This is a genomic window from Bacteroides togonis (assembly GCF_900130135.1).
GTDB lineage: Bacteria > Bacteroidota > Bacteroidia > Bacteroidales > Bacteroidaceae > Bacteroides > Bacteroides pullorum.
In genome coordinates, this window is record NZ_LT670820.1 from 1,154,364 (window position 1) to 1,385,049 (window position 230,686).

The window sequence follows — 230,686 nt, forward strand, 5'->3', positions numbered from 1 at the left end:
CACTCATTTAAGCTATTGGGAACAAAATATCGAGATTATCTTCAGAATATCGCTGCTTGAAAAAGTTAACAACGCTCTTATCGTTGATAAAGAAAAGAGGGTGAATCGCGTATTACGACACACCCTCATTGTTGTCTGGGTTTAAGGGTCATTTTGTCGGTGTGGGCAGTGCTCCGATGAGTGTGTACCTCCACTCTGTGCCTGAGATAAGACAGGCTGCACCTCGGAAGTAAAAAGCCGAAAACGTTGTTTCCGCTTTTGTACTTCTCTCGGTTTGCACTATCTTTGCGACATTTTAAAAATAGACAGTAAGAACAATGAAACTGAAAGACTTATTTTTGTGCCTCTTGCTACTGGCGGCTTGTCCCCTCGTGTCGCAGGCACAGTGGACAAAGCAGCAACGCTATCCCAAACGTGAATTCCGCGCCGCCTGGATCCAGGCCGTGAACGGACAGTTCAAGGGCATGCCGACCGAGAAGATGAAGGTCACCCTCATCGGCCAGCTGAACTCCTTGCAAGGAGCGGGCATCAATGCCATTATCTTCCAGGTGCGTCCCGAAGCCGACGCCCTCTATGCCTCGAAGATCGAACCCTGGAGCCGTTACCTGACGGGCGTGCAGGGGCGGGCGCCGCAACCCTATTGGGACCCGATGGAGTTCATGATCGAAGAGTGCCACAAGCGCGGCATGGAGTTCCACGCCTGGATCAATCCCTACCGCGTGAAGACATCGCTGGCCAACCAGTTGGCGCCGCAGCACATCTACAACCGCCATCCCGAGTGGTTCCTCACCTACGGCAACCAGCTCTTCTTCGATCCCGCCCTGCCGCAGAGCCGCGACTACATTTGCCAGGTGGTGAGCGACATCGTGTCGCGCTACGACGTCGACGCCATCCACATGGACGATTACTTCTATCCTTATCCCACGAAAGGCGTGGAGTTTCCCGACTCGGCCAGCTTCGCTCGCTATGGCCGCGGCTTCGACAACATCGGCGACTGGCGGCGTAGCAACGTCAACCTGCTCATCCGCAAAATCCATGAAACGATACGGGGGCTGAAACCTTGGGTCAAGTTCGGCGTGTCGCCCTTCGGCATCTACCGCAACCAGTCGAGCGACCCGCTGGGCAGCAAGACGCGCGGTTTGCAGAACTACGACGACCTCTATGCCGACGTCCTGCTCTGGGCGCGCGAAGGCTGGATAGACTATAACATCCCGCAGATCTACTGGCAGATTGACCATCCCGTGGCCGACTATGCCGAGCTCGTCGACTGGTGGGCCAAGCACAGCGAGGGGCGTCCGCTCTTCATCGGCCAGTCGGTGACGAACACCGTGCAGAACGCCGACCCCAAGAACCCTAACATGAACCAGCTTCCCGCGAAGATGGCTTTGCAGCGCAGTTATCAGACGATTGGCGGCAGTTGCCAGTGGTATGCCGGAGCAGTGGTCGAGAATGTCGGACGCTATCGTGAGGCGCTGGTTGCCGAGTATCACAAGTATCCAGCCCTGCCGCCCGTGTTCGACTTCATGGACGACAAGGCCCCTGGCAAGGTGCGCAAAATGAAACCCGTGTGGACAGAAGACGGCTACATCCTCTTCTGGACGGCACCGAAGTATAAGGACGAGATGGACCGCCCCGTGCGCTACGTAGTCTACCGCTTCGCCGACAAGGAAGACGTGGACATCGACGACCCGTCGCACATCGTGGCCATCACCCGCCAGCCGTGGTATAAGTTGCCCTACGAAGACGGCAAGACGAAGTACCGCTACGTGGTGACCGCCCTCGACCGCCTGCACAACGAGTCGAAGTCGGTGAAGAAGAAAATCAAATTGTAGAGATTGGGTGTGAATTATTTGGTGTAAGGTATCGGGTTGGAAGTTTCCACCTGATACCTTATTTTTTTGTCCTCACCTTAATAAAGGATCAGCCCTGCTATTCCACAAGCTACAATCATGCCGATGGGGTTCAGCTTATATTTCTTGGTCCCCACGAAGGCAACGAGGAAGATGAGGCAACTGATGATGAACGAACGGGTGTCTTCCGTAGGCGAGCCGAAGTTCTCGGTATTCATCAGCACCAGGGCGGCCGATGCGAGCAGGCCCACCACTGCAGGCCGAAGACCGGCGAATACGGCCTCTACCGCTGGATGCTTCTGGTACTTCAGGAAGAACTTGCTGATGGTGAGCATCAGGATGAACGAGGGAAGTACGACAGCAAAGGTTGCGATGACGGATCCCCACACGCTGCCCGTAGCCGTAAAGCCTACGTAGGTGGCCGAGTTGATGCCGATGGGGCCGGGGGTCATTTGGCTGATGGCGACGATGTCGGTAAACTCTTGTGGCGTGAGCCATCCGTAGCGGGTTACCACTTCGCCCTGTATCATGGAGAGCATGGCATAGCCTCCTCCGAAGCCGAACAATCCTATCTTGAAGAATGTATAGAACAGATGTAGATAGAGCATGTTTTCAGATTTTTGTTTGTTTTATGAATGAATGTTTTCTTTCTCTTGCCTAGCTTTCCACTTTCCATAGAAGAATCCGCCTACGCCTGCAGCAATGATGATCCAGATGGGCGAGAAGCCCAGGAGCCAGATGAGCAGGGCCGACACGACGGGTATCCACAGGTTGTAGCGGTTGATGCGTGCCGACTTGCCCATGCTGAACGTGGGCGCGGCGATGAGGGCCACGACGGCCGGACGGATACCTTTGAAGATGCGTTCTACCACGGTGTTCTCCTTGAAGTTGTGGAAGAAGAGGGCGATGGCCAGGATGATGAGGAACGAGGGCAGGATGGTGCCCAGTGCCGTGACGATGCTTCCGCGGATGCCGCGCAGGCGATAGCCGATGAAGATGGAGATGTTGACTGCCAGGATGCCGGGTGATGACTGCGAGATGGCCAGCAGGTCGATGAAGTCGTCCTTGGCTATCCAGTTGCGTTTCGTCACAATTTCATTCTCGATGAGAGGCACCATGGCATAGCCTCCCCCGATGGTAAAGGCTCCTATCTTGAAGAAGATGGAGAATGCTTCGAGGTAAATGTTCATTGTTGTCTTTCTATGTCCTTTTCGTTGGAAGGCTCGTCCCCGCCCTTGGCATATTGGCTGGGGCTCACCTTATAATACTTCTTGAAGACTTCGCGGAAATACTTCACGTCGTTGAAACCGGTCATTTCGGATATTTCCGTGATGTTGTATTGCTTTTCCCGGAGCAGTTTGGCGGCACGCTTCAGGCGGATGATGCGGATGTAGTCGGCCGGCGCCTGGTCGGTCAGTGCTTTCAGCTTGTTGTAGAAGCTGGTGCGGCTCATGTTCATCAGGGCACAGAGGCTGTCCACGTTGAATTCACTTTTCTCGATGTTGTCTTCCACGTAGCGGGTCACGGTGGTGATGAACTTCCAGTCGAGGTCGTCCGTACAATTGTTGCAGGGCGTTTCGGGCTTTTCGTCGTTTATGGCGAGGTTTGCATACTTGCTCCGCAACAGGCGTCGGTTTTGTAGCAGGTTGGCGATGGTGGCGCGCAGGATACCTACGTTGAAGGGTTTCACAAGATAGTCGTCGGCCCCTGTCTGCAAACCCTCGATGATGCTCCGTTCGGTGTTGAGGGCTGTGAGCAGGATAATGGGGATGTGCGACGTGTTGATGTCTTTCTTCAGAGTGCGGCACAATTCGTCCCCACGCATTTCGGGCATCATGATGTCCGAGATGATGAGGTCGGGCGTATAGTCCTTCACCACTTCGAGGGCTTGCCTGCCGTTGTTGCAGGTCTGCACGGTATATTCGTCGGACAAGGTCTGGCGGAGGTATTCTCTCAGTTCGTCGTTATCTTCCACGACCAGTATTTTTTCGTGGTTCGAGGTCGCTTGCGGTTGTTCCGCCGTATTTTCGCGGTTGGGGGATACCGTGGCTGTCGGGCTTTCCTCCACTCGCTCTTCTGGCTGGACAGGCGGAAGTTCCGTTTCGCGATTGGGCAGGGTGTCCACAAAGGTAGCCTTGCGATAGGCTTTCCTGTTTTTGGGAAAACTGACCCGGACGGTGGAGCCTTGTCCTTCGGTACTGCTGAAGCTCAGTTTCCCTTTATGTAACCTGACGAGTTTCCATACCAGGAGCAGACCGATGCCGCTTCCTGTAATTTTAGCGTTAACGGCATTGCTTCCACGGAAGTGCATGCGGAAGAGCTTCCGTTGTTCGGCGGCAGGCACTCCGATACCCGTGTCCTTCACTTCGATTGTCCATTGTTCGGCCGTTTCTGTAGCTTCGAGCATGACGCTACCTTCTTCGGCGGTATATTTCAAGGCGTTGGACAGGAGGTTCTTCAGGATGGAGTCCATCTTGTCCTTGTCTATCCACACATTGAGGTAGTCGAAGTTCTTTTCGTAGGTCAGGGCGATGCGTTTCACCTTGGCATATTCGCGGAAGATGTTGAGGGTCTCTTCCAGATAAGCTCCCAGCTCATATTCGGCCACACGGAGCTTTCCTCCATACGTGTCGGCCCGCTCAAAGTTGATGAGGTTGGTGGTGAGGCGCAGGAGTACGTGTACGTTGCGCAGGGCGGTGTGGATGTTGTTCCGTCCGCTTTCGCTCAGTTGTTCGTGGTTGGCCAGGTCTTCCAGTGGCGCCTTGATGAGGGTGAGCGGCGTACGGATGTCGTGGGCGGTGTTGATGAAAAAGCGTATCTTCTCGTTCGATTCCCGCTTCTGCTTGCGTAGGAGGTAGATGCGCAAGGCCGTAATCATGGCTCCCAGGGTGAAAAGAATATAAGCTAGCCATGCCCACCAGCTGAACCAAAGTGGCTTGTCGATGATGATTGGTAGGTTCCGCTCCTCGAGCACCGTGTTGTGGTTCTCATTGGAGATGGCTCGCACGCGTAAGGTATATTCGCCGGGGCTCAGGTTGGTGAAGCTGATGATGTTGTCGCGGCTGGGCTGGCTCCATTTGTCGTAGAAGCCTTCCAGCTTCCAGGAGTAGAGCACCAGCGAAGGGTAGTCGTAGTTGATGGACGACACCTGCAGGGAGAAGATGTTCTGGTCGTATTTCAGACGGAGTAGGTCGATGTCGTCGATGTTGGTGGTCAGCGGCGAGTGCTTGTCGCCGGGGTAGACTGTTTCGTAGAGTACTTTGAAATCACTAAACACCATCTTGGTGGTATAATGGTCGGGCAATACCATGTTCTTGTCGAACTCGATGGCACCATCGGTACTTCCGAAGACCAGTTGGCCGTTACGTCTGAGAGTACCTGCTGAAGCGTTGAAATGTTCGGCTTTTAGCCCTTGTTCTTTTGTCCAGTTGTGGAAGATTTTACTATGTGGATTGAAGGTAGTCAAGGTGCTTTCGGTACTTAGGAAGAAGCCTCCCTCACCATCAGGCAGAATACAATAGATGTTGTTGGAGATGAGCGAGCTGTTGTCCTTGTCGAAGTGGTAAAACTGTTTCTCCTCCAGGTCGTATATGAGCAAGCCCGTGTTGTTGGTGCCGATGTATAGCTTCTGGTCGTCCGACTGGTAGAGGGAGTAGATGTAGTGCGACTCGACGGGCAACTCCACATATTCGGCCTTGCCGCTCTGTTTCTCGAGGCGGTAGAGCCCGTTGACAGTGCCTACCCACAGGTGTGTGGAATCGTTTTCCGTCAGGGCGGTGATGTCCGACAGGCCTCCGATGAGGCGTACCTGCTTGCGTGAGTAGTCTATTTCCTTGAGGTTATAGTAACCTCCGGCCCATATCTTGCCGTCGCTTGTCTTCAGGATGGCACGGATGTACTTGTCGGCACGGATGCCGGCATTACCCATCGAGGCGGGTGTGAAAAATTGCACCGAACGGTTGCACTTGTCTATCTGGTAGACGCCGGACGAGTATCCTCCTGCCCAGATGATGCCGGGTGCCACTTCGCACAAGGAGATGTAGGAGTGGCTCTTGTTCTTTCCGCCGGTTTCGAAAGTGCTCAGGAAGGAGGTCCATTGCTCCTGGCGATCGTTGTAGAGGCTGATGCCATTGTCCGTGGCAAACCACAGGTCGCCGTCGCGGTCTTCGATGACGGCATTCACACGGTTGTTCACGAGCGACTGGCGGTTGCCGATGGAGTGCTTGATCCAGTGGAAGTCGGCATAGCGGTTGTCGCGCACGGTGATGCCGATGGGGAAGTTTGCCATCCAGATGCGTTGTTCGTCGTCGATGTAGAGGTCGGTGATGCTGTTGCCGTTCATCGCGTTGTAGCGGTTGTAATCGGCCGTGATGTAGGGTTCGCACTCGTAGGTATCGGTGTTCAGCCGGTAGACACCGGCTCCGTCGGTAGCAATGAGTACCGTGTTCTTTCCGAATTCCTGTATGCTGTTGATGGTGATGTCCGTCAGCTCGGTTTGTAGTTGTAGAAGCTGGTGTCTGTTCAGGTCGTAGACGAAGATACCCTTCAGGAAGGTGCCGATGAACACTTTTCGGGTACTCTTGTCGAGGTAGAGCTCGTTGACCTGCAGGTTCAGGGAGTCGAGCTTGTCGCAAGGGTTCAGTTGCAGGATGCTGTCCTTCAGTTCGGCATAGTGTATGCCCTGGTCGGTGCCGATGAAGTAGTGTGCGGTATCGGTTTGCAGGATGCAGGTGATGTTTTCGTCCAGCTGGTTGCGGATGTGCCGGGTGTGGTTGTTGCGGCTATCATACAGGTATATCTGCTTGCGGGTACAGAGCCATATCTGGCCTTTCTCGTCCACGTAGCCATAGCTCACGGGCGTATTGTGTTCCTTTTCCGTCTGTTCGGGAAGCTTGTACACCAGCTGGAAACGGTCGTGCTGGCTTTCGTAGCGGAATACACGGCCCTTCTTGCCTATTTCCCACAACACACCGTCGGTGTCCAGGTAGAGCCAGTTCAGGTTGATGGCCGAGTTGAGTTCCTGGTCGCCGTCCATCAGCTTGTAGTGTTTGAACTCCTTTCCGTTGTAGCGGTCGATGCCTTCGGGGGTCAGGAACCACATGTAGCCTTTCCGGTCTTTTTCGATGGCATACACCTGCCGGTTGCTCAATCCGTCTTCCATACCTATATATTTATAGGTCTGCGGGCAGACGATGAGTGGTAGCAGGATGGCGATAAGGGTAGTCAGGATGTTTTTTCTCATAGCCGACACGATATTGTTTCCTTGGAAACCGAATGCTTTGAATAAGGGAAAAGACACGGATGAAACAGACATCCGGCCGTTTGGCCGTCGGAGTCCGTTTCATCCATGTCTGTATGGAGAGGGTAGAGGATATTTATCGAGTCTTCTCTTCCACCCACTTGCGGGCGTTGACGAAGGCTTCTATCCACGGCGTCACCTCGTCGTGATGCAGGCGGTCGGCCGGATAGTAGGCGTTCTGCCACGGGAAGATGGCGCGCTCCAAGTGGGGCATGATGGCCAGGTGGCGTCCGTCGGGGCTGGCGATACCTGCCACGGAGTAGTCGGAACCGTTGGGGTTGCCGGGATACTCGTCGTAGGTGTACTTGGCCACGATGTTGTAGTGGTCTTCGTCGTAGGGCAGGGAGAACTTGCCTTCGCCGTGAGCCACCCAAATGCCCAGCTTGCTACCGCTCAACGAACCGAACATTACGCTACGGTTGGTCGGGATAGTCAGACCCAGGAAGCGGCTCTCGAACTTGTGAGAGTCGTTGTGGAGCATGCGTCCGCGCTTCTCGTCGGTGGGGTTGATGAGGTTGAGTTCCATCATCAGCTGGCAACCGTTGCACACACCCAATGAAAGAGTATCTTCACGGGCATAGAACTTGTCGAGCGCCTCTTTGGCCTTGGGGTTGAAGAGGAAGGCGCCTGCCCAGCCTTTGGCCGAGCCGAGTACGTCGGAGTTGGAGAAACCACCGCAGAAGACAATCATGTTGACGTCTTCCAGCGTTTCGCGTCCGCTTACGAGGTCGGTCATCGTCACGTCCTTCACGTCGAAGCCGGCCAGGTAGAGCGAGTAGGCCATTTCGCGTTCGCCGTTTGTACCCTTCTCGCGGATGATGGCGGCGCGGATGCCGCTCGGCGTACGGCGGTCGGGGCTGATGCCGTATTGCGAGAGCTTGCCAGTGAAGCCCGGCATGAAGGCCAGGTCCATGGGTTGCATCTTGTAGTTCTCGAAGCGCTTCTTGGCGCAACCGTTCATCGACTGGCGACGGTCGAGCAGGTAGGAAGTGGAGTACCACACGTCGCGCATGTAGTCGATGCCGAACTGGTAGGTAGCACCGTCCTTCTCCACGAGGATGTGGCGTTCGTCGGTCGGCTTGCCAATCTTCACGAAGCCCACGCCGGCGTCTTCGAGTATCTTCTTCACTTCGTCCTTGTGCTTGTCGGCTACCTGGATGACGATACCCGGGTTTTCGGCAAAGAGTATCTTGACGAGGTCGTTTTCCTTAATCTTGTCGAGGCTGATTTCCATACCGCCCTCCACGTTGGAGAAGCACATCTCGAGCAGGGTGGTGATGAGACCGCCGGCCGAGATGTCGTGTCCGGCCAGGATGAGGCCCTTGTTCACCAGCTCCTGAACGGCCAGGAAGGCGTCGCGGAAGTATTCGGGGTTCTGCACGGTAGGCACGTCGTCGCCCACCTTGCCCAGCGACTGGGCGAAGGCCGAACCGCCCAGCTTCAGGTTGTCGAAACTGAAGTCGATGTGGTAGAGCGTCGTCTTGTGGTCGTTCACCAGCACGGGCGAAACCACTTTCTTCACGTCGCTCACCTCGCCGCCGGCCGAAACGATGACCGTACCCGGAGCGATGACCTTGCTACCATCGGGGTATTTCTGCGTCATGGAGAGGGAGTCCTTACCCGTAGGCACGTTGATTTGTAGGGCGCAGCAGAAGTCGCTCAATGCCTTGACGGCCGTGTAGAGGCGTGCATCCTCACCCTCCTGCGAGCGGCAGGGCCACATCCAGTTGGCCGAGAGCGATACGCTATCGAGCCCTTCGGCCAGCGGTGCCCATACGAGGTTGGTCAGCGCCTCGCTTACGGAGAGCACGGAGCCTGCGGCCGGATTGGCCAATGCGGCTTGCGGAGCATGACCCAGCGAAGTGGCGATACCTGCCTTGCCGCGGTAGTCGAGGGCCACGACGCCGCAATCGCTCAACGGCAACTGGAGCTCGCCCACGCATTGCTGGCGGGCAATCTTGCCCGTCACGGAGCGGTCCACCTTGTTGGTCAGCCAGTCCTTGCAGGCCACGGCTTCCAGCTGGAGCACGTTGGCCAGGTATTCATGAAGTTTGGACAGCTCGTAGGTCGGCATTTCGTAGTGACGCTCTACGGTCTTGTCCACCATGTATGTCTTGGGTGAGGAGCCGAACATCTGGTCGACGGCCAGGTCGAAGGGGCGTACGCCGTCGGCCTGCTCGAAGCAGAAGCGGTGGTCGCCGGTCGTTTCGCCCACAACGTACATCGGGGCGCGTTCGCGTTCGGCAATCTTGCGCACGTGTTCGATGGCTTCTTCCTTGATGAGCAATCCCATACGCTCCTGGCTCTCGTTGGCAATGATTTCCTTGGCCGAGAGGGTCTTGTCGCCGATGGGCAGCTTGCTCATGTCGATGTGTCCGCCGCACTCTTCCACCAGCTCGCTGAGGCAGTTCACGTGTCCGGCCGAGCCGTGGTCGTGGATGGAAACGACGGGGTTCACCTCTTCCTCGCAGAGGGCGCGCACCACGTTGTAGGCACGCTTCTGCATCTCGGCGTTGGCACGCTGGACGGCGTTCAGCTCGATGCCGCTACTGTATCTTCCCGTATCGACAGAAGATACAGATCCGCCGCCCAAACCGATGCGATAGTTGTCGCCACCCATTACGACGACCTTGTTGCCTGCTTCGGGTTTGCCCTTGAGGCAATCGCGCTGGGTACCGTAACCTACGCCTCCGGCCAGCATGATAACCTTGTCGTAGCCGTATACTTCTTCTTTCTCTTTATGCTCGAAGGTCAGCACCGAACCGCAGATGAGCGGCTGGCCGAACTTGTTGCCGAAGTCGCTGGCGCCGTTCGACGCCTTGATGAGGATTTGCTCAGGCGTCTGGTACAGCCATTTGCGTACGGGCAGGATTTCTTCCCACTCGCGTCCTTCCTCCGTGCGGGGGTAGGAGGTCATGTAGACGGCCGTACCTGCGATGGGCCAGGAACCCTTTCCACCACCCATACGGTCGCGGATTTCACCACCCGTACCCGTCGATGCGCCGTTGAAAGGCTCCACGGTGGTGGGGAAGTTGTGCGTCTCGGCCTTCAGGGAGATGACGCTCTTGATGTCCTTCACCTCGAAGTAGTCGGGCTTGGAGTGGTCGGCGGGAGCGAACTGCTCGATGACTGGACCTTCGGCAAAGGCCACGTTGTCCTTGTAGGCCGATATGATTTTGTTGGGGTTTTCCTGTGTGGTCTTCTTGATCATCTGGAAGAGCGAGGATTCCTGCTCCACACCGTCGATGATGAACGTACCGCCGAAGATTTTGTGGCGGCAATGCTCGGAGTTGATTTGGGCAAAGCCGAACACTTCGGAGTCGGTCAGCGGGCGGCCGAGGTCCTTCTCTACCTTCTTCAGGTAGTCCATTTCCTCCTTGGAGAGGGCCAGACCTTCCTGCTCGTTGTAGGCTTCGAGGTCTTCGATGTGGACGATGGGTTCGGGCTGGCGGTTGGTGGTGAACACCTGCTGGTCGAGCCCCTTGTACATGCGTTGGAGCATGGGGTCGTATTCGGCGTTTTCATCGGCCACGGGGAAGTATTCCTCGATGCGCGCGATGCCCGTCAGGCCCATGTTTTGGGTAATTTCCACGGCGTTCGTGCTCCAGGGCGTGATCATTTCGCGGCGGGGGCCTACGAAACAGCCTTTCAGGTTTTCTTCACTTTCAGGGGTGGCTTCTCCAAAAAGCCAGCAGAGCTTGTCGCTGTCTGCCTTCGAGATGGCGTGTTCGCTTGCTACGGCAATCACGCTTTTCTGAGGAGTTCTGTAGAAAGAAATCATATTTTTATAGCGCTATAAATGATGATAATAATCGTTGTCGTTGCAGGCTTGGAGGTGAATGCGTATCCTCCGGCCTTTCGTGTTGCAAAGATAGTGTAAACGGAGAGAAATACAAAGACGAAAACAGAGTTTTTGACTTTATTGTTTTCGAGGAATTATTTACTTTTATCTAGTGAGGATTGAATAGGTGTTCGTGGTGGTTCGATTGGTTTGAAAATCGAGTTATTTAGTTGTTTGAATTTATATGTAGGTGTTGTAAAACAAAAGAAGGTGTGTCAAAAAGCACACCTTCTTTGTTTAGCACAAAGCCCCGACTTTCACAAGCTGGGGCTTTGTTATTACCTAAAGATTTTGTATCTTTAAGCCTAAAGATTTATACATATGGCAAAGATACATTTTCGTCCCTACACTCCCAACCAAACGGTACTATTTCCGCAAAGAATCGATGAAGATATTGCAGAAAACGATCCTATACGCATGGTTGACGCTTTGGTTGAAAGCCTGAATCTTGAAGGTTTCAGGAAGTTATACAAAGAATGCGGCCGTAGTCCTTACCATCCCAAGATGATGCTAAAGGTTATCTTGTATGCCTATATGAACAATATATACTCCTGCCGGAAAATAGAAAAGCTCCTTCGTCGTGATATCCATTACATTTGGTTAGCCGGTTATGAGAAACCGGACTTTATTACTATCAACCGTTTCCGTAATCGGGTGAAGAAGGAGATCAACGAAGTGTTTACCCAAACCGTACTTCTGCTTTCATCCAAAGGTTTCATCAGTCTGAATGTGGAATATATTGACGGAACAAAGATTGAGTCCAAGGCCAACAAATATACTTTTGTATGGCGGAAGAGCGTTGAGCGAAACCGTGAACGACTGATGAAGAAAATCAGTGTTTTGTTAAGCCAAATAGATGACGTCATCGCTCAGGAAAAAGCTTCGGAAAACAACGAGGAAATTGAGTTTACTCCTTCCATGCTGACAGAAATGGCGGGAGAATTACGCACTGCTCTTGAACAGACTTCAGAACCATCCACGAAAGAGCAGAAATCTGCGCTGGGAAAGAAACGCAAGCAGCTGAAAGAACTGGAAGCACATAGAGATAAGCTTCAGGAATACAATAACCATCTGGACAATCTTCAGGACCGCAACTCTTATTCCAAGACAGACAAAGAGGCCACTTTTATGAGAATGAAGGAGGATGCCATGCACAACGGTCAGACAAAACCAGGATATAATCTTCAGATTGCTACGGAAAATCAATTCATTATCGATTATTCTCTTTTTCCGAATCCGACTGACACCTTGACGATGATTCCCTTTCTGAAGTCCTTTGACGACAGATACGGCCGTTTGGCTCATACGGTGGTTGCTGATTCCGGTTACGGATCAGAAGAGAATTACCACTTTATGTCGGAAAACGGGATGGAAGCATACGTCAAATACAATTGTTTCCACATGGAGCAGCGGCCAAGATTTAAACCGAATCCTTTTAAAGCCGAAAACTTTTTCTACAATGAAGAACAGGACTACTGCGTCTGTCCAATGGGACAAAAGATGCAGAGGGCAGGTACCAGGCATACGAAAACCGAATCCGGATATGTAGTCGAATATGCCAGGTATAGGGCTGTCAGATGCGAAGGGTGTCCGTTAAGATGTCTGTGTTTTAAAGCTAAAGGAAACAGGACGATAGAACTGAATCACCGACTCAGGATATACAAACAGAAAGCCCGGGAACTTCTCTGTTCCGAAGAAGGACTGAAACACAGAGGGCAAAGGTGTATAGAACCGGAAGCTGTATTTGGACAGATAAAATTCAACATGAACTACAAGCGCTTCCGTCATTTTGGAAAGGACAAGGTCCTTATGGACTTTTCCTTCCTGGCCATCGCCTTCAATATAAAAAAGATGTGTACCAAGATGAATAAAGAGGGGATAAATTGGCCAATTAAACACCTTTACGGCCTTATTACCACTCATTTAAGCTATTGGGAACAAAATATCGAGATTATCTTCAGAATATCGCTGCTTGAAAAAGTTAACAACGCTCTTATCGTTGATAAAGAAAAGAGGGTGAATCGCGTATTACGACACACCCTCGACGGTTAAAATGATACATGAACATAAAGAGCATTTTGAAACTTGCAGGAGTAAACAGTACATTTTCAATAAATTGGGTAAATGCAGCAAGAGGCTGTATAAACATTCTAAGATAGGCAACCTTTAAGGCAGGGCATTTATTTATTTTTTCACGCATAATGTTTACCAAACGCTTGTCACACATCTACCTTCATGGACCATTATCAGGCATTTAAGTAGATGAGTAGGTTTCCGGACCACCGGAAAGAGGCTCAGACAACGTCTATAAGACCCGAATACTTCAAACATAAGAGCTTCAATGTTCCGGCTATTTTAGCAAGACAAACGTGCGGACGGACTTCTCCTAAAAAATAAAAGAATATGTTTCCCCACGTCATGTAAAAGTCGTACTTTTGCCACATGTTTTATCATATCCCTACGGGAAATTACACCATATTATATATTATAACACTATGGCAGAACTGAAAAACGAAGAAACAAGCGAAAAGAAAAGCTTGAACTTCATTGAGCAAATTGTAGAAAACGACTTGAGCAACGGTAAAAATGGAGGCAGAGTGCAGACACGCTTCCCGCCGGAGCCTAACGGATACCTGCACATCGGACATGCCAAGGCCATCTGCCTTGATTTCGGCATCGCAGCTGCTCACGGAGGCGTATGCAACCTGCGCTTCGACGACACCAACCCCACCAAGGAGGACGTGGAATACGTCGAGGCCATCAAGGAAGACATACGCTGGCTGGGCTACCAGTGGGGACACGAATACTATGCCTCCGACTACTTCCAGCAGCTGTGGGACTTCGCCATCCGCCTCATCAAGGAAGGCAAGGCTTACATCGACGAACAGTCGTCTGAAGAAATAGCGGCACAGAAAGGTACACCGACCCAGCCGGGTACGGAAAGTCCTTACCGCAACCGCCCTATTGAAGAAAATCTGGAGCTGTTCCAAAAGATGAACAGTGGCGAGGTAGAAGAAGGTGCCATGGTGCTGCGCGCCAAGATAGACATGGCCAACCCCAACATGCACTTCCGCGACCCCATCATCTATCGTGTAGTGAAACATCCGCACCACCGCACGGGTACGAAATGGAAAGCCTATCCCATGTATGACTTCGCCCACGGCCAGAGTGACTTCTTCGAAGGCGTGACCCACTCGCTCTGTACATTGGAATTTGTGGTACACCGCCCGCTCTACGACCTCTTCGTCGATTGGCTGAAAGAAGGCAAGGATCTGGACGACAACCGCCCGCGCCAGTACGAATTCAACAAACTGAACCTGAGCTACACGCTGATGAGCAAGCGCAACCTGCTGACGCTCGTCAAGGAAGGCCTGGTGAACGGCTGGGACGATCCCCGCATGCCGACCATCTGTGGTTTCCGCCGTCGTGGCTATTCGCCAGAGTCTATCCATAAGTTCATCGACAAGATCGGTTACACCACTTACGACGCTCTCAACGAGTTCGCCCTGCTGGAAAGTGCCGTTCGCGAAGACCTGAACGAACGTGCCACTCGTATTTCAGCCGTACTGAATCCTGTGAAGTTGGTTATCACCAACTATCCCGAAGGACAGGTGGAGGAACTGGAAGCCATCAACAACCCCGAACGTCCTGAAGAAGGCAGCCATACCATCGAATTCAGCCGTGAGCTGTGGATGGAGCGCGAAGATTTCATGGAGGACGCCCCGAAGAAATATTTCCGCATGACCCCCGGCCAGGAAGTACGCTTGAAGAATGCCTACATCGTGAAGTGCACAGGTTGCAAGAAGAACGAGGCAGGCGAAGTGGTGGAAGTCTACTGCGAATACGACCCTGACTCAAAGAGCGGTATGCCAGGCGCCAACCGCAAGGTGAAAGGCACCCTGCATTGGGTGAGCTGTGCCCACTGCCTGGAAGCTGAAGTACGCCTGTACGACCGTCTGTGGAAAGTGGAAAATCCTCGCGACGAGCTGGCTGCCATCCGCGAAGCCAAGAACTGCGACGCCCTGACAGCCATGAAGGAAATCATCAACCCCGATTCGCTGAAGGTATTGCCCTGCTGTTATGTCGAAAAGTTTGCTGCCGGCATGAAGCCCCTCACTTATCTGCAATTCCAACGCATCGGCTACTTCAACGTCGACAAGGATTCTACAGCAGAAAAGATGGTCTTCAACCGCACAGTAGGCCTGAAAGACACTTGGGGCAAAATAAACAAATAAAAAAACTGATACACACATACGATGAGTAACAAGAACCTGCTGTCGGGCAAAGACAAGGCATTGGCTGAACTGGTGGAAAGCTACGAAACGGCACGCGACCAGCACATCTCCATCTACATGGATGCAGAAGACCTGGCCGATATTGCCGAATGGTACGACCGCAACAGTAAGTTCGACGACGCAGCCGAAGTCATCGCGTATGGGCTGAAGCTCCACCCTGGCAACACCTCGTTGCTGGTGGAGCGCAGCTACTTACATCTGGATCTGTACGAGCTGGAAGACGCAAAGCAGGCTGCCGCAGAAATAACCGAAGAACGCCCCGACGTCACCATCCTACGCGCCAGACTGTTGGTGGAAGAAGGACGCATAGAGGACGCCGAACTGCAACTGGACATGCTGGAAGACAAATACAGCAAGGAAAACATCATCGATGTGGCTTACATGTACCTTGGAGCCTATCAGTACGACCAGGCAACGGAATGGCTTTCGCACTGGCGATGGGACAAAGAAGATACAGAATACTGCTGTATCATGGCTGACAGCCTGCTCGACCGGAAAAACTATGCAGAAGCTCTGACTTACTATAATAAGCTGATAGACAATGATCCCTATCATCCACAATACTGGATGGCAGCGGCACGTTGCTATATGGGCATGCAGGAATTTGGAAAAGCCATTGACGCCTGCGACTATGCCCTGCTGGCTGATGACGAACTAGGAGAAGCTTACGTCATTAAGGGTTACTGCTTTCTGGAGCTTGGCAACGACGAAGAAGCCGTCAAGTGCTATGAACAGGCCGTCAAGTTCCACAGTATCGCTCCTGCCTATCTGAACTCAATGGTAGGGCAGATCAAGCTGGAAAAAGAAGAATGGGAAAAAGCCTATAACGAACTGGATCTTGCCCTGCAACAGGAAGAGGACTTGAAAGACCCTATTACACGTTCATCCCTCTACGCCGGCATGGCCATCTGCATTTATAAACTTGGCAACGAAAAGTACGAAGGACAGGCACTCGATTACTGCCACAAAGCCATTGACATCGATTACCTCAATGTAGACGCCCATTTGTTGGGAGGCCTAATCTATGCACAACGTGGCGAAAGGCAAAAAGCCGTTGACATGTGGGAAGAAATAGGCAGCTATGACAATACGGCCGATACATGGTCAGAAATAGCCGCTTATAGCACCGAAGCAGGTATGTACCGCTATTCTGTCAGCGCTCTGGAACATATCGAACAGTGGAAACCTGACTATCCGAACCTGTACCAGCGACTTACCATGTCATGTATCCTGTCTGGCGAAACAGAGAAAGCCCGACACTACAACCAACAGACAGAAAGCCCCATGAACGAAAAATACATGGAAAATCTGCAAACGCTGATGGAGAAAATGCCCGATGGAGAGACCGTACAGGTAATGAAAAACTACCTGACAGAACCTATCCGACGAAGAAAAGGATAATTTTTACAAAAAAACTCTACAAAATGAAATTACAAGCAATATGGAAAGAAAACTGAAAGACTACGCATTCATCGCACTGAAAGGTATGGGCATGGGAGCAGCCGACGTCGTACCGGGTGTCTCAGGCGGTACCATCGCCTTTATTGTAGGCATCTACGATGAACTGATAGAAACGATCAAGAGTATTAATATGGAAAGTCTCCGCCTGTTTTTTACAGGAAAATGGGGACAGTTTTGGAAGAAAATCAATGGGAATTTTCTGTTCTCACTTCTGCTGGGAATTGGCATTAGCGTCTTTTCGCTCGCAAAAGTCATAACTTGGCTACTCACTACCCATCCCATTTTGGTATGGGCATTTTTCTTCGGCCTGGTACTGGCATCTACTTGGTTCGTAGGGAAAGACATCAAAGGGTGGAATTGGAAAACTGTCATCGGATTCATCATTGGTGCCATTGTAGCTTACTACATAACCGTTGCTACTCCCGCAGAAACGTCGACCCATCCGCTGTTCATCTTCCTGTGTGGAGCTATTGCTATCTGCGCCATGATTCTTCCAGGCATTTCAGGAAGTTTCATTCTGGTGTTGTTAGGTAAATATTTCTATATAATGGAAGCGGTAAAGACGCTCAATATCACGACCTTGGCCATTTTTGCAGCAGGTGCATTCATCGGTATCACCAGTTTCTCACGTCTGTTATCGTTTGCCTTGAAGCATTTCCGCAACATCACCTTAGCCGTTCTGACAGGCTTCATGCTGGGTTCACTCAACAAAGTATGGCCATGGAAAGAAATAGCCGACAACACTCATGGCATGCCTATCGAAACCAACATCTTGCCCAATGCCTACATTGGCGAGGCAATAGCACTGATGGTAGTAGGCTTCCTCATGGTCTACTTCCTTGAAAAACTATCTAAAAAAGCTGATCAATAAAGAAAAACGAACCTTTTCGCATTTATTCCACAAAATAAAGGGTGTATCTCTATCAAGAAGTCTCAACCTTCTTGGAAAAGGATACACCCTGTTTTTTTAGAAAAATTACTTCAAAACTTCCAAAGCTTTGTCATAATCAGGTTCCTGTGTAATTTCAGGTACCAGCTCCGTATAAGCCACCCGACCGTCCTTACCTATAATAACGACAGCACGTGCCAGCAGTCCGGCCAACGGACCATCGGCCATACATACACCATAATTCTCATCAAAATCGGAAATACGGAAATCGGACAATGGAATGACATGTTCAATGCCTTCCGTTGTACAAAAACGTGCATGCGCAAAAGGCAGATCTTTCGAAATAGCCAATACAATCGTATCAGGCAAAGAAGCTGCTAATTTATTAAACTTACGAACTGAAGTTGCGCAAACTGCCGTATCAAGACTTGGAAAAATATTCAATACCACATTCTTACCACTCAAATCTTTTAACGAGAAAGTTGACAAGTCTGTTTTTACTAATCCGAAATCGGGGGCTACAGTGCCCACCTGTATAAACTCACCGATCAATCTCACCGGCTGTCCTTTGAAATTTGTTGTTGCCATAATTTTCTTTTCCTTTAAAATTCTTCTTGATAACAAACAAAAGTAAGAAAAAGTTTGGAAGCACCTATTTCAATCATGTTAAAAGAATGTTTCGTCCCGTTCTTATTCCACCCGTCCACAACAATAACTATAACAGAAAATCAGACACTCTGCGCAAATCTTAAACCTTATCTTGCATTCTTCATTTGAAAAGTTTTATCTTTGTGGGGAATTAACCGACCAATTTTTATTGATAGAAAACTAAAAGACTGAAAATTATGGCAATGCATACATGGTTCGAATGCAAGATTCGATATGAAAAAACAATGGAAAACGGCATGAACAAGAAGGTTACGGAGCCCTATCTGGTAGATGCACTCAGCTTTACCGAAGCCGAAGCACGTATCATCGAAGAGATTACTCCTTTCATCAGTGGTGAGTTCACTGTAGCCGACATCAAGCGTGCCAACTATAGCGAACTTTTCCCCTGCGATGAAGAAGCTGCCGACCGCTGGTTCAAATGCAAGCTCATTTTTATCACACTCGATGAAAAGAGCGGTGCAGAGAAAAAAACATCTACGCAAGTATTGGTACAAGCCGCCGATTTGCGCGATGCCGTAAAGAAACTGGATGAAGGGATGAAGGGCACCATGGCCGATTATCAGATAGCCTCTGTGGCCGAAACGCCACTTATGGACGTGTATCCTTACAGCGCTGAGCCCGACGACAAGCCGGAAGTATAAAAAACAAGAGAAAATATGATTGGAGAACGCATCAAAGAAATACGGAACGAACTGCCCGAAGGCGTACGGCTGGTAGCCGTATCGAAGTTCCACCCGAACGAAGCCATCGAAGAAGCTTATCGGGCAGGACAACGTATCTTCGGCGAAAGCAAGGTACAGGAAATGACGGCCAAATATGAAAGTCTGCCGAAAGACATTGAATGGCATTTCATCGGCCACCTGCAGACCAACAAAGTGAAATACATCGTGCCCTACGTAGCACTGATTCACGGCATCGACTCCTACAAGCTCCTGGCAGAAGTAGACAAACAAGCAGCCAAAGCCGGACGCAGGGTGAACTGCCTGCTCCAACTGCACATCGCCCGCGAAGAGACCAAATTCGGCTTCAGCTTCGACGAATGCCGCCAGATGCTGGCCGAAGGCCAGTGGCGTCAGTTGCAGCACATCCGTCTGTGCGGGCTCATGGGCATGGCCACCAACACGGACAACGTCGAACAAATCAAGGAGGAATTCCGTTCCTTAAGCAACTTCTTCCGTGAAGTAAAATCCACATGGTTTGCCGACGACGATGCTTTTTGCGAACTTTCGATGGGCATGTCGCATGACTACCACGAAGCCATTGCCGAAGGAAGCACACTGGTACGTGTAGGAAGCAAAATTTTCGGAGAACGAATTTATTAATCTAAAAAATAAAACATCATGGCAACAACGTTACAAACAACATTTGCCGGGCTTTCCCTTAGAAATCCCATTATCGTCAGCAGTTCAGGTCTGACAGATAGTGCAGCCAAGAACCAGAAACTCTGCGAAGCAGGAGCAGGAGCTATCGTACTGAAGTCTCTCTTTGAAGAGCAGATCATGATGGAAGTCTACCAACACGACGATCCTTCCATGTCACCCGAAGCTGCAGACAAACTGTCTGTCTACATCCTCCACCACAAACTAGGTGAATATCTCAACCTGATACGTGAAAGCAAGAAGGTGTGCGACATCCCCGTTATCGCCAGCATCAACTGCTATAAAGATGACGTATGGGCAGACTTCGCCAAGCAGATCGAAGAAGCCGGAGCCGACGCACTGGAGATCAATATTCTAGCTTTACAAACTGATGTACAATACACCTATGGTAGCTTTGAACAGCGCCACATTGACATCCTGCGTCACATCAAGAAAACGGTTAAAATCCCCGTTATCATGAAACTGGGCAGCAATCTGACGAATCCCGTGGCCCTCATCGACCAGCTTTACGCCAATGGAGCTGCAGCTGTCGTACTGTTCAACCGCTTCTACCAGCCGGATATCAATATCGACAAGATGACGCAGGTGGCAGGTGATGTATTCAGCAATGAGGCCGACCTCTCCAACTCGCTTCGCTGGACCGGCATTGCCTCGGCAGCAGTCAATCAGATAGATTATGCCATTTCAGGTGGCATCCACTCAGCTGAGGGCATTGTAAAATCCATTCTGGCAGGAGCCTCCGCCGTAGAAATTTGCAGTGTTCTTTACAAAGAATCATCTGCCGTCATCAATGAATACAACAAGTTCGTGGCCGAATGGATGGCAAACAAGGGCATGGAAAGCATCGCCCAGTTCAAGGGTAAACTGAACGTAGGCGATGTAAAGGGTGTGAATACTTTCGAACGCACGCAATTCCTGAAGTATTTCGCTCAACACGAATAAGTATTATCTAGCGACAATATAGAAAAAGAGGATAAAGCCGTTGGTTTTATCCTCTTTCTCTTTTCCAAAACATCCGTGAAACCAACTATCTTCCCTGTGAAATCTATCCTTCACCATAAAATACTTGAAAACAAGAACTTACAATAATGTGAAAGCGTGAAGGCTTTACGGATAGTCTCTCAAAAAACGGGCGGTGTGAAAGCAAAACCGAAGTTTCACATGTCCCTCTTTGCGTTTCCTAAACACCTACTTTGGCGCGCTAAACATGCACTTTAGCCCGCTAAACACCTACTTTAGCAGCGTAAAGTGTCACTTGGGTACTCCCGAGAATAATCTTGCAATCAGGTCAAAGTTTGTATCCCGGTAGCCGGTTTCCCAGGGAGTAGTCTCGTTGGAAGCATATCTGCTGCTCAACAGTTCTCTAGCCTGGTCCATGTTTCCATGATAAACGGCAGTACACCATTGTGCCGGTTTGCTTTCCGGGAAATCCTTTTTCCAGGAGGCAACCAGCTTGTCGGCTTCTGCCTGTTTGCCTGTGTCACGCAAAGCCAGTGCCGTCAGCAAATGCGCTGATTCGAAATTGCGGGTGGAAGTAGGATGGGAAGATACTTTGTCCAGCAGGGTTTGGGCTTTTGCCGTTTCTCCTTTCTTTTCATATACCTTGGCTTCCAGATAATCTTCCAGCCGTTTGTCTATCTGATCGTCGTAAGGTTTTCCTACACCCAGGTTTTCCGGCCATTCTTCGGAGGCTTTTATGGATTTCAGGGCTGCATCATACCGGCGTTTGCTGAACTGATCCATTGCCTGGTAGAGGTTGGCAGCACGATATACGGCCCTGCCGGCATAGGAGCCTTCGTTCGGTAACACCTGCATCTTGCTCAACAGGGAAATGCAGGAACCATACTGTCTGGTTTCGCACAGGCCGTTGGCATATTTCAGTCCGATGTAATAGTTGTCCGGATATTTCCGGATGTACTTTTTGCCGGTTTCTACCACCTTGTACCAGTTGCTTTCTGCGGTATAATAGTTCAGCAAGGCCATGCCGGCTCTCCACGAAGGATCAGTCTGCTCGGCTTTCATCAGGTCTGCCAGTCTGGCTTCGCCTTCCTTGAGCTGTGCGCGCGACAGATACAGAGGTGCATAGCCTGCATTGTCACACAGGTTCATTTCCTGGAGTGCCTTGTCCTTCTGCTGGTTGGTCCAGTATATCAGTCCCTGGTAATAGTTGATTTTCCAGTTTGCTGACTGCGATTCGGCCCAATCCAGGTATTTCAGGGTTTCCGGACGGAAGGGGAAGATATAATCCGGTGACTGGGCATTGGCCAGTTCCAGTGTTTCCCGGGCTTCCTGAGCTGCACCTTGTCTGCTCTGCAGCCAGGCTTTCTGATACAGGACTATCGGATGATTTCCGGCACAGGTGAGTAGGGCGATGGCTTCTTCCTCACATCCGGTTCTTTCATACCATTCGGCTAGTTCCAGATAAGTTTCGGCCGGCAGTTCATTACGGATCTGGGAAGCGAATGAAGCAAGTTGTTCCGGAGTATGGTTTCCGGACAGCCAGGCTTCTTCAAATCGGAGACCATGATACAAAGGCAGCTGATCCAGCACCTGGTTGACCTGTTCTTTCGCCAGCTCTGTTCTGCCAGTCTTTCTGTAAATCATTGTCAGCAACTGACGAGCATGAAGGTTCATGGCATTGTAAGTCAGACTCTTCTTTGCATATTGTTCGGCTTTGGTCCAATTCCGGTCGCAGGCATACATTTCGCCCAGCTGTTCGTAAGCGGCAGTGCGCACTGAAGCTGAAAAAGTGGCGATGGCAAAAGCAGCCTTCGCTTCTGTTGCATTGCCCAGCATGCGGTTGGCCAGTCCGTACAGGTAGTTGGATTCTCCGTCATAGGTATTCAGTCCCAAAGCCCGTTCCAGCAGGGGAATCATTTCCTGATATCTGCCTTCCCGGTAATAGAGGGAGGAAAGGCGTACCAGAGCCGGTGAGAAGTTGGCATCCTGTTCCAGGGATTTCTTCAGGTAGCTTTCTGCCTTGTCCCATACTTTCTGGTTCAGCCATTGTTCTCCCTGGGTATAAAGTCCGAAAGCTGAATTCCAGTTGAAATCTTCGGGAAGGGTCATGGGGCGCTTCAGGTCGAAGTTTTCCGGATTATCCGAGTAGACCAGAAGATTGTCTCCGATGACTACTTTCAGGTGGCCTTCGGGGATGTCTTTTCCTTTCAAGGAAGTCAGGGTGACCGGTTCCATGGCGTTGGCAGTCAGAGACAGTGTTTCCACCAGCTGCTGGTCTTTGTAGATCTTGAGATCGGTTGACAGTTTTTCCAGCGGTGAAAAGGCCAGTTTCAGCCCGTCAGCCTCACGCATTACGTGCAAGGCTCCGATGGTGCTGGCCTTGGACACTCCTTTGATTCCTTTGACTGGATACCAGTATTCAGTCCATGCATCCGTCATCTGAGGTGCGAACGAATGATGTTTGTAAGGGGTGTAGGCACTGTTGGAAGCCGGCTGGTTGAACATACGACCAGACTGCAGTTCGATGTACTGGCCGTTCTGGTCGGTCAGCAGGTCTTCCCAGATACCTCCTTCACGGGACTGTCCCCATAGGAAGATTTTCATACCCAGTTTCTCATCAAAATTGGAATGATGGATGGATCCGAAATCTTCTCCGTGCCAGTAGATGCCGTAATAATCATTGTAATATCCCAGAACGTGGTAAGACTTGGAATTGCCGAAATTATTGAAGTCATACCATCCGATGTTCCGGTTGTTTTCATCTACCGGGAACGAGGAAACCTCACCTCCGTGTCCGATGAGATGGTCGCCCGGATAACAGAACTCAGCTTTCTGGCCGACCCGATATCCGGCATTCATCCACTGGTAATAAGGCTGATCAACATCGGACTGGTTGTACCAGGTGGTGTGGGTTGTGAAGTAAGCTTTGTCCTTAGGCAGATTGACTTCCACAGTCCAGGCCGTGCGTGTCAGCCATTCGTAGGAGAACAGGTAGCAGCTTACACTGCCGTCATCTTTTTGTCTGACCAGATAATCCACAGGAGTGCTGGAGGTAGGAGCGTGTCCGATGATACCGAAATTGAACTCAATACCGCCGGAGGTCCAGGGACCTCTCATGGCGATATCACGGAATTTGGCTACTCCGTTCTTGTAGATAAAGTCTTTACCGGTGGTCTTGTCCACGGCTCCCCATATCTTTCCGCCTACTTCCGGAAAGAGGGTAACTTTGATATAATCATTCTCCAGTTCAACAGTCTTCCATTCACGGTTTTCACCTTTGGCCGTAAATCCGTCAAACCGGAAGTAGGGGTAGAACAGGTTGGAAGGAGTTGCTACCGGATTCGGATCTGAGAATTTATAGGTTTTCAGGGTCTCTGTCTGTTCCTGAACAGATACATGCTGGGCAAATCCTTGCGGAGCCAGGCAGAAGACACAGATTGTCAGGGTTAGTATTCTGTTTTTCATGGGATAAATGGTTTTTATTCGATGGAATCCTTCGGTTATTCAATCACGATAAGCCATCCTTTTCCTTTCGGAACGGTTACGGTGTCTCCCGGTTTCCAGGTCTTTTCGGGCTGAAAGTTCTCAATAGCCGGGGCATGCAGAGATACCTTAGCCGGATCCAGACCCAGTTTAGCCCAGTCAATTTGCAGGGTGACATCTACATCGTGGTCTTCCCAGGTTGCCAGTGAGACCAGTGTCTTGGCTCCGGTTTTACGGTAAATGGTGGCGAGTGTTTTTTCTCTGCCGGTCTTGACCGGATTGTCCTTCACCCAGTAACCGATCATTTCACTGCCTTTCATTCCAAACTCATCCCAGAATTTCCAAAGAGGACGGTTGTCCACCCCATATCCCGGGTTACGTCCGGTCATGCCATACAGCATTCCGCGCCATTTGTTTCCACCTTCCCACAGCATTTCTCCCATCAGTCCGTAGGGGATACCAGATACTTCCACCATCCAAAACTCGGGCGGCATGTCATAGTCGAAATATTCGCCGAACCACAAGCGGTCCAGGTAGGGGAAGTGTTCCAGATACAGGTTTGCACTGTTGGCAAAGCCATCTTTGTCGTTAAACTGGTTGGCTGAATGCAAGTCGATCATGGCACCGGGATTGGTACGGTTCAGAATCTTGCGTACACGTTTCATGGACATGCGGTCGAAAGCCAGGTCGTCAATGTACAGTCCGTCGATACCGACATTCTTGACGAGCCAGTCCAGTCCTTCCATATAGTAATTGTGCCAGCGGGACACTCCAGTATTTACAATCGCAGCATCCTGTACATTATAGGCAAACCAGGCAGCGATGTAATCCTGGTCGTAATGTTCCTGAAGCCAAGAATATCCGCCTCCCTTACCTTTGGAGAAAATTTCTCCGTTGAGGCTTCTCAAGGCAAAGATCTCGGTACAGCTGTTTGAAAGTTCACGTACCGTATTGTAGATCTTCACTTTCATATTCTTTGCATGAGCTCCGTCAATATAAGCTTTCATTTCTCTGGTGCGCAGGAAAGGATAGTTGATAAACGGATTGATGGCATTGGCGTGATGAATATTGACTACGGTCGCTCCGAATTCATGAGTTTTGTCGATGAAGTCATATCCGTGATAATAGCGGTCCAGCCATTGCTTGTCGGGATTGATGGTACGGAACGGAGTAATCAGCACGTTGAAGTAGAAGCACAGGCGGTCACCTTTTTTGACTGTACGTTTTCCTGAATAAGCATTGATCAGGGTGTTTTTTCCTGCTGCACTCAGCTTGATACCTCCATTGCCGTTGTTACACCACGAAACCGGCATGTGCAGCGGTTTCTCGTGGTAGAAGTTCGTATTCAGCGGACGTTCGTATTTGTCGTCATAGAAACGAAGTTGCAGTCCTCCATTGACACTACCGGTCCACAGGGCATCCTGATTTTTTTCAACGCCCCATTTCCAGTCCAGATTCTGGGGGCAGTAGCCGCCTTTTTCTCCCAATCCCATCATATATTGTGCAATGTTGGGAGCCAGTTCGGTACTGAGTGCAATGTCATTTATTTCACCATCCTTGCGGGCAATAAGTACCACCTTGTATTCCATGTTTCCGTCAGACTCGATCTGGGCGTCCAGGTTCATAATGAACTGATTGTTCTGATTGGTGGCATGCCATCCCAGAGCACCGGCCTTACGTTTGGTATAGGTGAAGTCCAGGTTCTCCCAGTTTTCTCCGGTTGTGAGTTCCATCGGTCTGGACAGGATATCCAGTCCTTCTGTTCCTATTTCGGTGAGTGTTTCCTTGAAATAAGAAGTGATCTGTGCCGGGAATCCGTTGGGTTGAAGAGTCACTTTGCGTCCCAGCAGTGAAATGGTCTTGTCCTGTACATTCAGAGGAATATAGGGAGCGATTACTTCGTCATCAAAGCCGATCTGGGAGTTCAGCCAGCGCAGGCGAGAATGTCTCCAGGGTTCATTGTCTCCGTGGTTGGCAATCAGGTTGTCAGTGACATTCAGGGTCACTTTTACCTGCTTGGGCTTCATTCCTGCAGCCTGAACAGTTACTGTTCCTGTATACTGTCCGGCTATCAGCTGTTCGGGAACCATCGTTCCTACCCACAGAGCTTGTACTTTTCCTTTGGGGACGGAACAGTCTTTTTCAAACACACTTCCGGTGACATCTACACCTCCTGTGTTGAAACAGGTGAATGCAGAAGCGGGGATTGATTCGCCGGTTTGTGAATTAACCAGAGCAGAATAGGTAAGCTTCAGGTGGTTGACATCTTTGCGGGCCGCCCAAAGACCGATTTGGAAGGTGTAATATTCTCCTTTGTCTGCCGTTCCCTCAAAAGAATCATGGCGGTTGTCTTCTATCCATTTATAGGGCAGATCTGTTGTCATGCGGATTGGGTAACGCCGGTCTTCCGTAAACAGAATATAGGGATCCTCTGGTTGGGATTTCAGCAAGTCGTCTTTTTCTTTGGCAGTGGCGATCACTTCCATCGGGTAGAAAGAATGGAATTCATTGATGGCCTGGAACTGCTTGACAGTAGCCTGCGATAGTTCGGGAGCCTTTTTCCCTGTCAGGCGGTTAGCCTTTTTCCATTCGGCAGATGCTGTTTCTTCAAATCCCGGATAAGTTACGGTCGGATAATATTTGCTTCCTGAAGAAATATTTCTCAGGTAATAGATATAATAGTCCCCCGGAACGGTTTGCGGCTGAAAGACGACCTCACCTTTTTCCCGGCTGATCTGAAAGCGGCATACGTTGGTAATGCGCTTTCCAGTCTTTGCATCAATGACAATCAGATCCTTGTTTTCCGGATTGAAATCTCTCCGTCGCCATTGGATGAGAGCCAGAACAGCATCTGAAGGTTGGTCAACGGAAACCACCACTCTGTGATTGCCGAGTGAATCAGCATTCCAGACTCCGGTGCCATATAATGAAGGGAGGGGTTTTTCCTGTCCCTGAATGGGAGCTGCCAGCAGCAGGCCTCCCAATAAAAGAGGAAAAATTCGTTTCATGGTTTGTTCGTATTTAGACTTTGAGTTACTCTTTTTCTTTAGCATAAATCAGTGCGTTGAGTTCTTCCGGAGTGAGCGGCTTGATCAGTTGCTGTTTTTCCAGTTCTTCCATTTCTTTCTTGAAACGCTCTCTCATTTCGGTAGTCATTTCGTAGTTGTAGTCTCCGTAATCTCCGTATGAAAGTTTCAGGATGCGGAAGAAGCCGAACGCTTCAAAATAGGGATAAAGATTTTTTCCAGCGACCAAAGAAGCCCCCCGTACAAAATTCAGCTGAAATGGGACTACATTTTCGTGTCTGTCCAAGTCCTTCAGTTCAGGATGTTCTTTTTCGGAGTTCCTCATCTTTTCATATAAATCAGGATAGAAGTCGGGGTAACCGTTTTGAGTAAAGTAGCATTGCAATTTCCAGAACGGAACCAGGCGTTCGAAAACATCCGTTTCCAAATAACTGATTGCTTTATCCGGATTAATCTTACGGGATGAAATAATGGAGTCATTCATTCCGCCATTTCTTCGAGCAGCACTCACTGTGCCTGCCTTACTATCTTCCAAAAAAGTTTTTTCCGCATTAGCAAATGCCTTCTCTAATCTATTTTTATACCCAAAAGCTTGTGTACAATATCTTGTACAGATATTATTGCTGGTTTCCCCCAGCCCACCCCATGAGAGATAGGTTTGCAGCTGATGTACGTGTCCCACTTCATGGCTGAATCCCCAGCAGGCATCTTCGTCTTTTGTCCGCATGTGAACGGGATCGGCCACACGTTTCATGGTATCGAACTTGAAGGCTACGCCATCACCGTCGCGAAACATGTAGTATCCGTAGTTGACGCGGGCAAAGATTTTATTGTTTGTGATGTGATTGTATTTTTTCCAGCCAATGATTTCATGTTGCTTAGATACCAGCTGTTCGTAAACTTCAATCAGTTCCTTACCTTGTCCAGATGCATATTTTTTCAGGTCCTCTACCGGGTAGGCCAAGTGTATGTTACTTCCTGTTGCATCGAAAACCGGATAGACAGCGTTGGCAAGCATTCTGTCCCAATCTTCGTTTGTATTTACAGATGCATCGAAATATCCGTTGACCTCTCCAGTGATAAAATGTGCTTTAATCGTATTTTCTTTTTCCGGATTGTCAAAGTAGTAATCCATATAGGCAAGTCCTGTCCATTCAGAAGTCTTCTCTATGACGTTAATACCATTTTTAAGTTCGAACCTTTCAAAATGGAGACTCCAATCCTTATCGCCCTGATTGGGAGCAAAGAGTTCTGCGACTTTCACTCCCAGTTTACTTCCTTCCTTCAACCCATCAACAACGACAATATGTTTCCCAGGCTTAAATACAATACCTGTCACATGCTGATATGTACTGTATCCGTTTCCAATATGCAAAAGTTTTCCCAATGCTTCTGGACTATATATCGGTTTAAAGGAATTCACGCGAAACTTTGTATCATATCGCCCACTATGTAAAGCCATAGCCAAGTTCCTTAATTCTTCATTAGGGCAAGATCTGATTTTTCTTTTTCCCACTCTCTTGTTCAGCCTTGTACACAAAGGATCTGCAAACAATTCTTTTGCAACTTTCTCAAGGCTCCCCTTCTCATCACTTATGTCCTTATAGACCAGACTTTTTTCAAAATTATTCACTTTGTTCTCAAACGCCTGTTCCATGGCAAAACAGTTTAAAGTAATGCCAAAACACAATAAGAAACTTATTTTTTTCATAGATCTGTTAGAAATATTGATATTAATAAAAAATATATATACCGTTTTTTCAAATCATTTTACCTATGTAGATTTTAACAGGACTATTCAACGAACTCAATTCGGCTATCAACCTTTACAGTCCTACACGTTTTTTTCATGGATGTCACAAAATTAGCAAAAGTTTCTCACCTTCTACTGCTTTTTGACAACAAATTATACGAGAAAAGTTTTAGGGAAAGAAACAACAAGCAGTTTGATATTATCGATCAAATAACTATTTTTGTAAGTGAACTTTAAAGCTACTATCAAAAAGCACGAGATATTATGAAAAAAAATGTGAACATATATTTTACAACTATTGCATCAATATTGTATCAACTTCCGTCTTCAGCCGCTACCCCCCCGGGAAACACCTATTCCGAGCGTCCTAATTTGCTGGTGGTAATGGCTGACCAGTTTCGGGGCGATGCCTTTGGATTCAGAGGAAAAGAAGTAGTAAAGACTCCGAATTTTGATTCTTTTTCCAAAGAAGCAGTTGTGTTTACCCAAGCCGTAAGTGGATATCCGGTATCTTCTCCAGCAAGGGGAATGTTTCTTTCGGGGGCCTATCCGCATAAGAATGGAGTTATTACCAACTGCCAGTCAGAATCTGCCACTCAGAATGTTGAACTACGAGAAGATCTGACTTGTTGGTCAGATGTGCTTCAGTCGGAAGGTTACCATACTGCATATATCGGGAAATGGCATTTGGACAAACCTGTGAAGCCTTTTATCGACTGCTACAATAATAAGGGGGAAATGGCCTGGAATGAATGGTGTCCTCCTCACAGAAGACATGGTTTTGACTATTGGGTGGCTTATGGTACATACGACTGGCATCTGAAACCCATGTACTGGAATACCCAGGCCGGGCGCGAAGATTTTTATTATGTGAATCAGTGGGGGCCTGAATATGAAGCCGATCTTGCCATTCATTATCTTGACAGTATCAAGGGATCAGACCAGCCTTTTGCCATGATGGTATCCATGAATCCTCCTCATACGGGTTATGAACTGGTGCCCGATAATTATAAGGAACTATATAAAGGATTGAATGTTGATTCAGTTGTAGCCGCAATGCCGCATCTCAGGAATGCAGATCAGAAGTATGTTGATTATTTCAAGAAAAGCCTGCCTGATTATTATGCCTGCATATCGGGAGTAGATGAACAATTCGGACGAATTATTGAAGCACTCAAACGAAACGGAATGTTCGATAATACGATTGTAGTGTTTGTCTCTGACCATGGTGATTCCATGGGAATGCACGAAAATATCGGAAAGAATATTTTTTATGAAGAGGCTATGAGAGTTCCCTTCATGATTTCATGGGGAAGTAAGTTGTCACCAAGAGTGGACGAAGATCTGTTATTGTCCGTTGAAGACTTTTGTCCGACCATTTTGTCTCTGATGGGATTGGAAAATAAAATACCTCCTTCGGTACAAACCCGCAACCTAAGTAAACAAATTCAGGGCAGTCGTAAAAACATGCCGAAATATCAGTTGTATATGCGGTATAACCAAGTAAACTCAACTGGGAAAAATCCAGATACAGGCGCAAGAGGTATACGTAACGAACAATACACATACGCCGCCAAATTCAAGAAAGGAATCATTACTGAAGAATATCTTTTTGATCGAAAAAACGATCCTTATCAGATGAATAATCTAGCTGACAAAGAAGTGAAACTGGTAGGTAAATTCAAAAAGATACTGACTAAGATGCTGGTGGATGTAGAGGATCCTGCATATACAGTTTTTTCCCGTCCCTAAAACTAAAAAGAAAGTATCCAAACTCAGCTCCTGTAAAAATGAGTTTATAGTCTGAGGATAACGCTATTAAAAATAGAGTGCCCTAAAAGTTAATATCAACTTTTAGGAGCACTCTACAATTTTAAATTGCCTATTGTTTAACACTCTCTTGTAGAATTTAAAGCTACATCAAGTTACTGGCCAATTCGCTCAATTCGCTGCGCTCGCCTTTCACGAGATTGACGTGGGCAAAGAGGTTTTGGTCACGCATACGGTCGATCATATATACAAGACCGTTGGACTGACTGTCCAAGTAAGGCTGGTCTATCTGCTGAATATCGCCCGTGAACACCATCTTCGTCCCCTCGCCCGCACGGGTAATGATAGTTTTGATCTCGTGAGGTGTCAAATTCTGCGCTTCGTCAATGATACAGTAGGTTTCACTCAGGCTTCGACCACGAATAAATGCCAGGGCTTCAATAACGAGTTGATCGCTCTTTTGCATATCTTCCAGGCGTTTCACTTCACTGGAACTGGCAGCAAACTGATGCTTGATGACATTCAGGTTATCGAACAGAGGTTGCATGTAGGGAGCAACCTTTTCATTGGCATCACCTGGTAAAAAGCCGATGTCCTTGTTGGACAGGGCCACAATGGGACGAGCCAACAGAATCTGTTTGTATTCGTTCATCTGCCGTAAAGCAGCGGCCAAAGCCAGCAAAGTCTTTCCCGTACCTGCCTTACCCGTCAGCGCTACAAGCTTGATGTTTGGATCATTTAGCACCTCGAAGGCAAAGCTTTGTTCGGCATTGCGCGGCTCAATGCCATAGTTCTTCGACTTGTTGACACGACATACTGCATGGCTGAACGGATTATAGCGGGCCAAAACACTGTTTCGGTCGCTTTTCAGCACGAAGCATTCGTTGGGATGAATAATGTCCTTGAAAGGAAACTCGCTGATATCGATACCTTCTTTCGAGGAATAAATGTTGTCGATCAGCGTAGGATCTGTACCTTCAAACACTTCGTTGGACTTTTCAAAGATATCCACATTAAGTACTTTGTCAGTAATGTAGTCCTCACAAAGAATGCCGACAGAACGAGCCTTCATCCTCAAGTTGACATCCTTAGTGACAAGGATAGACTTCATCTTGGGATACTTCGTCATCAACCAGTCGGTCACAGCCAAAATCTGATGGTCAGGTTTGTGCTCAGGGAAAGAATCGTACACACGTTTGGACTCTACATTGCCAGTCACAACAAACAATTTTCCCAATCCTTCCCCCAAAGGAGCCCCTTTCGTAAACAGATTATCATCAGTAATTTCATCTAACTCGCGAACAAACTCACGGGCATTGTAATTGATCTGCTCATTGCCTTTCTTAAACTTATCCAGTTCTTCCAACACGACAATGGGAAGATAAATGTCATTCTCCTGAAAATTTTTCAGACACTTGTAATCGTGCAGAATCACATTCGTGTCGATTACGAAATTTTTCTTTGCTCCCATACTCATTAGATTTAAATAGTACGTATCTTTGTTGCCTTTAAAGATAACAAATTAGTAAATAGAAAGGATTTGTTTCCCGTTAAATATTTCAAATGATGGACTATCAGAGCACATTATCTTACTTATATAACAGTGCCCCCCTGTTTCAGCAGGTAGGAAGCGCTGCCTACAAGGAGGGATTGGAGAACACCCTCATCATGGACGAACACTTTGGACATCCGCATCGACGCTTCCGCACCATCCACGTAGCGGGCACCAATGGCAAAGGTTCCTGCTCGCATACCTTAGCTGCCATCCTGCAGGAGAGCGGCTACCGTGTGGGGCTCTATACGTCGCCCCATCTGGTAGACTTCCGCGAACGCATCCGTGTGAACGGACAACCCATCTCAGAAGAATATGTCGTGGACTTCGTAGAAAAGGAACGGACCTTCTTCGAACCGCTCCACCCGTCGTTCTTCGAACTGACCACCGCCATGGCTTTCCGCTACTTTGCCGACAAACAGGTGGACGTGGCTGTCATCGAGGTAGGTCTGGGCGGACGATTGGACTGTACTAACATCATCCGACCCGATTTGTGTATCATCACCAACATCAGCTTCGACCACATGCAATTCCTAGGCCACACGCTGGCACAGATAGCAAGCGAAAAGGCGGGAATCATCAAGGAAGGCACACCTGTAGTCATCGGCGAAACTGCACCAGAGACAAAGCCAGTTTTCCTAGCCAAAGCAACCACAATGCACGCGCCCATCTACTTTGCCGAAGACTATGACCGCGAAGACTATCCAGGCATTGAATTCGAACTAAAAGGCCTCTATCAAAAGAAGAACAAACAGACAATACTTACCGCTCTCCCCCTGCTGAAGGAGGCCGGTTACCGCATCGATGGCACCAGCGTAAGGAGCGGATTCGCGCATGTCACCCGTCTGACGGGACTCATGGGACGCTGGCAAAAGTTGCAGGATGCTCCTACCCTAATCTGCGACACAGGACACAACGTGGGTGGCATCCGCTACATTGTGGAGCAACTCAAACAACAGACTTACCGCCGCCTGCACATCGTCATGGGCATGGTGAACGACAAGGATATCCGCGGCGTACTGGCACTGCTACCACGTGAGGCCGTCTACTATTTCACCCAAGCCAGCGTGAAGCGTGCCCTGCCCGCCGAAGAAGTGAAAAGACAGGCCAAAGAGGCCGGATTACAAGGAGAGTGCTACCCCGATGTACCTGCCGCTGTCAGAGCTGCACAAGAAAAAAGCCTCCCCGAAGACTTCATCTTCGTGGGAGGCAGCAGTTTCATTGTGGCCGACCTGTTAACGCACCGCGATGCACTCAATCTCCACTAAAGCATCCTTGGGTAATGCCTTCACGGCTACCGCCGAGCGGGCTGGGAAATCGCCCTCAAAATAAGTGGCATATACCGAATTCATGTCAGCAAAGAGAGACATATCGGCCAGAAAAACGGTAGTCTTCACGATATTGGCCATGCCCAAGCCTGCTTCCTCAAGAATGTGCTTCACATTCTCCAATGACTGGCGGGCTTGCGCAGCAGCCCCTTCAGGCATTACGCCTGTAGCTGCATCAATGGGCAGCTGACCTGATACAAACACCATTCCATTGGCCTCAATAGCCTGACTGTAAGGTCCGATGGCACCAGGTGCTTTCGGACTACAAATTACTTTCTTCATGTTGCTTTCAATTTTTAATTCTAATCTTACCTTTATTTTTCTCCAGTTAGAAAAAAAATTTTCTCTAACTGTGCAGTATTTCTTCTCCAACTGCATTTATAATAGTGAATGCATAAAGCAATATTCACTCATAACCTTTTTTTCATACCTAGACTTAACTAAGAAGGGGGAAAAGCCCCGAAAGAGGATGCGCCAAAAGCGCATCCTTTTTCTTTTCTTGCCAATCTAGCCTATTTACAATTCTTCTCAATCAAAACATCGACATTAGGATCACCCAATTCTTTTGCTTTAGCAAAGCTTTCACAAGCAGCAGCATTCTGCTTCATTTGTATTTGAGCAATACCTATTAAGCGATAAGCTTCAGCATATTTGGGATCTATCTCCAAAGCCTCCTTCAGAATCTTTACAGCTTCTTCATTACGTCCTACTCGTATATTGACAACAGCCAACTCAGCACGATAGGTCAAATCCTTCGGATTCAGCTCGATTGCTTTCGCCAAATCATCGAGAGCACGCTGGTATTGACGTGCTTTCAAGGCTGCCTGCTCACGATAGTAATAGAACACATCGTTCACATTACCCTTCACTGCATCATAATATGCGTCATAATCAAGCATGGCATTACGTGCTTTTCCAACCTTCATCAACGCCTGAGCACGCTCCAACAAATAAGGAGCAGCCTCTTGTGTATAAGGTTTGTTGAATCGAGCGACACAACTGTCAATCACGACCAGAATCTCTTCGGGCGATGCTCCCATTGCTTCCTTTATCTTAGCTGTAGTAAAGAGTGTGGCGGCCGATCCAAGCTCGGACTGATTCACCTTCTCATAAGCTTGCAAAGCACCTGCATAATCGGCTTTAGCATAAAGAATATCCCCTTCTGTCTGTACATAAACTGGCAACGGTTGAATCGCAATAGCCTGACGGATTTCATCCAAAGCCTTGTCAAACGACCAATCTTCATAAGGTTTCTCGGAATGAGAAAGAATATAATTGTAAATTATCTTAGCACGGCTAAAAAGGACATCGTCCTTCTTTGCTGCCACTTTCAAGGCTTGATCCAAGTCTTCAACCACGAGCTTCATGGAAGCCTCATCGTCCGACGCGAATAAACGTTGTGACGCACGACGTAAGTAACCATCAGAACTATTCGGATACTGACGGATAAAGTCCTCTAATACTTCCATATACTTTTCTGGTGAAAGCTGTGAGGATGCCATATATAAAAATATGAGCGCCTCTTCTTCTGTCTCAGGCAGTGCTTTCTTGATACCAATATCCTTCAAAGCCATATCACTATAGGACAAAGCAGCAATTTTTTGTGCCATCACATAATTGGCATCTACTGCATAACAGATGCTGGCTGTATCCTGTCCCGAAGCTTTCTGCGCTAAACCGAAAACATTTCCCTCCATTGTCATCAGCGGACAGCTAACCATCTTGTCCTTTAACTTCATATCAAGCGTATAGTATGAATAGTTTTCGGCCACCTTATCTACAGCTTTCACTTTACCGGCTGTATAGACGCGACTTTTTTGAGTGGAATATGGTAACAAATAAACCTCACTGCCCACAACGGGAGCCGAAGCAGCAAGCGCCAAAGCGGGTACTTTCTTCTCTGTAATGCCTACCTTGAACTTCACAACATCATACATATCGTCAGCACCCATAATGGCGTCGACCGGCATCTCCTTGCCTTCGTAATTAATGATGACGGCACGACGCGCACCCTTGAACAAGGAATAGTCCGACATGGCCACTCCGTCTTCACTCACAAAAAATCCGTTGCCCGTGTTCAGCATTTTGTCGTCCTTGTCATAGGTCACGATAGAGAATACGGCACGCTTGGCCTTATCCACCCACTTGGGTTGGGAAAAAGCCCATTGAGCCACCAGTGAGATGGCAAACAACAATAGTATTTTCTTTTTCATCAGCATATAATCAGTTAATTCGTTGTTTTACTGCTTCATATATCAAAATACCCGCCGCTACGGATACGTTGAGCGACTCGATGGTACCCAGCATCGGGATCTTCACCCACTCGTCGCACAAGGCCAGGTTTTCGTAGGAAACGCCCTTGTCTTCGGCTCCCATAATAATGCACATCGGGCCGGTATAGTCGGCCTTCGTATAGTCGTAGTCGCCCTTCTCGGTAGCGGCCACGATATGGAAACCGCTGTTCTTGAGGTATTGCAAGGTTTCCTTCAGGCTCTGCTCACGACACACGGGCAGGGTATGCAGGGCGCCGGCCGAGGTTTTCATGGCATCGGCATTCACCGTCACGCTGTTCCTGGCAGGGATGATGACGGCATCGACCGCCGCACACTCGCAAGTACGGGCGATGGCGCCGAAGTTGCGTACGTCCGTCACGCCGTCGAGCATCACGAAGAGCGGATTCTTGCCCTGCTCGAAGAGGAAGGGTACGAGGTCTTCCGTCTTCTGGTAGGTGACGGCCGAAACGAAAGCCACCACGCCCTGATGATTCTTGCGCGTAATCTTGTTGATGCGCTCCACAGGTACCCGCTGAACGGGTATCAGTGTTCCCTTCAGTGCGGCAAACAGCTCCTTGGACAAGTCGCTCTGTATGTCTCTCTTCACCAGTATCTTGTCGATGTCCTTACCGGCCTGTATGGCTTCTATCACGGCACGGACACCAAAAATCATTTCACTTTTGTCTGTCATTCGTTTATCTTATTAGTTTATTTATCCAGTTTCAACAAAGCGCGGGCATTGTTTAGCGCGGCCTCGGTCAGGGTGGCTCCGCTCAGCATGTGGGCCAGTTCCTCCACCCGTTCGTCGTCGGTCAGGCGACGGATGTGGCTGCTCGTCTCCACCTCGTTGTCTTCCTTATATACTTTATAGTGGGCACGCCCGCGCGCGGCTATCTGCGGCAGGTGGGTGATGCTGATGACCTGACGGTCGTTGTCGCCCATTTCCTGCATAATGTCAGCCATGCGGTCGGCAATCTCGCCTGACACGCCCGTGTCGATTTCGTCGAACACGATGGTGGGCAACTTGACGGCTCCGGCTATCATGGCCTTGACGGACAGCATGACACGCGCTATCTCACCCCCCGAAGCCACGGACGAAATGTTCTGCAACACCCCGTTCTTGTTAGCCGAGAAGAGGAAATTCACCGTATCTGCTCCATGCACGCCCGGCTCCTTGCGTACGCCCATCTCCACCTGAAAGCGGACATTGGGCATGCCCAGCGGCACCAGCCGTGCGGCCATCTGCCGCTCCACTTCGCGAGCGGCACGGGTGCGCGCTTCGGTCAAGACCTGTGCCTGTGTGGTGACCTGGCTGAAGAGTTCCTTCACCTGCGCTTCGAGGCGGGCGATGTCTTCGTCGGACGACGTGATGGCCGAAAGTTGCAAAGCATAGTTTTCCTGCAAGGAAAGCAGTGCTTTGACCGTATCAACACGATGCTTTTGCTGGAGCGAATAAATGAGATTGAGGCGGGCGTTCACTTCGTCGAGGCGGGCGGGATTGAATTCGACTTCTTCTTCCTTGTCGGCCACCTCCTGCGAGATATCCTTCAGCTCGATATAGACACTGTCCAGACGGTCGGCCAATTCGCCCGCAGGAGCAAAGACCGAGCGCAAGCCCATCATCGTATTTTGGCAGTCCTTCAAGGCTTCGAGCACACCGCCTTCGTCGGCGTTCAGCGCCTGTCCGGCTCGATAAAGTCCGGCCTTGATGTCTTCGGCATGGGTCAGCATCTCCGCTTCCTGCTCCAGCTCTTCCTGCTCACCGTCGGTAAGGTTGGCCTCCTCCAGCTGCTCCAGCTGGAAGCGGATGTAGTCTTCGTCCGCACGACTCTGCTCGGCACGAGCCACAAGCGCCTCCAGGTCCTGACGGGCCTGCCGCCAGTCGTTGTACAACTTCTGATAGGCGGCCAGCTCGGCATCGTCGTGCGCCAGCAGGTCGAGCACGTTCAACTGGAAGCCCTCCTTGTTGAGCAAGAGGTTCTGATGCTGGGAGTGGACGTCGATGAGCAGCTCGCCCAGTTCCTTCATCTGTACCAACGAAGCAGGCGTGTCGTTGATGAAGGCACGGCTCTTGCCCGAAGCATAGAGCTCGCGGCGCAGGATGCACTCGTCTTCGTACTCCAGTTCGTTGGCTTCGAAGAAAGGTTGCATGCCATAGGCCGACACGTCGAAGTGCGCCTCAATGATGCACTTCGAAGCCCCCTTGCGGATGGACTTCACGTCGGCACGCTGACCCAGCAACAGGCCGATGGCTCCCAAAATAATGGACTTGCCGGCACCTGTCTCGCCTGTGATGACTGAAAAGCCACTATCGAAGCCAATGTCCAGCTTCTCGATCAACGCATAGTTTTGTATGTAGAGCGAACGCAACATAGTATCTTACTCCGTTTCTATTGGTTCAATACTTCGGCCAGCCGGTCGACGATGTCGACGGCCACCTCGTCTTTGGTTTTCAGCGGATATTCCCTACGGCCTTCGGCGTCAATGATGGTCACCTTGTTGGTATCGTAGCGGAAACCTGCCCCTTTGTCGTTCAGCGAATTCAGAACGATGAAGTCCAGATTCTTGCGCTTCAGTTTGTCTTCAGCATTCTGTTGCTCGTTGTGCGTTTCGAGCGCAAAGCCCACCAAGACTTTCCGTTCGGTCGAATCGGCCTTCATCCGGCCCAATGCGGCGGCAATATCCTGTGTTGGTTTCAGGGCGAGGGTCATATCGCCCGTCTTCTCACGCTTGATTTTCTCGTCGGCCACATGCTCGGGCGTATAGTCGGCCACGGCCGCACAGAGGATGGCGGCATCGGCCTGGGGGAAGAGCGAAGTAGCAGCTTCGTACATCTGAGCGGCCGACTCCACATCGCGTCTTTCGGCCATCGGATAGCGAGTGTCGCGTTGTACAGGTCCCGTCACGAGCAGGACACGGGCGCCGCGGCTGGCGCACTCGTCGGCCAGTGCAAAGCCCATCTTACCCGACGAATAGTTGCCGATAAAACGAACGGGATCAATCTTTTCGTACGTCGGCCCTGTGGTTATCAGGATAGTCTTTCCCTTGAGGTCACCTTCCTGCGCCGCAAAGTATCGCTCCAGATGGCGGATGATGTTTTCGGGTTCTTCCATGCGGCCCTTGCCCACCAGATGGCTGGCCAGTTCGCCCGTACCCGGCTCGATGATGTGGTTGCCATAGGAACGGAGCCTCTCCAGATTCTGTTGGGTGGACGGATGGGCAAACATGTCGAGGTCCATGGCCGGAGCCACAAATACAGGCGCCTTGGCCGAGAGGTAGGTCGTGATGAGCATGTTGTCGGCAATGCCGTTGGCCATCTTGCCGATGGTCGAAGCGGTAGCAGGCGCTATCAGCATGGCGTCGGCCCAAAGGCCCAGATCCACGTGGCTGTTCCATGTGCCGTCTCGTTGGGCGAAAAACTCGCTGATGACGGGCTTGCTGGTGAGGGCGGACAACGTAATGGGCGTAATGAACTCCTTGCCCGCAGGCGTAATGACCACCTGCACCTCCGCCCCGCGCTTGATGAGACCGCGGATGATGTAGCAGGCCTTATAGGCGGCAATGCTGCCCGTAATGCCCAAGACTATCTTCTTGCCTTTCAATACATTTGCCATAAGCGTTTTCTTTTATTTCTGAGTCAGTTCGCGCAGACGGATTTTCGTCAGCATGGCCTTGGTGTTCAGTGTAAAGTCACTGTTCAATATCCAGCCGTAGTAGCCAGGATCACGTTTCAGCACCTCGGCTACAGACATGCCCTTGTACTTGCCAAAGTTGAAGACTTCGATGCCCTTATCATCGTAAACCATGCGGCCGGCAAAGTCAACATTCTTGTTGAAGCTCGAGAAGTCGGAAAGGAAATTCACGTCGTTCTGCAAGTCTTCAGGATAACGGTCGAGCTGTGCCATCAGCACTTCATAGGTAGCTCTTGTGTCGGCCTCAGCCGTATGAGCATCCTCCAGGTTCTTACCGCAATAGAACTTGTAGGCGGCAGAAAGGGTACGCTGCTCCATCTTGTGGAAGATAACCTGCACGTCGACAAACTTACGCCGGCTCAGGTCGATGTCCACCTCGGCACGGAGGAACTCTTCGGCCAGCAGGGGGATATCGAAACGGTTGGAGTTGAAGCCAGCCAGGTCGCAACCCTCGATGTCGTTGGCTACGCTACGTGCCACTTCCTTGAACGTAGGGCAGTCGGCCACATCGGCATCATAGATGCCATGTACAGCCGATGCCGCCTCGGGAATATGCATACCCGGATTGATACGCATCGTCTTCGACTCTTCGTTTCCATTAGGATAAACTTTGAGATAACAAATCTCGACGATACGATCGCTATTGATATTAGTACCAGTGGTCTCCAAATCGAAGAACACCAGTGGATTTTTCAAATTCAGTTTCATATCATTTGTTTAAAGTGAGGGAGACAAACGAACGAGTTGGCAAGCCAATAAAGCCATAGCGGAAACAGCCCGTTTCCTCAACTTTACCACTTGTCAACTCGTCCGTCCGACATCCTCGGACTGTTCTTGTTTAGTCGTTCAACATCATTGGCATCAACAACATCAGCAAGTCCTCCTTCTCTTCCTGCTCTACAGGGATGATGACGCCTGCGCGCGAGGGATCGGCCAGTTCGATAATCACTTCTTCAGCCGAAATGTTGTTCAAAATGTCCAACAGGAAAGTAGACTTGAAGCCGATACTCATATCATTGCCGTCGTACTGGCAGGTCTGTGTTTCTTCGGCCGATGTAGAAAAGTCGATGTCCTGCGCAGAAATTGTAATCTGATTGTTGCTCAGGCGAAGCTTGATAAGGCTGCTGGCTTGTGACGAAAAGATCGATACACGACGCAAGGCACCGATCAGCGACTGGCGGTCTACCGTCACTTTATAAGGATTGTTCTGCGGAATCACCGAATTGTAGTTGGGATAACGGCCTTCAATCAGGCGGCACACCATGCGATAGTTCTCCAACGTGAAAACGGCGTTGCGTTCGTCGAACTCGATCATTACCGTCCCCTGCTCACGGGCAAGCAAGTTTTTCATCAGGTTGGCAGGCTTTTTTGGAAGAATAAAAGCTGCACGCTCGTTGCCATGGGCAGCAAAAGTCTTGCAACGCACCAGCTTGTGTCCGTCGGAAGCCACCATCGTAATGTCATCGGTCGTGATGTCAAAATAAATACCATTCATTACAGGACGAAGTTCATCGTCGGCCGTGGCAAACACCGAACGGTTAATCCCATTCAGCAAGACCTCTGCATCGATTTCCACCCGTACTGCGTTGTCGCCCAACTGCGTCAGTTGCGGAAACTCGTCGGCACTCTGCCCCATCAGGCTGTATTTACCATTCTGATATTGCACGTTTATCTCCAAAGTCCCGATATTGATATCGAAAGCAAGCGGCTGTTCAGGTATTTCCTTCAGAGCATCCAGCAACGTCTTGGCCGTAACAGCAAAACGTCCGTCCGCATCACTTTCGTTCACTTCAAGGGAAGTCACCATGGTAGTCTCGCTGTCCGAAGCCGTGACAGACAAAGTTCCGTCCTGCAGGTCAAACAGGAAGCAATCCAAAATGGGCAGCGCGTTCTTCGAATTGATTACACGACTAACAGCCTGTAAATGACTGGAAAGCGCAGTGCTCGACACAATAAATTTCATATATCCGTAGTATTTAAGTTTTTTATATCAATAAGTTGAGGTTTGCAGCACAAAGTTAACAAAAGAATTTCCTACTGACAAAGAATATGGAAAGAAAAAACCAAAGATAATACTTCCTATTTTCCTAAAAAAGCGTAACTTCGCCCCATCAAAAACCAGAAAATACTATAATTACAATGGAATTTACAGGAAAAATTATTGCCATATTGCAGCCAAGAGGCGGTACGTCCAAAGCTGGCAACGAGTGGAAAGTGCAGGAATATGTCATCGAAAATCACGACCAATATCCACGCAAAATGTGCTTCGATGTATTCGGAGCCGACAAGATCGAACAATTCAATATCCAGATGGGCGAAGAACTGACCGTTTCGTTCGACATCGACGCGCGTCAATGGCAAGACCGCTGGTTCAACAGTATCCGTGCATGGAAGGTAGAACGTGTGGGCGCCGCAGCTCCTGCCGCAGCTCCAGCTTACGACATGCCCACTCCTCCGCCCGCTCCGACCGCAGCTCCAGAATTCCTGAGCAGCGACTCGACGGACGACCTGCCTTTCTGATCCCACGCAAGAACAGAAAAACAAGAATAAAGAAGAGACTCTGCCAACAGAGTTCTCTTCTTTTTTGTATCTATACAAACCATTCGACAAAGCAATACTTTCCCTTCAGGAAAACGATGCTTTCCCATAAAGAAAGCACTGTTTTATTCACGACCACACAATGGGCGGCATCCGCCACGAAATGAATCCTAACATCATTCTGCCGGCACATCCGGGTAAGCATAAAGAAGCACCAGATTGGGATAGATTACATTTTCGACACAACAGAGCTGAATAGAAAGTAGGAAATGACGAAAAAAATCGGCATGAGCCAAGAAGAAAGGTGGTAGCAAATCTCGGCTCAAATCGGGATGAAGTACCACCTCTGACATGTCTGCCATTACCAACGCCTGATAATCCGGAGCCAATTTTTCAGTTGCTATCTCATAAAACAGTTGAGATTCAAGCATGTCACCCCGTTCCAACGATATCACATAGGCAGCCAAGCTCTGTTCATCAGGCGAAAGCAATAAACTATGCTTATAAAAACAGGCATAAGTAAATGCAGGCCCACCAGTATAACCAGCTAACAGAGCCGTCAACCTATGATCAGGTAGACGGTAAAGCCTCAACCCGGATACACCTGTTGCTGCTGAAAAACTCTTATAAAAAGGATAACGTCCCTGAGAAACGGAATACAAAAGCTTTTGTAGTTCCCATTGTGCGTGAGCGACATCTTTTACAGATATGTTTAGCACGGTAAAAGGTTTCCTGGCTGCGGTGTCGTTAGAAAGGAAACCGCAAGACAACATCTGTGATCCCGCTTCCAACTGAAAGTAACTGGCCAAAGATGCATCAAAAGATCCATTGGCTGATACAACCATGGTAGAATCAGCTTGTAACCGCTTTAGGGCACATCCTACCTCAGCTTTTGATGCAGAAAGGGTCGCCACCTTATATAGGAAAGTAGAAGCTGGTAGTTTGTCACCAGAAAATCCCTCCAACGGATAAGACTCGAAAAAAGCATCTCTCAAAGGAATTCCCAGTGTATCACTACCATGGACAATGCCCGCACAATAAACTCCTTCCTCAGCAAATTTTAAATTAAACTCCAACCACAGAGATGCATCAGTAGTAAACCGGGATGCGGTTCGAACCGGCCAACGGACATAAACCGTAGTATTATTCTCTTCACGTTTTTTCTCATTTGTAAAATGAAATGTATCAAGCCGAGCAAGCGTTTTCTTCTGTTTCCACGCATCAATCACTTGCTCTACCAACCGTTTTTGGAAACTTACAACCAAAAAATCACGCTTCATCCAGACAGCCAAAAAACGCCCATCTACGAGAGGATAGACTTCTATCGTCTGCCCTCTATAACTAGATGTACGTGAAGGAAATGTTGCTGATCCACTACGACGAAGATGGTTTTCCAATAACGTACGATCACCAGTTCCCATACGACAATAAAGGACCTGATCATTTTGAAGATCAGGGTTATGAAAACTGACGACCAATTCATTCATCTCCCACCTTAAACCATGAGGTTCCTCTTCCATAAACGCACGTAAATACTTCTTTACAGAAGAAAAAAGATCGGAAGCATAGAGAAAATGCCCGTTACGGCTACATACCATGTTATCGATATCCTCAACCAATTCCGCCGCACGATCAGTTTCAAACACAGCCTCTACATCTTGTGGAATCAAAGTAAACAAATCAAAATTTCGTCGTTCCTCCACCGTATCCAAACGCATGAAAGAGTACACAGCAAATCCCGTGCAAAGAAGGACGATGCACACTATCAGGCTGACTCGTATCAAATTATTCGGCTTCATGGCTTTACGATGCTTGATTTTGCAAAAATAAACATTTCTACTAATAAAGCAAAACTATAGCCAAAAAGTTTAAAGAAAACGAGCGTTTTATCCATCTAACTCTTTCAAAACCTCCTAACAGAAGTATGTAAGTTCAATGAACAAACGCCCATTTACAACGCTTAATTTTCTTTTTTCTGATAATACCGTACGTAGTCAATCTCCATTCGTGCCGGAAAGATGGATTCATCAATCCCTATCAGGTTTAGCCTGAATGGTTTGGATAGGATTGTCACTTTCCTGCTGTCCAACCTGAAATAGTCCAAGAGGCTGTTCAGCATGGATGCCATGCGTCCTGCCGAAGTCTTTATTGTTTCCGCATGGCGCACTCGGCTATCCTTGTTGTCATCGTTCAGCAAAAGTTCGGCGTTGCCGCTGATGGCGGTCAAAGGTGTACGCAGTTCATGGTTTACGTTCTGTATGAGGTTGCGCCGCAAGCGTAGAAGTTCCTCGTTCTTGGCGTTGCTCTCCTGCAATTTTCCGATAAGCTTTTCACGCTTTTTCTTTTCGTCCGCGTTGCGTTTCAGTTCCCTATGGATGGTGAGATAGGACAGGAACAGCAGGATGATGGCTGCCGATATGGTAGCGGTGAACAGCCTGACGGATAGGCTTTGCGCCTCCGCCATCTTCCGCTCTTTCTGTATGAACGCCCCCAATGCCTGCCTGTCAAGGTCGCTGACAAGACGGTTCAGTTGGGTGTTCAATGTCCGGTTACGTATGCGAAGGCTGTCGGTGTAGGCATCCATCTCCGTCGCCTGTTTCCGTTGCAGGGCAATCAAGCTGTCGCCAAACTCGTGCAACTCTTGGGCTGAGGGAAGTACTTGTACGGTCTTTTTGCCGCCGAAGAAACCTGCGATGCCCTTTTTCTTCTGCTGTACGGTGCGCAGACTGGTCGCACGTTTCGCCACTTCGGGCAGGTGGTTCACCAAAATACTGTCGGCTTCTTCCTGCCGTTCAAATACCGACATGATATGCCGCAGATGTTCCTCCTTGCTTGCCAGTAGAGAGCGAAGAGTGTCTATCTGCGCTGGATACACATATGCTGCACAATGGAACTTCAATGCTTGTAACAGACTATCTGTACACAGACGTTGGATACGGTAATGACTACAGTCTGTTCTGTTCCAATCAATGACACTCTCTCCCAACATGGTAAGCCGAGTGATATATCGATGGACATTGTGAATATCACGTATAGCTTGCTGTACTTCGCTGTTTTGTGAATCAATTTCTGATATTCGATGTCGTTCACGTACCAGAATTGATGCCATAAAGCCGATAAGTACAATTAAGATAAAATATCCTACTAACACTTTATACCGTAAATTCATTTAAGAATCTATTATTTGAAGAGGGTGTGTCGTAATACGCGATTCACCCTCTTTTCTTTATCAACGATAAGAGCGTTGTTAACTTTTTCAAGCAGCGATATTCTGAAGATAATCTCGATATTTTGTTCCCAATAGCTTAAATGAGTGGTAATAAGGCCGTAAAGGTGTTTAATTGGCCAATTTATCCCCTCTTTATTCATCTTGGTACACATCTTTTTTATATTGAAGGCGATGGCCAGGAAGGAAAAGTCCATAAGGACCTTGTCCTTTCCAAAATGACGGAAGCGCTTGTAGTTCATGTTGAATTTTATCTGTCCAAATACAGCTTCCGGTTCTATACACCTTTGCCCTCTGTGTTTCAGTCCTTCTTCGGAACAGAGAAGTTCCCGGGCTTTCTGTTTGTATATCCTGAGTCGGTGATTCAGTTCTATCGTCCTGTTTCCTTTAGCTTTAAAACACAGACATTTTAACGGACACCCTTCGCATCTGACAGCCCTATACCTGGCATATTCGACTACATATCCGGATTCGGTTTTCGTATGCCTGGTACCTGCCCTCTGCATCTTTTGTCCCATTGGACAGACGCAGTAGTCCTGTTCTTCATTGTAGAAAAAGTTTTCGGCTTTAAAAGGATTCGGTTTAAATCTTGGCCGCTGCTCCATGTGGAAACAATTGTATTTGACGTATGCTTCCATCCCGTTTTCCGACATAAAGTGGTAATTCTCTTCTGATCCGTAACCGGAATCAGCAACCACCGTATGAGCCAAACGGCCGTATCTGTCGGCAAAGGACTTCAGAAAGGGAATCATCGTCAAGGTGTCAGTCGGATTCGGAAAAAGAGAATAATCGATAATGAATTGATTTTCCGTAGCAATCTGAAGATTATATCCTGGTTTTGTCTGACCGTTGTGCATGGCATCCTCCTTCATTCTCATAAAAGTGGCCTCTTTGTCTGTCTTGGAATAAGAGTTGCGGTCCTGAAGATTGTCCAGATGGTTATTGTATTCCTGAAGCTTATCTCTATGTGCTTCCAGTTCTTTCAGCTGCTTGCGTTTCTTTCCCAGCGCAGATTTCTGCTCTTTCGTGGATGGTTCTGAAGTCTGTTCAAGAGCAGTGCGTAATTCTCCCGCCATTTCTGTCAGCATGGAAGGAGTAAACTCAATTTCCTCGTTGTTTTCCGAAGCTTTTTCCTGAGCGATGACGTCATCTATTTGGCTTAACAAAACACTGATTTTCTTCATCAGTCGTTCACGGTTTCGCTCAACGCTCTTCCGCCATACAAAAGTATATTTGTTGGCCTTGGACTCAATCTTTGTTCCGTCAATATATTCCACATTCAGACTGATGAAACCTTTGGATGAAAGCAGAAGTACGGTTTGGGTAAACACTTCGTTGATCTCCTTCTTCACCCGATTACGGAAACGGTTGATAGTAATAAAGTCCGGTTTCTCATAACCGGCTAACCAAATGTAATGGATATCACGACGAAGGAGCTTTTCTATTTTCCGACAGGAGTATATATTGTTCATATAGGCATACAAGATAACCTTTAGCATCATCTTGGGATGGTAAGGACTACGGCCGCATTCTTTGTATAACTTCCTGAAACCTTCAAGATTCAGGCTTTCAACCAAAGCGTCAACCATGCGTATAGGATCGTTTTCTGCAATATCTTCATCGATTCTTTGCGGAAATAGTACCGTTTGGTTGGGAGTGTAGGGACGAAAATGTATCTTTGCCATATGTATAAATCTTTAGGCTTAAAGATACAAAATCTTTAGGTAATAACAAAGCCCCAGCTTGTGAAAGTCGGGGCTTTGTGCTAAACAAAGAAGGTGTGCTTTTTGACACACCTTCATTGATTTCTATGCCGCTTTTTACAGTTTCCATCCTGAGATTTGTTCCTGAATGTTCCATAGTTGGGCATACAACCCTTTAGCCTGCATCAATGTTTCATGCGTACCTTTTTCCCTTATCCGTCCGTTATCCAACACGATAATTTGGTCTGCGCCCTTAATAGTTTTAAGTCTGTGGGCAATGGCGATGACAGTACGCCCTTTGATGAGTGTGTCTATGGCTTTCTGTACTTCCACTTCATTTTCGGGGTCAAGTGAGGCGGTCGCTTCGTCAAGCAGGATGATTTGTGCGTCTTTCAGCATGGCACGGGCTATGGATATGCGTTGCTTTTCTCCGCCCGAAAGGGTGCAACCCCCTTCTCCCACCATTGTGTCGTAGCCTTGAGGCAAGCGCATGATGAAGTCATGGCAACAGGCTTTTTTAGCTGTGGCTATAATTTCCTCTTCCGTCGCATCCGTTTTACCGAAACGGATATTGTTGCGTATGGTGTCCTGAAACAGATAGACATCCTGAAATACCATAGATATGTGGCTCATCAGACTTTCTGGATTTATCTCATTCATCGGAACACCATTGAAAAAGATACATCCTTTCTGTGGGTCGTAGAAACGGGCGCAAAGCTTCATCACCGTACTTTTCCCACTTCCAGAAGGACCTACAAGAGCCGTCAAAGAGTTTTTGGGAAGCGTAATGTTTATATCATGCAACACTTCCTTGTCTTGATAGGCAAACGATACGTGTTCAAACCGGATGTCGCCCGCTGCCGGGGATTGCCGTTCTCCTTTCATCTCCGGCTCGTTCATCAAGGAAAGGATGCGTCCACCGGCAATGGAAAAATAGCGGAACTCGGTAAAGTTTGTCAGTGCGGAAGTCAGCGGGTCGAACACACGAGAACCGACCACAAGGAACAGCACAAATACAAGGATTGAAAGTTTTCCTCCCAATAAAAGATAAGTTCCGCATAGCACCATCATTGTCAGCCCGGCACGTACCAGAGTAATGCTCAACAGAACGAACGGGCCTAACAAGGCTTCCTGACGGATGCAAGCACGGCGAAGTTCCGCAAAAGCATCGCGCAACCTAACAAAGCGGTCACCTATCAGATTGTACGCTTTCATTACACGAATACCCTGTAAGTATTCTTCCAACCGATTTCCAGCATTTATTTTTGCTTGAATTTGCCTGCCGCTTAACTTCCGCTGTGCCTTTGTGCTTGCCCACAGGACGAGCAAGGCAAGCGGCAAGGCGGCAAACATACTGACCGCCATCCTCCAATCTATCCATACAAGCGAAGCAAAAGCCAGTACGGGCATGACTATGGCACCCATAAGTTGGGGCAGGTGGTGCGAAATTCCGGTTTCTGCCATCATGAAGTCCGTAACAAGCATAGACGACAAATCACCCGGATCACGTTTCGACAAAAAGCCCAACGATAGTTTCCGCAAGTGCTCCGCCAGCGACAAACGCCCGGAAGCACTCATTTCGTATGCTCCTCTAAAATTGGCTCGGTAGGATGCCCGTTCTGCCAAAGCCATGACCAGCATATAAACAGCCATAATGCCGAATATCCACCACAGGCGGGTCGTGTCAAGCGGCTGTCCGCTCCCGTCAAATGCACTGAAAATGATACGTATCGCTTCTATAGAAAGACAAAACGGTACTATATTCACTAAGTTGGCAAGCATGGTGTAACCCACCGGCTTGTAAAGTCTTTCCGTGTGACCTATTGTAATATTCTTTATTGCATTCATATCTTATTTTATTTATATGCTATAATATGTATTTCTTCCTTTTTACGGATTGTTCTGATGGATGAAAATCCGACTTCATGCAACCGTTCTTCCAATTCTGCCGGAGTATAGACAACCATACCATCTATCCGTTCCGTCCACATTTTTCCAAGTTCGGGGTCGCTCGCTTCCAGACTAATAAGGAAACAACCTCCTTCTCGGAGAACACGCGCCACTTCAGACAACGCTATGTTTACAGGCGACCAGAAATAGACCGTTTCAAAAGCCGTGATAGCATTAAAGAATCCATCCTCATAAGGTAATGAACAAACATTCCCTTGTTGTATGAAACATCTTTTATTCAAGTCTTTTTCGTTGTACTTTTGGGCGAATGAAACACTTTCTTCTGACAGGTCTATGCCGTAGATATTTCCTTTCGGACATAAATTCAATAAACGTTTCAAATTCGCACCACCGCCACAGCCTATATCAAGTACATTCCAATTCGGCTGCCATTCCACGTGCTTCATGCCACGATTAGCTAAAGATGCATGAAAACAATTCATTCCTCGCAAAATCATCCGTCCCCAAAATCCTTGCGGACAACTTGTGTTTTGCAAGACCTTGTTTAAGAAATTCTTCTTTCTCATATTGCTTTTAGTTTTTGTTCAATGTCCAATGGAATGCGCTCGTATAGGCATCCCACATATTTTTATATACACCCTCCGTCACGGACAGCTGTTCATGCTTTCCGCATTGCACAATGCGTCCTTCTTTCATGACGACAATCTGATGTGCGGAGATGATGGAAGAAAGGCGATGGGCAATCACAATGACCGTTTTGTCCTTTATCAGCGACTGCAAAGCCATCTGCATTTTATGCTCGTTTTCAGGGTCAGCGAAAGCAGTCGCTTCGTCCAACACCAGTATCGGAGCATTCTTCAATATGGCACGAGCCACACATATCCGTTGGGCTTCACCGCCGGACAGGAATACACCTTTATCGCCTATCCTTGTTTCGTAGCCTTGCGGCAAACGCTCTATGAAATCGTGGCATTGGGCAGCTTTCGCAGCGGCTATCACCTTTTCTTTCGTGGCATCAGGAGAGCCTACGGCGATGTTCTCATAAAGAGTGTCGTAAAAAAGGAAAGTGTCTTGAAAGACGAATGAAACCATATCCATCAGTTTTGCGGTAGCTATTTGGCGTATATCCGCACCGCCTATACATATTTTCCCTTGCACCACATCCCAGAACCGGGGTATCAGGTTGGCAACCGTTGATTTGCCGCTTCCTGACGGACCGACAAGGGCGGTTATCTTTCCTTGTGGTGCAATGAAGCTGACATCACGCAGGGCTTCCGTCCGTGTTCCCTGTTCTGTGTTCTCGTAGGAGAATGACACATGGCGAAATTCCACATCGTAAGCGGCAGGCACTTGCGGATGTACCGGCTCCGGCACAGGTTTCTTTTCAAGTATGCGGTCGATACGGTTTACACCTTCATCGATGTCGCGCGTATTACCTCCCAAGAATGTCAGTTTATAAACGGGGGAAGCCATACCCGGTCCCATGATAATGAAGAACAGCCATACTACCGCCAATGACAAGGATTGCGGACTGGCTTGCATCAGCAAGATGCCCATAGGAAGAATAAACGTTACCATCGAATTGAGCAAGACGGTAAAGGCAATCATCCCGTTCTGGTAGGTGTCACAGCATTTCAAGGCGAATGTCTTGTATGCCTGAATCTCGGCATTGAACTGACGGAACGAACGGACGCTTTGCCCGAATATCTTGACGACGGGCATTCCCCGTACATACTGCACGGCGGACGCGCTCATTTTTTCCTGTGCATCGTAGTAGATACCCATGAACTCCCTTGCCCTTTTTCCCATGAAATTGGAAAATTGCAGGAATAAGCTAAGCACCACAACGGCCAAGCACACGACTGTCAGCCACACATCCAGCGAGAAAAAGATGACCAGCATTACCACTACCGTTGCCATTACATTGACCAAATCCGGAATGGTATGGGCGATGAAGCCCTCTATTTTCTCGATATTCTGGTCCATTGTTTTCTTGATGGCTCCCGTAGAGGTATTGTTCAAATATCCCAAAGACAGTTTGCCGATATGTTCAGACAGACGGACACGCAACCCATACAAGATACGGAATGCAGCCACATGTGAGGACATCAGGGCGGCATAGAGCAATATCAATCCGCCAACAAGCCCTCCAAATGCAATCCATCCCCAACGCATCATGTCCGTTCCGTCCAAAGCGGAAAGATTGGAGCCATTCGACAGCAACTCTTTCAAAATTTCATAAACTGCCCAATAAGGCACAAGCATACACACCGCGCTGCCAGCCGACAGCAGACCTGCTAATATAAGCAGACCTTTCCTTTGTCCCGCTATCTCGAACAGACGGGACAAACCTTTTTTCTTTTTTGACTTTTCCATTGTTATTACGCTATTTTGATGTGATTTTATATCCGAGCAATGAACTGAATTTGTAGCAGAGCCAAGGGATGCGCCCCAATATCTGCCCGAAGAAGAATCCCCAGCGTGAACGGAAGAACTTCATATAGTTTGCTTGTTCGATAAGCCGCAAAGCCGGTTCCCATTGTTCCACTAAATGCCCGTCACTAAGTCCGGAACGGATTTGAGCTTCGTGCTTGCGGAGGGAATCGGGCTTCACACCGTGCCGGCTCATCATCGTACCGCACACGTCAAACCACAGTTCGCCTCCCCCGAAACGGCTCGCCACGTGATGCAGGAAGGACTTTACCTGTTTCTCGTAAAAATACATCAGTACGCCTTCCACGATGAAGATAAATTCCCCATCGGGATGCCTGCGGCGCAGGTCGTCCATCCAGTCGGTTTCCAGCAAGGACGCCGCGATATAGACATTGCCCGGCTGTTCGGGTATCAATTCCCGGCGCAGGGTGATGACCTCCGGCAAATCCAAATCATAAAAGACTGCTTTCTGACTTCCGATACGCTGGAAACGGGTATCCAGTCCACATCCCACATTGACCACGACCGGATGCGAATGTGTCTTAATAAATCGGCGCACGGCGCAATCAAAATACCATCCACGCACCACACATCCCACTTCGCTCAACTTTGCCCCGTCGAACTGGGAATAATCGTATTCCAAACTGTCCGCCAGCCATTCCGCAGTCTTGTCATATAGGATGGGATTATTCCGGCTGCTTTCTTTGGCTCTCATGTATAGCGGAATAAGCAATGTTTCCGCTACAATGCTCTTAAACTCGTATTTCTGTTTCATATTTTGGGATATTTAATAGTGAACGATATTCAGAATTGTTCATAAAAAAAGGAGGAAACCTCCGTGAAGATTTCCTCCTTGCCAACCGTTCTGATGCGGTTGAATGTTCGTATGTACGTTGTCTGTTCATATCTTAATAATAGCCCTCCAACCTTGGATTTCAAACAGGATATAATCGTGCAAAATAGCCTCCATTTCTTGCCGGGGTACGGAATGCATCAATAGTTCCTCGAACATCGTGAACATCCATACCGTATGCAAATGAATGATAAAATCGGACACAGCCGTATTGATTTCGGGATGTTTCCGCTGCATGGACGCGAACCACGCCTTAACCAATTCCGTGGAACGGTCGGTATAATTCTCACGGAAGCGTTCCAATGAAGAACCTTGCGCACGGAACAACAGTATTTCCATTAGCGAACGGTGTTTGTCTATAAGCGAAACATATTCGTCAATGCAGGATTTCAGGTATTTTTCCGACCGCATCATCATAATATCTTCGCCCCGTATGCCGTGGTGTTCTTGCAGCATGGCTTCCAAAGCGCACAAAACAGGACGGACCACTTCATGGAATAATTCATCTTTGCTTGTGAAGTAGTTATAGATATTCCCGACACCAACCCCAGCTAACTCCGCTATTTCGCGCATGGAAGTTTTGGAATAGCCTTTCTTCTCGAATTGCTGCCTGGCAATCGTCAATATCCGACCCCGTATGTCCTCTTTCAGCACTTGCATTTATAATGAACAATGTCTGTTTTTTATTTTTTGCAAAGGTACAAGGCTTGAAATTGTCGGGCAATACCTATTTTTAGGGATTTTGCGTCTTCCAAAACATGGGGAGCAAGCCGTTTCGGTACGCCCGAAACACAAACCTGCTCCCATAAAAACTTTGCCCCAATGGATACTCCTGTTTCTTTAAGTCAATCGTATTCCATAAAACAAAGTCATACTTCATTCTAAACAAGCTCTAATTTATTAGCAGGCTTATTTGAGCTTGAAGAACGCCACAGGCTACCACACCGATGCCAAATGCTGCCACGCAGGTGCGAAGCGGTTGGATTGTGCCGGACTTCGCTTTTCTTTGCATCACGGACGCTTGGAACAGCCGTCACGGGGTCGGCGGATAACGCCACTCCCTGCCACAAGCTGCCACGATTGTGCCAACCCATCGTTTGATGCGTAATGCTCATTTACTTTGCGTCCAAAATCGAGTATCAACATTAAAAACAGTATTGACAATGGAAGTATTGATTTTTCAGAAAGAGGCGTTTGAGGAAATGACGACGAAGTTCAGCCGTTTCTCAGACCGTGTGAACGAACTCCTTGCCAAGCAAGGCAGCAAGTCATTAAACCGTTGGATGGACAACCAAGAGGTCTGCCAACAGTTGAACATCAGTCCGCGCACCTTGCAGACGCTGCGTGACAACGGCACGCTGGCTTATTCGCAGATAAACCACAAGGTGTTTTACCGACCGGAAGATGTGCTGCGCATCGTCAAGCCTGTGGGGAACAAACGTGCGACCAAAAGTATTTGATATTTAAATGACCACTAAATCCAACGTAACAATGAGTGAAATGATTACCAAGAACCATGCGCTTGTCGCCGAGTTCGGCGACAGCCTTGACCGTCTTCTGGACGGCATCGAGAACTTTATGGCAAACAGCCGTCCGACATTGGGCGGTGAACGCTTCCTGACGGACAGGGAGGTGTCGGCACGGCTGAAAGTGAGCCGACGCACCTTGCAGGACTACCGCAACAACGGCATAATCGCCTATTACCAGTTGGGCGGCAAGATTCTGTACAAGGAATCGGACATCGAACGGATGCTTGCCGCCAATTACCGGGAAGCGTTCAGGTAGGCTGACGGGAATTCCCTGTAAAACGGTGTTACCCTCAAACGGCGTAAGAGATAGCCTTACACGCCGTTTGAGGGTATCTCATACGCCGTCTGAGGTCTGCTCAATTTCCCGCTCTCTTTCCACGCGACGGGGAGAGCGAAAAGAAAAGGTTGACGGACTGTCTGTTGTTCATGGTCAGCCTGCCCATGATGAACCGCCGGAAAGCCACGCTCTCCCTACTTCTCAACTTGAAGGAAACGGCTATCACCATTTCAAGACTGTAAACATCGTAGTTTATCCCGTTGTCCTGTTTGATGTACCGCTTCGTTTCGCTTTCCAACAATTCCATGTTTTTGTAGATAGAGTGTATAGCCTTGCGGATGTCGCAGCCGAACACGTTGAACGCATCGGACATTTCCTGCTGCGTCATCCAGACGGGAGCGGTCGGCATGGCAACCGCCCCGTTTTCTGTGATTGTGATTATTCCCCGTTCCATTGTCATGCCTCATATTATTTATTATCAATGCTTGTTCCTTTTGGCAGTTCTTGTCTTTTGTACCATTTGCCCGTTCCGTACATCATTCTGACCGCCATCAGAGTGTCCATGTCCTTTGAAATCTTCTTGTCAGTCACCTCCGCGTACCGCTGGGTGGTCTTTATGCCTGAGTGCCCCATCATCTTGGCGATGCTCTCAATGGGTATGCCCTCCGAAATCAAGAAAGTTCCAAACGAGTGTCTGCTTTGATGGTAGGACAAGTTTTCTTTCCGTCCTATCGCCACGCCCAGCTCGTGTATCTCGAACCACATCTCGTCACGGCTCGGAAGCGGAAACACGGGCTTCGTGTCGTCGGTCGTGTTGTAGAGGTCGAGTATCTGCTCCGCTATCGGATGCAGGGGGATGAACGCCTCCACGTTGGTCTTCTTGCGGTTGATGCGGATGTAACGCCTGCCGTCCGCCGTCGTGCCGATATGGTGCGGATGGAGCAGCATGATGTCCACATACGCCAAGCCAGTGAACGTTGAAAACAAAAATGCCCTGCGCCCAAGTTCCTGCAACGGGTCGAGCATGGGCGTTTCAAGGATGGCTTTCAGTTCCGCACGGCTGATATGCCTGTGCTTCGGCGCGGGCTTCTTCTCGTATTCCATGTCCTCCAACGGGTTGGCACGGAGTATCTCGTAGTCCACGGCGAGGTACATCAGCTTGCTCAGCCAGCACAGGCACTTGTTGATTTGCTGTGCGCTGAAATTCTTGTTGCGCTTCATGAAAGCCTTGTAGGAACTGCCGAACTCCTCCGTAATGTCGCTGAACTCGATGTCCTCCTTGCCCAACGATGTGAGATAGTCTTTCAGGTATTTCTGGTAATATCCCGAATGGCGGTAGGTGGACGTGGAGTTTATTTCCTTTGAACGGGCAAGCAGCCGTTCACGCTCCCTTTCGCCCATCTGCAGCAGCTTGGTGGGTATGACGGCTTTCCTTGCCAGCGCATTTTTGAGCAATTCGGCACTCACCACGTTCTGTTTCTTTAACGAATCCTCATAAGCAAGTTCAACGGACTTCTTGAACTCCTGCAAGCGGTTGCTCTCGCGGACGGTGCGAATGGTTCCCTTGCTGCTGTTCCAGTCCTCCGGTCTGCAATAGATGCCCGTCGCCATCGTGGAACTCTTGCCGTCTATTGTGATGCGGCAGAGGACGGCGGTCGTGCCGTCAGCCTTTACCTTGTTACGGTTGATGTACGGTAATATGGAAAATGTACTGCGCATAATGGTAATGTTTTTAGGATTAAAGGATTAGTTTCAAGTCTTTGGTCGCTTCTATGTACTTGTCCATGTCCTCAAAGAGCTTCTTCGGGGTGACACGGGCATAAACTTGGGTTGTGGTTATATCGGAATGTCCCAGCATCCGGCTGATGGTTTCAATCGGCACTCCGGCCTCCAGCGTAATCAGCGAGGCGAAGGAGTGACGTGCCTGATGGTAGCACAAGCGTCCGCTTACTCCGGCAAGGACGGCAAGGGATTTCATGTGCCGTTGGAGGTTCGGGTGGTATACCATCGGGAACAGCGTCGGGCGGTTGTCATCATGGTATTTCTCAATTAGGGCGAGGGCTTCCGGCAGCAGCTTCACGCTCGCCCGAAGCTCGTTCTTCTGGCGGCGGTATTTAAGCCACAGGTTGCCCTCATCGTCCGTATAGAGGTTCTCACGGGTGACGCTCACCGCATCCGCATAGGCAGTGCCGGTATAGCAGGCAAACAGAAAAAGGTCACGGGCGAGGATGTGCGTGGTACGCCATGCGGGTATCTCCACGTCACGGATTTTCTCGAAGTCCTCGCGGCTCAATGCCCTCGGTGTACGTTCTGTCTTTTGCGGTAAGGTGAAATTTGCAAAGAAGCATCTTTCCGCATACCCCTCCTTGTAGGCGATGCGGCATACCTTTTTCAAGATGGCGAGATAGTGGCGCACGGTGTCCACCGCCAAGCCTTTCACGTCCATCACGAAGTTCTGGTAGTCGTGTATGAACTGTTCGGAAAGTTGCCCAAAAGCGATGTCCTTCGTCTTGAACTGCCACTCGATGAATTCGCCCAATGTCCTTCTCATGTAGTAATAGCCGGGGTAGGTTCCTTTGGCACGGTCGATGCCGATACGTGCCTTCAAGTCCTCGCAGATGCGGTCGGTCATTCTCAGCAGGGTCATCTGCGTATCCATACTGCCTTGGAACAAGTCCTTGACTGCCGTAGCGTCAAAGTCCTGCCCACGCTCCACCAACGTATCAAACGCCGCATTGACCGCAAGCAGCAACTTGTCCAGTTTCGCGTTGGTTTCCACCGCCTCGCGGCTCTTGCCGTCCAGACGGCTTTCCCTTGCGTTCCACAACTCCGGCTTGCACGACAGCTTGCATCCGAACTGCGCCATCGTGCGGTTCACCGTTATCCTTCCCATTATCGGGGCTTTGCCCGACTTGTCCGTTCCGCTCTTTTTCAGGTAGAGCAGCACCTTGAATTTTTCAATTTTCATACGCTTACTGTTTTTGTCGCAAAATTAATTTATGAGTAAGCGTCCATTGATTTGCAGAACGGTGCGTATCGGCGCAATCGGAACGGGCTTGCAACAATTTCATTTTCCGTATGTTACCTGTCCTTGCTTCGGTAACTGACAGCTAACGGCTTGGTAACTGAAATGGCTCAATATTCCGCACTCCGTTGCGTTTCCGGCATTTGGCAGAATAGTGAAAAACCGCTCATTTCAAACGGGTTACGTTTTATCTTTACTTGTTTGCTGACGGGTGCTCTGTGGGTTCTGTTCCATTGCGGACGGCATACATCACCGTTACTTCTCCTAGCCCCCAAGAAGCCAAATCATATTGTACAGCTGAAATATTACCCTCGCTAATCGGCATACGTTGCAACTTGCCCGTCCTGAAAATGCCCCAGACATAATGATCCGACTGGGTAAACCCGACTCCAACAGGTACTTCCAATGCAGTACCTACATCACGAGAAGGAGCATATTTCATATAGCGGTCGAAGAAACTAAACCACAAATTCCCTTGAGTATCTATCAGTGGGGGATTCTGCATGAATTCTGTGGAAATCCGATTTTCACGCAGGACGCCAGTTTCGAATTCAAAGACATAGCCGTTACTCATCCACAATAATCCGTCTGTTTCATCCACCATAATCCACGATATATACTGTTTCAGAATCTCATCATAACCAGGAACTATCTCGTACAAAGGCACTGCCTCATTACCATCGAACCGGTAAACACCATGCCCAGTTGCCAGCCATAAAAATCCACGTTTATCCTGTTCTATCTGCAAAACCGTAGTCTGAGGCAAATTCAGTTTATCAAAATAGTAACGGAAATATACGACATCATTCATTGGCTTACCACACAAAACCAATGAAAAAAAAGGCAAAAGCAACTCAACAAAAATGTTTTCATATAAACTACGACTAAAAGACAAAGCCAAAAGTAACATTTTTAATCTTTATAGACAAGAAGTTACTGATTCCCACTAAATAATGATAGAATTTGAACAGAAAAATGGCAGAATACTAATATTTGCAACAACCACCGAAATACAAAAAAAGGATGACCACATAGTGAACATCCCTCAAAACCATCTAAAAACAAGCAGGTTCAAATATGCCAGCAATATGCTTTAATGGAACTCTATCTCCAGCCCATCGTATGCAAAATAAATGTTCGGAGGCAATTGGCGACTGATTGCAGCATGAAGTCCCGCATGATGCCCCATGTGGACAAAATAGGTTTTATGTGCTCCAATACGACGAGCTGCTTTCAATGCCTCAGGGATAGACTGGTGTGAACCATGAGGTGTCGGACGCAAGGCGTTCATCACAAGAATTTCAATCCCTTCCAACAGACGATAGGAATCATCGGACATCGTCAGCATATCCGTCACATACCCCAAACGACTGTCAATACGGAAACCGAGAATAGGCAGACGACCATGCATCACCTCAAAAGGCAATATCTCCGTCGTCCCAATATTAAAAGGCACACCAGCCTTCAGCTCGTGAAGCGAAATACGAGGCACGCCTGGGTACTTGTGCTCTACAAAACAATAAGGCATACGCATACGAAGATGTTCAGCCGTATAGGCATCGGAAAAAACTGGAACTTCACCAAATCGGCAATAAGGGCGCAAATCGTCCAACCCGCCTACATGATCGTAGTGCTCATGCGTAATGAGTACGCCGTCTATCCGACCAAACCAGCGAGAACGGATCATCTGTTCTCGAAAATCGGGCCCACAATCTATCAGAATGGTATGACCATCATCTGTATGCAGCAAGGCAGACGTACGTAAACGATTGTCACGAAAATCTGTTGATGTACAGACGGGGCATGTACACCCCACTTCGGGTACTCCAGTAGACGTTCCAGTTCCTAAGAATCTCAGTTTCACAAGTTCTATCCTTTAATTGTATTTCGTTCAAATGAAATTTACTTCCGGCTCAATCTCAATTCCGAAACGGTCGGCCACAGTTTTCTGCACAGCACGTGCCAAAGCTACAACATCCGCCCCTTCAGCTCCGCCCAGATTGACAAGCACCAGCGCCTGACGATCATGTACAGCCGCACGCCCTAAAGCTTTTCCCTTCCAACCGGCCTGTTCAATAAGCCATCCGGCAGGCACTTTCACATGGTCTGCATCCACTTCGTAACAAGGCATATCGGGAAAAACGGTGCACAATTCCTTATACTGCGATCTGAAAATGACAGGATTCTTGAAAAAGCTGCCAGCATTACCCAACTGAGCCGGATCGGGCAATTTACTGCGACGAATGTCGACAATGGCCTGACGAACATGAGCCAGCGTCACTTCGTCGTATTGTGACAGCGCCTGACGAACATTGCCGTAATCGAGCCTGAAACAAGGATGTTTACTCAGACGAAAATTAACATAAAGGATAAAAACAGACTTCATGTTCGGACACTTGAAAATACTATCCCGATAAGCATATGCACACTCCGCAGCTTTATAGATTCTCTTTCTGCCCATTACATCCATAGTTTCCACAGAATCTATCAGATCACAGACCTCAGCACCATAGGCACCGATGTTCTGTACTGCTGCGGCACCTACCTCACCGGGAATCAAAGAAAGATTTTCTGCACCATACCAATTACTGTCCACACAATACTGTACAAAATCATCCCAAACCACTCCACTTCCCACTCGTACCTCTATCCAGTTTCGGTTCTCATAGGTCACTTCTATCGTCTTGACTGTTGAATGGAGAAAAGTCCAATCATAACGTTTCTGCGTAAACAACAAATTACTCCCCCCTCCTATACAAAAATAAGGGCGAGTCAAGAATACCCCCCTTTCAATCAACTGCTCCAATTCCTCGCCTGAAGCAAATTCACAAAAATCAGCTGCCTCAGCCTCGATACCGAAGGTATTATGAGGTAGCAATGAATGATATATCATACACGTCACTCTGTCAAATTCCTGTATCTTCGTATTTGTATAACTCCCACTCTCCTTTTCTTTTCCTGAAATAGAAAATATTGGAATAGCCATTGCTAAGACCATTGACCTTCAAAATCTTAGTTGAAGAACTATCTTCATTCTTCTGCCCGTAATTGATATTAGAAAGTCGGTCGGCAGGCAACGTAGGCCTAAACACATACCATTGATCCACATCAAGTGTAGTCTCCAAAATAGAAAACTCATCATCAGGATCAATCGTTATAAACTGCAAAGGTTGAGAGATATGTTCCCGCTGATAGAGACTATCTACCGCAAAACGGGCATAAAAGGATACAAAACTGGGATCTCCCTCTTTATCTTCCTCCATCTTTCGCAAGTTAATGGCTTCAAGCATCCACATCCCTTTAGCTCGTTCGAAATAGTAACGCTTCACCATCCGCGTCTTAAGAAAAATCCACTCTACCTGAACAGATGAAAGTGTCGTATCACCAACTAAATCCATATCGTCCTCACTATCAAAAAGTAGCGTATAGAACGTCTGACCAGCAAAAAGTGGATCATGTTTCCAATATTTCTTTTCAATCTTTAAAGGAGTATCTACATTATAATAAGGCAAGGGGAAGATAGTACGCTGCCGTTGGAACAGAGAATCGGTCGCATAATTGAAAACAAAATCGTCAAAGAGTTCGTCTGCGCCTACCGGCTGAGGAGCTTCTTCTACTGGAACTTCACCCAACGACTCTCCTTCTCTGACACCGATCGAATCGACCATCGCAGTAATTGCACTGAAAGAATCGATGTTCGCCTTGGGGTTCTTACAAGAGAACAACAAGACAAACACCGATAATCCCCATATTAATTTTCTCATATCCAACAGATCGGCAACGATCATTTATTCAACTTAACCCTCAGCTTCTCCAGCATGTCCACAGTCATGGACTCCAGATCATATTGAGGTTTCCAATCCCATTCCGCACGGGCACAGCTATCGTCCATACAATCGGGCCAGCTATCGGCAATACTTTGCTTCAAGGGATCTACATCATAAACCATTTCAAAGTCCGGCACATGCTTCTTAATCGCAGCATAAATAGTCTCGGGAGCAAAACTCATGGAAGCGATATTGAAGGCATTACGATGTTTCAGTCTGGCAGGATCGGCCTCCATCAGCGTAATAGCCGCATTCAAAGCGTCAGGCATATACATCATGTCCATCAACGTACCTTCTTTCACCGGACAAACAAATTTTTCACCTTTTACGGCTGCATAATAGATATCGACCGCGTAATCAGTAGTTCCACCACCCGGAGGAGTTACATTCGAAATAATACCAGGGAAACGTACCGCACGGGTGTCAACACCATATTTAGTATGATAATAGTCACTCAATAATTCTGTAGTAACCTTGCTAACACCATACATTGTACGGGGACGCTGGATAGTATCCTGAGGTGTCATAACATGCGGAGTATCCAGACCAAACGAACCAATTGAACTAGGTGTAAATACAGCACAGCCATGTATACGAGCTACTTCAAGCACATTCCATAAACCGTCAATACCAATTTTCCATGCCAAACGAGGTTTACTTTCGGCAACGACAGAAAGCAATGCTGCCAGATTATAAATCGTATCAATACTATACTCTTTGACAGCTGTTTCAATAGCATTGAAGTCTGTCACATCTGCCAATACAGAAGGACCTGATTCCTTCAGTTCACCCTTGGGTTCTGCTCCGGTAATATACCCCGCAACAACATGTTCATTGCCATAACGCTTACGCAATTCCATCGTAAGTTCCGATCCGATCTGACCGGTAGCTCCAATTACTAAAATATTTTTCATTTCGAACAAATTAAAGTTAGAGAATTCCTTTTTTTAAAGAGTACGCAAAGATACACACTTTTTTTTCAAAATTCTATCATTCTGTTATTGTTTATTTCGAGAAAAATGATGTCCTTTGCATAGTGTGTAACTAATTGTAAAAATCCTAAAACAAAAACGTTATGTATGGTAAAATGAAAGAGTTTCTCAGCCAGACACTTGCTGAGATAAAAGAAGCCGGTCTCTATAAGGAAGAACGTCTGATTGAAAGCGCGCAGCAAGCCGCTATCACAGTAAAAGGCCAGGAAGTATTGAACTTCTGTGCCAACAACTACTTGGGATTGTCCAACCACCCCCGTTTAATTGAAGCTGCCCAAGAAATGATGGATCGCCGTGGTTATGGCATGTCATCCGTCCGCTTCATTTGTGGTACCCAAGACATTCACAAGGAACTTGAAGCAGCAATCTCCGATTACTTCCATACAGAAGACACTATTTTATATGCAGCTTGTTTCGACGCTAATGGTGGTGTATTCGAACCCCTGTTCACCGAAGAAGATGCCATCATTTCCGACTCACTGAATCATGCTTCTATCATTGACGGTGTACGCCTCTGCAAAGCAAAACGTTATCGTTACGCTAACGCTGATATGGCTGATCTGGAACGTTGCTTGCAAGAAGCTCAAGCACAGCGTTTCCGTATTATCGTAACAGACGGTGTATTCTCAATGGACGGAAATGTAGCCCCAATGGACAAGATCTGCGATCTGGCAGAAAAATACGATGCCCTAGTTATGGTAGACGAATCACATTCTGCAGGTGTAGTAGGTCCTACAGGACATGGTGTCAGCGAATTGTATAATACTTACGGGCGTGTGGATATCTATACCGGTACCCTGGGTAAAGCTTTTGGTGGAGCTATGGGCGGATTTACAACTGGCCGCAAAGAAATCATCGACTTATTACGCCAGCGCAGTCGCCCCTACCTCTTCTCAAACTCTGTTGCTCCTGCAGTTATCGGTGCTAGCATTGAAGTCTTCAAAATGTTGAAAGAAAGCAATGCATTGCATGACAAACTGATGGAGAACGTAAACTACTTCCGCGACAAGATGACAGCTGCCGGATTCGACATCAAGCCGACACAAAGCGCTATCTGTGCAGTTATGCTCTATGACGCCAAGCTGTCTCAAGTATACGCTGCTCGCATGCAAGAAGAAGGTATCTACGTCACAGGTTTCTATTATCCAGTTGTTCCGAAAGGTCAGGCGCGTATCCGCGTACAAATTTCTGCCGGACATGAAAAATTACACTTGGATAAGTGTATCGCAGCTTTCATCAAAGTGGGCAAAGAACTGGGAGTTTTAAAATAAACATTCCTTAAAAACAATCAGCCCGAAGTCTGACTTCCGTCATCTTCGGGCTGATCTTATTTCAATAGCCTCACAAACTTTTATTGACGTTCTCCCAACTTAGAGTCTACAAAATACAAATTAGAGTTTCCTGCTCTTTTAATCATTTCCACAATACTTGAGGCTGTAGCTTCTTCTTCTACTTGTTCACGTACAAATCCCCACAAGAAATCTTGGGTTGCCTTATCTCTTTCGGAAGCAGCAACATCCACCAATTCGTCAATCATCTTTGAAACTCGGCATTCATGCTTATAAACCTGTTCAAATACATCAAGCGGGGTACCAAAATCATTAGGTACAACATCAATCTTATCTACCTTTGCCGTACCTCCACGTTTGATAATATAAGAAGCCATCTCAAAAGCATGTTCATGCTCCTCAAAAGACTGTTTCTTCAACCAATTGGCCATACCATTATAACCTTCTTTCTCCATAAAGAAAGACATTGCCAAATACAGATTGGCTGACCACATTTCTGCAGTAATCTGTTCGTTAATTGCGTTTTGTAGTTTTTCTGAAATCATATTCGTTCGTTTTTTAAAATTGTAAACATTACAAATATAACGAGATAATCGCCATATTGTTCGACTAATAACATTTTTTAATCTTAATCCAACAATTAAAAGACTTACTCACTATTTACATAAACTCATCCGAAAGGTATCCTTGAGGCAGGGTACGACAATTATATTGTGATGCCATAATTTCTCCATAAGCCCCAGCTGAACGCAAAGCTAAAAAATCACCGCGTTTCACCCCATTAAGATCTACAGACTTACCAAACACATCAGATGACTCACAAACTGGACCAACTACATCATATGTTTCTACAGAAGCTTCCGAAGATATATTTTCTATCTTATGATAGGCCTGATATAAAGCCGGACGTATTAAATCTGTCATACCTGCATCCAAAATAGCAAACTGTTTATTAGTTCCCTGTTTAACATATAACACACGGGCAATGAGTGAACCACATTGTCCTACCACGGCACGTCCCAGCTCAAAATGCAATTTCTGGTAAGCTCGAAGTTTCAAATGGGTAGCATAAGTCTTGAAATAAGCAGAAAAATCAGGTATAGACTGACGATTAGGATGATGATAATCAATACCGAGTCCACCACCGACATTGATATGTTCAATACGAATACCACGAGCATCCAGCTTTTCCTGCAACTCATTGATGCGATTGCACAAAGCCACAAAATCACCCATATCTAATATCTGAGAACCAATATGAAAATGCAACCCAACAAAGTTGACATGTTGCATTTCCGCCGCTAGTTCTATCACATGTTCCATATCCTGCATGCTAATACCAAACTTGTTTTCAGCAAGACCGGTCGTAATGTTAGCATGAGTATGAGCGCCGACATCGGGATTTATACGGAAAGCGACATTAGCTATTTTTCCCCTTTCTGCCGCCAGTTCATTAATAACTTCCAATTCTGGCACAGATTCAACATTGAAACAAAAGATATTGTAATCCAATCCCAAATTAATTTCCCAATCAGCCTTTCCTACACCTGCGAACACAATTTTATTTGCAGGAAAACCCGCTTTGATAGCAGCCTGAATTTCACCTCCACTTACACAGTCAGCACCCAATCCGTTTTCTCGAATGATAGTCAACACCTTCGGATTGGCATTTGCCTTCACTGCATAATGCACTACAAAATTCTCATAACGCGCAACTTCAGCACGAATACAATTCAGTGTATTGCGCAACACCTCCGTATCATAATAATAAAAAGGTGTGCGCAATGAACTGAATTTATCTATCGGAAAATGTCCTTTCATAAATCCTGCTACAACTTTTTTAGTTTTCGCTAAATAAAGCTGCACTCAAAGACTGCAATGCACGTTTCTTATCTTCTTCACGTATCAGGAAAGAGATATTATAATTACTTCCGCCGAAAGATATCATACGCACTGGAATGTCACGCATTGCATCAAGCGCTTTAGCCTCAAAGCCTACGTTTTCCCATTCCAAATCACCAACCACACAAATAATACACATGTTACGGTCTACTGTAACCGTTCCATATTTCTTCAAATCGTCTAAAATCTCGTTTAAGTGTTTTACATTATCAATAGATACTGAAACACCAACTTCAGACGTACAGATCATATCGATAGAAGTCTGATAACTCTCGAATATCTCGAACACTTTGCGCAAGAAACCATAAGCCAACAACATACGGCTTGATTTGATTTTGATAGCTGTAATATTGTCTTTGGCAGCTACGGCCTTGATTTTTCCTTTCTCGGTATCGTTCGATATCAGCGTACCAGGAGCCGAAGGATCCATCGTATTCAACAGGCGTACAGGTATATTGGCATATTTAGCCGGCTGGATACAAGTCGGATGCAAAATCTTGGCACCAAAATAAGCCAATTCTGCTGCTTCCTCAAACTGCAACTGACGAACAGGAGAAGTCTTGTCTACTACGCGAGGATCATTATTATGCATGCCGTCAATGTCCGTCCATATCTGAATTTCATCAGCATTAATAGCAGCACCTACCAACGAAACTGTATAATCACTTCCACCACGCTGCAGATTATCTATCTCTCCATAAGCATTACGACAAATGAAACCCTGTGTAATATAAATGTCTGCATCTGGATGCAATTCAAGTTGAGCTTGCAGTTTCTCACGAATATAAACAGGATCGGGCTCGGCATTCTTATCTGTACGCATATATTCCAAGGCAGGCAACAATACCGATTTCACACCACATTCCTGCAAATAATAGTTCATCATTCCCGTCGAAATCAACTCTCCCTGGGCTAGAACAACTTTTTCTTCAAACAAAGTAAACAAGTCCTTCGTATAAGAACGGATATAGTCAAAATGAGATCTTACCAGCTCCAGACATTTCTGTTTATATTCATCCGTCGAATAGAGTTCATCGATATGACGACGATATTTGCTTTCCAGTTGGTTGATAATTTCGTTGGCGCCTTCCGGATTCTTCTTGTACAGATAATCCGAAATCTCGACCAATGTATTTGTCGTACCTGACATGGCTGACAATACAACAATCTTACGTTCACCATCGGTAATCAATTTGGCCACTTCCTTCATCCGCTGAGCTGAACCTACCGAAGTACCTCCAAACTTTAATACTTTCATTTTTCCTTCTTGTTAAGTTGTTAAACCTATTATATTATTTTTTTATTTATTCTTCTGTCACTTTCCATAGACGATGTCCTTCACAACGATACACCTTCCCTGGAAATTCATTGAGCAACTGCAAATTATGCGTAGTCATCACCACCAATGCCCCCTTCTCGCTAATCTGATGTAATAAGGAGACAATAGCTCGTCCTGTTTCAACATCCAAATTGCCAGTAGGTTCATCTGCCAAAATAATGCGGGGAGAATTCAGCATAGCACGAGCAATAACAATACGCTGCTGTTCTCCTCCTGACAATTCATTAGGCAGCTTGTACCCTTTGTTGTTCATTCCCACCAACTGCAACATCTCTTCTATACGGTCTTTTCGTTCTCCACGATGTTTCCAACCTGTAGCACAAAGCACAAAGTCCAGATTGTCATATACCGAACGATCTGTCAACAATTGGAAATCTTGAAAAACAATGCCCAGTTTTCGACGAAGCTGCGGAATATGCTTACGTTTGATTCTTTTCATATCATACTCCAGCACCTCTGCATGTCCGGCGGCAATTTCCAACTCGCCATAAAACGTTTTCAGCAACGTCGTCTTACCAGAGCCTACCTTACCTATTAAATAGGCAAACTCTCCCGAGCACAGCTCTAAATTGACATTTTCCAACACACACAGCTCCTGCTGATGTATCTCAACATCCTTATATTTTATCAGCGTTTCAGTCATCTTCTCAATGTTTCTTCCAACCTACACCATGACGTTCTTTCAGTTCACGGGCAATATCTTCGATACTATAGCCTTTCGAAGTCAGTAAAACGATGAGATGATACAACAAATCGGCACTTTCATAAATCAGACGGTCATCTGTTCCATTACATGCCTCAATCACGGTCTCCACAGCCTCTTCACCTACTTTCTGTGCCATTTTATTTACTCCAGAACGGAACAGGCTGGTTGTATAAGAGCCTTCTGGCATTTCCGTATGACGTACATTAATGAAATCCTGCAACTCTTTCAGGAACATTACCGGTTGCTCATTCTTTTCGCCCCAACAAGTATCTGTCCCTGTATGACATACTGGGCCAACCGGATGTACTTGAATAAGCAATGTATCTCGGTCGCAATCTGCTTTGACAGATACGACATGCAGAAAATTTCCACTTTCTTCTCCTTTCGTCCACAAACGTTTACGCGTACGACTATAAAAAGTAACTTTACCCGTTTCCATCGTTTTGTCATACGCCTCACGGTTCATGAAACCCAGCATCAACACTTTAGCCGTATCTGCATCTTGTATGATAGCCGGAACAAGTCCGTCCATTTTATCGAAATCTATGCTCATATCCATAATCTATACGAATAATTCTGTACTTATTTTTATTCTTTATATTCTTACAGGTACACCCTGGCTGCAAAGATACAATTTTAAATCGGGAATTTTGATTTCTCCGAAGTGAAAAACACTGGCAGCCAGTGCTGCATCTGCTTTTCCCTGCAAAAAGGCATCACGGAAGTGTTCTTTCGCTCCTGCCCCCCCTGAAGCAATGACAGGAATAGAAAGGTTTTCAGAAAGAACAGCTAACGCCTCATTAGCATACCCTGTCTTTACACCATCATGATCCATACTCGTAAACAATATCTCGCCTGCACCTCGCTCTTGAGCTTCTTTCGTCCATGACATCAATTCTCTTTCTGTCACCACTCGACCACCATTCAGATAACACCGCCATTCACCCGCAGCCTGCTTGGCATCTACCGCCAACACACACACCTGAGAACCGAAATGCCCAGCTATCTCATCAATCAGTTTTGGGTTTCGGATAGCCGCCGAATTGACAGATACCTTATCCGCTCCAGCATCCAGCAGTCGAGCCACGTCATTCAATTCGTGAATTCCTCCCCCAACCGTAAACGGGATACTGATGTTCTCAGCTATGCGACGAACCAGCTCTACAAATGTTTTCCGCCCTTCAAAACTGGCTGTTATATCCAAAAATACCAGTTCGTCAGCACCTTGCTCACTATACATACGTGCCAATTCTACCGGATCGCCAGCATGACGCAGGTTTACAAAATTAGTTCCTTTTACAGTCTGCCCGTCCTTTATATCAAGACAGGGAATAATTCTTTTAGCTAACACAACTTCAACTCACTATCAATTAATTAATTATTCAAAGCAAAGATTGCAGATCATCCAACGTTATACGACCTTCATACAACGCCTTTCCAAATATAACGGCAGGTACACCATTTTCTTCCAATCGATAAATGTCATCAACACAACTGACTCCGCCACTTGCAATCAAATACAAATTCGAATCACGTTCCAACATTTCTTTATACAAGCCCAAAGCAGGGCCCTGCAGCATACCATCGCAACTGATGTCTGTACAAATCACTTTAGAAATACCTCTCTGCCGATAGTTGTCCAAGAAAGAGAACAAATCCATATCACTTTCCTCTTTCCATCCTCCCACGGCAATACGGCGTTCTTTTACATCAGCCCCCAGAATAATTCGTTCCGCCCCATACATTTCTATCCAATGACAGAACAGTTCTGGATCTTTCACAGCAACACTTCCGCCCGTCACCATCTGAGCTCCATACTCAAAAGCAATTCGCAAATCCTCATCAGTCTTCACACCACCACCAAAATCAACGACAAGTGAAGTAGCTGTCGCTATTTTTTCCAAAATGGCATGGTTCACGACATGATGCGAAGCCGCTCCATCTAAATCGACCAAATGTAAGCGCCTAATACCACCCGCTTCCAGCATTTTGGCTACTTCAAGCGGATTTTCATTATACACCTTCTTGCTCTCATAATCACCTTGTGACAAGCGCACGCATTTACCTCCGATAATATCAATAGCAGGTATTAATTCTATCATAACTCCAAGAAATTTTTCAAAATACGTTCACCAACATCACCACTTTTTTCTGGATGAAACTGTGTTGCATAGAAATTTCCTTTATGCAAAGCTGCGCTAAACGGTAATATATAATCGGTCACCGCCGCAGTATATTCATTGACAGGCACATAAAAGCTATGCACAAAATACACAAATTCTTCCTTCGTAAATCCACGAAACAAAGAGCTGCAGGTTTGCTCTATTGTATTCCATCCCATATGTGGCACTTTATCTTCATGCCTTTCTGACTGAAAGCGTTTCACGTCTACATCAAAAATATTCAAGCAATCCACATTACCTTCGTCCGAATGACGACACATTAATTGCATACCTAAGCAAATGCCCAACAAAGGTTTCTCCATACCTTTAATAACAGTATCCAAACCCGTAGTATGCAAAAAGTCCATCGTCGTAGCAGCCTCTCCTACACCCGGAAATATGACTTTATCGGCCGAACGAAGCATTGCCTCATCAGCCGTAATCATAGCCTCGACACCCAAACGTCGTAAAGCACAATCTACTGAACGAATATTCCCCGCATTATATTTTACGATTGCAACTTTCATCAGATTTCCTTTTTAATTAAATATCACCGTCTTATTCTTATATACCAACACTTTTCGTTCTATATGCTTCTGTACCGCACGCGAAAGAACAATTTTCTCCAGATCTTTTCCCTTGTTTATCAGATCCTGCACCGTATCTTTATGTGTAATGCGTACAATATCCTGCTCGATAATAGGTCCTGCATCCAGTTCCGTAGTCACATAATGACTGGTGGCACCAATAATCTTCACGCCACGCTCAAAAGCTGCATGATAAGGTTTGGCACCCACAAACGCAGGCAAAAAGGAATGATGTATATTAATAATGCGATTAGGATAAGCATCTATCATCTGCTCTGAAATCACCTGCATGTAACGAGCCAATACAATAAATGTAATATTATACTTGGCCAACAAATCCATCTCTAACCGCTCTTGTTCTGCCTTATTTTCTTTTGTGATAGGAAACAAATAAAACGGAATGCCAAAACGTTCGGCCACATGCTGCAAATCTGGGTGATTACTAACTATGAGCGGAATATCCACATTCCACTCACCCGCCGTGTAACGAGCCAACATATCAAACAAACAATGAGACATCTTCGAGACAAATATCGCCATGCGTGGTTTGGTATCTGAAAAATACAGCCGGAAACTCATTGCATATTTTTGCGCATACAACGTGGCAAAATAGTCCTCTATCTTTTCTTGAGGAATCAGAAAGTCCTGCAACTCCCATTCTATTCTCATAAAAAAAATATTCTCCACATGATCCACATGTTGATCCAAATAGATAATATTTCCCTTATTCACCGTTATAAAATCCGTCACCTCCGCCAAAATACCTGGTTTGTCAGGACAGTAAAGCAACAGTTTGGCCGTTTTCATACTCCTAAACATTTCATTAACATATCAGAATTACAATATTCTCGTATTAGGTTTGCAAAAATAACGATTTATTGCAAAAGTACGAATTTTCCAAGCACAAAGTTTCAATCCCAATACAAATAGTTTCGTTTTCCACAATTTGTATCCCCATTCAACTCATCCATGCGTCAATCCATACCACATACTAAACAAATGTTAAATATAAAAACATGTCAAATCGCAACCTATTCAATATGAACTACTAAAAGAACAAGTCCCCAAAAGCCTCTAAAAAAAATCCACGATTACTATTGCAGGTATAAAAAAAATGCCTACCTTTGCAACCGCAATCGAGAGAGATAGCAACAAAACAATGAAATGGTGCGGTAGTTCAGCTGGTTAGAATACATGCCTGTCACGCATGGGGTCGCGGGTTCGAGTCCCGTCCGCACCGCAAGGCTTCAGAGACATCTGAAAGCCAGCGAATGACAAAGTCCACAAAATCAATGATTTGTGGGCTTTGTTTTTTCTTTTTAGAGCCATTCTGAAGACAAACAAATTCCCCAAACAGACAAAGTTGAGTTACCAAATCGTTACAGAAAAAACGGGCTTTTGGAATTGTAACGATTTTCTTTGTAAGTCGCTGATTTGTCGTCTGTTGTCATTAAAATGTCCGCTTGTAAATCAATTATTAATCTTTCCTTTGCAGGCAATGTGTAACAGTTGTAACGAAGGAGCAAAATTAAAAGGTTTATGAGCAAAAGTACATTCCGAATCCTCTTTTATCTGAGGAAAAACTACCTGAACAAGTCAGGCAAGGCGGGTATCATGATCCGCCTGACGGTGAACGGTGACATGGTGCAGTTCAGTTCCAAACTGGACATAGAACCGTCATTGTGGGACACGAAAGCCGGGAAAGCGGCAGGAAACAGTGTCAAGGCAAGACAGATGAACTCTATGCTGGAGGACATCCGCACAGCCCTGAGCAATCATTACCGGTACGTGGAATCGCGTGATTCGTTTGTCACGGCGGAGAAGGTACGCAATGCGTTTCTGGGGTACGAGGTAAGGCAACAGACCCTGTTGGAGTTATTCAAGCAACATAATGAGGACGCTTCCAAACTGAACGGCATCAGCAAGGCTCCGGCTACGCTGGTGAAATATGACCGGACTTACCGCCGGCTGGAAGAATTTATGAAAGTGAAATATAAAGTGTCTGACATCGCCCTGCGGGAGATTGACCACAAGTTCGTGACGGACTTCGAGTTTTATCTCCGTACCGTCCAGCCGGTGCAACGAGAATACTACGGGCAAGTTCATGCAGATATTCCGCAAGATAGTCCTCATCGCCAAAAACAACGGATGGATAACCATCGACCCGTTTGCAAACTATCATATTCACATGAAAGCGGTGGACAGGGGCTATCTGACGGAGCAGGAACTGGAGCGTATTCTCCAAAAGGACTTTAATTCGCGTCGATTGGAACAAGTTCGAGACGTATTCATCTTTTCTTGCTTCACGGGGTTGTCATACGTGGATGTAAAGAACCTTACCAAAGAAAATGTCTGTATTTCATTCGACGGGAAACAATGGTTGCGGCTGCACAGGCAAAAAACTTCCACTGCGGTCAATCTCCCCCTGCTGAAAACTCCTTTGGCAATATTGAAAAAGTACGAGGACAAACTATCAGACGGACGGTTGCTGCCTGTATTAAGCAATCAAAAACTTAACTCTTACCTGAAAGAAATTGCTGACATATGCGGGATTAAAAAGAATTTAACATTTCACCTCGCTAGGCATTACAGTTATTCTTAATAATTGAAAATAAACAAATTGCAAGGTTCTAATTTTAAATAGGTAACGATTTAGAAACTAGACAAATTCTGTATTCTGTTTTGTTTTGCATTAATCAAAAGAACGCTTTGCTCATGTACAAAAATACATGTTTTTTTCTTCATTACCAAAACTATATTACTGAAAAATGGAAGGAATATGATTCCTCAATATTAGTCCTTGTAATCTGTTTATTGGCGGATATTTATTATTTTTTTGAAAAATAATTTGATATATTTTTATCTCGGTAAATAGTGGAAAGAAAAATTGGATAAAGCACATTTTTCTCGTTAATTTTTGACACATTAATTCATACTTTTATGCCTTACGAGGTTTCCATTGAATTGAGAAGTAGGTTCCTGTTTTCACATCTTCTTATGCATAATAGCATATAATTTACACAATGATACGCTCAATTAAGACTGAATACCCACTATATATAAATAACAGGCAATAGGTTCTCTCAACATAGATGTAATATAAAGTGAATATTTCTCCGGGCTTGGTTAAATTTATTTTATGATTGCACTTTGACGTACCCTAAAAAATTATAGTTCCTTATGGTATGTATATTCTGCATAATCCACTATTCATAGCAATTGGTATCCACTCTAATTTTTGATACCGCTTCATTATTTCCATACCCCATCTTACACCAACTATATTTATTTCGTCTTGAATGTTTTCTTCAGTTATTTCTGCAGGCTCAAGATGTTTGTTATGTTGATTTATCCAGCAATTCCAAGCTTCACTTTTTATAAGATGTTCTTTTCTCACTGCGAAGGGCAATGTTGGTGGTATGGCTTTATTGAGTCTATATTTTGCTAGTTCCCAAATTTGCATAACCCTTTGTTCTTTTTGTGAAGCTTCTTGTAACTGAGCTAAGAATGCAGATTCTTGTAATTCGGGTTGTTGTCTCCAATAGTTATTTAAATCATCGTATTCTTTACACCTTATATTAGCCTTGTTTCGGTTCTGCAACTTGCGCAGTTCCTCGGCTTGGTATTGGCGGATGGCTTGCTGCCGTGCTTCCGCCTTTTCCTCGTCAGTCAGTTCTACCGTATGGTTCACGACTACTTGGCATTGCAGTGGCTTGCCCACTTCAATGTCGTCCTCGTCATAGTAGTGGACGGCTTGGGAATAGATTTCACCGTCCGTAAAGCCGTTGTAACCGCTTTTCTGTACCCAATTGAGGATATAGGTCACGCAATCCTCTATGTTCTTGTTAGGCTTGTTGTAATTTGCTGCAAACAGTTTGTCCTCCGCTGCACGGTTGTCCAGATAGGCTTGGATTGTACGCTTGAAATGGTCTGTTGTCTTGTTCATATCAGTATGTATTTTAGTCAATTGAAAAATTCTCCGTTGGATAAAAACTCGTATCCGTTGGCTTCGCAGTCATGCTCGAAGGCTTCCTCATCGGTGCAATCCTCAACGTCCCTGCTGCAAAAGCGGAAGAAACTGCCGATGCACTCGTCCATAAGGTCATGCAGGTTCGTATGCTTGTCGGGTGCTTTCAGAAAGTCGTATATGGGCTTCAGGATGTCCATGTCAGCACAATAGCCTGTCAGTACACAATCCTCAGTTACGGATATGCGGCTTCTGCGTTGTTTGTTGAAGTCCTTTCCGTACCAATAGGTCTTGGGCTTGAAAAGGCTGTGCCAATAGTTGTTCACGATGAATTTCAATAACCGCACACCGCAAAGTTCTTCCTCTTCCTCGCTGTAATTGGAGGTGAAACGGTAGTAACACGTGCAGCCGTCATATCTCCAATCATATACACGTATGTTGAATATGCCTTCAAAGGCTTTCAGCGTTGCCATGTTCTCGCTCTGCCACGGATATTCATACCCTGCCAACCATCGGTTGTAAGCGTTTTCCTTTGCCGTGAATGAAAGCTCGTCCACCTTATAAACATTGTATGTCCTTGTTTCTGTTCTCATAATCTTCTGTCTTAAAGGGTTGTCAAATGGTTTCTTTCAAAATCTCTCTCCAATAGACTGGCTCTGCCTCGCTTAAAAGGAAGTCAATGAAGTCCTTTCTTGCATCCTTGCACAACTCCTTGTATAGTTTTCGGAATGTGCCGAAATTGCCGTTGATGTACGTTTCCACCATATACTCAAAGATGTTGTTCACCTCGTAAAACCTGCATTGTTGCGCTGCCGTCTTGCTGTTTCTTTTCGCCATATCCTTATGAATTAAAGGGTTAATAACCAAATGAATGTCCAAATAATTGTCACTATTGAAAGTAGTGCGGTGAGGATGCCGAACATGAAGTTCAACACGCCCAACAGGATTTCCCCTGCGATACCTACCGCCAAACCTCCTGCGCAAAGGGTGATGCCCCATGCCGCTCTCGCTAATGCGGACAACACTTTCCGCAAAGCCTTTCCGATGTCGTTCAATGTCATTCTCATATCTTCCAATTTTTAAGTTGTTGTTACATTAGTGTCCCGTTAAAATGGGACGAGTTAAACAATTAATCAAAAAGCCCCGGAATCAGGGGATCATTTAGATCTTTGACATCATTGAAATTAGTCTTGTCGAACAGGTCACGCAAGTGGGTTTTGTCAGTCAATGATATACTGAGAATTTGCAAAACTTCATAGGTTGAACGTTTCAACTTCATATCATGTTGGACAATAGCCACAAGACAGTACGTGATAATAGCCACACTGATTTGTATGCGAACAGCGTTCTCTGTTGTGCCCCAGAATTTCTTTATCTTGAGATGCTGCTTGAGCCATTTGAAGAACAGCTCGATTAACCATCTTTTCTTATAAAGATTGGCGACATCCAGTGCAGAAAGTTGTTTTGCATTCGTCAAGAAAGTGAACTCACGGTCATCCTCTTCGTCGTAATATCGGACGAGTCTGAATGACTCCGGATATTTCTTCCCGGAGAGATAACCGGTCAGTTTCACTTCTGCATCTGTCATTATGTTCTTTGGCATTCTCCGCTTCCATTTGACTGTCTTATACTTTAAGTTCGTCTTGGCCCTGACAACAAAGAAAGAGTCTGTAAGATGTATCCTATAGAGCTCTTTAAAAGAATCATAAGCCCTGTCGAATATATAATAAGCATTTGGTTCATAATGGATTGAAGACATCGCTGTAGAATCATGCTTTGAGGCAGTGGTTACAGTATAGAAGGCAGGAACTTGTGCTTCAATGTCGTATAAGACATGAGCTTTCACTCCTCCTTTCTTGCTTCGGAACTTTGCCCACGGGAATGTTGCAAGACATAACGGAATCGTTGTTGAATCAAACGCATATTTCTTTCCGGAAATGTCAAGGATGTTGGTCGTCCGCTTCTCGCAGGCTTCCTTCATCATATAGAAAGCAAAGTCTTCGAAGATTCTGTAATCGCGGTTCTGGTTGGCTGTGGCAAGAGTTGTCTTGGCTATCGGTTCACGACCTAACCCAAGATGATATTGCTTGCCCCTATGCGCCTCGAAAGCAACGATTAAGTCTCGCAGGCTCTCACGGTTACTCAGTTGCCCAAACATCATTGCAAGCATCTGATTCCAGCAAGTGAAATGTTTCACATACCGGTTGCCATCATACTTGCGAACATAGTTGTTGAACTGAGTCCTGTTCAGAAAAGCGGTTAATTGAGAGAATACGTATTTGTCTTGGAACATAGCAGCCATTTGTATTAGACTGCAAAGTTGCAAAATCAAGTCCGTTTCATCTCAAGAAACCACGTAATTGACTATATTTCAATAATTTCAAAGAACTATTTATCCACTTTTACGGGACAGTAGTGTTGTTGTTACTTGTCTTATTCGGTGGGGGTCGGGTCGAGTCCTTTTTCTTTTCGCCTCTCCGTATGTCCGATGTCCCCTTGTGACGTCTTCCGACCGCGCATCGGTCGTTTTCGTTTCTGGGGCCATGCAAAGGTTAGGGAGTAGGTTCAGCAAATTTTTTCGACAGAATACTACCTGAGCCTGCGAAGTGTGGAGATTGTGGCTAAAAAATTTGTGTTCCTAATCCCGTCTTTACCTTTGCCCCTGCAACGAAAATGGCCACTGATGCCGTCTGGAATGGCGGCATGGGAACATTGGCATACTTGCTGGAGAGGCGGGAAGGAAAAGGGGAAGCATAGAGGATGGCGCAACGCGCCACGGGGAAGTTCAAAGGGCGGCGCAACGGACAAGGGGAAAGCCCCGCTTTCCTGCCGCCGTGACAGAAGTCCTGCAACCGTCATTGTCATGCGTGCATGGCTTGCGGTTGCAAGTTTTCTGCCGACGGCACATGTCTTCAAACGGTCTTGTCTGCCATGCCCAGTTTGGCAAAAGCATGGCAAGACGGTTTGAGGACGGGAAGACATGACAGCCAGAAATAGTCGCAGGTGCAGATTCACGCTTGCCGTGCCCTGCATCCGGCGGCATTTCGGCTGCTAAAAGAAGACGAGAAAAAGAAAATGGATAAAACGGACTTGTCCGTTCTGCACAAGCATATAAAAGAAGTGCCCACGACGATGGCGGTGTCACTTGTGACATTGTGGTCGTCGTGGGCTTTTCTTTGCTTGTGCCGTTTCTGAAATAGGCTTACGCACATCAAGCCGGAAGCCGTTTTCAGAACGGAGTTTAGGCATAAGTTGAGTTGAAGGTCTTTAACAAGTTTGATGTAACATTCAAGTTTTTAGGATATTGTAATGGGAATTTATCAATAGTAGAGTTCTGAACCTCTACATTTATTAAATTGAAAAAGAAAAAAGTATGCACGAATTTTGCTGTTACAGAAAAAAGCATTAATTTTGTCAACTGAAAACGATATGCAACGCGGACATTATGATGTCGAACAAAGACATAAAACTGCCATAAAACAGTTACAATATCGTTACAAGAAAAATTTTGGTCGATGCAACAATCTGACTATGAGATTGTGGGCAAATTCGGGTTCAAGTCCCGTCCGCACCGCTAAATAATCAATAGTAAAAGAGGGTGTGTCGTAATACGCGATTCACCCTCTTTTCTTTATCAACGATAAGAGCGTTGTTAACTTTTTCAAGCAGCGATATTCTGAAGATAATCTCGATATTTTGTTCCCAATAGCTTAAATGAGTGGTAATAAGGCCGTAAAGGTGTTTAATTGGCCAATTTATCCCCTCTTTATTCATCTTGGTACACATCTTTTTTATATTGAAGGCGATGGCCAGGAAGGAAAAGTCCATAAGGACCTTGTCCTTTCCAAAATGACGGAAGCGCTTGTAGTTCATGTTGAATTTTATCTGTCCAAATACAGCTTCCGGTTCTATACACCTTTGCCCTCGGTGTTTCAGTCCTTCTTCGGAACAGAGAAGTTCCCGGGCTTTCTGTTTGTATATCCTGAGTCGGTGATTCAGTTCTATCGTCCTGTTTCCTTTAGCTTTAAAACACAGACATCTTAACGGACACCCTTCGCATCTGACAGCCCTATACCTGGCATATTCGACTACATATCCGGATTCGGTTTTCGTATGCCTGGTACCTGCCCTCTGCATCTTTTGTCCCATTGGACAGACGCAGTAGTCCTGTTCTTCATTGTAGAAAAAGTTTTCGGCTTTAAAAGGATTCGGTTTAAATCTTGGCCGCTGCTCCATGTGGAAACAATTGTATTTGACGTATGCTTCCATCCCGTTTTCCGACATAAAGTGGTAATTCTCTTCTGATCCGTAACCGGAATCAGCAACCACCGTATGAGCCAAACGGCCGTATCTGTCGGCAAAGGACTTCAGAAAGGGAATCATCGTCAAGGTGTCAGTCGGATTCGGAAAAAGAGAATAATCGATAATGAATTGATTTTCCGTAGCAATCTGAAGATTATATCCTGGTTTTGTCTGACCGTTGTGCATGGCATCCTCCTTCATTCTCATAAAAGTGGCCTCTTTGTCTGTCTTGGAATAAGAGTTGCGGTCCTGAAGATTGTCCAGATGGTTATTGTATTCCTGAAGCTTATCTCTATGTGCTTCCAGTTCTTTCAGCTGCTTGCGTTTCTTTCCCAGCGCAGATTTCTGCTCTTTCGTGGATGGTTCTGAAGTCTGTTCAAGAGCAGTGCGTAATTCTCCCGCCATTTCTGTCAGCATGGAAGGAGTAAACTCAATTTCCTCGTTGTTTTCCGAAGCTTTTTCCTGAGCGATGACGTCATCTATTTGGCTTAACAAAACACTGATTTTCTTCATCAGTCGTTCACGGTTTCGCTCAACGCTCTTCCGCCATACAAAAGTATATTTGTTGGCCTTGGACTCAATCTTTGTTCCGTCAATATATTCCACATTCAGACTGATGAAACCTTTGGATGAAAGCAGAAGTACGGTTTGGGTAAACACTTCGTTGATCTCCTTCTTCACCCGATTACGGAAACGGTTGATAGTAATAAAGTCCGGTTTCTCATAACCGGCTAACCAAATGTAATGGATATCACGACGAAGGAGCTTTTCTATTTTCCGACAGGAGTATATATTGTTCATATAGGCATACAAGATAACCTTTAGCATCATCTTGGGATGGTAAGGACTACGGCCGCATTCTTTGTATAACTTCCTGAAACCTTCAAGATTCAGGCTTTCAACCAAAGCGTCAACCATGCGTATAGGATCGTTTTCTGCAATATCTTCATCGATTCTTTGCGGAAATAGTACCGTTTGGTTGGGAGTGTAGGGACGAAAATGTATCTTTGCCATATGTATAAATCTTTAGGCTTAAAGATACAAAATCTTTAGGTAATAACAAAGCCCCAGCTTGTGAAAGTCGGGGCTTTGTGCTAAACAAAGAAGGTGTGCTTTTTGACACACCTTCTCCGTACAATCTGGAATCACCAACAGAAATGACCTGCTGCAAATACAACTCAAAGAGAATGAAACGCACAGCACCCGCATTCAGGTAGAAAATAGCCTTTCCGTATCACTCAGCATGCTGGCACAATATATCGGACATCCGGCTGACAGTATTGATGTAACTCAAGTAGTAAGTGATTCACTGCCCGAACATCCCGAAATTTACTACAGACAACCTGAATCGTCACTTCCCCTAACCAATGAATACAATTTGTTACAACAAAACGTAAAAGCTACTCGATTGCAATACAAAATGACTGTTGGAAAAAATCTGCCAACAATTGCAATCGGTGGCGGATATATATACGACAATCTGATGGACAAGGATCATTCGTATTGGATGGGATTTGCGACCGTCAGCGTGCCCCTTTCTGGATGGTGGGGAGGCTCACATGACATAAAGAAACAGAAATTACAAATCCGCAATGCCGAAAACCAGTTTACAGACCAAAGCCAAATGTTGATCATCCGCATGAACAACTGCTGGAACAATCTGACCGAAACCTACAAACAAGTAAAGATAGCAATCGAATCCATCGGACAAGCTTCAGAAAACCTTCGTCTCCAAAACGATTACTACCAGGCCGGAACATGTACCATGAGTGACTTGCTCGAAGCACAAACTTTATATCAACAGAGCCGTGACAGGTACATGGAATCCTATGCACAATACGAAATCAGGAAGCGGGAATACTTACAAGCTACAGGCAGATAACAATAAGTACATACACTGTGCCTGTAAACATCTACTTCAACAGCGTAAAGTGCCTCTTTAGCTTGCTAAAGTGCCACTTTACGCAACACATTATTAACCTCTACGGAAACAAGCGAAAAAGATGAAGATTTTCTTCCAAAAGGTATAATGAAACGCCCCTGCTATCAGATTAATTTTATATCTTTACAACCCCGAAAATACCTTAAACCAATTAGCATAAAAACAGGATTCGGGAAAAAGAATATAAACTTAAATGATATATACCATGGAAGAAACAAACCTATTAGCCCCTTTGCTACTGACAATTGCCGGTCTTATGGTAGGAGCTATCTTTAAATCGCTGTTCCAACGGACGCGTATCCCTTACACAGTCGGACTGTTTGCCATCGGACTGATTGCAGGTATTCTAAACAGAGCCGGAGTTTTTCAAAATACTTCTCAACTCAGCCAAGCATTAGACAGTGTAGCCAATATCAACCCAGATCTTATCCTATATATCTTCCTGCCCATACTGATTTTCGATGCAGCCTATGAATTGAATCTGCATATCTTTAAAAAAACGTTGGCAAACGCCACTTTGTTGGCTGTTCCCGGCCTGATCATCTGCATGTTACTGACAGCCGTCCTATTAATGGCACTAAGTCTATTTGTTCCAGGATATGAACAATGGACCTGGACTGCCGCCTTAATGTTTGGTGCCCTCATCAGTGCTACCGATCCCGTCGCTGTTGTAGCTTTACTGCACGAACTGAAAACAAGTAAACGTTTTTCTACTCTGGTTGACGCAGAATCATTGCTTAACGATGGTACCGGTATCGTCTGTTTTATGCTGTTCTTTGGCATCACCACTTCAGGTATGAGTAACGACATGACTCCAGTTATGGAATTCTTCCAAGTTGTAGCAGGAGGAGCTATTTTAGGTTTCCTAGCAGCACGCCTTGTCATCTGGTTCATAACTCGCATCAATTCAGAAGAGATGATACAAAACAGTGTTATCATTCTTTCGGCTTATTTAGTATTTATTCTCTCACAATTTTATCTGGGTATTTCAGGCGTCATTGCCTTAGTTGCCTTCGGACTAACCATTTCCTATGTAGGAAAGCCTCGACTTAAACCACAGGTAAACGTTTTTATGGGCCGTTTTTGGGAATTACTTACTTACATTGCCAACACGCTCATTTTTATCATTGTAGGTGTTGTAATCGCTGAGAAAGTCGATTTCTCATGGGCACATTTCGGTATTCTGTTACTCGTCTATGCTTTCCTGAATCTCTTCCGCTATACAACGATCATGATACTTTACCCTATCATGAAACGGTTAGGATACGGATTGAATAAAAAAGAATCCATCATTCTGACCTGGGGCGGACTACGTGGCGCATTGGGAATGACCCTAGCATTAATGGTTTCCTATACTCCAGCTATTCCAGAAGAAATACGTAGCCAAGTGCTATTCTTCACCGCAGGCATCGTAACCCTCACCCTGTGTGTCAATGCTACCACCATGCGCTGGCTACTGAATAAACTGGGACTGATATATACTCCAACGGCACGCACCATGATGGAAAACAAAATACAGAACCATCTGCACGAGAATTCCGAAAAATATTTTGAACGTCTACAAACACGTGATGCCCTCAATGGTGCGAACTGGAAAAAAGTAACCCGATACATAGCCAGTCGCCCCGATGAACAACAGAATATGCCAATAGACAACGACGTGATGAACGAAATCAGACTACGCGTGTTGGATAAGGAAAAAATGCTCACACGTCAAATTTACGACGAAGGCATTATTGCAAAAACTTCTTTCATGTTACTCAGCAACTCGCTGGACGAACTTTACGACCATGACGGGAACAGCCCGTTAGACAACCGGAAGTCTATCTTCAATTTCTGTAATCGTACTTTTATCCTTGACAACATGCAGAAGATACCAGGTATAGGCTCTTGGATAAGCTTTTATTTCAAAGAACGCATTGGAGTGGTCTACGACCTGGGACGAGGTTTTATCATCTTGCAAAAGGAAGATCTCAAGCTATTGGATGATCTAGAAACCTCTAACATGCTAAATGTCGAACAAGCCCCTGTTCTAAAACCATTAAGAGAAGAAATCTTACATAATATCAACGCGATGGATAGCGTACTGGGCAAACTTTCGAGTAACTTCCCGAAAGCCTACAAACATGCTTTGACGCAGAAAGCCATACGCATGTTGCTCTGTAACGAACGGCGTACCATCCGGCAAATGCAGAATGACGGTATCCTATCGGACAAAGACGCTGAACGTTTGTATGAAAGTGTAGACGAACGCAGCGACCAGCTCAATTCACTTAGCCACACCATTCCTGCTTCTCTTTTAAGATGGCTGAAGATCAGGAAAAGGAAAGAATAAACTTAGCCCTAGAACCTATCTCTCAATAAAACAGACTGCACCGAGAAAAGTACAAAAAAGTGAAAACCTTGTTTACGCTTTTGTACTTCTCTCGGTTTACACTATCTTTGCGACCAATACAAAATGGAAACTTATGAAACGAATAAATCTTTTCCACCTGATAACCTCATACCTGATGTTGTTGGTCGCTACAACTTCATGTTGGCAAGATCGCAGCGGTGAATATTACGCTTTGGTGGGATCTAAAAACTGGATTTATACTACCATGCAGGAATATTACTTATACTATCAGGACCTGCCGGAAGAAAGCGAACTAGATTTTTTCCAGAAGCCGGCTGAGTTTCTGAGTAGTGTAGTATCAGAGAAAGACGGAAAGAACGGCGTAACCTATTCACATATCGACTCAATAAAGACCGCCGATACCCGTTCGTTGAGCGAATCACCGACCTTCGGTTTCGAAGCTGTTATGCTCCAAACGCAACAAGGTTCCTATGCCATGCAAGTACTTTATACTCAGCCTCAATCACCTGCTGAAGAAGCTGGATTAAAGCGTGGCGATCTTATCATCGGAGCCGACAATACGGAAATCAGTTCAGGCGACTACTCCAAATATGTCACCAACCCAACGACTGCACATTCTTTCATACTGGGAAATTATAATGCCGATACAGGCCAGATAGACACGACAGGCACTGTAGAAATGCCTGCCCCACGTATTATTGAAATACAAAATATGCTCAAGACAACACTTCTTGATACTGGAACACGCAAAGCTGCCTACATCCTATACAACGAATTCGGACAAGATGATATCGCGCAATGGCAGACACTATACGGCCAACTGGCCGCCACCCAGCCTAACGACATTATTTTGGATCTGCGCTACAATCCGGGCGGATACGTATCCACAGCACAAGCTGTCGGTACCTTGCTGGCACCTCAGAGCGCCCTCGGACAAACGATGCTCACCATGACAGGCAATGATAAACTAGGCAAAGCCGAAACCTATACATTCGATGCCAACCTGTTGCCCGGTGGAAGTGCACTGAGTTACCAGAATCTCTATGTTATTACTTCCGGCAATACAGCCTCGGCTTCGGAAATTATCATCAACTGCCTGCGCCCCTACATGACCGGCAATCTTTATCAAGTAGGCCAAGCAACTTTTGGCAAGAACGTAGCACAGGCACTCTATACCAACGACCAATATCCCCAACTCGAACTGTGGCTGACAACCTACTACCTGAGTAATTCAGAAGGCTACAAAGACTACGATGCAGAAGGGCTGCCCGCCGACTATACTCAATCAGAATCGTACGGAGGCAGTTTGGGTGAGTTGGGCACAGAAACAGATCCACTGATACAACCCATCCTGGTCCGCATGGCAACAGGCAGTTTCCCTAGCACCGAAACGACCACCCGCACCTTGGCATCGCCCCGTATGCTCATCGTGAAGAATTCCGTTGCAGACAAGGTAAAGACCGCACGCATCACCTCGCCTTACAAAGCACTTCCAAACGATTTGACAGAAAACTGAAACAAAGTTATCGAGTTTTCGAAGCTTAAACCAAATAAATGTGTACCTTTGCAGCCCGAAAACCAGAGAAAAAAAAGATGAATCATAAGTTATGCTGCATCGGGTACATCACCCGCGATAAAATAGTGACACCCGACAACACTGTCTACATGCCCGGAGGCACGGCCTTCTACTTCGCCAAAGCCATCAGCCGGCTACAGGCCGAAGGCTTCCTGCTGGTCAGCGCACTGGCTGAGGAAGACAAGGCGGCGGCCGAAGAAATCATCCGCGAGGGCATCGAAGTGAAGCTGGTACCCACCACACACTCACACAGCTTCGAAAACATCTACGGAGACAATCCCAACGAACGCCGACAACGCGTCACCGCACAAGCCGACCCCTTCCGCGTCGCCGACCTGGAGGACGTGCGGGCCGACATCATCCACCTGGGCACACTGCTGGCCGACGACTTCTCGCTGGACGTCATCAGGCACCTGGCAGGACGAAGCACACTGGCTGCCGACGTACAAGGCTTCCTGCGAAAGGTGGAGTGCGAAAAGGTCTATGCCGTGGACTGGGAAGAGAAACGCGAGGCCTTGAGGTACATCCACACATTGAAGGCCAACGAGAACGAGATGGAAGTGCTCACCGGATGCGCCGAGCCGCATGAAGCCGCCCTGCTCATAGCCGACTGGGGCGTGAAGACGGTACTCCTGACACTGGGCGACAAGGGTTCGCTCATCTACACCGCGGGGCAGTTCTACGACATACCCGCATACCCCACACTGCAAGTGGTGGACGCCACCGGATGTGGCGACACCTACATGGCCGGATACCTCTACAAACGAAGCCAGGGAGCCTCCCACCAGGAAGCCGGATGCTTCGCCGCCGCCATGTGCACCCTCAAGCTACAAGCACACGGCCCGTTCAACGGGACGGAAGCCATGGTGAACAGCATCATCGGAAAATGATTGCACGCGCTATATAATAAAAAAGGCGTGGAAATTTCCACGCCTTCTTACTATATGCACATCCTCATCGTCTTCGCCGAATGCGTTTCCACCACAAATAATATCCGGTCAGCGGAAGCGCGGCACCCAACAGAGCGGCCAGGAACCAGAGTATGCGTGTAATCATCCCGCCGAAACTGCCTACATGCACGCCATACACCCAACGCTTGTCTACCCCGAAGAATTCATAAAACCATTCGCGATACCAGCCGAAAGACCACGTAAGCCCGGTCAAGGCCATAATCAACAGCAATAGCAAGGCATACATGCCGCCCGCCACATGCAGGCTGTACCAGAAACGCCGCCATCCTTTGCGCGCCGTAATCTTCAGGCTGCCGGTCAACGCCTTCTTCGTCCGGGGCCACCAAATGATGATTCCTGACAGCAACACGATGACAAACAACAACGTACTGACACCCACAATCATCTTTCCCAAAAATATACCGCCGCCATCCGGCCTACTACCCAACAGCCAGCGGTGCAGACCGAACATGGTGCGGAAGAACGGCAAGCGCTCATACTTGCCCAGCACCTCGCCCGTATAGGGATTGACAAACACAGCCGCACGCTTGGGCTTGGAAAGATTTACCTGATAAGAACGTTCCGGGTCGGGATATGCAGTCACGCCTTTCACTTTTACTCCATCGGGAAGCGTGGCTGCGACCTTGGCCGCAGCTTCTTCCTGTGTAAGCATGGGGCCCGAAAGCCGCTCCACCCGATAAAGGTCGGGACGAGCCCACATCGTAATCTCCTGTTCGAACACCAGCATGGCTCCCGAAAAGCATATCAGCGCGATGAGGACGCCGAAAGGCAGTGACAGCCAAAGGTGCAGTTTACGGAAAATACTTTTCATAATGACAAAGATAATTAAATGAAGAATGAAGAATTTACCATGCGGCATATAGCGTATACAGACAGCGCAGCCTAATTCTTCATTCTTAATTCTTCATTCTTCATTAAAATGCGCTCAGTTTACCCAATGCAGTCACGCTGTTTGCTTCGATAGTGATGCCTTTCGTAGCTGTTGCCGCCTTGGGGTCAATCTTATAGATGGCAGGCTGGGCACCGTCTGTCGTCACGACAGGAATATAAGCGTAACCACCGTCGCTATACGGAGTGCCGAAGCTGGAGATAAGGCTCTTATCGGGCATACCTGTTGTCAGCACCGTAAGCTCCTGCGTACTGCCCTGGAAGATGGCCAGTTCGCTGCGGTCGGCCTTGGTGGAATTTGCCACCATGTCTTCCACGCCCTTGCCGTACATCTGCAGCAGGAAGTAGTCCTCCGTGATGTGCCAGCAGCGGAACATGGGGTTGTCGTTGCCTTGCTCCTCCAGGTTGACGTAGTAGGCGTCGTCAAACTCCGTCGCGCCCGCCTTGATTCGCACCACGCCGGAGGGGAGCTTGCCTTCCACCTTATACAGGGTATGCACACCGTCCTCGGCCTCCACGGTGGATTCCGCCTTGGCGGTGCGGCCAAAGCCGGGGGAGAAGACGTAGAGGTCGCCGTTGTCCGCCGCCCAAATGGTCTGGTAATACTGCGAGCGCATGCGTCCGCTGGCGAAGCCTATCCGTCCCGTGCGGGCGATGACGGGCGTCTCGTCGAACGAGTCTCCGCTGTAGATGGCCACGTAGGCGCTGTCGGGATACTGCGTCGAGGGTATCTGCCCCGGCGTATAGCTGCCACTGCCGCTGCCGCCCGTGTGGTCGGTCACCAGGCGGGAGTCGCTTACCAGGTCGGGGTACTTCACCACGCCGTAGTGGCTCATGCCCATGGGCACGACGGAGGTGTAGAGCTTGCCGTTGGCCTCCACAAAGCCGGCGAAGGAGACGCTCTCACCGTTGCCCAGGAAGTTCTCCGCCAGGCGGCTGCCCGTGCGGGTGGTGGCGTCCACGGCGCTCAGGTAGTTGAACTGCAGATACTTGGCATAGAGCGTCTCGCCCGCCTCGTTGGTCACGTTCTCCTGCGTACCCACGTTGGTGGAGGCGGTGATGACATTGTCGCCCCAAGTGCCGTAGGTCGTGGTGCGGTTGAAGGTGTATCGGCGCGCCTCTTCCACCTTGCCCGTCTGCGCGTTGAGGACGTAGGCGAAGGCCGTTCCCTGCCCGCCGTCGTTGTACTGGAAGTTGAACAGGTAGGCATCTTTATAGAAGATGAGGTTCGAGCCGCTCTCCGTCTCCAGTCCGTTGCCCACGGTGGTGAGGGTGCCTTCGTCCAGCGTCTCGCTCGTGGCCAGGTACATGGCGGTGCTGCTGCTTCCGCCCGACTGTGCCGCCACGACGTAACGGCTGATGGTTTCGCCCGCCTGCGGTGTGTCCGGCGTGTCCGGCAGGAGGTCACTGCTTTCATCACATGCGATGAACAGGCTGCTTGTGGTGAGGGCTGCAGCCAATGCCCAGGTCATTTGATTAGTCTTCATAAACTCATTATATTATAGATTATAATTATTCACTCATCTGATACTTCATCATCCCCCAAAGTACACACGCACCTTGCCGTAGAACGCCCGCCCCGCCTTCTGTAGGCTGAAATTGTCGTAGAGCTTGGCATCGGTCAGGTTACGGTACTCCAAGGACAGGTTGTAGCGTCCGTTCTTCAGCGAGTATCCCAACGTGAGGTTGTGCGACAACTGTTCGGGCACGCGGCTCTTGGTCGACGCATCGCCGAAGGCTTCCCAGTAGAGGGGGAAGTCGTGTTGGTAGAAGCCATCATACGTCAGCGTCAATACGTTGCCCTTGCCCCACAGGCCGTGCCACGTGAGGGTGGCATCGAAGTTGGCATACATATACGGCTGATTGGGCATGCGCTGTCCGTAGGTGAGGCTTTCCTGCTGAGTGCCTCCCGCCACGTAGCGTTCGTTGTCACGTATGTTAGTATTGTTGAATGTACCTCCTACGTTAAACCATCTGCCGTAACTGTAGCGAGCGGAGACGTTGAAGCCTTTGGTCTTGACGCGGCCGTGATTCTCGTAGTAACCAAAACTCATGCCACCCACACGGTCCAGTCCGCGCTGGATGTAATCGCGCGTGTCACGGTAGATGAAGCTGCCTTCCAGGTAGAGGCCGTGCTTACCAAACTGGCGGTTGTAGCTGAGGTTGACGTTGATGTTATCACTCTTCTCCGGACGGAGGTCGGCTTTACCCGCTTCGAGGTCCTCGTCGCCGAAAAGCTCGTCGGTCGTAGGCAGGCGGTAGGCCTTCTCGTAGGAGACCTTGGCTTGCAGTCCGTCGAGGATGAAGTACGTGCCCGCCGCACCATAACCCAAAGAGCTGACCCGCTGAGTCATACTGACGTAATCACCAATGCCGTCCGAGCTTTGCGACACGGGACCCCGGTTATACTGATTATAATATTTGCCGAAGGCGGAGAGGTTCCACTTCTCGGTAGGCATCAGGCGGTAGGACAGGCCGGTGATATTCTTACGGGTCACCTTGGGGATGCTGAAGTCCGACAGTTTGTTGCTGCCTTCCACGTAACTGCGGCTGGTGCGCTTGAAGGTGCTCAGCACGTGATTCAGCGTCAGCGTATGCGCCCGGCTGATGCGGTAATTGGCGGTGAAGGTAGCGTTCCAGTTCAGATTCTTCGACTCGCTGTTCTGATACGACTGCTCGCCGGGCGTACCGGTGTATTTGCGATCGCCCAGCCAGTTGTATTTGTAGGTAGCGGTGTCGATGTTCTGAGTGATATTGTGGTTGTAGTTGGCGGTGGCCACCACGTCCAACCCGCGGGTGAAGAGGTTGCGCTTGGTGTACTCCAACGAAGGCGTGAAGGAATGCCCTTTGCGGTGCTTCTGCCCGAAGACGATATACTGGTACACGCCCGTCTGTATCTCCTTGTAATAATTGGAGTAATTGAAGCCCAAGGCCAGGCGGTCGGCCCACGACTTGTCCACCACACCTATCTTGCCGATGACAGCCTCGTTGTGGAAGGTGTCGTTGAATCGCTTAACGTGATAGATTTTCTTGGTGTCAGTGCTTTCGCTCCCGTCCTCGCCGAACTCGGTGATATAGTTGTCAATGTAATAATCGTTGTCCGAATAATTCTGAAAGGCGTTCACCTCGTACATGAAGCCGTTCTTCAGCGTCTGCCCGAAGTTGACGTACGACTTGTGCGTGTTGAACGAGCCGTAGCTGTAGGACGCGTCCACGTGCCAGCGGCGGCGTTGTTTGTTGGTGACGATGTTCACCACACCACCCAATGCGTCCGTGCCGAAGCCAACGGGCACCACGCCCTTATACACCTCGATACGTTCGGCAAAGTTCACGGGCAGGTTGTTGAGGTCGAGCGCCTTGCCCGCGCCTTCCTGCGGCACACCGTCGATGAACACCTTCACGTGCTTGCCGCTGAATCCGTCCAGCATCAGCTGCATGTCCGAGCCCACTCCCCCACTCTCACGCAGCTTCATGCCCGGCGCCTTGGCCAGCACATCGCTCAAGCTCTTGGCCGTGTTCTGCATCTCGGTGGCATCTACGGCCACGGCGTTGAAGGCACTGCGCTTCACGCGGCTCACTCCGCTGGACACGACCACGACTTCCTCCAGCTGCTGAATGTCCGGCCGGATGGTCAGGTTCAGCACCAGCCGCTCCTCGTCTCCCAAGGTGACCGGCTTCTCCAGGGTCTGATAGCCGACGGCCGACACGACCAGGGTGTATTCGCCTGCCGGAGCCTTGATGCGATATTGTCCTTTCTCATCGGTGGCACCACCGAAAGAAGTCCCCTTCAGATATACTGTGGCGAAGTCCACCGTCTCCTTCTCCGTCGATGTCACCCTTCCCGTCACAACGGCGCGGTCGCCCCGGTGGTGGTGATGATGGGCACCACGATGCCCTTGGGCATACAGGCTTCCGATGCCCGTCACGAGCGATAATATAAATGCGATTGTTTTCATCCTCTATGTGCTTATTTATTCCGCCGCAAAGGTCGGGATAAAAGCACGCCCCCACAATCGCCTGTTATGGGTATTTTAGAAGCCCCTCCCGCCACTCTTCCTGAGAAAACATGCCCGTCAACCCCTATATTTAGGTAAAACTCTACAAGACAACTCACCCCCAAGCCTGGCACATGACACCGTTTCCTCCGTATCATGGCAGCATCCATGTAGTAAGCCGATAGGGAATCATGTAGGATGATTCCTACAATCATGTTACATGATTCCTACAATCATCATACATGATTCCTACAATCATCCTACATGATTCCTTGCCAAGTCCGTACTTCGATACGGTTCAGTCCGAGACAAGGCATCGGCATCTGACGGATGTTCCATATAAAGGTTATTTAGATAGGATTTTATATCCGAGCAGCGAGCTGAATTTGTAGCACAGCCAAGGGATACGCCCCAATATCTGTCCGAAGAAAAATCCCCAGCGCGGACGGAAGAACTTCATGTAGTTGGCTTGGTCCAGCAGGTGCAGGGCGGGTTCCCATTGCTCCACCAAGTGCCCGTTGCTCAGCCCGGAGCGGATTTGTGCCTCGTGCTTACGCAGCGAATCCGGTTTGACGCCGTGCCGGCTCATCATGGTCCCGCAGACATCGAACCAGATTTCTCCTCCGCCGAAGCGGCTTGCCACGTGGTGCAGGAAGCTCCTCACCTGCTTCTCGTAGAAATACATCAGCACGCCTTCCACAATGAAGATAAACGCCCCGTCGGGATGCTTGCAGCGCAGGCCGTCCATCCATTCGGTCTCCAGCAAGGAAGCCGCGATATAAGGGTTGCCCGGCTGTTCGGGTATCAGTTCGCGGCGCAGCGCGATGACTTCCGGAAGGTCCATGTCATAGAAGACCGCTTTCCCGTTTCCGATGCGCTGGTAGCGGGTGTCCAGTCCGCAGCCTACGTTTATGACTACCGGCCGAGGATGCGTGTCGATGAACCGCCGCACGGCACGGTCGAAATACCAGCCGCGCACCACGCAGCCCACTTCGCTCAGCCTGGCCCCGTCGAATTGGGAATAATCATATTCCAGACTGTCTGCCAACCGTTCCGCAGCCTTATCATTCAGAATGGGATGGGCACGACGGCTCTCTTTCGCCCGCATGTATAGCGGAATGAGCAGTGTTTCCGCCACAATGCTCTTAAATTCGTGTTTCTGTTTCATTGTATATCGCAATTTAATAGTGAATGTTTCGATTGAGTGAGAGCAAGGCAATTTCATATTTGCTTTGCCGATTGTGAGAAAGATGCGCAATCATGTTTTTTAACATCACAAAGGTACAGGGCTTGAATTTGTCCGGCAATATCTATTTTTAGGGATTTTCACCCGACTGCCCGACATGGGAATTATCCAGCAACAAAACGCCCTCAAATTCCCTATTAGTAGGTATTGTAAGGGAACGGATTTTTATCGAACTTTGCAAGGATTCATGGGGGACATTCCTCCTATACAATTATGATATTCAAAAAAGGAAAAGTATGAAGATTGAAAAGATTGTAGCCCGCGAGATACTCGACTCGCGCGGCAATCCCACTGTAGAAGTGGACGTCATGTTAGAATGTGGTGTCATGGGACGAGCCGCCGTGCCTTCCGGTGCTTCTACCGGAGAGAATGAAGCCCTCGAACTGCGCGATGGCGACAAGAGCCGCTATCTGGGCAAAGGCACACTGAAAGCCGTAGAGAACGTAAACAAGGTCATTGCCCCCGCCCTCATCGGCATGTCGGCCTTGCAACAACGTGCCATCGACCACAAGATGCTCGAACTGGACGGCACCCCCACCAAGTCCCGCCTGGGAGCCAATGCCATCCTCGGCGTGTCGCTGGCCGTAGCCAAGGCCGCCGCCGCTTATCTGGACATCCCTCTGTATCGCTACATCGGCGGAGCCAACACCTACGTGATGCCTGTGCCTATGATGAACATCATCAACGGAGGCGCCCACAGCGATGCCCCTATTGCTTTCCAGGAATTCATGATTCGTCCCGTCGGTGCCCCCACTTACCGTGAAGGCTTGCGCATGGGCGCTGAAGTATTCCATGCCCTGCAGAAAGTACTGAAAGGGCGCGGACTGAGTACGGCCGTTGGCGATGAAGGCGGTTTCGCCCCGAAACTGAACGGTGTGGAGGACGCTTTGGACTGCATCATCGAGGCCATCAGGCAAGCAGGCTATCGGCCGGGAGAAGACGTCCGCATTGCGATGGACTGTGCCGCATCCGAGTTCTGCGTGAAGGAGGACGGCCAATTCTACTACGACTACACGCACCTGAAGAACGGCATGCCCAAAGACCCGGACGGCAAGAAGCTGAGCGTGGACGAGCAGATAGCCTACCTGGAAGAGCTCATCACGAAATATCCCATTGACTCCATCGAGGACGGCATGAGCGAAGAGGATTGGGAAGGCTGGAAGAAACTGACCGACCGCATCGGAGACCGCTGCCAACTGGTGGGCGACGACCTGTTCGTGACCAACGTCCAATTCCTGCGCAAAGGCATCGAGATGGGCTGCGCCAACTCCATCCTCATCAAGGTGAATCAAATCGGCTCGCTGAGCGAGACGCTGGACGCCATCGAGATGGCCCATCGCCATGGTTATACCACCGTCACCTCCCACCGTTCGGGCGAAACGGAAGATGCCACCATTGCCGACATTGCCGTAGCCACAAACAGCGGGCAGATAAAGACCGGCTCCCTGAGCCGATCGGACCGCATGGCCAAGTACAACCAACTGCTCCGCATCGAGGAAGAGCTCGGCGGCCTGGCCGTATATGGCTACCGACGCATCAGGTAACCTGCAACGACCATAGATTTTACTTGGGGAATGAGGGTGTGTCGTAATACGCGATTCACCCTCTTTTCTTTATCAACGATAAGAGCGTTGTTAACTTTTTCAAGCAGCGATATTCTGAAGATAATCTCGATATTTTGTTCCCAATAGCTTAAATGAGTGGTAATAAGGCCGTAAAGGTGTTTAATTGGCCAATTTATCCCCTCTTTATTCATCTTGGTACACATCTTTTTTATATTGAAGGCGATGGCCAGGAAGGAAAAGTCCATAAGGACCTTGTCCTTTCCAAAATGACGGAAGCGCTTGTAGTTCATGTTGAATTTTATCTGTCCAAATACAGCTTCCGGTTCTATACACCTTTGCCCTCTGTGTTTCAGTCCTTCTTCGGAACAGAGAAGTTCCCGGGCTTTCTGTTTGTATATCCTGAGTCGGTGATTCAGTTCTATCGTCCTGTTTCCTTTAGCTTTAAAACACAGACATCTTAACGGACACCCTTCGCATCTGACAGCCCTATACCTGGCATATTCGACTACATATCCGGATTCGGTTTTCGTATGCCTGGTACCTGCCCTCTGCATCTTTTGTCCCATTGGACAGACGCAGTAGTCCTGTTCTTCATTGTAGAAAAAGTTTTCGGCTTTAAAAGGATTCGGTTTAAATCTTGGCCGCTGCTCCATGTGGAAACAATTGTATTTGACGTATGCTTCCATCCCGTTTTCCGACATAAAGTGGTAATTCTCTTCTGATCCGTAACCGGAATCAGCAACCACCGTATGAGCCAAACGGCCGTATCTGTCGGCAAAGGACTTCAGAAAGGGAATCATCGTCAAGGTGTCAGTCGGATTCGGAAAAAGAGAATAATCGATAATGAATTGATTTTCCGTAGCAATCTGAAGATTATATCCTGGTTTTGTCTGACCGTTGTGCATGGCATCCTCCTTCATTCTCATAAAAGTGGCCTCTTTGTCTGTCTTGGAATAAGAGTTGCGGTCCTGAAGATTGTCCAGATGGTTATTGTATTCCTGAAGCTTATCTCTATGTGCTTCCAGTTCTTTCAGCTGCTTGCGTTTCTTTCCCAGCGCAGATTTCTGCTCTTTCGTGGATGGTTCTGAAGTCTGTTCAAGAGCAGTGCGTAATTCTCCCGCCATTTCTGTCAGCATGGAAGGAGTAAACTCAATTTCCTCGTTGTTTTCCGAAGCTTTTTCCTGAGCGATGACGTCATCTATTTGGCTTAACAAAACACTGATTTTCTTCATCAGTCGTTCACGGTTTCGCTCAACGCTCTTCCGCCATACAAAAGTATATTTGTTGGCCTTGGACTCAATCTTTGTTCCGTCAATATATTCCACATTCAGACTGATGAAACCTTTGGATGAAAGCAGAAGTACGGTTTGGGTAAACACTTCGTTGATCTCCTTCTTCACCCGATTACGGAAACGGTTGATAGTAATAAAGTCCGGTTTCTCATAACCGGCTAACCAAATGTAATGGATATCACGACGAAGGAGCTTTTCTATTTTCCGACAGGAGTATATATTGTTCATATAGGCATACAAGATAACCTTTAGCATCATCTTGGGATGGTAAGGACTACGGCCGCATTCTTTGTATAACTTCCTGAAACCTTCAAGATTCAGGCTTTCAACCAAAGCGTCAACCATGCGTATAGGATCGTTTTCTGCAATATCTTCATCGATTCTTTGCGGAAATAGTACCGTTTGGTTGGGAGTGTAGGGACGAAAATGTATCTTTGCCATATGTATAAATCTTTAGGCTTAAAGATACAAAATCTTTAGGTAATAACAAAGCCCCAGCTTGTGAAAGTCGGGGCTTTGTGCTAAACAAAGAAGGTGTGCTTTTTGACACACCTTCATTTTTCGTATTATTCCCGGTTCATCAGCCGCTGCTCGGCCATACGTTCGTATTTGGTACCGGGACGGCCGTAGTTGGCATACGGATAAATGGAGATACCGCCACGAGGAGTGAACAGGCCTGTCACTTCGATGTACTTGGGATTCATCAGGCGGATGAGATCCTTCATGATGATGTTCACACAGTCTTCGTGGAAAGCGCCGTGGTTACGGAAGCTGAAGAGATAAAGCTTGAGACTCTTGCTCTCTACCATCTTCACATCGGGGATGTAGGAGATGCGTATCTCGGCAAAGTCGGGCTGCCCGGTGATGGGGCACAGACTGGTGAATTCGGGGCAGTTGAAACGCACCCAGTAATCGTTCTCGGGATGTTTGTTGTCGAAAGCTTCGAGTACTTCGGGAGCATAGTCCTGCTTATACTCGGTCTTGCGGCCCAGCAGGGTCAGTTGGTCTTTCAGTTCAGTCATTGTTCGGATGGTTTAAAGAAATTTCTTTTTGAGGTACATATTTTTGTTCGCCAGGTATTTTTCCAGCCCTTCACGGCGGAGCTTGCAGGCAGGACAATGTCCGCATCCGTCGCCGGGAATGCCGTTGTAGCACGTCAGCGTGTCATGGCGTACTAGGTCGAGCACGCCCAGCTCATCGGCCAGCGCCCAAGTCTCGGCCTTGTCAATCCACATCAGCGGGGTGTGGATGACGAACTGCTCGTCCATAGCCAAGTTGAGCGTCACGTTAAGCGACTTGATAAAAGCGTCACGACAGTCGGGATAGCCACTGAAGTCGGTCTGTGACACACCCGTCACCAGATGGTTAATGCCTCGCTCACGGGCATAGACGGCGGCAATGCTCAGAAAGAACAGGTTGCGACCCGGCACAAAAGTGTTCGGGAAAGAATCGACCGGCTTTTCCTGATCCATCACCATCGAGGTATCGGTCAGCGAATTGTGGCCCAGCCGACCAATGAACGACACATCCATGACATCAAAATCGACACCGGCCTTTGCGGCAATCTGCCGTGCCAGTTCCACTTCTTTCTGATGTTTCTGCCCATAGAGGAAACTCAGGGCTACTACTTTCTTGAATTCACGTTTGGCCCAGAAAAGGCAAGTGGTTGAGTCTTGCCCTCCGCTGAACACAACCAAAGCTGTATCACGGTTCATATACAATAATAATTTAGGTATACTGTTAAGAAAAACGACTACAGATTGCGCAGATGGAGGCAGATGGGTACACTCAGATATCCTTCACTTTCCACACCTTGTAAGAGATACCTTCGTCGTAGACATCGCTGCCGTCGATGCGCTTCACGGCCTTCACCACGCGGATCGTGACGGGCAGGATAACGACCTCGTAGGCCGACTTCAGCAGAATCTGCAAACCCATCATCACCGCCAGTTCGCGCCAGGCGATGACACCACCAAAGGCTACAGGGAAGAAAATGAGCGAATCGGCCGTCTCGCCCACCACGGTGGACCAGATGGCACGCGCCGAGAAGTTACGTCCGCGGCTGGCTATCTTCATGCGGCTCATGACGTAAGCATTGAGAAAAGAGCCTACCAAAAAGGCCATCAGACTGGCTGCCACAATGCGCGGCGCCATGCCGAAAACAAAGTTAAAGTGTTCCTCGCCCTCCCAAAACGGAGCAGCAGGCAGAGACACGGCTATCAGCCCCAGCGTAACAACGAAGAAATTCATCACAAAGCCACTCCAGATGATGAGACGAGCCTTGCGAAACCCCCAGACTTCGGCAATACAGTCATTGATGATGTAAGAAATAGGAAAAACCAGCAATCCGGCGGTAACGGTAAGGCTGCCCAGCTGGATGACCTTGGTCTCAAGAAGATTGGCTGCGATGAGGCATACATTGAACACAATGCCCATCAGCATAAAAGATACGGATACTTTTTGCTTCATACTCCTGTTTTTTACGTGGTTGTCCTAGAATACACGGCCGCTATTCACGGCATCTCATTTCAAAAATCGGCTGCAAAGATAAACTTTTCTGCGTAAATGGCCAACAGGAGAAAACAAAAAGAGGTTGCCGAAATACTGCCGACAACCTCTCAAGTAAATGCTTCAAAGGGAAAAACGAGTGTCAGAACTTATAGTCGATACCTACGCCGAACACCTTGTTCGTGCGGGTGAACACATCAGTACCCGGCAATTTGGGCAACTGGGAAGCCACCGACTCGGGCAGGCCGATGTTCTGAAGTTTCTGCGCCATGTTGTTGTAGTCGCTGCTTTCGCGGGTATAGTCCTCGTAGTTGGTCCAGAAGTAGGCAATGTTGAGGTTGAGATTCTTTGCCAACTTAATGCCCGCACCGAAACCGAACGACCAGGAGCTGGTAACGAAACTGATGTCTTCCATGTAGTCGTCCGTCAGGCCATACTTCGTGCGCTGCATACCACCACTAATCTGGATGCGCTTGTGCACATCCCATTCGATACCGGCCAGGTATTCGTTCGTACCGGCCGAAAGCAACTTCTGCTTGTCATTAGCCATATCGGCCTGCTTGTCGAAGAAGTGGTGGTAGCCCACAGAAGCACGGAGCGTAGGCAATAGGTCGTAGGACACACCGACGGTGAGCAGGCCGGGGATGTCGCTGGGTGTATTGATACCGTGGTCGTAGGCAGGGAAGCCGGTTGTATTGATACGCGTGTCGTTCTCCACGTTCAGGTTGGTATTGAATTCATACTTCAGGCCGACGTTCAGACGGTTCCAGTTGAAGTCCAAGCCGATGATGGGCGTCAGTCCCCAGCCCTTCTGGTCGCAATCCAGCTCCTTATCTGCGGTAGCTTCGGCCAGTTTGGCAAGCAGCGCCTTCTGCGTCTCGTCAGCTACCATGCCTGCCATCGTCTTGAAAGCATCAGAGGCCGGTACCATGGTTTCCGTACCCGGCATGTTAATCTGAATGTTACGCAAGTAGCCTGTGTAGTTGTTGCTCACATAGTTCATGCGACCGCCCACGAAGGCCGAGAAGTGTTCGTTTATCTTATAGGTGACGCCCAGCTGAACGCCGTAGAAGAACTGGCTGCCCTCCATATAGCTGTCCACATTGTATCGGTTGATGCCCATGCTCTGTCCGAAGACGGGCAGCATGGAGATGATGGACTCGAACGAGGCCAAGCCCTGGTTGAACGTAGCCTTACCGCCACCACCTGTCACGGCAAAACTGCCCGAGAATACCCAGTCGCCGTTCTTGTAGGCCGCCTGGAAGCTGGGAATGACGGGAGCCGAAGCCTCGCCCTTGAAGAGCTTGGTGGCATTGCCCCCGTTCTGCACGCCATAGGCAAAGGGAGCGAAGGTGGAAGTTATCTGACGCGTCTGATAGGCGCTCTGGATGTTCAGCGACAGATGCAAGCCGTCGCCACCCTCGATGAAGGCCAAGCCAGCCGGATTGGAGTAAACAGCATCGATACGGGTCGAAGCATCACGCGCCAGCATGCGCAAGAATAGGACATTCTGATTGGTATTTGTCAGGAAACCTCCCGCGAAAGTTGGGATTGAAACCATCAGCAGCGCTGTGCCGATTAACAAGTTTTTTCTCATCTATTCGTATTTTTATTGATTTCGGCGGCAAAGGTACAATAAAATTGCACACAGGCAATGAAATTGTGCAAAATTTATCTTCCGAACGTCCTGCGGAGGCGGAAAAAGAAACCGTTTCGGATGAAACAACCCCTTCCGGGGCCCCTCTACGGCCGTCGGCAGACGCCTGAAGTGACGCCGAGGGCCGCGGAAAGCTTTCGGCAGGTCGAAGAAGTAGTATGACGAGGCTATAAAGCGCCTTATAACGCCAAAATATTAGTACGACGGAATGAAAATGCGCGTTTTCACTCCGTCGTACTAATATTTTGGTATGAAAAGGTACGTTTTCACTCCGTCGTACTAATACTTGAGCATGAAAAGGTACATTTCTACTCCGTCGTATTAATATTTTGGTATGAAAAGGCGCATTTTCATTCCGTCGTACTAATATTTTGGTACGAAAAGGCGCATTTTTACTCCGTCATATCAATATTTCAGAATGAAAATGTGCATTTTCATTCAATCAGACTAATATTTTAGCATGAAAAGTCGCATTTTCACTCCGTCATATCATTTCGGAAGGCAGGCGAAAAAAGTTTCCGAACCTCCGAAAGCCTTTCTATGGCCAAAAATCGCTATCTTTACACCGGCAATCCGCCGCCGGAGGGAGCAGAAGCAAACATTTCCGCCGCCGGATTGTTATGGAGACATACGCATGGACTGATAACCCCTAAAAAACGACTCAAATATCATGGCAACAACAATCGCATTCTTCGGCACGAAGCCCTACGACGAGGCTTCGTTCAACGAGAAAAACCGAGAGTTCGGTTTCGAACTCCGTTTCTACAAAGGTCACCTGAACAAGAACAACGTCATCCTGACGCAAGGCGTGGACGTGGTCTGCATCTTCGTGAACGACACGGCCAACGCCGAAGTCATCCGCCTGATGGCCGCAAACGGCGTCAAGCTGCTGGCCCTGCGCTGCGCGGGCTACAACAACGTCGACCTGAAGGCCGCCGCCGAGTGCGGCATCGCGGTGGTTCGCGTGCCCGCCTACTCGCCCTACGCCGTGGCGGAGTACACCGTGGCGCTGATGCTCTCGCTCAACCGCAAAATCCACCGCGCCTCGTGGCGCACGCGCGACGGCAACTTCTCCCTGCACGGCCTGCTGGGCTTCGACATGCACGGCAAGACGGCGGGCATCATCGGCACGGGCAAGATTGCCAAGAAGCTCATCAGCATCCTCCGCGGCTTCGGCATGAACATACTGGCCTACGACCTCTATCCCGACTACAACTTTGCCCGCGAGAACCAGGTGGTCTATACTACGCTCGACGAGCTCTACCACAGCTCGGACATCATCTCCCTGCACTGCCCCCTGACGGAGCAGACGAAGTACCTCATCAACGACTACTCCATCAGCAAGATGAAGGACGGCGTGATGATCATCAACACCGGCCGCGGACAGCTCATCCACACCAACGCCCTCATCGAAGGACTGAAAAACAAAAAGATCGGATCGGCCGGACTGGACGTCTACGAGGAGGAGAGCCAGTACTTCTACGAAGACCGCTCGGACAAGATTATCGACGACGACACGCTGGCGCGCCTGCTGTCGTTCAACAACGTCATCGTCACCTCCCACCAAGCCTACTTCACGCAGGAGGCGCTGAGCAACATCGCCACCACCACCCTGCAGAACGTCAGGGACTTCACCCTGGGCAAGCCGCTCGAAAACGAGGTGAAGCTCTGAAGCGGAGAGTGGCATCAAGCCGCCCCCGCCCTATCAAAAAAATCAATAAAATAGCCACCCGCAGGCGGAGTTTCGGCCAGTTTTTCGTAATATTGCAGGGTGTAACAAAGAAAACGAGCATGAAACTGGACTACATCTACCACAGCGGCTTTGCCATCGAGGCCGACGGCGCGACCATCCTCATCGACTACTGGAAGGACTCGTCCGCCGAAGCGGGCCAGGGATTGGTGCGCGACCGCCTGCTCCACAGGCCCGGCGCCTTCTACGTCCTCGCCACCCACTTCCACCCCGACCACTTCCATCCCGAAGTGCTCCGCTGGCGCGACGTCCGTCCCGACATCCGCTACATCTTCTCGAAAGACATCCTGAAGCACCGCCGCGCCAAGGCCAACGACGCTTTCTATATAAATAAAGGTGGCGTCTACGAAGACGACCACCTACGCATCCAGGCCTTCGGCTCTACCGACGTAGGCGTTTCCTTCCTCCTCGACCTCCAAGGTCTCCGCCTCTTCCATGCCGGCGACCTGAACAACTGGCACTGGAGCGAGGAATCCACTCCGCAGGAAATTCGCAAGGCCGAAGGCGACTACCTGGCCGAAATCCGCGACCTGCAGCAGGAATCGCCTGCCGTCGACGTTGCCCTCTTCCCCGTAGACCGCCGGATGGGCCGTGACTACATGCGCGGTGCCCTCCAGTTCGTGGAACGGATAAAAACTCGTATCTTTGTGCCCATGCACTTCGGCGACGACTACGAAGGTGGAAACGCCTTCCGTCCGCAAGCCGAAGCCCACGGTTGCCGCTTCCTCACGATCGACCACCGTGGCGAAAGTTTCGACATCTAACATCAAAAAATAGAACGTAATGAAAAAATTGACTAAACTCCTATTCATCGTCCTCTGCCTCTGCCTGCCCACTGTGCTCCAGGCCCAGAAGCGCGACGACAGCAAGTACCTGGCCGGAGCCGTTCCCGAAGAAGACGGCAAAGTTGTATTCAGCAAAGAATTCAGCATCCCCGGTATGTCGCAAGACGAAATCTTCGAACGCATGCAGAAGTGGATGGACCTCCGCCTGAAGAAAAACCAGAACGAAACCAGCCGTGTGGTCTATACCAACAAAGAAAAAGGCCAGGTGATAGGCATAGGCGAAGAATGGCTCGTGTTCAGCTCCAGCGCCCTATCACTGGATCGTACCCTCATCAACTATCAGCTCAGCGCCTTCTGTCAACCGGAAAAGTGTGAGTTCCGCATCGAAAAGATACGCTATACCTACCGCGAAGGCCGCGACCAAGAAAAATATGTAGCCGAAAAATGGATCACCGATGACTATGCCCTGAACAAAAGCCAGACTAAACTGGTATTGGGTCTGGCCAAATGGCGCAGAAAGACCGTAGACTTCGCCGACGAACTCTGCAAAGAAGCCACCCAAGCACTGAGCGTAGCTAACATCGACCAAATCGTGGTCCTTACCGACGAAGAAGTTGAAGAAGCAAAAGAGAAGAAAGAAAGTAAAGCTATTGTCAACTCGGGTACCACGGTTATCAACACCAAACAGCAGCCCGTAGCCCAGCAGGCCGAGACACCCGTTGTAGCACCCGCAGCCCAGCCTGTGGTTGAACAAACCCCCGCTCCTTCCTCGCAGCAGAGCGCATACAAGGAAGTAGCCCCCGACCAATTACCTGCCAATGCCATTCAGATAGGCGCAGGTAAGCTGGTTATCGTCATCGGCACCGACGCCTTCAACATGACCATGATGACAGCCAACGCCGGAGGCTCGCTGGGCAAGATGTCAGGCAAGGCAGTCATCTACACCTTCCTCTCGCCCGACCAGCCCCACGAACAGCTCGACCAGGCAGCCACATATACCGTCCGCTTCTACCCCAACGTACAACAGGAACCCAGTGTCGTACTCGAGTGTAAAAAACTCCCCTCACAGGAACCGTTGGAAGGCCAGCCACGCATGTACATTGGCGAAATCGTGAAAGCACAAATGAAATAAACCTCTGGGCGCGGGATTCCAGTAAATCCCGCGCCCGATAAACCATTATTCAAAACCAATCATGGAAATCAAAAGCAAATTCGACCATTTCAACATCAACGTCACCAACCTCGAACGCAGCATTGCGTTCTATGAAAAAGCCCTGGGCCTCAAGGAAGACCACCGCAAAGAAGCAGCCGACGGTTCGTTCACCCTGGTCTATCTGACTGACGGATGCAGCCCCTTCCTATTAGAGCTCACCTGTCTGAAAAGCCATACCCAACCCTACGAACTGGGTGAAAACGAAAGTCATCTGTGCTTCCGTGTCAGCGGTGATTACAATGCTGTCCACCAGTATCACAAAGAGAATGGCTGGGTATGCTTCGAGAACGAAGCCATGGGTCTGTACTTCATCAACGACCCCGATGACTACTGGATTGAAATTCTGCCTGCCCGATAATCCACATTCCTCACCCGTAAACAATAAAACTTATGAGTATAGAAGAAGCTATGATGGGCGGTATCGTCTTTAAGGGGAAAAAAGAGAAACCCAAAGGCGAAGCCAAAGTGAAAACCAAAGCCAAAAAGAAAACCTATATTACCGGCCTCCACAATTCGGGAGCCGCCAAAATGAAAGCCGAAATCCGCCGCAAACGCGCCAACAGACATAAGAAATGATATACACCGACCTGCTTACAACCGACAAAGACCCGATGGGAGCAGCCATCCTCGACTATTTGGAACATGGACGAGCCGACAAGCTGCGCGTATTCTCTTCCCAGTTCGATGAAGACGAGATACCGGTCCGTACCCTGTTCCGCACCGAAAAGCAGATGGCCCCGCTAGAGCGGACAGCCCTGCAACTCGCTACCGGCCGCATCCTCGATATAGGTGCCGGAAGTGGTTGCCACAGCCTGGCCCTGCAAGCGGCCGGCAAGGAAGTGGAAGCCATCGACATCTCTCCGATATCGGTAGAAGCCATGCGCAAACGCGGTGTAAGGCAAGTTACACAAGCCAACCTCTTCAATGAAAGTTTTTGCGGCTCCTACGACACCCTCCTTATGCTGATGAACGGATCCGGCATCATCGGACGGCTGGAGAACCTGCCCGCTTTCTTCCGGAAGGCCAAACAACTGTTACGTCCCGGCGGCAGTATTCTGATGGATTCCAGCGACCTGCGCTACCTGTATGAAGACGAAGACGGAAGTTTCGTCATCGACATCGCAGGCGACTATTACGGCGAGGTAGATTTCAAGATGCAGTACAAGGATATCATAGGCGATCAGTTCGACTGGCTCTACATCGACTTCCAGACCCTTTCCCTCTACGCCGCACAAAACGGATTCGAAGCCGAACTGGTAAAAGAGGGAAAACATTACGACTACCTGGCCCGGCTTCGCCCGAAAGCTTGAATCACTCCTCGGCCAGCATCTCGTCTATCTTTTCGACCAGCCGCTGGAATTCTTCCGGATTGTACAGACGGGTCAGCATAACGATTTTCCCATCACGGTCTATCAGCACATTGCGGGTAATGCCTGCCTGTCGTTGTGCATAAAGGGCAAAGACATCGGCCCCCGGATCCAGAGCTAGCGGATAGGTCACTTTGGTGGCCTTTCCGAAAGCAATGACTTTCTCCAAAGGCTCGTCGCGGTCGATGCCCATCAGATAAAAGTTTTTGTTATCCTTGTGCTTCTGCCAGATGTCCTTCTCGATAAATGGCATCTCCTTGCGACACACGCCACACCAGCTGGCCGTAAACTGGAGCATCACCACCTTGCCACGCAGGCTGGACAGCTTCACGCTCTGCCCGTCCGTGAACTTTACTGTAAAATCGGGAGCCTGTTCGCCCACCTTAACAATATACCCGTTGGCGTCAGCCTGTTTTTCCTGAGCATTGCCTGCCAGAGCAATCATTGCCAGCAGACAGAAAAAGAATAGATTCAGTCGTTTCATGTTGTTTCGAGTTTATAAATTTGTCACATTCGCAAAGATACACTTTAATCTGATTCGGGCAAAAAAGAGCCGTCATTCCGACTCCGACGAAGTTTTCTTCTCTTCCTTTTTCTTCTTATCCAAAAGCATGCTCATGAAAGCCGAACTGATAATACCCGTAGGAATGGCAATCATCGCTATGCCTATCAAGCTGATAATGCTGCTCAAAAGCCTGCCCAATGCCGTAATGGGATAGATATCTCCATAGCCCACCGTCGTAAAAGCCACGATGGCCCACCAGAATCCGTCACCTATATTGGCAAAGGCTTCCGGCTGAGCTCCCCGTTCAATGTAATACATCAATATCCCCGAAAAGCCCAACATAATACCGCAGGCCGTATAAGCAGTGATCAGTTCCTCCTTTACCGTCTTGAGCACCGTACCTATCAACTGGAAAGAACGTGAATAACGGATCAGTTTGAATATAATCAGGATATAGGCCAGCACCACCAGATGTACGTGCGGACTCTCCTGATAGAGATAAATGACCACAAACGGAAAGACCGCCACAAAGTCGATGATGCCATAGAAGGAGAACAGATAACGCAGACGGGCTTTCCAGGCATGCTTACAATCGACATACTGGACAGGAGCCGCTATAATCCTCAAGATATATTCGATTGTAAAAACAAACGAAGCCAAATAATTGAATGAATACAGCCAGCTACGATAGGGAGCTGACTCTGCAAACGAACCATATACAATAGAAATGATTGAACCGATAATAAAGAACAACACAAAGTACTGAAACCATTTCTTCATCAACTGACGATGAATGGTCCGATAGACTTTTTCATGACGAATCAGCTGAGGAAGCCTTCCATGCAAAGGATTCAGATCCAAGTGTGTCCGAGTATTCATATTCATTCTATTTTTATTAAAATACAAATATAATCAATATGAAACGAACCCAATATACTTTCAACACAAAACTTATGCTATAGGAGCAAGAAAAACAAAAAGCCCCGCCTTTTTAAAGGCAGGGCTTCTATTGGATTTCGAGGTACCTGGCGGAACATCTCCGTCACTGACTCTCTGAAAATTACCCCACCTTCGGTCTACATTTGGGCTTCAATCACCCATCATTCAATCACAAAATATCTACATAAAAGTTTAATATCTGGGCACAAGGATTTCTACTTCGCCAAACCGTACGATTTTACATCGGCATTTTCTGCAACCATCCCGACGCGCGCACATTCTTTTTTAAGTTCTGATATCTGACGATCTCTATCACCCAATTCTCTATTCAACTGCTCTATTTTTTCCATCAATTCCTTATTTTGTTTTTTTAAGAATGCAGCAAGTTCTGTATTCGAAGCAGTCTCAACCGTCGAAAGCATTTCTCCTTCACCTGTCAAAAACCAACGTGCATTCATATCCTTATACACAGATAGAATTTTCACAATATTATTCCCGTTAAGGCTTTTACCTTTCTTACGTGCATTTCCAACTATACCAGTTGAAAGCCCACATTGAACGGTCACTTGGTTATCATTCAACCCAGCATAAGCCATATATTCATCCAATCTTTTAATAATTTCATTTTCCATATAGAAAAAACTCAATAAAAGCTTGCATATATTGTAAAAACTCAATATGTTTGCAGCAAATAATCAATTCACGTGCTACAAATGTATAAAGAAAACACAACTAAAGCAATAGCGAAAAAACGCTATTCATTCAGAAAAGGCTACCTACAAGTAACTCTGAAAGACAGAGATGAACTAAGAGAGGAGCTGAAAGGAATACTTCGCATCACCCAACGAAGTTACTTCTACACAGTTATGAATACCGGCATTATCGACATCAGTTTGCCGAGGTTCGAAGCTATTAATCAGGCGTTCGCACGCCGCAACATCTCAGACGTATGGGAAATCACGGAACTACCGCAATCTTGACAGATCGAGAAAGCGAAGTGGCTGAACGTATAGCCTGGGGTGCATCTCAAAAGGAAGTGGCCACTGAACTGGGGATATCCCGGTACACAGTGGACAATATCTTGCGTAAAGTATATGATAAGCTGCACATTGGAAAAATCAACGAGCTGTCTGCCTGGTGGTTCTGTACCACCTTCGGCATCAGCTTTGACCTCTCGCCGCTCAAACGAACTATCGGTGCCTGCTGTTTGCTTGGTATTTTCATGATAGGGGAATACTTTAATCATGAGCAGTTCTGTCGGTACCGAAGCCGAAGGATTGCAAGAACTGAATATCGAATAAATGAAAAACTATGAAATCATCATCCTTATCTCTTGACTCACGAGTTGCAAATGCACTGGTATGCAGATGCACTGAAGAGAATTGGCCGGTACATATCCAACGTGGCATTCCTTTAGAATCTGAAAATGGGAATCACCTCGTCGATTTAACGGTAGAGTATCTCGATGACTTTCCGTTCGGAGATAAATTGAATGAGACTATTAACCGAGTGTTTAATTTAACTGAGGAATAATATTATGACAGTACAAGAACTTATTGAACGCCTCGAGGAGTGCGATCCTGAGGCGCAGGTGTATCTGAACACCGGCGATCTGAATCTGGTGGAAATTAGTTTCGTGAAAGAACATATACTGACGAATTCGGTAATAATAAGCTGAATATAAAATAAGGAGAAAAAATTATGGATTATATACCTATAATAACAGCGGAAAAAGCCAAGAAACTAGCTGAAGAGAAAGAACAGATTCTTAGAGTGATGGAACTTATCTGGCAATCAGCGATAGATGGTGAGAAATCTATCATTCTCGACAATCTAAATGAGAAGACCATTGAAGAGCTTGAGAATTATGGTTATCAGATCGAAGAGAGAATGGCGTTGACTGATAACCCTTCGTATTATATAAGTTGGAAATAAGTTGAAGCCTATGGTACGCAAACCTTTTACACAGGAGGAGATTGAGCAAATCTGGCTCCTATACCCCGACCATAGTACACGCGAAATAGCGCAGCTGATGGGCCGCTCGGAACGAAGTGTATATGGTAAAGCTTTCTTGATGGGATTGAGGAAGACTGATGAACATATCAAGCACATAAACCGTGAGAATATTGACAATCTTCGCATCCATGGGAAAGCACACCAGTTTAGTAAAGGACATATTCCGGCTAACAAAGGTCGGAAGATGTCACCGGAAAGATATGAAAGATGTTGCAATACGATGTTTCGCAAGGGGCATAAGCCCCACAACACTCGCCATGATGGAGCTGAAAGCATCCGTGTTGATAATAACGGACATCGATACATCTATGTCCGCATCGCCGAGGGCAAATGGATACCGAAGCACATACAAGTATGGACACAAGCCAACGGTCCAGTTCCCAAAGGATGCAATATCGTTTTCCGAGACGGTGACACGCAGAACTGCACGCTTGAGAACCTCGAGTGCGTCAGTGATGCCGAACTGATGCGTCGCAATACGCTACACAACCTCCCGGTAGAGGTACAAGAATTGATATACCTGAAGTCCAGGCTAACCAGGGCCATTAATGAAACCATAAAAAAACAAGAACCATGAGCGCACTTGACAGACTGAAGGAAATGGTCGGTAAACCATTCCTTTACAAGAATGAGGAAGTCGTTGTCTTGAATTACTGCGAAGGTACCGGTGACGACGGAGACGAAGTCGAAATCTATCTGAACAACGGTACTACGCTTGTATTCAGTTACATCAACCTTCCGTCCAAGCTGGAGAAGTTCAAACCCGTATCCGCACAGGTCATAGTACTGGCCAACAAACGGCTCGACAGCGTATCAACCGTGAACCCCACCATCATCCAACAACTTCGTGACACCGTAATGCAGCAGATTGAAGCTGTAAAGAAAGACCCATCTGCAGTAGCTCAAGCCAAGCAAGTATTCCAGGGTGTGAACACGCTCGTGAACCTGGCCAAGACTGAACTTGAATACCGGAAGTACATGAACGAATTTGATAAGCAACCAATAAACCAATAGCATTATGGCAGCATACTTTATAGATTATATCAAAACCTATTCAAACACCAACAACAAGGGACGTGAGTTACAGCAATTTATTGGCAAGTACGTCCAACGACTTGTCAAAGATGACCTTTCCATGGACGCACTGAAGGCAGAAATCGAACAAGAGATAGAACAGCTGAACAAAGCCTATCCACGAACTCAGCCATTTTCTTTAACTAATTATCGAAATATGGGACAAGGCCAGTGGACCGTATGGGTGAAGGGGAATTGTGATAAGATGGTATTCGTACTGCACTGGCTGGAAGTACTGGGTACTTATCAATTCTGTGAAAAGAATGAAGGAAAGGAGATAGAACAATGAAATGGACACACGAACCTGGAGAAGCCTTCCCCGTCTTGGCACTAAATCAAAATGAAGCGAAAATGTTAACTGAGATTCTCGCCCAGCACGCACGCAGGAATGTACGAAAGAAGTATGAAAAATACAAAGACATTCATGACAGTGGAGAAGCGACAGACAGGCAGAATAATCTGATGTTTAAGTATGAGAATCAATTGAATTTAATCGATAACATTATATTATACACACAACAATGAAAAAAGGAACCCGCGTCCGCGTCCTGCGGACAAATGAAATCGGCACTATCGCCGAAAAACGACTCATCCGAGAGAACGGGCAGACGAAAGTATATTGCAATGTGCGACTAGACAAGAGTCCCGACCAAGATACCTGGTACTTCGCCGATCAGCTCGGAGACACAAAGGAACGTGCTACCGTGACAATGGCCGACGAAAGAGGCCGGAATCTCATCCTGAAAGTGACGCAATATTACGACAGGGCACCCGATAAAAATAACATGCACGTGGAATTAGAAGCTGAAGACGGCGGCAATCTACAGGATCACGAAGGAAGTCTCCACTTCGCTCTGACCGCCTTGTTATTCAAGGCCCTGGTCGGAGAGTCTGGCGAATAACGCCGTCCTTGACTATACAGAAACAATGAACCAAATTTGCAGGGCGGCTTCTGGCCGCCCCTAAAACTCACATGCTATGTCATATACTCAAGACGATATCAGGCGCATAAAAGATGCCAGCGATGGCAGGCTCGTCGATGTAGTCAGCGACTTCCACGAGCTACGCCGGAAAGGGAAAGATTACGTTTGTGACTGCCCTGTCTGTAAAGGCAAGGACAAGATGAGCGTATCGCCCGCCAAGGGACTATTTAAGTGCTGGAACTGCCCGGATGTATCAGGAAACAATGCCATCAGCTACCTGATGAAAGCCGAGCGCATGACTTATCCGGACGCACTCGACCACCTGGCACGACGTTTTAGTGTTATTCTCGATCCGCCCCCTGCCCCCACCCGTGCGGAACGACCACGTATGAAGAAAAAAAGCAAGGATGCCAAAGGCGAAGACACCGACAGCTACTGTGCCCGGATGCTTGCGGCAAGCGGACTGACCTTCGCAGACGTAACGGCCAAGATCTACAAGACAGGCGACGCACAGAGCATCTTCGAGGCTCGTACATTCCGACCAGGAACGATTGATGAATACGGTAATATCACAGAAGGTGATGACGTCATTATCGAATACTACGACCTCGAAGGAATGCCGGTCACCTACCTGCGCAAAATGCCAGGGCGCAGGAAGAGCAATACAGAACCGAAGGAATACTATCGGGTACGATGGCAATACCCAGATGAGCATCTGGATAAAAACGGGCAACCGTATAAATACAAGTCTCCTGCAGGAAGCGGCACTCCCATATACATACCTGAATGGCTCCGCCGGATGTACAAGGAGAAGACGCAGTTTACTCGCCTTTACATTCAGGAAGGAGAGAAAAAAGCGGAGAAGGCCTGCAAGCACGGAATCCCCTCTATCGCTGTAAGTGGTATCCAGAACCTCGGCCAGAAAGGCTCCCTGCCCGAGGATCTCGTAAAGATCATCACCGCATGCGGAGTCCAGGAAGTGGCTTTCATCTTCGACAGCGACTGGAACGACCTAAGCCGGAACATCAAGATAAACACCCCGGTAGACACTCGCCCCAAATGTTTCTTCGCGGCGGCACGCAACTTCAAGGAGTATATGCGTATGCTGAAGAATCGCGGCATCATGGTGGAGATATTCATCGGCCACATTCTGAAAAACGAGGCTGACGACAAGGGATTGGATGACCTGCTGGCCAACACCCTGCAGGGCCGCGAAGACGAGTTGGCCAAAGACATGGAATTTGCCTGCAATGAGAAGAGCGGCCACGGCCAGTACGTCGATATGTTCAAGGTGACGACGTGGAATGACCAGAAGCTCCGAGAGCTGTGGAACCTGCACAGCCACGAGAAGTTCGCCGAGCAACACAAGGACGTACTGAAGGAGTTGCCGGAGTTCATCTTCGGCCGGTATGCCTGGAAGTTCGATGAAGAGGGTAAACTAGTATCAGCCCTTCCATTCGAAGAGGACGAGAAATTTTGGATTGAAGTGCCCAAAGAGGACAGAAATGGAAATCAAAAAACTGATACCAATGGAAATCCGATATACGATTGTCAGTATGACTATGTGGCCGGAAAGAACTTCTTCCAGAATCGAGGAATCGGCCGATATCGCCTGCTCGACGACAGCTGGTTGTTCATCCATCTGGACCCACCGGTTGTACGTACCATCAGTGTGGACGACGCCCGCGATTTCATGTACGCATTCGCAGAACAGCATTGCTCACGTCGAGTGAACAACATGCTGCTGCAGGGAGGTTCTCAATACGTTGGACCCTACCAGATGTCGCGCCTTGCTTTCATCACACCCAACTTCGTAGCAGCGAGCCGTGAAGAGCAGTATTTCTACTTCGCGTCGCGCTGCTGGCAGATCACCCAGCATGAAGTGAAAGAAGTCGGATACGAAAGCATCATGCATCACATCTGGAGTGAGCAGAAGAAACCAGTCGATGCCGAATATTACGGCCATCCGCTGATCACGTTCACGGAGACTGACGGAAAATACACTTACGAGTTATCGCCGGAAGGAAAGAAATGCCACTATCTGCAGTTTCTGATCAATACCAGCAACTTCACCTGGCGGAAAAAGCCGGAAGAAGTTGAAGAAGACGAATTGCTTGAAAACAACCTGCATCTGTTGTCCAAACTATGCGCCATCGGATACATGCTGATGGAAGCCAAGGACAACAATGTCACACGGGCTGTTATCGGTATGGATGGAAAGCAGAGCGAAGTCGGTGAGTCTAATGGTCGTAGCGGTAAATCACTCATCGGGGAACTGATGCGTCAAGTGATGCCCATTGTCTATATACCAGGAAAGAAACCCGACATCTTCAACGACTCATTCATTTGGAACGATATCGACGAAAAGACGCGTCTGGTCTTCATCGACGACGTACTGCAGAACTTCAACTTTGAATTTCTGTTTCCGAACCTGACCGGCGACTGGACGGTCAACAAGAAGGGAGGCAGCCGTATCACCTACCCCTTTGCCAAATCCCCCAAAATATATATCGCCACCAACCATGCCATCCGAGGAACGGGCTCCAGCTTCACCGACAGACAATGGCTGATAGCCTTCTCGGATTTCTACAATGACACGCACAAGCCGCTTGACGACTTCGGCGTGCTGTTCTTCAGTGAATGGGATTTCCAACAATGGAATCACTGCTGGAACCTGTTAGCCAACTGTATCCAGCTCTATCTCAGATACGGTGTCGTGCAGGCACCAGGTGAACGTCTTGAGCAGCGAAAGCTGCGTCAGGAGATTGGGGAAACGCTTATCTCGTGGGCCGATGAGTACTTCAGTTCAGACGAGCATATCAACAAACGTATTCCCCGGAAAGAGATGTATGACTCATTTATCACCTACGACCCATCACAGCGGAAGTACATCCAGCCACAACCTTTCAAAAAGAAACTGGTCTTGTACTGCAAATGGAAAGGGTATCTATTCAATCCCAACAAGTACGATTCAAAAAGTGGGCTCCCCCTCTACCTGGACAAAGATGGGAAACCTATCATAGATGATAAGAGCGGTGGCGTGGAATACTTCACCATCGGAAAGCCGGACAGCGGTACACCAACTGAGGCGTTAGATCCGTTAGGAATACCTTTGGATTCTGACGGTAAACTTGATTTTTAAAACGAACCGTTATGACAGATACTCACGAAGAAATCATCCAGAGGCTCATACCGCTGCAGGAAAAGAGCCATAACAGATTCATGGCATTCTATAATGAGGTGTGTGCACTTTGCCACGATTTGCCCGAAGGGCAATCATTCCGCATCTCAGACAAATGTAATGACAAGAGCAAAAATTTATTCAGAGATATTGTAGCCTTATGCATCATGGAAGAACCTTATGATATCAGCAAGGGAGAATTGGAATTATCTGATGACGGGGAAGTCGTAAGAAGAACTGTAGGATTCAGGCCTTCAGGACACCACCATAACACCCTTCGGATAAAGTAGAACCATCCAATTTAATTCACTGTAAGGATACTAATTTTCAATGATATACACAACAAAATCATGATAAAAAAAGAGCTAAAAATTCACGTCGTGGTATCTCCAGATCCGACGGAACGAAAGCGCATGTTAGCACAGCTTGCCGTGCGGATGGGATTCGCAAGGATCCCTTCAGATGCGGTCAAATTGATGGCACCTGACATCTACAGCATCGATCTGCAACTCGCGTATTTCGTCTTGTGCCCGGAATACAATTTCAGAGGAGCCACTCTGACCAATCAGCGGCTCTACGAAATGGCAGCACGCGGTATCTTTGTCGGCGTCGGCGTGAAGAGTATTCCTCGAGAATATGAGTTCATATGCTGCAGCTATTATCCAGAGGACTTTCGATAGCAAGAGTATTCTTGTACACATACTACGAGAGTATTCTATCTGTCATCGGCCGGCGCGCATGCGTTGGCCGATGACTGTATCAGGAACCCTTCCCCCTTAACCCCTAACCATCAGAGGGAGCAAATAGGACAAACGTGCAGGGAGCTCGCGAAAGCCAAGCCGGGGGTATATATATTTTTCTTTATTTCTTCTATGGCAATTAACCCCAATAAAAAACGTGGAAAAAATCGTGCAATCGTGCGCAATATTACAAATGTAATATTATAACCGTGAAAATCAGAGTGTTATAACCGCACAATTTTTGCACAGAACGTGCACAATTCGTGCACGATTTGCACAAATAGAGAAAAAAACGGGAATCGTACGAAAAACAATAAAACCGTGCACGAAAGTACGGATTTTGTACGCTCATATATTTCTGAACAACAGATATTTACGGATAATACAGCGCACAAATGTACTATTGCACGATTTTGTAGTACATATTCTGCAAGATTTCGAATAAACTTTGAATGAAAGATAGTCAATTTGTAGACCGATTTTGTTTGAAAACTGTACAATATTCATTATATTTGTATGAAATTCAATGATTTATAAACATGATTACCACACGAATTCAAGTACCCGAGCACCTTCGTGAATACATGTCAGCCAAGTGCGAGTGCGATGAAGGAAAGGCTATCCGCATCCCGGACAAGCTGGACTTGTATCACTTCATTTACGACTTGCTGGAGAAACGGCCAGCAGATCATCCAATAGACAAAGGAAATCTCGAGATAATACTTCCGGAACGAAGTGTAGGAAAAAGGCCTGAAAGCTACAATTATCTTGGCATTCGGTCGCAGCGCATCATTTCCAAGAAGATTGAAACGATGATGTGGTCTGAAGTGCACGACCTGCTCGATGCGATGAAGCATCGGGAGGGAATCGAATACAAAGATGCCGTCCACTTGTTTATCTGCAAGTATCGCATTGAGAGCTTGACCGAAGATGCATTCCTGAAGAATTACTACCGTTGGAGGGGGATTGTGAGACGCCGCGAAAAACGCAAATATTCACGAAAATAATTCATGCAGCAAGTGTATTGATTTGTCCGTTTTGAGCTCGAAAAGTGCATCAAAACTGCACCAAAAGTGTTAAATATTTATCTATCAGATTGTTATGAATAATGTTGGCGGAATTATAAGATGCGAAATCTGTCCGATTGAGAATGTGGAAACATTTTCGAACTCGAAAACAAAAGTTACCATCACACCCATAGACGGTGAGGAACTTTGGACAGACTTACCTATCAATCGAAAAAATACTGTTTGCGCTGCCACTCCTGAGGGCTCAGATGCAGGAACATCGTATCAACACAGCTGTAATACGTTGTTGCCCACTTCATTAGTGAATGTGTCTCTACTCGAAATCCTGCGTAAGTGTGTCAAATGCGGTTGTTTGATACGATATACAGACGCAAATAGACAGATACGCATACTTGGAACCAAAGATTTCCCTCTTCTTGGAACTTTGGAAGAATCTCCTGGAAGCGAAGCTCCAGATCTGGCAGGTTATCAACTCCAGCTATCCTCTTCTTCTCTTACACCTGCCCTTGAATATATAGAGGTGTAGCGTCCTTCTGCACCTTTTCAAACGTTTGTATCATTGCACCAAAATAATGTGCAATGGGCAAACGGATTGTATTATCAGACTCAAATTTGAACCGATACGGCTATCGGGTTCTGACAGAAGGCATCGAATTGGAAGCCTTCAAAAAGAACCCGATATTGCTGTATATGCATTTTCGTGACGAAGGTACTCCACTCTGGGGTAACTATAAAGCCATTGGCCATTGGAAAGATATACGTGTTGAAGACGGTGTTCTGTCTGCAGAACCGGTTTTCGATGAGGTGGATGAGCTGTCAAAGACGGTTGCTGCCAAGTTCAATGCCGGAACGTATAATGCAGCCAGCATCGGCATCCGTATTCTCGCCACGTCCGGCGAGAAAGAACTACTTGTACCCGGTCAGACTCGAGAGACCGTAACCAAGTGCGATTTGATGGAAGCCAGCATCGTGGACGTACCTGCCAATGCCAATGCAGTCAGATTGTATGACCGTTCCACCTCTGTATGTCTGGCAGCAGGGATGGAGAACAATGTCGTGCCAGAACTCAAACAATCAACATCTCAGGTTATGAATTTCAAAACGAAATGGAAATCTGTTCTCGCCTTTCTGAAGATTGGCGAGGATAAGGCCGATGTGACTGTCATCACAGATGAGCAGCTGGATTCTCTTGATGCCGAGTTGTCTCGCCTGCAGGGAGAGAATGCACAGCTGAAGGCCGACAAGGAGAAGGCGGATGGAGAACTCTCTTCGACCACCAATGAAGTGACCACACTGAAATCCGATCTTCAGAAGAAGGACGGTGAAATCAGTACTCTCAAGACAAACCTTCAGAAGAAGGATGATGAGATCAAGCAACTCAAGGAACAGGTTGAAAATTTGAAGCAAGGGCCCGCCGGAAAGGACGGACATCTGACACCCAAGTCTGAACCAGGTTCTGAAGATACAGACACTCTCGCAGCGTATGGTGATGCCCATGCCGGAGATTATGAGGCTATCACTGCCAGGCTGAAAGAAGAAGGTCTTATTTAACCCATAAACGACGAAAAAAATGGCAACACCCAAATTGATTGACGTCAGCAAGCTCAATGAAGCGATGACGATTTATGACAAGACCTTGCGTACATTGCCCTATGCCACGTTGAAAGATGTGGCTGCAATACTTCACCTTAACCTGATGGACTTGCAGGGAAAGCATGTACGAATCAACGAACGTCGCCATGCCGGTGGTACCCAATCCTATAAGGTAGGTAAAGACTTCAGCATGGTAGAGAAGCTGCTCACTTTTGAACCTTCGGCCATTGAGCCCAAGGATGTAGTGTGCATCACCAAGGAGAACAGTCAGGTGTATAATGACAATGAATTGCTTGTCATTGGTGGCACACCTGTAAGCAACATCAACAAGCGGCACCCCTTGGAAACCCGTGTAGCATTTACGCTGGTGAGGAATCATGCCGAAGATGTAGTATATGCCATGTTCCATGCCGAGCGTGACGAGGAAAGCAAATCGCCGAACGGAGCATTCGACGGTTTCTATACGAAAACGGATATGCTTATGGCATCCGGTGACATCAATGCAGCCCGCGGAAACTTCTCTGTCAGTGGTGAATTCACCATGCCGACCAGTGAAACCGATTATTCCGCCTATGAGAATCTGGTAGAATGGATTGGTAATACGCACACTTATCTTCGTAGCAGTATCGGTGGAGCCCCACAGCTTTTGTGTGCCAATACCGTATTGCTGGCAGCCCGTGCCGCCCTCCGAAACAAGTTGAGTATGCAGGAATATCCATCTATGCAGCGTACGATAGAATTGTTGCGTGAAGACGCCATGTGCCCGTCTTTGATTGTATCGACCCACGAAGCTCTTGGTCGTGGAAGCCGTCTGATTTTGCAAAAAGTAGGCAACATGGACTTGGCATTCAACACACAAGCAGCTGCCCGATTCTGTCAGATCCGCGACATTTACGAAGATCCGAACGAGTGGCAGTTCTGGCTGCAAAGTGGTTACGACACCCGTATCAACGACTGGCATGAGAAGGTGTTCTGCACGAATGAGCAGAAGAATGAAGGCCTTGACTTGGCCGGTGACTATTGCAAGACGGGTGCCGTCAGTGTGACCATCACAGGCGATGACGGAAAAGGCTTGTGGAATATCCAAGGGAAAGCGGCCAAACGTGCAAGCGGCCAGTACATCAATGGACTGGCGCCTGGCACTTACACGGTTGAATTTTCAGACGTTGAAGGCAAGACCAAACCCAGCAACATTGCCAGTGTAGAGGTGAAGGCCGGTGAAGTGACGACGAAAGAAGCCGCTTATACGCCTGCCGGTTAATTTTGTTGAACCCTAAAAAATGAGTGATATGAAAAATAAGAAGTTGTATATTGGACTGGCTATCGCATTCATTGCGGTAATGGCAGTTTATCTGTGCGGTTTCACAGAATGTAATGAATCCACTTTGCTTATGGCTGTTGTAGGACCTGCTTTTGCACCCCTGAATTGGCCGATGGGGCGCAATAACATGGGAGGATTCAAAGGTTATCTTCTGTTTGTTCCTGCCGATGCAGCGACCGCAGTACCGACTGTTCCGAAATGGGAAGAGGCAACCGATAATGCCGATTTGGTCACAGCTGCCGGATCTTTCACGTTCGGCGCGGAAGGAGCCATCAAGATGCCTGTTTATCTGTATAACACCGATGCGACTGTCGGTTATACCGTAGAAGCACAGGGTGAAGTTGATGGAATCTCCTACAAACAAACCCTCACCGGTTTCTTCCCTGGCAACATGAAAGAGGCGCATGCTTTCGCTGCTATGGTCAAGAACACACCTGGTTATTACGTGTTCGAAGACTCTGACGGCCAGCAGATGATCATCGGCCAGCCGGGTATGCCAGCTGCTACGTCAGTTTCGTTCAATGGTGGACAGGCACGCGCCGACAGACGTGGCCACACCTTCACCATCACAGCCGACAGTAATTATAGTGCCATCTTCTTGGAAACGCCGATTGACATCGAGAAAATCAAGGATGGCAGCTGGACATCAGGGGGAGTAGGAGGCTGATATGAAGCGTAAAGAACAATTGTTTAATTGGTTAGCCAACCGTCAGCGCAAATACGCTGACGGTATGGATCTGTTTCGACAGCTTGCCAATGATAGCATGAAGCAGCGTTATGGTGTCTATCTCGAGTGTGGAGCGGACGGTGTATCACATCCGTTCGACCCACGTTTCACGCAGCTGACTAACTGTTTGTCGAAGATCGCGCAGAACATTCGTGCCGGAATTGTCATTGCTGCAGCCGAAGAAGATTTGGATGTGCGTCAGATATCAGAAACTGAATCGGAGAGACAGGCAGCCCTGAAGAAACGGAATGACCGTATCCAACAGCTCGATGATTTGAACGACGACCTACAGACCCGTATCGGATATCTGGAGGATGGAAGTGAAGAGCATGCCGAAGAAATAGAGGATCTGAAGAAACAGGTAGAAAGCAATCTCGAGGAAATCAACCAGCTCCGAAAGGAAGTGGATGCGCTCAATGCGCCGGGTGTAAAGGTAGTAACGGAAGAAACTTTGCCGAAATCGCTCCAGAAGGCTTATGCCCGAATCAAGGAAATTGCGCCGCTGTATGCCAGCCTTCACAACGACCTGACCAATACTGAACTGTCGGACGAAGATCGCAAGAATCTTGCCGACCAACTATGTAAACTCGATGATGAGCGTCGCAAGCTGTGGCGGTCTATCGACCAGTGGGCTGAAGGAAAGGCATCGTTGGATTTGAGCGAGAAACGACCTGAATACAGTGACAATGCCGTCGTGCGAGGTTACGAGATGGCCCGTCAAATCAAGCGTCTGAAGGAGAATATCCGCAATAGCCAGACAGCAGCAGATAAGGCACAGGCCGACGGCAGGCAGAATGTCTATGAGAACGCCATGAAGCGCATCCAACGCTACGAGGCCGAGCTGAAGGAACTGGAAGAAGAAGTACAGCAAGAGAGTGAAAAGGTTCAATGAACTGTTTCAGAATGCGCTGTGCCCCGGCCAATGCAGGCCGTTTATGCACAAAGGCGAGTGGGCAATACATGAGGTATTGCCCTCTCTCTTATGTGCCATTGGGGAGGCTGATGTGCGGATAGCAACCTTCAGCGTGTCGGAGGACAGCCTGCGTCCTCTCTTCTTCCTGACCGATGAAGCCAAGATACGGAGCCTTACGCTGTTGCTCGACCATACGGTGAAACGGCATAAGCTCGACCTGCTGCTGTTTGCGGCCAATATTACCCCCGATATACGTATCGATGCCTGTCATGCCAAACTGCTGCTGGTCGAAAACGAGCAGTACCGGTTCGGCATCTGCGGATCTGCCAACCTCAATCAGAACCACCGATGGGAAGCCGGATTCTGGTTTACCGCCGGTGACAGCTACGACTATTTTTCAGCAACCTTTAACCAGGCCTACGCCGACGCTCTGCCCTATGAAACTCTCCGATGAACAGCTGCAGCAAGTCGAAGAGATGGCGGCCGCCCTGTTGCCGCCCTCAGAAATCGCCATTCTGATAAGGATTGACGCTGATCAGCGCGACCTGTTCTGCGAAATCTGCAAGAATTACACCACAAGCGACATCTATACGGCCTACCATCGCGGCCGCCTGCAAACCAAGTACGAGCTGCGCAAGACCGTCATCAAACTGGCCAAGGCAGGCAGTCCGGCCGCCGAACCGCTGGCCGACAAGTATATGAAGGAACAAAACATTCAGGAATGATGAAAGAAGATACCACTTACGACCGCATCGAGCGAAGCCTGTTTAAGGATCAAGAGGAAGCTGCCCGCACGCTATCCGCCAGAGAACTGGAGATAAAGCGCCGGATGATGCTCTGTGTTTCTAAGAAGATGGAAGAACCTCTTGTTGAAGACGCAGAGATGGTCAATTTCCTCATGGCCGGATGTGCCGGACAGGCCGAACGCGTAAGCAAAAGCCAGGCTTACCGTGACATCGCCATGATGAACAGACTGGTCGGTAACATCCAGCTCGCCGCCAAATCGTGGTACCGCTACATGATTGTAGAGGGTGCGAAGAAAGCCTACGATGTGGCTATCAAGAATAACGACGCCAAGGGAGCAGCTGCCTGCCTGGATAAAATCGGAAAGTACACCCGCTGCGACAAGGAGGACGACGCTTTCGACTACTCGCAGATGATACCGCCATCGTTCGAACCGAGTGACGACGTCACATTGGTTGAAGGTCTTGAACCGGTTGATAATGTGGAAGAAAAGCGTCGTCAGTTAAGAGCCTACTTCAAGGGTCAGGCGGAGGATGCGAAGATAATGAAGAATGAGGAATGAAGAATGAAGAATTTGTAGCCCCTTCGGCCCAGGAGCTTCGGATGAAGCAGGCGAATGTCGTGCGCAAGTATTTCAACAAGATGCAGCGGCAGGCGATGGCCATCGGTGCGCACGATGAGTATATCATCGCCTCGCGCGGCACCGGAAAGTCTGAAGGCATCGACGCCCGGTTCATCCTGCGCAACGTCTGGGAAATGCCCGGCTCGCTGGGCGCCCTGATATCGCCCAGTTATGCCAAAGCCTGGGGCAACACCTTGCCCGCCATCTGCAAGGCTTTGGCCGAATGGGGCTATCTGGAGGGTGTGCACTACGTTGTCGGCCACCGTGCCCCGGCGTCGATGGGCTTCCGTCTTCCTGTCCGCCCCCTGATGCGGGAGGGTTGGAACAATGCCTTCCACTTCTGGAACGGCACCGTCATGGTGGTGCTCTCGTTCAACCAGGGCATGTCGGCCAACTCCATGTCCATCGACTGGGTCATCGGCCCCGAAGCCAAGTTTCTCAGCTACGAGAAAATCAAAAGCGAGGTCAACCCGGCCAACCGTGGCAACCGCCAGTACTTCGGCCACTGCCCCCACCATCACAGCGTCTGCTACAGCACCGACATGCCTACCGCGGCCATGGGGCGCTGGATTCTCGACAAGCGCGAGGAGATGAACACCGACCACATCAACCTCATCCGCACCCTCTACAAGCAGCTGCAGGAGTACAAGCGCAAACCGCTGACCGAGCATGTGCAGCGTCAGATCCGCGAGCTGCAGCGCGACCTCGACATCGCCCGCCGCTACCAGCCGCCGGTGCATCCTGCCCCCGGAAAGACCCGTGAATACACCGTGTTCTACGGCGAGTACGACGTCTTCGACAACCTCGAAGTGTTGGGCGAGGACTACATCTGGCAGATGTACCGCGACTCGCCGCCGCTGGTGTGGCGAACCGCCTTCCTCAACGAGCGGCTCTACCGGGTGGAGAATGGCTTCTATTCGGCCCTGGACGAAAAGGTGCATTTCTACACCCCGACGGACAGCGGACGCCTCCAAGCCTTGGGTGCCGACTGGAAGCGGCTCACTGCCAGCGGCTGCCTGGGCGACGGAGACCTTGATTTCGATGCGCCCCTGCATCTGGCGTTCGATTCCAACGCCTCCATCAGCTCGTGCTGTGTCGGTCAGAAGGACGGCGGGACGATGCGCGTGCTGAAATCATTCTACGTCAAGACCCCCGGCAAGCTGCAAGACCTGGTGAAGCAGGTGGCCGACTACTACCGCCCCAAGCTGAAGCACGAGGTCGTGGTGTACTACGACCACACCTTCACTTGGGAAACGGGTGCCAGCAACGAAAGCTACGCCGACATAATCCGACGCGTGCTCGAAGAGAACGGCTACACCGTCCAGATGGTGTACGTAGGTCAGGCTCCCCGCCACGACTGGAAGCATCTGAACATCGACCGCTCGCTGAAGGGCGACCCCGACTTCCTGCTCATCCGCATCAATCTCTACAACAACGAATTCCTGAAGATCGCCCTGGAGCAGACCGGCGTCCGTCAGGGAAAGAACGGCTTCGAGAAGGACAAGACGCCCGAGGGTACGCCGGACACACCCGACACGCCCGACGAATACAAGACACATATCACCGATGCCTTCGACACCCTGTGGCTGGGCATGAACTTCTTCTTCACCGAGCCGGGAATGGTTGCTGGGGGAGCATTCTTTTTGAAATAATCATCCCCTCCGTGGTTAAAGGAACGGAAATCAGACATCACCGATATGGGCCCCTTCGTTTGCGAGCGTGCGAGCAAACGAAGGGGGCGCCCGAGGCGCCCATCTTCTACAGCTGCCCTTCATCCTCATAGCTGTAATATTTGCATTGACCTATTATCAGGTGGTCAACCAATTTAATATCAAACAAGTTGCCCGCATTCTTCAATTTCTCTGTCAGTCGATTATCATCGCCACTCGGCCTCACGTTGCCGCTCGGATGGTTATGTACGGCAATAAAACAAGTGGCGTTCACCTCTACAAGTTTCCGCATTATCAGCCTAATATCAGCCATCGTCTGCGTGATGCCCCCTACGCTGATACGTATCTTATCTATGACCCTGCTTGCATTATTCAAGCATATTATCCAAAACTCTTCGTTCTGCAAGTCGCACAGATACGGCTGTATCTCTTTGTAAGCGTCCTTGCTGTGCCTTATCTGCGTACGTTGGTCTTTCCGTATCTCCCTGCGCTTGTAAAGTTCTACCGCTGCTTTTGCTATCCGCCTGCGGTGAGGTGTCAAGCTGTTGAATAATCGTTCCAAACGGTATTCGCCCGTCCAATCTTCCGCCACTACGGGCTTGTTTGTCAGTTCACTTATCAATTCATTGTCTGTCACTTCTCGCATATCGTCAAATAAGGAAAGCTGTATTCCTATGTTTTTCTTCGTCTTCTTCATTGCTTAGAAAATTAATTGTTACCTAAAATCGTTTTACCCAGAAAATAACCTCCCAGAACTTCCGCCCCCATCTTTTCGAGAGCGCACGCAAAGCGGGCGTAGCTGTGGCCTTGTGTCAGTACGTCGTCAAAAATCAAACATTGCTTTCCCTTGAAAAAGTCTTTGTCGAAATTGATGACTTCGGCCTCCCGTACCACCTTGCGGCCTTTCGCCTCGTGTATGGCCAAGCGACCGCCCTCGATGGTGATTGCACCATAAGCATTTTGGCAGCCCGTCAGCCTCGCCACCTCTTCGGCGAAAACCTTGTAACGGGCTTCGTTCTTCTCGCCGTTGCTGGCTGGAATACATACCAGCGTCAAGTTTTCAACGCCTGCGCCAAACTGCTCCCGCATTTTCTTTGCCACCAGCTCGGCTACCTGGACACTCCGTTTACCGTCTTTGAAATCCCATATCATACGACGGACAGCCCACTCTCTTTTGCTTGCCTCGTAATGTGTTGGGAGGTAATCGAAAAAGGTTACCATAAACTTAGACCACTGCTTTTTCCAATCTTCGGGGATGATAAATTTTCTTGTTGCCATAGTTGTAAATATTTAAAAATTTGAATTTATTCTTGAACCTTGAGCCGTGGGTGTGAGCCTTTTGTTTCTCGTTTTCCCTGAACGACTTTTTTTTTATTCCGTCGCCTGTCGCGCGCGGTATGTTTCGCCTTTTTTACGCTGCGTCAAAAGGTGTTGTAAGGAGCAAGAGCAAGTTTTCTTCCAAAACCGGAAGCCTGAATACAACCCGAGGGGTGGAGATTTTTTGGAGAACAGAAAGCCCGAACTTGAACCAGTGACGTCAACATTTACCTTTGCAGCACAAAAAAGCGAATGCCGTGTGACCAGGTGAATGGATAAACAGGAGTGAAGGATGAAGAAAACGAGTGGAAGACAGAAGCGCCGAGCTTACCGCTCTGCCTTGTCAATGCCATCCTTGTGCAGATAAAGCGCAGCCTGTACAACGATGGGAATTGACAGGGTGGAATAACCGGTCACGGCATCGAATGAAGCGGTGACCCCTGCGTGGACGCTTTTACCATCACAGAAAGGTCACTTTCTACCCAGTAACGCGAAAAATCCGTGCGGATATGTATAACTATTCCGCACGGATTTTTCGCGCCCCGCCTTTTCTCTCAGAGAAAAATGTAAAAAACAGAATGCCAAAAAGAAAAGGGTTCAACAAGGGAAATATTTCCCTTGTTTCTGCGAAGCAACCCCGCACCGCCCTGCGAAAAAGACTCGAATGAATATGTTAATTTTTGTGTTATATGCTGCTACCCCCGCCCTCACCGGCATCGACCCGTGAGGGTCACCGCTGTCCTTTCGCACGAAACTTTTGCAGCATACATTTGCCGCATGGAAAAGAGGATACATCAACGACAACTGAGAGATATCATGGAGCGCAGGGTTAACGGACGGCCGGCCGAGTTCAGCCTGCAATACTGCAAACGAAGCACCGGCGAACTGGTGGACTATCCGCGCGCCGTGCTCACCTCGTGGCATAGCGACGGAAGTACCGTGAACGTTTTGCCTGCCGGAGAGACAAGCCCCCGGAAGATACGCCGGTGTCTGATTACGAGGATTAACGGATTGAAAGTCTATTTCTAAATGAAGAATGAGGAATGAACAGTGAAGAATTAAATGAACTCATCGGGCAAGGCTATACGCCCTACGCCGTGATGAAAGGAGCCAAGAACATGGTGAAGCTGAGTGACAACCGCGATATCGTGACCGACCGGGAAGACAGAGGCATCGAGGTGGTGCCCAAGGGCGAGAAGAACCCCATCAAGTTCATGCCGCGAGGAAGTGAAAACAACATGCCTTACCTGGTTATGAAGCGCATCGGCACCAATGTGACCGTCGGGTCGAATGTGGAGTTCAAGACCAAGGTCATCTATGGGGACGGACTGCTAGTGTACCGTATGAACCGTGACGAACTGGGTAATATTCAGAAGAAGGAAGTGTTGCCGGACGATGAGCCCGAAATATTCGAATTCCTGCGGATGAACAACTACAACCACATCCGCATGGAGATAGCCAATGACCTGGCCATTTTCTACGACAGCTATGTGGAATACATCTTCAACCGTGATGACAACCCGAAAATTGTACAGATAAAATCGAAGGAAACCACCTGTTCACGTATCAGCGAGATAGACGAAAAGACCGGGAAGAGTGAATGGCACGGATACAGCGCAGAGTGGCACAAGGGGACGCCTACCGACCTGATAGCCACCCCGCTTTTGGACAGACAGGCACCGTTGCGCGATCTGATGACCCGCATGGGAAAGCTGCCCAATGACAACGGACTGAAGGTCGTCGGAAAACAACGGAGGTTTATCCACAATATCCAGATGAACACGCCCGGACGGTTCTACTACGGTCGGCCTTACTGGTGGAGCATCTTCGCCAGCGGCTGGTATGACTTCTCCAGCGCGATACCGGTGCTGAAGAAGTCGCTCATCAAGAACCAAATGTCGCTCCGCTACCTGGTCTATATAAAGGACACTTTCTGGACTGAGCTGTACGCCAAGCATAAGGCGGTGGACGAAAAGAAGCAGGTTGAACTGCGGGAAGCCTTTCTGAAGGAAATGAATGACTACCTGACCGGGGAGGAGAACGCCGGGAAGAGTTTCGTCAGCCATTTCCGCTACGACCGTGTGAAGGGTACGGAAGACAAGGATATCATCATCACCCCGTTGCAGTCGGCACCGGATGGCGGAGAGTATATAGAGGATTCGGAGGAGACCAGCAATACCCTGAGCTACGGCATGGGTGTGCACCCCAGCATCATCGGCTCAAGCCCCGGCAAGAACAAAAGCATCAACGGCACGGAGGCCCGCGAGCTCTTCATCATCACTCAGGCACTGAACAAGACATTTCAGGAAGCAACCTTGGAACCCCTCTATGTGGTGAAGGAACTGAACGGCTGGCCCAAAGACATTTATTTCAGTGTGACCAACTGCCAGCTCACAACCCTCGACAAGGGCACGGGAGCAGTGAAGAATACGGGTATCAAGCCGGAGAATGAAGAATAAGAAAGCTACGAGTGACAAGCTACTAGCTACGAGCGATGAGCTACGAGTGAATGAAACAGCCAAAACGAATGCTTATGAACTTATTGATTACAGACATTGAACAGTTACGGGAGACGGTGAAGATGAACGCCGTTGTGCCTTTTGAGTCCGTCCGGCCATTTATCCAGGACGCGACCGACATCTATATCGAGCCGAATATCGGGGAGGCTACACTGGCCAAGGCTGAAGCCGACGAAACCCTGAAGGAAAAGATCTGCCGCGCACTCGGCCCGCTGGCCGTATCACTGGCCACCGACGAACTGGGCATCCAGTACGGTGACGCGGGCATCACCGTGCAGAACAAGCAGGGTGAACGTTCGCCGGCCAGTGACGCCAAGATTGCTGCGGCCAAGGCCAATCTCTACTACCGTGGCATGCAGGCTCTCGACCGATTGCTGTCCTATCTGGCCGCCCATGCCGATGAATACCCCGAGTATATCGAGCATCAGGGACAAATAACGCCAGGCGGTTGCCTGATACGCAGTGCCCGCCAGTACCAGGACGAAGGGCTGGTAGGCATCGATTACTCCACCTTGAGCTACCGGGCCATGCTGCCCGTTCTGCTCCAGCTACAGGTGCGCAATGTCGCCGAAATGCTGGGCGAGAAGCTGTACACCCGTGTGATTAGCGGCGAGCCAGACGATTTGCGCCTGCTGTGCGTGCGCTATATGGCGGCCAAGTGTGCCGAGCTGCACACCTCGCAGACCGGACGCGAGCAGCGACTGAACGGGAACCAACCAGAATTTACACCGATTATCCGGCCATTGTATGAGGATCTGGAGATGACGGGAAATTACTATGGCTCACAGGCGACCTACTACGCCGGAAAGATTGAAGCCTGGAAGGGCGAGCATCCCGATGAAACGGGCGAAGCGAGCGAGGGCGGTGTGATGCACTGGAACGACAAGGACAAAAAGATATTCACCTCAATCAGCTGAATCATGCATACCATTCAAATCAACGACGACACCTATCAAGTACCGTCCTCTTGGGACGGACTCACACGGAAACAACTGGAGTACCTGGCACGCATCTCACAAGGTAACCAGCCAGTGGAGCAACTGAAGATCCTGATGCTGCTCTACTGTCTGGGCGCCCGGATGAAACGCCCGCCCAAGCTGCAGGGCGTCAAGCCCGACAAGGTGGTGGGCATCCAATCAAACCGATACGCCGTGCGTATCCGCCGGAAGGTTTATCGGCTGATGGTTGATGAGGTGATAACCATGTCCAACCTCTTCGATTGGTTGCTGCGGCTTGTCAAGGGCAAGTATCAGAACACCTATTGCATCTGCCCCGGCCTGACCGTGAACCCGTATCCCCGCCTGCGCATCCGTCTGTGCCGCTTCACCGGCCCCGATGATTGCCTCTTCGATATCACCTTCGAGCAGTTCATGTACCTGCAGACCTATCTGGATGCTGCGGCTGCCGACCCGCAGAAGCTGGAGTACGCCCTGGCCTGCCTGTGGCACACGGGGCGGACGTTTGACATCGCCCGCCTGGAGCGCGATGCCCGCCGCTTGCGCCGCCTGTCGGCCACCCGAAAGATGGTGATGTACTGGTTCATCCTGGGCAGTATGGAATGCTGGGCAGCCAGCTATCCTCGTGTGTTTGGCGGTAGCGGTGGTGGAAAGGTTGTCGGCAACGTTTTCGACGGCCAGCTCCGCCTGTTAGACTCGCTGGCCCAGCACGACATGACCAAGAAAGACAGCGTGCGCAAGGGCCTTTTTGTCGATGCCCTGTATTCGATGGACGAGCAGCTGCGCATTCAGGAGGAGATGAAGGAAAAGATGCAGCCGAAAGTTTAGTCCTTCGTTAATAATATACAAATGTTTATTATTTATCAGATAGTCGCTTGGATAATACACAAATGTTTATTACCTTTGTCATGTCATCGAAAGATGATAGCGATGTTTCAAACCGATGAAGAGCCAAATGCTCGGGAGGAGTTGCTGGAGAACCTCCGCACCCTCTTCCGCTACGAAGCCACCCTGCTTGCTGACGGGTGGTATTCGGAAGCGGAATTTCAGCAGGCTGTGATAGATGCCATCAATGACTATCTTGACCGGACAAGCTGAAATGAAAGAAGCCCGGGGCTGCAATCCCGCAGCCCCGGTATCTTCTACATCGCAAGGCATCGCTTTTTTGTGTAGAAACAAAATTCATCTCGATATGAAAGCTGAGGTAAAATCACTGATTGACCAGTTTGTGGCAAACATCCCCCACGGGAATACCGAAGAAGGGCGCAAGGAGTCGGACAGGCTGCTGGCTGAAGCCATGTCGCTCACCGAAACGCCCGAAGAGAAGAAGGAAGCCGGAGCATACATGCGTGAAGCCATGAAGAACCGGAACCGCAAGCGTACAGACTTGGACACACGCGCCATGCTCGACGACATCAGGCAGGCCGTGTCGATGGCCTACATCGCCGAAAAATATTTCGGGAAAAGCCGTGCCTGGATGAACCAGCGGATAAACAACACAAACGTAAACGGCAAGCCGACGGCTTTCACCAACGAAGAACTGAAGATATTGGCTGATTCTTTAAGCGACCTCTCAAGCCGCTTGTCAGCTCTTTCTCGGTCAATACATCGCAGCCTCTGACCCGGGCATCGGCGGCAAGGCCCTTCAGCAAGGCCGGACTGCCACAAATGAAAGGCGGAACCCTGAAAAGTTCCGCCTTTTTTATTTTTTCAACCAAAAACTATCTCTATCTTTGCTATCGCCAAAATAAAAACGCTTAACATGAACCCCTTACCTCAGTGTAACCCGTAGTCAATCGGGTTCAGGTTTTTAATCGTTTACCTGTTGGCGCACTGTAGTGAGGGGTTCGCCCTTGAATAAATGACTCATACGATTGTAGAGGACGATTTAGGTGCCAAGATGAAAAACACCATTCTATGCGACCTGTACAAGCTACCTGTAAGGAAACGCATTCAGAAAGACATCTTTGCCCCCTTGGATATTCATCTGCACAACGTTCAGTTATATACCTATAGGAAACAGCTGATTGCGGAAGGATTGATTCAAGAACATAACCCCACGGAGGACGACTGCGAGGTAGAAATCACCACGAAAGGATATGAAGCCATCCAGTTACATGGAAGCTATCAGGCTTATTGTACAGAGAAAAAGAAGCAGGCCCTTACTGAAAGAAGCCTGCAATATCTGAAGGAAAGGAACCTGAGGCTGAAGAACCTGAACATCATCGTAGGCCTTATCTCTTTCATAACAGGAAGCATAACAGGAATCCTGCTATCAGACCCGATACGAAACATCCTAAGACAATGGCTGGAAGGCGGCTGATGGAACGGTGAAGAATCTCAAAATCCTCGTCCATCCTCTCGCAGCGGTTCTCAAGTAACAATATACGTTCTTCGTTTGTCATACGGAAAGTATTATTTTTCACAAAGTTATTTCATTCATTTTGTACGAGCAAACTATCAGACAAACTTTTTAAAACTATAGCGTTATGAAATTCAAATTTTTAATGATTGCGCCAATCTTTGTATTGGTATCGTGTGCAACAGTAAATGTACCGGCTCCGAAGCAATATGCTGCCACTATCGACTACGCCTATCTGTCACAAAAAGGCATCTTCGTCTCTGAGTCTAACTCTGTAAGTTTCGACTATGAACCATTGGGTAGTATCTATGTCGAATGCACTGGTGGATGGGTGAAGAAAAAGCATAAGGAAGGCGATGTCATGGAAGACATCTACATGACTACCCTTGGAAGTGTGAAGTATCTGCCACCCACGATTGATGACGCTTATCAGTTGGTTCTCTCCGAAGTCAAGAAGTTACGAGCAAACGGTGTCATAAACTTGAAGATTAAAACGGTCAGTGAATATCAAAGCTTCTACGAAGTGTATGTAGATAAAATCATTATAACTGGAATGTGCATTCGGATGTAAAGGGATTATGTATCCTTTTATAATGGCGGAACCCTAAAAAGTTCCGCTTTTTTATTGCTATCTTGAAAACTATCCCTATATTTGCAGTGCGTAACATTTGATACAGGCGACGAACGTTCGCCAACCGATTGCCGTTGGCATTTTTTATGCCTATCGGTTAACCATATAAGTTCCGACCCCCGTGTGGAGTGCTTAATGGCCTCCCAGCCTGTATCAGGTGTTACGCAGCGGGAAAGCGGAACTTTCTTTATATAGGTAAGTTTCTTAATTTTTTGGGTACTGAAAGGGTCGCTTTCCCGTATTATTAACCTATTTGTTTCATTTAATTGCGTAACAAAATGAAAAAAGAACTGACCCTCGGCACGCCTGCCGTGCCTGCTCACCTCACGAATAAGGCGAGCAAAATCCGAGAACTGCTCAACAGGGCACTCCCCGCAGACTCCCAAATCAAGACCGCCCGAGATGCCTGGTATCTGGGCGCCATCTGTGCGCTGACCGTGACCTTCATCTTCCCGCCCGCCGTACTGGCGCTGGCGTATTGTGTCATCAAAGCGAAGAAGGGAGGCAGGAAATGAGCGAGACAACCGTGAACCTGACACCCGAGGTCGTGGAAACCATCTACGACCTTCAGCAAAGAGACTATGCCTCCTTACATGTCGATGTACTTCAACGAGTACTGACAGGCATCATCCGTGACGACATGGGCAGCGATGAGGAGCGTCTGAAACTGGCCGGAGAAGTGCTGTATCTGCAAGACACCATGCGCTGCTTCGTCCTGCAGGAGGAAGGAGGTGCCCAATGACCCGCGTCGAAGCCCTTAACCTGCTGACCGTGCTAACCTCTGCGACTGCCTCGGAAGAAGAGAAACGAATAGCCGCCCTGCGATTGAAAGAACTGATTTGTCTGCTATTGCCGGACGAATAACCTATACAGAAGAATGTCCTTTATAGCCCGCCAAGTGCGGGCTATTTTTGTATCCGTAACCAACCATTTGTGCAGTTATGGAATACAACCACTTCGCCTATTGCGAGAGACTGGCCCGGCATCTGAAGGCCGTAGCCCACACCGATTCTAGGCCCCGGTTCTTCACCGCTTTCGGGCTGGAAGACCTCTACAACTTTGAAGACCGTCTGTCCGGCGTCACCGGAACGGTGATGATCGCCGTGGACGGACAGGAAAGCGAGTCGGCAGACAACAGAGCCGACGCCCTGAGCGACAACGACACCTACAGCATCATCCTGGCCCGCAACACCCAGCGGGACAAACCACAGACCATCAACGAAGCCGTGGCCGCCTGCAAGCAGCTGGCCAAGCAGGTGAGGAACTTCCTGCTTGCCGACCCCGATTTGACCTACACGCAAACCATCGACCGCAATACCAGCATCAACGGCATCGGGCCCATCGGCGACGGCTTCTATGGCGTGGTACTCACCTATCGCATCATCAGCTACAATTCGTTTATGGTTGAACCCGAATACTGGCATGAATGAAGAACGAAGAATGAAGAATTATGGGACTGTACAAACGATTGAATGAAAACCGGGAGGAACTCCGACGGTACAATGCGGCGAGACGGCGTGCGGAGCGGTTGGCCGGAGCTGACTCCAGCCGACTGATACGTCTCGAGACCATCAGCGAAACCGAACGGTTTGAGATGGCGAAGGATACAGACCGGTTGACGGCTTTCAATAAGGCTGTGGAGCGTTGGGCCGACCAAGTAACCAGCCAACTTAGGGCGACCGTATCCTCTCGCAGCCTCCGCATCGCCCGTGAACTCCATCCAAACCTGTACACAGACAAGTACGGAATTGTCAACCGTATCGGATTCAGTTTCCCCAGACATGGAATCTACATCCACAAAGGTGCCGGGCGTGGGCAAGGTGGATGGCTCGGTTCAAAATGGGAAAAAATCAAGAAAATAAATGGTGTCGAAGTCAGTACAGGCATTGTCAGACACACAGACCCTTCGTCACTCGGGAAGCAGGACAGCGGGAACCGACGAGCATTCCGCTGGTTCGACCCTGTTGTGAAAAGCCGCCTCGGTGAACTCGAGAGCATTGTACTGGAATACTTTGACACTATGATATTGGACGCAACACGCATTTATATCGAAAAATGATATGGCAAACGATTTAAACCGAAGTATCAAGATCTATATTGACGGCAGCGAAGCCCAGCAGGGCATCGCCAAGGTAGAAGCTGCCGTGCAAAAGCTGGAAGCCAAGTTGGCCAGCCTGAACAAAGGCGAAGCCGACTATGAGGCGAAAAGCAAGGAATTGCAGAAGGAACTGTATGCCAAAACCCGGACGCTGGAGACCTACCGCAAGAAGGTCAAAGAGACCGACCGTGTGCTGAAGAACCTCTCCGGCGCCACCTATCAGGAGTTGCTGGCCGTGCAGAAGCAGGTACGAAAGGACTTGCAGAATGCGGTGCCCGGCACAGAGAAGTATAACGCTGCACTGGAGCAGAACCGTCGTGTCAGCCTGCAGGTGGCCGCCGCCCAGAAGGCCATGCGGGTGGAGGTAGGCTCACAGGGTAACGTATGGTTGCGAGCCAACGATTTCATCAATAAGTATATCGGCATCATTGGTGCTGCCATTGCCGCCGTCACCGGCCTCACGCTGAAGCTGAACCAGCTGCGGGAGGCGCGGAACAAGCGCGAAGAAGCCAAAGCCGATGTGCAGGCCCTGACAGGTCTGGACGAGGAAAGCATCGCATGGCTGGAGCAGCAGGCCAAGCGTCTGTCCACCTCGATGGACGAGAACGGCATCCGCATCCGCCAGTCGGCCACGGAGATACTCGATGCCTACAAGCTGGTAGGTTCGGCCAAGCCTGAACTGCTGCAGGACAAGGAGGCATTGAACGCCGTCACACAGCAAACATTGATTCTCGCACAGGCCAGCGGCATGACACTGAAGGATGCCGTTGATGCCGTCACCCTTTCGTTGAACCAGTTCGGCGACGGTGCCGACCAAGCTGCCCGATACGCCAATGTAATGGCGGCAGGTTCGAAATACGGCTCCGCCGCTGTGGAGTCCGTCACCAAGTCGTTGCGCAACAGCGGTGTGGCCGCCGCATCGGCCAACGTCAGCATCGAGCAGACGGTGGGCATGATTGAAACACTGGCCGAGAAGGGTATCAAGGACGAAGTGGCCGGTACCGGACTGAAGAAGTTCTTCCTCACCCTGCAGACGGGAGCCGACGAAACCAATCCGAAGATCGTCGGGTTGGAGACGGCACTGGACAACCTGGCCGCCAAGCAGCTGAACGCAACCAAGATTAAGGAAATGTTCGGCGAGGAAGGCTACAACGTGGCCAGCGTGCTCATCAACGAAACGGAGAAGGTGAAGTATTACACACAGGCCGTCACCGGTACCGGTGTCGCCATCGAGCAGGCCGGAATCAAGAGCCAGACAGCGGCTGCCAAGCTCGACCAGGCGAAAAACAAGATGCAGGAGATGGGCATCGCCTTGATGGAAAAGCTGAACCCCGGACTGGTGAGCGCAGCCAACGGCATTGTGAACTGGACGCAGAAGGGGGTCAAGCTGGTGGACTTTATCGTGCGGCACATCGGTGTGATTACAACGCTGACGGCTTCGATTGCTTCGTACTATGCAGGTGTCAAGATAGCCACTTTGTGGGAAACCAAACTGAAGGACGCCAAACTGGCCACGCTCGCTGTTGACAAACTGCAGGCCGTTTGGAATAAAACTCTGTTGTCAGGAACCCTGCTGCTGTCATCGGCCAAGTATGCCTTGACCGGAAATATCAAGCTGGCTGCAGCAGCCTGGAAGCAGTTCTCTGCCTTGATATCGAAGAGCCCGCTCGGGTTGATTCTGTCTATAGTAACCGCTGTCGGCGTCGGATTGTACCAGCTGTCAAAGCGAAGCGACGAAGCAACAGACAGTTTGTCACGCATGAACGGCGAACTGATCAGCGAGCAGCATTCGCTGGATTCGCTGTTCGGAGCCTTGAAACGAACGGCTGTGGGGTCGCAGCAGCGGCGGGACCTCATCCAGCAGATTAACGACAAATACGGTACCTACCTGCCCAACCTGTTGACGGAAAAAAGTAACCTCGATGAAATCAATGAGGCCTACAAGCGCATCAACCGAACGCTGGTCACCCAACTGGCCATGAAATACAAGAACGAGGAAATCGGCAACATTACCAGCGAGGCGGCCAAGACGCAGGTTGAAGTGATTGAAGGCATGCGTCAGGACTTGGTGAAGAGCCTTGGAAGTAACGAACTGGCTACGGTCGCCATCAACGAGGTAAAACAGATAACGAATGAATTTTATGCAGCTGGCTCCAAGTGGGAAAAAGCATTCGGGCAAGCCTGGCACACCATCAAGGCAAAGTATCTGGGCAAAAACTCCATCGCCAAAGGCTTCAGTGAAGATATGGCGGACTACATTCAGAGCGTCTATGACATGAACCGCAAGCTGGCCAAGGTCGAAAACAAGTACGCCAGCTGGATGCCCGGGAAACCGGCCAACGAACTATCGGAAGTGACTGTGACCGGGAATGCGCCGAAGAAGAGCGGTGCTTCGTCGGTCGATGAGAAGGAAGCCGAGAAGCAGCGGCGCGCCGCCCTGGAACGTGAAAAGGTTTTGTACGAACAGGCGCAGGCGGAAATTACCCGTATCTACGCCGAAGGGAAGGATGCTGAACTACAAACCGAACAGCAGTACAACGACCGTTTGCTGGCCGAGAAGAAGAAGTATCTGCAACGGGTGATGGAAGTATCCGGACGCGGAACCAAGGAAGCCGCCGATGCGGAGAAGCAGCTGGCAGACATCCAGCTGCAGGAGCGTCAAGAATCCATCAAGCGCGCTGTAGAGGAAGAGAACCGAATTTATGCCGAACAGCAGCGGCAACTGAAGGAAGCGTATATAAATGGGAAAGATGAAGAAGTGAAAAATCACCAGCAATATCTGAATGCTAAGGAAATGCTGGAGGTAAATCATTTGAAACGCATGTTGGAGATAGCGGGATTGGATGAAGAAGCCCGTAAAGAAATAGAAGATCGGTTGCTTGAGTATAAGATAAAATGTCAGAAAGAGTTTGAGGATTATATAAATAGAAATAAAGAGAAGGATGAGAAAGACCGTGATGAAGAAGACGAAGAACTTGCAGAAGAGATTCGAGAAAAAGAATTAAAATATAAACAAATGTTCTCCCGTGTGAAAGGCTATGCCGACGAGTTCGGCAATGCTCTGGGAGAAGTCATCAGCGGACAGAAGTCGGCCATGGAAGCCTTGGGAGATGCCACCATCGACATTATCTACGATGTGCTGAACCATATGATTAATGCCTGGTTGTCCGAGTTGGCCGGCAAGGCGGCAGCCGCTACAGCTGAGGGAAGTATGACGGAAATCGGCACAAAGGGTGTCGCCGGTATCGCCACATCCGCAGTTGTCGCAGCGACAGTCAGCGGTTTGTTGGCGGCCGCCCGCACAGCACTGAAGGGCTTGATAGGCAACCGTAACGGTGGAAGCAGCACCAGTAGCGGAGAAAGTGGTACCACTTATCAACGTGTGGCCAGTGTCAACCAATATGCAAGTGGTCGATATAACGTTATCGGGGCATCGGACGGAAGAACTTATTCCGGTGTACCCTATATCGGGCCTGCACCGACAGGCATTGTCAGCAGTCCGGCATTGATCTCGGAACGTGGGTCTGAGCTGATAGTGAATGCCGACGACTTGCGTCGGCTACAGAAGCACATCAATTATCCGCTGGTCGTGCAAGCCATCAACGAAAGTCGTGGACGTGTCACCCAATATGCGCAGGGGAATTATCGCATCCCCAACACGTCTGCACCGACACGACCTACACCAGTACCATCCGGAATGAATGATGGTCTGATTGAAAGGCTGGCTGTAGCCATTGAGAATCTGGAAAGAAACGGTGTGTCCGCTTCTGTCGCTCTGACCGAACTCGATCGGAAACAGCAGCTACGCGACAGAAGCCGTAAACTTGGAAGTAAATGATTGTTGAGCTATGAAGATAACGAATACCAAGACAGGAAAGGCTTATCAGCTGAAGCCAGGCACACAGATAGAGATTGAGCGGCCCAACCTTTTTTTCAACGAGTGGGGCGAGCAAACGACGCCCATCGAGTTGCCAGATACCGACGTTAACCGTGAATTGTGCGGTTATCCCGACATGCTGGGCAATGTGCAGCGGCCACGTGCTGACATCGAATGTACCGTGCAGGATGGGCATTTCAGCCAGCCCGCTCGCCAAGCTATCTTGGGGGCGAAGCGAAAGGATAGCATTACTACGACTCTCTATTTGAATGAAGGATCATTTCTCGCGCAGGTTGATGAGACCCTAGTGAGCGATGTCTTTGATGAAGAGACCATCCCCGGTGTAACCACCGTCGAGCAGGCGATTGAGTTCTGCCGTCAGTTGGCGAAGAAAACAAGTTCTTATCTGGACCGATTCGGAATCTTCCCCGTGCTCCTTGCTTCTGAAGAGACAGATGAGGATGGAAACACAATCTACAAGTGGCTCAACAGATACGGCGAAGAAAGCGAATCCGGCGGATGGAATGAATCGAATTATAATGATCCGTCGAATTTCGATTTCTACAACGCCGTTGATCGTACGGAGAAGTCGGGTGAGGATACAATTGAGCTGTCCGCCGGTTATTATATCAGCCCATTCCTGAAGGCGAATTACCTGCTGAAACGTATCCTTCAGTATTTCGGCTATGAGTTGCAGGAGAATTTTTTCACGAAAACCGCCCCATTCCCTGATATGGTATTTGTCAACAACTGTTGCGACGCATTAGTGAACGGAGTTATTCGTTTGTCTGATTTGGTGCCTGAATGTACATGCGGTGATATCTTGAATGTATTCCGAAAAAAATTCTGCTGCGAATTTATCACCGACGAAGCTGCGAGGACGGTGAAAATCGTACTATTCAATGAAGTGATCGACAAAGAAGCATCAGCGAATCTATCAGGGTATCTCACCAGTCATTTGCAGATTGAGCCGCCTGAAGCCTACAAACGTATCACCCTGAAATCGGAGGAAGCCACTGAAGGGGATGTGGAGACCGATAACCCCGACACACTCGAAGGTATGATAGCCACTTATAAGTTTGTCGGTACCAAGGAAGTGAATGGAAGCTACCAGCGAATTGGCTACAAGATTATCTGTCAGCCTGGGCGTGTACGTGTACTTGTTAAGACAATTTGGGATCAGATTTCAGACAGCACCATGGGGTACGATAGTGGTGAGAGTCTGGAAGCAGAAGAAATCACCATACCCGACTGTATGCCAGCTCTTCGTAACCCTAATGTAACTATGCCCAATGATCGAAGCAGAGGTCGAGAGGTGTACGTACTCTATATAGGAGGCGGAAAATTCACGAATTCCAACCTGTCTGTCGAGGGCATCGAAACAGAATCCAATGTAGAAGTACAATCGAATGATGAGCCAACCAAAATCATATTAGCTTTTGCCGCTTATGTGAATGGAGTACCCGTAGGTACAACAGCTGCATACGCGCAAGACGATTATAACCAATCGCTCCGACTTGGCGATTATTCTCTTCATTATGTGGGATACAACGGCATTTATGAAAAGTTCTGGCGTCGGATGGATGAACTCTATCGGAATTCGCTCCTGCAGGTCACGGCAGAATTGAAGCTACCTGATCATTTGAAGAACAGCCTGCCAGCTTGTATGCCTGTTGTCATCAGCGGGCAGCGTTTGATGATTGATGTACTACATTATACATTAGGCGGCCATGATGAACCAGTTGAATCCACATTTTTAACGACTCGGAATTACGAGCCGATATCTGTGGCTAAGAATACAGCTGATTATGACATATATCGTGGTAGTGACTACACTTGGTCCGTGCAGACGGCCTATACAGAGATCAGCAAGCAGGAATATGATGCTGCCCCAAAAAAGGGAGCAATAACCATCTACCCGGAAGCGCCGTCTGAGAAGTTCGCCGACGGGCAGAAACACTACATGCGCGTTTCGTATATGCCAGATGTGATGCCTTATCCGCATGTCTATTGCCGGGTGGAAGCGTGGTTGATCTGCACTAAACGATATAATTAACTTGTCCTTTCGGCCGCCGACGAAGTGTGATACCTTCGCTGCAAAACAGATAACTTATGACTATACTTCAACAACCCGATGCGCTGTCACTGTCGATGAACCTGAAGAAGTTCATTATCAGCTCGGATGCGCAGATTTCTTTCGTCCTGAAGAAAGGAACGGAAGAAGTCCTGTCGCAGCGGTATGATCCTGACAGTCAGGGACGCATCGAGATAGATATGCGCGATGTCGTACATGCACAACTTTCTTTCGATTTTCGAGGCAGTGCGGTACGCACTTATGAGCAAACCAATCTGCACGCCGAGTTCACCGCGGAGATTGACGGACAAACAGTCAACTTCCATGCAGTGCGTGGCGGTGTGGACAACCTGGCAGACACGGCCACGAACTTTCTGACGCAAAACTGGCTCACCTGGCAGCCGACTGTGAAGCCTGTGACCTATTACACGCCGGAGTTCCTGACCTACTACGCACCGGTCGCCGGTGTCGTGAAGTTGCGCGGATACTTTGTCGGCGACGACGGACAGGTGACATCGCAGAAGGACATCGAGCTGTGTAGTGTGGAAGCCGGGAAGGCGTACACCATCCCTGTTGAATACCAGGTAGTCGTCAGTCTGCTGTATCCGGACGGTAAGCCGGGCTACTATGATGTGTGGGTCGAGAACGCAAGCGGTGAACGGTTGACATATATCCAGCGATACTACGCCGACGCCATGCGCTCCATCAGCGAGGACTGGGTACTCTTCGAGAATTCACTAGGCGGTGTAGACTGCTTCAGAGCATACGGAAAGACGAACCTTGAAGCTGATCACACGCATAACCTGGCCGAAGTGGATGAAATGAGCGAAGAGTATCGGGTCGATACGGAGCGGAAGTACGAGAAGAATACCGGGCATCTGACCAAGGATGAAGCCCGATGGTTGCTTGACTTCTTCCCGTCACAGAAGAAGTACATCTATGTAGGTAGCTACCTTCGTCAGATTGTCGTCGTGGAGAGCAATGTCACCGGCAACCTGCGTGAGTTACCGACGAACTATACTTTCACTTATAAGTATGCCGATGCCAGGCCCCTGCTTAATCTGCCCCGAACTGACGTTCCGGCTGACATGCTGGACATCACCATCCCTGAAGTAGGAAATTTTACGATACCCCCTCGGCTGGCTGAGGTGCCACGTCTTCCCCTGTCCGAGGGGGATTTGTTTCCTGTCCAAAACCCGTATAGTGAGACCTGGTCCACGACAACTGCCGGAGCTCTCGCAGAAGTAGTCGGCCAACTGCTGGCCGCTGCCGCCGGAACAGGTGGCGGCGTCGGGCATACGCACAAGAATATTGACCTGCTGAACCTGTTGTCGTATGTCGAAGAGTATCTGCTGGTGAATGGGAAGAAGATTAAGGCTGGTTATGCGGATACAGCTGGTGATATTTCAAGTAATAGGTACATCCGAAAGGACCAGCCCGACGGAACCAAATTCCAACTCACCATCGGCGAGTTCATCGACTCGATGATCGCCGGGAAAGGAATTGGACTATTCCCTGACGGACGTATGCAGGCGGACAGAGTGGAGGTCAGAGGGTCAATGACCGTCAAGGAGCTGCTCTTCAACCGGTGGTTTGCCCAAGAAGGCAATGTTGTGTTCTCCGAAGCGGGTACCATCGAACGTATCGAGAAACTTGATGACGGTACTTGGGATCTGTATCTGCGTCGGCGATGGGAAGAAGACATTACGGCATTTGCCGAAAACGATGTGTCCTATGGCTCCATCAATTCGCTGCTGTCAGACGGTGCCTATTACGACAGCTGGTTCCGCGTGCTGAATGTCATGCAGGCAGAGAACAAGTTGAATGTGGTGCTGTATCCAGACGACGAAGTTCCTGGGGGCAAGAATTACGAGCCAGCTGTCGGCATGACCATCACACGACGAGGCAATCCGGTGAATGAAGAGCGACAGGGCTTCTGGTACATATCCAGCTACGAGTTCTGCATCTGTTACCTTGATGGAGTGACGAAACCGATACTTGAGGAATCGAACTATGGCATCATCATCGGTCGTCTGAAAAGGCTGGAGCTGTTCACGAACCTTCCCATCAACTACTTGCACAGCTACGTGTATTGCCGTGGTATTGTCGTACAAGACATTCTTCGCGTCGACTACAAGGGTGTCATCCCGCAACAGGCCAACGACCGTGGCGAATGGAGTACCGAGGTGGCCGCTTCCGATGAACCCTATCAGGCGGCTCATGTCGTAGATACAGGAAGCGGACAGGTGAACCTGTATGATGCGGTCTGGCACTATGGCTGCAAGTGGATGTGTCTGGTTACCGGTACCACCGATGAGCCCAGATATGGATGCGTAGGCTGGGCAATGATTGAAGGCAATCCGGCCTTCACCATCGAGATAGACAGCAGCAACGGCTGGTACTTCGACTACGAGGCTATATCAGTGACCGACGAAGCGGGTCAGCCGGTCGTGTTCACAACCCTGCAGGTGGTCGGTACTCTGTACAATCAGGACGTGACCGCCGACATACTTGATGCAGATGTGAGCTGGACGCGCGACACGGGCGATGTAGCCGAAGACAACGCCTGGGCGGTGAAGCGGGCGGATGCCGGCAAGCAGCTGACGCTGACACTCGACGACCTGGGCACCAACTACCAAAGCCGGACAAGCTGTAAGTTCAAGGCCACTGCCTTGCTGCGTGACGGCAAACAAGTGGAGATAGCAGAAAATTATGTGACATTCTAACTGATACAATATGGACTTAGCAAAAAAACAACGGAAAATCGAGGTGAACTACAAGCCCCTGAAGACCTCCGCCAGCATGGAAGTGGTCGGCAGCGTGGCCGACCGGCAGTTCTACAACGCCGTCACAGGAGAGTTCGCCCCCGACTATACGCTGACGCCATTGACACTCTTCCCGAGGTGTACGGCGACCGACCCGGACAATTACACCAAGTCAGGTACCATCAATTCGGCACTGACGAACATCCGATGGTACGAGAACCTGCGCGGTACCCGAAAGGAAATAACTAGTGGCAACACGGACTACACCATCGTCACCAGCGGCGACAACAAGGGGCAGATATCGGTCAAGAAGAACTCTTCGGTACTGACACCTATCACGCTGGAGTTCTCGGCTGATTATCTGGACACCCGTACGAATCAGGTGTTCCAGTACAAGCTGACGACCGTCATCATCGTATCTGACGCCACCGACGCGCAGCCTGTACTGACTATCGACTCAGCGGCGACCGTGGACTGGAATCCTGTCCGTGACGTGCTCCAGCAGACCATAACCGCCAAGCTGATGGCCGGAGACACCGATGTAACGACCAAGGCCGGTGCCACCTTTTTCTGGTATAGGAAGCTCGACAACGGCAATCTGGAGCAGATTGTTGACGGCAATGGTGACAATGACTGGGAGGTGGTGTCTGTGAACAAGAATGTGCTGGTCATCGACCGTGACTTCATCGGAGAACTGCAGACCTATGTATGCCGGGCGCATTACAACACTGGAGGAACACAAGCATCTGCTCCGGTGTCAGCAGACCCCACGGCAACAACCACCATCCGGCGCCGCATCCCCAAAGTGGAATGTGACTGGAAGGGCGTCACCTGCGGAGTACCCGGCGGCACAATGTATATCCTGCCAATCGGTTTCATCCGTGACAGCATGGGCGTGATACCCAACCCGGAAGAGTGGTTCAAGTTCGTGTGGTACACCAAAGCGGCCGGAGCGGCATCGTTCACCCGTGCGGCCATCGGCATCCAGCCGAAGGTGCCATTCGCCGACGGCATGATGCTTGAGCTTCGTGTCGAGGACAAAGGGCCGCAGGCACTGGTGGTGGATGACGACGACACGAATGTATTTATTACGCTGGACGACGACACACCGCTCTACCAGCGTATGTACGAAGAGACTTATTAATCCAAGAAAGGAGGCAATAATGGCATTCTATGTAAAAGTGACAAAAGAAGTGGCCGATTATCTCGGTGTGACAGATATCCGCAACAAAACGGCGGACGGGAATGTGCTGCTGTGGCAGGCGGATCTGAACCGCATACCGGGCGAAACTATTTTTGAGCGTGCTCAATCAGTCGGAGGTGTATGCCTGCAGCCTATACAGGCGAAGGCTGAAATTGACGGTACCGACACACCGGCAGAAGTCTATACGCCTGATCAGTACAAACCTGCAGCAGAGCAGTTACCTGCCGGTGAAGAAGAGGAAGGAGGTGCCGTATGAGTCTGGCAACCGCAGTCGGTCAGGTCATCTTCTCACAAAAGTCAGGCGTGTACATGCCGGCCATCATGTGCAATAAAGGTGACCTGTATCAGGAATACAATGGAGACAGCAGTAATCCGGTAGATATCTCGCCGGACTTCACGACCCTTCAGCCGATTCTTTCATTCGTACTAACCTCGAGCCGTGTGGCCGAAGGGCTGGTGGTGCCCTCGTCGATGAAGTGGTATTTCAACGATACGGAGCTGACGTTTGGAAGCAACAAGATATCGACGAACAGCTTCAGCGGAGAGACCGGTCACTTCGAGTTCATCAACTATCAGGCAGGCGTGCAGAACTACTATGCGCTGCGCATCAAGAAGAACCTGGTCAAGGCAGCCGGAGCAGCTCCCTGTACCATCAAGGGAGAGGCGACCGTGACCGTTGGAAACACGTCTGACAAAATTCAGTATGTATATACAATACCAATCACCTACGGCGTTGGCAACTCCAAGCGAGTGACCATACAGGCAGGTGACAACAAGTACTTCACCCTGACCACACAGGGCGACAGCTGTAAGTTGAAGGCGGTGGCCCGTGTCGGTTCGGATGAAATCACTTCCGGCTTGACATACAAATGGTACAAGTTGTCCAACGGTGCCTGGAGCGTTATCAGTGGACAGACCGGGCAGACATTGACGGTCACAACAGACATGGTAGACACTTCGGGTCAGTTCAAGGCCGAAGTCTATCAGAGCGGAGTGATGATCGGCATGGACGTGCAGACAGTGATGGATGTGTCCGACCCGCTGGACATCATTCTAAACCCGGTACCGGAGGATGAAACCATACGTAATGAAGAGGACACAGTGGTTTATACGCCAACCCTTGTCAAGCGTGGCAGCACAACGAAGTACAAGGACATGCGCTTCTACTTCACATTCATGGACTCGGCCGGTGTGGTGCTCAACCCATCCACAGCCAACACGGCTGCAGCCAGCGGTACCTGCACGTATGCCATGTGTGACCAGGCGGGAGGTAATGTATCGGTTGTAATCACGACGGAGGAATGATATGACACTGGCATCGAGAACATCGGAAGTGAGATTTGTCAAGAAAGGTGACAAGGGAGCAAAGTTAAGGATGCGCGACTGGAAAACGGGTGTATCCTATCTGTGCGGCAATCAGGGTGAGGATTTCTACGACGTTGTGTTCTACAACACCAAACTGTATCTGTGTATCAAGTCACACACTTCTTCGAGCGCCAACAACCCGCAGACCTCTGTATCCGGCAATCTTGGCTTCTGGGCCTTGGCAACAGACTGGCAATTCGTAGCCACCAAGCTGCTGCTAGCCGAGAAAATCACAGCTGACCAGATTGATGCCGACGGCATTACGGCCAAGGATGTTAACCTCACCGGAACCATCTATGCTGATAGCGGTTACTTTCGAGGGATAATTGAAACCGCTGCAAGTGGAAAGTGCATCGTGATAGATCCGTCAAAGAACAGCCTGCAAATGTATGACAGCAAACAACAATCTCTGTTGAAGATGGGTTTCTACGAAGACGGTACATGGGGTGATACCTGTGCGCAGATCTACATGTACAGATATTATTCTTCAGATTCATCGTATCAGATATACGGTGTCATACAGGCTGACAGCATCAGTATGGTTAGCGGTACCGATGAAATCAAAATAAGCCCGGTAACAGGTTTCAGGGTTGGACGGTCGTCGTCGGACAACATACGTATCTATAAGTCTGGTATATCCGTCAGGTCAGGCTCAAGAACATACAGCGGAAGGTCAGTCTCATTCAATTTGGGAACAGGACTGGGTACGCTTCGGTTTATTAACGGAATATTAGTCGAATAACATGAAGAAAATTGATTTTGGAAAAATGAAAATCTATTCAGGTATCGCCAAGCGAACCTGTGTAGTCAAGGACATGCGTGAAGATTTCGCGGATGTTCTGTGCAGCAAGGCTGCTGGTGTGGCAGCGTTGGTTCTTGCTCAGAAGATTTATAAATCTGATGAGGATACAGAATATGACGATAGAGAAGTTGAACTTATGAAGGCTGTTGCCATGACTTGCACACCAGACTTCATGATTTCTTTCTTTACCGCGATTGGAGAAGAACTTAATCTTGACAACATTTAAAAATTAGAATTATGATACAAAAGAAAAAATTCAGCGACGCCATTGCGGCTAATATATCAGTTGTGGGAGAACTTATAGGATTGGCTACTAAAGATAAATCTGGACTTATTCCATCAGGTGGATATATAAGGGCTGATTTAGAAGATGACAAGTGGTATTGTCTTTTTGAAACCGAGAATAGAGCTGCTAATGTTGTTAAGGTACAATCTATGTCATACCAAAATCAAATACCTGTAGACGTTACAATTAGATTTTATGTTTACGATGGGGGAAAAAAATTTGAATATAAAATTAATGGCTCTACTACCAGTAGTGATTTTGAAACAAAAATGAAATATAAGTATGATGGCGGGAAGTATAAAGTTTGGATAAAATCAGGATATATTTCAGCACAATTCCTTAACATGGATGGATTAACAAATGTGCTTGTATTAAATGATCCTGATTCAGATGCCATAGATATGGTTGGAGAATAATAATCCACACCATGTACTCTTTTTCATACGGGTGGGAGGACTACTATACTCCACTGAAGCTTATCCTTTTATGGATAGGGGGGCGTTACCTGAAGGAACAGACCTTAACACTGTCAAAGTATCCGGTATATACAGGACAAATGGAGGGAATAATTTCCCAGATACTGAAGATGATTTTCCTTTGACTTTTTCGATACTTAAAATCTATCAAAGTGGATATGCATTGGTTCAAGAGATAACGAATGTCAATTATAGCCACATTAATCATTTCTATATAAGAGTGAGTCAAGATGAAGGTAACACTTGGTATTCGTGGAAAAAAATATTATAAGATTCCACCCAGACCTTTCGTGACAAACAATGTTATGTTTTGTCCGGGTGGGAGGACTTGCTAAGCCTACAATATTTGATAATGGATATTTATATAATGTAGATGCAGACGAAATTTTAGATTCAGGTTCTTATTATTTAGGTGAAAATATACTGAATGCCAATTCGTATTCTTATCTTATTGTTTTCAAGTTGTCAAACGACACGATACTTCAAATAAATGCGAGTAACGCTCAGAATCTCACTAATGGAATATCAGGAGTGAAAATTAGAGGTAAACATGAAGGGAAAAATTGGAGTATCTGGCGAAATTTTACAATAACACCCTTGTAAATCCTATCAACCGATCTTTCACGACAAAGTCTGTCATGTTTTGTCCGGGTGGGAGGACTGCNCACTTAATAATATGCTCTTAGATATTGGCGGGCATGACATAGATGATTATACGGATAACATAACAATAGGAATTGCTGGTTCCGGCGTCAGCTTTGTAAATGACCCTTTCTCAGCAAGCTCAGGAACTCGCTATCTGATATCATTACCATTCCCATATGGCGCATGTGTGCAATTCTGCATACAATGGTCAACTGGCAATTTGGCTATCAGAAGTAGGGAAGTGTCAAGTCAAGAATTCAAAGAATGGACTTTCATGAAATAAAGGAGGCTTCTCAACCTCCTTTATTTAATTTCTGAGAATTTTCCAGTAACATCCATTATCTCGGATAAATCATTATGCAATCCAACCACATATAGAGTGTTTGCACCAAATTGATTTACAGATATGTCACAAGCAATATACTTATCGCCATTATATTGCACATTCCTAACATTGGAAATATCTCCACAAACATTACTACATAAAAAGCTGGCTTCTGACCGTGTGTTATAAACGATGTCTATGAATCCAGCTTTCGCATGACTATTAAACGCAGGAAGCATTATTAATCTAAAAGCATAAGGTAGCATATTTAAAGAATTACCAGTTTTACATAAAGTCACTGTAAAAGTCTTATCTCCAGAATCTAACTTTTGAAGAGTTATATTTCTTTTTGGTAAAACATGATACATAACGGTTGTATTACCAACTTGTATCGAACGGCTCCAATCAAGCAGTCCTCCCACCCGGACAAAACATGACAGACTTTGTCGTGAAAGATCGGTTGATAGGATTTACAAGGGTGTTATTGTAAAATTTCGCCAGATACTCCAATTTTTCCCTTCATGTTTACCTCTAATTTTCACTCCTGATATTCCATTAGTGAGATTCTGAGCGTTACTCGCATTTATTTGAAGTATCGTGTCGTTTGACAACTTGAAAACAATAAGATAAGAATACGAATTGGCATTCAGTATATTTTCACCTAAATAATAAGAACCTGAATCTAAAATTTCGTCTGCATCTACATTATATAAATATCCATTATCAAATATTGTAGGCTTAGCAAGTCCTCCCACGGTGCCCGCCGTAAGCTTCATTCCTCACCTTTTAATACCTTTACGCACAAAAAACTATGCAGAAAATACGATATCGCCTTGTGTACAACCGAAAGAACCAGCTCAACAAACAGGGTACCGCCCTTGTGCAGGTAGAAGCCAAGCTCAATCAGCGTAACATCTACCTCACTACCAACATCTACCTCCAGCCGGAGCACTGGGACAAGAATAGTTCGCAAGTCATCAACCACCCACAGGCCATCGAACTCAATGCGCTACTCTTCGAGTTTATCATCCACCTACAGGCCATCGAGCTGGGATTTTGGAAGCGAGGCATCCAGCCGACGCTGGCCCTGCTGAGGGATGCAGTCCGGAAGAAGGCACCGGCAACCATTACCTTTCCGGCATTCGCTAGGTCGGCCATCGAGAGTTCTGACAAGCGGCCTAACACGAAAGAGAATTTACTATCCACCGTCGGCCAGCTCGAGCAGTTCCGGCCCGGTATGGACTTCGCTGACCTGACTTACACTATGCTGAAAGACTTCGAATCCTGGCTACGCGAGCAGGGCAAGGGTGTGAATACCGTGGCCAAGCACCTGCGCCAGCTGCGAACCCTATGCAACGAGGCCATCAACGACGGCTACATGCCGGCCGATTCCTATCCCTTCAGGAAGTTCAAAATTCGGCAGGAAAAAGGGAAGCACGAGTTTCTCACACCCGACGAACTGCGCCGGCTGGAGGCGGTGCAGCTCGCTGATCAGCGCCATCGTCACGTGCTCGATGCCTTCCTGTTCTGCTGCTACACGGGCCTGCGCTACTCCGATTTCTGTGCGTTATCGACCATGAACGTGGTACCGATTAATCGCACAAGGTGGCTGTGCCTGAAGATGCAGAAGACAAACATCGAAATCAAGCTGCCGCTTTCCCTGCTCTTCGACGGAAAGGCTCTCGAGGTCATCGACCGCTATCCATCCGTCGAAGAGTTGGCCGCCATCCCGTCTAACTGCGAAACTAACAAGCTGCTGGCTGAGGTTGGCAAGTTAGCAGGCGTGAAGAAGCACTTCACCTACCACACGGCACGTCACACCTGCGCGACCCTGTTGGTGCATCAGGGCGTCGCCATCACGACGGTGCAGAAGGTATTGGGGCACACGTCAGTCAAGACGACGCAGATTTATTCGGAAGTGCTATCCGACACCATCGTCCGCGACCTGAAGAGCATCCGAAAGCGTAAGCGGTTGTAGGCTTTTTTCTTTTCATCCATGAAAATCGGTACATTCCTGGTATATTTTTATGGAATATACCCACAATTTACCCACTGACAAGCGATATCAGTGGAATGACGGTGTGTCCTTTTATATGCGACCATAGTCCGGTTATCTTTGTAGCACATGTTTAATCATTAAATTTTTGTGTTATGAAGAGAATGATTTTTTGTTTTTTCGCACTGTTTATGTGCGTAGTGAGTGTGTTTGCTGCAGATGGATCTGATACGGCATTGCCGGACATCCTCGACGGCTTCAAGAGCTTTGTCGGCATCTCTACGGTGGTAGTCCCGGCAGTGGTCGGCTTCATCGCAAGCAAACTATCTAACCCGATGAACAAGTGGGTATCGATGTGGGTGACGGCGGTAGTCGGCGTGGTTGTAACCTTATTCGGCTGGTGGATGAATCTAGGCTTTCCGCCTGATGATGCAAGCATCTGGATTGTGGTGATTGATGCGTTATTCGTAGCGGCTGCATCCACAGGAATTGTGTCGGTAGTTACATCGGAGTGGCTGGCCAAGCTGTTCGGCAGTAAAGTAAAGAAGGAGTGATGGAGAAGCTGCTGAACACCATAGCCCCGCAACTGGCCGTTGCCGGGGCTTACTCCTTTGTTGGAGAAATCAAGGAGGTAGTCTTCGAGCTTCGCTGGATGCTGGTATTCATCATTGTTATGATTGTGGCCGACTTCGTGCTTGGCATCATTGACAGCGTTGTGAAGCGCGGCGAGGACTTCCGGTTCTCCCGTGCTGGCCGCCGGACGATGTGCAAGTTTATCGAATACAATTCGTACCTGGTTCTTGGCTTCATGTTGGGCCTTGCCATCCTCCAGCCGGTGGGTATCTGCAACTATACCATCTCCGCCATGTGCGGCCTCGGGCTGGCCATCCTATTCGAGTTCGATAGCATCATGGAGCATGTCTGCAACATCCACGGCATAAAAAACAAGGTCAGCATCAAGAGGCTGCTGGTAAGCTATATAAAGAAGAAGTACAATGCAGCTGGAGAGATTATCGAAGAGGTAACTAAAGAAAAGGAGGGTAACAAATGAAAATATTAATTGATAACGGCCACGGGAGCAACACAGCCGGAAAGCGTTCACCGGACGGTAGGCTTTTTGAATATGCCTATGCACGTGAAATTGCAGAACGTGTAGTGCATGAACTCCGCAAGCGTGGCCTCGATGCAGAACGCATCGTGCGGGAAGAAGTGGATGTGCCGCTGGCCGAGCGGTGCAAGCGTGTAAACCAGTACAAGGCTAGTGAAGCCATATTGGTATCCATCCACTGCAATGCTGCAGGAAATGGAGCGGAGTGGATGAGTGCCCGCGGCTGGGAAGCGTGGACCAGTGTAGGACAGACAAAAGCCGACAAACTGGCGACCTGCCTGTATAATGCTGCAGAACGGGCAGGTTTCAAGATCCGAAAGGACGAGACCGACTGTGACCCTGATAAGGAAGGACATCTGTACATACTCAAGCACACCAAGTGCCCGGCAGTACTCACTGAAAACCTCTTTCAGGACAACAAAGAGGATGTGGACTACTTGCTTTCCGAGGAAGGAAAGAAGGCTATTGTCGAATTGCATGTCGATGGGATATGCGAATACTTGAGCGTATGATACGGGGACTAAATACATTCAGGAACATTTTCGCAAGTTCACGAAAATGGTTGTGCATCATTTTGCTGATGTCAACAATATGTTCATGTCGGAGCGTGAAATACGTACCAGTCGAAAGTAGCGTAGATAGTATAGTCGTAGAGAAGCTGGTTGAAGTTCAGTTGCCACCTGACAGCGCTACTATTCGGGCACTACTGGAGTGTGATGAGAATGGAAAGGTAGTCCTGTCCTGGCTTGATATCGCCAACAGCAAGAATGCACAGGCCCAGCTGGCTATTGACAGCCTCGGCAACCTGCTTGCGAAAATGCGAACGAAACCCGATACAATCTACAAGCCATCCAAAGAAGTGACGGTCACCAAGGAGGTGAAGGTGCCGTATCCGGTGGAGAAGGAGCTCACCCGTTGGCAACAGATGAAGCTGGAGCTTGGCGGATGGGCATTCGGTATTATTATCACGGCCGCCCTGATAATTATAGGATGGATTGTTTACAAGTCTCGAAAAAAATAGTATCTTCGCATTGAGAACGGAGGTTCTGCTTAGGACTATAAATGTATTTATCCCCGGCTGCCGGAAGGTGGTCGGGGATTTTCATTATCTTTGTAGAAAAATAACGCGCTATGGATGAAGGGTCAAAATTTGCATACGACGAGCAATCTGTTAGAGAAATAATAGAATGGGCACAAAACTCCAAGTTGCCAAAGGAAATGACGCTGAGTGAGGCTGAACACATCTACGACACAGCCATGTATGTCAGTGCCAATATTAACGATATCAAGTCCCATTATCCAGATCCGTTTTACAACCCTGCAATAGACAGGCTGTATAGATTGAAAGAAATAGTAGAGGCAACCGAATAGGCCGCCACTTTATTCTTTACAATTTATCTCGATGATTTCTCCAAGGTCCGTCGTATAGTGTTTGGATAGCTGCTCCTGCTTCAGCTTCCAGCCTGTACCTTTACCTTGGACAGCTAACTTGACCGAGTGGCCATGTTTCTCATTGATAGTGTCAATGGCGTTCATCAGCCTATCACGTTTGTCCCGGTCAACGGTGTCAAACAGGTTATGCTGGACGTTGTAGGTAATTTCCGTAATGATGACACCGGCCTTCTTATATTGGAACCCCTTGAGGAAGATACTCCTTAGCCCGGCAAGGGCATAGTGGACTATCTCCAGCGTGTCGTCCGTGGGCACCGGCAGATTGACCGAAAAACTCTTCCAGTACTGCGGAAGATCCTCTCGAAAGCGGTTAGTGAGTATGAACACAAGTAGCGACACGGCATAGCCTTTCTGCTCACGTAGCTTCTTGGCACACGTCGATGCGAAGGTAGATACCGCTTCATCCATCTGCTCGATGCTGTCAATCATTGTCCCGAAGCTGCGAGATGTGCAAATCTGCTTACGAGGCGTGATATTCTCCGTGATGCAGGGTATTCCACGGAGTTCTTTCCAAGTGCGTTCACCAACTACCGTCATGTATTTACGGACCCACGAGCCGGGTAACTGGGTAAAGTCGTAGGCGGTCTTCACGCCCTCCTTCTCCAGCTTAGCAGCCTGTCTCCGGCCGATTCCCCAGACGTCGCCGATGGCAAATAGGCGCAGGGCCTTCTCCCGCTTCTCGTCTGAGTCGATGCAACAAACCCGCTTATAGGCCGGATACTTTTTGGCGAACTTGTTGGCCATCTTCGCCAATGTTCGGGTCGTCGCTATGCCCAGGCTGACAGGGATACCGGTGCCTTTGTACACCTTATTGACAATATCTGTTCCCAAGCTCTGATAGTCCGTGATACCATCCAGGTTCGCAAACGCTTCGTCGATGGAGTAAATCTCGATTTCAGGTACCAGAGAGGAAAGGATAGACATGACCCGTGCAGACATATCCCCATAGAGAGTATAGTTGGATGAAAAGACTGCAATCCCGTGCTTCTCTACCAGTTCTTTTATCTGAAAGGCTGGAGCGCCCATCGGGATGCCCATAGCCTTCGCCTCATTACTGCGTGCGATAACACAGCCATCGTTGTTCGATAGTACGACAACGGGCCGCCCATTCAGCGAAGGATTGAATACTCTTTCGCAGGAGGCGTAGAAGTTGTTGCAGTCCATCAGCCCGAACATGGTTATCTCCTCCTGCGGTTTTTCTTGATAGTGTAGGTCACAATTCCCCACACCAGGAAATCGTTGTCAGCAGTCACCTTGATGCGTGGATAGTCCGGGTTGGACGGTACCAGCCAAACGGTATCGCCCTCGATAGACACCCTCTTGACGGTGAACTCGCCGTCCACGTAGCACACGGCCAAGTCACCCTCAATTAGTTCAAGCGACTTGTCGATTACCAATATATCGCCCTCTTCGATGCCTTCGTCCTTCATGCTGTCACCGACCACACGGCCATAGAATGTGCTGGAGGGATGCTTGATAAGCTCCTTGTTAAGATCAATAGCCTGCTCCATGTAGTCCTGGGCCGGAGAAGGGAATCCAGCCCGGATACCCTCGTCAGCATACGGGAGCGGAAGGGAGGTGGACAGGTCTACCAAATGTATTTCGATATTCTTTTTCATAGGGGCAAAAGTAGACATATTAATGGACAATACAAAATCGTGCAAAAACAGTGCTTAATTTGTGCGTAGCTATCAGTTTGAAAAACAAAATAATACATAATAACGCACGAATGCACAGCGATTTTCCCTATATTTTAAAGGCATTGAAACACTGAACGCCCTCTTGTTTGCTTTCCTCCAGTACATGGGCATATATAAGTGTTTCACCAATGTCTGAGTGACCAAGGATCTCACGGAGTGCGGCGATATCCTTGGTCTTACGAAGGAAGATGGTTGCAAACGTATGCCTACCGACCTTATGGGTAATCGGTTTTTCTATCTCTGCAATAGACGCTATCACCTTCAGGTTCCTATTCATCGTCTGATCAGCCTGTGTTAACTCAAATAGCGGCCCTTGCTTTCGTGGTCCGGCAATGTTGACTATAAGCGCCCGAAGAGGTTCAGAGATAGGTACAACAATAGGTTCTGGCTTCTTGTTACGCAATTTGATTCGAAAATAAGTAAATGATGCCTCGCCGAATTGTTCCAATTTCAGTTTTTTAGCATCCCCTACATGTAGCGAACTGAAGCATAGGAATAGGAAGAACTCAAGTGTTTTATGAAGGTTATATTCCAGTTCTCCACTTCGATACAAATCGGTCAACCTGGTTAGTTCATCTTCTGTCAGATAAACACAACTTGCAGTCGTTTTTTTGATTTGCCATGAATCGAATGGGTTCTCATCCATATACCCATCCTTATAGGCCATCCTAACATATTTCTTGAGGATTCCCATATTCTTATAAGCAGTATTGCTATTATTATCAAGCTCCTTACGCAAGTAGATGAAGTAATCATCCAACCAATCTTTCGTAATATCATCAAAGGTGAGAGTTGGGGAGAATTGTTGGATCTTTCTGATTGCAGACATATGCGTGTTCAACGTACTCGACTCATTACGAACAGACAGATTTTTTTGCTGTGCGGTTACATAGTCGAAGAAACTACTATAATCGCTTGGTCGATGATATGCCCGAAGAAAGGCGTCCCGTGTCAATTTCTTATCTTTCAAACGATATTTCACCAATACATTATTAATACGTGAATGTATATTCTCAATGATTAGATTCTTATCAGCAGCATTCTTGTCACCAGGTTTGACACAAGCATTCTTGTCATTCCAATTCTTGCAATCTACGGGGACTTTAGTCGAAAACGCCACCTTCTCACGATTGATATAGAATGAAACCCAAATGACTCCACTGGTATCATTAGCGTACTTCCTGAGATATGTTTTTACATTAATCATGTTCTACAATCGGGTAATAATTTTGCACCGGTCTACAATCGGGCTACGTATGCACAATAAAACACAAAATTTAAAAAGTAGGTAAATGATTGAAAGCCAATAAACAACAAAAGCCCCGCCTTTTTGAAAGGCAGGGCTTTTGATGATTTCGAGGTACCTGGCGGATTCGAACCGCCGTACACGGTTTTGCAGACCGCTGACTAAGCCACTCATCCAAGGTACCAAGATCGATTTGCAAGGGGTTACTTCCCGATTGCGGATGCAAAGGTAGTACAATTTTTCTAATTACCAACTATCCGCAGCATTTTTTCTTCATTTCTTTTTTCACGGCCGCCGAAGGACAACCGCCCGAACACCCGCAAGAGCATCCGCTACAAGGATTTTCCCCTTTCCGCGAACGGCGAAAAAAGGAGCGGATGCTCTTTACAATGCTCCACAAGCATAGCAGTACGATCAGGGCTACCGCCCAATGTTGCCAGTCGGTCATACAAACAATCCTCCTATCTGATAAACGGCAAAGGACATGATCCATGCCAATATAGTGGTATAGGCAGCCGCAAATGCCGCCCACTTCCAGCCGCCCGCCTCCTGCCTGATGGCAGCCAGCGTAGCCACGCATGGGAAATAAAGCAGGATGAAAACCATATAGCCATAAGCCACAAGCGGCGTGATGGGCAACCGTTGGGCCAAGGTCGTCTGGTCGGCTTCGGCATCATCGGCATAGAGCACGCCCAGCGAACTGACCACCAGTTCCTTGGCTCCCACACCCGACAGGATGCCGATACCCAGCTTCCAATCGAAGCCTAATGGCTCGATAGCCGGCTCGATGGCCTTACCGATGCGGCCAATATAGGAATTCTCCTGTTGCTGCGCCAAGTCCATCGACTCGGAAGGACGCGGGAAATACCCCAGCACCCAAATGATGATGGAGGCTACCATGATGACACCACCCATCTTGCGCAGGTATTGTGCACCCTTCTCCCACGTGTGGCGGAAGATGGCTTTCGAGGTAGGCATGCGGTAGGGAGGCAGCTCCATGACGAACGGCGTGTCGTCGCCCTTCACAAGGAAGCGGCTGAAGAGACGCGCCATGACCACGGCCAGAATGATGCCCAAACTATAAATGCTCAACAACACCAGGCTGGCATGATGGGGAAAGAAGACGCCTACCAGCAACAGGTAGATAGGCAGGCGCGCACTGCACGACATCAAGGGATTGATGAGGATGGTCACAAGCCGGCTTTTGCGATTCTCGATGGTACGCGAAGCCAATACGGCAGGCACATTGCATCCGAAGCCCATGATGAGAGGGATGAACGACTTGCCGTGCAAGCCCATCTTGTGCATTATTTTGTCCATGATGAAGGCTGCACGGGCCATGTAGCCCGAATCCTCCATCAGCGAAATGAACAGATAGAGTATCAGAATGTTGGGCAGGAAGACTATGACGCCTCCCACGCCGCCGATGATGCCGTCGATGAGCAAATCCTTCAACGGCCCTTCGGCCATGTTGTTGCTGATGAAGGTTCCGATAACGTTCACCAGGCTCTCAATCCAGTCCTGCGGATAGGCTCCCAGCACGAAAGTCACTTCGAACATCAGGAACATGAAGAGGAAGAAGATGGGAAATCCCCAGACGCGGTGGGTCACGATGGCGTCTATCACGCGCGTCATACGCTCCTTGTCCTGATGGTTATCCACGAACGTCTCGCGCAGAGCACCCGAGATGAAACCATACTTGGCATCGGTGATGGCCTGCTCGCTGTCCTCGTTCATCACCTCGCGGATGCGCTGCTTCTCGCGGTCGCGCACTTCCAATATTTTATCGCCGTTGGGCAGGGTCTTCACCATGCCCTCCAGGTCCTTGTCGTTCTCCAGCAACTTGATGGAAAGGAAACGGGTGGAGTATTTGTGACGGATGTTTTCGTTTTCGCTAATGACCAGCTTCACCGCATCGATGCTGCGCTCCAGTTCGGGGCCGTGGTTGATGTGGATGTGGCGGAAGAAACCTCGCGGATGCTCCTCCTCTTCCTGATGGGTGCCGAAAGCGTGGTCGGGCACATATTCCTTGTGCCACTGGCGGAAGTCTTCGAGGATTTCGGCGCGCACCTTTCCCTTCTTGTCGAGGAAGTCGCCTCCTTCGTAAAGGGTGATGATGACGTGGAAAAGGTTTTCCACGCCGCGGCCCGTACGGCTCACGGTGGGCAGCATCGGCACGCCGAAGAGTTCGCCCAGCTTCACGTAATCCAGTGTATTGCCGCTGGCCTCCAGCTCGTCGTACATGTTCAGCGCCACCACCATGCGGACGTTCATGTCTATCAGCTGGGTGGTCAGGTAGAGGTTGCGCTCCAGGTTGGAGGCGTCGACCACGTTGATGATGATGTCCGGCGTCTGGTCGATGATGTGGCGGCGGACGTAGATTTCCTCGGGCGAATAGGCCGAAAGCGAATACGTGCCCGGCAAGTCGACGATGCGGAAGCGGTAGCCCTGGAAGTCGAAGAAGCCTTCCTTGGCATCGACCGTCACGCCGCTGTAGTTGCCCACATGTTCGTGCGCCCCCGAAGCTATGTTGAAGAGCGACGTCTTGCCGCAGTTTGGATTGCCCACCAGCGCCACGTTGATGGTTCGGCGCTTGTCGCGCGCCAGCGTTCTCATTTCGTCCTCGGTCAGGCGGATGTTTTCCTCCAGTCCCTTGTGGTAGCCGGGTTGCACGTTGTGCTCCCTCGCCTCCTGTTCGCTGATGACCTCAATCATGTCGGCCTCCTGGCGGCGCAGGGAGATTTCGTAGCCCATCACTTTGTATTTCACAGGGTCGCGCAAAGGCGCATTGAGCAGCACCTCCACCGTCTTGCCCTTGATGAAGCCCATCTCCACAATGCGCTTGCGGAAACCTCCGTGGCCCATCACCTTGACAATCACGCCTTTCTCACCGGTATTCAATTCGGATAAACGCATAGTATTTGCCTTTCTCTATGATTTTTCGGATGCAAAGATACGAGATATGCCGACAACCCGCAAGCAATTTAGAATGTTTTTAAATAACAAGGCGTAAGAAACTGATAGCAAACCCCGTCCGCATCGCGCTACGCGCCATTTCGGAAAGCAATGTTTTCAAAGGGAGAAAGCAATGCTTTAAAGGTTGCAAAGCAGTGCTTTCCGAAGGAATGCTGACCTGCTAATAAAACAACGACACCTCGGAAATAAAAAAGCCCGAAAACGTTGTTTTCGTCTTTTGTATTTCTCTCGGTTTATACTACCTTTGCAGGTATGGAAAAGAAGAAAGTTGCCCAATACATTGCCCAAGAACGTCTGCTGGAAGCAGGCGGCAAAGTCATCGTGGCCCTGAGCGGCGGCGCCGACTCCGTGGCCCTCCTGCTCCTGCTGACGAAGCTGGGTTATGCATGCGAGGCGGCGCATTGCAACTTCCACCTGCGTGGAGAGGAGTCCGACCGCGACGAGCAGTTCGTCCGCCGCCTGTGCGAGGAGCGGCACGTCGCCCTGCACGTTGTCCACTTCGACACCACGCAACACGCCGCCAACCGACACATCTCCATCGAAATGGCCGCACGCGAGCTGCGCTACCAATGGTTCGAGACCCTCCGTCAAGAGCTGGGCGCCGACGCCGTAGCCGTGGCCCACCATGCCGACGACAGCGTGGAGACCTTCCTCCTCAACCTGATGCGGGGCACGGGCATCAACGGCTTGCGAGGTATCCGCCCACGCAACGGTCGCATCGTCCGCCCCCTGCTCTGCCTGACACGCGAAGACATCCTGCACTACCTCGACCGCCAAGGCCAGACGTACGTCACCGACAGTACCAACCTGCAGGACGAATACACGCGCAACAAAATACGCCTGAACCTCCTGCCCCTGATGCAGGAAATCAACCCGTCCGTCCGACGGAGCATCCTCCGTACGGCCGCCCACTTGGACGAAGCCGCCACCTTATATAATATAGGTATAGCCGAAGCCAGGGAAAGGGTGCTCTGCCCCGAAGGTATCCGCATAGCCGCCCTGCTGAAGGAAGCGGAGCCGCAGGCGCTGCTCCATGAAATCCTCCACCCGCTGGGCTTCAACGAAGCGCAGACGGACGACATCTTCCGCTCGCTCGAAAGGCAGGCAGGCAAGGCCTTCGAATCGGAAGGCTGGCTGGTGGTGAAGGACCGCGACCTGCTGCTGATGCAAGACAAGCAGGCCATGAGCCGCCCGCCCCGACTGGAAATGACGGAAGTGGAGCTGACGCCCGACTTCATCATCCCCCGCGACTGCCTCACCGCCTGTTTCGACACCTCCAAACTGCACCACACACTGACCCTGCGCCTATGGCAGACGGGCGACACGTTCGTGCCCTTCGGCATGAAGGGGCGCAAAAAAGTAAGCGATTATCTGACCGACCGCAAATTCTCCCTCCTGCAAAAACAACGCCAATGGGTGTTGTGTTGCGGCGAAGACATCGCCTGGCTGGTGGGCGAACGGACAGACAACCGCTTTCGAGTGGACAAATACACACGTAAAGTGACGATCGTCCGTATAATCAAAGAATGATTCGGTTCTCCTTCGGGCGCTGGAAGCAATCGTGCAACAAAGCGGCGAAGGGCGTATAGAACGTACGTGCCTTCTGAGGGCATCCCTTCACACAAGCGCAGCAACGGATGCATTTCTCGGCATTCGTCACGCACTCCTCCCCTTTCACAATGGCGCCTGCAGGACAACGCTTCACGCACAAGCCGCAATGTGTACAGAGGTTCTCGTCCACCTGAGGCGTACGAGGCATGGGCACACCGCTCTTGCGCAACTTTATCACCCGACGCAGAAAACGGAATAGAGGAAAGAAAGGTTGCTTCGGCCGCTGAATCTTCTGCACGTCCACGCCATACAGATGCTCTGCATCGGCGGCATTCGACAGTTTAATACGCACCTTGGCACCAAACTCTTCGGCAAACTTCAGGTCGTCGTCATCGGGACGGCCGGCCGCAATGGGATAACGGTCGCTACTGTACGAATGCTCACCTACAAACGTTCCGCCGGCAATCACTTTGAAACCTAAGCCGCTAACAAAAGCGTCCAACTCCACCAAAGCCTTCTCGTAGGCACGGTTGCCATAAACCACAACTATCACGGCTGGCGTACCGTCGGCGCAAAGGTCTTTCATCCGATCCAAAGCCAGAGGAGCCACATGGCCGCCATATACAGGTACCGTTATCACCGCCAAAGCGTCGGAGCCAAACTCCTTTTTCTCAGGCGCCTGTAAGGTCATATCTACAAAAGAAACGTCGGCAATACCCATGCCGCGAACAATCGCCTCTCCTATTTGTTTAGATGTATGAGTAGGCGAAAAAGTAATCAGATTTATTTCAGTAATAGTCATAACTAAACGTTTATCACGAAACAAAGATAGGATATTCTATTCAAAAAAACAGGCTGATTGTATATGAAACCCAAAATAATTTTCTATCTTTGCGCCGTCAAAAAGACATCAATAGACTAAAAATAATCCCTATTTAAATAATAGATTTCAAAAAGGTGGTTCAGCTTAATTGTCGGCAACGGCTGCTTTAAGTAAGCTACCCCCTCCTATACAATATAATTCATACACGTATATATGTACAATATTATTCAACTGAACGACAAAAGTTTGTCGGAACTTCAAAGTATTGCGCAGGAATTAGGTATCAAGAAGACCGAATCACTCAAAAAAGAAGAGTTGGTCTACAAGATTCTTGACGAACAAGCCATTGTAGGCGCAACTAAAAAAGTTGCTGCTGACAAACAAAAAGAAGAGCGTAAAAATGAACGCCAGAAAAGATCACGCGTCACTGTCAAGAAGGACAACGTAGATAAAGTATTCTCGGCAGACAAAAACGGAGAGCTGAGCAAGCCCAATCCGAACGAAGCTCCTACCATTGAAAAAACGGCTGTAGTTCCTGCCCAACCGACCATAGAAAGCACAAACGAGACGGAAGAAAATCCCGAATCGACCAAACGCAAACCCGGACGTCCTCGCAAGACTAAGGCAGAAGGGAAAAAGACAGCAGAAAAAGCTGAGAAAAAAGAAACCGTTGCTGAACCATCAGTAAACAAAGAAGAAGAAACTCCCAAAGCAGTAGTGGCAGAGGAGGAAAAAACGGCTAAAACTGAAGTAACAGAACCTAAAGAAGAGATGCCACTCCCAGTCAATGCCGACAACGACTTCATCCCCATTGAAGATCTCCCGACTGAAAAAATAGAACTGCCTTCCGAACTGATCGGCAAATTCGAAGCAACTCGTGTAGAGCCACCTGTACAAGCACCTGCTCCACAAAAACAACCGCAGCAACGTCAACGCATCCGTCGTGACAACAATGCCGAAAACAAGAATAACAACAATAATCAGCAACAGCGCCCTGCCGCTCAACCTCAACAACGAGCCATCCAGCCCTATAATGCAGAGAATGCCCCGCAGCCTCAGCCGGAGCGCAAACAGCCGGAGCGTGAAAAAGCATACGACTTCGACGATATCCTCGGCGGTACTGGCGTATTGGAAATCATGCCCGACGGCTACGGTTTCCTCCGTTCGTCTGACTACAACTACCTCTCTTCACCCGACGACATCTACGTTTCGCAGTCGCAAATCAAGCTCTTCGGCTTGAAAACAGGCGACGTAGTAGACGGTGTCATCCGTCCGCCGAAAGAAGGAGAAAAATACTTCCCGCTGGTAAAAGTTTCTAAGATCAATGGCCGCGACCCGGCCTTCATACGTGACCGTGTTCCTTTTGAACACCTAACGCCGCTCTTCCCCGACGAAAAGTTCAAGCTTTGCAAAGGCGGATACAGCGACTCGCTCTCGGCTCGCGTAGTAGATCTCTTCGCCCCCATCGGCAAGGGACAGCGCGCCCTTATCGTAGCACAGCCCAAGACAGGTAAGACCATCCTGATGAAGGACATCGCCAACGCCATCGCAGCCAACCACCCCGAGGTATACATGATTATGCTGCTCATCGACGAGCGTCCTGAGGAAGTGACCGACATGGCCCGCACCGTCAACGCTGAAGTCATCGCCTCAACCTTCGACGAACCGGCCGAACGCCACGTGAAAATTGCCGGCATTGTGCTGGAAAAAGCCAAGCGCATGGTAGAATGCGGCCACGATGTAGTCATCTTCCTCGACTCCATCACCCGTCTGGCCCGCGCCTACAACACCGTTTCGCCCGCATCAGGCAAGGTACTGTCAGGTGGTGTAGATGCCAACGCGCTGCACAAACCCAAACGCTTCTTCGGTGCCGCCCGTAACATCGAAGGTGGCGGTTCACTCACCATCCTGGCTACAGCCCTGATTGATACAGGCTCCAAGATGGACGAAGTGATCTTCGAGGAATTCAAGGGTACGGGCAACATGGAACTCCAGCTCGACCGCAATCTGGCCAACAAGCGCATCTTCCCCGCCGTCAATATTGTCGCTTCGAGCACACGCCGCGACGACCTGTTGCAAGACAAGCAAACACTCGACCGCATGTGGATTCTGCGTAAGTACCTGGCCGACATGAATGCCCTCGAAGCCATGGATTTCGTGAAGGACCGTCTGGAAAAGACCAAAGACAACGACGAGTTCCTCATGAGCATGAACAGCTGAGAATAATGAACCCTTTACAATGAACTATTGATAATTGATAATACCTTATGTTCGATAACTTAAGCGAACGGCTCGAACGGTCGTTCAAGATATTGAAAGGTGAAGGCAAAATCACCGAAATCAACGTAGCCGAAACCCTGAAAGACGTACGCAAAGCCCTGCTGGATGCCGACGTCAACTACAAGGTGGCCAAAAACTTTACCGACACCGTCAAGGCAAAAGCCATGGGACAAAACGTGCTCACTGCCGTTAAACCCAGTCAATTGATGGTGAAAATTGTCCACGATGAGCTGACCCAATTGATGGGTGGAGAAACCTCCGAAATCGACTTGAGCGGCAAACCGACAGTCATCCTGATGTCAGGTCTGCAAGGTTCGGGTAAGACAACCTTCTCCGGCAAACTTGCCCGCATGCTCAAGACGAAGAAGAACCGCAAGCCGTTGCTTGTTGCCTGCGACGTCTACCGCCCTGCCGCCATCGAACAGCTGCGCGTATTGGCCGAACAAATCGAAGTACCCATGTACTGCGAATTGGACAGCAAGAACCCTGTAAAGATTGCGCAAAACGCCATTCAGGAAGCCAAGGCCAAAGGTTACGACCTAGTCATTGTCGATACTGCCGGTCGTCTGGCCGTAGACGAGGAGATGATGAACGAAATCGCAGCTATCAAACAGGCCATCAATCCCAACGAGATCCTCTTCGTGGTCGATGCCATGACCGGTCAGGATGCTGTGAACACGGCCAAGGAATTCAATGACCGTCTGGACTTCAACGGCGTAGTACTGACCAAGCTCGACGGTGATACCCGTGGTGGTGCAGCCCTCTCCATCCGTTCGGTGGTGAACAAGCCTATCAAGTTCGTGGGTACTGGCGAGAAGCTCGATGCCATCGACCAATTCCACCCCAGCCGTATGGCCGACCGTATCTTGGGTATGGGTGATATCGTCTCACTGGTAGAACGTGCACAGGAACAGTATGATGAAGAAGAGGCCAAACGCCTTCAGAAGAAAATTCAGAAAAACCAGTTCGACTTCAATGACTTCATGAGCCAGATCCAGCAAATCAAGAAGATGGGAAATTTGAAGGAACTGGCCTCCATGATACCGGGTGTAGGTAAGGCCATCAAGGACATCGACATCGACGATAATGCCTTCAAGAGTATCGAAGCCATCATCAACTCCATGACGCCGAAAGAGCGCACTAACCCCGAAATCCTGAACGGCTCACGCCGCCAGCGCATCGCAAAAGGTAGCGGCACAAACATCCAGGAGGTGAACCGTCTGCTGAAACAGTTTGACCAGACTCGCAAGATGATGAAGATGGTAACTGGCAGCAAGATGGGCAAAATGATGATGCCGAAGCTGAAGAAATGATAAATACGCTTCATAGCGTTCCACCACTGTAAAAGCACGGAGGTTACAAACTAAAAACAAGAAGCAATTTCTTGTTGGTTTTGTAGCCTCCGTGCCTTTTTGTATCACATCGTTTCTCACGAACCTTGGTTTATTCACCAAAATCCGCTATTTTTGCGATACTTATATATATCCATCATTAAAACACAAAAAAATGACCTTAATAGACGGAAAAGCAATTTCAGAACAAGTGAAGCAAGAGATTGCCGCCGAAGTGGCGGAAATCGTGGCCCACGGAGGCAAACGCCCCCATCTGGCCGCTATCCTGGTGGGACACGATGGCGGTAGCGAAACATATGTAGCTGCTAAAGTAAAAGCCTGCGAAGTATGCGGTTTCAAATCAAGTCTCATCCGCTACGAAGCCGACGTGACCGAAGAAGAACTGTTGGCCAAGGTACGCGAACTGAACAACGATCCCGACGTGGACGGCTTCATCGTGCAGCTCCCCCTGCCCAAGCACATCTCCGAACAGAAAGTAATCGAAACTATTGACTACCGTAAGGACGTGGACGGTTTCCACCCCATCAATGTGGGACGTCTCTCCATTGGCCTGCCCTGCTACGTGTCGGCCACGCCAAACGGCATCCTCGAACTGCTGAAGCGCTACAACATCGACACAAAAGGCAAGAAATGTGTCATCCTGGGTCGTAGCAACATCGTGGGTAAACCGATGGCCATGCTGATGATGCAAAAGGCCTATCCGGGTGACGCTACCGTCACCGTATGCCACAGCCGCAGTCGTGACCTGGTGAAGGAATGCCAGGAAGCCGATATCATCATAGCCGCCATGGGCCAGCCCAACTTCGTGAAGGCTGAGATGGTAAAGGAAGGTGCTGTCGTGATTGATGTAGGTACCACCCGCGTACCCGATGCCACTAAAAAATCGGGCTTCAAACTAACGGGCGACGTAAAGTTCGACGAAGTGGCCCCCAAATGCTCATTCATCACCCCCGTGCCGGGCGGCGTAGGCCCTATGACTATCGTCTCGCTGATGAAAAATACTTTGCTGGCAGGCAAAAAAGCCGTTTACAACGACTAAAAACACCTCCCAACTCTGAAAGGCAATGAAGACGTGGGCGCTCCTTACCTTATTCCTTTATAGCGTAACCCTCTCTGCACAGGAGCGGATTACGCTATTATTTGTAGGCGACCTGATGCAGCATCAAGCACAAATTGACGCTGCCCGTACCCCACAAGGAACCTACGACTACTCGTCTTGTTTTTCCCTTGTCAAGCCACAAATACAGGCAGCCGATATCGCCATTGGCAATCTGGAAGTAACGCTAGGCGGGCAACCCTATCAGGGATATCCTGCCTTCAGTGCTCCTGATGAATACCTCTACGCCATCCGCGACGCCGGTTTCGACATCCTGCTCACCGCCAACAACCATTGTCTGGATCGCGGGCAGAAAGGACTGGAACGTACACTCCACCAGCTCGACTCCCTTCAGATTCTCTCGGCCGGAACCTACCGCGATTCCACCGACCGCCACCACCGCTATCCACTACTCCTACAAAAGAACGGCTTTCGCATCGCCCTACTTAACTACACCTACGGCACCAACGGCCTGCGCCCCAAAGCCCCCAACCAAGTAAACTACCTGGATCGCCGCCAGATGCTGAAAGACATCCACACCGCCCAAGCCTGGCGCCCCGACGTCCTCATCGCCTGCCTGCACTGGGGCAACGAATACCAGCAGCTGCCTAGCCATGAACAACAGGAGTGGGCCGACTGGTTGTTTGCCCAAGGTGTGGACCACATCATCGGTAGTCATCCGCACGTGGTGCAACCCATGGAAGTGCGCACAGACAGCCTCAGCGGCGACCGTCATCTGCTGGTCTACTCGCTGGGGAACTACCTCTCCAACATGAGCGCTCGCCACACCGACGGCGGTGCCGTCATCAGCCTGACCTTGGAGAAAACTCCTCCGACTGCGGTCACCGTTCCACGCATCCGGTTGGCTTCCTGCAGTTACGACCTTGTATGGACGGGGCGCCCCACGCTGACCGGAAAAAAGAATTTCATTCTCTACCCCGTCACGACTCCGACAGACAGCCTGTCTGCAGCGGCCCGTAACCGTCTGAAAATCTTCACAGAAAGCACCCGCAAGCTGTTCTCCAAATATAACAAAGGAATCGGCGAACAAACAAAATGATGCAGAAAAACAAAAAATATTTCCCGAAAGCTTTGCCAGTTCAAATATAATCCATATCTTTGCACCGCATTTAGGAAATGCACTAACATGGTGGCTGTAGTTCAGTTGGTTAGAGCGTCAGATTGTGGTTCTGAATGTCGTGGGTTCGAGTCCCATCTGCCACCCACTAGTGGTAAGAAGGTGTGTCAAAAAGCACACCTTCTTTGTTTAGCACAAAGCCCCGACTTTCACAAGCTGGGGCTTTGTTATTACCTAAAGATTTATACATATGGCAAAGATACATTTTCGTCCCTACACTCCCAACCAAACGGTACTATTTCCGCAAAGAATCGATGAAGATATTGCAGAAAACGATCCTATACGCATGGTTGACGCTTTGGTTGAAAGCCTGAATCTTGAAGGTTTCAGGAAGTTATACAAAGAATGCGGCCGTAGTCCTTACCATCCCAAGATGATGCTAAAGGTTATCTTGTATGCCTATATGAACAATATATACTCCTGCCGGAAAATAGAAAAGCTCCTTCGTCGTGATATCCATTACATTTGGTTAGCCGGTTATGAGAAACCGGACTTTATTACTATCAACCGTTTCCGTAATCGGGTGAAGAAGGAGATCAACGAAGTGTTTACCCAAACCGTACTTCTGCTTTCATCCAAAGGTTTCATCAGTCTGAATGTGGAATATATTGACGGAACAAAGATTGAGTCCAAGGCCAACAAATATACTTTTGTATGGCGGAAGAGCGTTGAGCGAAACCGTGAACGACTGATGAAGAAAATCAGTGTTTTGTTAAGCCAAATAGATGACGTCATCGCTCAGGAAAAAGCTTCGGAAAACAACGAGGAAATTGAGTTTACTCCTTCCATGCTGACAGAAATGGCGGGAGAATTACGCACTGCTCTTGAACAGACTTCAGAACCATCCACGAAAGAGCAGAAATCTGCGCTGGGAAAGAAACGCAAGCAGCTGAAAGAACTGGAAGCACATAGAGATAAGCTTCAGGAATACAATAACCATCTGGACAATCTTCAGGACCGCAACTCTTATTCCAAGACAGACAAAGAGGCCACTTTTATGAGAATGAAGGAGGATGCCATGCACAACGGTCAGACAAAACCAGGATATAATCTTCAGATTGCTACGGAAAATCAATTCATTATCGATTATTCTCTTTTTCCGAATCCGACTGACACCTTGACGATGATTCCCTTTCTGAAGTCCTTTGACGACAGATACGGCCGTTTGGCTCATACGGTGGTTGCTGATTCCGGTTACGGATCAGAAGAGAATTACCACTTTATGTCGGAAAACGGGATGGAAGCATACGTCAAATACAATTGTTTCCACATGGAGCAGCGGCCAAGATTTAAACCGAATCCTTTTAAAGCCGAAAACTTTTTCTACAATGAAGAACAGGACTACTGCGTCTGTCCAATGGGACAAAAGATGCAGAGGGCAGGTACCAGGCATACGAAAACCGAATCCGGATATGTAGTCGAATATGCCAGGTATAGGGCTGTCAGATGCGAAGGGTGTCCGTTAAGATGTCTGTGTTTTAAAGCTAAAGGAAACAGGACGATAGAACTGAATCACCGACTCAGGATATACAAACAGAAAGCCCGGGAACTTCTCTGTTCCGAAGAAGGACTGAAACACAGAGGGCAAAGGTGTATAGAACCGGAAGCTGTATTTGGACAGATAAAATTCAACATGAACTACAAGCGCTTCCGTCATTTTGGAAAGGACAAGGTCCTTATGGACTTTTCCTTCCTGGCCATCGCCTTCAATATAAAAAAGATGTGTACCAAGATGAATAAAGAGGAGATAAATTGGCCAATTAAACACCTTTACGGCCTTATTACCACTCATTTAAGCTATTGGGAACAAAATATCGAGATTATCTTCAGAATATCGCTGCTTGAAAAAGTTAACAACGCTCTTATCGTTGATAAAGAAAAGAGGGTGAATCGCGTATTACGACACACCCTCATGTAATTGCTCTTCTACAACAGAAAGAGTTTTCAATTTTTCTTTTAGCATGACAATTTGCCAAAAATATTGTTCGGTTGTCAGTCGTACTTCATTTTCAGACTGGTTACGTTGCAGGCGTCTGACTTCTACATTTATGTTTGACAATTTGTTGGCGTTAATAATTTGTCCACCTGTGAAGAGAGGCATTGTGGCAGTGACACCGCCTATTACGCCGTTTTTCAGCATAGAGATTTTTTCTCCAGGCATCATTTCCATTTCAAGTAATCCCTTGTCTGACATAAATCCGCCTCCCGAAGCGCTAAACGTAGGAAAGTATTGGGTAAAGGCTTTTTGGCGTACATGCTGTGAGGCTGAAAGGTCGTTATTGGCATTTTTGATACGAACATTGTTTGAAAGAGCCTCGCGAATACATTCGTCCAATGTATATGTTTGCTGGGCAAGTGCAGGCATTATACCTGCACAGCCAATTAAAAATAGAAAAATATGTTTTGTAAAGTTCATATACGTGTTATTAATAATTGTGGATATTGTTTTTATTGTTTTTATTGTTTTTCAAGACTTGCTGCTTGCAGTCGTTTTCGGGAGCTACCTCTGAATATTAGTAAGTAAGCGCATGGAAGTACGGTGAGCAGGAATACCATCGTGATGAGTGTCCCGTAACAGATGACCGTTCCCATTGGCATCCATAGCCCGCTTTTCCCTAATATCATTGGTATTACTCCCATGGAGGCCGCTGCTGAAGTCAGGAAAATAGGTCTCATACGGCGGCGGGCTGAATGATAGATTGCATCCGAAGCTGACATCCCTTCAGTTACACGCAATTCTTCGGCATAATCTATCATGATGATTCCGTTACGGACTATAATTCCCATCAGACTGACAATACCGAGTACGCAAGTTATGCTGAAATCTACTCCTTGAATCAAGATACCAACAGCTGTCCCAAACAGGCAGAGGGTCATGCAGGAAAAGATAAGAGTTGCAATATTCACTTTGTGGAAATGGATGACTAGGATAAAGAAAATGACGACTGCCGCAACCATTAGGCCTGCCATTACCGGGGGCATTTTTTCTGCACTGTCTTCGTAATCACCTCCATAGTTCATACTTACTCCTGGAGAGAAATGGAAACTACTCATTTTCTGCTGTACAAGGCTCATTGCTTCCATGGTGTTTCTGCCACGTTCAACTTCTGCCATTATGGTGAGTGTACAGATTCCATTGCGACGAATGATTTGACTTTCCTTCCATGCTGGGATTACATCGGCTATTTGCCTAAGAGGTACATAAGATGTACCTCCTGCTACGGGAATCAATTCATTTTGTAAATCTGTCAGTGAGGCACTGTCTGATTTTTCACTTTTCAATACAACGGGGATTGCATAGTCTCCTTCCCACATATCGGTCAGAGGTATTCCTGAACCGTAACGCATGGCTAACGTTGTTTCGATATTCAGGTTGCTGATTCCCAAACGGCTGGCTTCATCTTCACGTAATATGATATCTGAAGCTGCCAATGGTTCATTTTGGTCAGTCTGAACTAGAATAAGTCCGGGTATTCCTTGTAATATCGTTTTAATACTATCTGCATCTTTTTTTATTGCTTCACGGTCGTCTCCGCTCAAGCGTATTTCGATAGGATAAACAGCTTCATTGTAACTTAATTGTTTGAAGCGGATACGAGCATTTGGGAAATAATCTGTATATCGGGGAGCATATTCGTTCAATAGTGTTACCGTTTCTTCCACGCCAGTTGTGTTGACAATGAACTGGGCAAAGTTTGTACCTGCTATCTGTGGCGCATAAGTGGTCTGAAAACGTGGTGAAGCGCAACCTTTAAACGATGCTACACTTACTACACGGTTATCTTGACGGAGGATATGTTCTAAGCTGTCGGCAATTTCTGCTGTTTGTTTTACGTCTGTACCAGTCGGAAGGTATATTTCTACGGCAAATTGGTTGCGATCGGCATACGGCATCAGTTGCTGGGGAAGTTTAGCCATCAGTAATATACCTGCTATTACTGAACACAAACCAATGCCGACAGTTATTTTAGGATGCGAAAAACAACAATCAAATAATCGGTTGTAGTAATGTTGTAATAAGTCGAGAAATGAAAATGATTTTTGCTCTTTTTTCTCCATGGGTTTACGGATAAAGAAGAATTACAGGAATGGTACAAGCAGTGTAGCTACCAGCAAGGATACGCCCAAGACGATGGTTATAGCCCATGGGAAGCTTTGCAGAAAATCATTAATCATTCCTGTTGTGGTCATCAGAAACGGAAAGAAGGTGATACTGATAGCCAACGTGGCCGAAAAAATAGATTTGAAAAAGTGTGTGGTGCTTATAATAGAAGCATGCCAGCGTGAGGTTCCTTCTCCTAATTTTTCCAAATAGCTGTCTATAATAACGATTGAGTTGTCTACAATCATTCCAAGAGTTACAATCAATGCAGCTAGTGTCACCGTATTCAACTCAATGTTGAATGCATGGAATAGACCTAAAGAAATGAAAATGGTGATTGGGATAGTCGAAGCAGCGACCAGTGCTACTCTGATTGGAAGCAGGAGCATTACTACAGCAATAACTGCTACAATAGCTATGACTAGTTCGCGCAGAAAGTTTTTTACACTATCGTCTACTACTTGGCTTTGGTCGGTGATGCGGAAAATGGTTACATCTTCTGGCAGTTCTTGTTGAAATGTGCTGATGGTTTCATTGACTGCTTCTCCCATTTTTACGATGTTTTGTCCTTTCTTCATTTCAACTGAAAGAAGCAAACATTTATGTCCGTTGTTGGTGATGTAGCTGTCTGTTTCGGGGTATTCTTTCACTACACGTGCAATGTCTTTCAGGCGTATATTATTCCCTTGCGGATCAGTGTATACTATCTGTTGTTGTACATCGAAAACAGTGTTTAATGACCGGCTGACGTAGACTGGCTGTACATAGTTACCGGTTTTGATACGACCACCTGAAGTGACGAATCCTTTTTGCATTAACGATAGGGCCAAAGTCTGTTCATTGAGTCCGTATTGTGAGAGACGGTCGTTGTCGATATAGATGGAGATTTGTTCTTTCTGGAGTCCGCTTACGCTCATGCGTCCTACGCTGGAAATGCGTCTCAGGCGGTTCTGCAACTGTTCCATGTATGTATCCAGTTCGCGATAAGTCTTGTTTTCGCTTTCCATTGTGATGAGTAGGGCAGATGTATCTCCGAAATCATCCATTACTTGCAGCGCCAATACTCCTGAAGGAAGCTGGGCTTTAAACACAGATATTCCATGTTTGAATTTACTCCAGAATTCGTCCTTATTGTTCAGTTCATCATTCAGTTGAACCTGTATATAGACAATGCCATCTTTGCTTTTGGAGAAAGTTTTCTCCTTTCGTACTTCTTTGTAAGTGAAGATATATTCTTCCAAAGGTTTGGTCACCTTTTCCATCATGTCTTCAGCTGTATATCCGGGGGCTACTGCAACGACGACACCCTGACGGATTGTGAAGTCGGGAAATTCGTTTTTTCGCATTTCCGGCAAACTGTAAATGCCGAAAGCGACAAGGCAACATACTACCAGAATGATAATCTGCCGGTAGTGCATGGCCCATTCCACAGCGTTACGTTTTTTATTGTTTTTATCCATTGTCGTATGTCCTTTATATTATCGTCAAGCTTGTTCCTTCACACACTTTTTGTTGTCCTTCCACGATTACCTGCGTTCCGTTTTGTAAACCGGATACTACAGTTACTCCTTTGGGGGTAAATTCGCCACACTTTATGATTTGTTTGCTTGCTTTACCATCTTTCTCTATCCAAACAAAATTGTTGTTCTTTTCGTCGAGTTGAACAATATTCGCTGGAATAATATAACAGGCATCTTTTTCCGTATCCTTTCTCAGGACAACTTCTGTTATCATACCAGGCATCAGATCTTTAGCATCGTTGTCTATATGTATTTTTACTTCATATGAACGCGATAGCGGATGTGCTATTATTCCTTTTTCTTCTATTGTTCCTGTCAGTAACTTTCCTCCGAGAGCCGGTACCTTTATATCTGCTCTCTGAGAGAGGCGTACATCTGTTATTTCTGTTTCAGGTACTGCTATTTTTATTTTCAGGTGATGTGCTGTAACTAGTTTGGCTACTGGGATGCCTGGAGTAACATTCTGACCAACTTCTATTGATTTTTCAGCTATTACTCCTTCAAATGGGGCAAGAAGCTTACAGTCTTTTAGGTTTTTGTTTGCAATTTCTTCTAAAGCCTGTGCCTGTTGTAATTTGCTTTGTACTTCTATCCACTGTATTTCGGGCAAACTTCCTTTGTCGTGCAATTCTTTCATTCTTTGATAGGCGTCTTCTGCTTGTACTAATGATGCTTTAGTGGCATTATAACTGCTTTGCATAGAGGTCGAATCAAGTGTAGCAAGCAATTGTCCTTTCGAGATGTATTGCCCTAAATGAAAATGTAACGTTTTTACTGTACCCATGACAGGAAAACTGAGATAAGTTCCATTTCCTTCCTCTACAGTGCCAGAGTAGCTTTTTCCTTGTCCGTCGGTACTTGCCGATACTGTTATCACTTTTACCTTGATCGGTTGTTTTTCTGTAGCTTGATTGTCATTTCTTTGGCATCCAGTTAATAGAATGGCCATCCATAATGTTGTTGTCAAATAATTCCTTTTCATTTTATTGGGGTTATTGTTTTATTTTTTGGGGGGCAAAGGAATAGCGTTTAATCTGAAATGTGATTATTTTCATATCTCCAAAAATGTCCTATTTGAGAAGTCTGTTGAAAAATAAGACATATAGATCACTTTTAGGTTATTATAGACGGTAATTTGTTCAAGATAATCCAGTTTCTTTGCAAACGAAAAATTTATGTAATTATGCAGAAAGTAGAGAATATCAAGAAAGTAAACTTAAATGCAAATGAGTTCCAGGAGCTTACCATATACAATGATGGTAAATTAGCATTTATCAGTAATTTGAAGGATATTGATGTAAGCAGTATGGTTCAAACAGAAATTTATGTCATTGCTCTTGTGCTGGAGGGGAAAGCTCAGGTAAACATAAACGGGACAACTTATGTAGCTTACAAAAATGATATTTTTATCTGTCCCCCCAATAATATTATAGAAAGCTCTTTGTCAAGTGTGGATTTTCAATGTCAGTGCATTGGAATGTCGAGAGAGTATATTCATAAACTGCTTCCAATGGCTGACAATATATGGGATATTAAGCTGTTGTTTGAGAAAAATCCGTTATTTACTTTGTCTCCGAATGAAGTGATTGTCTGGAAGCAATATTATGATTTGCTGTGTTCCAAAGTTCATTTGCCGTCGGTAGTTCAGGAAAAAGTTATCAATTTACTGATGTTGGCTTTTTTTTATGACATGCAGAACCATCTGAGCAGGGTGATACAACTGCCTTCACGGTCTTATACTTCTGGTGAATGTCTTTTTAAGAAGTTTATCGATTTGTTGGAAACGTCCTATCCAAAGAACAGGGAGGTTTCTTACTATGCAGATCGCCTGAATGTCACACCTAAATATCTGTCTTCCATTTGTAAGGCTGCTAGTATGCAGACTGCTTCGAGTCTGATAGACCAATATGTCTTGAAGGATGTTGAATACCTCTTGAAATATTCTTCGAAGACGATTAAGGAAATTGTGAATGAACTAGATTTTCCAAATATATCTTTTTTTGGTCGGTATGTAAAAAAACATTTGGGAATGCCTCCTAGGGCATTGAGAGAGAAATTCTGTCAGGAGTATAATCAGAATACGATTCATAATCTGTAGGATTACGTTATGTCTTAGTTTTGATTGTTTTTCGATTTTATTTATCAAGTTCCTTACATGCATTTAGTAGTTCTTTAAAATGATGGAGCAGGGTAGACAAATTGGCTGCCGAGTGGTAGTCGTGCCAGATGTCTCCTAGAAAGGCTGCACCTCCAAATCTTAGTGCGTGCAGTAGAGGCAGTTTGCTTGCAGATACGCCACCCAAAGCGATAGTTTTGTTGGTGAGAATACCTTCGGCAGAGGCTCGTCGCAACTGGGCTTCATTGAAGCCTGAGCGATAGCCTTGCTTGGAGATGCTGTCGAAAATAGGACTCAGGAAATGATAGTCGGTCTGTGGACCATAGTAGGAGACTTCTTCCAGTGTGTGGCACGAGCAGCTTACGATTCCTTTGAAGTCTTGGGGAGGCTGGGGATTACGGCTGTTCAGATGGATGCCTCCCAGATGGTAGCGTGCCTGCAAGGAAAAATGGTCGTGCAGGCTGATACGTTTGTAGTATTCGGTTGGCAGTTGGCGGATAAGGGCTTCTAGCTGTGCTTCGCTACAGCCGGGTTTGCGCAAGTGCAAACGGTCAAGGCCTTTGTCCAGAAGACAGGTCAACGCTTCAGCTTCGTCTGGAAGGAATTCAGGATGAGTCAGTACAATGATTTTCATGCAATCAGCTTTTTACAATTTTAAGTCTGGAGGAAAATGGCACAACGGGCCGTATCCACTGCCTATTTCCCATTGGCTGGCGGCTTTGATGGTTTTGTCCATATAGGCTTTGGCCAGTTGTACGGCTTCGGGGAGGGAATTGCCTTGCCCGAGGAAGGTTGCGATGGCGGACGAGAGCGTACAGCCGGTGCCATGCAGATTGCTTGTGTTGATGCGGGCACTGCTGAAATGGTGTGTCTGTCCGTCGAAGAGGACGTCAGTCATGCGATCACCTTCCAGATGGCCACCTTTCAGTAGAAAGGCGCAGCCGTAGTGTTGGGACAGTTCAGTGGCTGCCTGCTCCATGTCTTGAAGAGTATGGAGATTTTTTCCTAAAAGAAATGAGGCCTCGTTTAAGTTGGGAGTTACCAGGCGGCATCGTGGGAACAGCTCTGTTCGGAGGGCTTCGGTGGCATTAGGCTCCATCAGCGGATGACCGCTACTCGACAACATCACGGGATCGAGCACGACAGGCGTATCGGGATATTTGCTTAGGCAGGCTGCCAAATTTACTATGATGTCGGCGCGTCCTGTCATGCCGATTTTGACGGCGGCAGGATGCAGGTCGCCCAAGACAGCTTCCGTTTGTGCGGCCACAAGCGGGCCGGGCAGGTAGTCGACGGACGTGACGCCCCGCGTGTTTTGCACGGTGATAGCGGTGATGGCCGCCGCCGCATAGCCTCCCAGCGCCGAGATGGTTTTGATGTCGGCCTGTATGCCAGCTCCACCCGAGGGATCGGAACCGGCGATGCTCAGGATAATGGTAGGCGTCTGCATGGTCAGGAGTCGGCTTGTTGTAGTTTCTCTTTCAGAAATTGACCCGTGTAGCTGGCGGCACAGGCAGCCACTTCTTCGGGCGTGCCTGCCACGACGAGGTTTCCGCCGCGGTCGCCGCCTTCGGGGCCGAGGTCTATCACGTAGTCGGCACACTTGATGACATCCAGGTTATGCTCGATGATGACGATGCTGTGTCCGCGCCGGATGAGGGCGTCGAAAGCTTCGAGCAGCTTGCGGATGTCGTGGAAGTGGAGGCCAGTGGTGGGCTCGTCGAAGATGAAGAGTGTCGGATCGGCCTTCTCCATGCTCAGGTAGTAGGCCAGCTTGACGCGCTGGTTTTCGCCGCCCGAGAGAGTGGACGACGACTGCCCCAGCTTGATGTAGCCCAGGCCTACGTCCTGCAACGGGATGAGCTTCTTCACGATTTTCTTCTGCCCGTGCTGGCTGAAGAACTCGATGGCCTGATCGACAGTCATTTCAAGTACGTCGTAGATGTTGGCGTCGTGGAAGCGCACTTCCAGCGTGTCGGGCTTGAAGCGCTTGCCATGGCACGACTCGCACTCCAACACCAGGTCGGCCATGAACTGCATTTCCACGGTGATGGTACCTTCGCCCTTGCATTCCTCGCAACGGCCGCCTTCGCTGTTGAAGCTGAAGTAGCCGGCCGTGTAGCCCATCTGCTTGGCCAGCGGCTGTTCGGCATAGAGCTTGCGTATCTCGTCGTAGGCCTTGAGGTAGGTCACGGGATTGCTGCGCGACGACTTGCCGATGGGATTCTGGTCGATGAACTCCACGTTGCGCAGGCTCTTCAGGTCGCCACTGATACTGATGAACTCGCCTGGCCGGTCGCTGCATTCGTCCAGTTCGCGCTTCAGGGCACGGTAGAAGATGTCGCGCACCAGCGTACTCTTGCCCGAGCCGCTGACGCCCGTCACCACCGTCATCACGTTCAGGGGGAAGCGTACGTCGATGCCCTTCAGGTTGTTTTCGCGGGCACCTTTTATCTCGATATAGTTGTTCCACGGGCGGTGATGCGTGGGCACGGGGATGGTTTCCTCGCCCAGCAGGTAGCGCACCGTATAGCTGTTGCTATGCTTCTGCAGGTCCTTCATGTCGCCCTGGTACACCACTTCGCCGCCAAGGCGTCCGGCTTTGGGGCCGATGTCGATGATGTAGTCGGCGGCGCGGATGATTTCTTCGTCGTGCTCTACGACGACTACCGTGTTGCCTAGCTGCTGGAGCTGGCGCAAGACGCGGATGAGCTTGTCCGTGTCGCGGCTGTGGAGGCCGATGCTGGGTTCGTCCAGTATGTAGAGGCTACCTACGAGGCTGCTGCCCAGCGAGGTGGCCAGATTGATGCGCTGGCTTTCGCCGCCCGACAGAGAGTTGCTCAGGCGGTTCAGCGTCAGATAGCCCAAGCCCACGTCGACGAGGAAGCGGATACGGCTGTTTATCTCCGTCAGGATGCGGCTGGCCACCTGCGTTTCGTGTTCGGTCAGCTTCAGGCGATCGAAGAATGTCTGAAGGTCGGTGATGGGCAGGTCCACCAGCTCCGAGATGTTGCGTCCGCCCACGCGTACGTAGCCCGCTTCGGGCTTCAGGCGGCTGCCGTGGCAGCGCGGACAAAGGGTCTTGCCGAGGTAGCGGGCCAGCATCACGCGGTATTGTATCTTGTATTGGTTCTCCTGCAACATGCGGAAGAAGGCGTTGATGCCTTCGAAGTAGGGCGTACCCTCCCACAACATGCGGCGCTGCTCGTCGGTCAGCTGGTAGTAGGGGGTGAAGATGGGGAAGCCTGCCTTTTCGGCGCCGCGGATCACCATGTCGCGCCATTCGCCCATCTTCTCGCCCCGCCAGCACATCACGGCTCCGTCGTAGACGGACAGGGCGCGGTTGGGCACCACCAGATGCTCGTCGATGCCGATGACGCGGCCGAAGCCTTCGCACTCGGGGCAAGCGCCCATGGGCGAGTTAAACGAGAACATCTGGTCGTTGGGCTCCTCGAAGCGGATACCGTCGGCCTCGAACTTGGTGCTGAAACGGTAGAGGCGGGTGGTGCCGTCGGGCTGGTAGAAGCGCAGCAGGCAGGCGCCGTCGCCCTCGTACATGGCTGTCTCCACGGAGTCGGTCAGGCGGCTGACGGTGTCTTTCTCCGATGAGGCCGTCAGGCGGTCTATCAGCAGGAAGACGTTGTCGCCTTCGCGGGGTTCGTATTCGTCGATGCGCACGGCCTGTCCGTTCACTTCCAGGCGGGTGAAACCCTGCTTCTGGTCGATGGTCAGCTGCTCCTTCATCGTGCGTCCTTGGGGCACAAGCAGCGGGGTGAGCACGGTGAAGCGCGTCCCCTCGGGATACTCCAGCATGCACTGCACGATGTCTTCCACCGAGTGCTTCTTTACCTCCTGCCCGCTGACGGGGCTGAACGTCCGTCCGATGCGGGCGTAGAGCAAGCGCAGGTATTCGTAGATTTCGGTCGACGTGCCCACGGTGGAGCGCGGGTTGCGGCTGTTCACTTTCTGTTCGATGGCGATGGCGGGCGGGATGCCCTTGATGTAGTCGCACTCGGGCTTGCTCATGCGTCCCAGGAACTGGCGCGCGTAGCTGCTGAGGCTTTCCACGTAGCGGCGCTGCCCCTCGGCGTAGAGGGTGTCGAAGGCCAGCGACGACTTGCCCGAGCCGGACAAGCCGGTGATGACTACCAGCCGGCCCCGCGGTATTTCGACGTCGATGTTCTTCAGGTTGTTGACGCGTGCGCCTTTTATGATAATGGAGTTTTCGGTTGTCATATTGCACTGATGTAAATAGCATCGGCAAAGATAGTGAAAGGCGGGGGCAGAAAAAACAAGCTTGCTTGATTTTTTTTGTCGGGCCGTCTCCTGTTCCTTCTTCATTCTCTATTACAGCGGGTTTTCGCCTTCTTCTTCACTGCCGTCGATGCTAATTGTGAAAAACACTCTATGTGGAAGGTGATAGGACCCCTAGCTAGGGGGCTCCTGTACCCCACGTAGGGGTATGCCGATACCCCACGTAGGGTTACTTCCATGAAAGTGTGTCAAAAAGCACACCTTCTTTGTTTAGCACAAAGCCCCGACTTTCACAAGCTGGGGCTTTGTTATTACCTAAAGATTTTGTATCTTTAAGCCTAAAGATTTATACATATGGCAAAGATACATTTTCGTCCCTACACTCCCAACCAAACGGTACTATTTCCGCAAAGAATCGATGAAGATATTGCAGAAAACGATCCTATACGCATGGTTGACGCTTTGGTTGAAAGCCTGAATCTTGAAGGTTTCAGGAAGTTATACAAAGAATGCGGCCGTAGTCCTTACCATCCCAAGATGATGCTAAAGGTTATCTTGTATGCCTATATGAACAATATATACTCCTGCCGGAAAATAGAAAAGCTCCTTCGTCGTGATATCCATTACATTTGGTTAGCCGGTTATGAGAAACCGGACTTTATTACTATCAACCGTTTCCGTAATCGGGTGAAGAAGGAGATCAACGAAGTGTTTACCCAAACCGTACTTCTGCTTTCATCCAAAGGTTTCATCAGTCTGAATGTGGAATATATTGACGGAACAAAGATTGAGTCCAAGGCCAACAAATATACTTTTGTATGGCGGAAGAGCGTTGAGCGAAACCGTGAACGACTGATGAAGAAAATCAGTGTTTTGTTAAGCCAAATAGATGACGTCATCGCTCAGGAAAAAGCTTCGGAAAACAACGAGGAAATTGAGTTTACTCCTTCCATGCTGACAGAAATGGCGGGAGAATTACGCACTGCTCTTGAACAGACTTCAGAACCATCCACGAAAGAGCAGAAATCTGCGCTGGGAAAGAAACGCAAGCAGCTGAAAGAACTGGAAGCACATAGAGATAAGCTTCAGGAATACAATAACCATCTGGACAATCTTCAGGACCGCAACTCTTATTCCAAGACAGACAAAGAGGCCACTTTTATGAGAATGAAGGAGGATGCCATGCACAACGGTCAGACAAAACCAGGATATAATCTTCAGATTGCTACGGAAAATCAATTCATTATCGATTATTCTCTTTTTCCGAATCCGACTGACACCTTGACGATGATTCCCTTTCTGAAGTCCTTTGACGACAGATACGGCCGTTTGGCTCATACGGTGGTTGCTGATTCCGGTTACGGATCAGAAGAGAATTACCACTTTATGTCGGAAAACGGGATGGAAGCATACGTCAAATACAATTGTTTCCACATGGAGCAGCGGCCAAGATTTAAACCGAATCCTTTTAAAGCCGAAAACTTTTTCTACAATGAAGAACAGGACTACTGCGTCTGTCCAATGGGACAAAAGATGCAGAGGGCAGGTACCAGGCATACGAAAACCGAATCCGGATATGTAGTCGAATATGCCAGGTATAGGGCTGTCAGATGCGAAGGGTGTCCGTTAAGATGTCTGTGTTTTAAAGCTAAAGGAAACAGGACGATAGAACTGAATCACCGACTCAGGATATACAAACAGAAAGCCCGGGAACTTCTCTGTTCCGAAGAAGGACTGAAACACAGAGGGCAAAGGTGTATAGAACCGGAAGCTGTATTTGGACAGATAAAATTCAACATGAACTACAAGCGCTTCCGTCATTTTGGAAAGGACAAGGTCCTTATGGACTTTTCCTTCCTGGCCATCGCCTTCAATATAAAAAAGATGTGTACCAAGATGAATAAAGAGGGGATAAATTGGCCAATTAAACACCTTTACGGCCTTATTACCACTCATTTAAGCTATTGGGAACAAAATATCGAGATTATCTTCAGAATATCGCTGCTTGAAAAAGTTAACAACGCTCTTATCGTTGATAAAGAAAAGAGGGTGAATCGCGTATTACGACACACCCTCATTTACTTATGATTCTAAATCAGTTATCAAAGTTATTTCACTTCCTCAAAATCAGCATCCTGAACATTATCGCCCTGTTTGCTATTATTCTGAGTATTTCCTTGTCCAGCGTTAGCACCACCTTGGAAACCGGCACCTTGTTGTGCACCACCTTGAGCACCTGTTTGTGCATACATCTCAGCGCTGGCAGCCTGGAAAGCTGTATTCAGTTCGGCCATAGCGCTATCGATAGCAGCCAAGTCTTGTGCCTTGTGAGCATCTTTCAGCTTCTGGAGAGCAGCCTCAATCGGAGCCTTCTTGTCGGCAGGGAGCTTGTCACCCAGTTCCTTCAATTGATTTTCAGTCGTGAAAATCATGGAGTCGGCCTGGTTCAGCTTGTCGATACGTTCCTTTTCCTTCTTGTCGGCTTCGGCATTGGCTTCGGCTTCAGCCTTCATACGTTCGATTTCTTCCTTGCTCAAGCCGCTGGAAGCCTCGATACGGATGGCTTGTTCCTTGCCTGTAGCCTTATCCTTGGCAGATACCTTCAAGATACCGTTGGCATCGATATCGAAGGTTACCTCGATCTGAGGAACACCACGACGAGCAGGAGCGATACCTGTCAGGTTGAACTGACCGATGGACTTGTTCTGAGCAGCCATCGGACGCTCGCCTTGCAATACGTGGATGGTCACTTCCGTTTGGTTGTCGGCGGCTGTAGAGAAGGTTTCGCTCTTCTTGCAAGGGATAGTCGTGTTGGCTTCGATCAGCTTCGTCATTACGCCACCCAAGGTTTCGATACCCAAGGTCAACGGAGTAACGTCAAGCAATACGATATCGCCCACACCAGCCTCTTTGTTCAATACGGCACCTTGTACGGCTGCACCTACGGCTACAACCTCATCGGGGTTCACACCCTTGGAAGGAACTTTGCCGAAGAAGTCTTCTACCAGCTTCTGAACGGCCGGAATACGTGAAGAACCACCTACGAGGATGACTTCATCGATATCTGAGTTGCTCAAGCCAGCATCGCTCATAGCCTTCTTACAAGGCTCCAAGCAAGCCTGAATCAAACCATGTGCCAGAGCTTCGAACTTAGCACGAGTCAATGTCTTAACCAAGTGCTTGGGCACACCACCTACCGGCATGATGTACGGCAGGTTGATTTCGGTAGAAGTAGAAGAAGACAACTCGATCTTGGCCTTCTCGGCAGCTTCCTTCAAACGTTGCATAGCCATCGGATCTTGAGTCAGGTCGGCACCTTCGTCGTTCTTGAACTCCTGTACCAGCCAGTCGATGATTACCTGGTCGAAGTCATCACCACCCAGGTGAGTATCACCGTTGGTTGACAATACTTCGAACACACCGCCACCGAATTCCAAGATAGAGATATCGAACGTACCACCACCAAGGTCGAATACGGCGATCTTCATATCCTTGTTAGCCTTGTCTACACCATAAGCCAATGCGGCAGCCGTCGGCTCGTTTACGATACGTTTTACGTCCAGACCGGCAATCTGACCAGCTTCTTTCGTAGCCTGACGCTGAGAGTCGGAGAAGTATGCCGGAACGGTAATAACGGCTTCTGTTACTTCCTGTCCCAGGTAGTCTTCGGCAGTCTTCTTCATCTTCTGAAGAATCATAGCTGAGATTTCCTGCGGAGTATAGTGACGTCCGTCGATGTCGACGCGCGGCATGTTATTATCGTTCACTACCGGATAGGGTACACGAGAGATTTCTTTCTGTACCTGCGACCAGTTTTCACCCATGAAACGCTTGATAGAATATACCGTACGTTTCGGGTTCGTGATGGCCTGACGCTTGGCAGGGTCACCAACCTTACGCTCGCCACCATCTACAAATGCCACTACAGAAGGAGTTGTACGCTTGCCTTCGCTGTTGGCAATTACTACAGGTTCGTTACCTTCGAATACGGCAACACAAGAGTTTGTAGTTCCTAAGTCAATACCAATAATTTTTCCCATGATCGTTATTTTTTATTTGTTATTATTCAGTTTATCTCTGTCCGCCTCGTCGGCAGACGCTTCTAAAAGGACAAACGCCGTGCCAAATGCCAAACGACCTTCTTTTAATGGCAAAACGCTGACAAGCTCTGCCACTTTGGCAGAAATCCGCCTCATAGACTGACGAAAAAGACAACAACACATCCCCATCTTCCTCCAAGACTGACAAACGATGCCTGCCACCTCGCATCCAGTTCTTCAAAGGAAAGCATCGTTTTCCTCGAAAGAAAACGGCCGTTTCCGCCAAGGAAAGCAATGCTTTCTTCAACCGAAAAAGAAAGCCGCCTTCGGGAGGATTCCATATCCTACCCAAAGGCGGCACCTATAAATATAATCCGTATCAGGTTACTCCTTCACCAATACCAATATCAGTTCGCCGGCGGCATTATAGAAACCGATGCCACCCTCGGCCAGACGTGCAAAAGTTTTCACTTCGGACAAAGCCTTCGTGACACGTCCTTCGACCTCCATGTCGGGGCATGCCATCATCGTACTGATCAGATTGGGGAAAGAAATGGCCGACGCGTTGTTCTCATCGGTCACAAAAGCACCGTTGATGACGTTGCAACCCGCATTGCCATGCACTTTCTTCTCAGCAACGTTCAGCTCCAGGAAAGGTTGCTTCTCCATACCGTCGGGGATGGCTTCACCTCCAGCTTGTGTGATTTTCCAGCGACCTCCCAAATCGGTAACCGAAACATCTGGCTTTCTTGGCTTCAAAACCAAAATGGGGCGTTTCAACGATTTGCCACACAAGGCAAGTTGTCCATCAGCAAGCTTTGTATACTTCTTCACTTGTGACAAAGCCGAAAGTACGTTCTTTTCCAACGTCATGTCGGGACACATCATGCGGGTGCTTCCCACTTGTCCAAGCGCCAGCTCGCCAGGCTTGGCATTGGTATCGAAGCTTCCCATCAGACGATTGCAACCGCTATTGCCATAGACGCGCCCTGTATTTGTCTCAAAGGCTACATAAGGAAAGCTTTGGCCAGGTGCTGGCACAACGGCCGTTCCGTTGATTTCGATGATGTTCCATTCACCTCCAAGATCGGAAACCTGCGCAAGATTCTTTGTCGAAGCGCACGATGACATGGCCGCCACAACGGCCACCATACTTAGATAAACACAAATTTTCTTCATTGTCCTGTAGTTTAAGTTAAATTATCAACCGCAAATATAGAACAAAATAACAGCTCTGCCAACATTTTGTTCAGCAATCACATCCAAAAAGCCAAAGTATTTGACGCTATTATAATGTATATCTAAGAATTAAACAGTATATTTGCTGACGAAAAAACTGAAAAGAACAACTTGAATATTTATCAATCACATTATTAATAAGAAACAAAATGGGTAAAGTTCTAATTATCGGTGCAGGCGGTGTAGGAACCGTCGTTGCACACAAAGTAGCTCAGAATCCGGACGTGTTCACCGAAATCATGATTGCCAGCCGCACGAAGTCGAAATGCGACGCCGTCGTGAAAGCCATCGGTAATCCCAATATCAAAACCGCTCAGGTAGATGCAGACAATGTGGACGAACTGGTTGCGCTCTTCAATAGCTTCAAGCCCGAAATCGTCATCAACGTTGCCCTGCCCTATCAGGACCTGACTATCATGGAAGCCTGTCTGAAAACGGGTGTCAACTATTTGGACACGGCCAACTACGAGCCCAAGGACGTGGCCCACTTCGAATACAGCTGGCAATGGGCCTACAAGCAGCGCTTCGAGGAAGCAGGCCTGACCGCCATCCTCGGTTGCGGCTTCGACCCGGGCGTGAGCGGTGTCTATACGGCCTATGCCGCCAAGCATCACTTCGATGAAATCCAATATCTGGACATCGTAGATTGCAATGCCGGCAACCACCACAAGGCTTTCGCCACCAACTTCAATCCTGAAATCAACATTCGTGAGATAACCCAAAACGGTCGTTATTACGAGAACGGCCAGTGGGTGACCACCAAACCGCTGGAAATCCACAAGGACCTGACTTATCCGAACATCGGCCCTCGCGACTCCTACCTGCTTTACCACGAAGAGCTGGAGTCTCTGGTGAAGAATTTCCCCACCATCAAGCGTGCCCGCTTCTGGATGACCTTCGGCCAGGAATACCTGACTCACCTGCGCGTCATTCAGAACATCGGCATGGCCCGCATCGACGAAGTGGATTACAACGGTGTGAAAATCGTCCCCTTGCAATTCCTGAAAGCCGTACTCCCCAACCCGCAAGACTTGGGCGAGAACTACGAAGGCGAGACTTCCATCGGTTGCCGCATCCGCGGATTGAAGGATGGCAAGGAACGCACTTATTATGTGTACAATAATTGCAGCCACCAGGCCGCCTACAAGGAAACAGGCATGCAGGGTGTCAGCTACACCACGGGCGTACCAGCCATGATTGGCGCCATGATGTTCCTCAAAGGCATTTGGAAGAAGCCGGGCGTATGGAACGTCGAAGAATTCGACCCCGATCCATTCATGGAGCAGCTCAACAAGCAAGGCCTGCCTTGGCACGAAGTAATTGATGGCGACCTCGAACTTTAATCACTAACCACCAATTAACATGAATGTAGGAGACAAAGCCCCCGAGATATTGGGCATCAACGAGAAAGGCGAAGAAATCCGCCTGAGTAATTATAAAGGAAAGAAACTGGTGCTCTACTTCTACCCGAAGGACAGTACATCAGGTTGCACAGCTCAGGCCTGTAACCTGCGCGACAACTACGACGCCCTGCGCCAAGCCGGCTACGAAGTGGTAGGCGTCAGTGTAGATAGCGAAAAGTCGCACCAGAAATTCATCGAGAAGAACTCCCTCCCCTTCCCCCTGATTGCCGACACAGACAAGAAGCTGGTCGAACAATTTGGTGTATGGGGAGAGAAGAGCATGTATGGACGCAAGTACATGGGCACCTTCCGCACGACCTTCATCATTAACGAAGAAGGCATTGTGGAGCGCATCATCGGTCCAAAGGAAGTCAAGACCAAAGACCATGCGGCGCAAATACTTTAATTACCATTTATTCAACAAACAAGTATGGCAAAAAAAGACGAACTGAATTTTGAGAACGAAGGCGCCGTAATGCCCAATAGCGAAAAGCTGAAAGCCTTGCAGGCCGCCATGGACAAGATAGAAAAGAGTTTCGGCAAAGGCTCCATCATGAAGATGGGCGACGACAGCATCGAACAAGTCGAAGTCATTCCCACTGGCTCCATCGGACTAAACGTAGCTTTGGGTGTAGGTGGTTATCCCCGCGGACGTATCATCGAAATCTATGGCCCTGAATCCTCTGGTAAAACCACATTGGCCATTCATGCCATCGCCGAAGCACAGAAAGCTGGAGGTATCGCCGCTTTCATCGATGCCGAACACGCTTTCGACCGCTTCTATGCAGCCAAGCTGGGCGTTGACGTGGACAACCTCCTCATCTCCCAACCCGACAACGGCGAACAGGCCCTGGAGATTGCAGAACAGCTCATCCGCTCCTCAGCTATCGATATCATCGTTGTTGACTCCGTAGCCGCCCTTACGCCAAAGGCCGAAATCGAAGGCGACATGGGCGACAACAAGGTAGGCCTCCAGGCACGCCTGATGTCACAAGCCTTGCGCAAATTGACATCTGCCGTCAGCAAGACCCGCACCTGCTGCATCTTCATCAACCAATTGCGCGAGAAGATTGGTGTCATGTTCGGCAATCCCGAAACGACTACCGGTGGTAATGCCTTGAAGTTCTACGCATCCGTCCGCCTCGACATCCGTGGTGGTCAGGCCATCAAGAACGGCGAGGACGTTATTGGCAAACAGACCAAAGTGAAAGTTGTCAAGAATAAGGTAGCTCCTCCCTTCCGTCGTGCTGAGTTCGACATCATGTTCGGCGAAGGCATCTCTCGCGCAGGCGAAATCATCGACCTGGGTACCGAACTGGGTATCATCAAGAAGAGTGGCTCTTGGTTCAGCTACAATGACACCAAACTAGCTCAAGGCCGCGATGCCGCTAAGCAAGTAATTCTGGATAATCCCGAATTGGCCGAAGAACTGGAAGGACTGATATTCGAAGAACTGAAGAAAGAAAAATAAAACTTCGAACCTAAACTCATAGAGGGGATAGCCACATGGCTCCCCTCTATTATTCATTATTTTAGTAGCACCTCCATAAGCATGAGCGATTTCCGCCTGAAAGTATTCCATTCCGTAGCTCAAAACTTGAGCTTTACCAAAGCTTCTCAAGAGCTATTTATCAGCCAACCGGCCATCACCAAACATATACAGGAACTGGAAAGCACCTACCAAACTCGCCTATTCGATCAACAAGGCGGAAAAATATCCCTGACCGAATCAGGACAACTGCTCTTAGAACATTGCGAACGCATTCTAGACGAATACCGCAAATTGGAATACGAAATGCACCTGCTTCATAATCAATATACAGGCAAATTGAGGTTAGGTGCCAGTACAACCATTGCCCAATACGTACTTCCTCCCATGCTAGGCACTTTTATCAGCAAATTTCCACAAGTAGAATTATCACTACTCAATGGAAATACACGCGAAATGGAAACAGCCTTGCAAGATCATCGTATAGACTTGGCATTGGTTGAAGGAGTGACACGTCTACCCAATTTGCGTTACACTCCCTTTCTGGAAGACGAACTGGTCGTCGTCGTACGTACGGGTAGCCGCCTGCCGATAGCCGATGAAATAACTCCCGAACAACTAGCCACCTTCCCACTGGTGCTGCGCGAACGCGGATCGGGTACTTTAGATGTCTTCGAACGGGCCATCCTAAGACATAACATTAAATTATCCTCCCTGCATGTACTCATGTACTTGGGAAGCACAGAAAGCATCAAACTATTTTTGGAACATACAGACTGTTTGGGTATCGTTTCCATCCGTTCCGTCAGCAGAGAATTGTATGCCGGCCGTTTGCGCGTAGTCGATGTCAAGGGGCTAGAAATGAAACGTGAATTCAATTTTGCCCAACTACAAGGGCAAGAAAGCGGACTTAGCCAAGTTTTCATGCAATTCACCCAACGATAACTATCCCTACCTCTCATACTTATTACTTTTGGTTATAACTGATAAAAATATAAGAATTGTAGCCTCCATAGGAAATGTGTACCTTTGCGTCCGAAAAGAAAAAGTTAAACCAACAAAAAAAGAATTGTTATGTTCGAACGTGGAAACAGAGGCAACACCTTTCATGGTATCCTACTCATTGCCTTATTCTCCTTCTCAGCTTTTTACATCGCTGAAATTCCATTCGTAAAAAGTTTATCCTTCAGTCCGTTGATTGTAGGTATTATATTAGGTATGCTCTATGCTAACAGCCTTCGCAACCGTCTGCCTGAAACCTGGGTACCTGGCATCAAATTCTGTACCAAACAGATTCTTCGTGCCGGTATCGTGCTCTATGGCTTCCGTCTAACACTGACCGAAGTAGCAGCCGTAGGTCTACCTGCCATTGTAGTAGACAGCATCATCGTATGCGGCACCATTTTCTTGGGGGTATTCTTGGGCAAATTGATGAAAATAGATAAAGATACAGCCTTGATCACATCAACCGGTAGTGCCATCTGCGGTGCGGCAGCAGTATTGGGTGCTGAACCTGTCATCAAATGTGAAGGCCATAAGACAGCTATCGCTGTATCTACCGTAGTTATTTTTGGAACTATTGCCATGTTCCTCTACCCCATCATGTACCGTTCAGGAGTGCTATCTAGTTTGTCCGACACCCAAGTAGCCATCTATACGGGAAGCACTCTGCATGAGGTAGCTCATGTAGCAGGCGCAGGCAATGCGATGGATCCTACCGATACGTTAGGCATTGCTGGTACAGCCACCATCACCAAAATGATCCGTGTCATGCTGCTGGCCCCCGTACTGGTCATCATGAGTTTTGCCCTTGCCGGACGAAAAAAATTATCAGCAGACGGCACAACAACTAAGAGCAAGATTACAATTCCTTGGTTTGCCTTTGGTTTCATCGGTATCATCTGCCTGAACTCTCTACTTCAGTATCTCTTCGATGCACCAACCGTCAAGGAGATCCCTCTGAACGGAGCCATCGAATACATTGATACCTTCATGTTAACCATGGCCATGACAGCACTGGGCACAGATACAAGCATCGATAAGTTCAAACAGGCCGGAGCCAAACCTTTCGTACTGGCCTTTGGACTCTTTATCTGGCTATTACTGGGCGGCTACCTACTTGTAAAGTATTTGGTGCCACTGATGGCTTGATAAGCCAAACCTTGGTCATAAAAATGGGCCTGCTCCTGTTCTAACAGAAGTAAGCCCATTTTTCTTTTTCTTAGAACAATCTCAATTCAATTCCTCCTCCCGAATTCCCAGTACATAAGCCAAAGAAGGAACCACCGGACACCACTGGCAAACTGATGGCAAAGTAAGCTCCTCCATGCGGAACCACACCACCTGCACTTCCTGCTCCTTCGCATTCTTTCTCCTTTCCCGAAGAATTTCACCCGTCACCTCATTCATTTTTTCCTCGTCGATGGTCGTGGCAGGTACCAATAATGCTTGCTTTACGGAAACATTGTTCAACACAAGAGTCAACAGATCGTGATATAACGCCTCGGCCGTCGCCAGATTTTCAGTGGGAACTACCCCAAAAACATATTCAGCCAACCCTGTGCGACAAGCCTTGCCATCCAAGTCAGACAAAAGAGAAGGGGTACAGACACTCAATGCATCCCCATCCGCTCCTTGAACTAACAAAACCTGCACCTCTGCCGAAGAAAAATCACGGATACCCGCATCTAGCAGCAGACAATCCAACCAAGCTACCAAGTCAAACATAGGCAAAGGACGCCCTAGACGAGCAGACATCACTTCACGCACCACTTTGACCGTCTGGTTCAAGAACGACACGTCTATCAATATCACACGTTCCGAGAGTTTCAAATCCGCAGTTCTATTCATATTCTTAATTCATGTCAGTTATCACCTGTGAAATGTGCAAAGATAACACAAATAAAGGAAAAACAAGACATAAAGGCTGAATGAATGACATTTTGTCATACAAAATTACCAATTATAAGACATTCTGTCCATACAACACAAATGGCAAGAGTTTTGCAAATCAATCAATGTCAAACCTAACCAAGACTAAAGAAAGGAGAAACAATATGAATTTTAACAACTTCACAATCAAAGCGCAAGAAGCCGTACAGGAGGCCGTGAACCTAGTACAACGCCGGGGACAACAGGCCATCGAGCCGGTACACCTGCTGCAAGGAGTCATGAAAGTGGGTGAGAATGTCACTAACTTCATCTTCCAGAAACTAGGCATGAACGTCCAGCAGATAGAGCTGGTTCTCGACAAGCAGATAGAGTCACTGCCCAAGGTATCGGGCGGGGAACCTTACCTAAGCCGTGAAACCAACGAAGTGTTGCAGAAAGCCATGGACTATTCCAAGGAACTAAACGACGAGTTCGTTTCACTGGAACCCATTTTGCTGGCCCTGTTAACTGTCAAGAGTACTGCATCGAGTATCCTGAAAGATGCTGGTATGAGCGAAAAAGAACTGCGTACAGCCATCAATGAACTGCGTCAGGGATCAAAGGTCACTTCACAATCGAGCGAAGATACCTATCAATCACTGGAAAAGTATGCCATCAACCTGATAGATGCCGCCCGAAACGGCAAGCTCGATCCAGTCATCGGCCGTGACGAAGAAATCCGTCGGGTTCTGCAGATATTGAGCCGTCGTACCAAAAACAATCCTATCCTGATCGGCGAACCAGGTACCGGTAAGACCGCCATCGTCGAAGGATTGGCACAGCGAATCCTTCGTGGTGATGTGCCGGAGAACCTGAAAAACAAACAATTGTATTCGCTCGACATGGGTGCCCTGGTAGCCGGAGCCAAATACAAAGGTGAGTTCGAGGAACGTCTGAAGGCCGTCATCAACGAGGTAAAACAGTCCGAAGGCAACATCATCCTCTTCATCGACGAAATCCATACCCTAGTAGGTGCCGGTAAGGGTGAAGGTGCCATGGATGCCGCAAACATCCTGAAACCGGCGCTGGCCCGTGGCGAAGTTCGAAGTATCGGTGCCACAACACTTGACGAATACCAGAAGTATTTTGAAAAGGACAAAGCACTAGAGCGTCGTTTCCAAACCGTCATGGTGAACGAGCCTGATACGCTGAGTACCATCTCCATCCTGCGTGGATTAAAGGAACGTTACGAAAACCATCATCACGTTCGTATCAAAGACGATGCCATTATCGCCGCCGTGGAGTTGAGCAACCGGTACATCACTGACCGTTTCCTCCCCGACAAGGCCATCGACCTGATGGATGAGGCCGCTGCCAAGCTGCGTATGGAAGTAGACTCTGTGCCTGAAGAGCTGGACGAAATCTCACGTAAGATCAAGCAGCTAGAAATCGAACGCGAGGCCATCAAGCGCGAGGACGATAAAGCCAAGCTGGAACAGATTGGTAAGGAACTGGCCGAACTCAAGGAACAGGAAAGCTCCTACAAAGCCAAGTGGCAGAGCGAAAAGACACTAGTCAACAAGATACAGCAGAACAAAGTCGAGATAGAGAACCTGAAATTCGAAGCCGAGAAGGCCGAACGCGAAGGTGACTACGGCAAAGTAGCCGAAATCCGTTACGGCAAGCTACAGGCCTTGAACAAGGAAATCGAAGAGACCCAGCAAAAGCTGCATCAGATGCAGGGCGACAACGCCATGATTAAGGAAGAAGTCGATGCCGAAGACATCGCCGACGTCGTATCGCGCTGGACGGGTATCCCCGTCAGCAAGATGCTGCAAAGCGAGAAGGAGAAACTCCTCCACCTGGAAGAAGAGCTCCACAAGCGCGTTATCGGTCAGGACGAGGCCATCGAAGCTGTATCCGACGCAGTGCGTCGCAGCCGTGCCGGTCTGCAGGACCCCAAACGGCCTATCGGCTCTTTCCTCTTCCTGGGTACGACGGGGGTCGGTAAGACCGAATTAGCCAAGGCTTTGGCCGAATTCCTGTTCGATGATGAGACAATGATGACCCGTATCGACATGAGCGAATATCAGGAGAAGCATAGCGTGTCCCGACTCGTCGGAGCGCCTCCCGGATACGTCGGCTACGATGAAGGCGGGCAGCTGACCGAAGCCGTAAGGCGGAAACCCTACTCCGTAGTCTTGTTCGATGAAATCGAAAAGGCTCATCCTGATGTATTCAACATCCTGTTGCAGGTACTCGATGACGGACGTCTGACCGACAACAAAGGCCGGACGGTGAACTTCAAGAACACCATCATCATCATGACCTCCAACATGGGAAGCTCGTACATCCAGAGCCAGATGGAGAAACTGAACGGCAGCAACAAGGAGCAGATTGTCGAAGAGACCAAGCGCGAAGTGATGAACATGCTGAAGAAGACCATACGGCCCGAGTTCCTCAACCGTATCGACGAAACCATCATGTTCCTGCCGCTGACCGAGCCTGAGATACGTCAGATTGTAACGCTGCAGATCAACAGTGTACGCCGCATGCTGGAAGGCAACGGAGTGACACTGCAACTGACCGATGCTGCTATCAACTTCCTGGCGCAAGCTGGCTTCGATCCAGAGTTTGGCGCCCGTCCTGTCAAGCGTGCCATCCAACACTACCTGCTCAACGACCTCTCTAAGAAGTTGCTGGCACAGGAAGTGGACCGCAACCGCCCTATCATCGTAGACGTAAATGCCGCCAAGGATGGACTTGTATTCAAAAATTGACCATAAATGTCCACTTAATTATTTAATAGACTATTAAGTGGGCATTTAATAGGTTATTAAGCGACCATTTAATAGGCGATTAAATGAGCATTTAACAGGCTATTAAATAGAAGACCTCAAATTAAAGGCTGAATCGAATTGGAATCATCTCCACATCGATTCAGCCTTTATTATTACTTTTCTTTGCCAGTTAATTATTCAGCAACTTCTGTTTCAGTTTCTTCTTCAACCTGCTTCTCTTCAAAATCAGTCAAACCTGCGTTTACTAACAAATTATACCAAGAAATCAACTTCTTGATATCTGATACATGAACACGATCACGGTCATAATTAGGAAGTACTTCAGCCAAATATGCACCAAGTTCATCAGCAGAAGCTTTCTTCAGATTCAATGTGACCAAAGCACCGTTTTCCTTCTCTTTCATCGAAGCAAAAACTTGACGCAAAGGTATATCTTCAGCATCCGTATACATGGCAATATCACCTAAAGAGATTATTTTCTCATTGCCATATGCCGGAAAGCGTTTTTTATCAGCAATCGATTCAACAATCAACATATTCTTGCCTCTCGAAACAAGTTTATACAATCCAGGTTTGCCAGAAATGGACAAAATAGTCTTCAACATAATCTGTTCTATTCAATTTTTAATATTAGACAAATAAAAAATACCACTAATTGCTTCGGAAAATCCGTCTGCATTAGCGCTCGCAAAGGTAATCAATATTTTTAGATAGCGAAGAAATCAGAGCCAAAACCTGAGGAATCAAAGGAGAATTACCATCATTTACGATGACATAATCAGCCATCCTGCGTTTTTCTTCGTCATCCATCTGACGGCGGATACGTTGCTCTATCAGTTCGCGTGACGATGCATCACGACTGACAGCCCGCTGAATACGGACTTCCAAAGGAGCATAAACCATAACTACTTTATCGACTTCTCCCCGAAACCCTGCTTCCAAAAGTATAGCCGATTCCATACCTACCCAAGGACATGTAGAACGGGCAGAGCACCAAAGACGAAAATCATCCTTGACCCGCGGATGTACAATTGCATTTACTTGAGCTGCATGTTCCGCACTGCCAAACAAATAAGAAGCCAACAAAGGTTTGTTCAGATTTTCCCCGATGTATATATTTTCTCCCAACAATGACGTCAGACCACGACGGATACTTTCATCCGCAACCATCAGCCGACGAGTTTCGATATCAGAAATGTAGACGGGAATACCCATCACTTCCAACAAACGCGACACAACACTCTTGCCACTACCAATTCCTCCTGTTAACCCTATCCTAATAGCCATAATCTGCCGGTATTTGCTCTATCAAGAAATCAACTTGTTCGGGGTTGAAACGCACATGACTGACTCCTTCAGGCAAAGTCCTTAACTTAACTGTATACTTTTCGCTACCCAAGCGAACCAGCTCTTCATAAGAAACGACCAAATGAAAATCGTCAGCTGTAATTTGACGAAAGCGCCCCATTCCTACCTGAAAAGAGATCTTTATCTTCGACGGAAAAGCTCGTAACACTTTGTCGGCAGGGAAATTGACACCTCGCAGAGGTACTTCTACTGTTTTCTCCGTATACATATCGACTGGCAATGTCAGTTTTACAGAAGCAGGAATATATTTTGCACCCTTCGGGGCCGACAAAGTAACTTCACGTTCCAAAGTATCGGTAATATTATCCAGATTCAAAGGTAAAGTATAAGCGACTTTCATCGTATCTAAAGCATCCGAAGGAGCATAAACTCGAACTGAATCTGGCGTAAAAAGCGTATCGGGCAAATAATATTGTTCGCCTGCACTCACGTTGCCACACAACTTGACTGGTATCATCTTAGACACACCCGTAGAATAGTAATACTCCAACGTATCAGGCTTCATGGAAAGTAATGCGGTAGAAGCGTTCAGCTGGCCTGTTATCCATTTTTGCACCTGTGAGGTCTGCACTTGGACATGGTTTCCCATGTTAATATAGTTCTTGAAATCAAGGATTACTGGATAAAAATTTTTGCCAAGCATATAGTTGAGCAACACTGTACCCTTATCACGTACCCTTACCCTGACTTCAGACACTGGCTCAGAAGTAATAACCACATTTTCAGGAACATTTCTCAGCCGAACTGGGATAGAAAACTCTGTCTCATAATCGTTGTTCAGCGTCTGAAGTAACCAAAAGCCTGCCGCAATGAAAAAGAAACACAAAAAAACAAAGAACTCCCGGCTCTTCGCACTGAGCAGGAAGTCCTTTGTCTGTTTCTTCGTCTTCAAAAATAAGCGCTTTATGTTCCTCTGTTCGAACATAAGTATCGTTTTTTATTTATTGGCAGCCTGGCTGTTGTTGGCATCAGCTGCGGCAGCGAAGATAGAATTCTTGTCGATACGGATTTTTACGTTCGAAGCGATTTCCAGCACTACATCATTATCATTGATTTCCTTAATCACACCATGGATACCTCCGGCTGTGATAACCTTCTGGTTCACCTGAAGCGATTTGCGGAAATTGGCGATTTCCTTCTGCTTTTTGTTCTGCGGACGAATCATAAAGAAATACATGATAACGAACATGGCAATCAGCATGATCCATGTCCAGCTGGCATCAGGTCCTGTAACTGGAGCCTGCAAAAGAAATACTGTCATTAAATTCATAAGATTTTTCCGTTTGTTTTTTTATAAGTTTGGAAAGCAAAGATATCAGTTTTTCGACAGCTTTCCATCTTTTTTCAATTGATTAACAATTCCGTCCAGCGTTCCGTTCACAAAGCTACCACTCTTCGCTGTGCTGTACAACTTGGCGATGTCGACATATTCGTTCAATGACACACTGATAGGAATGTTGGGGAAGCTCAGGATCTCGGCCAAGGCGCACTGCATGATAATGACATCCATGAAAGCCACACGATCCAAATCCCAGTTACGGATATTTCCGCTGATAAGATGGCGATAGTAGTCGCAATTGAGGATGGTGCGACGGAAAAGGCGACGTGCAAATTCACGATCTTCGTCGTCCTTGAACTCGGGCAACAATTCCTGATTAGCCCCGTTCTTTTCATCAAAGCGCTTGATGGTCTTCAGCACAAAGGTGTCTACAATTTCCTTGTCGTCATTCCAATAGAGGCTCTGATCTTCGAGCAAGGAATCCAATGCTTCGTTATTGAAGATAAAAGTCTTATAAAGCTTCCGCCACAGCTCGCGGTCGGCTTCATAAGAACGGTCGTCGGATGCCATATATTCCCTATATATGTCCGAAGCAATGATTTTTTCGTAAAGGCTCTTCACGAAATCCTCGTCGTTGTCCCACGAGCGTTTCTGAGTGGACATGAAATCCAAAAGCTGTTTATTCACCTCCAATTGGGCGATAAACTTGTTTTCCACAAACTTAGTGTTAGGATACAATTCCTCTGGCGTAGGTGCCAACTTGGCTTTCGCAGCCGAAATACGTTTTTGTGCATAGTTCGTCAAAGCCATCATCAGCATCAGCAGATAATTGTACAAGTCATAAGCCTTGGAAAGGCTGAAGAACAATTCTTTCTCCGCCGAGTCTAAATTCTTGCTGCCGTTCTGATAATAAGCATATACAATCTGTATAATCTTAAGACGAATAAGAACTCTGTTAATCATATATCTTATATAAATAGGTTTGTTTAACAGGGGACAAAAGTAGGCATTTTTAATGACTTGGCATAAATAAATCAGTTTTTTTATTGCAGAAGTTGATAATCCAGCCATTTTCTTTTGACAGTTGAAAAAAAATCGTCAATTTTGAGCCCCGATACAAGTCGATCGGCTCCGTCAGCTCTATAAACGACGGAACCCAACGCACGAAAATATCGAGATTAAAACAGTATTAACGACCTATTACTATTTACTGACTAGTTATGGAAGAAGAGTGGAAAAAGAAAAACGGTGGAGAGAGCAGTGACAAGGAAATCTTATATTCCCAAGCCATCAAGGCCGGCAAACGCATCTATTATTTGGATGTAAAGAAAAACAGAAAAGACGAAATGTTCCTTGCCATTACAGAAAGCAAAAAAATCATCAGTGGTGAAGGCGAAGAATCACAAGTAAGCTTCGAAAAGCACAAAATATTCCTCTATCAGGAAGACTTCGAGAAGTTTATGAACGGTTTGAAGCAATCCATCTGCTTCATTCAGGAACAACAAGGCGCCTGCACACCCAAAAATGAAAATAAAAAAGAAGCTGACGCTCCTCAAAGCACAAGCGCTCAGCAGGAAACGGCCGGCAACGATACAGCAGCCCTGGCAGAAGGCGAAATCAAGATTGACATCGATTTTTAAGCACAACCCTTTGATTATTCAAAAAGAAGCAGTACTTTTGCACCGCTTTTTTACAGCATGTGCGGCCAGGCCGCATCGTGTGATGGTGAATTAAGCAAAAACAACTACTTAATTTAGAGTAACACAAAAAATTAATTCAAATGAAATCAATTGAAGTAAAAGGAACTGCAAGAACCATTGCAGAGCGTTCTTCGGAACAGACAAGAGCCTTGAAGGCCATTCGTAAAAACAACGGTGTACCCTGCGTACTCTATGGTGGTGGCGAAAACATCCACTTCACTGTACCTGCAGACGGCCTGCGTAACCTGGTTTACACTCCGCACATCTATGTAGTAGACCTCGTAATCGACGGCAAGAAGTACAACGCCATCATGAAGGACATCCAGTTCCACCCTGTAAAGGATACCATCCTGCACGTTGACTTCTATCAGATCGACGAAACTAAACCTATCGTAATGGAAGTACCCGTACAGCTCGAAGGTTTGGCAGAAGGTGTAAAGGCCGGTGGTAAGCTGGCTCTGCAGATGCGTAAGCTGAAAGTAAAAGCCCTCTACAACGTTATCCCTGAAAGACTGGTAGTAAACGTTTCTCACCTGGGTCTGGGTAAGACTGTTAAGGTTGGCGAACTGAACTACGAAGGTCTGGAGCTGATGAACGCCAAGGAAGCTGTCGTTTGCGCCGTTAAGCTGACACGTGCCGCAAGAGGTGCCGCCGCTGCCGCAAACAACTAATCGGAACGTTCCTTTCTGAGATAAGGATAAACGAAACAAGAAAGACGCGGATTAACGCAGAGACGCAGGTTTGGTTTACACAATCCGCGGAAAGCTGCGATAATCCGCGTCCTTTTTTTATCAGCCGGACACGCCATAGAGTTCCTCCAAGGAAAACGATGGGATGTTCGAAGGAAAACGATGGAATACGCCAAGGAAAGCAATGCTTTTCCCTTTCCCTACAAATTTGAGAACAAAATGAAATACCTGATTGTAGGCCTTGGAAACATAGGCCCCGAATATCACGAAACCCGCCACAACATCGGCTTCATGGTTGTAGACGCACTGGCGCAAGAGGCAGGTGCCACCTTTAAGGACGGCCGTTACGGCTTCACCACTACCCTCTCGGTAAAAGGCCGCCAGCTGCTGCTGCTTAAACCATCCACCTACATGAACCTCAGCGGAAACGCCGTGCGCTACTGGATGCAGAAAGAAAACATACCGTTGGAAAATACGCTCATCGTCGTAGATGATCTTGCCTTGCCCTTCGGTACCCTGCGCCTGAAAGGAAAAGGAAGCGACGCGGGCCACAACGGGCTGAAACACATTGCCGCTACACTGGGCACGCAGAACTATGCCCGCCTGCGCTTCGGCATCGGCAACGACTTTCCTCGCGGCGGACAAGTGGACTACGTGCTGGGGCACTTCTCGGACGAGGACTGGAAGACCATGCCCGAACGACTGAAAACCGCGGGCGAAATCGTGAAAAGCTTCTGCCTGGCAGGCATCGACATAACCATGAACCAATTCAACAAGAAATGAGTGAAGCCAGAATAGACAAATGGATGTGGGCCGTGCGTATCTTCAAGACTCGCACCATCGCTGCCGAAGCCTGCAAGAAAGGTCGTATCAGTATCAACGGTGCACAAGCCAAAGCAGCCCGCATGGTGAAGCCAGGCGACATAGTACAGGTACGCAAGCCTCCCATCACCTACTCGTTCAAGGTACTGCAAGCCATCGAGAAACGTGTGGGCGCCAAACTTGTGGCCGAAATGATGGAAAACGTCACTACGCCCGACCAATATGAATTGTTGGAAATGAGTCGTGTCAGTGGTTTCGTGAACCGCGCCAAGGGTACAGGACGTCCTACAAAGAAGGATCGCCGAAGTCTCGAAGAATTCACTACACCCGAATTCATGGACGACTTCGATTTCGACTTTGACTTCGACGACGAAGACGACGATGAATAAACAACTGCAATTGTAATAGATCAAAAAACGTCTTGCACAATGAAAAGAGAAAAGATCAGATGGGGTTTCATCGGTTGCGGAGAAGTGACCAAATACAAGAGCGGCCCCGCTTTCCAGAAAATAGAAGGTTCCGAAGTCGTGGCTGTCATGAGTCGCAATGGTGCCAAAGCCAAAACATACGCCAAGGAGCGCAACATTCCCAAATGGTATGACGACGCACAAGAGTTGATAGACGACGAAGACGTAAATGCTGTCTACATCGCCACTCCCCCTTCTTCTCATGCCACATATGCCATCATGGCCATGAAGGCAGGCAAGCCGGTCTATATCGAAAAACCGATGGCCGTCACTTACGAAGAGTGCTGCCGCATCAACCGCATCTCGCAAGAAACGGGCGTTCCCTGCTTTGTAGCCTATTACCGCCGCTATCTACCCTACTTTCAGAAAGTAAAATCGCTTGTCGAGGAAGGTGCCATCGGCAACGTCATCAATATCCAAATACGCTTTGCCCAACCGCCACGCAATTTGGATTACAATCGCGAAAACCTGCCTTGGCGTGTACAACCCGACATAGCAGGAGGCGGATACTTCTATGACTTGGCTCCCCATCAGATAGACCTACTGCAGGAAATCTTCGGCTGTATTCTGGAAGCCAGCGGCTACAAGAGCAATCGCGGGGGACTTTATCAGGCAGAAGATACCATCAGTGCCTGCTTTCAATTCGATAACGGACTGGTGGGCAGTGGTTCATGGTGTTTCGTAGCCGACGACTCTGCCCGCGAGGACCGTATCGAAATTATCGGCGATAAAGGTATGATCTGTTTTTCTGTCTTCACCTACGATCCAATAGCCTTGCATACCGAAAAGGGCCGCGAGGAAATTCCTATCGCCAATCCACTCTACGTTCAGCAACCGCTCATCCAAGCGGTCGTAGACCACTTGTTGGGAAAATCGGTTTGCACTTGCGACGGCGAGAGTGCTACGCTGACAAACTGGGTGATGGACAAGATACTTGGAAAAATTTAATAAAAATCGAGAATGGAGATGTATACTAATAATTTAATTCTCCATTCTCAATCTTACATTCTCCATTCTCAAAGTGCTGCTTTCAGTGCCTCGATCATCTCCTGATACTCGGCATCAGAAAGATAAACCTTACCTGGGTTCATCTGGAATGTACCGCCGTAATCAGGGCCGCCTACATATTTCGGTGCCAAATGGAAATGCAGGTGCGACAGCTTGTCGGAATAGGCACCATAATTAATTTTCTCGGGATTGAACACCTTTTGTATAGCGCGGGTCACACGGACCACGTCGGCCATAAAGGCATTACGTTCGTCGTCAGACAGCTCGTTCAAATCGTTCACGTGATCTTTATAGGCCACAAGACAACGACCGCGATAGGTCTGCTCTTTGAAGAGAAAAGCACGAGATACACCCAGTTGGGCAAATTCAATCATCAAGTTGTGCAACGTTTCGTTGTTCTGACAATACAGACATTCTTTCGGATCGCTTTTCATTTCTTTCTCGTTTTAAGGATTTACTATCTTTTTGTTAAATAATTATTCTTCTTTTTCCTCTGATTTTACCAAGCGGCGTACATCGTTGCTCTCGCCCACAATCCACACCACATCACCCTCCAAGAAAGGTTCGGCCGGAACAGGAGCATGCAAAGTGCCGTCGCCACGATCTACACCAGCAATAAGACAGCGATACTTCTCACGGATGCCTGCTTCACGCAGCGTCTTGCCCAAGAAAGGCGAACCAGCATCCACACTGAACTGGCGCAGAATCATCTCGCTCTTCTCCACCACGTCGGTTTCGAGAGCCGAAACCTGCTCCATATCGCGACTGAAGACAGCCAGGTCTTCGTCGGTACCGATTACTTGCAGTTTGTCCTGAGGAAACAGACGCAAGCTTGCCCCAGGAATATTAAATCGCCGACGCCCGCGTAATACAGATACCACGTGAACTCCATATTTGCTACCGAAATTCAACTCGCCCAATGTATGTCCAGCCCAACGTGCCTCAGAGGGTAGTACGTAATCTGCCAAGTGCAAGTCGCGCGACAAGAGGCGTCCGGCATATTCGGGTTTCTTCTCGCCAAGGTATTCCGCCCGCATGTCGCGGTAGCGTAAATTCTGGAAAAATGTACGTTCAATAAGAATAGACTGGCGCTTCAGCTGACGCGACATAATCATCAGTACCAACAATAGCACTGCCACACCCAATACCAATCCAACAGACATCTTGAACAATCCGCCGATCACAAAGATCACAAACCCTGCTGCTACCAAAATGCGTAGCACAACGGTTGCTACCAGCGGTGCCCGGTTGGCCCGACTCTCTTTCCACAGAGTGGTAAACTCTACCGAATGGTTTTTCTTAATCATAATGGCACGCAGGAAAGGTGCAAGACACAGGATGATAATAACCGCCGAAGCCAGCTGTCCCCAAATGCCCGGCAACGCCTCGCGCAGCAACGGCACTAACAGCCGAAATGCCAACGCCACGACAGCGATACTCACCACCGAGTAGACCACCGTAATGCGCACCAGCGCCACGATGAGCTTCTTCCACAGACTTTCGTGGTTCATCGTTGGCGAACCCGCTGTAGCATAACGTTCCAGCCAGGCACGCCACTTTGCCGGCAGATGGCTGTCTACAAACGTTGAAGCCGGCCCCGCCACACGGATCATGTAGGGGGTGAGGAAGGTTGTGATGACCGATACCGCCACGACAATGGGATAGAGGAAATTACTCGTCACACCCAACGAAACGCCCAGCGAGGCAATGATGAACGCAAATTCACCAATCTGTGTCAAACTGAAACCACATTGCATCGCCGTCTTCAGCGGCTGGCCGGAAAGCAGCACGCCCAGTGTACCAAACACCGCCTGACCGCCAATAACCGCCAGGGTGATGACCAAGATAGGAACAGCATATTCCACAATCATCGCCGGATCGACCATCATGCCCACCGATACGAAGAACACTGCACCAAACAGGTCTTTCACCGGAGCCACCAGCCGTTCGATCGACTCCGCCTCGGCCGTCTCTGCCAGGATGGACCCCATAATGAAAGCACCAAATGCTGGCGAAAAGCCTGTCTTGGACGCTATCACCACCATCGCAAAGCATAAACCCAGCGCCACAATGAGCAACGTCTCATCGCTCATCAGCCGACGGCAGCGCTTTAACAGTCCAGGTATCAGGTAAATGCCCACTACAAACCAAAGTACCAGGAAGAACATCAGCTTCAGGATGCTCTCCATCATTTCCGTCCCCTCGAAATTGTGGCTCGCCGCCATCGTTGAGAGTACCACCATCAGTACGATAGCCAGGATATCTTCCAGAATAAGCACGCTCAGCACCAGACCGGCAAACTGCTTCTTCCGCAACCCCAAGTCGTCGAACGCTTTATAAATGATAGTCGTGGACGACATGGCAATCATACCGCCCAGAAACAGACAGTCCATCCGCTTCCAGCCGAAACCCGACCCCACGGCCATCCCTAACAGAATCATACAGAAGATAATGGTACACGCCGCAATGATGGCCGCTCCGCCCACCTTGGCAATTTTCTTCAGGCTGAAATCCAGTCCCAAGGCAAAGAGCAGGAAAACAACGCCCAAATCGGCCCACGTCTGAATGTTGGCCGTATCCATTACCGAAGGCGTATAAGGCATGTGCGGACTGGCCAGGAAGCCTGCCACCACGTAGCCCAACACCAGCGGTTGCTTGAGTTTCTTGAAAAGTAGCGTCATCAGGCCCGCACACACCAGGATGAGGGCCAGGTCGCTTATCAGGGTAGGTAAATGTGACATAATTCCTCCGTTTTTCCGTTTCTGCTGACAAAAGTACGAAAGAAATGAAGAAAGAAGACTATATTTGACAAAAAAATAAGAACGGTTTTGAATGAAGCCCATGAAGAATGAAAATTTTTCAAAAACGAGCGAGAGAGAGGACAGATCTTAGCCCTCAGACGGGCAGAAACGTACGCGGGGCGGGCTTTACGAGCACTCGGACGGGCAGAAACGCACGCGGAGCAGGGCTTACGAGCCCTCGGACGGACAGAAACGCACGCGGGGCAGGGCTTACGAGCCCTCGGACGGGCAGAAACGCACGCGGGGCGAGGCTTACGAGCCCTCGGACGGACAGAAACGCACGCGGGGCAGGGCTTACGAGCCCTCGGACGGGCAGAAACGCACGCGGGGCGAGGCTTACGAGCCCTCGGATTGACAGAACGGTACGCGGGGCTGGAAGCAACCCTTCTTTTTGACGCAGAAAGTTATCATTTTGTCACAATCCGTCACCACCGCCCGTTGCACCCAAGCTGAAGCGGACATGCTTTCAGACGGATGCATTCCGGCAATGCATTATCTTTTGACAAGATAGGAGGCTGTTCGACATAAAAAATCAAGCGAGCTTGTTTTTTATACTCTCACCTTTCACTATCTTTGCCCCCATGAAACTGAAACGACTCACACTGACATACTTGCTGCTGTGTACCCTGGGACTGAGTACCGCCCTGGCACAGCAAACGCTGACGAACGCCAACGGTCAGACACTGCGCGACCAGTACGGCAACCAGATAGACCCCTCGACTCAGCCGGACAACCTGAAGAACGACAGCACCAACGTACAGGCTCCGCCGCCACGCCTCTACCAGTGGCAGCTGGACGAACGCCTGGGCGACCGCACGCGTGTTCCCGCCGACACGCTGAACCTGAACTTCCAGAACACGAACCTCGTAGAAGGCATGGAGGGACACTACAACTATCTGGGCAACCTGGGCAGTCCGCGCCTGTCGCGCGTGTTTTTCGAGCGGGAAGAGTGGGAACCGACCATGTTTCTGTCCACCTACTCCAGCTTCCTGTTCCGCCCCGGCGATTTCCGCTTCACGAACAGCAACATCCCATTCTCGAACCTGACCTACTACAAGGCAGGCAGCAAGGTGAACGGTGAAGAGCGCTTCAAATCCTACTTCTCGGTGAACGCCAATAAGCGCCTGGCTTTCGGATTCAACATCGATTACCTCTACGGACGCGGCTACTACACCGACCAGGCGACAGCCTTCTTCAACGCCGGCCTCTTTGCCAGCTATATCGGCGAACGCTATCAGATGCAGGCCATGTACAACAACTTCTCGATGAAGATGAACGAAAACGGCGGTATCACAGACGACCAGTACATCACCCGCCCGGAAAACATGCCCGAAGTAGGCGGAACCACCTACATTCCCGTCAACTTCGAGCAGACAGCCAACCGCAACCATAACTTCTACGTCCACCTGACACACCGTTATCGCCTGGGCTTCACCCGCGAGACGACGAAACTGGAAGAAACCAAAGACGAGAACGCACGCCGCCGGGCGCAGCGCGATAGTACGGCCGTTCCGCAAGATACACTGGTAACAGAAGAATTTGTACCAGTGACCAGTTTCATCCATACATTCCACATCGAGCGGTCGAACCATCGTTACCGCGCCGGCGTGGAACCTACGGGCGACTCCAGTCCCTACGAGAACACCTACCTGCAAGAAGGCATGAGCAACGACTCTACCCTGGCCCTGAGCGTAAAGAACGTTTTAGGCATTTCGCTGCTTGAAGGCTTCAACAAGTATGCTAAGGCAGGCCTGACAGCCTACGCTTCGCACAAAGTGAGCCGTTACACGCTGATGAACCTGGGCAACAGCGAGGCTGCAACTCGTACCGACGGTGACGGGCAGACCACACAAACACCCCTGCCCAGCCAAATCTACACAGAACATGAAGTATACGCAGGCGGCGAACTGGCCAAGCGTGAAGGTAACCTGCTGCACTATCGCGTCAACGGCGAAGTAGGCCTGGCGGGCAAAGCCATCGGCCAATTCCGCGTAGACGGCGATCTCGACTTGAATTTCCGCTTGGGCAAAGACACGGTGAATTTCCTGGCGCGCGGCTACATCAGCAACACGTTGCCGTCGTTCTACATGCGCCACTACCACTCCAACCACTTCGCCTGGGACAACGACCTGAACAAAGAATTCCGTACCCGCGTAGAAGGTGAACTAAACATCGACCGCTGGCGTACAAACTTGAAGGCAGGCGTGGAGAATATCAAAAACTACACGTACCTCGGCCCAACCTCACTGCCTACGCAACACAGTGGCAGCGTTCAGGTAATAGCAGCCATGCTGAAACAGGACTTCAAGCTGGGCATCCTCCATTTGGACAATGAAGTGACGTGGCAGAAGTCGAGCAACCAGTCTGTACTGCCCCTACCTGATCTCTCACTCTACCATAACCTCTATCTACTGACACGCCTGTTTAAAAAAATACTGACAGTTCAGCTGGGTGCCGACGTGCGCTACTTCACCGAGTACGACGCACCTGCCTATCAGCCCGCCCTGTCACAATTCGTCCTGCAACCCGAAGAGAATCGAGTGAAAATAGGCGGCTACCCCATTGTAAACGTCTATGCCAACCTGCACTTGAAGCGCACACGCATCTTCGTAATGATGTACCACGTCAATGCAGGCATGGGCAACCGGAACTCATTCCTTGTCCCCCACTACCCCATCAACCCACGACTGCTGAAACTGGGCGTATCGTGGACCTTCTATGACTAACCTTGAAAAAACACCTGTCCATGCTCCTGAAAAGACTGAACCCGAAGATATGGAAATATGTGGTCGTAGCCCTCGCAGGCTCGCTGATAGCAACTTTTGTCCTCCAGCACGAAGACACGTCTGCTTCTGAGAACATCTCACGCGACTATCCTGCCATCGCTGCTGAAGGTATCCTGCGGGCCGCATTGGAGTATAACTCCATCAGCCTCCACCTAGACGGTGACACCCTTTCGGGATTCGACTACGAACTGATAGAAGCTTTCGCCCGCGACCATGGCTTGCGAGTAGACATTACGCCTGAAATGAGTTTCGAAAAGCGACTGGAAGGACTGGCAGCTGGTAAGTACGATCTGATAGCTAACGGCATCTTGGCCACCAGCGAACTGAAAGACTCGCTGTTGCTCACTACCCCCATCGCATTGACCAAAGAAGTGCTGGTACAGCGCAAGCCGACCGAAGAGAACGACTCGCTATTTATCCGCACCCACCTGTCGCTGGCTAAACGGACGCTGCACGTAGTGAAAGGCTCACCATCCATTCTGCGCATCCAAAATTTGGGCGACGAGATTGCCGATACTATCTATATTAAAGAGGTGGAAAAGTATGGTCCCGAACAGCTGATAGCCATGGTGGCCCACGGAGACATCGACTATGCCGTGTGTGACGAACAGATAGCTCGTGCCGCTGCCGACAGCATGCCGCAAATAGATATCTCGACCGATATCAGCTTCACACAATTCTATTCGTGGGCCGTGAGCAAAAAGTCACCTGCCCTGCTCGACAGTCTCGACACGTGGCTCGAAGACTTCAAACAGGGCAGAGAATATCAGAAAATCTATCGGAAATACTACAAGTAAGCTAGGCAGGTCAGCCCTCACACTCCTTGAGCCATGCTTCGGACGAAGCGTCGCTCGGCATGCGCCAGTCACCTCGCGGACTGAGGGAAACACTACCCACTTTCGGTCCGTCAGGCAGACAGGAGCGCTTAAACTGTTGATTAAAGAAACGGCGTAAGAAAGTCTGCAACCATTTACGAATAGTCTCTTCATCATATACATCTTTGAAAGTACGTACAGCCAGAAAGAATATCTTCGACGGACGGAACCCTCCACGCAGGAAATGATAGAGGAAGAAGTCATGCAGTTCGTAAGGTCCTACCAAGTCTTCGGTTATCTGGCTGATGTTACCATTCTCGTCAGCCGGTATCAGTTCGGGACTGATGGGAGTGTCCACAATGTCTAGCAACGTACTACGCGAAGTCTCGTCCATTCCATTCTCTGCTACCCACTTCACCAAATGTTTGACCAACGTCTTGGGCACACTGGCATTCACACCATACATGGACATGTGGTCGCCGTTGTACGTAGCCCATCCCAAAGCCAGTTCCGAAAGGTCGCCCGTACCGATGACCAGTCCCCACGTCTGGTTGGCAATATCCATCAGAATCTGCGTACGTTCGCGTGCCTGTGAGTTTTCGTACACCACGTCGTGCACCGCTGCATCGTGGCCGATGTCCTCGAAGTGCTGCAAGCAGGCCTTCTTGATGCTGACCTCGCGCACCGTCACCCCGAGCGAAGTCATCAGGTCGAGCGCATTGGTATAGGTACGATCCGTTGTACCGAAGCCGGGCATCGTCACACCAACAATCCCCTTGCGCGGCCATCCCAGCTTATCGAAGGTCTTGACACAGACCAGCAACGCCAGTGTCGAATCGAGTCCGCCAGAAATGCCTACCACCGCACTCTTAGCCTTGGTATGCGTCAAACGCTGTGCCAATCCGGCTACCTGAATGGAAAAGATTTCCTCGCAACGTTCGTCCAGTGTGGGTCCCTGCGGAACAAACGGATGCGGATCGTAAGTACGCGTCAAGTTCAGCTCACGACTGTTGACCAGTTCCGTCGATATTCTGACCGCTGCCTCGGGAGCCACCCGCCTGCGGCAGGCAGCAAAGGTCGTGTTCACCCGGCGTTCCGTACGCAGAAATTCCACATCGATTTCGCTCACTACCAGCTGTTCTTCCAGCGAGAACCGCTCACTGGCCGCCAGCAACGTACCGTTCTCATAAATCAAACCGTTACCGGCAAACACGACATCGGTAGTCGATTCGCCAAACCCGCACGAACTGAACACATATCCAGCCAGGCAGCGGGCCGACTGCTGGCTCAGGAGTGAACGCAGGTAGGCATGCTTGCCTATAGCCTCATTGTCGGCCGATAGGTTAAAGATAATTTCCGCTCCCTGCAATGCCAGAGACGAGCTGGGTGGAACAGCCGCCCACACGTCTTCGCAGATCTCGATACCGAAAGTGGTGTCGGAGGTTTCGAAAAGCAGATTATCGCCCATCGGCACTACCTGCCCGCACAACCGTACCGTTCGGGCCGACACATCGGAAGCCGATACAAACCAGCGCATCTCATAAAATTCCTTGTAATTAGGCAGATAGGTCTTCGGCACGACACCCAATACCCGTCCCTTCTGGATGACAACCGCCGCATTCAGCAGCTGTCCTTCGCACACGACAGGCATGCCCACAATGGAAATGATGTCCAGCTGACGCGTCGTATTGAGCACCTGCATCAATCCCAGTTCGGCTTCTTCCAGCAAAAGCTGCTGGGCAAACAGGTCACCACAGGTATAGCCGGTGATACACAATTCCGGAAAAGCAATGATCTGCACACCTTTTCCGTCGGCAATGATGATTTCCTTCTCTATCTGTCCGGCGTTGAACTTACAGTCTGCCACACGCACTCGAGGCACGGCTGCCGCCACTTTCACGTATCCGTAATTCATATCCTAAAAGTTTAACTACCGCAAAAATAAACCAATTTATCAATATGACCACGAAAAAAACGGGAAAACCTTTGGTAAATAGAAAGAAGTGACTATCTTTGCATCAGAATTAAAAATGTAATCATTACAACTTTGAAAAGAGCGAATATGGATGTTATTGAACGTTTGCAGAGCCACAGCATAAAGCCATCGGTACAGCGGATAGCCATCATGCAGTATCTGATGGACCACCATACACATCCCACCGTGGACGAAATCTACACGGCGCTCGCTCCAGGTATGCCTACCCTGTCGAAAACAACGGTGTACAACACCCTGAAGTTACTCGACGAGCATGCCGCCATCCAGACACTTACCATCGACGGACGAAATACCTGCTACGACGGCGACACCACGCCACATGCCCATTTCCTCTGCAAGGTGTGCAACAAAGTGTACGACCTGCCTTGTCAGGACGGGCTCTCGGCCGAAGGCTGTACAGAGGCGGAAGGCCACGAAATACAGGAAATTCACTTATATTATAGAGGTGTCTGCAAACATTGTAAGGAAGAAAATTGTTATTGATTGAAACAATAAAAAGATAAGACTAATTAATTCAAACTAAAAAACTGAGTAAAAATGAAAAAGTTTAGATGTACAGTATGCGGTTACGTTTACGAAGGCGATGCCGCTCCCGAGAAGTGCCCCTTGTGTAAAGCTCCTGCCAGCAAGTTTGTTGAAGTGGAAGAAGCCGTAGCCGGCGGTCCTCTGACTTTCGCTGACGAGCACGTAATCGGCGTAGCCAAAGGTTGCGACGACGAAATGATCAAAGACCTGAACAACCACTTCATGGGCGAATGCACCGAAGTAGGTATGTACCTCGCCATGAGCCGCCAGGCTGATCGTGAAGGTTATCCCGAAGTAGCCGAAGCCTTCAAGCGTTATGCTTGGGAAGAAGCTGAGCACGCTGCCAAGTTCGCCGAACTGCTGGGCGACTGTGTATGGGATACCAAGACCAACCTAGAGAAGCGTATGAACGCTGAAAGCGGTGCTTGCGAAGACAAGAAGCGCATCGCTACTCGCGCCAAGGCTCTGAACCTGGATGCCATCCACGATACAGTTCACGAAATGGCTAAGGACGAAGCTCGTCACGGCAAAGGTTTCGAGGGTCTGTACAACCGCTACTTCAAGAAATAAGATTCTGAATATTCCCTGAACAGAGAGAGGATGTATCGCCAGAAGATACATCCTCTCTTCTTTTTTGCCCCTCACTTCATCGCCTCCCCACAAAGCACTTTCTCACCCTCTCATGCAGTGCTTTGTCACCTCCTCATGAAGCACTTCGTCACACCCTCATGAAGCACTGTGTCACACTGTCACAAAGCACTGTGTTACAACCCCATATAGTACTTCGTCTGACCACCTATCAACGAAAAGCCAAAGCTCCTCACATTTATTTCTTTGCCACATCTCATATTTTTTTCATCTTTGATGTCACGTTTAGTCTTCCCAAACGTCCTATAAGTGTAAATGGAACTCAACGAATTCAAAATATCCGTCCTGCCGCTCCGCCCCAAGCTGCTGAACTATGCACGCAAGCTGACCGAGAGCCCGGAGGATGCCGAAGATGCAGTACAGGAGGTCCTGCTCAAGCTGTGGAACAACCGGCTGGAGCTGGACCAGTACCGAAGCATCGAGGCATTCGCCATGACCCTGACACACAATGTCTGCATGGACCAATGGCGACGCAACAGGGATAACAGCTCCATCGACCAGCTACAAACTGTAGCCGGAGGCAGAACTCCCGACCATCTGCTTGAGCTGAAAGATGAAGTAAAGTTAATACGGGCTATCATCGACTCGCTCCCCCCACTCCAACGCACCATCATGCGGATGAAGGACGTGGAGGAATACGAGAGCGAAGAGATTGCCCAGATAACCGGATGCAGTGCCGAGGCCATACGCAGCAACCTGTCGAGGGCACGGAAGAAAGTGAGAGACATTTACCTGCAAACCATACAAGAACGTAAAAGGAGGAAACAGTCATGAAGACAGAAGAACTGCTTGAAAAATATTTCGACGGACAGACTACCTGCGAGGAAGAACGCGCACTGCGCCGCTTCTTTGCCTCTGACCAAGTGCCCGAACACCTGGAGGTGTATCGCCCGCTCTTTGCCTGTATCGACCAGGAAGTCGAAGCCTTCCAACAAACGCAGAAAGAAGAGACCACTCCGCCCAAGCAACCGGAAGCAACCTCGAAGCCTACCCGCTTGTACCGTCTGTACTATCTGAGCACAGGCATTGCCGCCACTCTGCTACTCTGTATCGGCATCGCCGGCCTGCTACCCCACATCACAACCAATCATACTAGCTATGCCATCATCGACGGACACTATTGCGACGACCCGAAATTGGTACAGGCCAAGGCGTTGGAAGCCCTGCAGAACGTAGGCTTCACTGACGAAGAACTGAAAGAAAACATCATCTTACCAAACATATTACCCTAAAACATCATGAAAACAAGAGAAAACATCGTATATCGCCGCCTCATCGGCATCGTGTTGCTAATCCTCTGTTTCAGCTTCACCACATACGCCCAGGAAGGCTTGCAGATAGCCACCTTATTCGAAAAATACAAAAACGAAAAAAACGTGACTTACGTAGAACTGAACGGAAGCATCCTCCGCTCCTACTGCATGACAGCCTACAAAAGCCTGGTATTCGAGCAAGTGACTCCCCACAAACAGGAAATCCTTCAATGCCTTAAACAGGCCATCGATACCCATCAGGTACAGAAGACGCAGGAAGTGAACGAAAGCGGCGAACTGCGCAGCGCCTACTATCGCCTGAGCCGTACTAGCCAAAGGGGCAAAAAAGTAAACCGCTACATCCTCTACAAAGTCGGCAAGGAAGACAAGGCCACCCTAGTCTACATCGAAGGACCGCTAGATGAGGACGAACTGATGGAGATGCTATACAAGCAATAAAAAGAAAAACAAAAAATGAAGAAATTATCATTAATCATTATATAGATATGAAAACAAAGACCATCCTCACAGCCGGCTGCCTGATACTGGCCACCGTCTGTACACAAGCCCAACAAACCACCGAACCCAAACGAGAGAAAGCCATCGTCGAGACACAGGGCGACTCCATCATCATCCTGAGAGGAAAGGGAGACATGCGCATCAGGCTCTACGAACAACAGATAGAGGACGATGAACAAAAAGAAGTAGAAATCTTTGAAGGAGTCTATCTGGAGAAGGTAGATGCCGACAGCCGAACCTTCCTCGACGCTCTGCCTTTTATTCCCAAAAAGAAAAAATACAATGAATATGAGGCCCATGTCTCAGGGGTATTCCTAGGATTCTCGCGCTTGGCAGACAACTTCATGGGATTCGGATCCAGTTCCAAAGCTCATCTTGATCTGTCACAATCATGGGAATTCGGTTTCAATGTCCTCGCTGCCTCTCACAACTTCAAGAAAAACCCGCACTGGGGTGTCAACATCGGCCTGAGCTGGGGTTACCGTTCATTCAGCTTCGACGGCGACCTTGCCTTGTTGAAACAGGACGGAAGCAGCTACTTCCAGAACGGGCAGGACATGCAACCCGAAGGTAGTGAAACCACCACTCCCTACTACAGCGACAGCCGCCTGCGCCACTTCTTCTTCCGCATCCCCGTACAGCTTGAGTGGCAACAGCGTTGGAACAAAAGCCTCGTATTCTTTAACTTCGGCCCCGAATTTGAGATACGCCACGGCGTGAAATCCTTCAGCCATGTAAACGGCGGCAAGAAGCAGACCGTAGGCAAAGGCATGTATGTACGCCCCATCGGCACCAACCTGTTGCTCCAAGCCGGATATGGCAACCTTGGTGTTTACCTGCGTTACTCCATGAACACCCTATTCCAAGGCAACAAAGGTCCTGACGTATCTCCCTACTCCTTCGGCATCGCCTGGTATTGGTAAACAGCAGGCTAGATATATATATATTTTAGGCACGATTTACACAAAACAATACGGAAGAGAATTAATAACCTCCATAATAATCTGTGTAAATCGTGCCTAAGAATTACATCTGCCTGTTCTTCCAAAACATCCCAGGCTTTATGCGTAAATCAAAAACGCATACCCAACGTCAACAATACCTGGCTACGACTGAACTTCACCTTTGCTGGTTCCGAAAGAAGTTCCTTATAAATAACATTATCATTATCATCCATTTCACAATAAGCAAAAGGATAGAAATCAGCTTTCTGTGAGGTAAGTTTATAAGCTAAGTCTGCATAAAATATTGAACCCCGATAACCTATGCCCAACGTATAAATATTACGCGCTTTCAAGTTCATAAAGTCCGTATCTGTGTTGATTGAATTGATCGATAGGGCCTTAATAGAACCGTCTTGATAGGGAGATGTCATCAAATTATATCCAGCACGTAAAGAGAATTGTGGAATAAACTTATACTCGGCACCCAAACGAAGTGTATGAACACCTCGTAAGAAGTTTTCAGCTTGATGAGTTTCAAAACTCATATCCATACCATCGGAATATTGGAATTTGATATTCGAATAATCCTTGTATTCATACTCGGCTCCCAAAGCAAGGCTGCTGCCAACAGTATAACCCAAACTTACATTATAAGTCCAAGGCGTCTTAAGCTGGTATTCAAAATTCATGTCACCGCCTTTCAGGTAGTTGCGCGTATCGATTACCTCCTCTGCAAAATCTGAAGTCAATACAGCCGATGTCGTGTGTGTCAGCTTATAAAAGATAGGAGTATGTATAGCTAAACCAATGCGCAACGGAGAATATTGGAACGGACGAATAATCGCACCCAACTTGAAATCAACACCACCGCCGCTGATATTGTTATAGCTTTCGAGTTTATAACCTGCGCCGTCACGCCCCTGACTATCTTCATTATACAAAGTGTACTTATTGTAATCCAAATCATAAGCCCCAACAGTAAGACCTAAATAAACCCGATCGTTTAGATTGAAAGCCACATTAAAGTCATATTGGTCAAGTCCACCACTTTCGTGAGAACGATATTCACGGAGATAAGGCGCGTCACCAGCCACCGTAGTATAAAAGCCATAATTCTCATAGGCTTTTTCATTAGGTTGCCCATTTGTTACTGAATTAAAGGTTAATTCACCACTAACATTATCAATATAATACGGCTGATTATTTTCACCTAATATAGGATAATAACCAAAATTTTCAGGATTTAATTTCCCTTGACTATTTGCAATTTGATCAGCTATATCATCTGGTAAAGAAGAAGTACTTGGACTTACTAAATAACCTTCCCAGCCTAACGCCGACAACCATCCGATATCATTGTTATCGAAAATAGCACCACTATTCCAATGCTCTGGTGTCAATCCGTCTGTCATCCCAGCAATCTGAAACAATTGTGAATGTCCCTGTAAATCACCCGCCATCCACATATTCCGATTAAAGGTATTGGCTTTGTGATAGTTGAAACCGAAATTCACATAACGCAGAGTTGTTTGATTACCAATCTTGGTAGAAAACACAACTCCGATGTTATCGAAATTCCATCGATTCTTCGATGCATTGTATGTATTCCCCAAATACTTTGCCTCTGTACTTAAAGCCGAATAACTAAAGGATAACGAAGCATCATTACTTCGATAGATACCAATACCTGCAGGATTGGTTCCCATCGTCGAAATATCACCACCCAAAGCTCCCATAGCACCACCCATTCCAACAAAACGAGCCGTACCGTCCAAATCTTTGGTAGCAAAATCTACCGCATCATATACCGTTTGTGCATGTGTCTGCATCAGAGTAAGCAAAAGAACAGACACACCTATTATTATTTTCTTCATATCTTTCGTTCTTTAAAATTAGCATCCATAAAAGATTCTCCACAACTGACTGTTATCTTCTGCGGCTTGATCCACCACCTCCACCACTAGAACGGCTGGTACCGAAGCTGCCCGACGAACGAGTACTTCCCCCCGTTGAGAAAGACGACCGGCTGCTGCTACGGGTAGTAGTGTTGTTGAAACTACGCGAATTGTCATCGTAACTGTTCCGACGTGATTGTGACTGATAGATGCGCGAAGGTTGATTAGAACTTCCACGATTATAAGTAGCGGCGCTACGACGACTAGAATTGCTTACACCATTTTGTCGTATAGAAGTACGGTTGCCAGTACTATACGAATCGCTCCGTGTACTGCTAGGACGTGTGTAAGTACTACGGCGTGCATCTGTCGAAGTTGTCCGTACGGCAGTACCCGAATTTTGACGTGAAGAAGTCGCACGTGTACCAACTACGCGACCAGTAGAAGAACCTGTAGTTCGTCTCACCTGTTGTCCAGTAACACGTCGTCCGCTCGTTGTACGAGTGGCTGAACCATTACGGACAGAACGGCCTCCATTAGTTGTTGTCCGAGTCGTAGATACACTACGTGTGCCATAAGAGCGACGTGTAGTATATGTATCGCGTGAAGCCCAGTAACCAGGTCCCGGATGATGCCAGCCTGGATAGTAATGAGGATGGTGATAATAGGGCCATCCCCAGCCGCCATACCAGCCTCCCCAGCCAGCATACCAGCCACCGTACCAACCGCTATGCCAGCCGCTCCAGCCCCAGTTCCATCCATAATAGGGCCAACCCCAGCCCCATCCGTAGGAATTATAGCGCCAGTCCCACCACAGACGGTTGGTGAACGTCGGGAAAGCATAGGCATACAGTCCGTCAGTATAAACGTTCCAATCCCACGAATTCAATCCATAGACTACATCCCAATACAACGGACTACTGATACTGATAGCATAGCGCGGATTACGGAAACGAATGATGCGCATAGCGTATTCATAATCGTCCTCAGAACCATCGAAGCCATTTACCCATTCACCGTCGGGATCGGGCACTGCCTTTTCTTCGATATAAAGAGTATCTTCATTCTGCGAAAAGTCATATTCTTTCGAGTTGTAACGACGGTTATATTCATCCACATCGCGCACATTCCCCTTCTTGTCCTTTACTACAATAGTGGTAGTACCAGAATTTGTACAGACAACAGGTTTCTGCGTTTCTACAACTATTACGTTCTCAGGAGCTTTTCGTACCGTCTCTTCCTCTGCTTTCTCGGTCTTCTGTTCGGCCTTCTTCTTCGAGGGTACATAATAGAGGTCGTCATCTACACTCTGTGCCGCGAGTGTCCACGGGAGGCACAGGGCTAAAAGTGATAAAAAAACAATCTTTTTCATATATCTGTCAGTTTATAATTTACAAACACTTGATTTCCGTATGACAAAAATAAGACCAAAGTTTCGAATTTCCCAGAGATTTTCCCCCTCCCTTTATAGGGATTTCCCTAAATCAGCCTATCTTTGCAAACAGAGGCTTTTGCCAATCTTATTCAAAGATAAAACAAATTATGCGACGGGCCGCCATCGGATCCCAGCATTTTAACAAAACCCCATTAAAACAATGAAATATTTAGAATTTACCTTCCACACCCAACCCTGCACAGAGACGGTCAACGACGTACTCTGTGCCGTCCTGGGTGAAGCTGGTTTCGAAAGTTTTGTAGAGCAGGCTGACGGCATCGCCGCCTATATTCAGAAAGATCTGTATGACGAAGATACGGTACACCAGACCGTGACCGCCTTCCCTCTGCCTGATACAACCATTACCTATAGCTACGTAGAAGCCGAAGACAAGGATTGGAATGAAGAATGGGAAAAGAATTTTTTTCAACCCATCGTGATAGGCGACCGTTGTGTCGTCCACAGCACCTTTCACCACGACGTACCACAGGTGCCCTACGATATCGTCATCAATCCCCAAATGGCCTTCGGCACAGGTCATCACGAGACAACGAGCCTCATCATCGGTGAACTGCTGGACAGCGACTTGCAAGGCAAGTCGGTACTCGACATGGGATGCGGTACGTCCATCCTGGCTATCTTGGCACGCATGCGCGGCGCTAACCATTGTACGGCTGTAGACATCGATGACTGGTGCGTACGCAACTCGCTGGAAAACATTGAGCTGAACCATCTGGACGGTATCGATGTCTATCAAGGTGACGCTTCGTCTCTGGCCGACAAAGGACCTTTCGACGTAGTGATAGCCAACATCAATCGTAACATCCTACTGGCCGACATGAAGCATTACATTGCCCGCATGAACCCTGACGCTACCCTCCTGATGAGTGGTTTCTATACCGACGACATCGCCGCCATCCGCTCTGAAGCCGAAAGCTTGGGCATGACGCTCATGGAGTACAGGGAGAAGAACCGCTGGGCAGCGGTCAAGTTTGAATTGAAAAATTGATAATTGATAATTAAAAAATGAAGAAGCCATAATTTTCAATTCTCCATTCTCCATTTTCAATTATTTAAGTAGAAGCGAGTCGAGTTGGGCCGACGTGCCGTTGAACACGTTCAGGTCCACCTCTTTTTCAATGCCAGGTACAGTACCCACATCCGTATGCTGCCAAAAATGCCACGGCCCCTGGTAGCGTACGGAGTCTACATAGTAGTGGGCTATCCAATAGGGATAAGCATCGAAAACAGGGCTATCCAGATAGCGCATCTTGAACTTATAAGAGGTATAAAGGATGGGCTTCACGCCATAATGGGCCTCTACACGATCGAGCCACGTCTTGACACAAGCCTGTAGTTCGGCCTTGTCCTTCTTGCCCGTTGTTTCCACATCGAGCACAGGAGGCAAATCGCCTGCCGTCAGCGGCACTGTGCGAATAAAGAAGTCAGCCTGCTTCAACGCGTCGGTACGCGGAAGGAAATAATGATAGGCCCCGCGGATGAAGCGATAGGTCTTAGCCGAATCAAAGTTCTGACGAAACGTGTCGTCCTGATGGTCGCCGCCCTCAGTAGCTTTCATGAAAATGAAACGGATAGGAAACTCCCCTGCCCGATGCTCCGCCAGACGAGGCCAGTCAATATGTCCTTGATAATGCGACATGTCCACGCCATGTACTTCGAAATCGCAAGGCATGCACACGCCATAACCCTTCAACCCGTAGCAAGGCTTCCAGCGATAAGCATAGGGACGGATGAAAAACCAGTAGAAACTTGCCGAAAAGACCACGATGATGCAAAGAGCCAGCACATTGCGTACCCATACGGGCATAGTGCGCTCCTCTGCCTGCCGTTTGGTCTTGGCAGACTTTCCATGCGAAGCAGCCGTGCGGCGTCGTACAGGCTTTTTTGCATAATTGTCGTTCTTCTTTTTTCTGGAAATAGAAGGTTCAGTCATACGTCTCGTTCTAATCGCGTGCAAAGTTAGTAGTTTTCCGAAAAATCCGTCAACTGGAGATTTCTTTTTGAACAACTGGGAAAATGTTTTTTCGTAACTGGAGAAAAAAGACTCTCCCTGTCTATCGGCAAAAAGCAATGCTTTGCCTTGGACAACACGGCCTTTTCCCAAGAAGAAAACAATGCTTTTTCCACAAGGAAGCAGAAAAAAACATCTGCCGCTTGCCTTATCAAAAAGAAAAGCACTATCTTTATCCCGAAAATCTAACTTTAAAACGAAAGATTATGGCAAGTAGAAAAGCATTGAAGAAAAGCGTGAACTATATCGCAGGTGAACTCTTCACCGAGTGTCTGGTCAACAAACTCTACGTTCCAGGTACCGACCCTCAGAAGGCCGACGCCCTGATGGGTGACATCCTGACCATGCAAGACGAATTCCTGAGCCGAATCAGCCACACCGAGCCTGGCAATGTAAAGGGCTTCTACAAGAAGTTCCGTTCTGACTTCAACGCCAAAGTAAACGAGATCATTGATCGCATGGGCCAACTGAAGTAAGCCGACAGAGAAAGAATGAAACAACAATTCTGCCGCTTTATCTATCACCGTCTGCTGGGCTGGAAGACGAACGTCACGGTTCCTTTCCATGACAAGTGCGTTCTTTGCGCCGCCCCCCATACTTCCAACTGGGACTTGCTCATCGGCAAGCTCTTCTACGGATCGCTGGGGCGTGACGCTCACTTTATGATGAAAAAGGAATGGTTCTTCTTCCCGCTCAGCCTGGTGTTCAAAGCCATGGGAGGCATCCCTGTCAACCGTAGTAAGAAAAATTCGCTGGTCGACCAAATGGCCGAACGCTTCGCCTCCGTCCGTCAGTTCAACCTGGCCATCACACCTGAGGGTACGCGCAAAGCTAATCCGGAGTGGAAAAAAGGATTCTATTACATTGCCCTGAAGGCACAAGTCCCCATCATGCTCTTCGGAATAGACTATCCGTCGAAGACCATCTCTTGTACCCGCACCATCGTCCCATCGGGTGACATCGAAAAAGACATGCACGAGATAAAGCTCTATTTCAAGAACTTCAAAGGCAAACACCCTGAATACTTTTCCATCGGAAATATCTGAAAAAGAGCACTCTATTCTCCATGCGCATCACCCTGATACAAACCGACATTGCCTGGGAAGACAAGCACGAAAACTTGCGCCGCCTCTACCTCCGACTGGAAGAGCTGAAGGGAGAGACCGACCTTGTAGTGCTGCCCGAAACCTTCACAACAGGCTTCAGCATGAACGTTGAGCAGCTGGCCGAACCAATGACAGGCCCCACCATCAAGCAACTCCAGCAATGGGCTTCCCAATACGGCACCGCCCTGGCAGGCAGCTTCATAGCTCATCATGATGACGGTAGTTATCGCAACCGTTTTTTCTTCCTCACACCCGAGGGAGAAGCGACCTATTACGACAAGCACCATCTCTTCCGTATGGGACATGAAAATGAATGTTTCACCGCAGGCAATGAGCGCCCCATCATCTGCTATCGCGGCTTCCGCATTTTGCCTCAAGTGTGCTACGACCTGCGTTTCCCAGTATGGAGCCGCAACGTCGCCAATGAATATGACCTGGCTCTCTACGTGGCCTGCTGGCCTGCCTCCCGCCGAGCAGTATGGGACGTCCTGCTCCAAGCTCGAGCCATGGAGAACCAGTGCTACGTATGTGGCGTAAACCGAACAGGTACTGACGGAAACCACCTGCTCCACAACGGCGGAAGTGCCCTCTACTCGCCCAAAGGCGAACGTTTGGCTTTCTTGCCCGACGGACAGGAAGGCATGGCCACGACCAACATCGAACTGGCACCGCTACAACACCTGCGCGAAAAATTTCCTGTAGCCGCCGACGCCGACAACTTCATTTTACAGAAATAATTCTTATTTTTGCATATCAACTCCCGATTTGCAAAACCATGGAAGAAATAATCAAACTAGATAATGTAGAAGCATACAACCAAATGTTCGGCCTGAAGAGCCTGCACCCGCTGATCAGTATTGTCGACCTGAAAGAGGCTACCCGCTTCCCCATGCATGTCACCATGAACTATGGTGTCTACGCCCTCTTTCTGAAACAGACCCGTTGTGGCGACATACGTTATGGCCGCCAGACCTACGACTATCAGGAAGGGACTGTAACCAGCTTCGCGCCGGGCCAAGTAGTCGAAGTTCAGCTGGAAGACCAACCCCAGGCACAAGGATTGCTGTTCCATCCCGACCTTATACGCGGCACAGCGTTGGGACGTGAAATCAGGCATTATTCTTTCTTCTCCTACAGCTCCAGCGAAGCGCTCCACCTATCAGATACAGAGAAAGGCATCTTCACCGACTGCCTGAACAAAATACGCATGGAGGTGGAACGACCGGCCGACCGACATAGCAAACGACTCATCGTACGCAACATTGAGCTCCTGCTGGACTACTGCCTACGCTTCTACGAACGCCAATTCAACACCCGCACAGCCGTCAACAAGAATGTTCTCAACAAGTTCGAAGACCTGCTGGACGGCTACTTTCTGAACCATCTGGCGCAGGAACACGGCCTACCCACCGTCCGTTACTTTGCCGACAAAGTCTGCCTCTCGCCCAACTACTTCGGCGACCTAATCAAAAAGGAAACGGGCAAGTCACCCCAAGAGTACATACAGGACAAAATCATCGACCTGTCCAAAGAAATGATCGCCGGTACGGACAAGACGGTAAGCCAAATAGCCTACGAACTAGGCTTCCAATATTCCCAGCACTTCAATCGCCTGTTCAAGAAGCACGTGGGACACACGCCTTGCGAATATCGCAGAACACTAGCCTAACCCTTCATACCACAAATGATAACAACCTCAGAAAAAGAGCAACGACGTATCCGACAAGAAAAACAGACCGTGGAACTGATGATCCGCCTCTATTGCCGCCGCAAAGAAGGAAACCGAGAACTGTGTTCTGCTTGTCAAGAGCTATTGACGTATGCCCACACCCGCCTGTCCCATTGCCGTTTTGGTGAAGACAAGCCTACCTGCCGCCTTTGCCCTGTCCATTGCTACAAGCCGGAAATGAAGGAACGAATGCGCCAAGTCATGCGCTACGCAGGGCCACGGATGCTGCTCTATCACCCGCAGGCTGCTTTTCGGCACCTATGGCATGAATACACCAGAAAACAAAAAGATTAGATACATTTTAGGCACGAATTGCCCAGATGAATACAGGAAAATAACTAAAAATCCGTAAGCATTTACGCAATCCGTGCCTAAATATAAAAATAAAAGAAAGGTATCAATACTTCACCAGACGCTTTGGGCTACCGTGCCACGAACATCCCAGACAGTAGACTTCACTCAGATCATAACCTGCCAAAGAAGCTGTTTCGTCCTTCGGCACAATCTCTCCCTGGTCTGAAACATAGACCGGCAAACGATTGCCCTGAGCGTCCTTCACACAGAAAATACCCACCTTACATTGCGGACAAAGTAATTTCTTCATGTCCGATATCAGTTAAAATAGTAAAGGAAGACGGCCACGCCCTCGAGTGCTTTCTTCTTCTCACCCTCGATTTCGATGGCAAACTTGATTTCGGCCTTAGCCACACCACGCAAGTTGGTCAGCGACTGCATCGAAGCGACCAGACGGATACTCTGGCCCGACAAAACAGCCTGACCGAACTTCATCTTCTCGATGCCGTAGTTGATCATCATCTTCAGATTGTTCACCTCAATAATCTGGTTCCACAAGTAGGGCAGCATAGAAAGGGTCAGGTAACCGTGCACGATGGTGCTTTTGAAGGGACTTTCGGCTTTGGCGCGTTCGGTGTCGACGTGTATCCACTGGTGGTCCAACGTGGCATCGGCAAAGAGGTTAATACGTTCCTGCGGGATCTGTACATAGTCCGATACACCAATCTGCTGACCTACCAGCTTCTCGAATTCTTCATACGAATTAATAATCACTTTTTCCATAGATATACTCTTAATATTGTTCAACAGCTTTCGATTTTGAGCAGACAAATATCGCATTTTCCCAACAAACGGCAAAGAATTTAACCGGACGAATGCAAACGTTTAAACAAGTTTTGGCTATATTTGCCACTAAATCGTACAAAAAGAACACTATCAGCCATGAGCATTCTACAGAAAGAATTTTCATTACCCTCACACGGAAGGGGCTTCCACCTCGTGACCGACGAAATTGTGGCGCAACTGCCGCCACTTCCGGCCGTGGGACTGCTCCACCTCTTCATCAAGCATACCTCCGCCGGACTGAGCCTGAACGAGAACGCCGACCCCGACGTACAGACCGATCTGGAAGCCATCTTCAACCGCCTGGTCAAGGAACGGGAACCTTACTACCAGCATACATGCGAGGGCGACGACGACATGCCCGCCCATGCCAAGAGCACGCTGACGGGAGCAAGCCTGACCATCCCCATCACCGACCACCGGCTGAACATGGGCATCTGGCAGGGCATCTACCTCTGCGAGTTTCGCAACGGACGGGAACGACGAAAGATAGTAGCCACCATCATAGGAGAATAACAGCGTATGAAACGAGCCATCATCATAGGCGCCACGTCGGGCATCGGGCTGGAAGTGGCGCGCATCTGGGCCGCAAGGGGCTGGAGGCTAGGTATCGCCGGACGACGCGAAGAAACCCTGCTCCGCTTTCAAGCCAGTTACCCCGCCGGACAAGTGGAAGTGCAACCGCTGGACGTGACCGCCGACGACGCTCCCCGACGTCTGGACGAACTCATCGCGCGGCTGGGCGGCATGGACGTGTTCTTCCTCAGCTCGGGCATCGGCGCGCAGAACCCCGACCTGCGGCCCGACGTCGAGCTGCAGACGGCCGCCACGAACGTTGGTGGATTCATCCGCCTGACCACCGCCGCCTTCAACTACTTCCGGTCAAACGGAGGCGGCCACATCGCCGTCATCAGCTCCATCGCCGGAACTCAGGGACTGGGCGCGGCACCCGCCTACTCGGCCACAAAGCGTTTCCAGAACACCTACATCGATGCGCTGGACCAACTGGCCCGCATGCAGAAACTACCCATCCGCTTCACTGACATCCGCCCCGGCTTCGTGGCCACCGACCTGCTGAAGGGAGGACGCTACCCCATGCTGATGCAGGCACCGCGCGTGGCGGCCGCCATCGTCCGCGCCGTGGACCGACGGAAGCGTGTAGCCGTCATCGACGGACGCTATTGCGTGCTCGTCTTCTTCTGGCGCCTCATCCCCCGCTGGCTGTGGGTGCGCCTGCCTATCAGAAACCGATAAATGAACAAGCAACAAACATAAACCCCAATGACCGATATGAAAAAGAACTTCATCCGACCGATACTGGCCTCGACGGCCACCCTTTGCATCGGCATCTCCCTGCCCTTCCTGCTGGGAAATGCCCGCTTCAGCCCCGAGCAGAACTCCGTGCGCAGCGACGTGTCCCACTTCACCGCCTCGCCCTCCGTCCCCGACCAGGTGACCTTCGCCGGACAAACCATCCGCATGGACCGCTATGACCACCGCGAACGCATGGATCGCGAACTGATGGCTTTCACCTACATGCACTCGTCCACCATGCTCTCGCTGAAGCGCGCCAACCGCTATTTCCCCGTCATCGAACCCATCCTGAAAGAATGTGGCGTACCCGACGACTTCAAGTATCTGGCCGTCATCGAAAGCAGCCTGAACCACCTGGCCAAGTCGCCCGCCGGAGCCGCCGGCATGTGGCAGTTCATGCAAGCCTCGGGGCGTGAATACGGATTGGAAGTAAACCAGAACATCGACGAGCGCTACAACCTCGAAAAAGCCACCCGTGCCGCCTGCAAGTACCTCAAGGCCTCGTATGCCAAGTATGGCAACTGGCTCTGCGTGGCCGCCGCGTACAACGCCGGCCAGGGACGCATCACCCAGCAGCTCCAGCGCCAGATGGTCGACCAGGCCGCCGACCTGTGGCTGGTCGAGGAAACCTCGCGCTACATGTTCCGCCTGCTGGCCGCCAAGGCTGTCTTCACCGATCCGCAACGCTACGGCTTCATGCTGAAACGCGAACAGCTCTATCCGCCCATTGCCTGCACCACAGTGACCGTCACCAAGGGCATAGAAAACCTGGCTCGGTTCGCCAAAAGCAAAGGCATCACCTACGCCCAGCTCAAGGACTTCAACCCCTGGCTGCGCGACACCTCGCTGATGAACAAGAGCGGACGAACCTATGTGCTGAAGATTCCTACCCGCACGGGCATGCACTACGACCCCAAGAAGACTGTACCCCACAACCGCCGCTGGGTCATCGATTGACGCTCCTCACTCCTGCTTCTCCGTCAGGTACTTCCAGTAGCGCACAGGCATGTCTTGACGGTGCTTGCGCGGGTTCCACCGCTCCTTGATGCAGATGGCCTTGAAGTACGTCTTCCACAGCTGTTGGAAGAGGCGTTCGTCCTTGTCCATCAGCTCCTCGTCCAGGCGTCCGTCCACCAGACGGACGACAGGGCTGTCGTCGGCAAAGGTGACGTGCCTCACCTCCTGCCCGTCGAAGTAAAAGCCATAGCCACGCCCCACGTCGTACACCACCCAGCGCTGGTCGCCCAGGCGGTCGCGGAAGTGGTCGATCACCAGCGGCAGAGCATTCTTTTCGGGCTCCACGGCGGCAAAGTAAGTACCATCGGCCGCCTTCTGAAAGCGGATGAACTGAATGAGGTGCCACCGCTCCCCACTCACCCGCTTCCACATGCGCGCAAACGCCAACACATCGGGGTCGGCAAAGTTCGTCTCGATGGATCGGGGCGCATCGACCACCTTGCGGATGTAGTGGAAGATCACCATGGGCGTCTCCGCCTCCTCGGCCAGCCAGCACTGGGTCAGGCAGCGCAAAGCACCTGCCGACAGCTTCTTCTGCACCCCTTTCCACACCCTTTCTGCCTTCACTGTATCGGTCACCACCGTGAACACCTCGTCATGGAAAAGTGGAAGCGGCTCACCCTCCACCGACAGGACATCGGGGAAGGTGCGCCGCGAATAGGCCTCAAAGACGGCTGTCAACAGGCCGTCGAAGGTATTGTCAAACTGAAAAATAATCTGCATGAACGCCGCTTACTGTTTGTCCAGCTGCTTCAGCATCTCCTCAACGGCACGCTCCAGCTGGGTATCCTCGCCACGCAGTTGCGACTCGGGCGAGTTGTAGACCTCGATGTCGGGTTGCAACTGGTGGTTCTCCAGGTACTGGCCGTTCTCGTCCTTCACGCCCACCTGCGGAATGCCGAAGACGAGCGACGGATCGAGCTGACGCTCCCACCACACGGCGGTCATCGTGCCCGGCACAGGCGCACCGATGAGCTTGCCCAAGCCCAACGTCTTGTAAACCACGGGGAAGCCATGAGCATTCGAATAGTTGTTCTCGCACACCAGTACGCACGAAGGCTTCAGCCAGCGGTTGAAAGGGTCGCTGCCGATGTACTGTCCGCGCGGTTCGAAGCGCTGGTATTCCTTGCCGCTGAGCAACACAGCCAAGTCTTCGTGCAGCCATCCGCCACCGTTGTGGCGCACGTCCACGATGACGGCCTCCTTGTTGCGGCAACGCCCCAGCAATTCGGAGTAGACCTCGCGGAAGCTCTGGCTGTCCATACCCTTGACGTGCACATAACCCAGGCGTCCGCCCGACAGGCGGTCCACCATCTCACGCCGCTGCTCCACCCAACGTTTGTAGAGGAGGCCCGATACGACCCCCGGCGATACAGGCTTCACCTGCTCGTCGAAGCGCTTGTTTGTAGAGGGGTCGTACACGGAGAGCATGACACGCTTGCCCGCCTTGCCGGCCAGCAACGGGAAGTAATCCTCGCCGGCCTTCACCGGCTGTCCGTCTATCTGCTCGATGATGCAGCCGGCCTTCACGCGGCAACCAGCCTTGGATAATGGCCCCTGCTTCAGCACTTCGGCCACCTTGAGGCCGTCGCCCTGATACTGTTCGTCGAAGAAGACACCCAGCTCGGCCACCGTCGGCGCCGACATCGGCGCGCTGTAGCGTGCACCTGTATGCGAACCGTTCAGCTCGCCCAGCAGTTCGGACAGCATCTCCTGGAAGTCGTAGTTGTTGTTGATATGCGGCAGGTAACGTTCGTAGGCCTTGCGATAGCCTTCCCAGTCGACGCCATGCAGGTCGGGGTCGTAGAACTTGTCCTTCACCTGACGCCAGGCGTGGTCGAAGATGTAGGCACGCTCCTCGGCCGGGCGGTAGCGGAAGTCGGCGGCAAAGCTTACACCCGTCACCTTGCTCTCGCCCACGGTGATTTTCTTGATGGCTCCGCCGGAGAGCAGGTAGATGTACTTGCCGTCCTTGTCGATGGACATGCTGCCGCCACCCACGTTCTTGATGAGCAGCTTGGTGGAGTTCTCGCGGAAATTGCGCTCCCACAGGTCATATCCACCCTCGAAAGCCGCACAATAGTACAGCTTGTCGCCTTTGGGCGTCAGTACGGCGTCGCCCATGTGCGAGGAGTTGATGGTGAGCCTCCTGACGCGGTCCTTGCGGTTCTCCAGGTCGAAGACGAGGGGTTCCACCTCTTCCTCCTTCTCCTCGTCCTTGTCGGCTTCCTTCTTGTCTTTCTTCTTGTCCTTTTTCTCTTTCTCAGCCTTTTCCTTCGCTTCCTTCTCCTCTTTCTCGGCCTCTTCCGCCAGCGCCAGCTCCTCTTTCGAGAGGTTGAACTTGTCGTAGGCCTCGGCGTCAAAGAACATGATGTACACGTCGTCCTCCGAACCCCAGCTGCCATGGCTGCGATAGCCGGCACGGTCGGACGACCAGATCATGGCCTTGCCTCCCAGCACCCACTTGGGGTTGCCGTCGGAGTATCCGCTTTCGGTCAGGTTGGTCATCTCACCGCTGCCGTCGGCTTTTACCAGCACGATGTCGGTGTTGTTCCATCCGCCCACACTGATATACTTGGCCAGGAACCAGCGACTGTCGGGCGACCACTGGTAGGTCTGGTCGCCGTCGGAGTAAGAATAGTTGTACTTGCCGTCGAGCACCGTCCGCACCTTGCGCGACTTCAGGTTGATGACGCGCAGCGTGGTACGGTCTTCGAGGAAAGCCACTTCCTTGCCGTCGGGCGAGAAGGTGGGTTGGAAGGACGTGCGTCCCGAAACCACCAGCGGCTCTTCCTCCACACCGACGGCGTAGGTGAAGAGCTTCTCTTCCTTGTCGGTGAGGCGCGCCAGATAGACACCCCACACACCGTCGCGTTCGGCCGAATAAACCAGCGAACGGCCGTCGGGGCTGAAACTCAGGTCGCGCTCCTGTTGGGGCGTGTCGGTGATGCGGCGGGTGGTTTCATACTCCATCGAGGTGACGTAGACGTCGCCATGCACAATGAAAGCCACCTCCTTGCCGCCGGGCGACACGGCAATGTCTGTCGCACCGCCGCGCAGCAGCTGATTCACCACGTCGCGCTCCAGGCGGTCGGACACGATGGATACGGCCACCTTCTGCGGTTTTCCACCTTCGCGCAGGGTGTAGAGCTCGCCGTCGTAGGTGTAGCACAACAAGCCGTCGTCGGCCACGCTGAGCGAGCGCACAGGATGGGTAGTGTGGCGCGTCAGCTGGCGTTTTTCCGAACCGTCGGCCGCCGCTTTCCACACGTTGAAACTGCCGCTCTCCTCGCTCAGGTAGTAGAAGGAACGGCCGTCGGCCGACCACACGGGTTCGCGGTCTTCGCCGGCAAAGCGGGTTATCTTCTGATAGGTGCGCTCCCCGTCGAGGGTGCACAGCCAGATGTCTTTCGTAATGGACGACTGGTGATGCTTTCGCCAGGGATCCTCATATCCCTTTTGGTCCTGATAGAGCAGGCGGCGGCCGTCACGGCTGAGCGAAAGTTCCTGCATGGCCAGCGACGAGAAGAGCACGGGGCGTCCGCCCTTGGTGTCCACCGCATAGATCTGCGGGAAGAGGGACGAGGGGAACTGACTGTCCTTCACGTCGGGACGGATGGAGGCAGTAAAGAGTATTGTCTCATTGTCCTTGAAGGTCTCGGGATATTCGTTGCCCGAGTGGGTGGTGAGGCGTCGGGGCGTTCCTCCCTCACGAGCCATCAGATAGACGTCGAAGCTGCCTTCGCGGTCGGAGGCAAAGGCGATGTAGCGACCGTCAGGCGACCACACGGGACGCGTGTCGTGACGGGGGTTCGTCGTCAGTTGCACCGCCCGTCCGCCTTCGACAGGCACAGTATAGATGTCACCTTTGTAGGTGAAAGCTATCTCCCGTCCGTCGGGCGACAAGGCGGGATAACGCAGCCACAGGGGCGCGTCGTCTGCCTGGGCCCACAGGGAGCAACAGGCAAAAAGGAGTAAGAGAAGTTTCTTCATAAATCAATAGATGGTAAAACAGATTGTTATTAGGCTTCGAAAATAATCATTTTTTTCCAATCGGGCGAATAAATAGAGAGACTTCTCGCCCAGTCTATTCTCCACCCCCGAAGTCCAGCGTCAGTTGCCCGTCATCTCCCCCTTTCGCCTTCTTCTTCACCAGCAGGCGGCGCACGCCCTGTGGCGTCAACTCGTTCACCGTCAGCATGGGCAGTTCGCTGCAGGTGATGAAGTATTGCGCCTTCTTCATCACCGCCCCCATCTTCTTCAGCTGGTAGTAACCCAGCCGCCCGAAGCGGCGCGAAGCCACGATGAGGCGGGCAGACTTCACCCCGATGCCCGGCACGCGGAGCAGCATCTCGTAGTCGGCCTTGTTGACGTCGACAGGAAACTGCTCGGGGTGGCGCAAGGCCCATGCCAGCTTGGGATCCACCTCGAGGTCGAGGTCGGGATAGGCATCATCCACAATCTCGTCCACCTGAAACTGGTAGAAACGCATCAGCCAGTCGGCCTGGTAGAGGCGGTTCTCGCGCACCAGCGGCGGCTGCTTCAGCGCAGGCAGACGCGGGTCGTAGGCATTGACGGGCACGTAGCCCGAATAGTAGACGCGACGCATCGTGGGTTGGCTGTAGAGGGCCGACGACAGGCGCAGGATGTCCTTGTCCGTCTCTGCCGTGGCGCCCACAATCATCTGCGTGCTCTGCCCCGCGGGCACGAAGCGCGGCGCGTGGCGGAACTTCTTTCGCTCCTCGCGGTTCTCCAGCACCCCCTGGCGGATGTAGCGCATGGGGGCGTACACGCTGCGGTGGTCTTTCTCGGGCGCCAGCAGCTTCAGGTTCTCCTCCTTGGGTATCTCGATGTTCACGCTCAGGCGGTCGGCATAGAGCCCCGCCTCGTGCACCAGCTCCTCGGAGGCGCCGGGGATGCTCTTCAGGTGGATGTAGCCGTTGAAGCGGTGCACCGTCCGCAGGTCCTTGGCCACGCGCACCAGCCGCTCCATCGTGTAGTCGGGGTTGCGCACCACGCCGCTGCTCAGGAAGAGCCCCTCGATGTAGTTGCGGCGGTAGAACTCCATCGTCAGCTCCACCAGCTCGGTCACCGACAGCGTGGCGCGCGGTATGTCGTTGCTGCGGCGGTTGATGCAGTAGGCACAGTCGTAGATGCAATAGTTGGTGAGCATCACCTTGAGCAGCGAGATGCACCGCCCGTCCTCGGCAAAGCTGTGGCAGATGCCCACACCACCCACCGTGTTGCCCACCATGCCCGCCTTGCCACGCCGCACGGTGCCGCTCGACGAGCACGACACGTCGTACTTGGCCGACTCGGCCAGCACCTTCAGTTTATGGAGCACTTGTTCGTTCATCCGCCTTCCTTTCGTTCTTTTTCCTGCAAAAGTAAGAGAAAAAAACGTATGTAGCCCTACAAAACCATTTTCTGAAACCGAAAAATGCCAGTGTAGCCCTACAAAAGCATTTTCTGAAACCGAAAAACGCCCGTGTAGCCCTACAAAAGCATTTTTTGAAACCGAAACCTGCTTGTGTAGCCCTACAAAGGCATTTTCTGAAGCCGAAACCCGCTGTGTAGCCCTACAAAGGGAGGTTCCCCCGCCTGGAAAGCCTGTGGAACCCGAGGCTGCGGAAAGCTCGTCCCCAAAAATATTTCGAAAAAAATGGCCAAAGTTTTTGCAGTTTCAAATAAAGCTGTACCTTTGCACGCCGTAAGCCCAATACACCTGCCGATATAGCTCAGTTGGTAGAGCAACGCATTCGTAACGCGTAGGTCGCCGGTTCAAGTCCGGCTATCGGCTCCACAAAAAGAGATGCCCGCAATGGACATCTCTTTTTTCTTTTCATGCAAATGCATATCTTTGCGGGAGAAAAAACATAGAGTTCCATGACGAAAAAGAAAGTTTTGTTTTCCAGCCTACTCATTCTGGCAGTAGCCTGTGTCCTCTGCCTGGGAATCGGCTATCAGCTCTTGCTGGCCCCCCAGTTCCACCCGGAAAAGAAAGTCCACATCTACATAGACCGCGACGACACGGCCGACTCCGTCTACCACAAACTGCGCCAAACCGCCACACCCGGCAATCTGACCGGCCTGCGCTGGGCAGCCCGCCTGAAACAATACCCAGAGCACGTTAAGACCGGTCGCTACGCTATTCTGCCGGACGATAACGCCTACCATGTTCTTGGTCGCCTCCTGCGCGGCCACCAAGAGCCGATGAATCTGGTCATCGGCAGCGTGCGCACGCTGGACAGGCTGGCCCGCAACGTGGGCAACCAACTGATGATAGACTCGGCAGAAATCATGCAGGCCCTGCGCGACACCACCCGCTGGAGCCGCCAGGGCTACACGCCCGAGACCCTGCCCAGCTTGTTCATCCCCGAAACCTACCAAGTCTACTGGGACATGGATACAGAAGACTTCCTTGCTCGTATGACGAAAGAGCACGACCGTTTCTGGAACCCGTCCCGACGAGCCAAGGCCGATTCGCTGGGCATGACACCCGCCGAAGTGGCCACCCTGGCCTCCATCGTAGAGGAAGAAACAAATAACCGACAGGAGAAGCCTATGGTGGCAGGACTCTACATCAACCGCCTGCGTGCCGGCATCCCCCTGCAAGCCGACCCCACCGTGAAGTTCGCCCTGCAAGACTTCACGCTCCGCCGCATCACCAATGCCCACCTGGAATTCCCCTCACCTTACAACACCTATCTCAATGCCGGACTTCCACCGGGTCCTATCCGCATCCCCACTCCCGCTGGCATCGACGCCGTCCTCGACTACACGCGACACAACTATATATATATGTGTGCCAAGGAAGACTTCTCGGGCACACACAATTTTGCATCAACTTACGCCGAACACATGCAAAATGCTCGAAAATACTGGAATGCACTGAACAAAAGAAAGATTTTCAAGTAGATTTGATTGAATGTAAGAGTAAAAGCTTATATTTGCCATCCGTATAACCCGAATCATAACAAAATACGAAGAAAGATATGAGCAAACAACTCTTACTTGGCGATGAAGCCATAGCACAAGCAGCACTCGACGCCGGACTGTCGGGTGTGTATGCCTATCCAGGCACTCCCTCAACGGAAATCACAGAATACATCCAGGCGTCCCCTGTTACGGCCACACGCAACATACATAACCACTGGTGCACCAACGAAAAGACAGCCATGGAAGCAGCTCTCGGTATGTCTTTCGCAGGCAAACGCTCGCTGATCTGCATGAAACACGTAGGCATGAATGTAGCGGCTGACTGCTTCATCAACGCCGCCATCACAGGCGTAAAGGGGGGCATGATTGTCGTAGCAGCCGACGACCCCAGCATGCACTCCTCGCAAAACGAACAAGACAGCCGATTCTATGGCGACTTCTCGCTGATTCCCATGTACGAACCCAGCAACCAGCAGGAAGCCTATGACATGGTTTACGATGGATTTCACTTTTCTGAAGAAATGGGAGAACCCATCCTGCTTCGCATCGTCACCCGCCTAGCCCACTCACGTTCCGGCGTAGAGCACAAGGCAGAACAACCGCAGAACGACCTCGCTTTCAGCGACGATCCGCGCCAATTCATCCTCCTACCTGGCAATGCACGCAAGCGTTACAAAGTTCTCTTGCAACGCCAAGAAGAATTTATCAAAACCTCCGAGGAATCGCCTTACAATCGTTATGTGGACGGTCCTAACAAAAAATTGGGTATCGTAGCTTGTGGTATCGGTTATAATTATCTTATGGAAAGCTATCCCGAAGGCTGCGAATATCCCGTATTGAAAATCGGCCAATATCCACTTCCCAAAAAGCAACTGATGAAGCTCGTTGATGAATGCGAAGAAATCCTTGTACTGGAAGACGGCCAACCCTTTGTAGAGAAGCAGCTGAAAGGCTACCTGGGCAGAGGCGTCAAGGTGAAAGGCCGTCTGGACGGTACCCTCTCCACCGACGGCGAACTGACGCCCGACAGCGTGGCACGTGCTGTTGGCAAAGAGAATAAGGCTGAGTTCACCGTACCTTCTTTAGTCGAAATGCGTCCGCCTGCATTGTGCGATGGTTGCGGTCATCGCGATATGTATACCGTGCTGACTCAGGTGCTGAAAGAAGAATATCCCACGCACAAAGTGTTCAGCGACATAGGCTGCTATACTTTGGGAGCCAACGCTCCCTTCCATGCCATCAACTCGTGTGTAGACATGGGCGCCTCCATCACAATGGCCAAGGGAGCCTCTGACGCAGGCCTGCATCCTGCCGTTGCCGTCATCGGAGATTCCACCTTCACCCATTCCGGCATGACCGGACTACTCGATTGCGTCAACGAAAACGCCAACGTCACCATCGTCATCTCTGACAACGAGACGACGGCCATGACCGGCGGACAAGACTCGGCCGGCACCGGACGTCTGGAAAGCATCTGCCAGGGCATCGGCGTAGCGCCCGAACACATCCGCGTGGTGGTTCCCCTGAAGAAGAACTACGAAGAGATGAAACAAGTTATCCGAGAAGAAATCGAATACAAGGGAGTTTCCGTCATCATCCCACGCAGAGAATGTATTCAAACTTTAGCACGTAAAAAACGAAACAAGTAAGACAGCCATGAAAAAAGATATTATATTGTCAGGCGTAGGAGGACAAGGTATCCTCTCCATCGCCACTGTCATCGGACAAGCAGCATTGAAATCCGGCCTCTACATGAAGCAGGCCGAGGTACACGGAATGAGCCAGCGCGGAGGAGACGTACAATCCAACCTCCGCATCAGCAACCAACCCATCGCATCGGACCTCATCCCGACAGGAAAATGCGACATCATCCTTTCTCTGGAACCGATGGAAGCCTTGCGCTACCTGCCCTACCTCAACTCGGAAGGATGGTTGATTACGAACGAAACACCGTTTATCAACATTCCCAACTACCCCTCAGAAGAAAGCATCAAAGCTGAACTCGACAAACTGCCGCATAAAATCGTCCTGAACGTAAATGAGGTTGCCAAACAAGTTGGCTCTCCTCGAGTAGCCAATATCGTGCTGCTGGGAGCCACCGTTCCCTTCCTTGACATCGAATACGAAAAGGTAAAGGAAAGCATCCGTGAAATCTTCCAGCGCAAGGGTGAAGACATTGTCGCACTGAACCTCAAAGCACTGGAAGCTGGAAAAGAAATAGCAGAAAACAGAATATAAACCTCGACAAGCCAAAACCGCCATGAATAGCAAATACTGGGAAGAAGAAATAGAAACCATGCCGCGCGAACAACTTCGCCAGCTACAACTGCAGCGATTGAAAAAAACAATCGCAATTGCAGCCAATTCGCCTTTCTACAAAAAGGTTTTTCAAGAAAATAACATTACAGCAGACAGCATCAACTCCCTTGAAGACATACGTAAAATACCCTTTACAACCAAAGCAGACATGCGGGCCAACTATCCTTTCGGCCTGGTAGCTGGCAATATGCGTGAAGACGGGGTACGCATTCATTCCTCAAGTGGCACGACAGGAACCCCCACGGTTATTGTACATTCACAGCACGACCTGGATTCCTGGGCCAATCTGGTTGCCAGATGTTTGTATATGGTTGGTATCCGTAAAACTGACGTATTCCAAAACAGTTCGGGCTACGGCATGTTTACAGGCGGACTTGGTTTCCAATATGGTGCAGAACGTTTAGGCGCCCTAACTGTCCCTGCCGCAGCTGGAAACAGCAAGCGACAAATAAAGTTCATCACCGACTTCAAAACAACTGCCCTGCACGCCATTCCCAGTTATGCTATTCGACTGGCAGAAGTGTTCCAGTCCGAAGGTATTGATCCAACCAACACCAGTTTGAAAACATTGGTTATCGGAGCAGAACCACATACCGACGAACAACGAAAGAAAATCGAGCGGATGCTGGGAGTCAAAGCCTATAACAGTTTTGGAATGACAGAAATGAATGGTCCCGGCGTTGCATTCGAATG

204 protein-coding genes, 4 tRNA genes and 4 pseudogenes (1 of these 212 running past the window's edge) are annotated in these 230,686 nt (G+C 48.9%); 118 read left to right on the forward strand and 94 right to left on the reverse strand.

The genetic code is table 11. The features are described 5' to 3' along the window. Positions 1–317: 317 nt before the first annotated feature. Positions 318–1,832, forward strand: a complete 1,515-nt coding sequence (locus BQ8005_RS04990; RefSeq protein WP_075317272.1) for a glycoside hydrolase family 10-like protein — start codon at positions 318–320, stop codon at positions 1,830–1,832. Between the two features lie 77 nt (positions 1,833–1,909). Here BQ8005_RS04990 and BQ8005_RS04995 read toward each other — a convergent pair whose 3' ends face one another. The 4 genes from BQ8005_RS04995 to purL all read right to left on the reverse strand — a co-directional run bounded on the left by BQ8005_RS04995 (position 1,910) and on the right by purL (position 10,930). Beyond that, on the reverse strand, positions 1,910–2,458 hold the full coding sequence (locus tag BQ8005_RS04995; protein ID WP_075317273.1) for a chromate transporter: 549 nt from the start codon (positions 2,456–2,458) through the stop codon (positions 1,910–1,912). 21 nt (positions 2,459–2,479) lie between these two features. Next, positions 2,480–3,040: a chromate transporter gene (locus BQ8005_RS05000; protein WP_021847553.1), complete on the reverse strand. Its 561-nt coding sequence runs from the start codon at positions 3,038–3,040 to the stop codon at positions 2,480–2,482. Beyond that, positions 3,037–7,092 (reverse strand): hybrid sensor histidine kinase/response regulator transcription factor, encoded by a 4,056-nt coding sequence (locus BQ8005_RS05005; RefSeq protein WP_075317274.1) that lies wholly within the window; start codon positions 7,090–7,092, stop codon positions 3,037–3,039. Before BQ8005_RS05005 ends, BQ8005_RS05000 begins: the two co-directional genes overlap by 4 nt. Positions 7,093–7,225: 133 nt before the next feature. Continuing rightward, positions 7,226–10,930 (reverse strand): phosphoribosylformylglycinamidine synthase, encoded by a 3,705-nt coding sequence (gene purL / locus BQ8005_RS05010; RefSeq protein ID WP_075317275.1) that lies wholly within the window; start codon positions 10,928–10,930, stop codon positions 7,226–7,228. A gap of 381 nt (positions 10,931–11,311) precedes the next feature. Here purL and BQ8005_RS05015 point away from each other — a divergent pair, with 381 nt between their 5' ends. From BQ8005_RS05015 to BQ8005_RS05030, 4 genes are all read left to right on the forward strand, one after another. After that, on the forward strand, positions 11,312–13,042 hold the full coding sequence (locus BQ8005_RS05015) for an IS1182 family transposase (RefSeq protein WP_075317276.1): 1,731 nt from the start codon (positions 11,312–11,314) through the stop codon (positions 13,040–13,042). Between the two features lie 443 nt (positions 13,043–13,485). Next, the gene (locus tag BQ8005_RS05020; RefSeq protein WP_075317277.1) at positions 13,486–15,225 is read left to right on the forward strand and encodes a glutamine--tRNA ligase/YqeY domain fusion protein; all 1,740 of its coding nucleotides are present in this window, start codon (positions 13,486–13,488) and stop codon (positions 15,223–15,225) included. A gap of 21 nt (positions 15,226–15,246) precedes the next feature. Next, positions 15,247–16,686, forward strand: coding sequence for a tetratricopeptide repeat protein (locus BQ8005_RS05025; RefSeq protein WP_021846515.1), 1,440 nt, complete (start codon positions 15,247–15,249; stop codon positions 16,684–16,686). A gap of 40 nt (positions 16,687–16,726) precedes the next feature. After that, positions 16,727–17,617 (forward strand): DUF368 domain-containing protein, encoded by an 891-nt coding sequence (locus BQ8005_RS05030; RefSeq protein ID WP_075317278.1) that lies wholly within the window; start codon positions 16,727–16,729, stop codon positions 17,615–17,617. A 105-nt stretch (positions 17,618–17,722) separates the two neighbouring features. On the opposite strand, the gene tpx is transcribed toward BQ8005_RS05030, so the two are convergent. Then, positions 17,723–18,223, reverse strand: coding sequence for a thiol peroxidase (gene tpx, locus BQ8005_RS05035; protein WP_021846513.1), 501 nt, complete (start codon positions 18,221–18,223; stop codon positions 17,723–17,725). 257 nt (positions 18,224–18,480) lie between these two features. On the opposite strand from tpx, the gene BQ8005_RS05040 reads away from it, so the two are divergent. From BQ8005_RS05040 to BQ8005_RS05050, 3 genes are read left to right on the forward strand one after another with little or no spacing between them, the layout of a single operon-like run. Then, on the forward strand, positions 18,481–18,945 hold the full coding sequence (locus tag BQ8005_RS05040) for a DUF4494 domain-containing protein (RefSeq protein WP_021846512.1): 465 nt from the start codon (positions 18,481–18,483) through the stop codon (positions 18,943–18,945). 15 nt (positions 18,946–18,960) lie between these two features. Next, positions 18,961–19,626 carry a YggS family pyridoxal phosphate-dependent enzyme gene (locus tag BQ8005_RS05045; protein ID WP_021846511.1) on the forward strand — a complete coding sequence of 222 codons (666 nt, stop codon included), beginning with the start codon at positions 18,961–18,963 and terminating at the stop codon, positions 19,624–19,626. Positions 19,627–19,644: 18 nt separating this feature from the next. Next, entirely contained in the window at positions 19,645–20,625 is a 981-nt protein-coding gene (locus BQ8005_RS05050) for a dihydroorotate dehydrogenase-like protein (RefSeq protein ID WP_075317279.1), read from the forward strand. Between the two features lie 309 nt (positions 20,626–20,934). On the opposite strand, the gene BQ8005_RS05055 is transcribed toward BQ8005_RS05050, so the two are convergent. Genes BQ8005_RS05055 through BQ8005_RS05065 form a run of 3 tightly spaced genes read right to left on the reverse strand, consistent with a single transcriptional unit; the run spans position 20,935 to position 28,863 of the window. Further along, positions 20,935–24,108 (reverse strand): DUF5107 domain-containing protein, encoded by a 3,174-nt coding sequence (locus tag BQ8005_RS05055; protein WP_075317280.1) that lies wholly within the window; start codon positions 24,106–24,108, stop codon positions 20,935–20,937. Positions 24,109–24,143: 35 nt separating this feature from the next. Then, the gene (locus tag BQ8005_RS05060; RefSeq protein WP_075318950.1) at positions 24,144–27,134 is read right to left on the reverse strand and encodes a glycoside hydrolase domain-containing protein; all 2,991 of its coding nucleotides are present in this window, start codon (positions 27,132–27,134) and stop codon (positions 24,144–24,146) included. A gap of 25 nt (positions 27,135–27,159) precedes the next feature. Then, positions 27,160–28,863, reverse strand: coding sequence for a M60 family metallopeptidase (locus BQ8005_RS05065; protein ID WP_083610503.1), 1,704 nt, complete (start codon positions 28,861–28,863; stop codon positions 27,160–27,162). Between the two features lie 306 nt (positions 28,864–29,169). Between BQ8005_RS05065 and BQ8005_RS05075 the strand changes: the two genes are divergently transcribed. Then, the gene (locus BQ8005_RS05075) at positions 29,170–30,657 is read left to right on the forward strand and encodes a sulfatase family protein (protein ID WP_075317283.1); all 1,488 of its coding nucleotides are present in this window, start codon (positions 29,170–29,172) and stop codon (positions 30,655–30,657) included. A gap of 163 nt (positions 30,658–30,820) precedes the next feature. Here BQ8005_RS05075 and BQ8005_RS05080 read toward each other — a convergent pair whose 3' ends face one another. After that, positions 30,821–32,146, reverse strand: a complete 1,326-nt coding sequence (locus tag BQ8005_RS05080) for a PhoH family protein (RefSeq protein ID WP_021846505.1) — start codon at positions 32,144–32,146, stop codon at positions 30,821–30,823. A gap of 95 nt (positions 32,147–32,241) precedes the next feature. On the opposite strand from BQ8005_RS05080, the gene BQ8005_RS05085 reads away from it, so the two are divergent. Beyond that, positions 32,242–33,495 carry a bifunctional folylpolyglutamate synthase/dihydrofolate synthase gene (locus BQ8005_RS05085; protein ID WP_075317284.1) on the forward strand — a complete coding sequence of 418 codons (1,254 nt, stop codon included), beginning with the start codon at positions 32,242–32,244 and terminating at the stop codon, positions 33,493–33,495. On the opposite strand, the gene BQ8005_RS05090 is transcribed toward BQ8005_RS05085, so the two are convergent. The 7 genes from BQ8005_RS05090 to dnaN all read right to left on the reverse strand — a co-directional run bounded on the left by BQ8005_RS05090 (position 33,463) and on the right by dnaN (position 41,483). Beyond that, positions 33,463–33,837, reverse strand: a complete 375-nt coding sequence (locus BQ8005_RS05090) for a RidA family protein (RefSeq protein WP_075317285.1) — start codon at positions 33,835–33,837, stop codon at positions 33,463–33,465. The two genes, BQ8005_RS05085 and BQ8005_RS05090, sit on opposite strands and share 33 nt — an antisense overlap. 230 nt (positions 33,838–34,067) lie before the next feature. After that, positions 34,068–35,768, reverse strand: a complete 1,701-nt coding sequence (locus BQ8005_RS05100; RefSeq protein ID WP_075318952.1) for a tetratricopeptide repeat protein — start codon at positions 35,766–35,768, stop codon at positions 34,068–34,070. A 10-nt stretch (positions 35,769–35,778) separates the two neighbouring features. Next, a complete protein-coding gene (gene rlmB / locus BQ8005_RS05105; protein ID WP_075317287.1) occupies positions 35,779–36,519 on the reverse strand; it encodes a 23S rRNA (guanosine(2251)-2'-O)-methyltransferase RlmB in 741 nt (246 codons plus the stop codon). Between the two features lie 17 nt (positions 36,520–36,536). Then, on the reverse strand, positions 36,537–38,201 hold the full coding sequence (gene recN, locus BQ8005_RS05110; RefSeq protein ID WP_075317288.1) for a DNA repair protein RecN: 1,665 nt from the start codon (positions 38,199–38,201) through the stop codon (positions 36,537–36,539). Between the two features lie 17 nt (positions 38,202–38,218). After that, the gene (gene coaBC / locus BQ8005_RS05115; RefSeq protein ID WP_075317289.1) at positions 38,219–39,442 is read right to left on the reverse strand and encodes a bifunctional phosphopantothenoylcysteine decarboxylase/phosphopantothenate--cysteine ligase CoaBC; all 1,224 of its coding nucleotides are present in this window, start codon (positions 39,440–39,442) and stop codon (positions 38,219–38,221) included. A gap of 12 nt (positions 39,443–39,454) precedes the next feature. Beyond that, positions 39,455–40,228 (reverse strand): 3'-5' exonuclease, encoded by a 774-nt coding sequence (locus BQ8005_RS05120; RefSeq protein WP_021846498.1) that lies wholly within the window; start codon positions 40,226–40,228, stop codon positions 39,455–39,457. Positions 40,229–40,358: 130 nt separating this feature from the next. Then, positions 40,359–41,483 (reverse strand): DNA polymerase III subunit beta, encoded by a 1,125-nt coding sequence (gene dnaN, locus BQ8005_RS05125; RefSeq protein ID WP_075317290.1) that lies wholly within the window; start codon positions 41,481–41,483, stop codon positions 40,359–40,361. 176 nt (positions 41,484–41,659) lie between these two features. On the opposite strand from dnaN, the gene BQ8005_RS05130 reads away from it, so the two are divergent. After that, positions 41,660–42,040 carry a DUF3127 domain-containing protein gene (locus BQ8005_RS05130; RefSeq protein WP_021846496.1) on the forward strand — a complete coding sequence of 127 codons (381 nt, stop codon included), beginning with the start codon at positions 41,660–41,662 and terminating at the stop codon, positions 42,038–42,040. 194 nt (positions 42,041–42,234) lie between these two features. Here the strand turns inward: BQ8005_RS05130 and BQ8005_RS05135 are convergent, their stop codons facing one another. The 8 genes from BQ8005_RS05135 to BQ8005_RS05170 form a co-directional block, all read right to left on the reverse strand. Next, positions 42,235–43,857 carry a hypothetical protein gene (locus tag BQ8005_RS05135; protein WP_075317291.1) on the reverse strand — a complete coding sequence of 541 codons (1,623 nt, stop codon included), beginning with the start codon at positions 43,855–43,857 and terminating at the stop codon, positions 42,235–42,237. A 161-nt stretch (positions 43,858–44,018) separates the two neighbouring features. After that, entirely contained in the window at positions 44,019–45,167 is a 1,149-nt protein-coding gene (locus BQ8005_RS05140) for a sensor histidine kinase (RefSeq protein ID WP_159436214.1), read from the reverse strand. Positions 45,168–45,238: 71 nt separating this feature from the next. After that, positions 45,239–46,969, reverse strand: a complete 1,731-nt coding sequence (locus BQ8005_RS05145) for an IS1182 family transposase (RefSeq protein WP_075317293.1) — start codon at positions 46,967–46,969, stop codon at positions 45,239–45,241. Positions 46,970–47,104: 135 nt separating this feature from the next. Continuing rightward, the gene (locus BQ8005_RS05150; protein WP_075317294.1) at positions 47,105–48,835 is read right to left on the reverse strand and encodes an ABC transporter ATP-binding protein; all 1,731 of its coding nucleotides are present in this window, start codon (positions 48,833–48,835) and stop codon (positions 47,105–47,107) included. An 8-nt stretch (positions 48,836–48,843) separates the two neighbouring features. Then, positions 48,844–49,464: a class I SAM-dependent methyltransferase gene (locus BQ8005_RS05155; protein WP_075317295.1), complete on the reverse strand. Its 621-nt coding sequence runs from the start codon at positions 49,462–49,464 to the stop codon at positions 48,844–48,846. Between the two features lie 7 nt (positions 49,465–49,471). Next, positions 49,472–51,274: an ABC transporter ATP-binding protein gene (locus BQ8005_RS05160; protein WP_075317296.1), complete on the reverse strand. Its 1,803-nt coding sequence runs from the start codon at positions 51,272–51,274 to the stop codon at positions 49,472–49,474. 10 nt (positions 51,275–51,284) lie between these two features. Then, the gene (locus BQ8005_RS05165; protein ID WP_075317297.1) at positions 51,285–52,106 is read right to left on the reverse strand and encodes a class I SAM-dependent methyltransferase; all 822 of its coding nucleotides are present in this window, start codon (positions 52,104–52,106) and stop codon (positions 51,285–51,287) included. Positions 52,107–52,232: 126 nt separating this feature from the next. After that, positions 52,233–52,844 (reverse strand): TetR/AcrR family transcriptional regulator, encoded by a 612-nt coding sequence (locus BQ8005_RS05170; RefSeq protein ID WP_025277673.1) that lies wholly within the window; start codon positions 52,842–52,844, stop codon positions 52,233–52,235. A gap of 503 nt (positions 52,845–53,347) precedes the next feature. Between BQ8005_RS05170 and BQ8005_RS05175 the strand changes: the two genes are divergently transcribed. Both BQ8005_RS05175 and BQ8005_RS05180 read left to right on the forward strand, forming a co-directional pair. Beyond that, entirely contained in the window at positions 53,348–53,644 is a 297-nt protein-coding gene (locus tag BQ8005_RS05175; protein WP_018710103.1) for a helix-turn-helix domain-containing protein, read from the forward strand. 31 nt (positions 53,645–53,675) lie between these two features. Beyond that, complete coding sequence (locus BQ8005_RS05180; protein ID WP_075317298.1) at positions 53,676–53,969, forward strand: helix-turn-helix domain-containing protein; 294 nt, start codon at positions 53,676–53,678, stop codon at positions 53,967–53,969. 100 nt (positions 53,970–54,069) lie between these two features. Here BQ8005_RS05180 and BQ8005_RS05185 read toward each other — a convergent pair whose 3' ends face one another. From BQ8005_RS05185 to BQ8005_RS05220, 8 genes are all read right to left on the reverse strand, one after another. Next, positions 54,070–54,450 (reverse strand): virulence RhuM family protein, encoded by a 381-nt coding sequence (locus BQ8005_RS05185; RefSeq protein WP_200806325.1) that lies wholly within the window; start codon positions 54,448–54,450, stop codon positions 54,070–54,072. Positions 54,451–54,458: 8 nt separating this feature from the next. Continuing rightward, positions 54,459–55,709, reverse strand: a complete 1,251-nt coding sequence (locus BQ8005_RS05190; RefSeq protein WP_075317300.1) for a site-specific integrase — start codon at positions 55,707–55,709, stop codon at positions 54,459–54,461. Positions 55,710–55,728: 19 nt separating this feature from the next. Next, positions 55,729–56,958, reverse strand: coding sequence for a site-specific integrase (locus tag BQ8005_RS05195; protein ID WP_075317301.1), 1,230 nt, complete (start codon positions 56,956–56,958; stop codon positions 55,729–55,731). Between the two features lie 250 nt (positions 56,959–57,208). Further along, positions 57,209–57,925 carry a two-component regulator propeller domain-containing protein gene (locus tag BQ8005_RS05200; RefSeq protein WP_159436215.1) on the reverse strand — a complete coding sequence of 239 codons (717 nt, stop codon included), beginning with the start codon at positions 57,923–57,925 and terminating at the stop codon, positions 57,209–57,211. Between the two features lie 183 nt (positions 57,926–58,108). After that, complete coding sequence (locus tag BQ8005_RS05205; protein ID WP_075317305.1) at positions 58,109–58,879, reverse strand: MBL fold metallo-hydrolase; 771 nt, start codon at positions 58,877–58,879, stop codon at positions 58,109–58,111. 27 nt (positions 58,880–58,906) lie between these two features. Next, positions 58,907–59,908 carry a UDP-N-acetylmuramate dehydrogenase gene (murB, locus tag BQ8005_RS05210; protein ID WP_075317306.1) on the reverse strand — a complete coding sequence of 334 codons (1,002 nt, stop codon included), beginning with the start codon at positions 59,906–59,908 and terminating at the stop codon, positions 58,907–58,909. 13 nt (positions 59,909–59,921) lie between these two features. Then, positions 59,922–60,779 carry a DUF4348 domain-containing protein gene (locus tag BQ8005_RS05215; protein WP_075318954.1) on the reverse strand — a complete coding sequence of 286 codons (858 nt, stop codon included), beginning with the start codon at positions 60,777–60,779 and terminating at the stop codon, positions 59,922–59,924. A gap of 20 nt (positions 60,780–60,799) precedes the next feature. Then, positions 60,800–61,756, reverse strand: a complete 957-nt coding sequence (locus tag BQ8005_RS05220; RefSeq protein WP_075317307.1) for an NAD-dependent epimerase/dehydratase family protein — start codon at positions 61,754–61,756, stop codon at positions 60,800–60,802. A 161-nt stretch (positions 61,757–61,917) separates the two neighbouring features. Here BQ8005_RS05220 and kbl point away from each other — a divergent pair, with 161 nt between their 5' ends. Then, the gene (gene kbl / locus BQ8005_RS05225; protein WP_075317309.1) at positions 61,918–63,105 is read left to right on the forward strand and encodes a glycine C-acetyltransferase; all 1,188 of its coding nucleotides are present in this window, start codon (positions 61,918–61,920) and stop codon (positions 63,103–63,105) included. An 80-nt stretch (positions 63,106–63,185) separates the two neighbouring features. Here kbl and BQ8005_RS05230 read toward each other — a convergent pair whose 3' ends face one another. The 9 genes from BQ8005_RS05230 to purU form a co-directional block, all read right to left on the reverse strand. Next, positions 63,186–63,668, reverse strand: a complete 483-nt coding sequence (locus BQ8005_RS05230; protein WP_075317310.1) for a ferritin — start codon at positions 63,666–63,668, stop codon at positions 63,186–63,188. Between the two features lie 115 nt (positions 63,669–63,783). After that, a complete protein-coding gene (gene lysA, locus BQ8005_RS05235) occupies positions 63,784–64,944 on the reverse strand; it encodes a diaminopimelate decarboxylase (RefSeq protein ID WP_075318956.1) in 1,161 nt (386 codons plus the stop codon). Positions 64,945–64,963: 19 nt separating this feature from the next. Beyond that, on the reverse strand, positions 64,964–66,283 hold the full coding sequence (locus tag BQ8005_RS05240) for an aspartate kinase (RefSeq protein WP_075317311.1): 1,320 nt from the start codon (positions 66,281–66,283) through the stop codon (positions 64,964–64,966). A gap of 46 nt (positions 66,284–66,329) precedes the next feature. After that, positions 66,330–67,007: a cell division ATP-binding protein FtsE gene (locus tag BQ8005_RS05245; protein ID WP_021847562.1), complete on the reverse strand. Its 678-nt coding sequence runs from the start codon at positions 67,005–67,007 to the stop codon at positions 66,330–66,332. A 4-nt stretch (positions 67,008–67,011) separates the two neighbouring features. After that, a complete protein-coding gene (gene hisIE / locus BQ8005_RS05250) occupies positions 67,012–67,623 on the reverse strand; it encodes a bifunctional phosphoribosyl-AMP cyclohydrolase/phosphoribosyl-ATP diphosphatase HisIE (RefSeq protein WP_075318958.1) in 612 nt (203 codons plus the stop codon). Positions 67,624–67,665: 42 nt separating this feature from the next. Beyond that, entirely contained in the window at positions 67,666–68,421 is a 756-nt protein-coding gene (hisF, locus tag BQ8005_RS05255; RefSeq protein WP_075317312.1) for an imidazole glycerol phosphate synthase subunit HisF, read from the reverse strand. Positions 68,422–68,452: 31 nt separating this feature from the next. Beyond that, positions 68,453–69,172, reverse strand: coding sequence for a 1-(5-phosphoribosyl)-5-[(5-phosphoribosylamino)methylideneamino]imidazole-4-carboxamide isomerase (gene hisA, locus BQ8005_RS05260; RefSeq protein ID WP_075317313.1), 720 nt, complete (start codon positions 69,170–69,172; stop codon positions 68,453–68,455). After that, positions 69,169–69,759, reverse strand: a complete 591-nt coding sequence (gene hisH / locus BQ8005_RS05265) for an imidazole glycerol phosphate synthase subunit HisH (protein WP_075317314.1) — start codon at positions 69,757–69,759, stop codon at positions 69,169–69,171. Before hisH ends, hisA begins: the two co-directional genes overlap by 4 nt. A gap of 12 nt (positions 69,760–69,771) precedes the next feature. Then, positions 69,772–70,626: a formyltetrahydrofolate deformylase gene (gene purU / locus BQ8005_RS05270; protein ID WP_075318960.1), complete on the reverse strand. Its 855-nt coding sequence runs from the start codon at positions 70,624–70,626 to the stop codon at positions 69,772–69,774. Positions 70,627–70,985: 359 nt separating this feature from the next. Between purU and BQ8005_RS05275 the strand changes: the two genes are divergently transcribed. After that, positions 70,986–71,059: transfer RNA gene (locus BQ8005_RS05275), tRNA-Asp, on the forward strand. Between the two features lie 299 nt (positions 71,060–71,358). Then, positions 71,359–72,421 (forward strand): annotated as a pseudogene (locus tag BQ8005_RS05280) (site-specific integrase). 969 nt (positions 72,422–73,390) lie between these two features. Here BQ8005_RS05280 and BQ8005_RS05285 read toward each other — a convergent pair. The 6 genes and pseudogenes from BQ8005_RS05285 to BQ8005_RS05310 all read right to left on the reverse strand — a co-directional run. Beyond that, positions 73,391–73,765 (reverse strand): annotated as a pseudogene (locus BQ8005_RS05285) (PcfK-like family protein); the annotation flags it as partial. A 17-nt stretch (positions 73,766–73,782) separates the two neighbouring features. Then, positions 73,783–74,379 carry a hypothetical protein gene (locus BQ8005_RS05290; RefSeq protein WP_075317315.1) on the reverse strand — a complete coding sequence of 199 codons (597 nt, stop codon included), beginning with the start codon at positions 74,377–74,379 and terminating at the stop codon, positions 73,783–73,785. A gap of 22 nt (positions 74,380–74,401) precedes the next feature. Beyond that, entirely contained in the window at positions 74,402–74,623 is a 222-nt protein-coding gene (locus BQ8005_RS05295) for a hypothetical protein (protein ID WP_075317316.1), read from the reverse strand. Between the two features lie 11 nt (positions 74,624–74,634). Beyond that, positions 74,635–74,853, reverse strand: a complete 219-nt coding sequence (locus BQ8005_RS05300; RefSeq protein WP_075318962.1) for a hypothetical protein — start codon at positions 74,851–74,853, stop codon at positions 74,635–74,637. A 62-nt stretch (positions 74,854–74,915) separates the two neighbouring features. Further along, entirely contained in the window at positions 74,916–76,079 is a 1,164-nt protein-coding gene (locus BQ8005_RS05305; RefSeq protein WP_075318825.1) for an IS4 family transposase, read from the reverse strand. A gap of 1,289 nt (positions 76,080–77,368) precedes the next feature. Next, entirely contained in the window at positions 77,369–79,102 is a 1,734-nt protein-coding gene (locus tag BQ8005_RS05310) for an IS1182 family transposase (RefSeq protein WP_075317317.1), read from the reverse strand. 115 nt (positions 79,103–79,217) lie between these two features. Between BQ8005_RS05310 and BQ8005_RS05315 the strand changes: the two are divergent. The 4 genes and pseudogenes from BQ8005_RS05315 to BQ8005_RS05330 all read left to right on the forward strand — a co-directional run. Continuing rightward, positions 79,218–79,970 (forward strand): annotated as a pseudogene (locus BQ8005_RS05315) (TolC family protein); the annotation flags it as partial. A gap of 265 nt (positions 79,971–80,235) precedes the next feature. Beyond that, on the forward strand, positions 80,236–82,365 hold the full coding sequence (locus BQ8005_RS05320; RefSeq protein WP_075318964.1) for a cation:proton antiporter: 2,130 nt from the start codon (positions 80,236–80,238) through the stop codon (positions 82,363–82,365). 133 nt (positions 82,366–82,498) lie between these two features. Next, a complete protein-coding gene (locus tag BQ8005_RS05325; RefSeq protein WP_075317318.1) occupies positions 82,499–83,902 on the forward strand; it encodes a S41 family peptidase in 1,404 nt (467 codons plus the stop codon). Positions 83,903–83,979: 77 nt separating this feature from the next. Further along, a complete protein-coding gene (locus tag BQ8005_RS05330; RefSeq protein ID WP_075317319.1) occupies positions 83,980–84,852 on the forward strand; it encodes a PfkB family carbohydrate kinase in 873 nt (290 codons plus the stop codon). Between the two features lie 64 nt (positions 84,853–84,916). Here BQ8005_RS05330 and BQ8005_RS05335 read toward each other — a convergent pair whose 3' ends face one another. From BQ8005_RS05335 to BQ8005_RS05350, 4 genes are all read right to left on the reverse strand, one after another. After that, entirely contained in the window at positions 84,917–85,744 is an 828-nt protein-coding gene (locus tag BQ8005_RS05335; RefSeq protein WP_075317320.1) for a PepSY-associated TM helix domain-containing protein, read from the reverse strand. Positions 85,745–85,847: 103 nt separating this feature from the next. Then, a complete protein-coding gene (locus BQ8005_RS05340; RefSeq protein ID WP_075317321.1) occupies positions 85,848–87,308 on the reverse strand; it encodes a DUF4374 domain-containing protein in 1,461 nt (486 codons plus the stop codon). Between the two features lie 48 nt (positions 87,309–87,356). Next, positions 87,357–89,777, reverse strand: coding sequence for a TonB-dependent receptor (locus tag BQ8005_RS05345; RefSeq protein ID WP_083610507.1), 2,421 nt, complete (start codon positions 89,775–89,777; stop codon positions 87,357–87,359). A 385-nt stretch (positions 89,778–90,162) separates the two neighbouring features. Continuing rightward, positions 90,163–90,984 (reverse strand): class I SAM-dependent methyltransferase, encoded by an 822-nt coding sequence (locus BQ8005_RS05350; RefSeq protein WP_075317323.1) that lies wholly within the window; start codon positions 90,982–90,984, stop codon positions 90,163–90,165. Between the two features lie 314 nt (positions 90,985–91,298). On the opposite strand from BQ8005_RS05350, the gene eno reads away from it, so the two are divergent. Beyond that, on the forward strand, positions 91,299–92,606 hold the full coding sequence (gene eno, locus BQ8005_RS05355; RefSeq protein ID WP_075317325.1) for a phosphopyruvate hydratase: 1,308 nt from the start codon (positions 91,299–91,301) through the stop codon (positions 92,604–92,606). Here the strand turns inward: eno and BQ8005_RS05360 are convergent. The 5 genes from BQ8005_RS05360 to BQ8005_RS05380 all read right to left on the reverse strand — a co-directional run bounded on the left by BQ8005_RS05360 (position 92,588) and on the right by BQ8005_RS05380 (position 98,024). Further along, a complete protein-coding gene (locus BQ8005_RS05360) occupies positions 92,588–94,360 on the reverse strand; it encodes an IS1182 family transposase (protein WP_075317327.1) in 1,773 nt (590 codons plus the stop codon). The two genes, eno and BQ8005_RS05360, sit on opposite strands and share 19 nt — an antisense overlap. Positions 94,361–94,485: 125 nt before the next feature. After that, the gene (gene queF, locus BQ8005_RS05365; RefSeq protein ID WP_075317328.1) at positions 94,486–94,941 is read right to left on the reverse strand and encodes a preQ(1) synthase; all 456 of its coding nucleotides are present in this window, start codon (positions 94,939–94,941) and stop codon (positions 94,486–94,488) included. Between the two features lie 12 nt (positions 94,942–94,953). Next, complete coding sequence (queC, locus tag BQ8005_RS05370; protein WP_075317329.1) at positions 94,954–95,634, reverse strand: 7-cyano-7-deazaguanine synthase QueC; 681 nt, start codon at positions 95,632–95,634, stop codon at positions 94,954–94,956. Between the two features lie 73 nt (positions 95,635–95,707). Next, complete coding sequence (locus BQ8005_RS05375; protein ID WP_075317330.1) at positions 95,708–96,388, reverse strand: queuosine precursor transporter; 681 nt, start codon at positions 96,386–96,388, stop codon at positions 95,708–95,710. A gap of 181 nt (positions 96,389–96,569) precedes the next feature. Continuing rightward, positions 96,570–98,024 carry an OmpP1/FadL family transporter gene (locus BQ8005_RS05380; RefSeq protein ID WP_075317331.1) on the reverse strand — a complete coding sequence of 485 codons (1,455 nt, stop codon included), beginning with the start codon at positions 98,022–98,024 and terminating at the stop codon, positions 96,570–96,572. Between the two features lie 730 nt (positions 98,025–98,754). Here BQ8005_RS05380 and BQ8005_RS05385 point away from each other — a divergent pair. The 6 genes from BQ8005_RS05385 to BQ8005_RS05410 all read left to right on the forward strand — a co-directional run bounded on the left by BQ8005_RS05385 (position 98,755) and on the right by BQ8005_RS05410 (position 103,142). Beyond that, positions 98,755–99,756, forward strand: coding sequence for a 2-hydroxyacid dehydrogenase (locus BQ8005_RS05385; protein WP_075317332.1), 1,002 nt, complete (start codon positions 98,755–98,757; stop codon positions 99,754–99,756). Between the two features lie 119 nt (positions 99,757–99,875). Further along, entirely contained in the window at positions 99,876–100,598 is a 723-nt protein-coding gene (locus BQ8005_RS05390; protein ID WP_075317333.1) for an MBL fold metallo-hydrolase, read from the forward strand. 19 nt (positions 100,599–100,617) lie between these two features. Next, positions 100,618–101,751, forward strand: coding sequence for a DUF4468 domain-containing protein (locus BQ8005_RS05395; protein ID WP_075317334.1), 1,134 nt, complete (start codon positions 100,618–100,620; stop codon positions 101,749–101,751). A 61-nt stretch (positions 101,752–101,812) separates the two neighbouring features. After that, positions 101,813–102,190 (forward strand): VOC family protein, encoded by a 378-nt coding sequence (locus tag BQ8005_RS05400; RefSeq protein ID WP_075317335.1) that lies wholly within the window; start codon positions 101,813–101,815, stop codon positions 102,188–102,190. 32 nt (positions 102,191–102,222) lie between these two features. Continuing rightward, complete coding sequence (locus tag BQ8005_RS05405; protein ID WP_021847527.1) at positions 102,223–102,408, forward strand: hypothetical protein; 186 nt, start codon at positions 102,223–102,225, stop codon at positions 102,406–102,408. Then, the gene (locus BQ8005_RS05410) at positions 102,408–103,142 is read left to right on the forward strand and encodes a class I SAM-dependent methyltransferase (protein ID WP_200806341.1); all 735 of its coding nucleotides are present in this window, start codon (positions 102,408–102,410) and stop codon (positions 103,140–103,142) included. Before BQ8005_RS05405 ends, BQ8005_RS05410 begins: the two co-directional genes overlap by 1 nt. 1 nt (position 103,143) lies before the next feature. Here the strand turns inward: BQ8005_RS05410 and BQ8005_RS05415 are convergent, their stop codons facing one another. From BQ8005_RS05415 to BQ8005_RS05425, 3 genes are all read right to left on the reverse strand, one after another. Then, positions 103,144–103,683, reverse strand: coding sequence for a TlpA family protein disulfide reductase (locus BQ8005_RS05415; protein WP_075317337.1), 540 nt, complete (start codon positions 103,681–103,683; stop codon positions 103,144–103,146). Positions 103,684–103,755: 72 nt separating this feature from the next. After that, positions 103,756–104,583, reverse strand: a complete 828-nt coding sequence (locus BQ8005_RS05420; protein ID WP_083610600.1) for an ion transporter — start codon at positions 104,581–104,583, stop codon at positions 103,756–103,758. A gap of 275 nt (positions 104,584–104,858) precedes the next feature. Further along, a complete protein-coding gene (locus BQ8005_RS05425) occupies positions 104,859–105,275 on the reverse strand; it encodes a hypothetical protein (RefSeq protein WP_075317338.1) in 417 nt (138 codons plus the stop codon). 81 nt (positions 105,276–105,356) lie between these two features. Here BQ8005_RS05425 and BQ8005_RS05430 point away from each other — a divergent pair, with 81 nt between their 5' ends. The 21 genes from BQ8005_RS05430 to BQ8005_RS05525 all read left to right on the forward strand — a co-directional run bounded on the left by BQ8005_RS05430 (position 105,357) and on the right by BQ8005_RS05525 (position 121,177). Beyond that, positions 105,357–105,623, forward strand: a complete 267-nt coding sequence (locus BQ8005_RS05430) for a hypothetical protein (RefSeq protein ID WP_075317339.1) — start codon at positions 105,357–105,359, stop codon at positions 105,621–105,623. Then, positions 105,620–105,958, forward strand: coding sequence for a helix-turn-helix transcriptional regulator (locus BQ8005_RS05435; protein WP_234984002.1), 339 nt, complete (start codon positions 105,620–105,622; stop codon positions 105,956–105,958). Before BQ8005_RS05430 ends, BQ8005_RS05435 begins: the two co-directional genes overlap by 4 nt. A gap of 222 nt (positions 105,959–106,180) precedes the next feature. Further along, the gene (locus BQ8005_RS17505) at positions 106,181–106,321 is read left to right on the forward strand and encodes a hypothetical protein (protein WP_200806326.1); all 141 of its coding nucleotides are present in this window, start codon (positions 106,181–106,183) and stop codon (positions 106,319–106,321) included. 23 nt (positions 106,322–106,344) lie between these two features. Continuing rightward, positions 106,345–106,578 carry a hypothetical protein gene (locus BQ8005_RS05440; RefSeq protein ID WP_075317341.1) on the forward strand — a complete coding sequence of 78 codons (234 nt, stop codon included), beginning with the start codon at positions 106,345–106,347 and terminating at the stop codon, positions 106,576–106,578. A gap of 10 nt (positions 106,579–106,588) precedes the next feature. Then, positions 106,589–107,236: an HNH endonuclease signature motif containing protein gene (locus BQ8005_RS05445; RefSeq protein WP_075318970.1), complete on the forward strand. Its 648-nt coding sequence runs from the start codon at positions 106,589–106,591 to the stop codon at positions 107,234–107,236. Further along, positions 107,233–107,673, forward strand: a complete 441-nt coding sequence (locus BQ8005_RS05450) for a hypothetical protein (RefSeq protein WP_075317342.1) — start codon at positions 107,233–107,235, stop codon at positions 107,671–107,673. Before BQ8005_RS05445 ends, BQ8005_RS05450 begins: the two co-directional genes overlap by 4 nt. Before the next feature lie 4 nt (positions 107,674–107,677). Next, positions 107,678–108,022 carry a hypothetical protein gene (locus BQ8005_RS05455; RefSeq protein ID WP_075317343.1) on the forward strand — a complete coding sequence of 115 codons (345 nt, stop codon included), beginning with the start codon at positions 107,678–107,680 and terminating at the stop codon, positions 108,020–108,022. Continuing rightward, positions 108,019–108,258: a hypothetical protein gene (locus BQ8005_RS05460; RefSeq protein ID WP_075317344.1), complete on the forward strand. Its 240-nt coding sequence runs from the start codon at positions 108,019–108,021 to the stop codon at positions 108,256–108,258. The genes BQ8005_RS05455 and BQ8005_RS05460 overlap by 4 nt, the downstream gene beginning before the upstream one ends. After that, positions 108,255–108,635, forward strand: coding sequence for a hypothetical protein (locus BQ8005_RS05465; RefSeq protein ID WP_075317345.1), 381 nt, complete (start codon positions 108,255–108,257; stop codon positions 108,633–108,635). The genes BQ8005_RS05460 and BQ8005_RS05465 overlap by 4 nt, the downstream gene beginning before the upstream one ends. 76 nt (positions 108,636–108,711) lie before the next feature. Beyond that, complete coding sequence (locus tag BQ8005_RS05470; RefSeq protein WP_075317346.1) at positions 108,712–111,798, forward strand: CHC2 zinc finger domain-containing protein; 3,087 nt, start codon at positions 108,712–108,714, stop codon at positions 111,796–111,798. A gap of 11 nt (positions 111,799–111,809) precedes the next feature. Further along, entirely contained in the window at positions 111,810–112,127 is a 318-nt protein-coding gene (locus BQ8005_RS05475) for a hypothetical protein (RefSeq protein WP_075317347.1), read from the forward strand. A 60-nt stretch (positions 112,128–112,187) separates the two neighbouring features. Next, on the forward strand, positions 112,188–112,517 hold the full coding sequence (locus BQ8005_RS05480; protein ID WP_075317348.1) for a hypothetical protein: 330 nt from the start codon (positions 112,188–112,190) through the stop codon (positions 112,515–112,517). 599 nt (positions 112,518–113,116) lie between these two features. Continuing rightward, a complete protein-coding gene (locus BQ8005_RS05485) occupies positions 113,117–113,584 on the forward strand; it encodes a hypothetical protein (RefSeq protein WP_075317349.1) in 468 nt (155 codons plus the stop codon). 600 nt (positions 113,585–114,184) lie between these two features. Next, the gene (locus BQ8005_RS05490) at positions 114,185–115,156 is read left to right on the forward strand and encodes a coiled-coil domain-containing protein (RefSeq protein ID WP_075317350.1); all 972 of its coding nucleotides are present in this window, start codon (positions 114,185–114,187) and stop codon (positions 115,154–115,156) included. 19 nt (positions 115,157–115,175) lie between these two features. Further along, complete coding sequence (locus BQ8005_RS05495) at positions 115,176–116,459, forward strand: carboxypeptidase-like regulatory domain-containing protein (protein ID WP_075317351.1); 1,284 nt, start codon at positions 115,176–115,178, stop codon at positions 116,457–116,459. Positions 116,460–116,487: 28 nt separating this feature from the next. Further along, on the forward strand, positions 116,488–117,186 hold the full coding sequence (locus tag BQ8005_RS05500; RefSeq protein WP_075317352.1) for a hypothetical protein: 699 nt from the start codon (positions 116,488–116,490) through the stop codon (positions 117,184–117,186). A gap of 1 nt (position 117,187) precedes the next feature. After that, entirely contained in the window at positions 117,188–118,138 is a 951-nt protein-coding gene (locus BQ8005_RS05505; protein WP_075317353.1) for a hypothetical protein, read from the forward strand. Between the two features lie 43 nt (positions 118,139–118,181). Continuing rightward, entirely contained in the window at positions 118,182–118,613 is a 432-nt protein-coding gene (locus BQ8005_RS05510; protein ID WP_234984003.1) for a phospholipase D-like domain-containing protein, read from the forward strand. Continuing rightward, positions 118,597–118,884 carry a hypothetical protein gene (locus BQ8005_RS05515; RefSeq protein WP_075317354.1) on the forward strand — a complete coding sequence of 96 codons (288 nt, stop codon included), beginning with the start codon at positions 118,597–118,599 and terminating at the stop codon, positions 118,882–118,884. Before BQ8005_RS05510 ends, BQ8005_RS05515 begins: the two co-directional genes overlap by 17 nt. Continuing rightward, entirely contained in the window at positions 118,881–119,465 is a 585-nt protein-coding gene (locus tag BQ8005_RS05520) for a hypothetical protein (protein WP_075317355.1), read from the forward strand. The genes BQ8005_RS05515 and BQ8005_RS05520 overlap by 4 nt, the downstream gene beginning before the upstream one ends. Before the next feature lie 368 nt (positions 119,466–119,833). Continuing rightward, positions 119,834–121,177 carry a hypothetical protein gene (locus tag BQ8005_RS05525; RefSeq protein ID WP_234984004.1) on the forward strand — a complete coding sequence of 448 codons (1,344 nt, stop codon included), beginning with the start codon at positions 119,834–119,836 and terminating at the stop codon, positions 121,175–121,177. A 106-nt stretch (positions 121,178–121,283) separates the two neighbouring features. On the opposite strand, the gene BQ8005_RS05530 is transcribed toward BQ8005_RS05525, so the two are convergent. Both BQ8005_RS05530 and BQ8005_RS05535 read right to left on the reverse strand, forming a co-directional pair. Further along, complete coding sequence (locus BQ8005_RS05530) at positions 121,284–121,892, reverse strand: JAB domain-containing protein (RefSeq protein ID WP_075317357.1); 609 nt, start codon at positions 121,890–121,892, stop codon at positions 121,284–121,286. A gap of 11 nt (positions 121,893–121,903) precedes the next feature. After that, on the reverse strand, positions 121,904–122,473 hold the full coding sequence (locus tag BQ8005_RS05535; RefSeq protein WP_075317358.1) for a phosphoribosyltransferase: 570 nt from the start codon (positions 122,471–122,473) through the stop codon (positions 121,904–121,906). An 816-nt stretch (positions 122,474–123,289) separates the two neighbouring features. On the opposite strand from BQ8005_RS05535, the gene BQ8005_RS05540 reads away from it, so the two are divergent. From BQ8005_RS05540 to BQ8005_RS05635, 22 genes are all read left to right on the forward strand, one after another. Next, positions 123,290–123,541, forward strand: coding sequence for a hypothetical protein (locus tag BQ8005_RS05540; RefSeq protein ID WP_234984005.1), 252 nt, complete (start codon positions 123,290–123,292; stop codon positions 123,539–123,541). A gap of 14 nt (positions 123,542–123,555) precedes the next feature. Continuing rightward, positions 123,556–124,971 (forward strand): hypothetical protein, encoded by a 1,416-nt coding sequence (locus BQ8005_RS05545; RefSeq protein ID WP_075317359.1) that lies wholly within the window; start codon positions 123,556–123,558, stop codon positions 124,969–124,971. A 74-nt stretch (positions 124,972–125,045) separates the two neighbouring features. After that, positions 125,046–125,948: a DUF6712 family protein gene (locus BQ8005_RS05550; RefSeq protein WP_075317360.1), complete on the forward strand. Its 903-nt coding sequence runs from the start codon at positions 125,046–125,048 to the stop codon at positions 125,946–125,948. A 3-nt stretch (positions 125,949–125,951) separates the two neighbouring features. Next, positions 125,952–126,815 (forward strand): hypothetical protein, encoded by an 864-nt coding sequence (locus BQ8005_RS05555; protein WP_075317361.1) that lies wholly within the window; start codon positions 125,952–125,954, stop codon positions 126,813–126,815. A gap of 102 nt (positions 126,816–126,917) precedes the next feature. Next, positions 126,918–127,085 (forward strand): hypothetical protein, encoded by a 168-nt coding sequence (locus BQ8005_RS17365; protein WP_159436216.1) that lies wholly within the window; start codon positions 126,918–126,920, stop codon positions 127,083–127,085. Positions 127,086–127,179: 94 nt separating this feature from the next. After that, complete coding sequence (locus BQ8005_RS05560) at positions 127,180–127,608, forward strand: DUF5053 domain-containing protein (RefSeq protein ID WP_075317362.1); 429 nt, start codon at positions 127,180–127,182, stop codon at positions 127,606–127,608. A gap of 240 nt (positions 127,609–127,848) precedes the next feature. Continuing rightward, a complete protein-coding gene (locus BQ8005_RS05565; protein ID WP_075317363.1) occupies positions 127,849–128,310 on the forward strand; it encodes a hypothetical protein in 462 nt (153 codons plus the stop codon). 166 nt (positions 128,311–128,476) lie between these two features. Continuing rightward, a complete protein-coding gene (locus BQ8005_RS05570; protein WP_075317364.1) occupies positions 128,477–128,920 on the forward strand; it encodes a hypothetical protein in 444 nt (147 codons plus the stop codon). A gap of 338 nt (positions 128,921–129,258) precedes the next feature. After that, positions 129,259–129,495: a hypothetical protein gene (locus BQ8005_RS05575; protein ID WP_075317365.1), complete on the forward strand. Its 237-nt coding sequence runs from the start codon at positions 129,259–129,261 to the stop codon at positions 129,493–129,495. Beyond that, the gene (locus BQ8005_RS05580) at positions 129,492–129,722 is read left to right on the forward strand and encodes a hypothetical protein (protein WP_075317366.1); all 231 of its coding nucleotides are present in this window, start codon (positions 129,492–129,494) and stop codon (positions 129,720–129,722) included. Before BQ8005_RS05575 ends, BQ8005_RS05580 begins: the two co-directional genes overlap by 4 nt. Then, a complete protein-coding gene (locus BQ8005_RS17790) occupies positions 129,719–129,844 on the forward strand; it encodes a hypothetical protein (RefSeq protein ID WP_262484387.1) in 126 nt (41 codons plus the stop codon). Before BQ8005_RS05580 ends, BQ8005_RS17790 begins: the two co-directional genes overlap by 4 nt. 77 nt (positions 129,845–129,921) lie before the next feature. Beyond that, positions 129,922–130,410 carry a hypothetical protein gene (locus tag BQ8005_RS05585; RefSeq protein WP_075317367.1) on the forward strand — a complete coding sequence of 163 codons (489 nt, stop codon included), beginning with the start codon at positions 129,922–129,924 and terminating at the stop codon, positions 130,408–130,410. Between the two features lie 20 nt (positions 130,411–130,430). After that, the gene (locus BQ8005_RS05590; RefSeq protein ID WP_075317368.1) at positions 130,431–131,039 is read left to right on the forward strand and encodes a hypothetical protein; all 609 of its coding nucleotides are present in this window, start codon (positions 130,431–130,433) and stop codon (positions 131,037–131,039) included. Between the two features lies 1 nt (position 131,040). Continuing rightward, the gene (locus tag BQ8005_RS05595) at positions 131,041–134,916 is read left to right on the forward strand and encodes a phage tail tape measure protein (RefSeq protein ID WP_075317369.1); all 3,876 of its coding nucleotides are present in this window, start codon (positions 131,041–131,043) and stop codon (positions 134,914–134,916) included. A 10-nt stretch (positions 134,917–134,926) separates the two neighbouring features. Continuing rightward, positions 134,927–137,011: a hypothetical protein gene (locus BQ8005_RS05600; protein WP_075317370.1), complete on the forward strand. Its 2,085-nt coding sequence runs from the start codon at positions 134,927–134,929 to the stop codon at positions 137,009–137,011. A gap of 56 nt (positions 137,012–137,067) precedes the next feature. Continuing rightward, on the forward strand, positions 137,068–139,755 hold the full coding sequence (locus tag BQ8005_RS05605) for a hypothetical protein (RefSeq protein WP_075317371.1): 2,688 nt from the start codon (positions 137,068–137,070) through the stop codon (positions 139,753–139,755). Positions 139,756–139,765: 10 nt separating this feature from the next. After that, entirely contained in the window at positions 139,766–140,938 is a 1,173-nt protein-coding gene (locus BQ8005_RS05610; protein ID WP_075317372.1) for a hypothetical protein, read from the forward strand. Positions 140,939–140,957: 19 nt separating this feature from the next. Further along, entirely contained in the window at positions 140,958–141,254 is a 297-nt protein-coding gene (locus BQ8005_RS05615) for a hypothetical protein (RefSeq protein ID WP_234984006.1), read from the forward strand. Further along, positions 141,251–142,303: a hypothetical protein gene (locus BQ8005_RS05620; RefSeq protein WP_075317373.1), complete on the forward strand. Its 1,053-nt coding sequence runs from the start codon at positions 141,251–141,253 to the stop codon at positions 142,301–142,303. Before BQ8005_RS05615 ends, BQ8005_RS05620 begins: the two co-directional genes overlap by 4 nt. A 1-nt stretch (position 142,304) precedes the next feature. Further along, positions 142,305–143,105: a hypothetical protein gene (locus BQ8005_RS05625; protein WP_159436217.1), complete on the forward strand. Its 801-nt coding sequence runs from the start codon at positions 142,305–142,307 to the stop codon at positions 143,103–143,105. Position 143,106: 1 nt separating this feature from the next. Beyond that, entirely contained in the window at positions 143,107–143,391 is a 285-nt protein-coding gene (locus tag BQ8005_RS05630) for a hypothetical protein (protein ID WP_075317375.1), read from the forward strand. A gap of 11 nt (positions 143,392–143,402) precedes the next feature. Next, the gene (locus BQ8005_RS05635; RefSeq protein ID WP_075317376.1) at positions 143,403–143,867 is read left to right on the forward strand and encodes a hypothetical protein; all 465 of its coding nucleotides are present in this window, start codon (positions 143,403–143,405) and stop codon (positions 143,865–143,867) included. 1,008 nt (positions 143,868–144,875) lie between these two features. Here the strand turns inward: BQ8005_RS05635 and BQ8005_RS05655 are convergent. Together BQ8005_RS05655 and BQ8005_RS05660 are read right to left on the reverse strand one after the other, a co-directional pair. Next, entirely contained in the window at positions 144,876–145,265 is a 390-nt protein-coding gene (locus BQ8005_RS05655) for a hypothetical protein (protein WP_159436218.1), read from the reverse strand. Between the two features lie 102 nt (positions 145,266–145,367). Beyond that, positions 145,368–145,673 (reverse strand): hypothetical protein, encoded by a 306-nt coding sequence (locus BQ8005_RS05660; protein ID WP_075317381.1) that lies wholly within the window; start codon positions 145,671–145,673, stop codon positions 145,368–145,370. Positions 145,674–145,708: 35 nt separating this feature from the next. Here BQ8005_RS05660 and BQ8005_RS05665 point away from each other — a divergent pair, with 35 nt between their 5' ends. The 6 genes from BQ8005_RS05665 to BQ8005_RS05690 all read left to right on the forward strand — a co-directional run bounded on the left by BQ8005_RS05665 (position 145,709) and on the right by BQ8005_RS05690 (position 149,372). After that, positions 145,709–146,875 (forward strand): site-specific integrase, encoded by a 1,167-nt coding sequence (locus tag BQ8005_RS05665; RefSeq protein WP_075317382.1) that lies wholly within the window; start codon positions 145,709–145,711, stop codon positions 146,873–146,875. Positions 146,876–147,048: 173 nt separating this feature from the next. Beyond that, positions 147,049–147,447: a hypothetical protein gene (locus BQ8005_RS05670; protein WP_075317383.1), complete on the forward strand. Its 399-nt coding sequence runs from the start codon at positions 147,049–147,051 to the stop codon at positions 147,445–147,447. Continuing rightward, positions 147,447–147,944: a phage holin family protein gene (locus tag BQ8005_RS05675; RefSeq protein WP_075317384.1), complete on the forward strand. Its 498-nt coding sequence runs from the start codon at positions 147,447–147,449 to the stop codon at positions 147,942–147,944. Before BQ8005_RS05670 ends, BQ8005_RS05675 begins: the two co-directional genes overlap by 1 nt. After that, entirely contained in the window at positions 147,941–148,513 is a 573-nt protein-coding gene (locus BQ8005_RS05680; RefSeq protein ID WP_075317385.1) for an N-acetylmuramoyl-L-alanine amidase, read from the forward strand. The genes BQ8005_RS05675 and BQ8005_RS05680 overlap by 4 nt, the downstream gene beginning before the upstream one ends. A 95-nt stretch (positions 148,514–148,608) precedes the next feature. Next, on the forward strand, positions 148,609–149,022 hold the full coding sequence (locus tag BQ8005_RS05685) for a hypothetical protein (RefSeq protein WP_234984007.1): 414 nt from the start codon (positions 148,609–148,611) through the stop codon (positions 149,020–149,022). A gap of 110 nt (positions 149,023–149,132) precedes the next feature. Then, positions 149,133–149,372, forward strand: a complete 240-nt coding sequence (locus BQ8005_RS05690) for a DUF6965 family protein (protein WP_075317387.1) — start codon at positions 149,133–149,135, stop codon at positions 149,370–149,372. Between the two features lie 9 nt (positions 149,373–149,381). On the opposite strand, the gene BQ8005_RS05695 is transcribed toward BQ8005_RS05690, so the two are convergent. The 5 genes from BQ8005_RS05695 to feoB form a co-directional block, all read right to left on the reverse strand. After that, positions 149,382–150,629, reverse strand: coding sequence for a Y-family DNA polymerase (locus tag BQ8005_RS05695; protein ID WP_075317388.1), 1,248 nt, complete (start codon positions 150,627–150,629; stop codon positions 149,382–149,384). A gap of 2 nt (positions 150,630–150,631) precedes the next feature. Next, positions 150,632–151,072, reverse strand: a complete 441-nt coding sequence (locus BQ8005_RS05700; protein WP_075317389.1) for a LexA family protein — start codon at positions 151,070–151,072, stop codon at positions 150,632–150,634. A gap of 127 nt (positions 151,073–151,199) precedes the next feature. Next, on the reverse strand, positions 151,200–152,360 hold the full coding sequence (locus BQ8005_RS05705; protein WP_075317390.1) for a site-specific integrase: 1,161 nt from the start codon (positions 152,358–152,360) through the stop codon (positions 151,200–151,202). 151 nt (positions 152,361–152,511) lie between these two features. Beyond that, positions 152,512–152,583 (reverse strand) — tRNA-Cys (locus tag BQ8005_RS05710). A gap of 260 nt (positions 152,584–152,843) precedes the next feature. Further along, complete coding sequence (feoB, locus tag BQ8005_RS05720) at positions 152,844–155,315, reverse strand: ferrous iron transport protein B (RefSeq protein WP_075317391.1); 2,472 nt, start codon at positions 155,313–155,315, stop codon at positions 152,844–152,846. A 312-nt stretch (positions 155,316–155,627) separates the two neighbouring features. Between feoB and tilS the strand changes: the two genes are divergently transcribed. Further along, on the forward strand, positions 155,628–156,905 hold the full coding sequence (gene tilS, locus BQ8005_RS05725; protein ID WP_075317392.1) for a tRNA lysidine(34) synthetase TilS: 1,278 nt from the start codon (positions 155,628–155,630) through the stop codon (positions 156,903–156,905). On the opposite strand, the gene BQ8005_RS05730 is transcribed toward tilS, so the two are convergent. After that, on the reverse strand, positions 156,895–157,728 hold the full coding sequence (locus tag BQ8005_RS05730; protein ID WP_075317393.1) for a 4Fe-4S binding protein: 834 nt from the start codon (positions 157,726–157,728) through the stop codon (positions 156,895–156,897). The genes tilS and BQ8005_RS05730 overlap by 11 nt on opposite strands. Before the next feature lie 234 nt (positions 157,729–157,962). On the opposite strand from BQ8005_RS05730, the gene rho reads away from it, so the two are divergent. From rho to BQ8005_RS05760, 6 genes are all read left to right on the forward strand, one after another. After that, positions 157,963–159,969, forward strand: coding sequence for a transcription termination factor Rho (gene rho / locus BQ8005_RS05735; protein WP_075317394.1), 2,007 nt, complete (start codon positions 157,963–157,965; stop codon positions 159,967–159,969). Between the two features lie 47 nt (positions 159,970–160,016). Then, the gene (gene ffh, locus BQ8005_RS05740; protein WP_021847518.1) at positions 160,017–161,342 is read left to right on the forward strand and encodes a signal recognition particle protein; all 1,326 of its coding nucleotides are present in this window, start codon (positions 160,017–160,019) and stop codon (positions 161,340–161,342) included. Between the two features lie 193 nt (positions 161,343–161,535). Further along, the gene (folD, locus tag BQ8005_RS05745; RefSeq protein ID WP_075317395.1) at positions 161,536–162,420 is read left to right on the forward strand and encodes a bifunctional methylenetetrahydrofolate dehydrogenase/methenyltetrahydrofolate cyclohydrolase FolD; all 885 of its coding nucleotides are present in this window, start codon (positions 161,536–161,538) and stop codon (positions 162,418–162,420) included. 25 nt (positions 162,421–162,445) lie between these two features. Further along, positions 162,446–163,537, forward strand: coding sequence for a CapA family protein (locus BQ8005_RS05750; RefSeq protein WP_075317396.1), 1,092 nt, complete (start codon positions 162,446–162,448; stop codon positions 163,535–163,537). 90 nt (positions 163,538–163,627) lie between these two features. Further along, positions 163,628–163,701: transfer RNA gene (locus tag BQ8005_RS05755), tRNA-His, on the forward strand. Between the two features lie 104 nt (positions 163,702–163,805). Beyond that, the gene (locus BQ8005_RS05760; protein ID WP_075317397.1) at positions 163,806–165,533 is read left to right on the forward strand and encodes an IS1182 family transposase; all 1,728 of its coding nucleotides are present in this window, start codon (positions 163,806–163,808) and stop codon (positions 165,531–165,533) included. On the opposite strand, the gene BQ8005_RS05765 is transcribed toward BQ8005_RS05760, so the two are convergent. From BQ8005_RS05765 to BQ8005_RS05775, 3 genes and pseudogenes are all read right to left on the reverse strand, one after another. Then, positions 165,513–166,031 carry a TolC family protein gene (locus BQ8005_RS05765; protein WP_083610509.1) on the reverse strand — a complete coding sequence of 173 codons (519 nt, stop codon included), beginning with the start codon at positions 166,029–166,031 and terminating at the stop codon, positions 165,513–165,515. The genes BQ8005_RS05760 and BQ8005_RS05765 overlap by 21 nt on opposite strands. 41 nt (positions 166,032–166,072) lie before the next feature. Beyond that, positions 166,073–169,177 (reverse strand): annotated as a pseudogene (locus BQ8005_RS05770) (efflux RND transporter permease subunit). 13 nt (positions 169,178–169,190) lie between these two features. Then, the gene (locus tag BQ8005_RS05775) at positions 169,191–170,204 is read right to left on the reverse strand and encodes an efflux RND transporter periplasmic adaptor subunit (protein WP_317044830.1); all 1,014 of its coding nucleotides are present in this window, start codon (positions 170,202–170,204) and stop codon (positions 169,191–169,193) included. Between the two features lie 216 nt (positions 170,205–170,420). On the opposite strand from BQ8005_RS05775, the gene BQ8005_RS05780 reads away from it, so the two are divergent. Beyond that, entirely contained in the window at positions 170,421–171,335 is a 915-nt protein-coding gene (locus BQ8005_RS05780) for an AraC family transcriptional regulator (protein ID WP_075317400.1), read from the forward strand. A gap of 37 nt (positions 171,336–171,372) precedes the next feature. Here BQ8005_RS05780 and BQ8005_RS05785 read toward each other — a convergent pair whose 3' ends face one another. Genes BQ8005_RS05785 through uvrA form a run of 3 tightly spaced genes read right to left on the reverse strand, consistent with a single transcriptional unit; the run spans position 171,373 to position 175,589 of the window. Continuing rightward, the gene (locus tag BQ8005_RS05785; RefSeq protein ID WP_075317401.1) at positions 171,373–171,987 is read right to left on the reverse strand and encodes a thiamine phosphate synthase; all 615 of its coding nucleotides are present in this window, start codon (positions 171,985–171,987) and stop codon (positions 171,373–171,375) included. 12 nt (positions 171,988–171,999) lie between these two features. Further along, the gene (gene thiD / locus BQ8005_RS05790) at positions 172,000–172,803 is read right to left on the reverse strand and encodes a bifunctional hydroxymethylpyrimidine kinase/phosphomethylpyrimidine kinase (protein WP_075317402.1); all 804 of its coding nucleotides are present in this window, start codon (positions 172,801–172,803) and stop codon (positions 172,000–172,002) included. A gap of 2 nt (positions 172,804–172,805) precedes the next feature. Further along, on the reverse strand, positions 172,806–175,589 hold the full coding sequence (uvrA, locus tag BQ8005_RS05795) for an excinuclease ABC subunit UvrA (protein WP_075317403.1): 2,784 nt from the start codon (positions 175,587–175,589) through the stop codon (positions 172,806–172,808). 372 nt (positions 175,590–175,961) lie between these two features. On the opposite strand from uvrA, the gene BQ8005_RS05800 reads away from it, so the two are divergent. Then, positions 175,962–177,695, forward strand: coding sequence for an IS1182 family transposase (locus BQ8005_RS05800; RefSeq protein ID WP_075317404.1), 1,734 nt, complete (start codon positions 175,962–175,964; stop codon positions 177,693–177,695). Positions 177,696–177,715: 20 nt separating this feature from the next. On the opposite strand, the gene dnaK is transcribed toward BQ8005_RS05800, so the two are convergent. Beyond that, positions 177,716–179,647 (reverse strand): molecular chaperone DnaK, encoded by a 1,932-nt coding sequence (dnaK, locus tag BQ8005_RS05805; RefSeq protein ID WP_075317405.1) that lies wholly within the window; start codon positions 179,645–179,647, stop codon positions 177,716–177,718. Between the two features lie 384 nt (positions 179,648–180,031). Next, positions 180,032–180,826, reverse strand: a complete 795-nt coding sequence (locus tag BQ8005_RS05810) for an META domain-containing protein (protein ID WP_075317406.1) — start codon at positions 180,824–180,826, stop codon at positions 180,032–180,034. Positions 180,827–181,035: 209 nt separating this feature from the next. Between BQ8005_RS05810 and BQ8005_RS05815 the strand changes: the two genes are divergently transcribed. From BQ8005_RS05815 to BQ8005_RS05835, 5 genes are all read left to right on the forward strand, one after another. Beyond that, the gene (locus BQ8005_RS05815) at positions 181,036–182,229 is read left to right on the forward strand and encodes a saccharopine dehydrogenase family protein (protein ID WP_021846199.1); all 1,194 of its coding nucleotides are present in this window, start codon (positions 181,036–181,038) and stop codon (positions 182,227–182,229) included. Positions 182,230–182,248: 19 nt separating this feature from the next. Beyond that, the gene (gene bcp, locus BQ8005_RS05820) at positions 182,249–182,695 is read left to right on the forward strand and encodes a thioredoxin-dependent thiol peroxidase (protein WP_021846200.1); all 447 of its coding nucleotides are present in this window, start codon (positions 182,249–182,251) and stop codon (positions 182,693–182,695) included. Between the two features lie 24 nt (positions 182,696–182,719). Beyond that, complete coding sequence (gene recA, locus BQ8005_RS05825) at positions 182,720–183,760, forward strand: recombinase RecA (RefSeq protein WP_021846201.1); 1,041 nt, start codon at positions 182,720–182,722, stop codon at positions 183,758–183,760. An 81-nt stretch (positions 183,761–183,841) separates the two neighbouring features. Next, positions 183,842–184,723: a LysR substrate-binding domain-containing protein gene (locus BQ8005_RS05830; RefSeq protein WP_075317407.1), complete on the forward strand. Its 882-nt coding sequence runs from the start codon at positions 183,842–183,844 to the stop codon at positions 184,721–184,723. A gap of 129 nt (positions 184,724–184,852) precedes the next feature. Then, positions 184,853–185,929 (forward strand): YeiH family protein, encoded by a 1,077-nt coding sequence (locus BQ8005_RS05835; protein WP_075317408.1) that lies wholly within the window; start codon positions 184,853–184,855, stop codon positions 185,927–185,929. An 81-nt stretch (positions 185,930–186,010) separates the two neighbouring features. Here BQ8005_RS05835 and BQ8005_RS05840 read toward each other — a convergent pair whose 3' ends face one another. After that, complete coding sequence (locus BQ8005_RS05840; protein ID WP_075317409.1) at positions 186,011–186,628, reverse strand: DUF6621 family protein; 618 nt, start codon at positions 186,626–186,628, stop codon at positions 186,011–186,013. 206 nt (positions 186,629–186,834) lie between these two features. Between BQ8005_RS05840 and clpB the strand changes: the two genes are divergently transcribed. Next, positions 186,835–189,429, forward strand: coding sequence for an ATP-dependent chaperone ClpB (gene clpB / locus BQ8005_RS05845; protein ID WP_075318976.1), 2,595 nt, complete (start codon positions 186,835–186,837; stop codon positions 189,427–189,429). A 194-nt stretch (positions 189,430–189,623) separates the two neighbouring features. Here the strand turns inward: clpB and BQ8005_RS05850 are convergent, their stop codons facing one another. The 5 genes from BQ8005_RS05850 to nusB form a co-directional block, all read right to left on the reverse strand. After that, the gene (locus BQ8005_RS05850) at positions 189,624–190,055 is read right to left on the reverse strand and encodes a DUF5606 family protein (protein ID WP_021846207.1); all 432 of its coding nucleotides are present in this window, start codon (positions 190,053–190,055) and stop codon (positions 189,624–189,626) included. Between the two features lie 73 nt (positions 190,056–190,128). Continuing rightward, positions 190,129–190,737, reverse strand: a complete 609-nt coding sequence (gene coaE / locus BQ8005_RS05855) for a dephospho-CoA kinase (RefSeq protein ID WP_075317410.1) — start codon at positions 190,735–190,737, stop codon at positions 190,129–190,131. Continuing rightward, entirely contained in the window at positions 190,727–191,743 is a 1,017-nt protein-coding gene (locus BQ8005_RS05860; protein ID WP_075317411.1) for a CdaR family protein, read from the reverse strand. Before BQ8005_RS05860 ends, coaE begins: the two co-directional genes overlap by 11 nt. A 12-nt stretch (positions 191,744–191,755) precedes the next feature. After that, the gene (yajC, locus tag BQ8005_RS05865) at positions 191,756–192,088 is read right to left on the reverse strand and encodes a preprotein translocase subunit YajC (RefSeq protein ID WP_075317412.1); all 333 of its coding nucleotides are present in this window, start codon (positions 192,086–192,088) and stop codon (positions 191,756–191,758) included. 45 nt (positions 192,089–192,133) lie between these two features. After that, complete coding sequence (nusB, locus tag BQ8005_RS05870) at positions 192,134–193,060, reverse strand: transcription antitermination factor NusB (protein WP_075317413.1); 927 nt, start codon at positions 193,058–193,060, stop codon at positions 192,134–192,136. A gap of 257 nt (positions 193,061–193,317) precedes the next feature. Between nusB and BQ8005_RS05875 the strand changes: the two genes are divergently transcribed. The 5 genes from BQ8005_RS05875 (at position 193,318) to BQ8005_RS05895 (ending at position 196,723) form a co-directional block, all read left to right on the forward strand. Beyond that, the gene (locus tag BQ8005_RS05875) at positions 193,318–193,737 is read left to right on the forward strand and encodes a PUR family DNA/RNA-binding protein (protein WP_075317414.1); all 420 of its coding nucleotides are present in this window, start codon (positions 193,318–193,320) and stop codon (positions 193,735–193,737) included. 140 nt (positions 193,738–193,877) lie between these two features. Continuing rightward, positions 193,878–194,468, forward strand: a complete 591-nt coding sequence (locus tag BQ8005_RS05880; protein WP_021846213.1) for a 50S ribosomal protein L25/general stress protein Ctc — start codon at positions 193,878–193,880, stop codon at positions 194,466–194,468. A 237-nt stretch (positions 194,469–194,705) separates the two neighbouring features. Next, positions 194,706–195,269: an aminoacyl-tRNA hydrolase gene (pth, locus tag BQ8005_RS05885; RefSeq protein ID WP_075318978.1), complete on the forward strand. Its 564-nt coding sequence runs from the start codon at positions 194,706–194,708 to the stop codon at positions 195,267–195,269. Next, complete coding sequence (locus BQ8005_RS05890; protein ID WP_021846215.1) at positions 195,266–195,697, forward strand: RNA-binding S4 domain-containing protein; 432 nt, start codon at positions 195,266–195,268, stop codon at positions 195,695–195,697. The genes pth and BQ8005_RS05890 overlap by 4 nt, the downstream gene beginning before the upstream one ends. Before the next feature lie 39 nt (positions 195,698–195,736). Then, positions 195,737–196,723, forward strand: coding sequence for a Gfo/Idh/MocA family protein (locus BQ8005_RS05895; RefSeq protein WP_021846216.1), 987 nt, complete (start codon positions 195,737–195,739; stop codon positions 196,721–196,723). A 68-nt stretch (positions 196,724–196,791) separates the two neighbouring features. On the opposite strand, the gene BQ8005_RS05900 is transcribed toward BQ8005_RS05895, so the two are convergent. Next, positions 196,792–197,217 (reverse strand): HIT family protein, encoded by a 426-nt coding sequence (locus BQ8005_RS05900; protein ID WP_075317415.1) that lies wholly within the window; start codon positions 197,215–197,217, stop codon positions 196,792–196,794. Between the two features lie 42 nt (positions 197,218–197,259). Continuing rightward, the gene (locus tag BQ8005_RS05905) at positions 197,260–199,524 is read right to left on the reverse strand and encodes a monovalent cation:proton antiporter family protein (RefSeq protein WP_075317416.1); all 2,265 of its coding nucleotides are present in this window, start codon (positions 199,522–199,524) and stop codon (positions 197,260–197,262) included. Positions 199,525–200,171: 647 nt separating this feature from the next. Here BQ8005_RS05905 and BQ8005_RS05910 point away from each other — a divergent pair. Continuing rightward, positions 200,172–202,310 (forward strand): putative porin, encoded by a 2,139-nt coding sequence (locus tag BQ8005_RS05910; RefSeq protein WP_075318980.1) that lies wholly within the window; start codon positions 200,172–200,174, stop codon positions 202,308–202,310. A 20-nt stretch (positions 202,311–202,330) separates the two neighbouring features. Beyond that, positions 202,331–203,167, forward strand: a complete 837-nt coding sequence (locus BQ8005_RS05915; RefSeq protein ID WP_075318982.1) for a transporter substrate-binding domain-containing protein — start codon at positions 202,331–202,333, stop codon at positions 203,165–203,167. Positions 203,168–203,177: 10 nt separating this feature from the next. Here BQ8005_RS05915 and BQ8005_RS05920 read toward each other — a convergent pair whose 3' ends face one another. Then, complete coding sequence (locus BQ8005_RS05920) at positions 203,178–205,100, reverse strand: NAD(+) synthase (RefSeq protein ID WP_075317417.1); 1,923 nt, start codon at positions 205,098–205,100, stop codon at positions 203,178–203,180. A 147-nt stretch (positions 205,101–205,247) separates the two neighbouring features. Between BQ8005_RS05920 and BQ8005_RS05925 the strand changes: the two genes are divergently transcribed. The 6 genes from BQ8005_RS05925 (at position 205,248) to BQ8005_RS05950 (ending at position 209,049) form a co-directional block, all read left to right on the forward strand. After that, a complete protein-coding gene (locus tag BQ8005_RS05925; RefSeq protein WP_021847576.1) occupies positions 205,248–205,664 on the forward strand; it encodes a Fur family transcriptional regulator in 417 nt (138 codons plus the stop codon). A 54-nt stretch (positions 205,665–205,718) separates the two neighbouring features. Continuing rightward, positions 205,719–206,276 carry an NADH peroxidase gene (locus tag BQ8005_RS05930; protein WP_021847577.1) on the forward strand — a complete coding sequence of 186 codons (558 nt, stop codon included), beginning with the start codon at positions 205,719–205,721 and terminating at the stop codon, positions 206,274–206,276. Between the two features lie 333 nt (positions 206,277–206,609). Beyond that, a complete protein-coding gene (locus tag BQ8005_RS05935; RefSeq protein ID WP_021847578.1) occupies positions 206,610–207,128 on the forward strand; it encodes an RNA polymerase sigma factor in 519 nt (172 codons plus the stop codon). After that, positions 207,125–207,586, forward strand: coding sequence for a hypothetical protein (locus tag BQ8005_RS05940; RefSeq protein WP_075317418.1), 462 nt, complete (start codon positions 207,125–207,127; stop codon positions 207,584–207,586). The genes BQ8005_RS05935 and BQ8005_RS05940 overlap by 4 nt, the downstream gene beginning before the upstream one ends. Before the next feature lie 6 nt (positions 207,587–207,592). Continuing rightward, entirely contained in the window at positions 207,593–208,066 is a 474-nt protein-coding gene (locus BQ8005_RS05945; protein ID WP_075317419.1) for a DUF6108 family protein, read from the forward strand. Between the two features lie 47 nt (positions 208,067–208,113). Then, on the forward strand, positions 208,114–209,049 hold the full coding sequence (locus BQ8005_RS05950) for a hypothetical protein (protein WP_075317420.1): 936 nt from the start codon (positions 208,114–208,116) through the stop codon (positions 209,047–209,049). 149 nt (positions 209,050–209,198) lie between these two features. Here BQ8005_RS05950 and BQ8005_RS05955 read toward each other — a convergent pair whose 3' ends face one another. Both BQ8005_RS05955 and BQ8005_RS05960 read right to left on the reverse strand, forming a co-directional pair. Further along, on the reverse strand, positions 209,199–210,944 hold the full coding sequence (locus BQ8005_RS05955; RefSeq protein WP_075317421.1) for an OmpP1/FadL family transporter: 1,746 nt from the start codon (positions 210,942–210,944) through the stop codon (positions 209,199–209,201). Positions 210,945–210,996: 52 nt separating this feature from the next. After that, positions 210,997–212,337, reverse strand: coding sequence for a hypothetical protein (locus tag BQ8005_RS05960; RefSeq protein ID WP_075317422.1), 1,341 nt, complete (start codon positions 212,335–212,337; stop codon positions 210,997–210,999). A gap of 223 nt (positions 212,338–212,560) precedes the next feature. Here BQ8005_RS05960 and prmA point away from each other — a divergent pair, with 223 nt between their 5' ends. Then, positions 212,561–213,409, forward strand: coding sequence for a 50S ribosomal protein L11 methyltransferase (gene prmA / locus BQ8005_RS05965; RefSeq protein ID WP_075317423.1), 849 nt, complete (start codon positions 212,561–212,563; stop codon positions 213,407–213,409). Between the two features lie 60 nt (positions 213,410–213,469). Here the strand turns inward: prmA and BQ8005_RS05970 are convergent, their stop codons facing one another. Beyond that, positions 213,470–214,354, reverse strand: a complete 885-nt coding sequence (locus BQ8005_RS05970) for a glycoside hydrolase family 25 protein (RefSeq protein ID WP_394334094.1) — start codon at positions 214,352–214,354, stop codon at positions 213,470–213,472. A 284-nt stretch (positions 214,355–214,638) separates the two neighbouring features. Between BQ8005_RS05970 and BQ8005_RS05975 the strand changes: the two genes are divergently transcribed. From BQ8005_RS05975 to BQ8005_RS05995, 5 genes are read left to right on the forward strand one after another with little or no spacing between them, the layout of a single operon-like run. Beyond that, entirely contained in the window at positions 214,639–214,908 is a 270-nt protein-coding gene (locus tag BQ8005_RS05975) for a hypothetical protein (protein WP_075317424.1), read from the forward strand. 15 nt (positions 214,909–214,923) lie between these two features. Beyond that, a complete protein-coding gene (locus BQ8005_RS05980) occupies positions 214,924–215,478 on the forward strand; it encodes a 1-acyl-sn-glycerol-3-phosphate acyltransferase (protein WP_075317425.1) in 555 nt (184 codons plus the stop codon). A gap of 20 nt (positions 215,479–215,498) precedes the next feature. Further along, positions 215,499–216,275 carry an amidohydrolase gene (locus tag BQ8005_RS05985; RefSeq protein WP_075317426.1) on the forward strand — a complete coding sequence of 259 codons (777 nt, stop codon included), beginning with the start codon at positions 215,499–215,501 and terminating at the stop codon, positions 216,273–216,275. Positions 216,276–216,313: 38 nt separating this feature from the next. Continuing rightward, the gene (locus BQ8005_RS05990) at positions 216,314–217,207 is read left to right on the forward strand and encodes a helix-turn-helix domain-containing protein (protein WP_075317427.1); all 894 of its coding nucleotides are present in this window, start codon (positions 216,314–216,316) and stop codon (positions 217,205–217,207) included. A gap of 15 nt (positions 217,208–217,222) precedes the next feature. Next, positions 217,223–217,561: a nitrous oxide-stimulated promoter family protein gene (locus tag BQ8005_RS05995; RefSeq protein ID WP_021847590.1), complete on the forward strand. Its 339-nt coding sequence runs from the start codon at positions 217,223–217,225 to the stop codon at positions 217,559–217,561. A gap of 103 nt (positions 217,562–217,664) precedes the next feature. Here the strand turns inward: BQ8005_RS05995 and BQ8005_RS06000 are convergent, their stop codons facing one another. Next, positions 217,665–217,871 carry a hypothetical protein gene (locus BQ8005_RS06000; RefSeq protein ID WP_021847591.1) on the reverse strand — a complete coding sequence of 69 codons (207 nt, stop codon included), beginning with the start codon at positions 217,869–217,871 and terminating at the stop codon, positions 217,665–217,667. Positions 217,872–217,879: 8 nt separating this feature from the next. Further along, entirely contained in the window at positions 217,880–218,344 is a 465-nt protein-coding gene (locus BQ8005_RS06005) for a MaoC family dehydratase (RefSeq protein ID WP_021847592.1), read from the reverse strand. A 159-nt stretch (positions 218,345–218,503) separates the two neighbouring features. On the opposite strand from BQ8005_RS06005, the gene BQ8005_RS06010 reads away from it, so the two are divergent. Genes BQ8005_RS06010 through BQ8005_RS06020 form a run of 3 tightly spaced genes read left to right on the forward strand, consistent with a single transcriptional unit; the run spans position 218,504 to position 220,675 of the window. Continuing rightward, on the forward strand, positions 218,504–218,920 hold the full coding sequence (locus tag BQ8005_RS06010; protein ID WP_075317428.1) for a secondary thiamine-phosphate synthase enzyme YjbQ: 417 nt from the start codon (positions 218,504–218,506) through the stop codon (positions 218,918–218,920). A 6-nt stretch (positions 218,921–218,926) separates the two neighbouring features. Beyond that, positions 218,927–219,658 (forward strand): SDR family NAD(P)-dependent oxidoreductase, encoded by a 732-nt coding sequence (locus tag BQ8005_RS06015; RefSeq protein ID WP_021847594.1) that lies wholly within the window; start codon positions 218,927–218,929, stop codon positions 219,656–219,658. Between the two features lie 36 nt (positions 219,659–219,694). Beyond that, positions 219,695–220,675 carry a lytic transglycosylase domain-containing protein gene (locus BQ8005_RS06020; RefSeq protein ID WP_075318986.1) on the forward strand — a complete coding sequence of 327 codons (981 nt, stop codon included), beginning with the start codon at positions 219,695–219,697 and terminating at the stop codon, positions 220,673–220,675. Positions 220,676–220,681: 6 nt separating this feature from the next. On the opposite strand, the gene BQ8005_RS06025 is transcribed toward BQ8005_RS06020, so the two are convergent. From BQ8005_RS06025 to BQ8005_RS06035, 3 genes are all read right to left on the reverse strand, one after another. Further along, positions 220,682–221,458, reverse strand: coding sequence for a TIGR03915 family putative DNA repair protein (locus BQ8005_RS06025; protein ID WP_075317429.1), 777 nt, complete (start codon positions 221,456–221,458; stop codon positions 220,682–220,684). Positions 221,459–221,467: 9 nt separating this feature from the next. Beyond that, positions 221,468–224,728 carry a S41 family peptidase gene (locus BQ8005_RS06030; RefSeq protein ID WP_075317430.1) on the reverse strand — a complete coding sequence of 1,087 codons (3,261 nt, stop codon included), beginning with the start codon at positions 224,726–224,728 and terminating at the stop codon, positions 221,468–221,470. Between the two features lie 94 nt (positions 224,729–224,822). After that, on the reverse strand, positions 224,823–226,091 hold the full coding sequence (locus BQ8005_RS06035) for a putative DNA modification/repair radical SAM protein (RefSeq protein WP_075317431.1): 1,269 nt from the start codon (positions 226,089–226,091) through the stop codon (positions 224,823–224,825). 371 nt (positions 226,092–226,462) lie between these two features. Between BQ8005_RS06035 and BQ8005_RS06040 the strand changes: the two genes are divergently transcribed. From BQ8005_RS06040 to BQ8005_RS06060, 5 genes are all read left to right on the forward strand, one after another. Continuing rightward, positions 226,463–226,538 (forward strand) — tRNA-Thr (locus tag BQ8005_RS06040). A gap of 83 nt (positions 226,539–226,621) precedes the next feature. Beyond that, positions 226,622–227,653 carry an endolytic transglycosylase MltG gene (gene mltG, locus BQ8005_RS06045; protein ID WP_075317432.1) on the forward strand — a complete coding sequence of 344 codons (1,032 nt, stop codon included), beginning with the start codon at positions 226,622–226,624 and terminating at the stop codon, positions 227,651–227,653. 77 nt (positions 227,654–227,730) lie between these two features. Next, positions 227,731–229,323 (forward strand): thiamine pyrophosphate-dependent enzyme, encoded by a 1,593-nt coding sequence (locus tag BQ8005_RS06050; RefSeq protein ID WP_075317433.1) that lies wholly within the window; start codon positions 227,731–227,733, stop codon positions 229,321–229,323. A gap of 7 nt (positions 229,324–229,330) precedes the next feature. Continuing rightward, positions 229,331–229,912 carry an indolepyruvate oxidoreductase subunit beta gene (locus BQ8005_RS06055; RefSeq protein ID WP_075317434.1) on the forward strand — a complete coding sequence of 194 codons (582 nt, stop codon included), beginning with the start codon at positions 229,331–229,333 and terminating at the stop codon, positions 229,910–229,912. Positions 229,913–229,934: 22 nt separating this feature from the next. After that, positions 229,935–230,686, forward strand: the 5' portion of a protein-coding gene (locus BQ8005_RS06060; protein WP_075317435.1) for a phenylacetate--CoA ligase. 556 nt of this gene lie beyond the right edge of the window; the window shows 752 of its 1,308 coding nt (coding positions 1–752); its start codon is at positions 229,935–229,937; the stop codon falls past the right edge of the window.

Bases quoted from the DNA above. Each gene is read 5' to 3' on its own strand.
- BQ8005_RS04990 (WP_075317272.1), top strand. From the start codon at position 318: ATGAAACTGAAAGACTTATTTTTGTGCCTCTTGCTACTGGCGGCTTGT.
- BQ8005_RS04995 (WP_075317273.1), bottom strand. From the start codon at position 2,458: ATGCTCTATCTACATCTGTTCTATACATTCTTCAAGATAGGATTGTTC.
- BQ8005_RS05000 (WP_021847553.1), bottom strand. From the start codon at position 3,040: ATGAACATTTACCTCGAAGCATTCTCCATCTTCTTCAAGATAGGAGCC.
- BQ8005_RS05005 (WP_075317274.1), bottom strand. From the start codon at position 7,092: ATGAGAAAAAACATCCTGACTACCCTTATCGCCATCCTGCTACCACTC.
- purL (WP_075317275.1), bottom strand. From the start codon at position 10,930: ATGATTTCTTTCTACAGAACTCCTCAGAAAAGCGTGATTGCCGTAGCA.
- BQ8005_RS05015 (WP_075317276.1), top strand. From the start codon at position 11,312: ATGGCAAAGATACATTTTCGTCCCTACACTCCCAACCAAACGGTACTA.
- BQ8005_RS05020 (WP_075317277.1), top strand. From the start codon at position 13,486: ATGGCAGAACTGAAAAACGAAGAAACAAGCGAAAAGAAAAGCTTGAAC.
- BQ8005_RS05025 (WP_021846515.1), top strand. From the start codon at position 15,247: ATGAGTAACAAGAACCTGCTGTCGGGCAAAGACAAGGCATTGGCTGAA.
- BQ8005_RS05030 (WP_075317278.1), top strand. From the start codon at position 16,727: ATGGAAAGAAAACTGAAAGACTACGCATTCATCGCACTGAAAGGTATG.
- tpx (WP_021846513.1), bottom strand. From the start codon at position 18,223: ATGGCAACAACAAATTTCAAAGGACAGCCGGTGAGATTGATCGGTGAG.
- BQ8005_RS05040 (WP_021846512.1), top strand. From the start codon at position 18,481: ATGGCAATGCATACATGGTTCGAATGCAAGATTCGATATGAAAAAACA.
- BQ8005_RS05045 (WP_021846511.1), top strand. From the start codon at position 18,961: ATGATTGGAGAACGCATCAAAGAAATACGGAACGAACTGCCCGAAGGC.
- BQ8005_RS05050 (WP_075317279.1), top strand. From the start codon at position 19,645: ATGGCAACAACGTTACAAACAACATTTGCCGGGCTTTCCCTTAGAAAT.
- BQ8005_RS05055 (WP_075317280.1), bottom strand. From the start codon at position 24,108: ATGAAAAACAGAATACTAACCCTGACAATCTGTGTCTTCTGCCTGGCT.
- BQ8005_RS05060 (WP_075318950.1), bottom strand. From the start codon at position 27,134: ATGAAACGAATTTTTCCTCTTTTATTGGGAGGCCTGCTGCTGGCAGCT.
- BQ8005_RS05065 (WP_083610503.1), bottom strand. From the start codon at position 28,863: ATGAAAAAAATAAGTTTCTTATTGTGTTTTGGCATTACTTTAAACTGT.
- BQ8005_RS05075 (WP_075317283.1), top strand. From the start codon at position 29,170: ATGAAAAAAAATGTGAACATATATTTTACAACTATTGCATCAATATTG.
- BQ8005_RS05080 (WP_021846505.1), bottom strand. From the start codon at position 32,146: ATGGGAGCAAAGAAAAATTTCGTAATCGACACGAATGTGATTCTGCAC.
- BQ8005_RS05085 (WP_075317284.1), top strand. From the start codon at position 32,242: ATGGACTATCAGAGCACATTATCTTACTTATATAACAGTGCCCCCCTG.
- BQ8005_RS05090 (WP_075317285.1), bottom strand. From the start codon at position 33,837: ATGAAGAAAGTAATTTGTAGTCCGAAAGCACCTGGTGCCATCGGACCT.
- BQ8005_RS05100 (WP_075318952.1), bottom strand. From the start codon at position 35,768: ATGAAAAAGAAAATACTATTGTTGTTTGCCATCTCACTGGTGGCTCAA.
- rlmB (WP_075317287.1), bottom strand. From the start codon at position 36,519: ATGACAGACAAAAGTGAAATGATTTTTGGTGTCCGTGCCGTGATAGAA.
- recN (WP_075317288.1), bottom strand. From the start codon at position 38,201: ATGTTGCGTTCGCTCTACATACAAAACTATGCGTTGATCGAGAAGCTG.
- coaBC (WP_075317289.1), bottom strand. From the start codon at position 39,442: ATGGCAAATGTATTGAAAGGCAAGAAGATAGTCTTGGGCATTACGGGC.
- BQ8005_RS05120 (WP_021846498.1), bottom strand. From the start codon at position 40,228: ATGAAACTGAATTTGAAAAATCCACTGGTGTTCTTCGATTTGGAGACC.
- dnaN (WP_075317290.1), bottom strand. From the start codon at position 41,483: ATGAAATTTATTGTGTCGAGCACTGCGCTTTCCAGTCATTTACAGGCT.
- BQ8005_RS05130 (WP_021846496.1), top strand. From the start codon at position 41,660: ATGGAATTTACAGGAAAAATTATTGCCATATTGCAGCCAAGAGGCGGT.
- BQ8005_RS05135 (WP_075317291.1), bottom strand. From the start codon at position 43,857: ATGAAGCCGAATAATTTGATACGAGTCAGCCTGATAGTGTGCATCGTC.
- BQ8005_RS05140 (WP_159436214.1), bottom strand. From the start codon at position 45,167: ATGGCATCAATTCTGGTACGTGAACGACATCGAATATCAGAAATTGAT.
- BQ8005_RS05145 (WP_075317293.1), bottom strand. From the start codon at position 46,969: ATGGCAAAGATACATTTTCGTCCCTACACTCCCAACCAAACGGTACTA.
- BQ8005_RS05150 (WP_075317294.1), bottom strand. From the start codon at position 48,835: ATGAATGCAATAAAGAATATTACAATAGGTCACACGGAAAGACTTTAC.
- BQ8005_RS05155 (WP_075317295.1), bottom strand. From the start codon at position 49,464: ATGAGAAAGAAGAATTTCTTAAACAAGGTCTTGCAAAACACAAGTTGT.
- BQ8005_RS05160 (WP_075317296.1), bottom strand. From the start codon at position 51,274: ATGGAAAAGTCAAAAAAGAAAAAAGGTTTGTCCCGTCTGTTCGAGATA.
- BQ8005_RS05165 (WP_075317297.1), bottom strand. From the start codon at position 52,106: ATGAAACAGAAATACGAGTTTAAGAGCATTGTAGCGGAAACATTGCTT.
- BQ8005_RS05170 (WP_025277673.1), bottom strand. From the start codon at position 52,844: ATGCAAGTGCTGAAAGAGGACATACGGGGTCGGATATTGACGATTGCC.
- BQ8005_RS05175 (WP_018710103.1), top strand. From the start codon at position 53,348: ATGGAAGTATTGATTTTTCAGAAAGAGGCGTTTGAGGAAATGACGACG.
- BQ8005_RS05180 (WP_075317298.1), top strand. From the start codon at position 53,676: ATGAGTGAAATGATTACCAAGAACCATGCGCTTGTCGCCGAGTTCGGC.
- BQ8005_RS05185 (WP_200806325.1), bottom strand. From the start codon at position 54,450: ATGACAATGGAACGGGGAATAATCACAATCACAGAAAACGGGGCGGTT.
- BQ8005_RS05190 (WP_075317300.1), bottom strand. From the start codon at position 55,709: ATGCGCAGTACATTTTCCATATTACCGTACATCAACCGTAACAAGGTA.
- BQ8005_RS05195 (WP_075317301.1), bottom strand. From the start codon at position 56,958: ATGAAAATTGAAAAATTCAAGGTGCTGCTCTACCTGAAAAAGAGCGGA.
- BQ8005_RS05200 (WP_159436215.1), bottom strand. From the start codon at position 57,925: ATGTTACTTTTGGCTTTGTCTTTTAGTCGTAGTTTATATGAAAACATT.
- murB (WP_075317306.1), bottom strand. From the start codon at position 59,908: ATGATATATCATTCATTGCTACCTCATAATACCTTCGGTATCGAGGCT.
- BQ8005_RS05215 (WP_075318954.1), bottom strand. From the start codon at position 60,779: ATGAGAAAATTAATATGGGGATTATCGGTGTTTGTCTTGTTGTTCTCT.
- BQ8005_RS05220 (WP_075317307.1), bottom strand. From the start codon at position 61,756: ATGAAAAATATTTTAGTAATTGGAGCTACCGGTCAGATCGGATCGGAA.
- kbl (WP_075317309.1), top strand. From the start codon at position 61,918: ATGTATGGTAAAATGAAAGAGTTTCTCAGCCAGACACTTGCTGAGATA.
- BQ8005_RS05230 (WP_075317310.1), bottom strand. From the start codon at position 63,668: ATGATTTCAGAAAAACTACAAAACGCAATTAACGAACAGATTACTGCA.
- lysA (WP_075318956.1), bottom strand. From the start codon at position 64,944: ATGAAAGGACATTTTCCGATAGATAAATTCAGTTCATTGCGCACACCT.
- BQ8005_RS05240 (WP_075317311.1), bottom strand. From the start codon at position 66,283: ATGAAAGTATTAAAGTTTGGAGGTACTTCGGTAGGTTCAGCTCAGCGG.
- BQ8005_RS05245 (WP_021847562.1), bottom strand. From the start codon at position 67,007: ATGACTGAAACGCTGATAAAATATAAGGATGTTGAGATACATCAGCAG.
- hisIE (WP_075318958.1), bottom strand. From the start codon at position 67,623: ATGAGCATAGATTTCGATAAAATGGACGGACTTGTTCCGGCTATCATA.
- hisA (WP_075317313.1), bottom strand. From the start codon at position 69,172: ATGATAGAATTAATACCTGCTATTGATATTATCGGAGGTAAATGCGTG.
- hisH (WP_075317314.1), bottom strand. From the start codon at position 69,759: ATGAAAGTTGCAATCGTAAAATATAATGCGGGGAATATTCGTTCAGTA.
- purU (WP_075318960.1), bottom strand. From the start codon at position 70,626: ATGAAAACGGCCAAACTGTTGCTTTACTGTCCTGACAAACCAGGTATT.
- BQ8005_RS05290 (WP_075317315.1), bottom strand. From the start codon at position 74,379: ATGAGAACAGAAACAAGGACATACAATGTTTATAAGGTGGACGAGCTT.
- BQ8005_RS05295 (WP_075317316.1), bottom strand. From the start codon at position 74,623: ATGGCGAAAAGAAACAGCAAGACGGCAGCGCAACAATGCAGGTTTTAC.
- BQ8005_RS05300 (WP_075318962.1), bottom strand. From the start codon at position 74,853: ATGAGAATGACATTGAACGACATCGGAAAGGCTTTGCGGAAAGTGTTG.
- BQ8005_RS05305 (WP_075318825.1), bottom strand. From the start codon at position 76,079: ATGTTCCAAGACAAATACGTATTCTCTCAATTAACCGCTTTTCTGAAC.
- BQ8005_RS05310 (WP_075317317.1), bottom strand. From the start codon at position 79,102: ATGGCAAAGATACATTTTCGTCCCTACACTCCCAACCAAACGGTACTA.
- BQ8005_RS05320 (WP_075318964.1), top strand. From the start codon at position 80,236: ATGGAAGAAACAAACCTATTAGCCCCTTTGCTACTGACAATTGCCGGT.
- BQ8005_RS05325 (WP_075317318.1), top strand. From the start codon at position 82,499: ATGAAACGAATAAATCTTTTCCACCTGATAACCTCATACCTGATGTTG.
- BQ8005_RS05330 (WP_075317319.1), top strand. From the start codon at position 83,980: ATGAATCATAAGTTATGCTGCATCGGGTACATCACCCGCGATAAAATA.
- BQ8005_RS05335 (WP_075317320.1), bottom strand. From the start codon at position 85,744: ATGAAAAGTATTTTCCGTAAACTGCACCTTTGGCTGTCACTGCCTTTC.
- BQ8005_RS05340 (WP_075317321.1), bottom strand. From the start codon at position 87,308: ATGAAGACTAATCAAATGACCTGGGCATTGGCTGCAGCCCTCACCACA.
- BQ8005_RS05345 (WP_083610507.1), bottom strand. From the start codon at position 89,777: ATGAAAACAATCGCATTTATATTATCGCTCGTGACGGGCATCGGAAGC.
- BQ8005_RS05350 (WP_075317323.1), bottom strand. From the start codon at position 90,984: ATGAAACAGAAACACGAATTTAAGAGCATTGTGGCGGAAACACTGCTC.
- eno (WP_075317325.1), top strand. From the start codon at position 91,299: ATGAAGATTGAAAAGATTGTAGCCCGCGAGATACTCGACTCGCGCGGC.
- BQ8005_RS05360 (WP_075317327.1), bottom strand. From the start codon at position 94,360: ATGGCAAAGATACATTTTCGTCCCTACACTCCCAACCAAACGGTACTA.
- queF (WP_075317328.1), bottom strand. From the start codon at position 94,941: ATGACTGAACTGAAAGACCAACTGACCCTGCTGGGCCGCAAGACCGAG.
- queC (WP_075317329.1), bottom strand. From the start codon at position 95,634: ATGAACCGTGATACAGCTTTGGTTGTGTTCAGCGGAGGGCAAGACTCA.
- BQ8005_RS05375 (WP_075317330.1), bottom strand. From the start codon at position 96,388: ATGAAGCAAAAAGTATCCGTATCTTTTATGCTGATGGGCATTGTGTTC.
- BQ8005_RS05380 (WP_075317331.1), bottom strand. From the start codon at position 98,024: ATGAGAAAAAACTTGTTAATCGGCACAGCGCTGCTGATGGTTTCAATC.
- BQ8005_RS05385 (WP_075317332.1), top strand. From the start codon at position 98,755: ATGGCAACAACAATCGCATTCTTCGGCACGAAGCCCTACGACGAGGCT.
- BQ8005_RS05390 (WP_075317333.1), top strand. From the start codon at position 99,876: ATGAAACTGGACTACATCTACCACAGCGGCTTTGCCATCGAGGCCGAC.
- BQ8005_RS05395 (WP_075317334.1), top strand. From the start codon at position 100,618: ATGAAAAAATTGACTAAACTCCTATTCATCGTCCTCTGCCTCTGCCTG.
- BQ8005_RS05400 (WP_075317335.1), top strand. From the start codon at position 101,813: ATGGAAATCAAAAGCAAATTCGACCATTTCAACATCAACGTCACCAAC.
- BQ8005_RS05405 (WP_021847527.1), top strand. From the start codon at position 102,223: ATGAGTATAGAAGAAGCTATGATGGGCGGTATCGTCTTTAAGGGGAAA.
- BQ8005_RS05415 (WP_075317337.1), bottom strand. From the start codon at position 103,683: ATGAAACGACTGAATCTATTCTTTTTCTGTCTGCTGGCAATGATTGCT.
- BQ8005_RS05420 (WP_083610600.1), bottom strand. From the start codon at position 104,583: ATGAATACTCGGACACACTTGGATCTGAATCCTTTGCATGGAAGGCTT.
- BQ8005_RS05425 (WP_075317338.1), bottom strand. From the start codon at position 105,275: ATGGAAAATGAAATTATTAAAAGATTGGATGAATATATGGCTTATGCT.
- BQ8005_RS05430 (WP_075317339.1), top strand. From the start codon at position 105,357: ATGTATAAAGAAAACACAACTAAAGCAATAGCGAAAAAACGCTATTCA.
- BQ8005_RS17505 (WP_200806326.1), top strand. From the start codon at position 106,181: ATGACAGTACAAGAACTTATTGAACGCCTCGAGGAGTGCGATCCTGAG.
- BQ8005_RS05440 (WP_075317341.1), top strand. From the start codon at position 106,345: ATGGATTATATACCTATAATAACAGCGGAAAAAGCCAAGAAACTAGCT.
- BQ8005_RS05445 (WP_075318970.1), top strand. From the start codon at position 106,589: ATGGTACGCAAACCTTTTACACAGGAGGAGATTGAGCAAATCTGGCTC.
- BQ8005_RS05450 (WP_075317342.1), top strand. From the start codon at position 107,233: ATGAGCGCACTTGACAGACTGAAGGAAATGGTCGGTAAACCATTCCTT.
- BQ8005_RS05455 (WP_075317343.1), top strand. From the start codon at position 107,678: ATGGCAGCATACTTTATAGATTATATCAAAACCTATTCAAACACCAAC.
- BQ8005_RS05460 (WP_075317344.1), top strand. From the start codon at position 108,019: ATGAAATGGACACACGAACCTGGAGAAGCCTTCCCCGTCTTGGCACTA.
- BQ8005_RS05465 (WP_075317345.1), top strand. From the start codon at position 108,255: ATGAAAAAAGGAACCCGCGTCCGCGTCCTGCGGACAAATGAAATCGGC.
- BQ8005_RS05470 (WP_075317346.1), top strand. From the start codon at position 108,712: ATGTCATATACTCAAGACGATATCAGGCGCATAAAAGATGCCAGCGAT.
- BQ8005_RS05475 (WP_075317347.1), top strand. From the start codon at position 111,810: ATGACAGATACTCACGAAGAAATCATCCAGAGGCTCATACCGCTGCAG.
- BQ8005_RS05480 (WP_075317348.1), top strand. From the start codon at position 112,188: ATGATAAAAAAAGAGCTAAAAATTCACGTCGTGGTATCTCCAGATCCG.
- BQ8005_RS05485 (WP_075317349.1), top strand. From the start codon at position 113,117: ATGATTACCACACGAATTCAAGTACCCGAGCACCTTCGTGAATACATG.
- BQ8005_RS05490 (WP_075317350.1), top strand. From the start codon at position 114,185: ATGGGCAAACGGATTGTATTATCAGACTCAAATTTGAACCGATACGGC.
- BQ8005_RS05495 (WP_075317351.1), top strand. From the start codon at position 115,176: ATGGCAACACCCAAATTGATTGACGTCAGCAAGCTCAATGAAGCGATG.
- BQ8005_RS05500 (WP_075317352.1), top strand. From the start codon at position 116,488: ATGAAAAATAAGAAGTTGTATATTGGACTGGCTATCGCATTCATTGCG.
- BQ8005_RS05505 (WP_075317353.1), top strand. From the start codon at position 117,188: ATGAAGCGTAAAGAACAATTGTTTAATTGGTTAGCCAACCGTCAGCGC.
- BQ8005_RS05510 (WP_234984003.1), top strand. From the start codon at position 118,182: ATGCACAAAGGCGAGTGGGCAATACATGAGGTATTGCCCTCTCTCTTA.
- BQ8005_RS05515 (WP_075317354.1), top strand. From the start codon at position 118,597: ATGAAACTCTCCGATGAACAGCTGCAGCAAGTCGAAGAGATGGCGGCC.
- BQ8005_RS05520 (WP_075317355.1), top strand. From the start codon at position 118,881: ATGATGAAAGAAGATACCACTTACGACCGCATCGAGCGAAGCCTGTTT.
- BQ8005_RS05525 (WP_234984004.1), top strand. From the start codon at position 119,834: ATGCGGGAGGGTTGGAACAATGCCTTCCACTTCTGGAACGGCACCGTC.
- BQ8005_RS05530 (WP_075317357.1), bottom strand. From the start codon at position 121,892: ATGAAGAAGACGAAGAAAAACATAGGAATACAGCTTTCCTTATTTGAC.
- BQ8005_RS05535 (WP_075317358.1), bottom strand. From the start codon at position 122,473: ATGGCAACAAGAAAATTTATCATCCCCGAAGATTGGAAAAAGCAGTGG.
- BQ8005_RS05540 (WP_234984005.1), top strand. From the start codon at position 123,290: ATGGAAAAGAGGATACATCAACGACAACTGAGAGATATCATGGAGCGC.
- BQ8005_RS05545 (WP_075317359.1), top strand. From the start codon at position 123,556: ATGAACAGTGAAGAATTAAATGAACTCATCGGGCAAGGCTATACGCCC.
- BQ8005_RS05550 (WP_075317360.1), top strand. From the start codon at position 125,046: ATGAACTTATTGATTACAGACATTGAACAGTTACGGGAGACGGTGAAG.
- BQ8005_RS05555 (WP_075317361.1), top strand. From the start codon at position 125,952: ATGCATACCATTCAAATCAACGACGACACCTATCAAGTACCGTCCTCT.
- BQ8005_RS17365 (WP_159436216.1), top strand. From the start codon at position 126,918: ATGTTTCAAACCGATGAAGAGCCAAATGCTCGGGAGGAGTTGCTGGAG.
- BQ8005_RS05560 (WP_075317362.1), top strand. From the start codon at position 127,180: ATGAAAGCTGAGGTAAAATCACTGATTGACCAGTTTGTGGCAAACATC.
- BQ8005_RS05565 (WP_075317363.1), top strand. From the start codon at position 127,849: ATGACTCATACGATTGTAGAGGACGATTTAGGTGCCAAGATGAAAAAC.
- BQ8005_RS05570 (WP_075317364.1), top strand. From the start codon at position 128,477: ATGAAATTCAAATTTTTAATGATTGCGCCAATCTTTGTATTGGTATCG.
- BQ8005_RS05575 (WP_075317365.1), top strand. From the start codon at position 129,259: ATGAAAAAAGAACTGACCCTCGGCACGCCTGCCGTGCCTGCTCACCTC.
- BQ8005_RS05580 (WP_075317366.1), top strand. From the start codon at position 129,492: ATGAGCGAGACAACCGTGAACCTGACACCCGAGGTCGTGGAAACCATC.
- BQ8005_RS17790 (WP_262484387.1), top strand. From the start codon at position 129,719: ATGACCCGCGTCGAAGCCCTTAACCTGCTGACCGTGCTAACCTCTGCG.
- BQ8005_RS05585 (WP_075317367.1), top strand. From the start codon at position 129,922: ATGGAATACAACCACTTCGCCTATTGCGAGAGACTGGCCCGGCATCTG.
- BQ8005_RS05590 (WP_075317368.1), top strand. From the start codon at position 130,431: ATGGGACTGTACAAACGATTGAATGAAAACCGGGAGGAACTCCGACGG.
- BQ8005_RS05595 (WP_075317369.1), top strand. From the start codon at position 131,041: ATGGCAAACGATTTAAACCGAAGTATCAAGATCTATATTGACGGCAGC.
- BQ8005_RS05600 (WP_075317370.1), top strand. From the start codon at position 134,927: ATGAAGATAACGAATACCAAGACAGGAAAGGCTTATCAGCTGAAGCCA.
- BQ8005_RS05605 (WP_075317371.1), top strand. From the start codon at position 137,068: ATGACTATACTTCAACAACCCGATGCGCTGTCACTGTCGATGAACCTG.
- BQ8005_RS05610 (WP_075317372.1), top strand. From the start codon at position 139,766: ATGGACTTAGCAAAAAAACAACGGAAAATCGAGGTGAACTACAAGCCC.
- BQ8005_RS05615 (WP_234984006.1), top strand. From the start codon at position 140,958: ATGGCATTCTATGTAAAAGTGACAAAAGAAGTGGCCGATTATCTCGGT.
- BQ8005_RS05620 (WP_075317373.1), top strand. From the start codon at position 141,251: ATGAGTCTGGCAACCGCAGTCGGTCAGGTCATCTTCTCACAAAAGTCA.
- BQ8005_RS05625 (WP_159436217.1), top strand. From the start codon at position 142,305: ATGACACTGGCATCGAGAACATCGGAAGTGAGATTTGTCAAGAAAGGT.
- BQ8005_RS05630 (WP_075317375.1), top strand. From the start codon at position 143,107: ATGAAGAAAATTGATTTTGGAAAAATGAAAATCTATTCAGGTATCGCC.
- BQ8005_RS05635 (WP_075317376.1), top strand. From the start codon at position 143,403: ATGATACAAAAGAAAAAATTCAGCGACGCCATTGCGGCTAATATATCA.
- BQ8005_RS05655 (WP_159436218.1), bottom strand. From the start codon at position 145,265: ATGTATCATGTTTTACCAAAAAGAAATATAACTCTTCAAAAGTTAGAT.
- BQ8005_RS05660 (WP_075317381.1), bottom strand. From the start codon at position 145,673: ATGAAGCTTACGGCGGGCACCGTGGGAGGACTTGCTAAGCCTACAATA.
- BQ8005_RS05665 (WP_075317382.1), top strand. From the start codon at position 145,709: ATGCAGAAAATACGATATCGCCTTGTGTACAACCGAAAGAACCAGCTC.
- BQ8005_RS05670 (WP_075317383.1), top strand. From the start codon at position 147,049: ATGAAGAGAATGATTTTTTGTTTTTTCGCACTGTTTATGTGCGTAGTG.
- BQ8005_RS05675 (WP_075317384.1), top strand. From the start codon at position 147,447: ATGGAGAAGCTGCTGAACACCATAGCCCCGCAACTGGCCGTTGCCGGG.
- BQ8005_RS05680 (WP_075317385.1), top strand. From the start codon at position 147,941: ATGAAAATATTAATTGATAACGGCCACGGGAGCAACACAGCCGGAAAG.
- BQ8005_RS05690 (WP_075317387.1), top strand. From the start codon at position 149,133: ATGGATGAAGGGTCAAAATTTGCATACGACGAGCAATCTGTTAGAGAA.
- BQ8005_RS05695 (WP_075317388.1), bottom strand. From the start codon at position 150,629: ATGTTCGGGCTGATGGACTGCAACAACTTCTACGCCTCCTGCGAAAGA.
- BQ8005_RS05700 (WP_075317389.1), bottom strand. From the start codon at position 151,072: ATGAAAAAGAATATCGAAATACATTTGGTAGACCTGTCCACCTCCCTT.
- BQ8005_RS05705 (WP_075317390.1), bottom strand. From the start codon at position 152,360: ATGATTAATGTAAAAACATATCTCAGGAAGTACGCTAATGATACCAGT.
- feoB (WP_075317391.1), bottom strand. From the start codon at position 155,315: ATGCGTTTATCCGAATTGAATACCGGTGAGAAAGGCGTGATTGTCAAG.
- tilS (WP_075317392.1), top strand. From the start codon at position 155,628: ATGGAAAAGAAGAAAGTTGCCCAATACATTGCCCAAGAACGTCTGCTG.
- BQ8005_RS05730 (WP_075317393.1), bottom strand. From the start codon at position 157,728: ATGACTATTACTGAAATAAATCTGATTACTTTTTCGCCTACTCATACA.
- rho (WP_075317394.1), top strand. From the start codon at position 157,963: ATGTACAATATTATTCAACTGAACGACAAAAGTTTGTCGGAACTTCAA.
- ffh (WP_021847518.1), top strand. From the start codon at position 160,017: ATGTTCGATAACTTAAGCGAACGGCTCGAACGGTCGTTCAAGATATTG.
- folD (WP_075317395.1), top strand. From the start codon at position 161,536: ATGACCTTAATAGACGGAAAAGCAATTTCAGAACAAGTGAAGCAAGAG.
- BQ8005_RS05750 (WP_075317396.1), top strand. From the start codon at position 162,446: ATGAAGACGTGGGCGCTCCTTACCTTATTCCTTTATAGCGTAACCCTC.
- BQ8005_RS05760 (WP_075317397.1), top strand. From the start codon at position 163,806: ATGGCAAAGATACATTTTCGTCCCTACACTCCCAACCAAACGGTACTA.
- BQ8005_RS05765 (WP_083610509.1), bottom strand. From the start codon at position 166,031: ATGAACTTTACAAAACATATTTTTCTATTTTTAATTGGCTGTGCAGGT.
- BQ8005_RS05780 (WP_075317400.1), top strand. From the start codon at position 170,421: ATGCAGAAAGTAGAGAATATCAAGAAAGTAAACTTAAATGCAAATGAG.
- BQ8005_RS05785 (WP_075317401.1), bottom strand. From the start codon at position 171,987: ATGAAAATCATTGTACTGACTCATCCTGAATTCCTTCCAGACGAAGCT.
- thiD (WP_075317402.1), bottom strand. From the start codon at position 172,803: ATGCAGACGCCTACCATTATCCTGAGCATCGCCGGTTCCGATCCCTCG.
- uvrA (WP_075317403.1), bottom strand. From the start codon at position 175,589: ATGACAACCGAAAACTCCATTATCATAAAAGGCGCACGCGTCAACAAC.
- BQ8005_RS05800 (WP_075317404.1), top strand. From the start codon at position 175,962: ATGGCAAAGATACATTTTCGTCCCTACACTCCCAACCAAACGGTACTA.
- dnaK (WP_075317405.1), bottom strand. From the start codon at position 179,647: ATGGGAAAAATTATTGGTATTGACTTAGGAACTACAAACTCTTGTGTT.
- BQ8005_RS05810 (WP_075317406.1), bottom strand. From the start codon at position 180,826: ATGAAGAAAATTTGTGTTTATCTAAGTATGGTGGCCGTTGTGGCGGCC.
- BQ8005_RS05815 (WP_021846199.1), top strand. From the start codon at position 181,036: ATGGGTAAAGTTCTAATTATCGGTGCAGGCGGTGTAGGAACCGTCGTT.
- bcp (WP_021846200.1), top strand. From the start codon at position 182,249: ATGAATGTAGGAGACAAAGCCCCCGAGATATTGGGCATCAACGAGAAA.
- recA (WP_021846201.1), top strand. From the start codon at position 182,720: ATGGCAAAAAAAGACGAACTGAATTTTGAGAACGAAGGCGCCGTAATG.
- BQ8005_RS05830 (WP_075317407.1), top strand. From the start codon at position 183,842: ATGAGCGATTTCCGCCTGAAAGTATTCCATTCCGTAGCTCAAAACTTG.
- BQ8005_RS05835 (WP_075317408.1), top strand. From the start codon at position 184,853: ATGTTCGAACGTGGAAACAGAGGCAACACCTTTCATGGTATCCTACTC.
- BQ8005_RS05840 (WP_075317409.1), bottom strand. From the start codon at position 186,628: ATGAATAGAACTGCGGATTTGAAACTCTCGGAACGTGTGATATTGATA.
- clpB (WP_075318976.1), top strand. From the start codon at position 186,835: ATGAATTTTAACAACTTCACAATCAAAGCGCAAGAAGCCGTACAGGAG.
- BQ8005_RS05850 (WP_021846207.1), bottom strand. From the start codon at position 190,055: ATGTTGAAGACTATTTTGTCCATTTCTGGCAAACCTGGATTGTATAAA.
- coaE (WP_075317410.1), bottom strand. From the start codon at position 190,737: ATGGCTATTAGGATAGGGTTAACAGGAGGAATTGGTAGTGGCAAGAGT.
- BQ8005_RS05860 (WP_075317411.1), bottom strand. From the start codon at position 191,743: ATGTTCGAACAGAGGAACATAAAGCGCTTATTTTTGAAGACGAAGAAA.
- yajC (WP_075317412.1), bottom strand. From the start codon at position 192,088: ATGAATTTAATGACAGTATTTCTTTTGCAGGCTCCAGTTACAGGACCT.
- nusB (WP_075317413.1), bottom strand. From the start codon at position 193,060: ATGATTAACAGAGTTCTTATTCGTCTTAAGATTATACAGATTGTATAT.
- BQ8005_RS05875 (WP_075317414.1), top strand. From the start codon at position 193,318: ATGGAAGAAGAGTGGAAAAAGAAAAACGGTGGAGAGAGCAGTGACAAG.
- BQ8005_RS05880 (WP_021846213.1), top strand. From the start codon at position 193,878: ATGAAATCAATTGAAGTAAAAGGAACTGCAAGAACCATTGCAGAGCGT.
- pth (WP_075318978.1), top strand. From the start codon at position 194,706: ATGAAATACCTGATTGTAGGCCTTGGAAACATAGGCCCCGAATATCAC.
- BQ8005_RS05890 (WP_021846215.1), top strand. From the start codon at position 195,266: ATGAGTGAAGCCAGAATAGACAAATGGATGTGGGCCGTGCGTATCTTC.
- BQ8005_RS05895 (WP_021846216.1), top strand. From the start codon at position 195,737: ATGAAAAGAGAAAAGATCAGATGGGGTTTCATCGGTTGCGGAGAAGTG.
- BQ8005_RS05900 (WP_075317415.1), bottom strand. From the start codon at position 197,217: ATGAAAAGCGATCCGAAAGAATGTCTGTATTGTCAGAACAACGAAACG.
- BQ8005_RS05905 (WP_075317416.1), bottom strand. From the start codon at position 199,524: ATGTCACATTTACCTACCCTGATAAGCGACCTGGCCCTCATCCTGGTG.
- BQ8005_RS05915 (WP_075318982.1), top strand. From the start codon at position 202,331: ATGCTCCTGAAAAGACTGAACCCGAAGATATGGAAATATGTGGTCGTA.
- BQ8005_RS05920 (WP_075317417.1), bottom strand. From the start codon at position 205,100: ATGAATTACGGATACGTGAAAGTGGCGGCAGCCGTGCCTCGAGTGCGT.
- BQ8005_RS05925 (WP_021847576.1), top strand. From the start codon at position 205,248: ATGGATGTTATTGAACGTTTGCAGAGCCACAGCATAAAGCCATCGGTA.
- BQ8005_RS05930 (WP_021847577.1), top strand. From the start codon at position 205,719: ATGAAAAAGTTTAGATGTACAGTATGCGGTTACGTTTACGAAGGCGAT.
- BQ8005_RS05935 (WP_021847578.1), top strand. From the start codon at position 206,610: ATGGAACTCAACGAATTCAAAATATCCGTCCTGCCGCTCCGCCCCAAG.
- BQ8005_RS05940 (WP_075317418.1), top strand. From the start codon at position 207,125: ATGAAGACAGAAGAACTGCTTGAAAAATATTTCGACGGACAGACTACC.
- BQ8005_RS05945 (WP_075317419.1), top strand. From the start codon at position 207,593: ATGAAAACAAGAGAAAACATCGTATATCGCCGCCTCATCGGCATCGTG.
- BQ8005_RS05950 (WP_075317420.1), top strand. From the start codon at position 208,114: ATGAAAACAAAGACCATCCTCACAGCCGGCTGCCTGATACTGGCCACC.
- BQ8005_RS05955 (WP_075317421.1), bottom strand. From the start codon at position 210,944: ATGAAGAAAATAATAATAGGTGTGTCTGTTCTTTTGCTTACTCTGATG.
- BQ8005_RS05960 (WP_075317422.1), bottom strand. From the start codon at position 212,337: ATGAAAAAGATTGTTTTTTTATCACTTTTAGCCCTGTGCCTCCCGTGG.
- prmA (WP_075317423.1), top strand. From the start codon at position 212,561: ATGAAATATTTAGAATTTACCTTCCACACCCAACCCTGCACAGAGACG.
- BQ8005_RS05970 (WP_394334094.1), bottom strand. From the start codon at position 214,354: ATGACTGAACCTTCTATTTCCAGAAAAAAGAAGAACGACAATTATGCA.
- BQ8005_RS05975 (WP_075317424.1), top strand. From the start codon at position 214,639: ATGGCAAGTAGAAAAGCATTGAAGAAAAGCGTGAACTATATCGCAGGT.
- BQ8005_RS05980 (WP_075317425.1), top strand. From the start codon at position 214,924: ATGAAACAACAATTCTGCCGCTTTATCTATCACCGTCTGCTGGGCTGG.
- BQ8005_RS05985 (WP_075317426.1), top strand. From the start codon at position 215,499: ATGCGCATCACCCTGATACAAACCGACATTGCCTGGGAAGACAAGCAC.
- BQ8005_RS05990 (WP_075317427.1), top strand. From the start codon at position 216,314: ATGGAAGAAATAATCAAACTAGATAATGTAGAAGCATACAACCAAATG.
- BQ8005_RS05995 (WP_021847590.1), top strand. From the start codon at position 217,223: ATGATAACAACCTCAGAAAAAGAGCAACGACGTATCCGACAAGAAAAA.
- BQ8005_RS06000 (WP_021847591.1), bottom strand. From the start codon at position 217,871: ATGAAGAAATTACTTTGTCCGCAATGTAAGGTGGGTATTTTCTGTGTG.
- BQ8005_RS06005 (WP_021847592.1), bottom strand. From the start codon at position 218,344: ATGGAAAAAGTGATTATTAATTCGTATGAAGAATTCGAGAAGCTGGTA.
- BQ8005_RS06010 (WP_075317428.1), top strand. From the start codon at position 218,504: ATGAGCATTCTACAGAAAGAATTTTCATTACCCTCACACGGAAGGGGC.
- BQ8005_RS06015 (WP_021847594.1), top strand. From the start codon at position 218,927: ATGAAACGAGCCATCATCATAGGCGCCACGTCGGGCATCGGGCTGGAA.
- BQ8005_RS06020 (WP_075318986.1), top strand. From the start codon at position 219,695: ATGAAAAAGAACTTCATCCGACCGATACTGGCCTCGACGGCCACCCTT.
- BQ8005_RS06025 (WP_075317429.1), bottom strand. From the start codon at position 221,458: ATGCAGATTATTTTTCAGTTTGACAATACCTTCGACGGCCTGTTGACA.
- BQ8005_RS06030 (WP_075317430.1), bottom strand. From the start codon at position 224,728: ATGAAGAAACTTCTCTTACTCCTTTTTGCCTGTTGCTCCCTGTGGGCC.
- BQ8005_RS06035 (WP_075317431.1), bottom strand. From the start codon at position 226,091: ATGAACGAACAAGTGCTCCATAAACTGAAGGTGCTGGCCGAGTCGGCC.
- mltG (WP_075317432.1), top strand. From the start codon at position 226,622: ATGACGAAAAAGAAAGTTTTGTTTTCCAGCCTACTCATTCTGGCAGTA.
- BQ8005_RS06050 (WP_075317433.1), top strand. From the start codon at position 227,731: ATGAGCAAACAACTCTTACTTGGCGATGAAGCCATAGCACAAGCAGCA.
- BQ8005_RS06055 (WP_075317434.1), top strand. From the start codon at position 229,331: ATGAAAAAAGATATTATATTGTCAGGCGTAGGAGGACAAGGTATCCTC.